207 protein-coding genes, 2 tRNA genes, 6 pseudogenes and 3 other annotated features are annotated in these 222,816 nt (G+C 36.6%); of the genes and pseudogenes, 176 read left to right on the top strand and 39 right to left on the bottom strand.

Annotated features, from left to right (window positions below; translation table 11 throughout):
• Positions 1 to 265: 265 nt before the first annotated feature.
• The 14 genes from J3U71_RS06900 (at position 266) to J3U71_RS06835 (ending at position 11,770) form a co-directional block, all read left to right on the top strand.
• Positions 266 to 2,281 carry a DUF1430 domain-containing protein gene (locus tag J3U71_RS06900; RefSeq protein WP_267393351.1) on the top strand — a complete coding sequence of 672 codons (2,016 nt, stop codon included), beginning with the start codon at positions 266 to 268 and terminating at the stop codon, positions 2,279 to 2,281.
• An 8-nt stretch (positions 2,282 to 2,289) separates the two neighbouring features.
• Complete coding sequence (locus J3U71_RS06895; RefSeq protein WP_267393349.1) at positions 2,290 to 2,946, top strand: putative bacteriocin export ABC transporter; 657 nt, start codon at positions 2,290 to 2,292, stop codon at positions 2,944 to 2,946.
• A gap of 72 nt (positions 2,947 to 3,018) precedes the next feature.
• Positions 3,019 to 3,132, top strand: a sequence feature (ribosomal protein L20 leader region).
• Between the two features lie 37 nt (positions 3,133 to 3,169).
• A complete protein-coding gene (gene infC, locus J3U71_RS06890) occupies positions 3,170 to 3,679 on the top strand; it encodes a translation initiation factor IF-3 (protein WP_103751872.1) in 510 nt (169 codons plus the stop codon).
• Positions 3,680 to 3,706: 27 nt separating this feature from the next.
• Complete coding sequence (gene rpmI, locus J3U71_RS06885) at positions 3,707 to 3,907, top strand: 50S ribosomal protein L35 (RefSeq protein WP_103751871.1); 201 nt, start codon at positions 3,707 to 3,709, stop codon at positions 3,905 to 3,907.
• Positions 3,908 to 3,943: 36 nt separating this feature from the next.
• Positions 3,944 to 4,300, top strand: a complete 357-nt coding sequence (gene rplT / locus J3U71_RS06880; RefSeq protein ID WP_267393347.1) for a 50S ribosomal protein L20 — start codon at positions 3,944 to 3,946, stop codon at positions 4,298 to 4,300.
• Between the two features lie 105 nt (positions 4,301 to 4,405).
• Entirely contained in the window at positions 4,406 to 4,930 is a 525-nt protein-coding gene (locus J3U71_RS06875) for a YqeG family HAD IIIA-type phosphatase (RefSeq protein WP_103751869.1), read from the top strand.
• The gene (yqeH, locus tag J3U71_RS06870) at positions 4,923 to 6,038 is read left to right on the top strand and encodes a ribosome biogenesis GTPase YqeH (protein WP_267393345.1); all 1,116 of its coding nucleotides are present in this window, start codon (positions 4,923 to 4,925) and stop codon (positions 6,036 to 6,038) included. Before J3U71_RS06875 ends, yqeH begins: the two co-directional genes overlap by 8 nt.
• A gap of 8 nt (positions 6,039 to 6,046) precedes the next feature.
• Positions 6,047 to 6,688: a nicotinate-nucleotide adenylyltransferase gene (locus tag J3U71_RS06865; RefSeq protein ID WP_267393343.1), complete on the top strand. Its 642-nt coding sequence runs from the start codon at positions 6,047 to 6,049 to the stop codon at positions 6,686 to 6,688.
• Positions 6,681 to 7,277, top strand: coding sequence for a bis(5'-nucleosyl)-tetraphosphatase (symmetrical) YqeK (yqeK, locus tag J3U71_RS06860; protein ID WP_220268178.1), 597 nt, complete (start codon positions 6,681 to 6,683; stop codon positions 7,275 to 7,277). The genes J3U71_RS06865 and yqeK overlap by 8 nt, the downstream gene beginning before the upstream one ends.
• 12 nt (positions 7,278 to 7,289) lie before the next feature.
• Positions 7,290 to 7,637 carry a ribosome silencing factor gene (gene rsfS, locus J3U71_RS06855; protein WP_220268177.1) on the top strand — a complete coding sequence of 116 codons (348 nt, stop codon included), beginning with the start codon at positions 7,290 to 7,292 and terminating at the stop codon, positions 7,635 to 7,637.
• A gap of 6 nt (positions 7,638 to 7,643) precedes the next feature.
• Positions 7,644 to 8,798 (top strand): nucleotidyltransferase, encoded by a 1,155-nt coding sequence (locus tag J3U71_RS06850; protein WP_267393338.1) that lies wholly within the window; start codon positions 7,644 to 7,646, stop codon positions 8,796 to 8,798.
• Between the two features lies 1 nt (position 8,799).
• Positions 8,800 to 9,363 (top strand): DUF177 domain-containing protein, encoded by a 564-nt coding sequence (locus J3U71_RS06845; RefSeq protein ID WP_267393336.1) that lies wholly within the window; start codon positions 8,800 to 8,802, stop codon positions 9,361 to 9,363.
• 144 nt (positions 9,364 to 9,507) lie between these two features.
• Positions 9,508 to 10,221 carry a response regulator transcription factor gene (locus J3U71_RS06840; RefSeq protein ID WP_267393334.1) on the top strand — a complete coding sequence of 238 codons (714 nt, stop codon included), beginning with the start codon at positions 9,508 to 9,510 and terminating at the stop codon, positions 10,219 to 10,221.
• A complete protein-coding gene (locus J3U71_RS06835; RefSeq protein WP_267393331.1) occupies positions 10,199 to 11,770 on the top strand; it encodes a HAMP domain-containing sensor histidine kinase in 1,572 nt (523 codons plus the stop codon). The genes J3U71_RS06840 and J3U71_RS06835 overlap by 23 nt, the downstream gene beginning before the upstream one ends.
• Positions 11,771 to 11,955: 185 nt before the next feature.
• On the opposite strand, the gene yidC is transcribed toward J3U71_RS06835, so the two are convergent.
• Together yidC and J3U71_RS06825 are read right to left on the bottom strand one after the other, a co-directional pair.
• Positions 11,956 to 12,924, bottom strand: a complete 969-nt coding sequence (gene yidC, locus J3U71_RS06830) for a membrane protein insertase YidC (protein WP_267393329.1) — start codon at positions 12,922 to 12,924, stop codon at positions 11,956 to 11,958.
• Positions 12,925 to 12,960: 36 nt separating this feature from the next.
• On the bottom strand, positions 12,961 to 13,290 hold the full coding sequence (locus J3U71_RS06825; protein ID WP_220219918.1) for an acylphosphatase: 330 nt from the start codon (positions 13,288 to 13,290) through the stop codon (positions 12,961 to 12,963).
• A 104-nt stretch (positions 13,291 to 13,394) separates the two neighbouring features.
• Here J3U71_RS06825 and J3U71_RS06820 point away from each other — a divergent pair, with 104 nt between their 5' ends.
• The 5 genes from J3U71_RS06820 to greA all read left to right on the top strand — a co-directional run bounded on the left by J3U71_RS06820 (position 13,395) and on the right by greA (position 18,907).
• Entirely contained in the window at positions 13,395 to 14,162 is a 768-nt protein-coding gene (locus tag J3U71_RS06820) for a TrmH family RNA methyltransferase (protein ID WP_267393326.1), read from the top strand.
• A 77-nt stretch (positions 14,163 to 14,239) separates the two neighbouring features.
• Positions 14,240 to 14,590: a winged helix-turn-helix transcriptional regulator gene (locus J3U71_RS06815; RefSeq protein WP_103751857.1), complete on the top strand. Its 351-nt coding sequence runs from the start codon at positions 14,240 to 14,242 to the stop codon at positions 14,588 to 14,590.
• 52 nt (positions 14,591 to 14,642) lie between these two features.
• Positions 14,643 to 14,846 (top strand) — a binding site (T-box leader).
• A 40-nt stretch (positions 14,847 to 14,886) separates the two neighbouring features.
• The gene (gene pheS / locus J3U71_RS06810) at positions 14,887 to 15,936 is read left to right on the top strand and encodes a phenylalanine--tRNA ligase subunit alpha (RefSeq protein WP_267393324.1); all 1,050 of its coding nucleotides are present in this window, start codon (positions 14,887 to 14,889) and stop codon (positions 15,934 to 15,936) included.
• Positions 15,936 to 18,353, top strand: a complete 2,418-nt coding sequence (pheT, locus tag J3U71_RS06805) for a phenylalanine--tRNA ligase subunit beta (RefSeq protein ID WP_267393322.1) — start codon at positions 15,936 to 15,938, stop codon at positions 18,351 to 18,353. Before pheS ends, pheT begins: the two co-directional genes overlap by 1 nt.
• A 77-nt stretch (positions 18,354 to 18,430) precedes the next feature.
• Complete coding sequence (gene greA, locus J3U71_RS06800) at positions 18,431 to 18,907, top strand: transcription elongation factor GreA (RefSeq protein WP_103751854.1); 477 nt, start codon at positions 18,431 to 18,433, stop codon at positions 18,905 to 18,907.
• Positions 18,908 to 18,975: 68 nt separating this feature from the next.
• On the opposite strand, the gene J3U71_RS06795 is transcribed toward greA, so the two are convergent.
• The gene (locus J3U71_RS06795; protein ID WP_220234668.1) at positions 18,976 to 19,890 is read right to left on the bottom strand and encodes an N-acetylglucosamine kinase; all 915 of its coding nucleotides are present in this window, start codon (positions 19,888 to 19,890) and stop codon (positions 18,976 to 18,978) included.
• A gap of 326 nt (positions 19,891 to 20,216) precedes the next feature.
• Here J3U71_RS06795 and J3U71_RS06790 point away from each other — a divergent pair, with 326 nt between their 5' ends.
• From J3U71_RS06790 to J3U71_RS06745, 10 genes are all read left to right on the top strand, one after another.
• Positions 20,217 to 22,244, top strand: a complete 2,028-nt coding sequence (locus J3U71_RS06790) for a peptidoglycan D,D-transpeptidase FtsI family protein (protein ID WP_267393371.1) — start codon at positions 20,217 to 20,219, stop codon at positions 22,242 to 22,244.
• Between the two features lie 84 nt (positions 22,245 to 22,328).
• On the top strand, positions 22,329 to 22,478 hold the full coding sequence (gene rpmG / locus J3U71_RS06785) for a 50S ribosomal protein L33 (RefSeq protein ID WP_081945351.1): 150 nt from the start codon (positions 22,329 to 22,331) through the stop codon (positions 22,476 to 22,478).
• Positions 22,479 to 22,532: 54 nt separating this feature from the next.
• A complete protein-coding gene (locus tag J3U71_RS06780) occupies positions 22,533 to 23,105 on the top strand; it encodes a 5-formyltetrahydrofolate cyclo-ligase (RefSeq protein WP_267393319.1) in 573 nt (190 codons plus the stop codon).
• A gap of 11 nt (positions 23,106 to 23,116) precedes the next feature.
• Complete coding sequence (locus tag J3U71_RS06775) at positions 23,117 to 23,800, top strand: rhomboid family intramembrane serine protease (RefSeq protein ID WP_103751851.1); 684 nt, start codon at positions 23,117 to 23,119, stop codon at positions 23,798 to 23,800.
• The gene (locus J3U71_RS06770) at positions 23,797 to 24,015 is read left to right on the top strand and encodes a YqgQ family protein (RefSeq protein WP_220268169.1); all 219 of its coding nucleotides are present in this window, start codon (positions 23,797 to 23,799) and stop codon (positions 24,013 to 24,015) included. Before J3U71_RS06775 ends, J3U71_RS06770 begins: the two co-directional genes overlap by 4 nt.
• Positions 24,016 to 24,064: 49 nt before the next feature.
• Entirely contained in the window at positions 24,065 to 24,469 is a 405-nt protein-coding gene (locus tag J3U71_RS06765) for a rhodanese-like domain-containing protein (RefSeq protein ID WP_267393317.1), read from the top strand.
• Between the two features lie 84 nt (positions 24,470 to 24,553).
• Positions 24,554 to 25,474 carry a tRNA (adenosine(37)-N6)-dimethylallyltransferase MiaA gene (gene miaA / locus J3U71_RS06760; RefSeq protein WP_267393315.1) on the top strand — a complete coding sequence of 307 codons (921 nt, stop codon included), beginning with the start codon at positions 24,554 to 24,556 and terminating at the stop codon, positions 25,472 to 25,474.
• Positions 25,467 to 26,714, top strand: a complete 1,248-nt coding sequence (locus tag J3U71_RS06755) for an aminotransferase class I/II-fold pyridoxal phosphate-dependent enzyme (protein ID WP_103751847.1) — start codon at positions 25,467 to 25,469, stop codon at positions 26,712 to 26,714. Before miaA ends, J3U71_RS06755 begins: the two co-directional genes overlap by 8 nt.
• Before the next feature lie 184 nt (positions 26,715 to 26,898).
• The gene (glnA, locus tag J3U71_RS06750) at positions 26,899 to 28,236 is read left to right on the top strand and encodes a type I glutamate--ammonia ligase (protein WP_267393310.1); all 1,338 of its coding nucleotides are present in this window, start codon (positions 26,899 to 26,901) and stop codon (positions 28,234 to 28,236) included.
• Positions 28,237 to 28,479: 243 nt separating this feature from the next.
• Positions 28,480 to 29,658 (top strand): MFS transporter, encoded by a 1,179-nt coding sequence (locus J3U71_RS06745; RefSeq protein ID WP_267393308.1) that lies wholly within the window; start codon positions 28,480 to 28,482, stop codon positions 29,656 to 29,658.
• Positions 29,659 to 29,718: 60 nt separating this feature from the next.
• On the opposite strand, the gene pyrE is transcribed toward J3U71_RS06745, so the two are convergent.
• The gene (gene pyrE, locus J3U71_RS06740) at positions 29,719 to 30,357 is read right to left on the bottom strand and encodes an orotate phosphoribosyltransferase (RefSeq protein WP_267393306.1); all 639 of its coding nucleotides are present in this window, start codon (positions 30,355 to 30,357) and stop codon (positions 29,719 to 29,721) included.
• Positions 30,358 to 31,065: an orotidine-5'-phosphate decarboxylase gene (gene pyrF, locus J3U71_RS06735; RefSeq protein WP_267393304.1), complete on the bottom strand. Its 708-nt coding sequence runs from the start codon at positions 31,063 to 31,065 to the stop codon at positions 30,358 to 30,360. It abuts the gene before it with no gap.
• Between the two features lie 242 nt (positions 31,066 to 31,307).
• Between pyrF and J3U71_RS06730 the strand changes: the two genes are divergently transcribed.
• The 9 genes from J3U71_RS06730 to carB all read left to right on the top strand — a co-directional run bounded on the left by J3U71_RS06730 (position 31,308) and on the right by carB (position 41,124).
• A complete protein-coding gene (locus J3U71_RS06730) occupies positions 31,308 to 32,231 on the top strand; it encodes a dihydroorotate dehydrogenase (RefSeq protein WP_267393302.1) in 924 nt (307 codons plus the stop codon).
• A gap of 152 nt (positions 32,232 to 32,383) precedes the next feature.
• Positions 32,384 to 32,752: a hypothetical protein gene (locus J3U71_RS06725; protein ID WP_267393300.1), complete on the top strand. Its 369-nt coding sequence runs from the start codon at positions 32,384 to 32,386 to the stop codon at positions 32,750 to 32,752.
• A 91-nt stretch (positions 32,753 to 32,843) separates the two neighbouring features.
• Entirely contained in the window at positions 32,844 to 33,200 is a 357-nt protein-coding gene (locus J3U71_RS06720; RefSeq protein WP_267393298.1) for a hypothetical protein, read from the top strand.
• Positions 33,201 to 33,321: 121 nt separating this feature from the next.
• Positions 33,322 to 33,585 (top strand): hypothetical protein, encoded by a 264-nt coding sequence (locus J3U71_RS06715; protein ID WP_267393296.1) that lies wholly within the window; start codon positions 33,322 to 33,324, stop codon positions 33,583 to 33,585.
• Positions 33,586 to 33,925: 340 nt separating this feature from the next.
• Positions 33,926 to 34,465 (top strand): bifunctional pyr operon transcriptional regulator/uracil phosphoribosyltransferase PyrR, encoded by a 540-nt coding sequence (gene pyrR / locus J3U71_RS06710; protein ID WP_103751839.1) that lies wholly within the window; start codon positions 33,926 to 33,928, stop codon positions 34,463 to 34,465.
• Positions 34,466 to 34,632: 167 nt separating this feature from the next.
• Positions 34,633 to 35,589, top strand: coding sequence for an aspartate carbamoyltransferase catalytic subunit (locus J3U71_RS06705; RefSeq protein WP_220219902.1), 957 nt, complete (start codon positions 34,633 to 34,635; stop codon positions 35,587 to 35,589).
• Entirely contained in the window at positions 35,589 to 36,863 is a 1,275-nt protein-coding gene (locus J3U71_RS06700; protein ID WP_267393294.1) for a dihydroorotase, read from the top strand. The genes J3U71_RS06705 and J3U71_RS06700 overlap by 1 nt, the downstream gene beginning before the upstream one ends.
• Entirely contained in the window at positions 36,864 to 37,949 is a 1,086-nt protein-coding gene (locus J3U71_RS06695; protein WP_267393292.1) for a carbamoyl phosphate synthase small subunit, read from the top strand. It abuts the gene before it with no gap.
• On the top strand, positions 37,942 to 41,124 hold the full coding sequence (gene carB, locus J3U71_RS06690) for a carbamoyl-phosphate synthase large subunit (RefSeq protein WP_267393290.1): 3,183 nt from the start codon (positions 37,942 to 37,944) through the stop codon (positions 41,122 to 41,124). Before J3U71_RS06695 ends, carB begins: the two co-directional genes overlap by 8 nt.
• 100 nt (positions 41,125 to 41,224) lie before the next feature.
• Here the strand turns inward: carB and J3U71_RS06685 are convergent, their stop codons facing one another.
• Positions 41,225 to 43,627, bottom strand: coding sequence for a Xaa-Pro dipeptidyl-peptidase (locus J3U71_RS06685; protein ID WP_267393288.1), 2,403 nt, complete (start codon positions 43,625 to 43,627; stop codon positions 41,225 to 41,227).
• 101 nt (positions 43,628 to 43,728) lie between these two features.
• On the bottom strand, positions 43,729 to 44,085 hold the full coding sequence (locus J3U71_RS06680; protein ID WP_220268154.1) for an arsenate reductase family protein: 357 nt from the start codon (positions 44,083 to 44,085) through the stop codon (positions 43,729 to 43,731).
• A gap of 206 nt (positions 44,086 to 44,291) precedes the next feature.
• Between J3U71_RS06680 and J3U71_RS11605 the strand changes: the two genes are divergently transcribed.
• The 3 genes from J3U71_RS11605 (at position 44,292) to J3U71_RS06665 (ending at position 48,321) form a co-directional block, all read left to right on the top strand.
• On the top strand, positions 44,292 to 45,293 hold the full coding sequence (locus J3U71_RS11605) for a helix-turn-helix transcriptional regulator (RefSeq protein ID WP_309478026.1): 1,002 nt from the start codon (positions 44,292 to 44,294) through the stop codon (positions 45,291 to 45,293).
• Between the two features lie 201 nt (positions 45,294 to 45,494).
• Entirely contained in the window at positions 45,495 to 46,682 is a 1,188-nt protein-coding gene (locus J3U71_RS06670) for an MFS transporter (protein WP_220268153.1), read from the top strand.
• 16 nt (positions 46,683 to 46,698) lie between these two features.
• Complete coding sequence (locus J3U71_RS06665; protein ID WP_220268152.1) at positions 46,699 to 48,321, top strand: amidohydrolase; 1,623 nt, start codon at positions 46,699 to 46,701, stop codon at positions 48,319 to 48,321.
• A gap of 101 nt (positions 48,322 to 48,422) precedes the next feature.
• On the opposite strand, the gene J3U71_RS06660 is transcribed toward J3U71_RS06665, so the two are convergent.
• A complete protein-coding gene (locus J3U71_RS06660; RefSeq protein WP_220268151.1) occupies positions 48,423 to 49,460 on the bottom strand; it encodes a PTS sugar transporter subunit IIC in 1,038 nt (345 codons plus the stop codon).
• Between the two features lie 487 nt (positions 49,461 to 49,947).
• Between J3U71_RS06660 and J3U71_RS06655 the strand changes: the two are divergent.
• The 4 genes and pseudogenes from J3U71_RS06655 to J3U71_RS06640 all read left to right on the top strand — a co-directional run bounded on the left by J3U71_RS06655 (position 49,948) and on the right by J3U71_RS06640 (position 53,078).
• A pseudogene (locus J3U71_RS06655) lies at positions 49,948 to 50,496 on the top strand (serine hydrolase domain-containing protein).
• Between the two features lie 241 nt (positions 50,497 to 50,737).
• Complete coding sequence (locus J3U71_RS06650; protein WP_220268149.1) at positions 50,738 to 50,884, top strand: hypothetical protein; 147 nt, start codon at positions 50,738 to 50,740, stop codon at positions 50,882 to 50,884.
• A 130-nt stretch (positions 50,885 to 51,014) separates the two neighbouring features.
• Complete coding sequence (locus J3U71_RS06645; RefSeq protein ID WP_267393281.1) at positions 51,015 to 51,506, top strand: hypothetical protein; 492 nt, start codon at positions 51,015 to 51,017, stop codon at positions 51,504 to 51,506.
• A 1,422-nt stretch (positions 51,507 to 52,928) separates the two neighbouring features.
• Positions 52,929 to 53,078, top strand: coding sequence for a hypothetical protein (locus J3U71_RS06640; RefSeq protein WP_220268147.1), 150 nt, complete (start codon positions 52,929 to 52,931; stop codon positions 53,076 to 53,078).
• A 278-nt stretch (positions 53,079 to 53,356) separates the two neighbouring features.
• Here the strand turns inward: J3U71_RS06640 and J3U71_RS06630 are convergent, their stop codons facing one another.
• The 5 genes from J3U71_RS06630 to J3U71_RS06610 all read right to left on the bottom strand — a co-directional run bounded on the left by J3U71_RS06630 (position 53,357) and on the right by J3U71_RS06610 (position 57,296).
• Positions 53,357 to 53,848, bottom strand: a complete 492-nt coding sequence (locus J3U71_RS06630; RefSeq protein ID WP_267393279.1) for a site-specific integrase — start codon at positions 53,846 to 53,848, stop codon at positions 53,357 to 53,359.
• Between the two features lie 46 nt (positions 53,849 to 53,894).
• Positions 53,895 to 54,239 carry a phage integrase SAM-like domain-containing protein gene (locus tag J3U71_RS06625; RefSeq protein ID WP_267393277.1) on the bottom strand — a complete coding sequence of 115 codons (345 nt, stop codon included), beginning with the start codon at positions 54,237 to 54,239 and terminating at the stop codon, positions 53,895 to 53,897.
• On the bottom strand, positions 54,236 to 54,451 hold the full coding sequence (locus J3U71_RS06620; protein ID WP_267393275.1) for an Arm DNA-binding domain-containing protein: 216 nt from the start codon (positions 54,449 to 54,451) through the stop codon (positions 54,236 to 54,238). The genes J3U71_RS06625 and J3U71_RS06620 overlap by 4 nt, the downstream gene beginning before the upstream one ends.
• Before the next feature lie 116 nt (positions 54,452 to 54,567).
• A complete protein-coding gene (locus J3U71_RS06615) occupies positions 54,568 to 55,479 on the bottom strand; it encodes a DNA adenine methylase (RefSeq protein WP_267393273.1) in 912 nt (303 codons plus the stop codon).
• A 59-nt stretch (positions 55,480 to 55,538) separates the two neighbouring features.
• The gene (locus tag J3U71_RS06610) at positions 55,539 to 57,296 is read right to left on the bottom strand and encodes an AAA family ATPase (RefSeq protein ID WP_267393271.1); all 1,758 of its coding nucleotides are present in this window, start codon (positions 57,294 to 57,296) and stop codon (positions 55,539 to 55,541) included.
• A 1,252-nt stretch (positions 57,297 to 58,548) separates the two neighbouring features.
• Here J3U71_RS06610 and J3U71_RS06605 point away from each other — a divergent pair.
• The 6 genes from J3U71_RS06605 (at position 58,549) to J3U71_RS06580 (ending at position 61,814) form a co-directional block, all read left to right on the top strand.
• A complete protein-coding gene (locus J3U71_RS06605; RefSeq protein WP_267393269.1) occupies positions 58,549 to 58,680 on the top strand; it encodes a hypothetical protein in 132 nt (43 codons plus the stop codon).
• A 474-nt stretch (positions 58,681 to 59,154) separates the two neighbouring features.
• On the top strand, positions 59,155 to 59,370 hold the full coding sequence (locus J3U71_RS06600; RefSeq protein WP_267393267.1) for a hypothetical protein: 216 nt from the start codon (positions 59,155 to 59,157) through the stop codon (positions 59,368 to 59,370).
• A gap of 14 nt (positions 59,371 to 59,384) precedes the next feature.
• The gene (locus tag J3U71_RS06595; RefSeq protein ID WP_267395719.1) at positions 59,385 to 59,594 is read left to right on the top strand and encodes a hypothetical protein; all 210 of its coding nucleotides are present in this window, start codon (positions 59,385 to 59,387) and stop codon (positions 59,592 to 59,594) included.
• Between the two features lie 230 nt (positions 59,595 to 59,824).
• On the top strand, positions 59,825 to 59,980 hold the full coding sequence (locus tag J3U71_RS06590; RefSeq protein WP_267393264.1) for a hypothetical protein: 156 nt from the start codon (positions 59,825 to 59,827) through the stop codon (positions 59,978 to 59,980).
• A gap of 75 nt (positions 59,981 to 60,055) precedes the next feature.
• Positions 60,056 to 60,346 (top strand): hypothetical protein, encoded by a 291-nt coding sequence (locus J3U71_RS06585; RefSeq protein WP_267393262.1) that lies wholly within the window; start codon positions 60,056 to 60,058, stop codon positions 60,344 to 60,346.
• An 85-nt stretch (positions 60,347 to 60,431) separates the two neighbouring features.
• Positions 60,432 to 61,814, top strand: a complete 1,383-nt coding sequence (locus tag J3U71_RS06580) for an IS3 family transposase (RefSeq protein ID WP_323848340.1) — start codon at positions 60,432 to 60,434, stop codon at positions 61,812 to 61,814.
• 152 nt (positions 61,815 to 61,966) lie between these two features.
• On the opposite strand, the gene J3U71_RS06575 is transcribed toward J3U71_RS06580, so the two are convergent.
• A tRNA-Arg gene (locus J3U71_RS06575) sits at positions 61,967 to 62,040 on the bottom strand.
• A gap of 260 nt (positions 62,041 to 62,300) precedes the next feature.
• Between J3U71_RS06575 and J3U71_RS06570 the strand changes: the two genes are divergently transcribed.
• From J3U71_RS06570 to J3U71_RS06495, 16 genes are all read left to right on the top strand, one after another.
• A complete protein-coding gene (locus J3U71_RS06570; RefSeq protein ID WP_267393260.1) occupies positions 62,301 to 64,079 on the top strand; it encodes a DUF2207 domain-containing protein in 1,779 nt (592 codons plus the stop codon).
• A gap of 196 nt (positions 64,080 to 64,275) precedes the next feature.
• A complete protein-coding gene (locus tag J3U71_RS06565) occupies positions 64,276 to 65,601 on the top strand; it encodes a DUF2325 domain-containing protein (protein ID WP_267393366.1) in 1,326 nt (441 codons plus the stop codon).
• Between the two features lie 158 nt (positions 65,602 to 65,759).
• Positions 65,760 to 66,599 carry a YitT family protein gene (locus J3U71_RS06560; RefSeq protein ID WP_220268145.1) on the top strand — a complete coding sequence of 280 codons (840 nt, stop codon included), beginning with the start codon at positions 65,760 to 65,762 and terminating at the stop codon, positions 66,597 to 66,599.
• Between the two features lie 84 nt (positions 66,600 to 66,683).
• Positions 66,684 to 66,764: a sequence feature (ribosomal protein L21 leader region), on the top strand.
• Positions 66,765 to 66,778: 14 nt separating this feature from the next.
• A complete protein-coding gene (gene rplU / locus J3U71_RS06555) occupies positions 66,779 to 67,093 on the top strand; it encodes a 50S ribosomal protein L21 (protein ID WP_103751822.1) in 315 nt (104 codons plus the stop codon).
• Positions 67,094 to 67,107: 14 nt separating this feature from the next.
• On the top strand, positions 67,108 to 67,401 hold the full coding sequence (gene rpmA, locus J3U71_RS06550; protein ID WP_046307181.1) for a 50S ribosomal protein L27: 294 nt from the start codon (positions 67,108 to 67,110) through the stop codon (positions 67,399 to 67,401).
• A gap of 145 nt (positions 67,402 to 67,546) precedes the next feature.
• On the top strand, positions 67,547 to 68,656 hold the full coding sequence (locus J3U71_RS06545) for a M24 family metallopeptidase (protein ID WP_267393257.1): 1,110 nt from the start codon (positions 67,547 to 67,549) through the stop codon (positions 68,654 to 68,656).
• A gap of 71 nt (positions 68,657 to 68,727) precedes the next feature.
• On the top strand, positions 68,728 to 69,297 hold the full coding sequence (gene efp, locus J3U71_RS06540) for an elongation factor P (protein ID WP_220268143.1): 570 nt from the start codon (positions 68,728 to 68,730) through the stop codon (positions 69,295 to 69,297).
• Between the two features lie 24 nt (positions 69,298 to 69,321).
• Positions 69,322 to 69,777, top strand: coding sequence for an Asp23/Gls24 family envelope stress response protein (locus J3U71_RS06535; RefSeq protein ID WP_103751819.1), 456 nt, complete (start codon positions 69,322 to 69,324; stop codon positions 69,775 to 69,777).
• Positions 69,755 to 70,153, top strand: coding sequence for a transcription antitermination factor NusB (gene nusB, locus J3U71_RS06530; protein ID WP_103751818.1), 399 nt, complete (start codon positions 69,755 to 69,757; stop codon positions 70,151 to 70,153). Before J3U71_RS06535 ends, nusB begins: the two co-directional genes overlap by 23 nt.
• A 48-nt stretch (positions 70,154 to 70,201) precedes the next feature.
• The gene (locus J3U71_RS06525) at positions 70,202 to 71,050 is read left to right on the top strand and encodes a tetrahydrofolate dehydrogenase/cyclohydrolase catalytic domain-containing protein (protein WP_220268142.1); all 849 of its coding nucleotides are present in this window, start codon (positions 70,202 to 70,204) and stop codon (positions 71,048 to 71,050) included.
• Positions 71,040 to 72,407, top strand: a complete 1,368-nt coding sequence (xseA, locus tag J3U71_RS06520; RefSeq protein WP_220219833.1) for an exodeoxyribonuclease VII large subunit — start codon at positions 71,040 to 71,042, stop codon at positions 72,405 to 72,407. The genes J3U71_RS06525 and xseA overlap by 11 nt, the downstream gene beginning before the upstream one ends.
• Positions 72,388 to 72,630, top strand: a complete 243-nt coding sequence (locus J3U71_RS06515) for an exodeoxyribonuclease VII small subunit (protein WP_267393253.1) — start codon at positions 72,388 to 72,390, stop codon at positions 72,628 to 72,630. The genes xseA and J3U71_RS06515 overlap by 20 nt, the downstream gene beginning before the upstream one ends.
• A 5-nt stretch (positions 72,631 to 72,635) precedes the next feature.
• On the top strand, positions 72,636 to 73,502 hold the full coding sequence (locus J3U71_RS06510) for a polyprenyl synthetase family protein (protein ID WP_267393251.1): 867 nt from the start codon (positions 72,636 to 72,638) through the stop codon (positions 73,500 to 73,502).
• Positions 73,503 to 74,315, top strand: coding sequence for a TlyA family RNA methyltransferase (locus J3U71_RS06505; RefSeq protein ID WP_267393249.1), 813 nt, complete (start codon positions 73,503 to 73,505; stop codon positions 74,313 to 74,315).
• Positions 74,316 to 74,324: 9 nt separating this feature from the next.
• A complete protein-coding gene (gene recN / locus J3U71_RS06500) occupies positions 74,325 to 76,010 on the top strand; it encodes a DNA repair protein RecN (RefSeq protein WP_267393247.1) in 1,686 nt (561 codons plus the stop codon).
• Entirely contained in the window at positions 76,007 to 76,870 is an 864-nt protein-coding gene (locus J3U71_RS06495; protein WP_267393245.1) for a GNAT family N-acetyltransferase, read from the top strand. Before recN ends, J3U71_RS06495 begins: the two co-directional genes overlap by 4 nt.
• Positions 76,871 to 76,956: 86 nt before the next feature.
• Here the strand turns inward: J3U71_RS06495 and J3U71_RS06490 are convergent, their stop codons facing one another.
• Positions 76,957 to 77,232, bottom strand: a complete 276-nt coding sequence (locus tag J3U71_RS06490) for a hypothetical protein (protein WP_220268136.1) — start codon at positions 77,230 to 77,232, stop codon at positions 76,957 to 76,959.
• Between the two features lie 209 nt (positions 77,233 to 77,441).
• Between J3U71_RS06490 and gmk the strand changes: the two genes are divergently transcribed.
• From gmk to J3U71_RS06440, 10 genes are all read left to right on the top strand, one after another.
• Positions 77,442 to 78,056, top strand: coding sequence for a guanylate kinase (gmk, locus tag J3U71_RS06485; RefSeq protein ID WP_220268135.1), 615 nt, complete (start codon positions 77,442 to 77,444; stop codon positions 78,054 to 78,056).
• A 1-nt stretch (position 78,057) separates the two neighbouring features.
• Entirely contained in the window at positions 78,058 to 78,276 is a 219-nt protein-coding gene (gene rpoZ, locus J3U71_RS06480; protein WP_103751808.1) for a DNA-directed RNA polymerase subunit omega, read from the top strand.
• A gap of 63 nt (positions 78,277 to 78,339) precedes the next feature.
• Positions 78,340 to 80,739 carry a primosomal protein N' gene (gene priA / locus J3U71_RS06475; RefSeq protein WP_267393240.1) on the top strand — a complete coding sequence of 800 codons (2,400 nt, stop codon included), beginning with the start codon at positions 78,340 to 78,342 and terminating at the stop codon, positions 80,737 to 80,739.
• 15 nt (positions 80,740 to 80,754) lie between these two features.
• Positions 80,755 to 81,696 carry a methionyl-tRNA formyltransferase gene (gene fmt / locus J3U71_RS06470; RefSeq protein WP_267393238.1) on the top strand — a complete coding sequence of 314 codons (942 nt, stop codon included), beginning with the start codon at positions 80,755 to 80,757 and terminating at the stop codon, positions 81,694 to 81,696.
• Positions 81,686 to 83,008 (top strand): 16S rRNA (cytosine(967)-C(5))-methyltransferase RsmB, encoded by a 1,323-nt coding sequence (gene rsmB, locus J3U71_RS06465; RefSeq protein ID WP_267393235.1) that lies wholly within the window; start codon positions 81,686 to 81,688, stop codon positions 83,006 to 83,008. The genes fmt and rsmB overlap by 11 nt, the downstream gene beginning before the upstream one ends.
• 4 nt (positions 83,009 to 83,012) lie before the next feature.
• A complete protein-coding gene (locus J3U71_RS06460) occupies positions 83,013 to 83,759 on the top strand; it encodes a Stp1/IreP family PP2C-type Ser/Thr phosphatase (protein WP_220219827.1) in 747 nt (248 codons plus the stop codon).
• The gene (pknB, locus tag J3U71_RS06455) at positions 83,759 to 85,741 is read left to right on the top strand and encodes a Stk1 family PASTA domain-containing Ser/Thr kinase (RefSeq protein ID WP_267393233.1); all 1,983 of its coding nucleotides are present in this window, start codon (positions 83,759 to 83,761) and stop codon (positions 85,739 to 85,741) included. The genes J3U71_RS06460 and pknB overlap by 1 nt, the downstream gene beginning before the upstream one ends.
• A complete protein-coding gene (gene rsgA / locus J3U71_RS06450) occupies positions 85,738 to 86,631 on the top strand; it encodes a ribosome small subunit-dependent GTPase A (RefSeq protein ID WP_267393231.1) in 894 nt (297 codons plus the stop codon). Before pknB ends, rsgA begins: the two co-directional genes overlap by 4 nt.
• An 8-nt stretch (positions 86,632 to 86,639) precedes the next feature.
• Positions 86,640 to 87,293 (top strand): ribulose-phosphate 3-epimerase, encoded by a 654-nt coding sequence (rpe, locus tag J3U71_RS06445; RefSeq protein WP_267393364.1) that lies wholly within the window; start codon positions 86,640 to 86,642, stop codon positions 87,291 to 87,293.
• Positions 87,290 to 87,979, top strand: coding sequence for a thiamine diphosphokinase (locus tag J3U71_RS06440; RefSeq protein WP_323848339.1), 690 nt, complete (start codon positions 87,290 to 87,292; stop codon positions 87,977 to 87,979). Before rpe ends, J3U71_RS06440 begins: the two co-directional genes overlap by 4 nt.
• A gap of 122 nt (positions 87,980 to 88,101) precedes the next feature.
• Here the strand turns inward: J3U71_RS06440 and rpmB are convergent, their stop codons facing one another.
• A complete protein-coding gene (gene rpmB / locus J3U71_RS06435; RefSeq protein WP_046307139.1) occupies positions 88,102 to 88,287 on the bottom strand; it encodes a 50S ribosomal protein L28 in 186 nt (61 codons plus the stop codon).
• Positions 88,288 to 88,453: 166 nt separating this feature from the next.
• Here rpmB and J3U71_RS06430 point away from each other — a divergent pair, with 166 nt between their 5' ends.
• The 12 genes from J3U71_RS06430 to J3U71_RS06375 all read left to right on the top strand — a co-directional run bounded on the left by J3U71_RS06430 (position 88,454) and on the right by J3U71_RS06375 (position 103,662).
• Positions 88,454 to 88,816: an Asp23/Gls24 family envelope stress response protein gene (locus J3U71_RS06430; RefSeq protein WP_103751800.1), complete on the top strand. Its 363-nt coding sequence runs from the start codon at positions 88,454 to 88,456 to the stop codon at positions 88,814 to 88,816.
• Between the two features lie 21 nt (positions 88,817 to 88,837).
• A complete protein-coding gene (locus J3U71_RS06425; RefSeq protein ID WP_267393228.1) occupies positions 88,838 to 90,496 on the top strand; it encodes a DAK2 domain-containing protein in 1,659 nt (552 codons plus the stop codon).
• 2 nt (positions 90,497 to 90,498) lie between these two features.
• Complete coding sequence (gene recG, locus J3U71_RS06420; RefSeq protein ID WP_267393226.1) at positions 90,499 to 92,535, top strand: ATP-dependent DNA helicase RecG; 2,037 nt, start codon at positions 90,499 to 90,501, stop codon at positions 92,533 to 92,535.
• Between the two features lie 18 nt (positions 92,536 to 92,553).
• On the top strand, positions 92,554 to 93,552 hold the full coding sequence (gene plsX, locus J3U71_RS06415) for a phosphate acyltransferase PlsX (RefSeq protein WP_267393223.1): 999 nt from the start codon (positions 92,554 to 92,556) through the stop codon (positions 93,550 to 93,552).
• A 26-nt stretch (positions 93,553 to 93,578) separates the two neighbouring features.
• Positions 93,579 to 93,821: an acyl carrier protein gene (acpP, locus tag J3U71_RS06410; protein WP_267393220.1), complete on the top strand. Its 243-nt coding sequence runs from the start codon at positions 93,579 to 93,581 to the stop codon at positions 93,819 to 93,821.
• A gap of 119 nt (positions 93,822 to 93,940) precedes the next feature.
• On the top strand, positions 93,941 to 94,954 hold the full coding sequence (locus J3U71_RS06405; RefSeq protein ID WP_267393218.1) for an ABC transporter ATP-binding protein: 1,014 nt from the start codon (positions 93,941 to 93,943) through the stop codon (positions 94,952 to 94,954).
• 2 nt (positions 94,955 to 94,956) lie between these two features.
• On the top strand, positions 94,957 to 95,934 hold the full coding sequence (locus J3U71_RS06400; protein ID WP_267393216.1) for an ATP-binding cassette domain-containing protein: 978 nt from the start codon (positions 94,957 to 94,959) through the stop codon (positions 95,932 to 95,934).
• Positions 95,935 to 95,936: 2 nt separating this feature from the next.
• A complete protein-coding gene (gene opp4B / locus J3U71_RS06395) occupies positions 95,937 to 96,896 on the top strand; it encodes an oligopeptide ABC transporter permease (protein WP_220268123.1) in 960 nt (319 codons plus the stop codon).
• 12 nt (positions 96,897 to 96,908) lie between these two features.
• The gene (locus J3U71_RS06390; protein ID WP_220268122.1) at positions 96,909 to 97,829 is read left to right on the top strand and encodes an ABC transporter permease; all 921 of its coding nucleotides are present in this window, start codon (positions 96,909 to 96,911) and stop codon (positions 97,827 to 97,829) included.
• 200 nt (positions 97,830 to 98,029) lie between these two features.
• Positions 98,030 to 99,802: an oligopeptide ABC transporter substrate-binding protein gene (locus J3U71_RS06385; protein ID WP_267393213.1), complete on the top strand. Its 1,773-nt coding sequence runs from the start codon at positions 98,030 to 98,032 to the stop codon at positions 99,800 to 99,802.
• A 157-nt stretch (positions 99,803 to 99,959) separates the two neighbouring features.
• The gene (locus J3U71_RS06380; protein WP_267393211.1) at positions 99,960 to 101,729 is read left to right on the top strand and encodes an oligopeptide ABC transporter substrate-binding protein; all 1,770 of its coding nucleotides are present in this window, start codon (positions 99,960 to 99,962) and stop codon (positions 101,727 to 101,729) included.
• A gap of 166 nt (positions 101,730 to 101,895) precedes the next feature.
• On the top strand, positions 101,896 to 103,662 hold the full coding sequence (locus tag J3U71_RS06375; RefSeq protein WP_220268119.1) for an oligopeptide ABC transporter substrate-binding protein: 1,767 nt from the start codon (positions 101,896 to 101,898) through the stop codon (positions 103,660 to 103,662).
• 33 nt (positions 103,663 to 103,695) lie between these two features.
• Here J3U71_RS06375 and J3U71_RS06370 read toward each other — a convergent pair.
• Positions 103,696 to 105,336, bottom strand: a pseudogene (locus J3U71_RS06370) (IS1182 family transposase).
• Positions 105,337 to 105,631: 295 nt separating this feature from the next.
• Here J3U71_RS06370 and J3U71_RS06365 point away from each other — a divergent pair.
• The 7 genes and pseudogenes from J3U71_RS06365 to J3U71_RS06335 form a co-directional block, all read left to right on the top strand.
• Positions 105,632 to 107,401, top strand: coding sequence for an oligopeptide ABC transporter substrate-binding protein (locus J3U71_RS06365; RefSeq protein WP_220268118.1), 1,770 nt, complete (start codon positions 105,632 to 105,634; stop codon positions 107,399 to 107,401).
• 212 nt (positions 107,402 to 107,613) lie between these two features.
• Positions 107,614 to 108,911 (top strand): annotated as a pseudogene (locus J3U71_RS06360) (ABC transporter substrate-binding protein).
• Between the two features lie 140 nt (positions 108,912 to 109,051).
• The gene (gene rnc, locus J3U71_RS06355; RefSeq protein ID WP_267393208.1) at positions 109,052 to 109,738 is read left to right on the top strand and encodes a ribonuclease III; all 687 of its coding nucleotides are present in this window, start codon (positions 109,052 to 109,054) and stop codon (positions 109,736 to 109,738) included.
• 12 nt (positions 109,739 to 109,750) lie between these two features.
• Complete coding sequence (gene smc / locus J3U71_RS06350) at positions 109,751 to 113,314, top strand: chromosome segregation protein SMC (RefSeq protein WP_267393205.1); 3,564 nt, start codon at positions 109,751 to 109,753, stop codon at positions 113,312 to 113,314.
• A 2-nt stretch (positions 113,315 to 113,316) separates the two neighbouring features.
• Positions 113,317 to 114,618, top strand: a complete 1,302-nt coding sequence (gene ftsY, locus J3U71_RS06345; RefSeq protein WP_267393203.1) for a signal recognition particle-docking protein FtsY — start codon at positions 113,317 to 113,319, stop codon at positions 114,616 to 114,618.
• A gap of 29 nt (positions 114,619 to 114,647) precedes the next feature.
• On the top strand, positions 114,648 to 116,072 hold the full coding sequence (locus J3U71_RS06340; protein ID WP_267393201.1) for a C69 family dipeptidase: 1,425 nt from the start codon (positions 114,648 to 114,650) through the stop codon (positions 116,070 to 116,072).
• A gap of 51 nt (positions 116,073 to 116,123) precedes the next feature.
• Positions 116,124 to 116,539: pseudogene (locus J3U71_RS06335) on the top strand (family 1 glycosylhydrolase); the annotation flags it as partial.
• A 90-nt stretch (positions 116,540 to 116,629) separates the two neighbouring features.
• Here the strand turns inward: J3U71_RS06335 and J3U71_RS06330 are convergent.
• Positions 116,630 to 118,057, bottom strand: coding sequence for an APC family permease (locus tag J3U71_RS06330; RefSeq protein ID WP_267393199.1), 1,428 nt, complete (start codon positions 118,055 to 118,057; stop codon positions 116,630 to 116,632).
• A 345-nt stretch (positions 118,058 to 118,402) separates the two neighbouring features.
• Here J3U71_RS06330 and ylxM point away from each other — a divergent pair, with 345 nt between their 5' ends.
• From ylxM to J3U71_RS06295, 7 genes are all read left to right on the top strand, one after another.
• Positions 118,403 to 118,744: a YlxM family DNA-binding protein gene (gene ylxM, locus J3U71_RS06325; RefSeq protein WP_220234639.1), complete on the top strand. Its 342-nt coding sequence runs from the start codon at positions 118,403 to 118,405 to the stop codon at positions 118,742 to 118,744.
• Positions 118,745 to 118,747: 3 nt separating this feature from the next.
• On the top strand, positions 118,748 to 120,175 hold the full coding sequence (gene ffh / locus J3U71_RS06320) for a signal recognition particle protein (protein WP_220219807.1): 1,428 nt from the start codon (positions 118,748 to 118,750) through the stop codon (positions 120,173 to 120,175).
• An 85-nt stretch (positions 120,176 to 120,260) separates the two neighbouring features.
• On the top strand, positions 120,261 to 120,533 hold the full coding sequence (rpsP, locus tag J3U71_RS06315) for a 30S ribosomal protein S16 (protein WP_103751780.1): 273 nt from the start codon (positions 120,261 to 120,263) through the stop codon (positions 120,531 to 120,533).
• Positions 120,534 to 120,605: 72 nt separating this feature from the next.
• Complete coding sequence (gene rimM / locus J3U71_RS06310) at positions 120,606 to 121,121, top strand: ribosome maturation factor RimM (RefSeq protein WP_267393197.1); 516 nt, start codon at positions 120,606 to 120,608, stop codon at positions 121,119 to 121,121.
• Positions 121,111 to 121,836, top strand: a complete 726-nt coding sequence (gene trmD / locus J3U71_RS06305; RefSeq protein ID WP_220268110.1) for a tRNA (guanosine(37)-N1)-methyltransferase TrmD — start codon at positions 121,111 to 121,113, stop codon at positions 121,834 to 121,836. The genes rimM and trmD overlap by 11 nt, the downstream gene beginning before the upstream one ends.
• A gap of 114 nt (positions 121,837 to 121,950) precedes the next feature.
• Positions 121,951 to 122,298 carry a 50S ribosomal protein L19 gene (rplS, locus tag J3U71_RS06300; RefSeq protein ID WP_103751777.1) on the top strand — a complete coding sequence of 116 codons (348 nt, stop codon included), beginning with the start codon at positions 121,951 to 121,953 and terminating at the stop codon, positions 122,296 to 122,298.
• Positions 122,299 to 122,396: 98 nt separating this feature from the next.
• Positions 122,397 to 123,164, top strand: a complete 768-nt coding sequence (locus tag J3U71_RS06295; protein ID WP_267393194.1) for a nucleoside phosphorylase — start codon at positions 122,397 to 122,399, stop codon at positions 123,162 to 123,164.
• Between the two features lie 274 nt (positions 123,165 to 123,438).
• Here the strand turns inward: J3U71_RS06295 and J3U71_RS06290 are convergent, their stop codons facing one another.
• A complete protein-coding gene (locus J3U71_RS06290) occupies positions 123,439 to 123,735 on the bottom strand; it encodes a hypothetical protein (protein ID WP_267393192.1) in 297 nt (98 codons plus the stop codon).
• 62 nt (positions 123,736 to 123,797) lie between these two features.
• Between J3U71_RS06290 and J3U71_RS06285 the strand changes: the two genes are divergently transcribed.
• Positions 123,798 to 124,157: a MerR family transcriptional regulator gene (locus J3U71_RS06285; RefSeq protein ID WP_267393190.1), complete on the top strand. Its 360-nt coding sequence runs from the start codon at positions 123,798 to 123,800 to the stop codon at positions 124,155 to 124,157.
• A gap of 48 nt (positions 124,158 to 124,205) precedes the next feature.
• Here the strand turns inward: J3U71_RS06285 and lexA are convergent, their stop codons facing one another.
• Positions 124,206 to 124,829, bottom strand: a complete 624-nt coding sequence (gene lexA, locus J3U71_RS06280; protein ID WP_267393188.1) for a transcriptional repressor LexA — start codon at positions 124,827 to 124,829, stop codon at positions 124,206 to 124,208.
• A 152-nt stretch (positions 124,830 to 124,981) separates the two neighbouring features.
• On the opposite strand from lexA, the gene J3U71_RS06275 reads away from it, so the two are divergent.
• From J3U71_RS06275 to J3U71_RS11645, 7 genes are all read left to right on the top strand, one after another.
• Complete coding sequence (locus J3U71_RS06275) at positions 124,982 to 125,230, top strand: DUF896 domain-containing protein (protein WP_220268105.1); 249 nt, start codon at positions 124,982 to 124,984, stop codon at positions 125,228 to 125,230.
• Between the two features lie 68 nt (positions 125,231 to 125,298).
• Positions 125,299 to 125,514 carry a YneF family protein gene (locus tag J3U71_RS06270; RefSeq protein WP_220268104.1) on the top strand — a complete coding sequence of 72 codons (216 nt, stop codon included), beginning with the start codon at positions 125,299 to 125,301 and terminating at the stop codon, positions 125,512 to 125,514.
• Between the two features lie 73 nt (positions 125,515 to 125,587).
• A complete protein-coding gene (locus tag J3U71_RS06265; RefSeq protein ID WP_267393185.1) occupies positions 125,588 to 127,342 on the top strand; it encodes an ABC transporter ATP-binding protein in 1,755 nt (584 codons plus the stop codon).
• A complete protein-coding gene (locus J3U71_RS06260) occupies positions 127,335 to 129,134 on the top strand; it encodes an ABC transporter ATP-binding protein (RefSeq protein WP_267393183.1) in 1,800 nt (599 codons plus the stop codon). Before J3U71_RS06265 ends, J3U71_RS06260 begins: the two co-directional genes overlap by 8 nt.
• A gap of 133 nt (positions 129,135 to 129,267) precedes the next feature.
• The gene (locus J3U71_RS06255; protein ID WP_267393181.1) at positions 129,268 to 130,668 is read left to right on the top strand and encodes an FAD-binding oxidoreductase; all 1,401 of its coding nucleotides are present in this window, start codon (positions 129,268 to 129,270) and stop codon (positions 130,666 to 130,668) included.
• Positions 130,669 to 131,157: 489 nt separating this feature from the next.
• Entirely contained in the window at positions 131,158 to 131,286 is a 129-nt protein-coding gene (locus J3U71_RS06250; protein WP_267393179.1) for a hypothetical protein, read from the top strand.
• Between the two features lie 959 nt (positions 131,287 to 132,245).
• Positions 132,246 to 132,317 (top strand): IS3 family transposase, encoded by a 72-nt coding sequence (locus J3U71_RS11645; protein WP_374106794.1) that lies wholly within the window; start codon positions 132,246 to 132,248, stop codon positions 132,315 to 132,317.
• Positions 132,318 to 132,951: 634 nt separating this feature from the next.
• Here the strand turns inward: J3U71_RS11645 and J3U71_RS06240 are convergent.
• Complete coding sequence (locus J3U71_RS06240; RefSeq protein ID WP_267393163.1) at positions 132,952 to 134,130, bottom strand: SAM-dependent methyltransferase; 1,179 nt, start codon at positions 134,128 to 134,130, stop codon at positions 132,952 to 132,954.
• 82 nt (positions 134,131 to 134,212) lie between these two features.
• Positions 134,213 to 134,827: a lysophospholipid acyltransferase family protein gene (locus tag J3U71_RS06235; RefSeq protein ID WP_220268099.1), complete on the bottom strand. Its 615-nt coding sequence runs from the start codon at positions 134,825 to 134,827 to the stop codon at positions 134,213 to 134,215.
• Positions 134,828 to 134,885: 58 nt separating this feature from the next.
• On the opposite strand from J3U71_RS06235, the gene J3U71_RS06230 reads away from it, so the two are divergent.
• The 8 genes from J3U71_RS06230 (at position 134,886) to J3U71_RS06195 (ending at position 144,738) form a co-directional block, all read left to right on the top strand.
• Positions 134,886 to 135,917, top strand: coding sequence for a GIY-YIG nuclease family protein (locus J3U71_RS06230; RefSeq protein ID WP_267393159.1), 1,032 nt, complete (start codon positions 134,886 to 134,888; stop codon positions 135,915 to 135,917).
• Between the two features lie 157 nt (positions 135,918 to 136,074).
• Positions 136,075 to 136,860, top strand: coding sequence for a 30S ribosomal protein S2 (gene rpsB / locus J3U71_RS06225; protein WP_220268097.1), 786 nt, complete (start codon positions 136,075 to 136,077; stop codon positions 136,858 to 136,860).
• Positions 136,861 to 136,895: 35 nt separating this feature from the next.
• Positions 136,896 to 137,771 carry a translation elongation factor Ts gene (gene tsf, locus J3U71_RS06220; RefSeq protein WP_267393156.1) on the top strand — a complete coding sequence of 292 codons (876 nt, stop codon included), beginning with the start codon at positions 136,896 to 136,898 and terminating at the stop codon, positions 137,769 to 137,771.
• 158 nt (positions 137,772 to 137,929) lie between these two features.
• Positions 137,930 to 139,951 (top strand): FAD-dependent oxidoreductase, encoded by a 2,022-nt coding sequence (locus J3U71_RS06215; protein ID WP_267393154.1) that lies wholly within the window; start codon positions 137,930 to 137,932, stop codon positions 139,949 to 139,951.
• A 108-nt stretch (positions 139,952 to 140,059) separates the two neighbouring features.
• On the top strand, positions 140,060 to 140,905 hold the full coding sequence (locus J3U71_RS06210; protein ID WP_267393152.1) for a MerR family transcriptional regulator: 846 nt from the start codon (positions 140,060 to 140,062) through the stop codon (positions 140,903 to 140,905).
• A gap of 77 nt (positions 140,906 to 140,982) precedes the next feature.
• Positions 140,983 to 141,699 carry a GntR family transcriptional regulator gene (locus tag J3U71_RS06205; protein ID WP_267393150.1) on the top strand — a complete coding sequence of 239 codons (717 nt, stop codon included), beginning with the start codon at positions 140,983 to 140,985 and terminating at the stop codon, positions 141,697 to 141,699.
• A 115-nt stretch (positions 141,700 to 141,814) separates the two neighbouring features.
• Entirely contained in the window at positions 141,815 to 143,215 is a 1,401-nt protein-coding gene (locus J3U71_RS06200; protein ID WP_267393148.1) for a PTS sugar transporter subunit IIC, read from the top strand.
• 8 nt (positions 143,216 to 143,223) lie between these two features.
• Positions 143,224 to 144,738: a sialate O-acetylesterase gene (locus J3U71_RS06195; protein ID WP_267393145.1), complete on the top strand. Its 1,515-nt coding sequence runs from the start codon at positions 143,224 to 143,226 to the stop codon at positions 144,736 to 144,738.
• A 346-nt stretch (positions 144,739 to 145,084) separates the two neighbouring features.
• On the opposite strand, the pseudogene J3U71_RS11640 reads toward J3U71_RS06195, so the two are convergent.
• Positions 145,085 to 145,159, bottom strand: a pseudogene (locus J3U71_RS11640) (hypothetical protein); the annotation flags it as partial.
• Positions 145,160 to 145,769: 610 nt separating this feature from the next.
• Positions 145,770 to 146,366, bottom strand: coding sequence for a helix-turn-helix transcriptional regulator (locus tag J3U71_RS06190; RefSeq protein ID WP_267393359.1), 597 nt, complete (start codon positions 146,364 to 146,366; stop codon positions 145,770 to 145,772).
• Between the two features lie 59 nt (positions 146,367 to 146,425).
• Here J3U71_RS06190 and J3U71_RS06185 point away from each other — a divergent pair.
• The 3 genes and pseudogenes from J3U71_RS06185 (at position 146,426) to J3U71_RS06175 (ending at position 149,746) form a co-directional block, all read left to right on the top strand.
• Positions 146,426 to 147,832: pseudogene (locus J3U71_RS06185) on the top strand (glycoside hydrolase family 1 protein).
• 72 nt (positions 147,833 to 147,904) lie between these two features.
• Positions 147,905 to 148,213, top strand: coding sequence for a PTS sugar transporter subunit IIA (locus J3U71_RS06180; protein WP_267393143.1), 309 nt, complete (start codon positions 147,905 to 147,907; stop codon positions 148,211 to 148,213).
• Positions 148,214 to 148,816: 603 nt separating this feature from the next.
• On the top strand, positions 148,817 to 149,746 hold the full coding sequence (locus tag J3U71_RS06175; RefSeq protein WP_267393141.1) for a phosphate/phosphite/phosphonate ABC transporter substrate-binding protein: 930 nt from the start codon (positions 148,817 to 148,819) through the stop codon (positions 149,744 to 149,746).
• 753 nt (positions 149,747 to 150,499) lie between these two features.
• Here J3U71_RS06175 and J3U71_RS06170 read toward each other — a convergent pair.
• Both J3U71_RS06170 and J3U71_RS06165 read right to left on the bottom strand, forming a co-directional pair.
• Entirely contained in the window at positions 150,500 to 151,945 is a 1,446-nt protein-coding gene (locus J3U71_RS06170; protein ID WP_220268089.1) for an FAD-dependent oxidoreductase, read from the bottom strand.
• A gap of 14 nt (positions 151,946 to 151,959) precedes the next feature.
• Entirely contained in the window at positions 151,960 to 153,204 is a 1,245-nt protein-coding gene (locus tag J3U71_RS06165; protein ID WP_220268088.1) for an MFS transporter, read from the bottom strand.
• A 104-nt stretch (positions 153,205 to 153,308) separates the two neighbouring features.
• Between J3U71_RS06165 and J3U71_RS06160 the strand changes: the two genes are divergently transcribed.
• The gene (locus tag J3U71_RS06160) at positions 153,309 to 154,205 is read left to right on the top strand and encodes a LysR family transcriptional regulator (RefSeq protein ID WP_267393135.1); all 897 of its coding nucleotides are present in this window, start codon (positions 153,309 to 153,311) and stop codon (positions 154,203 to 154,205) included.
• Positions 154,206 to 154,293: 88 nt separating this feature from the next.
• Here the strand turns inward: J3U71_RS06160 and J3U71_RS06155 are convergent, their stop codons facing one another.
• The 3 genes from J3U71_RS06155 to J3U71_RS06145 form a co-directional block, all read right to left on the bottom strand.
• On the bottom strand, positions 154,294 to 154,530 hold the full coding sequence (locus tag J3U71_RS06155) for an IS3 family transposase (RefSeq protein ID WP_220268086.1): 237 nt from the start codon (positions 154,528 to 154,530) through the stop codon (positions 154,294 to 154,296).
• Positions 154,531 to 155,238: 708 nt separating this feature from the next.
• Positions 155,239 to 156,342: an acyltransferase family protein gene (locus J3U71_RS06150; RefSeq protein ID WP_267393133.1), complete on the bottom strand. Its 1,104-nt coding sequence runs from the start codon at positions 156,340 to 156,342 to the stop codon at positions 155,239 to 155,241.
• A 105-nt stretch (positions 156,343 to 156,447) separates the two neighbouring features.
• The gene (locus J3U71_RS06145) at positions 156,448 to 157,320 is read right to left on the bottom strand and encodes a LysR family transcriptional regulator (RefSeq protein WP_220268084.1); all 873 of its coding nucleotides are present in this window, start codon (positions 157,318 to 157,320) and stop codon (positions 156,448 to 156,450) included.
• 109 nt (positions 157,321 to 157,429) lie between these two features.
• Between J3U71_RS06145 and J3U71_RS06140 the strand changes: the two genes are divergently transcribed.
• From J3U71_RS06140 to J3U71_RS05975, 34 genes are all read left to right on the top strand, one after another.
• Positions 157,430 to 158,347 (top strand): ACP S-malonyltransferase, encoded by a 918-nt coding sequence (locus J3U71_RS06140; protein ID WP_267393130.1) that lies wholly within the window; start codon positions 157,430 to 157,432, stop codon positions 158,345 to 158,347.
• The gene (mdcA, locus tag J3U71_RS06135) at positions 158,340 to 159,980 is read left to right on the top strand and encodes a malonate decarboxylase subunit alpha (protein WP_267393128.1); all 1,641 of its coding nucleotides are present in this window, start codon (positions 158,340 to 158,342) and stop codon (positions 159,978 to 159,980) included. Before J3U71_RS06140 ends, mdcA begins: the two co-directional genes overlap by 8 nt.
• Before the next feature lie 16 nt (positions 159,981 to 159,996).
• Positions 159,997 to 160,290 (top strand): malonate decarboxylase acyl carrier protein, encoded by a 294-nt coding sequence (mdcC, locus tag J3U71_RS06130; RefSeq protein WP_267393126.1) that lies wholly within the window; start codon positions 159,997 to 159,999, stop codon positions 160,288 to 160,290.
• A complete protein-coding gene (gene mdcD, locus J3U71_RS06125; protein WP_267393124.1) occupies positions 160,280 to 161,947 on the top strand; it encodes a biotin-independent malonate decarboxylase subunit beta in 1,668 nt (555 codons plus the stop codon). Before mdcC ends, mdcD begins: the two co-directional genes overlap by 11 nt.
• Positions 161,935 to 162,600, top strand: a complete 666-nt coding sequence (locus tag J3U71_RS06120) for a malonate decarboxylase holo-ACP synthase (protein ID WP_267393122.1) — start codon at positions 161,935 to 161,937, stop codon at positions 162,598 to 162,600. The genes mdcD and J3U71_RS06120 overlap by 13 nt, the downstream gene beginning before the upstream one ends.
• Positions 162,597 to 163,397, top strand: a complete 801-nt coding sequence (locus tag J3U71_RS06115) for an alpha/beta fold hydrolase (protein WP_267393120.1) — start codon at positions 162,597 to 162,599, stop codon at positions 163,395 to 163,397. The genes J3U71_RS06120 and J3U71_RS06115 overlap by 4 nt, the downstream gene beginning before the upstream one ends.
• Positions 163,398 to 163,409: 12 nt before the next feature.
• Positions 163,410 to 164,246 (top strand): AraC family transcriptional regulator, encoded by an 837-nt coding sequence (locus J3U71_RS06110; protein WP_267393118.1) that lies wholly within the window; start codon positions 163,410 to 163,412, stop codon positions 164,244 to 164,246.
• A gap of 90 nt (positions 164,247 to 164,336) precedes the next feature.
• A complete protein-coding gene (locus J3U71_RS06105) occupies positions 164,337 to 165,548 on the top strand; it encodes an MFS transporter (RefSeq protein ID WP_267393116.1) in 1,212 nt (403 codons plus the stop codon).
• Between the two features lie 11 nt (positions 165,549 to 165,559).
• Positions 165,560 to 166,612, top strand: coding sequence for a PHB depolymerase family esterase (locus J3U71_RS06100; protein ID WP_267393114.1), 1,053 nt, complete (start codon positions 165,560 to 165,562; stop codon positions 166,610 to 166,612).
• A 426-nt stretch (positions 166,613 to 167,038) separates the two neighbouring features.
• Positions 167,039 to 167,944 carry an ROK family protein gene (locus J3U71_RS06095; protein ID WP_267393112.1) on the top strand — a complete coding sequence of 302 codons (906 nt, stop codon included), beginning with the start codon at positions 167,039 to 167,041 and terminating at the stop codon, positions 167,942 to 167,944.
• A 272-nt stretch (positions 167,945 to 168,216) separates the two neighbouring features.
• Entirely contained in the window at positions 168,217 to 168,942 is a 726-nt protein-coding gene (gene pyrH, locus J3U71_RS06090; RefSeq protein ID WP_220268071.1) for a UMP kinase, read from the top strand.
• Positions 168,943 to 169,500 (top strand): ribosome recycling factor, encoded by a 558-nt coding sequence (gene frr / locus J3U71_RS06085; RefSeq protein WP_220219776.1) that lies wholly within the window; start codon positions 168,943 to 168,945, stop codon positions 169,498 to 169,500.
• Positions 169,501 to 169,503: 3 nt separating this feature from the next.
• Complete coding sequence (locus J3U71_RS06080) at positions 169,504 to 170,238, top strand: isoprenyl transferase (RefSeq protein ID WP_267393109.1); 735 nt, start codon at positions 169,504 to 169,506, stop codon at positions 170,236 to 170,238.
• Between the two features lie 11 nt (positions 170,239 to 170,249).
• Positions 170,250 to 171,047, top strand: coding sequence for a phosphatidate cytidylyltransferase (locus J3U71_RS06075; RefSeq protein WP_267393107.1), 798 nt, complete (start codon positions 170,250 to 170,252; stop codon positions 171,045 to 171,047).
• 9 nt (positions 171,048 to 171,056) lie between these two features.
• A complete protein-coding gene (gene rseP / locus J3U71_RS06070) occupies positions 171,057 to 172,313 on the top strand; it encodes an RIP metalloprotease RseP (protein WP_267393105.1) in 1,257 nt (418 codons plus the stop codon).
• 35 nt (positions 172,314 to 172,348) lie between these two features.
• Positions 172,349 to 174,049 carry a proline--tRNA ligase gene (locus tag J3U71_RS06065; RefSeq protein WP_267393103.1) on the top strand — a complete coding sequence of 567 codons (1,701 nt, stop codon included), beginning with the start codon at positions 172,349 to 172,351 and terminating at the stop codon, positions 174,047 to 174,049.
• Positions 174,050 to 174,054: 5 nt separating this feature from the next.
• Positions 174,055 to 178,365, top strand: coding sequence for a PolC-type DNA polymerase III (locus J3U71_RS06060; RefSeq protein ID WP_267393101.1), 4,311 nt, complete (start codon positions 174,055 to 174,057; stop codon positions 178,363 to 178,365).
• A gap of 105 nt (positions 178,366 to 178,470) precedes the next feature.
• The gene (gene rimP, locus J3U71_RS06055) at positions 178,471 to 178,944 is read left to right on the top strand and encodes a ribosome maturation factor RimP (protein WP_220232053.1); all 474 of its coding nucleotides are present in this window, start codon (positions 178,471 to 178,473) and stop codon (positions 178,942 to 178,944) included.
• An 18-nt stretch (positions 178,945 to 178,962) separates the two neighbouring features.
• Positions 178,963 to 180,207: a transcription termination factor NusA gene (gene nusA, locus J3U71_RS06050; RefSeq protein ID WP_267393097.1), complete on the top strand. Its 1,245-nt coding sequence runs from the start codon at positions 178,963 to 178,965 to the stop codon at positions 180,205 to 180,207.
• An 18-nt stretch (positions 180,208 to 180,225) separates the two neighbouring features.
• Positions 180,226 to 180,522, top strand: coding sequence for an RNase P modulator RnpM (gene rnpM / locus J3U71_RS06045; protein WP_267393095.1), 297 nt, complete (start codon positions 180,226 to 180,228; stop codon positions 180,520 to 180,522).
• Between the two features lie 2 nt (positions 180,523 to 180,524).
• Complete coding sequence (locus J3U71_RS06040; RefSeq protein ID WP_220268064.1) at positions 180,525 to 180,836, top strand: ribosomal L7Ae/L30e/S12e/Gadd45 family protein; 312 nt, start codon at positions 180,525 to 180,527, stop codon at positions 180,834 to 180,836.
• A 4-nt stretch (positions 180,837 to 180,840) separates the two neighbouring features.
• Entirely contained in the window at positions 180,841 to 183,486 is a 2,646-nt protein-coding gene (infB, locus tag J3U71_RS06035) for a translation initiation factor IF-2 (RefSeq protein WP_267393093.1), read from the top strand.
• 18 nt (positions 183,487 to 183,504) lie between these two features.
• Positions 183,505 to 183,867 (top strand): ribosome-binding factor A, encoded by a 363-nt coding sequence (locus tag J3U71_RS06030; protein WP_103751748.1) that lies wholly within the window; start codon positions 183,505 to 183,507, stop codon positions 183,865 to 183,867.
• A 42-nt stretch (positions 183,868 to 183,909) separates the two neighbouring features.
• A complete protein-coding gene (truB, locus tag J3U71_RS06025; protein WP_267393091.1) occupies positions 183,910 to 184,803 on the top strand; it encodes a tRNA pseudouridine(55) synthase TruB in 894 nt (297 codons plus the stop codon).
• Positions 184,804 to 184,824: 21 nt separating this feature from the next.
• Positions 184,825 to 185,757, top strand: coding sequence for a riboflavin biosynthesis protein RibF (gene ribF, locus J3U71_RS06020; RefSeq protein WP_267393089.1), 933 nt, complete (start codon positions 184,825 to 184,827; stop codon positions 185,755 to 185,757).
• Between the two features lie 138 nt (positions 185,758 to 185,895).
• Entirely contained in the window at positions 185,896 to 186,945 is a 1,050-nt protein-coding gene (hrcA, locus tag J3U71_RS06015; RefSeq protein ID WP_267393357.1) for a heat-inducible transcriptional repressor HrcA, read from the top strand.
• A 12-nt stretch (positions 186,946 to 186,957) separates the two neighbouring features.
• A complete protein-coding gene (gene grpE, locus J3U71_RS06010) occupies positions 186,958 to 187,551 on the top strand; it encodes a nucleotide exchange factor GrpE (RefSeq protein ID WP_267393087.1) in 594 nt (197 codons plus the stop codon).
• Between the two features lie 18 nt (positions 187,552 to 187,569).
• A complete protein-coding gene (gene dnaK / locus J3U71_RS06005; protein ID WP_267393085.1) occupies positions 187,570 to 189,432 on the top strand; it encodes a molecular chaperone DnaK in 1,863 nt (620 codons plus the stop codon).
• A gap of 78 nt (positions 189,433 to 189,510) precedes the next feature.
• Complete coding sequence (gene dnaJ / locus J3U71_RS06000) at positions 189,511 to 190,653, top strand: molecular chaperone DnaJ (RefSeq protein WP_267393083.1); 1,143 nt, start codon at positions 189,511 to 189,513, stop codon at positions 190,651 to 190,653.
• 262 nt (positions 190,654 to 190,915) lie between these two features.
• Complete coding sequence (locus J3U71_RS05995) at positions 190,916 to 192,892, top strand: MucBP domain-containing protein (protein ID WP_267393081.1); 1,977 nt, start codon at positions 190,916 to 190,918, stop codon at positions 192,890 to 192,892.
• Between the two features lie 278 nt (positions 192,893 to 193,170).
• Positions 193,171 to 195,003 (top strand): translation elongation factor 4, encoded by a 1,833-nt coding sequence (lepA, locus tag J3U71_RS05990; RefSeq protein ID WP_267393079.1) that lies wholly within the window; start codon positions 193,171 to 193,173, stop codon positions 195,001 to 195,003.
• Positions 195,004 to 195,071: 68 nt separating this feature from the next.
• Positions 195,072 to 197,348 carry a single-stranded-DNA-specific exonuclease RecJ gene (gene recJ / locus J3U71_RS05985; protein ID WP_267393355.1) on the top strand — a complete coding sequence of 759 codons (2,277 nt, stop codon included), beginning with the start codon at positions 195,072 to 195,074 and terminating at the stop codon, positions 197,346 to 197,348.
• A gap of 101 nt (positions 197,349 to 197,449) precedes the next feature.
• A complete protein-coding gene (locus J3U71_RS05980) occupies positions 197,450 to 197,977 on the top strand; it encodes an adenine phosphoribosyltransferase (protein ID WP_220268055.1) in 528 nt (175 codons plus the stop codon).
• A gap of 378 nt (positions 197,978 to 198,355) precedes the next feature.
• Positions 198,356 to 198,871: a GNAT family N-acetyltransferase gene (locus J3U71_RS05975; RefSeq protein WP_220219758.1), complete on the top strand. Its 516-nt coding sequence runs from the start codon at positions 198,356 to 198,358 to the stop codon at positions 198,869 to 198,871.
• 284 nt (positions 198,872 to 199,155) lie between these two features.
• Here the strand turns inward: J3U71_RS05975 and J3U71_RS05970 are convergent, their stop codons facing one another.
• Both J3U71_RS05970 and J3U71_RS05965 read right to left on the bottom strand, forming a co-directional pair.
• Positions 199,156 to 199,452 (bottom strand): helix-turn-helix domain-containing protein, encoded by a 297-nt coding sequence (locus J3U71_RS05970; RefSeq protein WP_267393076.1) that lies wholly within the window; start codon positions 199,450 to 199,452, stop codon positions 199,156 to 199,158.
• A gap of 305 nt (positions 199,453 to 199,757) precedes the next feature.
• Positions 199,758 to 202,031 (bottom strand): HAD-IC family P-type ATPase, encoded by a 2,274-nt coding sequence (locus tag J3U71_RS05965; protein WP_267393074.1) that lies wholly within the window; start codon positions 202,029 to 202,031, stop codon positions 199,758 to 199,760.
• A 323-nt stretch (positions 202,032 to 202,354) separates the two neighbouring features.
• Between J3U71_RS05965 and J3U71_RS05960 the strand changes: the two genes are divergently transcribed.
• Positions 202,355 to 202,690, top strand: a complete 336-nt coding sequence (locus tag J3U71_RS05960; protein WP_267385499.1) for a YxeA family protein — start codon at positions 202,355 to 202,357, stop codon at positions 202,688 to 202,690.
• A gap of 91 nt (positions 202,691 to 202,781) precedes the next feature.
• Here J3U71_RS05960 and J3U71_RS05955 read toward each other — a convergent pair whose 3' ends face one another.
• Together J3U71_RS05955 and eno are read right to left on the bottom strand one after the other, a co-directional pair.
• Positions 202,782 to 203,324, bottom strand: a complete 543-nt coding sequence (locus J3U71_RS05955; protein WP_267393072.1) for a hypothetical protein — start codon at positions 203,322 to 203,324, stop codon at positions 202,782 to 202,784.
• Positions 203,325 to 203,435: 111 nt separating this feature from the next.
• Positions 203,436 to 204,722: a phosphopyruvate hydratase gene (gene eno / locus J3U71_RS05950; RefSeq protein ID WP_103751734.1), complete on the bottom strand. Its 1,287-nt coding sequence runs from the start codon at positions 204,720 to 204,722 to the stop codon at positions 203,436 to 203,438.
• A gap of 244 nt (positions 204,723 to 204,966) precedes the next feature.
• Between eno and J3U71_RS05945 the strand changes: the two genes are divergently transcribed.
• Positions 204,967 to 205,797: a DegV family protein gene (locus J3U71_RS05945; protein ID WP_267393070.1), complete on the top strand. Its 831-nt coding sequence runs from the start codon at positions 204,967 to 204,969 to the stop codon at positions 205,795 to 205,797.
• A 283-nt stretch (positions 205,798 to 206,080) separates the two neighbouring features.
• Positions 206,081 to 207,631, top strand: coding sequence for an L-lactate permease (locus J3U71_RS05940; protein WP_258562368.1), 1,551 nt, complete (start codon positions 206,081 to 206,083; stop codon positions 207,629 to 207,631).
• Between the two features lie 159 nt (positions 207,632 to 207,790).
• Here the strand turns inward: J3U71_RS05940 and J3U71_RS05935 are convergent, their stop codons facing one another.
• Positions 207,791 to 208,345, bottom strand: coding sequence for a phosphatase PAP2 family protein (locus J3U71_RS05935; RefSeq protein WP_220269689.1), 555 nt, complete (start codon positions 208,343 to 208,345; stop codon positions 207,791 to 207,793).
• A gap of 1,229 nt (positions 208,346 to 209,574) precedes the next feature.
• Between J3U71_RS05935 and J3U71_RS05930 the strand changes: the two genes are divergently transcribed.
• A tRNA-Ser gene (locus J3U71_RS05930) sits at positions 209,575 to 209,663 on the top strand.
• Between the two features lie 104 nt (positions 209,664 to 209,767).
• On the opposite strand, the gene J3U71_RS05925 is transcribed toward J3U71_RS05930, so the two are convergent.
• The 4 genes from J3U71_RS05925 to J3U71_RS05910 all read right to left on the bottom strand — a co-directional run bounded on the left by J3U71_RS05925 (position 209,768) and on the right by J3U71_RS05910 (position 212,779).
• Entirely contained in the window at positions 209,768 to 210,853 is a 1,086-nt protein-coding gene (locus J3U71_RS05925) for a tyrosine-type recombinase/integrase (protein WP_267393068.1), read from the bottom strand.
• A gap of 126 nt (positions 210,854 to 210,979) precedes the next feature.
• Positions 210,980 to 211,531, bottom strand: a complete 552-nt coding sequence (locus J3U71_RS05920) for an SLAP domain-containing protein (protein WP_267393066.1) — start codon at positions 211,529 to 211,531, stop codon at positions 210,980 to 210,982.
• 63 nt (positions 211,532 to 211,594) lie between these two features.
• Complete coding sequence (locus J3U71_RS05915) at positions 211,595 to 212,416, bottom strand: ImmA/IrrE family metallo-endopeptidase (RefSeq protein WP_267393064.1); 822 nt, start codon at positions 212,414 to 212,416, stop codon at positions 211,595 to 211,597.
• A 3-nt stretch (positions 212,417 to 212,419) separates the two neighbouring features.
• On the bottom strand, positions 212,420 to 212,779 hold the full coding sequence (locus tag J3U71_RS05910; RefSeq protein WP_267393062.1) for an XRE family transcriptional regulator: 360 nt from the start codon (positions 212,777 to 212,779) through the stop codon (positions 212,420 to 212,422).
• A 238-nt stretch (positions 212,780 to 213,017) separates the two neighbouring features.
• Here J3U71_RS05910 and J3U71_RS05905 point away from each other — a divergent pair, with 238 nt between their 5' ends.
• Genes J3U71_RS05905 through J3U71_RS05890 form a run of 4 tightly spaced genes read left to right on the top strand, consistent with a single transcriptional unit; the run spans position 213,018 to position 214,465 of the window.
• Entirely contained in the window at positions 213,018 to 213,230 is a 213-nt protein-coding gene (locus tag J3U71_RS05905; protein ID WP_267393060.1) for an XRE family transcriptional regulator, read from the top strand.
• Complete coding sequence (locus tag J3U71_RS05900; protein WP_267393058.1) at positions 213,223 to 214,065, top strand: ORF6N domain-containing protein; 843 nt, start codon at positions 213,223 to 213,225, stop codon at positions 214,063 to 214,065. The genes J3U71_RS05905 and J3U71_RS05900 overlap by 8 nt, the downstream gene beginning before the upstream one ends.
• A gap of 14 nt (positions 214,066 to 214,079) precedes the next feature.
• On the top strand, positions 214,080 to 214,304 hold the full coding sequence (locus J3U71_RS05895; RefSeq protein ID WP_267393056.1) for a hypothetical protein: 225 nt from the start codon (positions 214,080 to 214,082) through the stop codon (positions 214,302 to 214,304).
• 5 nt (positions 214,305 to 214,309) lie between these two features.
• On the top strand, positions 214,310 to 214,465 hold the full coding sequence (locus tag J3U71_RS05890; protein ID WP_267393054.1) for a hypothetical protein: 156 nt from the start codon (positions 214,310 to 214,312) through the stop codon (positions 214,463 to 214,465).
• A 138-nt stretch (positions 214,466 to 214,603) separates the two neighbouring features.
• Here J3U71_RS05890 and J3U71_RS05885 read toward each other — a convergent pair whose 3' ends face one another.
• Positions 214,604 to 215,047: a hypothetical protein gene (locus J3U71_RS05885; RefSeq protein WP_267393052.1), complete on the bottom strand. Its 444-nt coding sequence runs from the start codon at positions 215,045 to 215,047 to the stop codon at positions 214,604 to 214,606.
• Between the two features lie 61 nt (positions 215,048 to 215,108).
• Between J3U71_RS05885 and J3U71_RS05880 the strand changes: the two genes are divergently transcribed.
• The 11 genes from J3U71_RS05880 to J3U71_RS05830 all read left to right on the top strand — a co-directional run bounded on the left by J3U71_RS05880 (position 215,109) and on the right by J3U71_RS05830 (position 222,743).
• On the top strand, positions 215,109 to 215,354 hold the full coding sequence (locus tag J3U71_RS05880) for a hypothetical protein (RefSeq protein ID WP_267393050.1): 246 nt from the start codon (positions 215,109 to 215,111) through the stop codon (positions 215,352 to 215,354).
• Between the two features lie 88 nt (positions 215,355 to 215,442).
• On the top strand, positions 215,443 to 215,781 hold the full coding sequence (locus J3U71_RS05875) for a DUF771 domain-containing protein (RefSeq protein ID WP_267393048.1): 339 nt from the start codon (positions 215,443 to 215,445) through the stop codon (positions 215,779 to 215,781).
• 216 nt (positions 215,782 to 215,997) lie between these two features.
• Positions 215,998 to 216,477, top strand: coding sequence for a siphovirus Gp157 family protein (locus J3U71_RS05870; protein ID WP_267393046.1), 480 nt, complete (start codon positions 215,998 to 216,000; stop codon positions 216,475 to 216,477).
• A 10-nt stretch (positions 216,478 to 216,487) separates the two neighbouring features.
• Positions 216,488 to 217,258, top strand: coding sequence for a helix-turn-helix domain-containing protein (locus J3U71_RS05865; RefSeq protein ID WP_267393044.1), 771 nt, complete (start codon positions 216,488 to 216,490; stop codon positions 217,256 to 217,258).
• Positions 217,258 to 218,643 (top strand): DEAD/DEAH box helicase, encoded by a 1,386-nt coding sequence (locus J3U71_RS05860; protein WP_267393042.1) that lies wholly within the window; start codon positions 217,258 to 217,260, stop codon positions 218,641 to 218,643. Before J3U71_RS05865 ends, J3U71_RS05860 begins: the two co-directional genes overlap by 1 nt.
• Positions 218,640 to 219,374, top strand: coding sequence for an AAA family ATPase (locus J3U71_RS05855; RefSeq protein WP_267393040.1), 735 nt, complete (start codon positions 218,640 to 218,642; stop codon positions 219,372 to 219,374). The genes J3U71_RS05860 and J3U71_RS05855 overlap by 4 nt, the downstream gene beginning before the upstream one ends.
• Positions 219,371 to 219,565 carry a hypothetical protein gene (locus J3U71_RS05850; RefSeq protein WP_267393038.1) on the top strand — a complete coding sequence of 65 codons (195 nt, stop codon included), beginning with the start codon at positions 219,371 to 219,373 and terminating at the stop codon, positions 219,563 to 219,565. Before J3U71_RS05855 ends, J3U71_RS05850 begins: the two co-directional genes overlap by 4 nt.
• Positions 219,566 to 219,578: 13 nt before the next feature.
• Positions 219,579 to 220,148 carry a single-stranded DNA-binding protein gene (locus J3U71_RS05845; RefSeq protein WP_267393036.1) on the top strand — a complete coding sequence of 190 codons (570 nt, stop codon included), beginning with the start codon at positions 219,579 to 219,581 and terminating at the stop codon, positions 220,146 to 220,148.
• 16 nt (positions 220,149 to 220,164) lie between these two features.
• Positions 220,165 to 220,956 (top strand): bifunctional DNA primase/polymerase, encoded by a 792-nt coding sequence (locus J3U71_RS05840; RefSeq protein WP_267393034.1) that lies wholly within the window; start codon positions 220,165 to 220,167, stop codon positions 220,954 to 220,956.
• Positions 220,953 to 222,251, top strand: a complete 1,299-nt coding sequence (locus J3U71_RS05835) for a VapE domain-containing protein (RefSeq protein ID WP_267393032.1) — start codon at positions 220,953 to 220,955, stop codon at positions 222,249 to 222,251. Before J3U71_RS05840 ends, J3U71_RS05835 begins: the two co-directional genes overlap by 4 nt.
• A 243-nt stretch (positions 222,252 to 222,494) precedes the next feature.
• The gene (locus J3U71_RS05830) at positions 222,495 to 222,743 is read left to right on the top strand and encodes a hypothetical protein (RefSeq protein ID WP_267393030.1); all 249 of its coding nucleotides are present in this window, start codon (positions 222,495 to 222,497) and stop codon (positions 222,741 to 222,743) included.
• Positions 222,744 to 222,816: the final 73 nt, after the last annotated feature.

Raw genomic sequence — 222,816 nt, 5'->3', positions numbered from 1 at the left:
TAAAACTAAAAGGACTAAGTCCGCTTGAATATCGGGCATTAGTCCTTAGTTAAAATTTATTAAACTGTCCTAATTTTGGGGTTCACATCAAAAGCGGCTTTTTTGTTTATTTAATTTTTAGCAGCTTTTGGAAGGTAAATGGTCTAATTTAAACTAGTATGATAAAGTTAAACTTATAAAGATGGTCAAGCATATCTTTACGATTTGCATAAGTTAAATTGTTAAATAAGGCCAGTGGGTTTGCAATAGTAATTAGGGGTTGAAAATGCTTCGAAAAATAAAAATCTTGCTTTATACGATAATAACAATCGTTACAGCTATTTTCTTTGCTGGATTCATGCGTGAATACGATAATAATTCCATTCCAAATAATTCTACTATTATAAACATTTATGCTTCAAAGCCGATTAATAAAAGAATTAAAGACACTAAAAAATGGAATAAGAAGCACAATAAAAAAGCTTTTTTTGCTATTTTGAAGAAATTTACTCGTAATGAAAATGTTTCTTTGGTTAAAATGCGAATTAATAATTTTAACGGCCATCGCACGAAAATAGTTTATGATTTTGACGGTAATAGTAATGACTTTTCACTTTATCAAAATGAATCCATTAAAAAGCTAACTGATAAAGAACTTATGCTAGAAGATATGTATGGTTTATACTCGACTAATGCTAAAGGGAAATCATTAAAGCACTTGGTATTATGGCTAAGGAAAAACCAATTTTTGATACAAGTTGAAGATACCTCATTGACTCCAAAAACCTTGTTGATGATATTTTTAGAAAATGTTACGCAATTTGATTTGATCGTTGGAATGGGAATAATTGGAGTACTATTTATTGTCATGGTACTAGAAAAGCTTTACCGTTTTAAAGCATACGCCGTGATGAAAATTAATGGTCTAAGTAATTGGCAAATGTTTAAGCATGATCTGAAAAATGAATCTGCACTGTTGGAAGCTTCCTTTGGCATAATCATCCTGATGACGATTATTTGGAGTCTTAAGACTTTTACAGCAAGTGGGTGGCGGTTCTTTTTGCCATATCTATCAGTTCTTTTATTAATATTATTTGCTAGCTTTTTCCTGCTAAATAGCATTTCTTACGTGGTTTTGGCTTTAATGAATCCGTATTTGGCAATTAAAGGAGAAGAGAGTGCTCAATCATTTCTCCTAATTGGGTATGTATTAAAAATAGCTATTTTAGCCTTAATGATAGTTAACGTGGCAACTTTACTCAATCATCATGAACTCTATGACAGAGATCAAAATATTGTTAAGAAATGGCACAGACAAAAAAATAGTTATTTACTAGGGTTGGGCTGGAATGTTAATGATCATAATGAGAATCAAAAAGTAGCTAAAAAAGCCCATCAGTTGGTTGTACAGGCATCAGACGTGATTGTCGCGCAAAATTCACAACAGTTTCAACCAGGAATACGTACAACTAACCCCCAAGATAGTGGAAATGTGATTATTGCCAATCATAATTTTGTTAAAAATAGTGAAATTAAACCTAAACTGTCCAAGATAGATAAGCATCAAATTATGCTTCTGGTACCAAAGAACCGCTTAGATCAAGCAAGAACGGCAAAAAAACAACTGCGCTCTTTTATTAACACTCAAAACACTCTTCCCAATTACTATTCAAAAGTTCTCCATCCACAGATTCAGGTAATACCAATTGCGAGCGGCCAGAAAATTTTTAATTATACGGTTGTATACGATATTTTATCGTCAATCTCAACAGATCCCTTGATTGCCGTTACAAATGATAAGCAGTTTTCCGATGATTTTTATCTGGCAACTATTAGCCAAGGAACAATTCAGTTTCTTCACCTTAAGGAACTGAAAAAATTAGTTAAGCAGCTAGGATTGAAACCATATGTTGTCAGTATAACTAGTCGACAGACACTATTATGGGATTATAATATTAAAGCTAATAAACAAATACTCATGTTGACCATTACAACTGTTTTGACGCTTCTGCAACTTATTTTTATCATCTTGTTTGTTAGTTCAACATTCTTGCAGAATAATCGTCGTAAAATTGCAGTATACCAAGTATTTGGCAAATCAAATGCCAAACTTGTTGGAACATTTTTAACGGGTAATTTAATACTTGATATATTGATTATTACGGTTACTTTAGCTGGCTTAAATCGCTTAAATCTACTGTCATATGGTCTAGGCTATCTTTTGCTTGAAGCAATTATTATTTGGCTGACATATTACCAAGCGCAACGTGACCTATTAACTTCGCTTAACCATGGAAACTAGGAGTCTAAATGATTAAAGTAGAACATCTTACTAAGAAATTTAACGATAAAATTATTTTTAACGATATAAATTGCAATCTTGAGTCTGGTAAAAGTTATGCCATTGTTGGTAAAAGTGGAGCCGGTAAGACAACGTTGTTAAATCTTTTGAGTGGTTTAGAAAGGCCCACTGCGGGAGAGGTGAAGGTCGCTGATATCAAGGTTAATTCTAAAAGTCGCAAAAAACTGTACCGTGATTATTTCGGCTTTATTTTTCAGAATTTTGGTTTAATTGATACCGAAACGGTTAAACAAAATCTGGACTTAAGTTTTGCTAATCAAAAGCTATCTAAATCTGCAAAAGAGACTAAAATGAAGAATGCTCTTTCTCATGTTGGGTTAAATAAGCTACAGTTGAAGCAAAAAGTTTATACACTTAGTGGCGGAGAACAACAACGAGTAGCCTTGGCTCGAATAATTTTAAAATCACCTAAAGTAATCTTTGCTGATGAGCCAACAGGCTCCCTCGACGCAGAAAACGGCCAAGTAGTTTTAAAAACATTGTTAACCGGATTTGATCCTGCGGCAACAATCATAATTGCTACGCATGATCAAAATGTTTGGCAAAAATGTGATTATGTAATTGAAATAAAGAATTCTGGTATAATAATTAGAGATAAGATTTGATTTAAGTCTAATATCCGATTTGCACTTTTTATATTGACTTAATAAGTAGTAAAGCGTATAATCACTTTAGTTGAGAACAAGAAGAAGCTTTCCCGCTTCTCGCCTAAGTTAAGTTGACCTCTGGGCTAATCGATATTTTCTGTTGATTAAAGGCGGGTAACTTCTTACCCGCCTTTTTCTTGTCCTCAAATTAACATGGAGGTGAAGAATTATACCAAAGAATTTGATATTAAACGACCAAATACGCGCTCGCGAGGTTCGTTTAATTAATGAAGATGGTGAACAAGTTGGTGTTGTAACAAAGGCTGAAGCTTTGCGCCAAGCTAATGTTGCAAGTTTAGATTTAGTTCTAATTTCGCCTAATGCCAAGCCACCAGTTGCCCGCATTATGGATTACGGTAAGTACCGGTTTGAACAACAAAAGAAGGTTAAGGAATCTCGTAAGAAGTCCAAAACCGTCAGTGTAAAGGAAATCCGTTTAAGTCCAACAATTGAAGGCAATGATTTCAACACTAAATTAAAACACGCTCGGAAGTTCCTTACTAAAGAGGAAGCTAAAGTTCGTGTTTCAATCAGGTTCAGGGGTCGAGCAATTACTCATAAGGAATTAGGTCGCGAAGTATTAGAAAAGATGGCCGAAGCTACTTCAGATATTGCTACAGTGATTAGCAAACCGAAGATGGAAGGTCGGTCAATGTTTTTAATGCTTGCTCCCAAGAGTGATAAAAAATAATTAAAGTTAATTTGGAGGAATTAGAAAATGCCTAAAATGAAAACCCACCGCGCTTCTGCTAAGCGTTTCAAAAGAACTGCTTCTGGTCAATTAAAGCGTCATCACGCTTTTACTGGTCACCGTTTCCATGGCAAGACTAAGAAACAACGTCGTCATTTGAGAAAGGCTGCATTAGTTTCACGCAGCGACTTGAAGCGCATCAAACAGATGCTCTCTCAAATGCGTTAATCATTAAATAAAAACGATATTTAGGAGGAATTTTAGATGCCAAGAGTTAAGGGTGGAACAGTTACACGTAAACGTCGTAAGAAGGTTATGAAGCTTGCCAAGGGTTACCGTGGCGCAAAGCACATGCAATTTAAAGCTGCAAGTACACAATTATTTGTTTCTTACAGATATGCATTCCGTGACCGTAGAAGACGCAAGAGCGACTTTAGAAAATTATGGATTGCTAGAATCAATGCGGCAGCAAGACAAAATGATCTTTCATATTCTAAGTTAATGCACGGCTTGAAAGTAGCTGGTGTTGACATTAACCGTAAAATGTTAGCTGATATTGCTTATAACGATTCAAAGACCTTTGCACAATTATCTGAAACTGCTAAAAAGGCTTTAAATTAATTTAAAAATGGCGCATTAGCGCCATTTTTTTATGTCAAAATTTATCACTTCGTACTATTTTTTGATATATTAGATTAGGGAAATGTTAAATGAAGGGGAAGTTGAATGTTATTCAGGCCACGTTATACAATTGACACAATCTATCATTTAGATACTGACGTGCTTAAACAGATGGGAATTAAAGCTGTCTTCTCAGATTTAGATAACACGCTTCTTGCATGGAATGAGTTCGAAACAGCCAAGAAGATGGATGAACTTAATCGCCGCCTGGCTGCTGCTGATATAAAATTGGTGGTCATTTCTAATAATAATGCTGAGCGAATTGGTAAAGTGCTAGATCCTTATCACATTGCTTATGTCGCAAAAGCTAAAAAGCCGTTACCCTTTGCTATAACTAAAAAGCGGGAGAATATGAATCTTTCGCAAAAGCAGGTAATGATGGTTGGCGATCAATTAATTACTGACATTCAAGCTGGAAATTTAGCTGGAGTAAAATCAGTTTTGGTTAAGCCATTAATTCAAACAGATAAATGGAATACCAGAATAAATCGTTTTTTTGAGAAAATTATCTTTTTCTTTTTAGCTATTTCACATCCAGTTACATTCAAGGAGACATTAAAAAATGGATGATAATATTATTTGTATCGGTTGTGGAGCTGATTTACAATCCGATAACCCCGAAGAAGCGGGCTACTTGCCTGCATCGCGTTTAAAAAAGGCAGTGGAAAGTGAAGATGAGGGTAACGACATCTATTGTCAGCGTTGTTTTCGTTTACGGCATTATAATGAAATAATGCCAGTGGATGCTGATAACGATGACTTTTTGGCCTTACTCAATTCACTAGCTTCTAAAAAAGCATTGATTGTCAATGTGGTCGACCTTTTTGATTTTACTAATTCACTTTTATCTTCATTAAAGAGATTTGTGGGTGATAATGAATTCATCTTGGTTGGAAATAAATTTGATTTATTTCCCCTAAATTCAAAACAAAGTAAAATTAAGGATTGGATGCGTCAAGAAGCTAATCGAGTTGGACTATTTCCCAAAAAGATTTTCTTAGTTAGTGCTAAAAACAAAAAGAACCTAACTGAGTTAATTTCATATCTAAATAAGGGTTCACGAGATAAAGATGTCTATTTTGTCGGAATGACAAATGTTGGTAAGTCGACTTTATTAAACGCGATTATTGATGAAATGGGAGACGTAAAGAATCTGATTACAACTTCCCATTTTCCTGGTACTACTTTAGACAAAATTGAAATTCCGTTGGAAAATGGTCATTTTTTGGTTGATACACCGGGAATAATGACGGAAAATCAACTGGCTACGCGGTTAAATGCTAAAGAATTGGCAGTAATATCACCGCAAAAGCCTCTTAAACCGGCTACTTACCAATTAAAACCTGGTAATACGTTGTTTTTAGCGGGTTTGGGCCGAATTGACTTTTTAAAGGGGAACCCTGCTAGCTTTACTGTTTATGCTGCACGTGGTTTATATATTCACCGGACAAAAACAGAAAACGCTACAGAATTTTACCAAAGACATGTAGGAGAATTGCTTAATCCGCCAGAGGATGCCAGCGAATTACCAGAACTTAAGGGGCAGGAATTGCATACTTCTTATAAGAGTGATTTACTTTTTGGTGGAATAGGTTTTGTGACGGTTCCGGCAGATTGTTTAGTTAAAATCTATACTCCTGGTAAAATTGGCTTAGGGATTAGACGTGCGTTAATTTAGAGGAAAATATGATTGCAATTGCAAAAAGTTTTGAGAAAACTCCGACGGTTGAGCTAAAAGAAGAAAAAATTGAGCCTAAAAAAGGTAAACAGATTGGTATCTTAGGCGGTACTTTTAATCCGGTACATACAGCACATTTAATTGTGGGTGAACAAGTTTTGAGTAAACTACATCTTGATGAAATTTGGTTTATTCCAACTAATATTCCCCCATTAAAAGATGCTCCGGTCGTTTCAGCGCAAGATCGGGCAAACATGCTTAAACTAGCTACGCAGGATAATCCGCATTTTCAAGTAAAAATGTTTGAATTAACCCGCGGTGGGGTTTCTTATACCGTTGATACGTTGCGTTATTTGCATGAACTACACCCTGAAAATCAATATTTCTTGATTATGGGAAGTGACCAAGTAAATAACTTCCAGCAATGGAAAGAGCCAACCAAAATTGCGCAATTAGCTACCTTAGTTGGCGTAAAGCGTGCTGGCTACCCACAATCAGGTGAATTACCGATGATTTGGGTTGATGTACCCGGATTGGACGTGAGTTCAACTTCAATTAGGCAAACTATTGCAATGGGGGGTTCAATTAGGTATCTTGTACCTGATTCAGTTAGAAATTATATTCAAAAAAAGGATTTATATCATGAATGAGTTGTTTTTTAAAAAAACATTTTCGCCGTTAAGTAGCGATGAGATTGTTAACCGGGAAAAAAATAATATGGATCAGCGCCGTTTTGATCATTGCATTGGTGTTAGTCAAACTGCACGAAAACTCGCTAACTTAAATGGCTATGACGAAGATAAAGCAGCTTTAGCTGGCTTTATTCATGACTATGCTAAGCAGGTTTCAGCCGCAGATTTTCAAAATGCCATTAAAACGCAAGGATTTGATCTAGATTTACTCAACTGGGGCCCCGCAATTTGGCATGGCATCGTAGGAACATATTTTATTAAACGTGATTTAAAAATTACGGATGAAGAGATATTGACAGCTGTAAGGCGGCATACAACCGCTGATACAGAAATGACCATGCTCGATAAAATTGTCTTCATGGCGGACTATATCGAACCTGGAAGAATTTTTGCTGATGTGGATGAAGCTCGTCAAGTTACTTATGAAAATTTAGACAATGGTGTGGGGTATCAACTGGCTCACACTCTAGAACATTTGGTTAGTCGTCGAAGTAAAATCTATCCACTTACATTAGATTCCTATAATGTGTGGAGTATCAAAAAATAGTAAGGAGAAAAATTGACTAGTAAAGAAATCTTAACTTTTGCGTTAAAAGCAATCAGCGATCGCCATGGTGAGGATACTGCAGCTTATGATATGCAAGGCTACAGCATTTTAGCTGATTATTATGTTGTTACCAGTGCAGGCTCAAATCGCCAATTACATGCGATTGCCAATGCCATTATTGACGAAGCACATAAATCTGACTTTTATGATTATCGTGTTGAAGGATCTAGCGAGTCTAACTGGCTTTTACTTGATCTTGGCGATGTTGTTGTTAATGTCTTTACCGAAGAGGCACGTGACTTTTACAATGTTGAAAAGTTATGGACTAGTGGTAAAAAATTAGAGTTAGAGGAAGATTAGCAAAGCATGAGTGTAGTCGGGATCATTGCTGAATATAATCCCTTTCATAGTGGACATGAGTTTTTAATGAACCAAGCTCGTTATATTGCGGGAGACAAAGATCCAATAGTGGTGATAATGTCTGGAAATTATGTTCAAAGAGGCGAAATGGCGATCATGGATAAATGGTCGCGAGCAAAAGCTGCACTTGAAAGTGGTGCTGACCTAGTCTTTGAACTACCTTTTTCGACGGCGGTGCAGCCTGCTGACCTATTTTCTTTAGGTAGTATTGATCAATTGGCTAAGTTAGGTGTGACTGACTTAGTCTTTGGTGTAGAAGATGCAACGCAAAATTTTGCTTATTTAGGCAGTAAGATTGCTGAAATACCACAAAGTCACATGGACTTTAACGATTATAGTCAGACCTATTCAACGCAATATAATCAAATGGTTGCCCGTGAAGTTGGCCATGAAGTTAACGAGCCCAATGCTATCTTGGCTTTGGCATATGCCGTAGCTAATCATAATTTGGGTACGCCACTGTCTCTGCACCCAATTAACCGAATTGGTGCTGGTCATGATGATGACTTGCAAAGTAATGGTGTAGTTCAAAGCGCGAGCGCAATTCGCAATATCATCTTGCATAGTCAGGTAAATGCTGAATTAGAGCAGTGGATGCCTAAGAAAGAAGTTCAAAACTTATACCAGCAAAAGGCATATCCGAATTGGAATATTTTGTTTCCGTTTCTAAAATATCGGCTTGAGTCTTCGTCGGTTGAGCAGCTACATGATATTTATCAAATGAGTGAAGGGCTTGAATATAAGCTTAAGCAGGAAATTCATTTAGCACGTGACTTTACGGAATTTTTACGACGGATAAAGTCCAAGCGCTATACCTATTCGCGATTGCGCCGTCTTGCACTTTATACGTTGCTAAACGTTACACAGGATGATATTATCGCCAGTTTCAATGATGAAGCATTATTTTTGTTAGGATATAGCAAATTAGGGCGAAATTACTTAAAGCAGATTAGAAAAGCTACAGCTGCTAATATCATTTCTAAGGTTGATCAAAAAAATAGCCGTCAGGGCTCAATGCACTTACAGTTACGGGTTGACCGCTTATTTGAACAAATAGTGCAGGTTGATCAGAACTTTGGTCGACGTCCGTTGGAGGTTTAATATGCTTACTATTAACTTTTCACAGATTAAGAATAATAGGGAACCAATCACTTCACTTAAGCAGGAAGTCCAAGTGCGTCCTGAATTTTTAGAGCGCAGTAAAGATTTGGTTTACGAAGTAAAAAATGTGCTTGTTACTGGCCAATTATTTTATAATTCGCCATATGTAACAGGAGATTTTCAGGTTAAAACGAAGCTCGTCGTTCCTTCGAGCCGCAGTTTAGCACCGGTTGATTTCGAGCAAGATTTTCATTTTACGGAAAATTACACCGAAGATGAAGTATCTAAGGAAAAGCTAGACGAGAGTGAGATTCCAATTGTTAAAGTGGACGATGATAAAATCGATTTACAGACTGCAATTGAGGACAATATTTTGCTTAATATTCCAATTACCATTTTGACTCCGGAGGAAGAAAAAGAAAATGTTTATCCCGAAGGCGATGGTTGGTCTGTTATCTCAGAAGAAGCGTTTGATAAGAGCAAAAAAGATCGCGTAAACCCAGCTTTTGCAAACCTAAAGACATTATTTGATGAAAATAATAACGGTGAAAATAAAGATAAATAATAGTATAAAATAGTGCAAAAATCAGTGATATTCATATCCTGATTTATTAATCTTGTTTTAAGAGCTTTTTTAAAGTATGCTTAACTTATTAAAAGAAATTTAACTTGATTAAGCATTTAATAGTGAATATAGAGGATGAGAAGAATGGCAAGAATTTTAATTGTTGAGGACGAAAAAAACTTAGCTCGTTTTGTTGAGTTGGAGTTAAAACACGAAAAGTATGACACAGTTGTTGAGAGCAACGGACGTAAAGCTTTAGACCTTGCACTTAACGAAGACTTTGATGCAATTTTGCTTGACCTGATGCTGCCTGACTTAAACGGTTTGGAAATTGCTCGTCGTGTACGTCAAGTTAAGAGTACGCCAATTATAATGATGACGGCGCGTGATTCTGTTATTGATCGTGTTTCTGGACTTGATCATGGTGCTGATGATTACATTGTTAAGCCATTTGCGATTGAAGAATTATTAGCACGGCTTCGTGCTGTTTTACGCCGAGTTAAGATCGAAAAAGAAGCTTCCGATGACACAGTCGAAAAGAAGGTCATCAAGTTTAAGGACTTAACAATTGAAACTGCAAACCGGATCGTTCGTCGCGGTGACGGTAAGGCTGTTGACTTGACTAAACGTGAATACAACTTGCTAATGACGTTAATTAAGAACAAGAACAATGTTGTAAGTCGCGACCAATTATTATCCAAGATTTGGGGACCAGGTTCTAATATTGAAACCAATGTTGTTGAAGTTTATGTTAGATACCTTCGGAATAAAATCGACATCCCTGGTCAACAATCATATATCAAGACCGTTCGGGGTACCGGATATATGGTAAGAGATGAAGATGATGAAAAGAAGTAAGAAACAGGAAAAATTAGGGACCAAGCACTCATCTATTATTGTACGTTGGGTCAGTATTGTCGCTTTGACAATTATGGTCTCTTTTATTATCTTTTCGGTCATTATTTATTCGATTGTTGGTCAGCAATCAATGGTGCAGCAAAAAGAAACTTCGCGTGAAATGGTGGTTAAGCTTAATGACAGTTTAAACCAGATTCATGGCGAGTTGCAGATATCTAATGTTGTTCCTGCGCTTACACCATCGGCACGAAAAATCTTGCAAGGCAATCCGCCAATTAATCCTGATGAGCATCCCAATAACGCCTTCAATGATGACTTGTTATCTTCACTAACAAATAAAGATTTAAACGTGGTCGTTTATAACCTTGAAAAAGAAGATGTATTTGATAACGGCGGTGTAATTCCTAAATTTAAACAATTTAAGGGTAATTTTCATTCAGAAACCGTCTATAAGGGCCGGCGAAAAGAATTGCTAACTTACCAGAAGGTTCGTGATGCGCATAAGGGTAAGGTAACTGGTTACATTGTTGTTGCCAATAAAATGTCTTACTATAACGGCTTGATGAAGGACCTTCTCAAATGGATGATTCGCATATCTGCAGTTGCAATTATCTTTTTCACGTTAATCGCATTTATCATTGTGCGTGGGATCGTGAAACCAATTAAGGAAATGTCGCGGGTTGCTCTGGAAGTTAATGCGGATCCAAACAGTACTGCCCGAATTAGCGACTTTCACCGGCACGATGAACTGCAGGAATTAGCGGTTTCGCTTAATCAAATGCTTGATCGTATGCAGCGTTATATTGACCAGCAAAAAGAATTTGTTGGGGATGTTTCGCATGAGTTGCGAACTCCAGTGGCGGTAATTGAAGGGCACTTGAATATGCTTGAACGCTGGGGTAAAGATGATCCGGAAATTCTTGAGGAGTCAATTAAAGCTTCTCTTCAGGAAGCCAAAAGAATGCAGCATTTAATTCAGGAAATGCTAGATTTAACTAGAGCTGAACAGATTAATGTTCAATACCCGAATGCTGTTACCAATGTCGCTGATGTCTTGAAACGTGTTGCTGGCGACATGTCAATGGTTCATAAAGATTTTGTCATCAGACTTGATATGGATGATATGCCGCAAGATACGCAAATTCAAATTTATCAGGGACACTTGGAACAATTACTTGTTATCTTGGTTGATAATGGCATCAAGTATTCAACTGATCGCAAGGAAATCAACATTTCTGCTGGATTAGCGCAAAACGAGGTTCATATTATTGTTCAGGACTTTGGTGAAGGGATTTCTAAAGAAGATCAAAGCAAGATCTTTAACCGGTTCTACCGTGTTGACAAGGCACGGACGCGCGAAAAGGGCGGTAACGGTTTAGGCTTATCGATTGCTCAAAAATTAGTTCATAGTTATCACGGCAAAATTGGCGTTGATTCAGTTGAAGGACAAGGAAGCCAATTTATAATTGCATTCCCATCTCTAACGAAGAAGCAAGCCCAAAAGTTGCGTGAACGTGATCAAGCTGAGAAAGCTAAAAAGGATAAATAGAAACTAGGACAGTTTAATAAATTTAATTGAGGACTAATAGCCGATATTTAATCGGGATTAGTCCTCTTAGTTTTGCTTCAATTTTTTCTTGCTTAGATAATTTACCCATAATAAAAGCCTCGAAGTTGTCCTAACTCCGAGGCTTTTATCGTTTTACCGCAAGCTATCTTGTGCTTGCAAGCTACTTAATGTTTATGATGCTGTTTTCCTTTATTCCGGTTACGCAGATTTTGATGTAATTCTTGCGTCTGTTTATTAGCTTTAGGTGCCGCAGAAGATTGATTGAGCAACTCATCAATTTTTTCTTGAGTAACGACAGCCTTAATTGGCTCATGCTTTAGTTCTTCATCAACTTCTTTTTTAACTTTTGGCATAATGATAAAGGTAACAATTAATTGTTGAATAACTGAAAAGATATTACCGGCTGCCCAATATAATGCAACTGAGCCTGATACAGACAGTGAAATAAATAGTGTCATGAGCGGATTCATCAGCATCATTGATTGCATTTGTTTTTTCTGTTCTTTCGGAATGCCAATTAAAGAAATATATCCTTGTAAAAAGGCAAAAATTGTCGCAATGATTGTTACCGAAATTGATCTTTCACTAAGTGAAATGCCAAAGAAAAATGAATGGGCAAGTGGCTTGGAATACATTACCGCTTGGTAAATCCCAATCATAATTGGAAACTGAATAATCAGTGGCAGACAGCCCATTCCGCCTGTTAACGAAAGATTATTCTGCGAATACAATTCGCGTTGCCAAGTGCCAAGAGTCAATTGCTGGTCTTGAGTTAAGTCCTTGCGCTTCATTGTCTCTTGAATTAGCTTCATTTGCGGCTGAACGCGAGCCATTTTTTCCTGTTGTGTCGTCGACTTCTTCTGCTGGTTAAGCATTAGAGGAAGAAGAACCATTCTAACAACAAAGGTCATTAAGATAATGGCCCAACCAGCTCCGTTAGCACCACCGATAACGTGGGAAAAATAGAGCATGACATTTTGTAATGGTTTTCCAATAAAATTATAGATTGTGCCATAGAAAAAGTCTGTAGGAGGTTTAGTAACTCCTTTGCCATTTTGCGCACAAGCGGTAACAATTAACATGACTGCAAAACAAAGTGCAGCTAATCCAATATATTTGCGAAATTTCTTCATTCAATTCACCATAATGTTTATTTTTAAAGTCAATACTTAATATAATACATGAAAACCATGCATTTTGGCTACATTTGCCAGCTTTTCTTTTTTAATCGTTGAGATTTGTGCATAAGGAGATACATTTTGGGGCAGCTCCTTAATAAATTGGTTGACGTGGTCAAGACTTGTCTGTAAAGTGATTGTTACGGTTTGATCGCTATTATTGCAAACATTACCCGTAAGCCCCATTTTGTTGGCAAGGTTTAGAACACTCCACCTGAAACCAACGCCTTGAACTACACCTGAAGCGGTTAGTTTCCATGTTTCAAATGAATCTTGCGCTGATTGTGACTGTTTTTCGTGTCGATTATTGAAAAATGCCATGATGGTTCCTTTCTAATGAAAATTAAACTCAGTCTAAGTCGATTTTACCATTTTATTTGATAGATATTACATTATAATAAAGTTTGAAAGAAGATGCTTACTAAATGGAACAACTTAGTTCAGTTAATAATAAACTGATTAAAGATTTAGCTAAATTAAAACAAAAGAAATACCGTGAAGATACTGGCTTATATTTAATTGAGGGCTTTCACTTAATTGAAGAAGCGTTTAAAGCTAGTTTAAATTTTGTCGATTTGCTGGGAACCGAGCAAGCGTTAAATCAAGTAGCAGAAGACTATCAGGTTGACCTAGATGGTAAAAATATTTATTTGATTAATTCAGCCATTGCTCATCATTTATCTAGTACCAAAAATTCACAAAACATCTTTATGGTCTTAAAGATAGCTCAACCCAAGCAATACCCTTTTAATTTTGGTAAATGGGTTTTGCTAGATAATGTATCAGATCCTGGCAACGCCGGTACAATAATTAGAACTGCGGATGCAGCTGGTTTTGACGGCGTAGTTTTATCGCCCAATAGTGTTGATATTTATAATCCTAAGACGCAGCGTGCAATGCAGGGAAGCCAGTTCCATATCAATATCATCAATGCTGACTTAGTTGAAGTAATCAATGCACTAAATGACAATGCCATACCGGTTTATAGCAGTATGCTAGATAAAACTGCCAAGCAGTTACAAGAATTTGCCCAAGTAGCGCAGCTTGGTTTGGTTATTGGCAATGAAGCACATGGGGTTAGTGACGAGATTGCGGCAATTTGTGATGAAAAATTATATATCCCGATTAAAGGCCAAGCAGAATCCTTGAATGCCGCCGTAGCGGCTGGTATTATTATTTACCACTTTGCATAATGGATTGTCCTTGTTTTTAGTAAGTGTTTTTTTTATAATAAGTTGATATCATTGCTTTGCTGTGGGAGGAATGGATTATGGCTAAAGACGATAAAACTAAGGGTTGTTCTGACTGTTTAGGGACAGATTATGAGCACTGTCAGCATTTTATAAATGCATTTAAAATCATTGGTAAAAAGTGGAATGGGCTAATTATTAGTTCCCTTTGTGCTGGTGATTATATGCGTTTCAAGGATTTGGCTCAGTGCGTTAAGGCATGCTCTGACCGTGTCTTAGTTGAGCGTCTGAAAGAACTAGAGCAAGCAAAAATTGTCAAGCGTTCAGTTGACAGTAAAACCAAAATCATTTCATACGGTCTAACTAAAAAAGGCGAAGATCTCAAGCCGGTTTTTGATCAAATTCATAATTGGGCAGATAAATGGGTTTAATGAGAATTTGATATTTACTTGCAAGTTTGATTGAAATGAATTATTCTTATAGTTAATTACAGAAAGTAAGATTAGTAGCAGCGATCATTTATTCAGAGAGACTTTTTTATTAAGCTGAAAGAAAAGTTTAAACGGATCTGTGAATTTCATCTTACTAGTAGGATCTAATCAATTCCGGTATTCGCCGTTATCGAAAACTTAAGTGTGGGTTATTAATGCCCAAACTAGGGTGGTACCGCGAAGCTTCGTCCCTTTTAGGGAACGGAGCTTTTTTATTTGAAAGGAAATAGTTATTTATGGATTTATTTGAAAGGCTGAAGGAGCTGCGTGAGCAGGGCTTAAGCGAAATTTCTCAAGCTAAGACTGAAGAAAAGCTGAATGATGTTCGGGTTAAACTTGTCGGACGCAAAAGTAAATTAACTGAAATTTTGCATTCAATGAAAGAGGTTGAACCTGAAAAAAGACGAGAAGTTGGGCAAAACGTCAACAAAGTCCGGGATTTATTTAACCAAAAACTAGATGATGCCAAAAATGAAATCGTTGAAAAGTTGGTTGAAGAGCAGCTCGCGAAGGAACAAATTGATGTTACTTTGCCAGGTCGGATAACTCATTTGGGCGTAAAGCATCCAATTAATATCATTCTTGATGATTTGGAAAATTATTTTATTGGAATGGGCTATCAAGTTGTTCAAGGTCCTGAAATTGAAACTGATCATTACTGTTTTGAAATGATGAACTTGCCTAAGGATCACCCAGCTCGCGATATGCAAGAAACCTTCTATGTTGATAAGGAAGACCTATTACGGTCGCAAACTTCTGGCGATCAGGCACGAGTTTTAGAAAAACATGATTTTACTAAAGGTCCTTTAAAAATGGTAGGCCCAGGTAAGGTTTATCGTCGTGATGATGATGATGCAACGCACTCACATCAATTCATGCAAATGGAAGGGCTCGTTGTTGATGAAAATATTACAATGGGTGATTTGAAGGGAACGCTAGAATTGATGACTAAACATGTTTTTGGTCAGGATCGTGAGACCCGTTTGCGTCCAAGTTACTTCCCATTCACTGAACCATCCGTCGAAATGGATGTTTCCTGTTTCAACTGTGACGGCAAGGGCTGTCCAATTTGTAAATATACTGGCTGGATCGAAGTTTTGGGAGCAGGAATGGTTCACCCTAATGTACTTGAAAATGCTGGTGTTGATTCAAATAAATATGGCGGGTTTGCTTTTGGTGTTGGACTCGACCGGTTTGCGATTCTTAAATATGGCATTGATGACATTCGTGATTTCTATACCAATGATGTCCGTTTCTTAGAACAATTCAGTAGGGAGGAAAGATAATGCTAGTTTCATATCAATGGCTACAAGATTTTCTAAAATTGGATCAGGATCCAAATGAATTAGGTGAAAAAATTACTAGGACAGGTGTCGAAGTCGCCGAAGTAAAGCACCCTGAAGAAGGTTTGAAAAAAATCGTCATCGGTCATATTTTAGACTGTGAGCCAATTGAGGGCACCCACCTTAATTTAACTCACGTTGATGTTGGTGAAGATGAACCTCATCAAATTGTCTGTGGTGCTCCTAATGTTGCTGCAGGCGAAGATGTTGTTGTAGCCCTTCCTGGGGCCCGCATTGCCGACAACGTTAAAATTAAAAAGGGTAAATTACGTGGTTATCAATCTGATGGTATGATCTGTGGTTTACAAGAAATTGGTTTTGCTGATAATCTTGTTCCAGAAAAATATACCGATGGAATTTATGTCTTTCCTCAAGATGCTGATGTTAAGCCTGGTGAAGCTGCTTTTGCACCCTTAGGAATGGATGATTATATTTTTGATTTTGATATCACTCCTAACCGGGCAGATACGCTGTCAATGGAAGGTTCTGCCTACGAGGTAGGTGCCATTGTCGACGAGCCGGTTAAAATTGAAGACGTAACTTTAAGGGCAGATGGTCCTGATTGGACAAGCAATTTTAACACCGAGGTTGATTCTCAGCTTGCTCCGAAGTTTTACCTACGCAAGATTAGCGGAGTAAAAGTTGCTGACAGTCCGCTTTGGCTGCAAAAACGCTTGTGGAATGCCGGAATTCGCCCAGTTAATAATGTCGTTGATGTTACTAACTACGTGATGCTGCTAACTGGCCAACCGATGCATACGTATGATGCCAGAGCATTTGCAACTAACAAGCTGGTAGTTAGAAAAGCTAACAAGGGCGAAAAACTCACGCTCCTTAATGATAAAAATGTTGACCTTGATCCAGAAGATATTGTAATCACGAACGGTAACGAAGTGGTTATGATGGCCGGTGTAATGGGTGGACTTAATTCAGAAATTAAGGACGACACTACAGATGTTATTCTGGAGTCAGCAATTTTTGATCCAACTTTGATCAGAAAAGCAGCATTACGCCACGCTAATCGAACCGAAGCTTCCAGTCGCTATGAAAAGGGCGTTAATTGGGATGCAACTAGAAGAGCGCTTGACATAGCTGCCTTATTATTACGCAATGACGCTAACGGAACAATCAACGAAGGCGTCATTACCGCTACCGAAACTGAGCGTAAGCAAGATGTTATTCATACGACCATTTCATATTTAAATAAGACACTTGGCGCATCAATTTCTGCTGCTGAAATTAAACACTTGTTTGAAAGACTTAATTTTGCCGCACAAATCGATGGCGATAATTTAACTGTTGAAGTACCTTCAAGACGTTGGGATGTGGCTATCGCTGCTGATTTAGTTGAAGAAGTTGGCCGACTTTATGGCTATGATAATATTAAATCAACCCAGCCAGTTTTAGCAGAAACTCATGGGGGCTATTCTGAAAAAGAAGAAGCTATCAGACGAATTAAAAATGTTGTTCAGGGACAGGGATTAATTGAAGCAATTTCTTATTCGCTAACCTCACCTGAAAAGGCTGTATCTTTTATGAGAGAACCCCAAAAAATGGTTCAAGTTCAGATGCCACTGAATTCAAGTCGTTCTACATTAAGGCAAAACTTGCTAACTGGTTTAGTTGATGCTGCCAGTTACAACATTGCGCGGAAGCAGAATCAACTAGCAATTTTTGAGCAAGGCCGTGTTTATGACTTTGAAAACAATACCTACAATGAGCATGAGCATCTTGCAGCATTATATTCTGGTAACGTGTATTTTGAAAATTGGCAACATGATAAAGAAAAAATTGATTTTTATTATGTGAAGGGGCAATTAACTAATTTATTCACTGCTATTGGTATCAATTCTAGTGATGTTGAATATAAAGCAGAGGTAATTGCTAAGATGCATCCGACTCGGACTGCTGGAATTTATATCAAAAAGCAGTACGTGGGGATGATCGGCATGATTAGTCATGACGTTACCCGTTCAAGCAAGGTAATGAGAGGTAGCGAATTATATGGCTATGAATTAGACCTTGATCTGATTGTGCCGTTAATTGTTAATCCTAAGACTGTTTCCAAAGCAGTACCTAAATTCCCGGCAATTGATCGCGACCTTTCAATCTTAGTTGAGCAAGATATTACCAATCAAGAAATTGAAAATGTAATTGAGGCAAATGGTGGCAAGTATTTGCACGACTTGCGCGTAATCGATGTTTATCAAGGGTCACATATTGAAAATAATAAGAAGAGTCTCGCGTACCGACTTCATTTCTTAAATGAGCAAGATACGTTAACTGATGAAGTTGTTAATAAAGTAACGGCTCAAATTACAAGTAGTTTAGAGAATCAACTTGGTGCGGAAATTCGTTAGAGGTTGACTTTAAGCACAGAAATCAATATTATAGACCAGTGCAAAAAGAATTTTAACTTTAAGGAGTAGGAAATTTTATGCCTGAGAAATCATATCCAATGACTGCCGAAGGAAAAGAAAAACTTGAGGCAGAATTAAAAAATTTAAAAGTTGTTAAACGTCCTGAAGTAATTGAGCGAATTAAGGTTGCGCGTTCTTACGGTGATTTATCTGAAAACTCAGAATATGATGCTGCTAAGGATGAGCAAAGTCATCTTGAAGATCGGATTAACGTTGTTGAAGAAATGTTAAAGTATGCTCATGTGGTAGATGCTAATTCAAGTGACCCCGATGAAGTAGCAGTTGGTAAGACTGTTACTTATACTGAGGTTGGTGAAGACGAACCAGAAACATACACCATTGTCGGAAGTGATGAATCTGATCCATTAAGTGGAAAGATTTCTAACGATTCACCAATTGCACAAGCAATTTTAGGCAAGAAAAAAGGTGAAACAGTCACTATTGCCACCCCTGGTGGTAAGTTCGACGTTGTTATCAACAAAGTTGAAGAATAAAACTATTTAATTAAAAAAAACAGATTACTGCAACCAGTAATCTGTTTTTTAGTATTTCTTAGTAAATATTACCGACTTGTAAAGTAGCGGTAATCCTTACTTTTATCGTAAATAACACCGCGAGCATTTTCGCCATTTGAAATAGAGAATTCCGCATTAGGGTAATGCTTTTTAACCTTTTCTTCTAAAAAGTTGCGCAGCATTGCATTATTAGCTAGAACCGATCCGGTCAGAGCAATCCGCATTGGCTTTGGCTCCTCATAGCGATCCATTCCGATAATAATATCGCGGGCAAGCAATTCAGCTTGCTCTTTAATTACAGCAGTAGCATCTTGATCACCATTATCGGCAAGCTTTGCCACGCTAACGGCCATTGAGGCAACTTCTGGGTTGGACATTTGGTAGAATTTAGCGGTCCCATCGACAATATTATCAGTCTTAAATAGGTCATTAAACATTGGGATTAAGGCATTTTCTTCGCGTTTGTCCCAGCTTAAAAGTGCGGCTTTTAAGGCAGTTAAGGCAATTGCATAACCAGAACCTTCATCACCTAAAATTGAGCCATAACCACCAGTGGTAATGATTCGCCCTTTTTGCAGGCCATTAAAGACTGAACCAGTACCAGCAATTACTAGTCCACCATCTTCACCTTCAAGCCCGCTATACAAGGCAAGTAGTGAATCTGTTACAGCTCTAGTAGGCAAATTGTTAACCTTGGCAGAAATTTCTGCAGCTACTTCAGGTGCATGCCCGATTACTGAAAGTCCAGCCATACCACATAAAATCCGTTGGCAATCACCGTCAATTTGGTCAATTAGTTGGTTAATAGCTCCGGTAATATTACTAATTGCATTGTCGTAATCTGTATTAACTTGTCCGGGGCCAGCTTCGCTGCGTTCAATTTCTTGACCGCTCATATCATAGGCAATTGCGGTAGTATGAGTACCACCAGCATCAACACCAATTTGGTATTCAAGTGTCATTTTTGTTTCTTCTTTCCATTTTAATCTTAGTCTTTATACTATTTATTTTATTACAAAAGAAATAAATACAGAAGATATTTTAGCAAAAGGCTTTCAAGTTCTTCTATCCTGACAGAGAATGATGATAATTAAAACAGCGCAATTATGCGGATTAACTAAAATCTGGTAAAATTTTGTCAAAGCAATGTCCAACTAATAGAATTGCACCCTAGTTTTTGGTAAAATAACCACTAGTTTAGTGAGGTTTGAGTTACGTGAAATTTTTTAAGAATAATCGAAAAACTAAATCTAATAGTACAAAAAATCAACCTTCAACGCCAATTAGAATGAAAATCATTTTGGCGATTATTTTTGTACTTTTTGCGACTTTAATTGGGCAGCTGGCTTATCTGCAAATTGGCTATGGGTCGCGGTTTAAAGCCGAAGTACAAAAATCAAATTCCGCCGTCGTTTCCAGCCAAGTACCTCGGGGAGTGATGTATGACAGCAAGGGCCGTATTTTGGTTGGTAATAAAGCCAAAAATGCTATTACTTATACTAAAAGTGTTTCTACAACTGCTGATGATATTTATTCTATTTCAAATAAGCTTAGCCAGTATATTCGCATCAAGAACGAAAAACCGACTGAACAACAAGTGATTGATTATTACTTGGGTGATAAGAAAAATAGTACAAAAGAAACCGCTAAAGTGCCCAAGTCAATCAGGGCAACAGAAGATGATGAACTAATCAATAATCGAATTCATGACCAAGTGCGGGCTGAACACATTAAATTAACCGATCGGGAAAAAACGGCGGCTCTGATTTATAACAAAATCTCGGGTGCCTATACTTTATCGACAATTTATTTAAAAAACAGCGATTTGACTGATAAAGAAATAGCTGAAGTTGGGGAGCACTTATCCGATTTACCCGGTGTTGGAATTGGAACAGATTGGCAGAGATCATATCCTAACGGGTCTTCAATTCAGAGTATTATCGGATCTGTATCAACAGAAAAGGCCGGCTTGCCAAGTGATAATTTACAATATTATTTAACTAACGGTTATTCTCGTAATGATCGCGTGGGTACTTCCTACTTAGAACAAGAATATGAGCCTTTATTAAAGGGAACTAAATCCACTAGCAAAATTTGGACTAAGAGTTCAGGCAACATTGAACAGACTAAGTCAGTTTACTCTGGTCAGGCTGGAGCAAGCTTAGTTTTGACCTTAGATGCCAAATATCAAAAAGAAGTGCAGAACTCTTTACAACAAATATATTCTTCAGCAATTGCTTCTGGTGCGGCTCGCTATTCAAATGGTGCTTATGCGGTTGCAATGAATCCTAAAACAGGTGCATTATTAGCTGTAGCCGGCATTAGTCGTGATCCGAAGAAGAATAAAACAACTAACAATGCTCTCGGTGTAATTAACCAAGCATTTGTTATGGGGTCTGCTGTTAAGGGAGCAATGGTTAGTGGCGGTTTAATCAATAACGTAATTACGCCAACTAATAATGTGTTACCGGATACGCCGGTTTATCTTCCAGGAACACCGATTAAAAAATCAGTTTATCCGGTTGGAACCTTTGGTGCCCTTGATGCTTCGACCGCTTTGGAAGTTTCCAGTAACATTTACATGATGCACTTGGCGATGAACTGGGTACATGCAAAATATATTCCTAAACAAGACATTCATATGCCTTCGACCGCATTTGATACTTTGCGGCATAACTTTAATATGTTTGGGTTGGGTCAAAAAACCGGCGTTGACTTGCCGGGTGAAATATCAGGTATTCAGGGTAAGTCTTTTAATGAACACGGAAATATTCTTTCTGGTTCTGTTCTTGACCTGTCATACGGTAACTATGACGCCTACACGCCAATTCAAATGGTGCAATATGTTTCAACTATTGCCAACGGTGGCTATAGGATGCAGCCATATGTTGTGCAGTCAATTGGTCGAACAGCAAGTAATGGCAAAAAGGTTTACATTGACTATAATAAAAAGCCTAATGTCCAGCTGAAAATTCCTTGGACCCCAAGTGAATTGGATGTTGTGCGGCAAGGCTTTTGGCGGGTAGTTCATGGAACCAATTCTTGGGGAACGGCCCACAAACTAAAGGATGTCAAGCCATCGATTTCAGGTAAATCTGGTACGGCGCAAACCTTTTACTATGATTCTGATCACCCTAACCAGAAAAATCCGCCGGAGTTGGTTAATGCCACATTTGTCGGGTATGCACCTTCTAACAATGCGGAAATTGCTACGGCTGTTGTCTTTCCAGGTTTAGACCCAGAATTAGAAGGGTCTTATACGCTGCAAATGACTAAGGCAATGGTTCAAGATTACTTTAAGCTACATAAAAAATAGAAATTTGGTAATTATCGCTGGTAAAAAGTCCAGAGAAATGCTAAACTTATACAGTCAGAATAAAGAATTTAGGTGGTGAAAGAAATGGCAGATAACATCATTTTGGAATGCACCGAATGTGGAGATAGAAGTTACTTATCTAAGAAAAACAAGCGTAAGCATCCGGAACGTTTAAGTTTGAAGAAGTATTGCCCAGTTGAAAGACATACGACTCTTCATCGTGAAACTAAGTAATAAACTAACTATAGCAAGGGCCTATGCTCCTGCTATTTTTTGTATGGAATAAGCATGAATAAAAAAGAACTACGGCAAAAACAAAAAGAAAGATTGAGCAGTTTTGCGGATAGTACTGAAAAAGATACTGAAGATCAAGCTTTGCTCACGAATTTCATTAATTCACAAATTTTAGATGGCAAGGAAAGTATTGGAGTAACTTCTTCTTTATCATATGAAGTCGATACCTCTAAATTAATTGCCTATTTATGGGATCAGGGTAAGGATGTCTATTTAGCCCGCGCTAATGACAATCCTGAACGTTCACAAGATTTTCTTTCATATAATTACACTACGAAGCTTGGTAAAACAAAATTTGGTGTTGAGGAAGTTGAAGATCCTAAGGCAAAAGTCAATAACCAGCTTGACTTAATCATTGTTCCTGGTTTGGCCTTTGCTCGCGATTCCCATCAACGTGTTGGATTTGGTGGGGGATACTACGACAGATTTTTAGCTAAACATCCGAATGCAGCAACTGTTGCTTTGGCAAACTCACAAATGATTTTTGAAACCGCGACTTGGAATGTTGAACAAACAGATGTCACGATTCAAACTATTATTACGCCTAATTCAATCTTGCAAAAATAAATGAGGTTAAGATGAATCAACGACAATATTTGAAAAACTGTTATATTACTGTTGCCATTTTACTAACACTTTTGGTAGTCTTTTTAATTGAAGTGATGCAAGGTGGTTCAGAGAATGCCTATGTTTTAGTAAAAATGGGCGCAATGAATAATCTTGCTGTTGTGGGACAAAACCAATGGTGGCGTTTATTTACGGCTCAGTTTTTACATATTGGGATCATGCATTTAGCTTCTAATGCGGTGATGATCTATTACATTGGTACTTATATTGAACCATTATTGGGCCACTGGCGTTTTTTACTTCTGTATCTATCCGCTGGTGTTGGGGGCAATTTGCTTAGCTTGGCTCTTGGTAGTGACAGTTCTTTAAGTGCTGGTGCATCGACTGCGTTATTTGGCCTTTTTGGTGCCATGACTGCAGTTGCAGTTAAGAATCGTGCCAATCCAGTTATTTCTTATTTAGGTAAGCAGGCTTTTTGGCTAGCTGTGATTAATATTGTGCTTGATTTGTTTTCGCCTAATATCGATATTCAGGGCCATATTGGCGGTTTAGCAGTCGGCTTTCTAATTGCAATTATCCTCGGTGATCGGACAACCCACCATTATTCTGTTAAGGAAAGAGTGGTGGCTGCCGCCGTATTAATTGTCTATTGTGTGGCTACTGTCAGAATGGGTATGGTTATCAAATTATCATGAAAACTTTATACGATGTTCAACAACTTCTTGAAAAATATGGCATTATGGTCCATGTTGGCAAAAGAATTTGGGATATTGAATTAATGGCGCTGGAGCTTGATAATATTAATCGTGCGCATTTAATTGATCAGCATGAATATTTAATTGCTAAGCTAATTCTTCGCCGGGAACACGAATATGAAGAAAAGCTTGAGAAAAATAAGCATCGCTCCTAATTTAGGAGTATATTATTTTTATAAACTTTGATAGGAGAGAAGAAAATTTATGTCAACTGTTTTAATTATTGTAGACGTGATATTGGTTGTTATCATCCTTGCCTTTGTTCTGGTTTGGCTATGGAATAAAATTCAAACTAAGCGCTTAGGTAACGGTGATTTGACTAATGATGAGTTCAATCAGGGCATGAGAAAGGCTCAGATTGTTGATTTACGGGAAAAAGCTCCCTTCAAAAGAAAGCACATTGATGGGGCACGGAATTTGCCTTATACCATGTTGAAGTACCAATATACAGAATTAAGAGCAGATCTTCCAGTTTACCTTTATTCAGATTCGTTATCAGTAACTCTTCGTGCGGCAAGATTTTTACAAAAAAAGCACTTCTCTTCAATTAAATGGCTTAAAAATGGCTTTGATGAGTGGAATGGACGGACGAAATCATCTAAATATTAATTAAGGAACATGTTTGTCATTTTTTTCAAACGTGTTTTTTTAATTTTTAATATATAATTAAAAAAGTACAAAAGGGAAGCGAAAATGCAAAAAATCATAGTAATCGTAGGACCAACAGCGATTGGCAAAACCAGTTTGGCGATTTCTTTGGCACAAAAGCTTAACGCGGCTATTGTGTCGGGCGATTCGATGCAGGTTTATCGTGAAGTAGCAATTGGGACAGCCAAAGCAACACCTGAAGAGCAAAAAGCAGTCCATCATTACCTAGTCGACACGCGCTCGGTCTTTGAGCCATACTCCGTTGTTGATTTTGTTAAACAAGCCGAAACGGCGGTCAATACAATCGCAACCAAAAAAGAGTTACCGCTGCTCGTAGGTGGAACTGGCTTTTATGTCAATGCACTGTTAAACCAGATGCAATTAGGTGAGAAGAAGGAACAGCAGCAGACAATTGATGAAAAGTGGCAACAATTCTTGGCTTTAAATGGAGCGGAAAAATTATGGCAGGAATTAAACCAGCGAGATCAAGCCGCGGCCGAAAAAATTCCACTTAATAATACTCGGCGTGTACTACGAGCGTTGACTGTTATTGACCGAACCGGACAAAAGTTTTCTGAACAACAGGAAAAAATAATGCCACGGTATGATTATTTAATTATTGGTCTTAATGCAAACAGACAGGAAATTTATCGCAGAATTAATCTTCGGGTAGATCAGATGATGCAAGAGGGACTGTTAAGCGAAGCAAAATTTGTTTATCAAAATCGGGAAAAAGAGCACCAGATTTTGCAAGCGATAGGCTATAAAGAATTTTTTCCGTATTTTACCGGCGAAAGCACATTAGAGGATTGTATCTCAAAAGTTAAAGCTGCATCTCGGCGCTATGCCAAAAGACAGCTAACATACTTTAGAAATCAATTGCCCGTTGTCTGGTTTGACCCGTTAGATGACCCAGAATGTCAGATTAAGATAGAACAGAAAGTGAAGGAATGGTTGAATGAATAATTGGCCGCAAGAATTACAACAAATTGTTAACGAAATTGATCAACAGATTGCACCGCAATTAAGCAAAATTGATGATAATATCCTTTTTAACCAAAATAAGGTCTTACAAGCCTTTAAAGATAAAGCAGTTGCTGAAGCTGACTTAATCGGAAGTACTGGTTATGGTTCGGATGACAGTGGTCGCGATAAGCTTGATCGCATTTACGCGCAAATATTTCATACTGAAGATGCCTTAGTTCGCTCACAATTTGTCTCCGGTACTCATACCTTAGCAACAGCGATGGCTGGCAATTTGCTGCCAGGAGACGAGCTAACTTATATTACTGGTATGCCATATGATACACTGCAACAAGTAATTGGAATTGCGGGCGACGGCCGAGGAAGCTTAAAGTCATATGGCGTTAAGTTTTCCCATGTTCCTTTAAAAGACGGAGACGTTGATTTTGCAGCAGCTCGCAAGTTGTTATCTGAGCACCAACCTAAGATGGTTGTCATTCAGCGCTCTCGTGGCTATGACACACGTCAAAGCTTTACGGTTGAAAAAATCAAGCCGATGATTGCGATGATTCGTGAAGTTAGTCCTAATAGTATTGTCTTTGTTGATAATTGCTATGGTGAATTTTCCGAAAAGCATGAACCGACTGAGTTTGGGGCCGACTTAATGGCTGGGTCATTAATAAAAAATGCTGGCGGTGGATTGGCTAAAGTTGGTGGTTATGTTGTTGGTAAACATGAATTAATTGAAAATACTGCCGCCAGACTCACGGCTGGAGGAATTGGTAGAGAAGAAGGTGCCAGTCTTAACAACAACCTTGACTATTTTGAAGGCTTGTTTATTTCACCAAGTGTTACTGGTAATGCGATTAAAGGGGCAATTTATTCTTCTGCCTTATTGGCCAGAATGGGTGCTCAAGTATCACCAAAATGGGATGATGATCGGACAGACTTAATTCAGGCAGTTATCTTCCATGATAAAGATAAGATGATTAGATTTGCTAAAGCACTGCAAGAAAATTCTCCAATTAACTCGTTCGTTGATCCTGTCCCAAGTAATGATACTGGTTATGAGGATCAGGTAATCATGGCAGATGGTTCATTTGTCGAAGGTGCAAGCATCGAATTCTCAGGCGATGGACCAATTCGGCCGCCATACGCGATTTATATGCAAGGTGGCTTGACATATGCTCATGTCAAGATTGCTATCACTAATGCAGTTAATGAGCTCTTTTTCCAAAATTAATTTTTGCTTTGAAAAGGGCTTTAATTAAAGTAAAACTTTGGTAAAGATTAGCAAAAAGTGGTTAGACCACTTTGACTTTTATTTAATGTTTTGCTAATGTAATAATCAAGTTTTAGGCAGGGAGTTGAGTACTTGTCTAGGCTATACCAATTACAAGTTGTTTATATTTTTTAGGTGGAAAAGCATGACAAAGAAAATTACAGCAGATGATATAAGAAAAAGCGTCGCTAATGACGATGTTCGTTTTATTCGACTAACTTTTACTGACATTAATGGGACACTCAAGGCAGTTGAGGTGCCTAATAGTCAACTGGAAAAGGTTCTCACCAATGATGTTCGGTTTGACGGCTCTTCAATTGATGGTTTTGTTCGCTTAGAAGAAAGCGATATGGTTTTATATCCAGATTTCTCAACTTGGTCAGTATTACCTTGGACAGATAGCCAGGGGGGTAAGATTGGCTGCTTAATTTGTTCTGTTCATATGACAGATGGTAAGCCATTTGCAGGAGATCCGCGGAACAATTTGAAGCGGATTGTTGAACAAATGAAGGATATGGGCTTTTCCGCGTTTGATATTGGTTTTGAAGCTGAATTTCATTTACTTAAGCTTGATGAAAATGGGAACTGGACCACAAAGGTTCCTGATCACGCTTCATACTTTGATCTTACTTCTAATGATGAAAGTGCTAGTTGTAGGCGTGATATCGTTGAAACTTTGGAAAGTATTGGGTTTGAAGTTGAAGCAGCGCACCATGAAGTTGGCGACGGTCAACAGGAAATCGACTTTAAGTTTGATGACGCACTGACCACAGCCGACCGGGTTCAAACCTTTAAAATGGTTGTCCGTGAAATTGCCAAAAAGCATGGACTATTCGCTACATTCATGGCTAAACCATTACAGGGGCAAGCTGGTAACGGAATGCACACGAATATGTCGTTATTCAAAAATGGTAAAAATGCTTTTTACGACAAGAATAATAAATTCCACTTGTCTAATACAGCGCTCTACTTTTTAAATGGTATCTTAAATCATGCACGTGCAATCACTGCTGTAGCTAACCCAACAGTCAACTCATACAAGAGATTGATTCCTGGCTATGAAGCACCTGTATATATTTCTTGGGCTTCAAAGAATCGTTCACCAATGGTTCGCGTACCTTCGGCTGAAGAGGTTAACACCAGATTGGAAATGCGTTCAGCTGACCCGACGGCTAACCCATACTTATTATTGGCCGCATGTCTTGCTGCAGGACTTGATGGTATTAAGAGAGAAGAAATGCCAATGGATCCAATCAACTGCAACTTATTTGATGTTAGCGAAGAGCAGAGAAATAAGATGGGAATTAAGCCATTGCCTTCAACTTTGCACAATGCTCTTAAAGCTTTTAAGGAAGACAAGTTAATTCAAGATGCTCTTGGAAAGCACTTAACTCAAAGTTTTACAAGCTCTAAAGAACTTGAATGGTCGCAATATGCTGAAACTGTTTCTGATTGGGAAAGAAACAGATACATGGGTTACTAATTAAGAAAACCAACAACTTTCTTACTGGTAAATATAAAATAATAAAACACTGGATCTAATTGATTCAGTGTTTTTGTGTTTTATGAGGTAGACCAATTTTCTAAAAGAATTGTAGAACTATACTCATTAAGCCACTTATATTAGCAAAAACGAACCGCCTATTTAGTTAGCATCTGTTACTTATAAGCCATAGAAGTGCTAGAATATTAATATTAACTATTTTTTAGAGATAGTGAGGAGAAAATGGCTAAGGGAAAATCAATTTATACTAAGGATGTTATATTAGTGATGGTAGCATCGTTTTTCTTTATGTTTAGCACGATGTTCGTTAACCCATTAATCAACGGTTATGCCAAAAGTTTAGGTGCAAGCAGTGCATTTGCCGGTATTATTGTTGGTATTATGAGTATTGCAGCAATGTTTTTGCGGCCTATTGCCGGTAATTTAACTGATAAATTTTCAAAATATCAGCTTTCCTTTATTGGTGGAATTTTGATTATGATCGGTGTCATTGGCTATGTTTTTGCACCGGCTAGCGGCTGGCTATTACTGTTTCGCATTATTAATGGAACCGGTTTTGTATTATGCACCGTTTGTATGACTACTTGGTTAGCATTTTTAGTTCCGCGGCAATATGTCGGTCAGGCTATGGGCTTTTATGGTCTGATGAATGCGTTGGCAATGGCAGTTGCACCAGCTTTAGCAATTAATATCTATCAAAAGATTGGTTACCGGGAAGCTATAATTGCATCAGCTTTCTCGTCATTTTTAATGGTGATTATGATTCAATTTGTTGGTAATCGGGCGAACCCGCGAAAGCATGTCAAAAAACAAGATTTATCACACCACCTTAAAATTATTCAGAAAAATGTATTACCAATCGCACTGTTAACCACTTTGTTTGCTTTTCCTTATTTTGCCACCCAAGCTGATTTGGTTACATATGCTGAAGAAAGACATTTGCATGTTGCTGTCAGTTCCTTCTTTTTAATCTATGCGCTTGTACTCCTTTTAATTAGGGTTGTGCTAAAGAACTTATTTGATACTGTGCCTTTTGGGGTCTGGTTCTGGATTAGTTTAGCTTCTACTTTTATTTACATTATGTTGCTATCTGTGATGAAAAATAACTGGATCATGGCGTTGGCAGCGGCGTTTATGGCTATTGGGTACGGTGTCATTTACTCAATCTTACAGTCGACCGCGTTACTATTAGCTCCGATCAGTGAGCAGGGGCTGGCAAGTAGTACATTTTATCTTGGACTGGATGTTGGGATGTCCTTTGGCCCAATTATCATGGGCTTTGTCAATGATATCTTACCTGTAAAGTACTTTTACCCTATTCAATTGATTTTACTGCCACTCATGCTCTTGGTATATTTCCGTTACCGTAAACGGCTCAATAATGCTATTAACAATCATTAATAAAAATCCGATCACCAACTGATATTGGTAATCGGTTTTTATTTTAGTTATTAAATTTTTTTAGTTATTAAATTTTTCACCCCATGCCCACGGGTCTTCGTGCCAGGTTTTTAATGCTTCATATTCCTTAACACTGATATAATTCATTTCTTGCTCTTTTTTTAATAGTTCAGGATAAGTTAATAAGGGACTGAAATTAACACCAGCTTTGGCAAAGTTTTGCTTAGTATCTTTTAAATAATAAGTAAAAATAGAAGCAACACCGATAACATTGCCGCCTTCATTTTTAGTAGCTTTGACAGCATTTAAGACGGAACCACCAGTCGTGATTAAATCATCTATTAAAACAATTTTATCGTTGGCACTAAATCGCCCCTCAATTTGTCTACCCTTACCATGATCTTTGGGTTCAGGACGAACATAAATCATTGGTAGCGCTAATTTAGCTGCAACCCAAGCCGCATGAGGGATTCCAGCGGTTGCTACACCACCAATAATTGTGACATCTGGATAATTCTTTTTAATTAAGTCGGCAAGATCGGTAGCAATCCAGTCCCGTAAATCGGGGTATGAGACTGTTAACCGTAAATCAGTATAGATTGGTGAAAGCATTCCACTGGCATAGGTATATGGTTTGCTTGGGGAAATTGTAATGATTTTCTGTTCAACTAGTTTATTAATGATTTGTTCTTGAAACATTTAATTAAACTCCTTCTTAATTTTTTCATAGACAATAGCTGGTTCCTGAGCCTGCGTAATCGGACGGCCAACTACAATTGCACTTGAGCCGTATTCTTTAGCTTTTTGGGGTGTCGCGACGCGTTTTTGATCACCATTTTGATTTTCTGCTAACCGGATTCCCGGAGTTATGTAGAGAAAGTCTTCTCCAACTTGACTACGCAGATTGCTAACTTCCAGCGGTGAGCAGATAACGCCATCTGCTCCAGAATTTTTTGCGGTTTTTGCAAGGCTAACGACTTGCTCGGTCATGGGTAATGAACAGTTTTGCTCGTCTGCTAAAATTTGGTCTGAAATCGAGGTTAATTCAGTTACTGCTAAAAGCTTGGGCACTTCATTGCCAGCTTTTGTACCTTCAATTAAGCCTTTCTTTGCTGCTGCAATCATTGCACTACCACCAAGAGCGTGAATCGTTGTGCAATCAATCCCTAGCTGGGCCAATTGTTTAGCTGCTCCATATACGGTATTAGGGATATCGTGCAACTTTAAATCTAAAAAAATATGATAACCTTTCTGAACTAGTTCAGAAACGAATTCAGAGCCAGAGTGATAAAAGAGTTCCATTCCCACTTTTAAATAAGTTTCTTTGGGCGCGCCCAACTGTTTTAACAATTGTTGAACATCAGATAAATTGTCATAGTCCAAAGCTACAAATACTGCTTTTTTCATAAAACCTCCACAAGCAAAAAAGCCTATTATGGTACGAGAGTGCATCAAAATAGACTTTTTTCTCATTTAAGTCGTGTTTAACTTGCGGTCTCTCTGTACCGTTTAAAGTTCGTTAATTAAGAGCTTACCACCGGGATAGGCAAAATACAACAAAAATTTTGCTTTTAAAAAATGAGAAAACGTGTAAAATAGACCCCAAAATAATTGTAATGACGGAGAGCATTCATTTTTTGGAGGAAAAGATGACAAAAATTAGCGTTAATTTACCTGGACTAACGATGAAAAATCCACTTATGCCGGCCAGTGGCACTTTTGGGTTCGGTGATGTGCCTGCGGCGAAAAAGTTTGATTTAAACGAATTAGGTGTGTTAGTCATTAAAACCACAACACCTGAAGCACGAATTGGTAACCCACAGCCACAAATAGCGGTTCTCGATGAGGGTGTTCTAAACTCTGTGGGACTTACTAATCCTGGAGTCGATGAAGTAATTACGGCTAAGTTGCCGCCAATTAAAAAGCAATATCCCGAATTGCCATTAATGGCTAGTGTTGGTGGCGAAAGTAAGGCAGGCTATATTGAAGTTGCCCGTAAATTAGCAGATTCGGGCAAAGTAAATGCCTTAGAAATTAATTTTTCCTGTCCAAATGTGGCTGAAGGCGGAATGACCTTTGGCGTTCAACCAGCTTTAATTGAGGAGTTAACAGCAGCGATTAAGGCAGTCGTGGATGTGCCAATTTACATTAAACTGACGCCTAATGTCACGAGCGTGACCGAAATTGCTAAGGCTGCCGAAGCGGGTGGTGCAGATGGCTTATCCATGATTAACACCGTTACTGGAATGAGGATCAATATTGAAACCCGCAAACCGCGTCTTGGTAATAATATTGGCGGCTATTCTGGTGCGGGTGTTAAGCCAATTGCTTTGTATCAAATTAATCAGGTTCGCCAAGTAACGGACTTGCCGATTATTGGCATGGGTGGAATTGAAAGTGCTCAAGATGTAGTTGAGTTTATGCTAGCTGGAGCAAATGCAGTAGCTGTTGGCAGTGCACACTTTAAGGATGCCCTTATCTGTCCGCACATTGCGCAAGATTTGCCTGTAATACTTGAAAAATTAGGTGTTGCTGATATTAATGACTTAGTTGGTCAAGTAGAATTTAATTAGATCAGGAAAACGCAAAATCCGCTAGGGAAGCTTGCGCTTTTTATTTAATAGGCAGCTTTACTTTCTAGCTTTATTATAATATTATTAAATAATAAAAATACTATTTAATTTTTGTTTTTAGTAATTGAAATTAAAGGCGGCGCAAAGTAATCATGTTTGAGTTGAAATTAACTAGTAAAGTCAGAATGTGGCTAATGGCAGCTGTCCAATTTTTAATAGGTTTATTTGGATATTATCATGCAAGTTCTAATTTCCGTTCAACATATCTGATAACATTTTTAATGATTGAGCTTTTAATCTTGGCATGTTCATTTATTCCCAAGATTGTTGCAAAAGTACCCGAAAAAAATGCGCAATTATCCGCTAATCAAAAATTCGAGCGTGGCATGGGGTTAGTGCTGGTCGCAATATCATTATTTTGTTTTATGCTAGATAATGAGACAGTTCTGTTAATAACACTTGATACTGGGTTGCTATTTGCACTTTTTCCTGCTGAGCCTGCCTTTTCTCTTTGGAAATGATTTTTTTACTTGGCATTTTAAAGTGATCGATTTTTACAAACAAATTATTACTAACGGTGAAAAGGATTAAAAAGGTTTAAGGTAAAAAGAGATGTTAACTTCTAAGTTTACGGGCAAGCAGATAATGAGAATTACCGCTTTTTTTGCAGTTTTTGTTGGAATAGTTAATTATTCTGATTTTAACTCAAAACAAGGGCTATTTTACCTGCTTTTTTGGGTTGGGCTTGGAGTAATTTTCTTCGCTCTGTCTTTTAGCCAAAAAGTGGTTAAAAAATTTTATCCTCATGAAGTCGGCGCACGCCTATCTTCTTTGCAGAAATGGGAAAGAGTTATTGGGCTTATTATGATTATCTTTGCCGCGCTTGACCTCTTGTTTCTGAAAAAAAAAATTCCTGACATTGATTGGCCGATCTTAGTTTTAGGCATGGTCTTTTTTGAAATACTTTAGTTAGAAGTCAATTGAAATTAAATAAGCTTGGAAAGTAGCTAGTTAACAGTGTATAAGACATTTTTGCTAAAAGATCATTACAAAAGATAATTGGTTTTAATTAAAGTAAAGGGGAGACACAATGCAAAAAGCAATAAAAGATTATTCTGTAACTCTGACTTTTTTTATATTAGCTGTGTTGACTAGCGTAGGTGGTTCGTTTAAGAGTGATTTTAAACCAGGCTGGCTGGCGCCATTTTTTGTTTTATTTGTTTTCATAACAGCATTTGGCAGTGAATTCTTGGCTAACAAAACGACTAGCACGAAATTTAAAGGGGTTGCCGCGGCGGTCACTCTTATAGTTTCTGCAATGATGCTTTGGGTTATTTATTTTGTCAAAGGATGAAACTGCAAGAATTAAAAGGTCCAAATTTTAAAAAGCCAGTTATGTTTCTTATCTGGGTTTTCTATCTTAGTTTCTGCTCCTTTTTTAAATTAAGATTTTTTCTTGATTTCAATCAAGTTAGTGTCTACTATCCAGGCTAAATAATATATTTTACAAATAAACGATTTTTATATTGACAACTTGCCCAACATCTCGTATATTTAACTAGATTAATGTCTTTTAAATTAGTCCCGTGAGGCTAGCAAGGCAAGCTCAATTAAGTATTGACTTTTTAGGAAGCACCTAGTCTCAAGCAGATTAGGTGCTTTTTTCATGGGCGAAGAAGTAAGAGGAGAAGAAAATGGCAAAAGAAATTTGGGATGCACTCGCAATGAAGCGGGCCTTAACGCGAATTACTTATGAAATTATTGAACATAATAAGGGAACTGAGGATTTAGTTTTAGTCGGCATCAAAACGCGTGGTGTTTATCTGGCACAAAGAATTCATGATCGCATTCAAAAGCTTGAAGGTGTAGATGTCCCAATTGGCCAACTTGATATTACGCTTTACCGTGATGATCGCCATGATGCTTCGCTTAAGCAAGATCCAGTTGTCAATAACGCGGACTTGGGCGTTGATGTTTCTAACAAGCATGTTGTGTTAGTTGACGATGTGCTCTTTACTGGCCGCACTATTCGGGCTGCGATGGACGCCATCATGGATGCTGGCCGGCCAAGTTCAATTGCAGTCGCCGTTTTGGTTGATCGTGGTCACCGTGAATTGCCGATTCGTGCTGACTTTGTCGGCAAAAATATCCCAACGTCATCGCATGAGCAAGTTGCTGTTCACGTTGAAGAAATCGACCAAAAAGATAGCGTCGAATTAAAACCGTTATCATGATTAATACTTTTAATTAATTCAACCATTTAATTGGCTCCAGAGAGGGTCAGAAGGGTTTGAGTTTCTTTCGTCATGCACATTGTTGCACCGAAAAAATCCTTTTGATAAGCCTGGAGCGAGATTAATGCTTCAGGTTTATTTTTTTACAAAAGAAAGAGTTTTAAACAATGAAAACAACTAACTTAGTTACCTTACCTTCATTTGTCAGTGTGGAAAATTTAAGTGTCGAAGAAGTAGAGGCCTTAATTGCCCGTGCACAATACTTCAAAAATGGTGGTGCGAGCCCGCACCTTACTAAACCAGTTTATGTTACTAACATGTTTTTCGAAAATTCTAGTCGAACTCATACCAGTTTTGAAATGGCAGAAAGACGTTTGGGCCTAACCGTAATTCCCTTTGACCCATCTCACAGTTCTACTAAAAAAGGCGAAACATTATATGATACTTCGCTGATCATGCAGGCTCTCGGGATTGATATTGAAGTAATCAGACATTCTGAAAATGAATATTATGAAAAGCTGATTAATCCAGGTCAAGGTCACCATTTGGCTATTGGGGTAATTAATGCTGGTGATGGCAGCGGTCAGCACCCATCACAATGCATGCTGGACATGATGACGATTTATGAACAATTTGGCCATTTTAAAGATTTAAAGGTCGCAATTGTCGGTGACATTACTAATTCTCGGGTTGCTAAAAGTGACATGGAACTTCTTACTAAGCTCGGAGCTAAAGTTTACTTTTCCGGCCCTGAATACTGGTATGACAAAGAATATGATCGTTATGGTCAATTTAAGAAACTTGATGATTTGGTTAGAGAAATGGATGTCATGATGCTTTTGCGTGTTCAACATGAACGCCATGCGGGTGACCCTAATGAGTCGCAATTTGATGCTAAAAAGTATCATGCAGAATATGGCATTAATCAAGAGCGCTATCAGGCCATGAAGGATGACGCCATCATTATGCATCCGGGTCCAATTAATCATGATGTTGAACTTGCAGGGGACTTGGTTGAGGCCCCCAAGTCACGCTTTGTTCGTCAAATGGAAAATGGTGTGTTTATGCGAATGGCGATGATTGAGGCAGTTCTTCGTGGACGCAAATTAGGAGGACTTTCATAATGGCGACGGTAATTAAAAACGGTCAGCTATTTTTAGGGGATCAGATTGAGCAAGGAGATTTATTAATTGAAAATGGTGTAATTAGTGCGATCGGTACTAATTTGCAAGCCGATCATGAAATAAATGCCAGTGCCAAGTTAGTAAGCCCTGGCTTGGTGGATATGCATGTTCATTATCGTGATCCAGGACAAACCGCTAAGGAAAATGTTCAAACCGGGTCGCTAGCGGCTGCTCGAGGTGGTTTTACTACGGTGGGAGCAATGCCTAATGTTGTACCGGTTCCCAACACTGCCGAATTAATGAGTAAAATGGTCAAAAATAATCAGAATAATGGCCAAGTAAATATCTTGCAATACGGCCCAATTACAGTCGATGAGCAAGGAACTAAACTACCCGATTATCATAGTTTGAAACAAGCAGGTTGTTTTGCTCTTAGCAATGATGGTAAAGGTGTTCAAGAAGCCCAGACAATGTATTTGGCAATGCAAAAAGCACAAGAAAATGATCTGGTTATTGCAGAACATGCTCAAGATGATTCTTTGTTTAACTTTGGTGTGATCAATGAAGGAACCAAAGCGGATGAGTTTGAATTACGACCAGTCACTGAATTAGCTGAAACTACCCAAATTGCCCGTGATTTATTACTAGCGCAAAAAACGGGTGTCCACTACCACATTTGTCATGTTTCAACCGCAACTAGTGTTGAACTGGTCAGAATTGCTAAGCAAAAGGGTATTCATGTGACTTGTGAAGTAACACCGCATCATTTGTTATTAGCTGACCAAGATATTATCGCTAACCAAGGACAATATAAGATGAATCCACCACTAAGATCTAAGACTGACCAACAGGCCTTAATTACGGGTTTACTTGATGGCACAATTGACATGATTGCTACTGACCATGCACCACACACAGCAAAAGATAAACAGGGCGGATTTGCAAAAGCGGCTTTTGGCATTACGGGAAGTGAAACTGCCTTTAGCGAACTGTATACACATTTTGTTAAACCCGGGATTTTTACTTTAACGCAATTACTGAGTTGGCTTACTACTAAACCTGCAGCCGCTTTTAACTTACAACGCGCGGGTAAAATAGCGCTTGGTCAGCCAGCTGATCTAGCAATTTTTGACTTAGCGCATGAAGAGCAAATAAAGGAACAGGATTATTTATCAAAGGGTAAAAATACACCTTTTACTGGTGACTCAGTATACGGACAAACTGAACTGACAATGGTGGCAGGTGAAATTGTCTTCCAAAAGAAAGGAAATTAAATGAGGTATTTAATTTTAGAAGATGGCAGTATTTATGAGGGTGAAGGTTTTGGCAGTGCGCGTGAAACCAAAGGTGAAGTTGTTTTTACAACTGGAATGACTGGTTATCAAGAAGCGATTACGGACCAGTCGTATGCAGATCAAATTCTGGTTTTTACTAATCCGCTAATTGGTAATTATGGTATTACCTTAGCAGATTACGAATCATTGGAGCCCGGAATTAAGGGGGTTATCTGTCACCAAGTAGCACGTTATCCCGATAATTGGCGGATGCAAACAACTTTGCCTAAATTTCTGAAAAGCTTGAATATTCCTGGAATTCAAGGAATTGATACGCGCGCTTTAGTTAAAAAGCTACGAATGTACGGCACCATGCGTGGTCAAATTTGCTCTGATAAAGCTGAAGCAAAAGAGATTGCTGAACAGTTGCAGCAATTAAATGTCACTAAAGGAGTGATTGACCGCGTTTCAACTTCAAAATCTTATCCCGTACCAGGATCAAAGCGCAACATTGTGGTGGTCGATTTTGGACTAAAAAATAGTATTTTACGTGAATTAGGAAAACGTGATTGTAACTGCGTTGTTTTGCCTTATACTGTTTCGGCAGAAAAGATTCTAGCATTAAAGCCAGACGGTGTTTTACTATCGAATGGACCGGGCGACCCCTTAGAAATGAGCGCTGCGGCTGAAATGGTTCGCAAGGTGGAAAAACAAATTCCTTTGATGGGCATTTGTATGGGTCACCAAGTCTTTGCTTTAGCCAATGGTGCTAAAACTTATAAAATGAAATTCGGTCACCGTGGTTTTAACCATCCAGTAAGGGAAATCGCAACCGGTAATATTGGCTTTACTTCCCAAAATCATGGCTATGCTGTTGCGCGCGAATCAATTGATCCCGATAACCTGATGATTACGCATGTTGAAGTTAATGACGGCACCGTTGAAGGTTTGCGCCATAAAAAGTATCCAGCCTTTTCAGTACAATTTCACCCAGACAGTACACCTGGACCACACGATGAGGAAGGTATTTTTGACTACTTTATGCAGATGATTGATCAAAGAAAGGAAACTGAAAATCATGCCTAAACGAACTGATATTAAAAAAATTATGGTTATTGGGTCTGGCCCGATTATTATTGGCCAGGCTGCCGAATTTGATTATTCAGGAACGCAAGCTTGCTTAGCATTGCGTGAAGAGGGGTATGAAGTGGTTTTGGTCAATTCGAATCCTGCCACGATCATGACTGATACGACAATTGCCGATAAGGTTTATTTAGAGCCGTTGACAGTTGATTCAGTTTCCCGCATCATTCGTCAAGAATACCCCGATGCAATTCTGCCAACTTTAGGCGGACAAGTGGGGTTAAATATGGCCTTGTCCTTAGCTAAAAGCGGTATTTTGACGGAACTCAATATTGAATTATTAGGAACTAAACTTGAGTCAATTGAGCAAGCAGAAGACAGGGAAAAATTTAAAGAGCTTTGTCAAAAACTGGGTGAGCCAGTACCGCCATCTAAAAGTGTAAAGACGGTTCAGGAAGCCTTAGAGTTTGGTGATGAAATTGGTTACCCAATTATTGTTCGTCCCGCTTTTACAATGGGCGGAACGGGTGGCGGTATTTGTAACGACCGCGAAGAATTAGCCAGTGTTGCCAAAAATGGTTTAGAGCTTTCGCCGGTGACAGAGTGCTTAATCGAGCGTTCAATTGCTGGTTATAAAGAAATTGAGTTTGAGGTAATGCGTGACCATGATGATAATGCCATGATTGTTTGCTGTATGGAAAACTTTGATCCTGTTGGCGTGCATACTGGTGACTCGATTGTTTTTTCACCATCGCAAACCTTATCTGATAAAGAATATCAAATGTTGCGGGACTGCTCCTTACGCTTGATTAGGGCGCTGAAAATTGAAGGGGGATGCAATGTCCAACTCGCTCTTGATCCCAACAGTTTTAATTATGATGTTATCGAAGTTAATCCCCGTGTTTCTCGTTCGTCAGCCCTAGCTTCAAAAGCCACTGGTTATCCGATTGCTAAAATGGCTGCCAAAATTGCTGTTGGCTTAACTCTGGATGAAATTAAAAACCCCGTCACTGGGACTACCTTTGCGGAATTTGAGCCTGCTCTTGACTACGTAGTATGCAAAATACCACGCTTTCCGTTTGATAAATTTACTAAGGCAGACCGTGAATTAGGTACTCAAATGAAGGCAACCGGTGAGGTAATGGCAATTGGGCGCACGGCCGAAGAAGCGTTTCAAAAAGCGGTTCGGTCATTAGAAATTGACCAAAAAGATTTTTATTCGTCCCAGGCCCATCATGCTAGTGATGAAGATCTTGAAAACAAGCTGGTAAAGGTCCAGGATGACCGTCTTTTCTATCTTGCTGAGGCATTTAGAAGAGGCTATACAATGTCGGATGTTCATGAACTTACCAAGATCAATTACTATTTCTTAGATATTGTTAAACATATAGTTGAGCTAGAAAAAGAAATCGCAGCTAAGCCGAGCGATTTTGCTACGTTAGAAAATGCTAAGCGATACGGCTTTAGTGATGCAACGATTGCCAAATTATGGCGGCAAACAGAAGATGATGTCCGCAATTTGCGTAAAAAGCATCACCTTATTCCGGTGTACAAAATGGTTGATACTTGTGCAGCTGAATTTGAGTCAACAACGCCATACTTTTATTCAACTTATGATGGTGAAAATGAAAGTGAAAAAACCGGCAAGAAGTCTGTTTTAGTTGTTGGATCCGGTCCAATCAGGATTGGTCAGGGTGTAGAATTTGATTATGCAACCGTTCATTGTGTTAAAGCTCTTCAAAAAATGGGTTATGAAGCGATTGTAATTAATTCAAATCCTGAGACAGTTTCAACCGATTTTTCAATTTCTGACAAACTTTATTTTGAACCTCTAACACTAGAAGATGTCTTAAATGTTTGTGATCTTGAGCAACCCGAAGGGGTAATTATCCAGTTTGGTGGTCAAACCTCCATCAATCTGGCGGCTGGGCTTGAAGATCACGGTATTAAGATTTTGGGAACAACGGTAGCTGATCTGAATCGAGCAGAGGATCGGGAACTGTTTGATCAAGTGGTTAAAGAGCTAAACCTTAAGCAACCGCAAGGCATCACTACCACCACTCATGATGGCGTTATTAAAGCCGCCAAAGAATTAGGATATCCTGTTTTAGTTAGACCAAGTTATGTGCTTGGTGGTAAAGCAATGGAAATTGTTTATACTGAAAGCGAACTAGAAGATTATTTACAAAATCACGTGGATATAGCAGCTAGTCACCCGATTTTAGTTGACGATTACCTTGATGGTAAAGAATGTGACGTCGACGCTATCTGTGATGGTGAAACGGTTTTAATTCCCGGAATTATGGAACATATTGAACATGCGGGCGTTCACTCCGGTGACTCAATGGCTGTTTATCCAGCGCAAACTTTTACTCCTGAAATCAAACAAAAAATAGCCACGGTCACTAAGAAATTAGCGTTGAAACTAAATTGCCATGGCATTATGAACTTACAGTTAATTGAGCGTGACGGCGAGATTTATATCATTGAAGTGAACCCACGAGCTAGTCGAACTGTTCCTTTCTTAAGTAAAATTACTGGTATTGAAATGGCCCAAGTTGCAACTAAAGTAATTATGGGTGAGAGTTTACGTGAACAAGGATTTGAAGACGGGTTAGCTCCAGAACCAAAAATGATTAGTGTTAAGGCACCAGTCTTTTCGTTTAGTAAGCTGTCCGATGTTGACAGTTATCTTGGACCCGAAATGAAATCAACCGGTGAAGTAATGGGAAGTGACCTAAGTTTCCCTAAAGCTCTGTACAAGGCCTTTTCTGGTGCTAATATGCAAATTCCTGACAGTGGTAATGTGTTATTAACGATTGAGGATAGGGATAAGCAAGAAATTTTGCCAATCGCTAAAAGATTTGCCCAAATTGGCTACCGAATATTTGCAACTAGAGGAACGGCAGCTTTTCTTAAAGAAAATGGTCTATATGTTACTGAAGTAAGCAAAATTCACGAACAGAAAGAAAATAATATTTTAGCAGAATTTCGGACCGGACAAATTGATTTAGTCATTAATACTATGGGGCACGACATTGCCAAAAATTCAGATGGTTTTATCATTAGGCAAGCTGCAATTCAACAAAATATTCCACTTTTAACTAGTTTGGACACCGCTAGGGCCCTCTTAACCGCTCTAGAGAACCGGTCATTTTCAACAACTAGTTTAAACTAGGCTGTTTAGTATAAAACTACTACTTAATTCACCAAACAAAAAGAACTAGATTAAGATCTAGCTCTTTTTTAGTGTAAAATTTATTTCTTAAATTTAATTCCTATTTTTGACTAAAATTGATTTCAGTTCCAGCTAAGTCAATTGTATAAATAGTTTCTTCTAGTGGTCTCTTAGTCATTCCTTGATCAGTTGAATAGATAATCAGACAGAGCTTGCTGCCAACCGGAATCCGGTAATATGTTGGTTGCAGCATAAAAGTCAGATCATAGAATTCTCCTGGTTTAATAGCGGCAGGCCGTTTTAAATCGGCATAATTTTGTAAATTCATGTGAGCTTTCGTAATTAACTTAGCATGTGTCAGCTTATCAGGTTGAAATTCTTGTAATGTATCTTGACCAAACCGAAAGCCTAGTTCTTGTCCGCCAGGCATGATGAATTTAGGGGTAGGAGTCAAGCGTTTACGGTCGCCCAGTTCTACTAATGCGACGGAAAGTTGGCCTTTATTAAAACTTGAAGATACACGAACCTTGACTTGAGGTCGACCGACAATAGTTACGGGATGGATGAACTCGTCAGTGGTAAACCGCAAACTTGGTTTAGCCCATTTTTCATCACCGCAAATAAATTTGTACTGCCAGTCACTTTCCGTAATTTTAGCTTTCTTAAATTCTTTGCCGCCAAGGTCAGTAAAACTTAGGTGCTGTTTGCCGTTGCCATCCTTTTGTAATTCGCTGTCATCAGTCGGATAGTAAATCGTCTTTTGCCCAAGATCGTTACTCCAATCAGCTTCTTCATTCCAGTTATCTGCTTCTAGGTTATCCTGAATCATTACGGTTGGCCATTGCTCGTAGGCATGATTGTCAATTTCAAGTAATTCATGGACAAACCATAAGTTCATCAAATCAGTGAAGTCAATTGAAACTAGGTTGTTCATGTTGTAATGTGGTCCCTGATGCAAAAAGAGGTGCTGTTTAATTGGCAAGTTCTTAACCTTTTGCCAAATCTTATAGACATTTTTAGGTTTAACATTCCAATCATTCAAACCGTGAACGCTAATCCAAGAACACTTAATGCCATCTGTCTGATGCCGGTAATTTCTCTTTTCCCAGAAATCTGAATACTGTCCCGTTGTTCGATCGCTTTTTGTCAGTAAATCTTTTTGCATCGCGTCATACTTGGGCTTAATCTTGAGATAATCACCTGCATCCCAAAGATTTGACTGGCAAGTTTCAGCAAGTAAATCAAGATCTTCTCCCTGACAATCTTCTGGGGCAATGACTAAGCCGTGTTCACGATAATAGTCGTACCAAGACGAAATGGCTGCTTCAGAAACCACGGTCTTTAAACCGGCAACACCAGTGGTTGCAATTGCGATTTGCAAAGTTCCTAAATAAGAACGACCGGTCATGCCGATATTGCCGTTGCACCAAAAAGCGGTTGTTTCGTGTTTGCGTGAGCGATCGGTGTATGCAATTCGGTCACCATTAAGCCACTCAATAATTTCTTTTGCACTTTCTGTTTCCTCTGGTGCTCCCGTGATGCGCAAGCCATCACTTCCACGTGTACCGATTGCGCCGGCAAAAACACTGGCAAACCCGCGGGCTAACATGTACTCATTAAGACCGTAAGATGATTTACCTACGGCGTTTTCAATCGTCTGATTGGCAGGTGAATTTGTACCCGTTGGCTTTTTAGCAGTTACCTGATTAGAAGGTACATATTGGGGATTAGTCCATTCAGTAGCATCGCTTAAATTCTCGTCGACATTGTGGTTGCGCTTTTCATTGGCAATGATACCGCCAAAATACGGACTGGCTGTATACAATGCTGGTACCGGCATTTTCTGGCTCTCAAATGGCCTAAAAATAGTAACTTGGAGAAGGTCTGAGTGCCCATCATTATCAGTATCTAAGTCGCTTTCAACGTAAACAACTTCTCTGATTACTTTACTAGTGGCAAAAACTGGCAGGCTTTTACCATTTAAGAAAACAAACTTATTACTGTCAAATAGCTGACGCCGGTTATAAAAGTAGCCTTTGCCTGCCATGACGTCAATTAGTAATTGACCATTTTTGGCACGAGTATTAAGTAGGCGGTAAAAACCCTGAATCAAATCATCCTTGTTTTCAAACTTAGTTAAAAACGGTAGTGCCTGCTTTTTCATCAATTTCAGGGGATCATCTAAGTCATAATCATAATGAACATGATAGCCCAAAAGCTGCAAAGCAACATTATAAAACTGCGTGGCAGTTTCTTGTTCAGGCTGCTGCGTTAAAAAATCCGCTAAAGTTTGCTCGGAAGAAACAGCAAATTCGGTTAGTTTTGCTTGACGTGCATCTTCAGCATCTGGAGCAACTTCAGCTATGGCGTTTTCAGACATTACTTTTAAAAGATCCTTAAATGATAGAGTTTGATAGTTGCTAGGTAAGAATTTGATATTAATTAGTTCTTTAACCTGAGTATTAAAGTCAGTTTCAACGTAGGCATATTGATTGTATTTCATGCTAAGCTCCTTTTTTAACTACTTATTTTACCTGTTATGATTAAAATAAGAAAGTTGGTCTGAAGTAAAAAACGAGTCGTTAGACTCGTTTGGGCTAAAAACTATAACCAAGTATTTTGGTATAGCTCCTCGTTAAAACCACAAGTTAATTTTTTACCATCCACAACTAATGGTCTTTTGATCAGTTTACCATTTTGGGACATTAGCTCTGCCGCTTCATCAATTGACATTTGGTCAACTTTATCCTTAAGATGAAGTTTGCGGTAGTCTTGACCATGGGTATTAAAGAAATACTTTAAGCCGCGGTCTTGGTGCTCACTCATCCATTTAACCAAATCCTCTTTTTTTGGTGGTTCTTCAACTAAGTCTTGTAGCTCAAAGTCTACATCGTGGTCTTTTAGCCATTTTTGTGCACTTCTGGAAGTTGAACAACGCTTGTAACCATAAAACTTTATCATTAATAGCTCCCTTCATATTTATTCATGCTTTATTATAGCAGTACTTAAAAATTTATACTTTTAGAGGAATTCTAATAACTAAAAATTAAGTAAGTTTAATCATAATGACAAATTATTTGCTAAAAAGTATTATGATGAACTCGTATACTTTTGTATGATTTAAATGTCCTGTTACATTCTATTAAAAAAATATAGAGGTGAGTTACTTGCAAGAAATATTTGTTTATATTTATAATATTGGGTTTATTATTCTGTATCTATGGGTTATTAACGTCGCTGGTTATGCATATAAAGCTACAGGAAATAATTTTTTTTACTATGCAGTTTTGCTATACGTTATTTTAATTATTGATAGTACGACTGCATTTTCCTTTGATATTTTAAAAATGAGTAATTCATGGTTACAGATTAATAATCGAGCCTACTGTTTAATTAGGGTTCTTATTTATTTAATTGGGGGGTGCTGTTATGTCAAGTTAATGTCTAGCATGCTCTTGCAAAAACCACGCTTTTTCTTTTATCTGCCAATTATTGTCGTTACGTTAATAGATATTGTGGCAGTTTTGGCTTTTTACAGTAATACTGGTACGTCTGTTTTGCAAAGAAGTGTGCAAGATCTTGGAATCCTATTTCTTTGCCTAATTTATGCCATTTATTCTAAAAACTTAGACAAAAATTTCTATTATAAACAAGATTATGATAATGCTGTAGAACTAACTGCAATTTTAATGATTCTTTCAGTAATTGAAGGTGTGGTTTTTTTCATTATTCATAAGCTAGACATACCGACTTTTAGTAAACTATTGTCTTACATGAAAATTATTGGCTTTAGTGAAGATTTATTTTCAATTATTATTTCCCTTTTAATTATCTGGTTTGCTAAAAAAGAGGAAGAAATAGCCAATAAGAACCAATTAGAAAACCTTGTTCAACAAAAAATGAACCAGTATCAAGCAATGATTCATGAAAAAGAAAATGCTAACGAGGAGAATCAAGTTATCGATTTCTGTGAATATTATAAAATGACTAAACGGGAGTCTGAAATCTTACGTTTAGTCCTACAGGGAAAGAAAAATCAAGAAATAGCTGATGAACTGTTTATCTCAGTGGGAACAGTTAAATCACACATTTATAGTATTTATAAAAAATTGGCTGTTGATCGACGAAGTCAGTTAATGCATATTTTTATGGAATATCAAGGTAAATAATTCTAAAAAGCACCTTCAAAGCAATACTTTGAAGGTGCTTTTTAACTACTATCACTATAGTTTAGTATCCCAAACTAAGGTTGTAGTTTAGCCAAAATGTTACCAAAGTTGATTGCTCGGTTCATTGTTTGCCATTTAAATAAATTTTCGAAAAGAAAATTCACTTAAAGTGAGTGGATTTAAAAGAAAAGGAGAATAATTATGGCAAAAGAAAAATTACCTAGCTATCGATGGGTAATTCTCACTATCGTTAGTCTATTGTGCCTTATTGCAAATTATATTCAATTTCAGGTTTCAGCGTTGGCAACTGAAATAATGCCCCAACTTCATATTACTACAGCAGAATTTTCAAGCTTGTTAATGGCTCCAATGCTGGTTGCAGTTATCCTCAGTATTCCTGCAGGATCTTTAGGAGATAAATTTGGATCGAAAAAGGTAATTACTGTAGGATGCGTACTATCTGTGGTTGGAGCTTTTGGCCGTTTTATTGCGGCTAATTTCTGGATGATGATGATTATGTTACTTTTGTGTGGAATTTTTATTTCATTGTTAAATGCAAATCTAATCAAAGTTCTTGGGACATGGTTTAAGCAGGATACTGATTCAGCAATGGGAGTGTTTTATGCGGCTTCCTGTCTTGGAATTACCCTTGCCCAGATAACAAGTTCATGGTTTCCATCAGTTAATTCTGCCTATATGTTTTCGTCAGTTTCATTATTGATACTAACAATTTGCTGGATAATGTTCGTTCGGGATACGCCGAAAGGGGAGTCTTTGCCTCCTGCTGAACCAACCGCTAAATATCTCAAAGTGGCAATTAAAAGTAAAAATACGTGGATTGTTTCGATTTGTGCTGGGTTGGGAATTGCCTCAACAACAGCATATGCTGGCTTTTTACCGCAAGCTCTCACACTGGGACAGGGAATTACTAATAAAACTGCTGGCGTAATGTCAGCAGTTGTAACCGTTGGTAGTTTCTTTGGCTCTTTAATTGGTCCTGCATGGTGCAATAAACTTGGCCGCTACAAAATGTTTTTAACCGTAACAACGTTGATTGGAGCTATTGTTATGTACTTTACCTGGTATACACCAGCAGGCTTTTTCTTATGGGCAATGCTGGTAATTAATGGCTTCTTTACAGCTATTAGTGGACCGATTGTTCAAGCAATGCCAATTCAATTTCCGGAAATTGGCGAAAAATATGCAGGTAGTGCCGGAGGCATTGTTGGAACAGTTTCAATGTTAATTTCTTATATCATTCCCATTCTTGTTTCTAAGATTGCAGGTAATGACTATGCTAAAAATTTAGGAATAGAATCCTTGGTTTTTGGACTATCAATTATTTGTATTTTAGCGTTACCAGAAATTGGTCAAAAAGCCAAAAAATAGAAAAGGAGATCAAATCATGGTGCAAAAAGCAGATTATATTTTAAAAGGAACTGCCATTTTCACGGGTAATAATGATTTACCAATTGCAGGTTGTCTCTTAATAAAAGATAACCGCATAATGAAGATTATTCCCGTTGATCGAATGACAGGCTATATTGGCGAAAGCACAACGATTATTAATTGCGGTGACCATTTAGTTATGCCCGGATTTAACGATTCTCATTTACATTTGTCACTAGGAGCAGTTCAAAATGATCCCGATTTCTGTATTCAGATGATGGACTGCAAAAGTGAAGAAGAATGTGTTCAGAAGGTAAATGATTTTGCTAAATCACATCCTAAAAACCCATGGATATATGGTACTGGTTGGTATTCAGAAGTTTGGGATCATCCTCATACGCCGACAAAAGATTCACTTGATAAGTTGCATCTTAATAGACCCGTTTGTCTTAATTCCTTTGATTTACATTCAGTTTGGTGTAATGATATTGCCTTAAAAAAAGTGGGTATCACAAAGGATACCCCAAATCCTCAGGGAGGAATATATGGGCATGATAAAAATGGCGAGTTAAATGGCATTTTATATGAACCACCTGCATCTAAAGCAATGATGGATGCAGTTTTAGATGTTCCAACATTAAAGCAATCATTATTGAAGTGTTTAAAGCATTTCCGTAAATTAGGGATCACTTCCGTTGCAGATGTTTATCCTTCGGGCTTAATTAACCATAATATTCCTGAAATCTTCGCAGAACTTGAGCAAGAAAACGAACTGACGACTAGGATCTCTTCTTTTCCTTCATTGACCGACTTGGAAGGGGCTATTAAATTAAAACAAAAGTATCATACTGATAAGCACCGGGTCGCAGGTTTAAAGCAGGTTTTAGATGGTGTAATTGAAGCGCATACTGCATTATTAAGTACACAATATGACAATGATCCGGGGGTTTATGGCGATACTTCTCTTACTCAAACACAGTTAAACCAATATGTTTTAGATGCACAAGAAGCGGGCTATCCGGTTAAAATTCATACTATTGGTGACAAGGCTAGCTCAATGGCTCTAAATGCGTTTGAGAATGCACAGTCTAAACTGGGAAAGCTTACTCTGCATAATTCTTTAGAACATATTGACACTATTAGGCAAGATGATATTGATCGCCTCCAAAAATTAAATGTGATGTGTGCCGTCCAGCCGCAACATTGTATTGGTGACTACATGAGTGGCGGTTATTTACCCTGTATCGGGCAAAAACGTCTTTCACAAGCTTGGCCTTATCGAGAAATTTTAGATGCAAAGGCCCATCTGGCCTTTGGCTCAGATTTCCCGGCAGTTTATTCAATTAAACCTATTTGGACAATTTATGCAGCCGTATCACGTTGCGAACCAAATGAAGGGAAACCTGAGGGTGGCTATTTCCGAGAGCATGCAGTTACCTTAGCGGAAGCCTTGCGCGCATATACCAAATGGTCAGCATATGCAGAATCATTTGAAAAAGATTTAGGTACATTAGAACCGGGCAAATTGGCCGATGTTGTTGTCCTTGATCGTAATTTATTTAAAATTCCAACTGATGAAATTCGCTTTGCTAAAGTCACTTTAACAATGGCGGATGGTAAAATTGTTTACAAGCGCTAATTGAAAAAAGTCCATTATTGCCAGAAATGTTTAACTGAGTTTCAAACACAAGTTAAACATTTCTGGCTTTAATGGGCCTTTTTAGTTTAATGTCGTTCTTACTAGTTAAAATCTAATTCAAAGTCTTTACTGCTAAAGAAGTTTAGTTTGTTACTTAAAATGTAATTAGCAATCAAACCCAGAATGATTGGTAAGATAAAGAATAAGATCGTCATTAATGCGATATTGCTAAAATTAGTTGGACGGTTCGCCATTGCAGCAACAGGTCCAATTAAACCTGAAAAGCCAAAGCCAGCACTCATCGAATTACCCTGAATGTTAAAAATAGCGCCCAATACTCCCATGATGCCAGCATTAATCATTAACGGAATTAATAACTTGGGTTTGATAAGTAAGTTAGCCATTTGCATTTTAGGTGAACCAAGAAAATGTGCAATAGAAGTACCGAAAGAGTTTGACTTCCAACCAAAAATAGCTAAGGCAAAGGCAGCTGCCGTAATACCGAGGTTTGCGGATCCAGCAGCAATGCCTGAAATATTAATTGCTGTTGCAATTCCGACTGACGAAATTGGTGACACCACAAGCAGTGCAAAGACAACACCCATGAAAAAACCCATTAGAATAGGCTGTAGTTTAGTCAGATTCTCTACGCCAAGTCCAATTAACTTAGTTGCTTGACCAACAGGAATGCGAGTTAAGCAGCCAATACCACCAGCTACAAGCAGAACGATTAGTGGTACAAGTAAAATAGTGTATGCCCTAAGTTTTTTACCTAGGAATAAAATTAGGCTGTATGCAATCATAATTGTAATTGCGGTATTAATGACATCCCCGTTGCCGATAACAACTATTTTCCCATTGATCATGTTGAAATTGCCCGCTGCAGCAGTTGCTGCCAATGCCATTGATGAAGTTTGAATTGGCGATAGTTTTCCAGTCATGCCTACGCAAACAGCACTAATAGCAGGTAGAAGGGCAGAGGCGAAGGAAGTTAAGACTAAAATAAAATTTAGCTCGGGCCAAAGTGGCAATAGCATTTTAACTAATTGACCAACTAATGCTCCCGGAATCAAGGCTACGACAATTCCTGTTGAAAGCCCGTTTAAGGTATCTAATCCAATTTTTTTAAAAGTTTTCATTCTTTCTGTTTCTCCAATAAAAAATCGCACAGATGACGACAACTGTGCGATTTTTAAAAAAAAGCATTATTTTAAAAGCATCTCAACACACAGTTGTCATTCTTGATTGAACTGTGTGCTAAGATAACAACGAATAGGCACTCAGATCAAATAGTCAAAGTACCAAAAATAATATTTAACTTGCGGTTGAGTGAATATCTTCAATGTCGTCATAATAGTAAACCTCTCATAAATATTTAAGCAATATCATACTAGGTTATTTTACAAAAAGCAAGAAATAATTGTAAAAAAGCAAATTTAGTTTAGACGCTTATGTTAGGTTTACTCGTTTAATATTTTGGAAATTAAATTAATAATGTTGGGAATTTCGTGTTATAATCAGAGAAATATTTATGGAAGAGGATTATTTGATAAGAATTGAGAAAAATTAATAAATATGTGACTCAGGTGAAGAGAGAATTTAAGTTGCCAAGTTTGGGGGCGGGGTATTTCATATCAGGGCGAAACCTCTAGTCAAGTATATGGGGATACCAACAAAGACACTCTTTATTCGTTAGCGTCAATTTCTAAATTTTTTACCGCAGCGGTGTGTAGCAAGTTGTTCGATGAAGGTGGAATTAACTTGGATAAACCGCTAAAAGACTGCTGACCCGGTTTTAAAATGGTTGATCCTTACGTTGAAAGTTATCTAACTTTTCGCGATGCTTTGAGCCACCATGGTGGGTTGGCCGTTCATGATTTAATGCGTTTTACCAAGTGTAATAAGTCAGACCTATCATTAGCCGAAAAAGTCAAGGCAATCGTTCATTTAAAACTAAACCATGAGTTGCATTTTAAAATGCAGTATAGCAACTTGGTTTATGCTGTTGACACCTACATTTTGGAACAAGTAATAGGGGAAGACTACGGTTTTTATATTCGTGAAAATTTGCTTGAATCGCTGGACTTAAAGAATACTTACATTAATCACCAAGGATGTGAATACTCGCCAATTGCACAATTAAACATGCAAGTGGCTCTCCCTATGCAGAACTAACTTTTTAAATTATAGATTGGGAATGATGATGGAATACTATCATGGTTTTAAGTGCTTTTTCCATAGCGGCTCTTACATTGGCTATTGGTCATTTTTAGGCTTTGTGCCCGAATTAAATTTGGCCTTTGCGTCCGACCATGACTATGGATTCAACAGATGCTGTTTTTGCTTTAGCCTATCAAATTATTGATTTGTTTGCTGGAATTAAGATTATGACTGAATTAAGGTTTGTTCTGACTTCATGGAAAGCAGAAATCAGAAAAAGGAGAAACGCTTTGAGCAGCTGCTAGTTACTAATGCGTTAATCCCAATTGCCATTTCTGTTCATGAAATTCGTATTCTGACTGAGCCTGAACTTAAAGAGCCAACATTTTTTGCTAAGGTCTAAATATCTTATAAATATGCTTATTAAAATTCGAAAAAATGACCCTATTTTTGGCATTAAATTTAAAATAGTTTAAAATTGTGAATGAACTAAGTCAGTTAAATTATTGGCGCAGTTGAAGTTAAGGAAAGAAGTGATTACTATTTCTCTGTTTATTAGTGTTGTTAGTCTTTTAGGTGATTGGTTGTTGTTTTCATTTCCTTTATATCAAGGATTAATGGAACTGTATGACTATCAGCGATTTTTAAAGGACTTCGACAATTCCAGTAAGGCACTTGCAAAAATTTCTCCATGGTATTGGTTTTTGCCTAACTTAAAGATTCACTACGAAAAAAGTCGTGCAGTCAAGATTCTGAAAACCATTATCAAGAGCGACACTGATTTCCGTTCAGCAATGAGCTTTATCGACAAAGCGACAGCATGGTATTTTGTGGCTATGGGTGGTTGGTTTAAAATGATCCAGTCGATGTATGACTTTTTAGATGAGATTGGTGTTCACCATGATGCTTGGTGGTTAGTGATTGGTGTCGTTTTGAGCACCTTTACCGGTCTTTTCTCCGCTTATTATCGTGTCAGTCCGCACCGTCAAAAAGCTATGTTAAATAAGTTTAATAAGGTTGAATAAGAGAACAGTCAAATGAGTTTTCTGTAAAATAAAGCGTTGATTCTTCAACGCTTTTGTTTTTCTACTTTTTATTTTGAGAAAATAGTGCTTTTTTAAGAAATAAGAGCAGTTCTCAATATAGCAGATTAGGGCTGCTTTAATGTTGACAAACTTATACTGAAAATTTATAGATTGTCCATTGAATCAACTGTGTTTGCGAATATTGAGTTGCTTTAACTTGATTACGCCTGTAAGAAAAGCTTTAATATTAGATTGGATATGATGTAGTTATTTCATAATAGACAGTAATATAACACAATTAACAAACTATGAATAAACTAAGTATGTAAGACTTTAGTTGGTTATTTAGAAAAAAAGATCAAAAACTATCTAATTCTTTAGTATTGGATTTGTCGAGAAGTAGGTAGTTGATAATTTTGTTATGTCGAAGCACTATGTAGAAAAAGTAATTAAACAATACAGAGCTAAGCAACCAGTTCAAAGAACTGCAGTCAAAGTACAAGCAAGATACCGAAAACCTAACCAAAGAACTTCAATAAACCAAATTAGACGGTGCAGTTGATAATGCTTTGGACAAAGCAAAGGTGCGTAGTATAAAGGCTGCAAGGGCTCTATTGAACCTGGACGAAGTCAGCTCAACGACAAAGGTGAACCGAAAGTTGTAGCTGACCAGATTAGTTCATTGCATAAATCTGCCAGTTACCTATTTGATCATGGACATAAAGAGCCATATCGACCGAAAGGTGGCGAAGGGAAAATTAATCCAGCCCTTGTATCTACAATGACAGAAGTTTTTAAGGGAGAGACAAATAAATAAAGGCAAGAACAATTAATTTCGCAGAAGCATATCAAATTCAACAGGGAAATGATGATGGACATTTATATTCAAGTCCATTGTTTCATTTACCATCTAACAGTTTAATTAAATTTAACGGGGCAAGGCACATCAAGTTACCCCCGTCTTTCAATCACAGAAGGAGGAAAAACTGAACCAGACGTAATATTTACTGATATTACATCAAACTATAACAACGATTAGGACACTTCTGAAGAAATTAAACATAAATGACAATGTCCAACCGAATATTGTTTGTGTGGCTGAAGGTGGTGATATTGACGAAATTATTTTGTTTGCTCTAAAATTGGTCCTGTTAACATAAATCTTGTTAAAATATAATAATAACGTGCTACAATTATCCTATTTTTTCATCTCAGGAAAACTTTGGGTTTTTTATTTCATTAGCACGTTATCAATAAACTGATATAAAAAAGGAAAAATAAAAAAGCTAATATTGAGTTACACTACAAAATAAATCTAGGAATATTAGCTTTCGAATTCATCTATAAGAGATGAGCAACAGGAAAAGGTTTTCCATCTTTGTTATATATAAAGACAATGTATAGCCTGAAAGGAAAAAGACAATGAGCTATGTTCGAGAGTATACAAAATCAAAAGGCAATTTAACAATAAAAGCAAAAATTGATTTAAGACCAAAAACAGTAGTTAAGACAACAGCTATTTGTGCGATTATTGCTTTAGTAATTTTAGGAGAAATGAATGACTTTAAGTGATGCGAAAAAGAGAGCTAATAAAAAATGAAACGATAAAAATAAAGAGAGAATGACCTATATTAGACGGCGTTCTGACTCTAAAAATTTCATTCTAAAAATAGCGACTGAAGAAGATTTAAAAAACAGCTCTAGTATTTTAACTAGAGCCGTTTTAATGTTGGTCAACTTTGAAATCAACAAAAACCATTAAAAATGATCCGGGTGATCATTTAATAAGCCGTAAAAATACAATCATATCAGTATTTCTAGACATTTATGTTAGCCAAATGTTAGCCGAACTATGCTAAATGTAATTTTTGTGATTCATTCATTGAATCTAGGGCATTTGCAAGTAGTTTCTGCCGTGTAGCTTTCATTTCATCTATCATGTATGAATACGTGTCCATCGTTATTCCTAAATTAGAATGGCCAAGACGTTTACTAATTTCATACCAATCCACGTGATGAGCAACTAAATATGCCACGTGGCAATGTCGTAGACTGTGAAAATGGAATCCCTTTTTAGAAATGTTAGCTTCTTTTAAACGGTATCTAAGAGCTTTATTTAATGAATTGTCTGTAAGTAATTCCCCGTCTGATTTTGCAAAAACAAATTCCTGATTATTAGTTTTTAGTTCTTCCAAAATATTTAGAAGTGATTTAGAAACGTAAATCACTCTCTTTGAGCTTTCATTTTTAGGCGGTTTGATTTTTTTGGAAATGTAATCATAAGACTTACTTATTTTGATAGTTTGCTGTTTTTCGTCAATATCAGACCATTTAAGCGCCAAAATTACCTGTCTCTATTGCAGTTAAAATTGCATAAGGGCTAGTGTATTATCCGCTTTTGGTAATTGTAAGTAAAGCTTGAATTTCTTTAATAGATAGATACTCTATATGTCGTGTTTTAGTTTCGTCCCAGACTTCATTAATTCGATTAGTAAAATTCTGTGGAATAATACCTTCTTCGTGCGCATCTGAAACGCATGATTTTAAAATACCGTTTAACTTTTTAATAGTTACTTTGGAGTGATTTTCACCATACTTATTAATAAAATTCTGATATGCAGAACGATTAATATCATTGATTCTAGTAGTACCAAAATATTTTTTTACCACATTATTTATATAGGCATATCTGCGCTTAGTACCATCAGTTTTGCCAGGGATGCGATATGTCATTGCCCATTTCCAGAAGTAGTCTGCAAAAACGGGATTTTCATTTGTAATATTATTTTTGTTTTCGCTAAAATTTGTTCATTTTCCCATTTTTTAGCTTGCGACTTTATTCTGAAACCACCTTTGGTTTTATACTTTTTCTTTTTCCCAGATGGGTCAGAAATATACCATGAGATTTGTACTATCCAGCTATTGCCGCGTTTATAGATTGCCATCTTTAAATTCTCCTAGTTTATGCTAAAATAGAGAAAACAAAAAGCTCTAGCTAATTGTCTACAATGATTAAGCCTTTAAGAATTGTTTCCAAGCAAGTTCTTAGGGGCTTTTTGTATTATATTTTTATAAAATTATATTTGTTATCCGAAAATTCTAATTTGATCTTTGGACTTGAAAAGAAAAGTTCTCTTTTTTTACCTCTGTTTTTATTGTTGGCAGTGTAGTTCAGGGAATATAAGTACTTTTGTTGAATGGAGTCATAAAAGTCTATAATAGGTTCAACATTATCATAAGTTAATATCCACTTATAATCTGATAATTCAATTATACTTTTGGACAACTTTTCATGTCCATAATTATCTAGAGATGAAAAATACAAATTTTTACCTTGGCAATAGTAAGGAGGATCAAAAAATGTAAAAGAACTAGCTTTATCCGTTGATCTTCCAATCTCTTTAATTAGATCAATTGCATCCAGATTAGTTAATCTAATTCTAGCCTTATTTAATGAAATAAATTTAATTTTTTTGATTAAAGTATCTGTATTGAGCCTATCATATAATTTAGTGTTGCTTGTCTGATGATAACCACCAATTGGTCCACCATTTATAATCCCACTACGATTAGTTCGATTTAAAAACAGAGTAGCAAATGCGCCATTAAAAGATGTGGGATTATCTTTTTCATGAAGGTAAATATCCTTTTGCTTTTTCCAAAAATTTATTAATAGATCTGTGTCACCTATTCTGTTTTTGTATGAAAATGGTAATTCATTTAATTTTGAAATTAACTGGTTGGGTGAATTTAATATGTGGTACCAAACTGAATAAATAGCTGGATCAAAATCATTGATCCAAATATTATCTACTATATTGTTTTTTATAAGCTTTAATGGTATTCCAGCACCACCAGCAAAAGGTTCAATGTATGTTTGAACCGGTTGATTAATTTGAATTAGGTTAGAAACAAAATCGTAAAGTTGTGTTTTCCCCCCTGGATATCTAAATGGTGATTCTGTTCTAGGCATAATTAATAACCCCCTCAATCAGAAGTATAATGTAAATAGGTGAATCTGGCCAGCCTTATCTATAGATTATTACTTTTGACCATTTTGCTTGCATTATTTACTTTATTTATAAATTCTTTCATAAAATCAACAAGTTCATTTTGTTTTTTTGCCTGATTATAATAGTCAGTTAATATATCTGTTTCTTTTGAAAATTCAAAAAGTATTGGTTGTATTTTTTTCTTTAATTTGTCATCAAGAAATGATCTGTCTATATTCTTTGTTTCTGTTTCACATTGCTTCTGTATTTGGTCTGAGGTATACATGGTATGCATTTTACTATTCTTATCCAAATCTCTCCAAAATTTATAATATTTACCAGAATTATTTGCATATTCTTGTATAATATTAAATAAAAATAATTCTGGTGGAAATACTGTAGGCAAGGAAATAGCATTAAATAAATCTTTTTTTCTAATTGCAAGCTCACCGTTTAAGTACTTTTCATCCGTGTATGCTCTTTTTATATCAAGTTTACCATCACCACAAATTTTACCATCACCATCTAGCAATAAAACTACTTGATTAAAATATGGATCTTTTTTGGGTAATCCTCTTAGTACGTCTTTGCCCAGGTGGATTGCTATAGAATCGAAGTTTGGTAAATTAGGAAATTTAGTATTGTCACTATTATTAATAAGAAAGAGATTCTTATATGCTTCTATAAGCAAATTTAGTGTAGCTACAGTTGCATCATCTTCTGCATATACTTTAACTACAGGTATACTAGACCTTGTTTCATCATATAAATTTGCCTTTAAAGAAGTATAGTCTTTAAAAAATGTTGGAGCAGGAATATTTCTATCCTTAAAATATACAAGTTGATAATCTGAAGGATTTCTAGATTGTAATCGCAAAATCTCATTTAAAACGACTAATGAATGAGAAGTCAAAATAATTTGTAAATTTAATTCTTTACTTAAATTATTTAAAAGACCAATTAAATTAATTATGGCACCTGGATGTAAAGAGGCATCTACTTCATCTATGCATAAAACGCCTCCAGTATAATCTTCATCAGTTATTTTTAAATTGTAGAAATCTATAAGGCAAGAAATAATAGAACTTAAATTGTCTTCTCCCACAGAAATAGTTTCTTTAGTAGTTCCAATTATATTCATGTTTATATGTACTTTTTTGGTAACTACTTTTGTAACTAGTGACATTTGATCTGCCTCAGAATCAATTGAGCCAGGTAAAACAAAGTTGAAAAATTCTGCATATTTTTTATATAATTTATTTTTATAAATGTTTGAATTTCTATATACTTGATGATAGATATTTTTTGTCGATAAAGCATGCTCTCCTAATGGATATAATCTTGAAAGACTTAAATAAATAGTTGGAATAGGGACACGTGATGAATCACCAATATTTAATTTTGTTTTTAATATTTGAGCAGATTTCTTATTTGATAAATTACTACCTTTAGTTGAAACAGTACGTGGTAAAGGACGAATACCTCTTTTCGCTTTTGTATCATCCCTAAAACTTATTCTTTTAGTAAAAGAAGTCTTTCCTTCAGTGAAGGTAACTGAAAGCTTATAGTCTTTAAAATTTTCTGTTGGAGCTATTTTGAAATATTCATTAAATTCTGGCTGAAATTGTGCCCCATTCAATCGCTTAGATTTTGTTCCAGTTGTGGAAGCTATAAGTGATAACAGGCTTGATTTACCAACACCATTGACTCCTGACAAGACAGTGATTCTAGATCCCAATCTAAAACCAAAGTTTTTAAATTTTCTAAAATTTTCAACATAAAATTTATCAATTTTCATCATTATACCTCCAAAATATCTTCCGTTACTTCAATTAACGATAAGCCATGCTCACGTGCCAACTTTTTAATACGGTCAAATGGTGTCATATCAAGCTCCAAAAAAATGACAAAAATATTCGTAAAATTCGCATTTTATTATTTCAAAATTCGCTTTTATGCATAAATATATTTGTCAGTTAAATTACTTACATTTTTAAGTAAGCAAATAAGCACTGAAGCTATATGCGAATAAAGTTCAACTACTTTATTAACTATACCTTTATATTCGTATTTATGCGAATTAAAGTCAATAGATTTACGCAACTTACTTACTTGCGAAAAGGAGGAACGAAATTTATGCCAACAGAGCAGGCATTGGCGTCAGCTAAAAATAAAGAAATTTACTCAAAAGTACTGCAGTGGCAAAGCAATGCTATGGGTGTGATTATTCATTTTTGATGAGTTTTCAGAAGTTGATTTTAAGAATGGTGGTTAGGTAGTTAATCCTTGCAAAAGCGAAGATGGCAAAACAATTTTAATTTTTGAGAAGCCAGCTGCAAAATGGATGGAAAAACAAAGAAAGGGAATAGATTGGAACGTAGAATTGCCTTAATAAAAGACATTTAAGAGGTAAAAAACATGAAAATTTTAGAAAGGTTAATTCACAAACAGATAGACTTGTTAAATACTTGCTTCGATTTCGGAAACTATGGCGTATCCAAAAAAGCGCTAAACGCGAATTAGCAATATTATGGCTAACAGTAATTGTCTTGGGGTGCTCACTCATTTAGTCAGCAATCCAAGCAATTACTGGGAACTTGAAAAAGCAAAAAAAGCCCGACTGCAATCAGACTTTGAAATTATATCATTAAGGAAATTATTCCACACATGGAATGTACAGGTATAGAAGTAAGTGATAATACCGCCACTTATGATAAAAAAGTGACGATTACGAAAGCCCAATAGACTTTGTAGTCTGTTATTAATGGCTTGAAAATGTGTATGAAGCGCCTGGGATATTGTCCTAAAACCAAAGTTTAGTCACTAAAATCTTTTTTGACATGCTAAGGATTGGAACAATCATTATTGTGAAAATTGGTACTTTTTGGCATAAGAAATTTTTAGATGACTATTAGATAAAAGATAGGAAAGCCGTATCCAAATGAATGACTTTTAAAATAGCAAGATAAATTGACACAAGAAAATTCTATGTTTACTACTAGTCTTGCTAATAAAGTAAGACATTACTTAAGTCGAAAAAAGATATAAGCATGCTCAAAGGACTAAAGCAAGGCTTTTCGGACGGTTATTACGGAACAATCGATAGACATACCAATGTGTTGAACAAAGTTATTGATGATGCTGTTCAGGAAGGTAGAAAACAAGCACTAAATTTGAATTAGAGTGATTAAGTATGACCGAAAACCTGAATAGACTTTGTTTATGAATGACAAAAGGTTAACATATGTTTTTGATAATAGTTGGTATGTGTACAATGAGGTTTTTAATTACAATCCAACTGTTACATGCAATTGGAGTTAGTGAGTTTAGGATGGCACTTACAGTCATAGGTAATGTAGAAATATCAATATTATGCTATCGATATATTTGTCAAAGTTAGAAAGATGGTCGTGTGCATGACCTGAGCAATCTTATACAGGTTTTGGGAACTTTCATAAGTGTTGCCGTCACCTTAATTGCTGTAATGTACAAATCACATAAGGAGGATACTAAAGACATCATTTCAAATCTAACAAATGAGCGCAAAAAATGCTTAGAAATTTAAGAAAAATACGAGAAATTAAAAGCGAAACTGACAAATTAAAAGAGTACTAGATAATAACATCTAGTGCTCTTTTTTAGAAAGGAATTTAATAATGAGCGTTAAAGAAATTTTTGACTTGGCGCACGCGATACTAGTTGTATTGGCAATCATTGTTTACTACGTAGTAACAATTTATGACATCAAACACAAAATTAAAACCAAGTGGATTGCTGATATTCCAAACCTAGCAACAGGTTTTGTTCACGAAGCAGAAACCACAGGCGATAGTGGTAAAAAGAAAATGAACTTCTGCTTTAACCGATCATGAAGTCAGGCCAGGGATTGTCAGAAGTAATTTTATCTTGGCTCATTCAGCAGTTACACCAAATGGCGAAGCTTCATATTAACACTGGCCAGACTTTTGTTCATTTAGTTATTAATGATAAGCACATTTATCAAGTAGGCAAACTTGGCTACGTTGTTTGGGGAGCCGGTATACCAGCTAATAATATAGTTCACGTTCAGAATCATTTTTTCTGTCACTATAATTAGCTTGGATAACATTAACTTATTTTCATTGTGTGAATACTTGTTTTACTTTGAATATATTCTTTTTAAAAATGCTCAACTTTTATCCTGGGGCATACTTAGGATGCTTTTTTAATACTGACTGTATGGATGCCGTTCAGCTTTGTGCTCTTTTATTTGATATTTGATTGTTGGCACACTGATTCATTAGGAATATAATGACATTTAAAAGTAAAGAAAGGTAGGAATCAGAGATGAAAATTAAAAAAATATTGATTTTTATTTCAGCTGTGATTAGCTTGGTAGCAGTTGGCAGTACAACTACAACTGCTGTACAAGCAAAAGAAGAAAAAATAAATGTAAAAGTTTTTCCAAAAAAAAATGCGAGGAACTTGGTATCAATACGATAAAGGACAACTAACAAAAACAATTTATACGAAGAAAAAAATCATATCTTATATAATGGAAAAAGAGGAGTACTTTATTTGCATGTACAACCTAAAGGAGGATCGAATTGGGACAAAAGAGATAGTAAAAAAGAAAATTGGGTGTTTCTAAATCCTACATTGACAAAATTCCAAGGTCATAAATGGGTAACTTATTGGAACTGGTACGCAAGTCATGCAGCGCCATACTTCAATGTATCAAGATTAAATGGACATCAAGTTTTGACAAATGAATATGGTGTGTATCCCAATGGAGCAAACCACTTTTATCGCTCAATTAAGCTAGCAAAAAAGCTTAAAAACAAGCGCTATGCTCATTTTGTGTATTAAAAAACAAAAACGAAAAAAATAGAAAAAAGCTCTAGCTTAATTGTGATATGAACCCCGAAGTTAGGACAACTTCGAGGTTTTTATTATGGCTAAATTATCCAAACAAGATAAAATTGAAATCTTCAATCTTTGGCGGAATTATCACCTTGGGCCTAAAGAATTGGGTCGACGTTATGGCATTAATCCTGCTAACATTAAGTATTTGCTTGCTCTTATTCAACGTCATGGTTTAGCTATTTTAGACCAGCCCTATACTGAATATTCACTTGAGTTTAAAAAGCAGGCTATTATACGAGTACTAGTCAAGCATGAACCAGCTTATCAGGTGGCACTTGATCTTGGCCTAAAAAGTAACGGTATGCTAGCTAATTGGCTTCGCAGCTATCGTGAAAACGGGTATAATGTCGTTATCAAACAGAAAGGACGATTGCCCCATGCCCAAATAAGATCCAGAAATCAACCGTCTGAAGCAAGAAAACGAGCACTTACGCCAGCAGAACTTAAAGCTGACCATCGAGAACGAATTTATAAAAAAATTGACCGCCTTAGTCGACCAGCGGACCAAGAACCGCAAGCCACGGAAATAGCCCGGGCAGTTACCCAACTGAGGCGTGAACTCAAGGTCAGCGTAACTTTTATTCTTGCTGTTATTAATGCTAATCCCAATCTCCCGCATCTATCCCGCAGTAATTATTACTACAATTTGCAGAAAAAGGATAAGGATTGTGGCAACCAGCAGGTGATGGCTGAAATCAAAGCCATTTATGAAGAACACCGGCACCGCTATGGCTATCAGCGCATTACCCTGGAACTTAGACGGCGTGGTTTGCTAGTCAATCACAAAAAAGTACAACGCTTGATGAACAAGCTGAAACTCTTTGGCATTGTCAGTAAACGCTGGCGCAAGTATAATAGCTATCGCGGCACTCAGGGTCCAATTAAGATCGACTTGATTAAACGTAATTTTAGCGCAGTTTACCCAGAACATAAGTGGTATTCAGACGTGACCGAGTTCAAATTCAACGGTCAGAAGACCTACCTGTCACCCATTGTTGATGGCTGCACGCAAGAGGTGATTGCCTACTCCATTTCTCGCAGTCCTAACCTTAAACAGATTATGGACATGCTAAAACAGGCTTGGCGCAAGCATCCAGCATTAAATGGTCTAATTTTTCATACAGATCAAGGCTGGCAGTACCAGCATCCTAAATTCCAAGCTTGGCTAAAAGACCATGGAATCGAACAGTCTATGTCGCGTAAGGGCAACTCCTTAGATGACGGATTGATGGAAGGGTTCTTTGGCATACTCAAACGGGAAATGTTCTATGGCTTTGAAGCCCAGTTTAAGAATCTAAAGGAGCTGGAAGAAGCAATCCAAAAATATATCAGTTACTATAACCAGCAAAGAATCAAAGTAAAACTAAAAGGACTAAGTCCGCTTGAATATCGGGCATTAGTCCTTAGTTAAAATTTATTAAACTGTCCTAATTTTGGGGTTCATATCATTGCTAGGGCTTCTTTATGTTAGCCAACTTTAAAAATTAATAAAAATCAATAAAGATTGGAATGCTGATGTAACAGCATTTTAAACTGATAAAAACCGACAAAAATCGTAAATAATGATCCGGGTGAGATTCGAACTCACGACCCACGGTTTAGAAGACCGTTGCTCTATCCAGCTGAGCTACCAGACCAACGCATTATGCGTGTCCCGCACAGGAACATTAACCATTATAGAGAAAAGTTTTGCTAATTGCAACAAGAAATTTCTGCTTTTTCTTGGCAGTAACTTTTTAATTAGAAAACTAATTGCTTAACTACCACTAGTAAACCAAAATGAGCTAGCTTTAAAAACGGCAAAGGTGTATTTTTCTCCAGACGTATAATTGTTATATCTATTTTTCTTGATAATTTGTATAATTAAGACAATATTTCAGTTTTTATGGGAGTTGCTATGAAAAGGAAACTTTTAACAATTTTATCTTTACTGAGTGTCGTTTTCTTTGTTCTTATTTCTACACAAAAGGTTAATGCTGACAACAACATTGACTATAATCTCGAAAGTGATGAAACAACTGCTAAAGTAAATCCGGATGGTTCTTTAAGCTTGACTCAGAAAATTCGGTATAAATTTGAAGATAATGCCCACGGTGTTTATTATCTTCAAACTCTCGAAGGTGATCAAAAAATTAAAAATCCCAGTGTCATTGATAGAGGGGATAGAGACAAAATCAGTTCAAGAGCTACTTATGATCTTTACAAATTTGGTGATGTTTACCGCTTTAAAGTTTATAAAAAAATTCATAAGGGTGAACATTTTTTCGTTACATACCATTATAAAATCACCAATGCAATTACCAATTACCGTGACGTTGCAGAACTAAATTTCATGATTATTGGTAATAACTGGCAAAAAAGTATTGATCAGGTAAAGGCGACCGTCATATTTCCCGGACCAGTTAAAAACTTGAAAGCATGGGCACATGGACCACTTGACGGTCATATCGCGGTAGAACCCAAAAAAGGCAAAATTGTCATGAGAGTTGATAATCTTGGCAAAAAAACCGGAGTTGAAGTTCACACAATTTTTCCTTTAAGTGTTACTCCCAAAAACAAAAAGATTGTGAATAAAAATCACCGCCAATCTGTTTTAAAGCAAGAGGCGGGTTTGGCAAAAGAGGCTAATGAAAAACGGAATAAACAAAATATCTTAGATTTAATTTTCGTTGTGATCGGCTTGCTTTTTGGTATTATTGCAATTATAAGGGGATTCACCGCCAAAAAGCATGGTGTCTGTCCTAAAACAGAAAGTCAGTTAGAGCATAATTACGACATACCTGACGTTGATCCAGTGAGGGCACAAATTTTAGATACCGGTAAAGTTCCCAATGTAGAAGCTTTTACGGCTTACATCATGTTTCAGGTCGTCAAAAAGAAACTTAAGATTGAAGACTATAAAGAAAAAAACAAGACTTATTATAGAATCACTGCAACTGACCCCGCAGTTTTGGCTGAAAATGAAGTCTTGACAACGCTCTTTACAATAGTAGGCGATGGTAAAGCAGTAACCACGCAGCAACTGGAAAAATATAAGGGGAAAGAACTAGATAAGGGCTATTATAAATGGACAAAGGATGAATATTTCGGAGTTTTTGAGGATGATCTGCTTTCTGCGGAATTAAATCATTACCGAGATAATGTGCTGGAAATAATAATTCTCTCACTAGTTATCAGTTTCGGCGCAGCTGTCGTTTCTTTTATGAGAATTCCTAAATACGGTTTATTAATTTTTCTTGCAGAAGCAATTTTGCTGTTGTTAGGCGTTTACGGATTAATTATAAGCAATGTTCTGACTAACAAATATACCAAAAAGGGGGCAGAAGAAACCAATAAAGTTCGTGGTTTTGAAAAAATGCTTAACGATGTTGGTCGCTTTGAAATGCGTGATGTCGGTGACTTGATTTTATGGCAGGAAATCATGCCTTACGCAGTCGCTTTCGGTTTGGCTAAAAAAGTTCTGAAAGAACTCAAGATTGAATTCGGTAATGATGAACTAAAGCGCTCAGACTATAGTTATTACGGACCGTTCTTTATCAGTGGCAGTAATGGCTTTTCGGAGAATTTTTCTTCCAGTTTTGCCGGTAGCGTTTCTTATGGCAGCGGCTCGTCTGGTGGCTTTTCAGGCGGCTCATCAGGCGGCTTCGGCGGAGGCTCAGGCGGTGGGGCTTTTTGAAGATTAAGGCAATTTTTCCTACTGTAATCTTTCAAAAATGTCAAGGGTTGAGGCAATAAGCTAGGATACTAGCTTATTGCTTTTTATTGGGTAAGATTTTTAAAACTAGAAGTTTAGCCGATACAGATCGCTACTTCTTTGTATTGGGCTTTGGTATACTAAAATGAATGTAACTAAATTGAAGAAGCTGAGAAAAATGTTTGACTACCGTAATAACTTAAAACGAATACTGGCCAAAACTACTGGCGAAGAACAAAGTCTGCGCAACGGATTGGCTGCAATCAAGTTGATTTTGGGAATGACTGACGAAGAGCAGGCAAAAGTGCCTACAGAGAAAGATCAAAAGTCAAAGGAAGAAAAACGGCTTAATGTGTTGCTTGCGAGCCTCGCTGAACTGGTAAAAACTCCAGGTGAACCTAAGGCGAAAAATTCGGCATTGTCTGTAATTCATCAGTTGCTGATGGCACCAAAATTTGATTCAAATTTAAAGAAAAATTTACAGAGTTTAGAAGTAGCCATCCGTTCTTCGAAAACTACTAACGATGTCATCAACAAAAAAGTTTTTGAAAAAGCATTAGAGAAAAACGAAAAACCCAAGCGGGACTATCGAAAAGGCAAGCGCTATACGGTAGTACGGCTTCTTTCTGGATGTGATTTAATCAATGACAGCAATCGGTGCGTATTTACCTTGAAAGAGTCACAGATTCATTCTTTAAATCTGAAAACTGGTGACATAGTAGAAGCTGTTGAAAATGAAAGTAATCCGAACTATGAAGCGGATTTATTGCGTGTTGTAGGTTTCCATCAGCTTCCTAGCATGCAGGTTGATCAGATCTCCACTTTTAAATATGCGGTAGTTCAGGGGCGTTCTGGTCATTTGTCAATAAGCAGAAACATTAATGGCGAAAAATTGCGTATTCGGGGGGAAACGATACTATTACCCGTTGATTCTAGCCAATTTTCAGAAAACAAGGTTGAGCTTTCGGATGGGTCGATTGTCGATTTAGCTTGGTATGATGGTGACGTGCGCATTAAGAAAAATCCTTCCGAAGCAATTAAAATCAGGTGGATTTACCAACTTGACCAACCGGAAAATGCAGTTAAAACTAAGAAGAAAAAAGTAAAGTCCGCAGAAAAAACTACTTACTTAACCAAGTTAGATATGGATCTGCATTTTCAACGTGTTGGCATTGCCATTGGTGACAATCAAAATGAAGCCATGTTTGAAGGTATTGTCAGCCGGTACAATGGCATTCCAATTCCTATTGATGCCTTTCAGGGCAAGAAAAAACTGCTTGAAAATCAAATTAAAGATTTAGATATTGTTATCCTAGTAACGGCATTTGCAGCCCATGATAGTACCTGGAACATTAGGGAATTTGCCAGTAAATATCATGTTAAATTTGCTGTTAGTTCAAGCAAAGGATTCCAGTCCTTTGAACGAGCACTATACCGTGCGGAAAAGGGCTTACCTGCTTATGAAGGTAATCAAACGATTGAATACCAAAAGCTTGAACAGTAAAGCATATTTAGCAAACTTTATGGAAACTTAATTAAAAATTATAATAATAAAGATCTGTTTAAATCAAGTGCCAAAAAACGTCGTTTTTAGCATATTTCTTGGCTAAATAGATCTTTTTTTGTATAATTAATTACTATATTTTATGAAAGGAAGATGAGATGGGAAACATAAAACATAAACATACGTGGCAATACTGGCTGTTCTTTTTAGCTGGGTTAGAAATAATTACGATTGCAATCAACTTCTTTTATGCTCCAATTAATGTTGCGGCTGGAGGTTCTACCGGTATTTCAATTTTAGTAGATGCAGTTTGGGGAATTAACCGCTCTTTAACCGTCTTTATTGTAAACTTGCTTATGCTGGTTCTAGCAGTCATTTTCCTTGGTAAAGAAACTTTAAAAAAAGTAGCTTTGGGCAGCATGCTTTTGCCAATACTAATGGCAATTACTCCAAGTTTTAAGTTGACTTCGAATAATATGCTAGCTGTCATTTACGGTGGTGTTTTAATGGGAATTGGCGTTTCAATGTTATACCGCATTAATGCCTCTTCAGGAGGAACGACAATTCCACCATTAATTATTAAGAAATATTTCTATATCGATCCGGCCATGTCATTGATGGCAATTGATATGACCATTATTGTTTTGAATCTTTTTGTTGATGGTACAGAAGCATTCTTGCTGGCAGCTTTTTCACAAGTTATTACTACGATTACAATGCGCTATACTGAAACTGGTTTTGATAAAAAATACCAGGTTCGCATTATGAGTAATAGTAAATTAGATGAAATTCGTAACATGTTGCAGGAAGATTATGATGGTTTAACAGTTTTTAATGTTGTCGGAGGTTATACTGACAAGGATAAACAGCAATTAGTAATAGTCGTTGATACTAATGAATATGGGCAGTTAGTAGCTAAAGCACGCGAAATCGACAATGAAGCATTTATCGTCACTGAAAATATTGCTAAAGTTCATGGTGGTAAGTGGCAAATCTAATCTAAATTAGCGAAATAAGATTGATTTATATTGCTAAATTGCTCTTAGAGTAGTAATATGAAATAGTTGTATGTGTGGAGACCTTCACATCTGCAACCGCACATTTTGAGGTAAGAAGTCTTTTACTAAAAGAAAGCACCTCAATTGGCGAGTCTGAGTATTTTTTTGGAGGGCAGTAAATGTACGCAATTATTAAAACCGGTGGTAAGCAATATAAAGTTGCTGAAGGCGATAGTGTTTTTGTAGAAAAGCTTGACGTTGAAGAAGGTAAGGAAGTTACTTTTGATCAAGTAATTTTAACTTCTGATGGTAGCGACGTTAAAGTTGGTGCTCCACTTGTTAAGGGTGCCAAAGTAGTTGCTAAAGTTGAGAAACAAGGTAAGGAAAAGAAAGTTGTAACTTTCAAGTACAAGCCTAAGAAGCACTCACATTCAAAATATGGTCACCGTCAACCTTATACTAAGGTTACAGTTGAAAAGATTGAATTAAGCTAGAGGTGAAAGAGATAATGAATATTTTAAATCTTAAATTATTTGCCCACCACAAGGGTGGAGGTTCTACTGCTAACGGTCGTGACTCAGCTGGTCGTCGTTTAGGCGCTAAAGCTGCTGATGGTCAAACTATTCATGCTGGAACGATTATTTATCGTCAACGTGGTACTAAGATTCACCCAGGCAAGAACGTTGGTCAAGGTGGAGACGATACATTATTTGCATTAGTAAATGGTGTAGTTAAATTTGAACGTAAGGATAAATACAGAAAGCAAGTTTCTGTTATCCCAGTTGAAGAAGAAGCTAAGTAATTTAGTTCTTAATAAGAAGACGAAAAGCATGTGCTTCTCGTCTTTTTTCTGTTTTTAAATTGATAATATTTAATTTAATTAGCTAGTTATCTATTAGGCTTTCGGGGTAAAATTAGTTCAAGTATTTAGGTAAGGAGTACTAGCAATGACTGAGCAAGACGAATTATTAACTCTGTTAAATAGACGTATTGATGAAGTAACAAAATTAGTAAAAGAGCAAAATGCTGATGCAATCTTGATTTTCAATCAGGCTAATTACCGTTATTTGACGAATTTTACGGGTGAAGAAGCACAATTGATTTTAACCGCTCAAGGCGACCGAATTTTATTATCTGATTCACGCTTTGCTGATCAGATTAAGTTCGAAGCTCCTGGCGAATTAAAAGTCATTATGAAAAAAGCCAATCAGGATGAAGAAATTAGCAACCAGCTAAAAGCTCTAAATTTAAATAAGATCTTAATTGAAGGCGAATTTGTTTCAGCAATTGAATTTGCGCATCTTCAAGAATTGAATCCGCAAATTGAGTTTGCGACTTGCGAAGAACTGGTAGAACGAGTTCGCAATGTTAAAGATGACCTTGAACTTGACGCTTTACGTCATGCAATTGACGTATCGATGGACAGTTTTAACGGTATTTTGCCTTTAATCAAACCTGGTGCAGTTGAACGCAATATTGGAGCTAAGCTTGATTATCTTTTTAAAATCAATGGTGGCGATGGTCCCAGCTTTGATACGATTATTGCGTCTGGTGTCCGCTCTGCTTGGGCCCATGGTGTTGCCAGTGATAAAATGATTGAAGACGGTGACATGGTCGTAATTGATTTTGGTGCGTTTTACCACGGCTATGCGGCTGACATCACTAGAACAGTTGCAGTAGGTAAGGTTGACCATGAAATGTATCGAATTTATGAAATTGTTCATGAAGCTCAACGACGTGGTATAGCAGCTGCGATAGCTGGTAATTATGGCAAAGATGTTGATCAAGCAGCAAGAGATTACATTAATGAGCAAGGATATGGCCAATATTTTGGTCACGGAATCGGTCATGGTATTGGCTTAGAAATACACGAACTGTGTCAGCCTGCGCTACCATTTGGGAAGCAAAAATTAGTTAATAATATGGTTCACACCGTAGAACCAGGAATTTATTTACCTAATAAAGGTGGCGTTCGCATTGAGGATGACATCCTTGTTCATGACCAAACACCAGAAACATTATCAACTTTGCCCAAAGATGAATTAATTTCTTTATAAAGTTAAATATTATTGATAGTAAAATCATTCATGAATTGGTAAGATATTATTATGGAGATGAGGTACTTAATATGACAATGATTTCAGTTAACGAATTTAAGAATGGCCTAACCATTAAGTATAATAATGACTTATGGCGGATTGTTGAATTTCAACATGTTAAACCTGGTAAGGGTAGTGCTTTCGTTCGTTCAAAGCTTAAGAGTTTGAATACCGGTGCTGTTCAGGAATATACATTCCGGTCAACTGCAAAAGTTGAAACTGCAGAAATTGAAACTAAGGGAATGCAATACCTGTACAATGATGGTTCAAGCTATGTTTTCATGGATACGACAACTTATGATCAGTTGGCTATTCCGAATGATCAAATTACTGACGAAGCAAAATATTTAAAAGAAAATATGGATGTCAGTGTCATTATGCATGAAGGCAAAACTTTAGGAATCCAATTGCCAAACACCGTTGAATTGACGGTTGCAAAGACTGAGCCGAACATTAAAGGCGACACCTCTTCTGGTGGTGGTAAGCCTGCTACAATGGAAACTGGCCTTGTTGTAAATGTCCCATTCTTTATTAATGAAGGTGACATTTTAGTTATCAATACAGTCGATGGTAGTTACGTATCTCGTGCAAACAAATAAGTAGTTTTTTTGAGGTAAAACAAAATGGCAGATAGTTCAAAAATTGTCTTAAATGATAAAAATAACGGTGAAGAAATCGAAATTGATCCTAGTGTTCTCGAAGTTATCATGGGCATTGCTGCCGAAAAAGTTGACGGTGTTGCCGAAATGCATGGTAACGTTAGATCTGGGATTAACTGGGTTTTAGGTCGTGAAGATCGTCGCCGTGGGATCGAAATCAGAGTCAATGATGAGGGCGATTTGATTGCTGATGTTTACGTTAGCTTTGAAGCTGGTTGTAACGTACCTAAAATTGCCAAGGAGCTTCAAAAGTCGTTAAAGAGTCAGGTTCTTCAAATGACTGATTTAACCCTTAAAGAAATTAACGTTCATGTTATCGGCTTGGTATTTCCAGAAGAAGAACAGGATGATGGTGGAACTTCTCAACTGTTCTCTGACATTGATGAAAAGGGTAAAAATGAATCAACACAAGAGTCGTAGAGTTGCAATGCAAGCAGTATATTTAGCTAATCAAGAGCCTAAATATACTCCTGCCGAAGTTGAAGCTAAAACTGTTGCGATGCTTGATCTGAAAGAACTTTCTGCTTATTCAAAAACTATTATTGAAGGCGTAATTGAAAAGCGGGATGAATTAAAGGGCCAACTTGCTGCTTACTTAAAGAAAAATTGGCGAATTGACCGAATTAACCAAATTTCACTTGCAATTTTGGAAGTTAGTTTATACGAGATTAAGTACAGTGATGAAATAGAGCCTAAAGCGGCAGTAAATGAAGCTTTAAACTTATGTGATGAATTTGCCGATCCTAAAACAAAGCCATTTATTAACGGTATTTTGGCAAACTTTATCAAAAAATAACTAATAGTCGGCTAGAGGCCGGCTATTTTTTTAAAAAAGGAATTTGTAGTGGGACAATTGCTGGATGGAAAGTTGCTGGCGCAAAAACGTGCTGGTAAACTTAAAGAAAAAGTAAAGGATTTAAAAAAACGCGGGCTAAATCCTCTTTTTTGTGTAATTAATATTGGTGATGATCCCAGTAGTCAGCTTTACTTGAAAACCAAGAAAAAAAGAGCTGCTGAAGTTGGAATTGAGCAACAAGTGTATCAACTTGCACAAAATGAATCCCAGAATAACCTGTTAACTTTAATTGATCGCTTAAATCAAGATGAAAAGGTTTGCGGAATCATGATTCAGTTACCCGTTCCAGATCAAATTAATCTTAATGAAGCATTAGAGCACATCAGTCCAAGTAAAGATGTTGATTGTCTCACACCGAGTAATGTTGGCCGTCTATGGCGGGGAGATCATTTTGTTGAACCGGCAACTGCTCACGGAATTTTGGCTTTACTTGATTACTATCAGATTGATCTGCGTGGACAAAATGTTGTAATTATTGGCCGCAGTAGTATTGTTGGTAAGCCACTTGCTGCATTAATGCTTGAGCGTGATGCCACAGTATCAATTTTACATACGAAAACGAAACATCTTGATGAATACACCAGAAAAGCTGATATTTTAGTTTCTGCCGCTGGTCAAGCAGGTCTGATTACAGCAGATATGGTAAAAGATGATGCCGTCGTAATCGATGTTGGCATCAACCGGCAAAATGGAAAAACAATTGGTGATGTTGATTTTGCAAGGGTTTTGCCAAAAGCAAAATACATTACACCGGTCCCAGGTGGAATCGGACCATTGACCGTTGAATCATTAATGGAACAGGTAGTCGCATTGACAAGGAGGAAAAATGGAAGATAGCAAATATCTTACCGTTACGGATTTAAATTATTACATTACGCAAAAGTTTAAAAATGATCCGTATTTGCATAAGGTTTTTCTTCAAGGTGAACTTTCTAACTTTCGTTACAGACGGAATTCACACCAATATTTTTCTTTAAAAGATGAAAAATCAAAAATCAATGTTGTTATGTTTCGTTCTTATTTTGATAAGGTGAAGTTTAAGCCTGAAGAGGGAATGAAAGTTTATATCACTGGGTATGTCAATGTTTATGGCCCTCAAGGGACATATCAGTTCTATGCTGAAGCAATGGAACCAGCTGGACTAGGGGCTTTGTATGAGCAGTTGCAGCAATTGCAAAAGAAATTAGCCCAGGAAGGTTTGTTTGCTCAAGAGCATAAACGACCACTCCCACGGTTTCCTGATCATATTGCTGTTGTTACTAGTGCCTCTGGTGCAGTTATTCATGATATCTTAGTAACTGCTAACCGCCGCTTTCCGCATGCACAAGTGGATCTGTTTCCTGCACAGGTACAGGGTGACCGAGCAGCAGATTCCTTAGTAAGCGCAATGAAGCAAATCGCTAATTATGGTGATAAATATGATGTCATGATAATTGGTCGGGGTGGTGGTTCCTTAGAGGACCTATGGCCTTTTAACGAAGAAGCCGTCGTTAGGCAAGTTTACGACATGAAAATGCCGGTTATTTCTTCAGTTGGTCACGAAACTGATACAACTCTCTGTGATCTTGTAGCTGATGCACGCGCTGCCACTCCAACTGCAGCTGCAGAATATGCAACACCTAATTTAACCGATGAATTAGCCAATATTCATCAGTTGCAAAGTAGTATGCTTTCTAGTATGCAAAATGTTATTCGTGTTCGGCGCGATGCTTTGAATCGGATCAATCATTCTGTTATTATGCGCGAACCGGCTAGATTGTACGATGAGCAAGCACAAACTTTGGATCTTTTACGTGATCGACTTCAACGTAATATGACACATCTGCTTGAGAGAAATAGGCAAAGCTATCAATTAAGTACCCAAAAATTATTTGCGCAGAATCCGGCTAAAAGAATTGAGCAGATATTACAGCAAGAGAATTTTTACTATCAAAAATTAAATGCTAATATGCGCAACTTGTTACGCGAAAAACGGCATCAGCTTGCTCAACTCGGGCAACAACTTGATGATTACAGCCCACTTAAAACACTTGAGCGTGGCTATGTGTATGTAACTGACACTGCAGCAAAAACTGTGGGTTCAATTGAACAAGTCAATGTAAAAGATGAAGTGAATCTTCATTTTAAAGATGGCCAAGCAAAAGCAATTGTAAAAACAACTAGGAGAAATGACAATGACAACCAAGAAAAATAATTTTGAAGAAGAACTGACGCAATTACAAAAAATTGTCAATAACCTTGAAAATGGTAATCTTCCTTTGGAAGACGCTCTTGATGAATTTCAAGCTGGCGTTAAGTTAAGTCGTGATTTAAATAAGCGCTTGACTGAGGCTGAAGAAACTGTCGCTAAGTTAATTGATAGTGATGGCACAGAGCATAAACTTGACCCTAATAATGCTGCAGCACCGGAAGAATAATAAAAATGAACTTTACAGAATTTAAAAACAAATGGACAAGTGTCATTGATGAGTATTTAGCTACCCATTTAAAAGAAGATATTGATGACAAGCAAATTAGTCAAATTATGTCTTATTCGGTAATGGCTGGTGGAAAGAGATTACGGCCACTGCTTTTTTTGGCAACAATTAATTCCTTAGGTAAAGAAATTGGACCAAAGGAGATACAGATCAGTTGCGGAATCGAATTAATTCATACATACTCATTGATTCATGACGATCTTCCAGCCATGGATAATGACGATTATCGTCGTGGTATGCTTACTAGTCACCGCAAATGGGGTGAAGCTGAAGCTATCTTAGCTGGGGATGCACTGCTACCTTTGGGCATTCAATGGATTGCTGAAGGAAGCAATTCAATTGTATTAGTTAAAATTATTACCGCTGCAATTGGCGCTAATGGCATGGTTGGTGGTCAATATTTGGATATCGATTCAACTAATAACCAAGCTGTTGCTGATAATGAACAACTGATTGATCGGATGGAATGGCTTAAGACCGGATGCTTAATCGAAGCTTGTGTTGAAATGGGCGCTGTCTACGCTGAAGCTGATGAGCAAAGCAAAGCCAAATTACTGGCCTTTGCAAAAGATTTTGGTCGTTCATATCAAATTTATGATGACCTGGTAGATATTACTGAAACAAGTCAAGAAGCAGGTAAAAAGACACATAAAGATCAAGAAAGTGGCAAAAATAACACTTTGACAGTTTTAGGAGTTGAAAAAAGCCGCCAAGAATTATTACGTTTAACCATTCATGCTAAGTCAACATTGGTTGGATTAAATGGCCTAATTTTAGCTGGTTTTCTTGATTTATACCAAAAGGTGCTTTAAATGACAAAAGAGAGAGCAGATATTTTACTGACCAAGCAGGGACTTTTTCATTCACGAAATCAGGCACAGCGCGCAATCATGGCTGGCCTAATTTCAGATCATAATCACCAACGAATTGATAAAAGCGGGACTAGTTTTCCTATCGATGAAAAATTTTACCTTAAAGATTCTGGCAAAAAATACGTATCCCGTGGTGGTTTTAAGCTCGAAAAAGCACTAAAATCTTTCAAGATTGATCTAACTGATAAAATATGTTTGGATATTGGTGCTTCAACTGGTGGCTTTACCGATGTGGCGTTAAAAAATCATGCCAAACTAGTGTATGCACTTGATGTTGGCTATAATCAGCTTGCTTGGCAATTACGGGATGATCAACGTGTGGTTGTAATGGAAAAGCAAAATTTCCGTTATAGTAAACCAGAAGATTTTACTCTTGGGTTGCCTGACTTTGCAATGACTGATGTATCCTTTATCTCGCTGGATTTAATCATGCCCCCAATGTATCAGATTCTAAAAAATGGCTGCGATGCTGTTTGCTTGATTAAGCCGCAATTTGAAGCGGGTCCCGAAAACGTTGGTAAGCATGGCATTGTCCATGATCATGCTGTGCACTGCGCTGTTATTGAACACACAGTAGTAAAAGCACGTGAGATTGGTTTTAATGTTTTAGATGTTGATTATTCCCCCATCAAAGGTGGTAAGGGAAATATCGAATTTCTGATTCATTTGCAAAAAAACGAGGCAAATGGTGGCAAGTGCTTGTGGACGCAAACACCTGAAGACGTTGTTAGACGGGCAATTTCTGAATTGTAGGAGAAGACAATGTTAGTTGAGCTGGATATTAAGAATTTTGCTATTATTAAAGCGTTAAAAGTTCGTTTTCAAGAACACATGACGGTTTTAATTGGTGAAACTGGTGCAGGTAAATCAATTATTATTGACGCTGTTTCATTGCTAATGGGTGGCCGTGGGCAAAAAGAAATGGTTCGAAGCGGTGAAAAAAAGGCTGTAGTAACGGGTCTTTTTGAAATTGGGGAAGACTCTCAAAAAATAACCAATTTATGTAAAAAATACGGTTTACCCGATTCAGATGGTCAACTGGTTATTAGTCGTGAGTTAGCAGTTAAGGGCAGAAATGTTGTTCGAATTAACGGACAGTTGACGACCATTAACGTGTTACGTGAGCTTGGTAACTACCTTGTTGATATTCATGGTCAAAATGATCAACAAATTTTAATGGACCAGGATCGTCAAATTGATTTAGTCGATAATTATGCTTCGGATGAATTTAAAGACCAGCTAAAGCAGTATCAAGATGAGTTTGCAACTTGGCAAAAATTAACGGACCGGTTAAACCACTTAAAAAGTGATGCACAAGAACTAGCCCAAAAGCAGGATATCTTAACCTTTCAAAATGAGGAGTTATCTTCAGCAAATTTGACTGATCCTAACGAAGACGAACAGCTGGAAGAAGAATATAACGAGCTTAACAATTATCAAAAAATTGTTGATACTGCTAATTATTTGATGCAGCTTTATGATGATGAAGAACATGGGATTGAAACCTTAGTTGGCAACGCGCAACAAGCAGCTAATGATTTGACTACGTATGGTAGTAAATTTAAAGACATTGCTAAGACGATTGATGATGGTGTTTATGCATTGAGTGATGCCCGCAGTGAGCTTTCAAATGTCTTGGATGAAATGGACTTTGATGAAGAAAGATTCCAGTACGTAACCAATCGGTTGGACTTGCTTAATTCATTGAAGAAAAAATACGGACCGAGTTTACAAGATGTTTTTGCTTTTTATGAAAAAGTCAAAAAAGAATTAGGTCAATATCAAACGGGCGGTTTAGACGAAGAAAAGCTGCAAAAAAGTGTTACTGTAATAGAGCAAAAATTGACCGAAAGAGCTGATAAATTGCACCAAGCTCGTGAAAAGGTGGCCCGTTCACTTGAAGAAAAGATAAAGCAGGAATTAGCAGACCTGTATATGGCTAAAGCGCGGTTTGCAATTGCTATTTCACCAACCAAGACTTTTACTAAAAAGGGAACGGATGAAGTTGTCTTTTTAATTGCACCTAATCCCGGAGAAGATTTGTTACCGTTAGTTAAAATAGTTTCTGGTGGTGAACAATCACGTTTGATCTTAGCACTTAAAGCTATTTTTAGCCGTGTAGAACCTGTAGGCACAATGATATTTGACGAAATTGATACGGGTGTTTCTGGTCGGGTTTCGGCTGCTATTGGTGAAAAATTGCATTCAATTGGTGAACACAAGCAAGTGATTGCGATTACGCACTCCCCGCAAGTAGCGGCCGCCAGTGACCAAAAATATCTGGTAGCTAAACAAGTTAAGGATGGCGCAACTTATACGCAAATTGGGCCACTGACACAAGAAGAAACTGTAACTGCAATTGCGGAAATGATGGCTGGAAGCGATGTTACCCAAGCGGCGAAGCAAAATGCGAAAGACCTAATGAGGAGTTTTAAAAAGAAAAAATGAAATACTTTGAAAAGGTAACTCTTAATGAAGCCGAAATTTTACTTGCCCAAAAGCTAACCGCCAGTGTACGTGCAGAAGACAGCACATATAATGAAATTTATTTAAGTAACCAATATAATTATTTTTCCGACATGCCAACATTTGTCTATGCGCTTGATAATGGCAAGATGGTTGGATTGACAATGTTATATGCTGATGAAAAGCCCACTGAAGAAGTTGAAGTGCACGTGGAAGTCTGTCCTAGATATCGCCGGCAAGGTATTGCAATGGAAATGATAAAGCGGGCAGAAAAAATCATGAATAAATATGGTTATTTTGACTATTGTTTTGTTTCTGAAAAACCATTTATTGATAAAAATCCGGATTTTTTAAAGAATATGAACTTAAAAATTGATGATCATGATTACCACATGGAAACTACCAATCCAAAGTCAATCGATAAAGAAGATATGCTCAATCAAGTTTTGGCAGTTCGTGAAATGACCAAAAGTGATATCAAAACGGTTGTTGACTTATATTGCCAAGCATTTGACAAAAGCAATGAATCGTCAACGAAATATGTTACTGAAGGCTTTAAAGATAAAGAAAAAATCAATTTTGTGTTAACTGATCATACCAAGGTTGTTGGCTACTGCGCTATTGATCCTGGCTCATTTGATTATTTCTTTGGTCTGTTTGTTGCTAAGGACTTTTGCGGTCACGGTTATGCCACATTTTTTATTAAGAAAATGATGGCAATTAGGCAGAAAAAAGGTTCAAGAAGATTTGTTCTTGATGTGGAACCGGACAATCAAGCTGCAATTCATGCTTATCAAAATGCAGGTTTTCAAATTAAAAGTGAAACTTTCTATTTAAATTAAGAAGATAAAACAACGAAAAGCCCAAGAGCTTATGTAAATTCTTGAGCTTTTTTAGTGTTTAATATTTATAGTTAAATTAACAGACTTTAGTCTAAATCAACTCTGAAAATATTGTCCAGGTCGATTACTTTGAGCAATTTACAGTCAGCCGATCTTAAAACGAACCTGCCGGCCGAAACCTGTTTAGTAATCTGGCCAATTTCGCTACTGCCATCTTGATAGCTGATTAAAGCATAGGCGCGATGCAATAAGGCATATTGTAAAGAAGATAATATTTCACTGTGAAACTGATTATAGATACTCAGTCTGTCGTCGTCATAATCAAATAAGTAATGATAGATTTTCTTAAGTGAGTTTTTCATCAAATTAACCCTCAGTAAGTTTCGAACATCTGTTTGACTATTTATATTATAAGAACATTTGTTTTGAAAAACAAGCTTTTTATTTAAAGTTTTTTGTTTAAGAGTGTAAACTTGTGCTCAAAGTATAATACATCAATAATGATCGAACTTGAAAAACTTGCGCATTTAGTGCAAACTAAACATATTAGCTTTTTATAGGGGAGTATGGCATGGCAGAAAAAGGTTTGTTACTTGTCCTTTCGGGTCCTTCAGGAGTTGGAAAAGGTACCGTTAAAAGTGCAATTGTAAAAAATAAGGTTTTTCCTTTCGAATATTCGGTTTCGATGACTACGAGGAAGCCGCGACCAGGTGAAGTTGATGGTCGAGATTATTATTTTGTTAGTGAAGAGCAATTTCAGGAAGCTATTAACCAAGGGAAGCTTTTAGAATATAATAATTACGTAAATCATTTTTACGGTACACCGCTTGATCCTGTTCAAAAGATGTTGAATGAAGGTAAGGATGTCTTACTGGAAATTGACGTTAATGGTGCTCAAAAGGTGCGAGAAAAAATGCCGGATGGTGTTTTTATCTTCTTGACACCACCTGATTTGCACACTTTACACTTGCGTTTAGAAAATCGTGGAACAGAATCTGAAGATGTCATTATGGGTCGAATTAAGCAGGCACGTAATGAAATCTTAGTTATGCAAGATTATGATTATGCAGTTGTAAATGATACTGTTGCTAACGCCGTTGATCATATCAAGGCAATTGTTGATGCAGAACACGTTAGCGTTAAAAGAGTAATTGATACCTATCGTAAGATGGTCAGGGAGGATTAAAATGAGAGTTACATACCCATCAATTGATAAATTATTGGCACAAGTTGATTCACGCTATTCTTTATCTGTACTTGCTGCCAAGCGAGCACATGAGTTAGAGGCTGGCGAGCCAGAGGCATTAAAAGAATACAAATCACAAAAGCCAGTTGGTAAAGCCCTTGAAGAGATTGAAGCCGGCAAAGTTACCGTCGATTCAAGTCATCGTGAGGTTAATCAGTAATCGGTTAAATTATATGACCTCCATCCCAATGAGATGGAGGTCATTTTTACTAAAGGTGATTTAATGATTGCGCAAATAATTGTAGATATTGCGGCAAAGCAAACAGACCGCATTTTTGAATATCATGTTCCAGATGAACTAGATGAAGTTGAAATTGGTTCTCGCGTTTTTGTTCCGTTCGGTTCACGCAAGTTGCAGGGCTTTGTTGTAGGGTTAAGTGAAAAAAGTCAATATCAAGGTCAGCTGAAAGATTTACTTTTAGTAGTGGATGAAATGCCGCCGTTAACAAATGAACTAGTGGACTTATCTAAGGCACTAGCAAAGCGAGTATTTTCTTATCGCATTTCAATTTTAAAAACCATGCTTCCGCGAGTGATGCGGGCAAATTACCGTAAAGTATTAACACCGGTTTCTGATCAAGCAAAGGCGTTACCCTTTTTTCAAGGTGATCCGATTGATTTAACTAAAGTTACTGATAATCGTGAAATTGCGTATATCCGTAAACTTCTTCGCAATGATGAGGCCAAGGTTGAATACATCGTTGAAAATCGTGCAAAAGTAAAAACGGAAAACGTTTATTCGCTACCGTTAGCGCAAAAAGATTATCTTGCTTTTTATGAAGAACTCAGAAGTAACGCGGTTAAACAAAAACAGCTGCTTACGTTTGTGATTCAGCATTATGATGAGTTTCCGTTGAAACAAACTTTGATAGAAAAACAGGCTGAAATTAACACGGCGACTCTTACTAGTGCTGTGAACAAAGGATGGTTACGTAAAGATCAGGCAGAAATATACCGTGATCCCCTAGCTGGTTTTGCAACACCTACTAAAAACCATCATCAAGTTGTATTAAATGATAAACAAACAGCTGCTTTAGCTCAAATCACCCCTGCCATTGAAAACAAAAAAGCACAAACCTTTTTGTTGGAAGGAATTACTGGCAGTGGGAAAACCGAAGTCTATCTTAATGCGATTAGTAAAACCCTTGCTCTCGGTAAAAATGCCTTGATGCTGGTACCGGAAATTTCATTAACTCCCCAAATGGTTGAACAAGTTAAAGATCGCTTTGGAGATCAAATTGCCGTCTTGCATAGTGGGTTATCAGAAGGTGAATTGTACGATGAGTGGCGCCGAATTCGCCGCGGAGAAGTTCGCGTAGTTGTTGGCGCACGCAGTGCCGTTTTTGCACCATTAACGAATATCGGGTTAATTGTAATTGATGAAGAACATGAATCTTCTTATAAGCAAGAGGATAATCCGCGCTATCATGCCCGTGATGTTGCAATTTGGCGTAGCAAGTATAATTCCTGTCCGTTAGTGTTAGGCAGTGCAACGCCTTCTCTTTCGAGTCGTGCGCGAGCACAAAAGGGTGTTTATCAGTTATTATTATTACCGCAGCGGGCAAATAATAAAAAACTGCCTGAAGTTCATTTAGTAGATCTTAAGCAAGCTGATTTTGCAGGAAATCAGCTAGATTTGTCTGTCCAATTAGTGAAAGCAATTGAGGATAGATTAGCTAGGCATGAGCAAATAATTTTAATGCTTAATCGCCGCGGTTTTGCTAATTTTATGCTCTGCCGCGAATGTGGTTATGTTATGAAATGTCCCAACTGTGACCTCTCGTTAACGATGCATAAAGATACGCACCAAATGCAGTGTCATTATTGTGGCTACTCGACTTCAATTCCGCGTGAGTGCCCTAATTGTAAAAGCAGCAGAATTCGGTTTCTTGGAACAGGTACGCAAAAGGTGCTGGAAGAATTGAATGAACTTCTGCCCGAAGCCAAAGTATTGCGAATGGATGTGGATACTACAAGACGCAAGGGTGCTTATAAAAAAATCTTGGATGCGTTTGGTAATCATGAAGCAGATATATTGCTGGGAACGCAAATGATCGCAAAGGGGCTTGATTTTCCAAATGTTACCTTAGTAGGCGTGGTAAATGCGGACACAGGATTATGGGTCCCAGATTATAACGCTTCTGAGCGCACTTTTGAATTGCTCACACAAGTTGCTGGACGTGCTGGACGTGCTGAAAAAACGGGCGAAGTCATTATTCAAACTTTTAATCCAGATCACTATGCTATTAAACTAGCTAAAAAACAGGATTATGAGCATTTTTATGCGTATGAAATGCGGGTTAGGCATGCTGGTAACTATCCCCCGTATTTTTACACGGTTTTGATTTCAGTCGCATCTAAAAATGAGCAAAATGCTGCGCGCGAAGCCTTTAGGATAAAAAAGCAACTTCAGAGTCATCTGCATTCGGAAACAATCATTTTAGGTCCAACTCCAAGTGCAATTTCTCGTCTAAAAAACCAATATTACTATCAAATACTGGTAAAATATAAAAAAGAGGACAATTTGAACAATTTGTTGCACCAAATTCAAGATTCTGCACAAAAAGTTAAAAAATATGGTTTAAATATCTATATCGATAATGAACCTGAACGCATAATGTAAAGGGGAAATTTATAAATGACATCAGTAATTTTTATGGGGACACCTGAATTTTCAGTTCCAATCTTAAAGGGACTAGTTGCAAATGACTATGAAATTAAGGGCGTTGTTACTCAACCTGATAAAAAGGTTGGTCGCAAGCAAACACTGACCAAGACGCCAGTAAAAGTTGCCGCTGAAAGTTTGGGACTACCAATTTTCCAACCAGTAAAACTTTCCCGCTCACCTGAAGTGGAAGAACTAATTCAAATGCACGCTGATTTAATTGTTACTGCTGCTTACGGTCAATTTTTGCCTACCAAGTTTTTAAATTCGGTTAAAATTGCGGCTGTTAATGTTCACGGTTCGCTTTTACCAAAATACCGTGGTGGAGCACCAATTCAGTACTCATTAATAAACGGTGATACCAAAACCGGAATAACTATCATGGAAATGGTAAAAGAGATGGATGCTGGTGACATTTATGCCCAAGAAGCCATCAAAATTGCGGATAATGACACAACTGGCAGTATTTTTGCTAAGTTGTCGATTGTTGGTCGTGATTTATTACTGCAAACTTTGCCGCAGATAATTGCTGATCCGTCTAAAAAAACACCACAAGATGCAAGTAAAGTGGTTTTTTCACCTAATATTAGTAAAGCCCAGGAAGAAATCAAACTCACTATGACCGCAGCGCAGGCTAATAACCTGATTCGTGGACTTAATCCCGATCCAGGTGCTTACATACTTGTTGATGGTAAACGACTAAAAGTCTGGCAGGCTGCTGTTAGTTCTACCACAACTGATTTACCGGTGGGCTCCTTGGTTGCAAACAATAATTGTTTTGCGATTAGTATGGCTCAGAAAACAGTTTTGGAACTTAAAGAGATTCAGCCAGCGGGCAAGAAGAGAATGGATGTCAAAAGCTTTTTAAACGGACAAGGTGGTAAATTTAAAGTAGGAGATCAAATTGCTAAATAAAAGTGCGCGAGCAGTTGCATTAGAAACTTTAATTCGTATTTTGTGTGATGGTTCGTACTCCAATATCAGTTTAAATAATAATTTGCGATCAACGAATCTATCACAAGCTGATCGTAATTTTGCCACAAGACTAGTTTATGGTACGGTTCAATATAAAATCTTTTTGGATTATCAAATACAGGATTTAATTAAAACTAAACTTAAGGAAGAGTATCTGAAGCCGTTACTTCTAATGTCGGGTTATCAGCTCATTTTTATGGATAAAGTTCCTGATCGTGCCGTTTTAAACGAGGCGAATTTGCTAGCAAAGAAATTTGGCAAAAAAAATTCGACTGGATACAAAATCGTTAACGGTATCTTGCGTTCGTTAATTCGCAGAGGGACTGTTTTACCTGAAAAAAATAATTTAGTCCATTATTTAAGTGTAAAAGAGAGCACGCCTAAATGGTTAGTAGAATATCTGATTAGTCACTGGGGTGAAAAGCGCGCTGGCAGCATTTTAGCCAGCATTAATGAAAACGCAAAGAATACAGTGCGCGTTTCTAGGTTAGCTAATCCTGATGAGGTATTTTCTGAATTAACAGAACTTGATTTTGCACCACAAAGATCACAATTATCTGATGATGTCTTTGTTCTTAGTCGAGGTGGTATCGTAAATTCTACTTTGTTCAAGAAAGGCGAATTGACAGTTCAGGATGAAGCTGCTAGTTTGGCTGTAAGTGCATTTGACTTTATTGGTGATGAGAATGTTCTTGATGCATGTAGTGCACCGGGTGGTAAAACCGTTCAAATAGCTGAAAAAATACCTACTGGTCAAGTAATCGCCTTGGATATCCATGAAAATAAGCTTCGCTTAGTTCGTCAAAACGCGACACGAATGAATGTAATTGATCGCGTAAAAACGATGGCAATGGATGCTCGTAAAGCAGATGAATCTTTTGACCAACAACAATTTGATAAAATTTTAGTTGATGCGCCATGTTCCGGCTTAGGCTTGTTAAGACGAAAACCGGAAATTAGGTATAATAAACATCCAGCTGATTTAAAACAATTACAGCAAATTCAGTTGAATATTCTTGACCATGTGTCTAAGCTATTAAATGAAAGTGGTGAATTGGTTTATTCAACTTGTACGATTGCTACTGAAGAAGATGAAGAAGTAGTCGAGAAATTTTTAGAGCAGCATTCTAAATATCGGTTACAGTCTTTTAAAACAGGTAATCTTGAAGCTCCAAATGGGATGCTTAAAATTTTACCTGATAGTTATAATAGTGACGGCTTTTTCATTGCCAAGTTTGTGATGCGAGGTTAAAGTTTTGATAAAAACAGCATTTGCTTCCAGTATTGGTCGGATACGGAAAAGTAATCAAGATTTTGTTCAAGTTTTTGAAAATAAAAGTAATGTAACAATGGCGATTGTCTGTGATGGCATGGGTGGCCACCAAGGTGGGGATGTTGCCTCAACGATGGCTGTCAGTCATCTCGGACATAGTTTTAGCATGACTGATTTTAACGATTGTGTTAGTGCGCATAAATGGCTGGATGTGCAATTGAGCTCTGAAAATGAAACAATCTTGCGCACCGCTGATCGCTTTCCTGATCTAAATGGAATGGGGACAACAATTGTTTTAGCAATTGTATTCGATCACCAAGCCCTGATTGCTCATTTAGGTGACTCAAGGGCTTATGGCTATTCTGATGGTCAATTTACACAATTAGTAGAAGATCACTCACTAGTTAATGAATTAGTGAAAATGGGTCAGATTACCAAGCAACAAGCAAAAAATCACCCACAAAAAAATATCATTACGCAATCACTAGGTGTTTCCAGTACGGTTGACCCTGAGTTTTGTCAAATCGATTTAAAGGATAATGACCTGATATTATTGTGTACTGATGGTTTGACCAATTCCTTAAGCGATCCGCAAATTCAACAAATTTTGGCTACTAAGGGCTTATCGCTTAAAGACCGTTGTCATAAATTAATTAATGAGGCTAATCGTTTAGGTGGTGGAGACAATATCACAGTTTGCCTAGTGCTAAATGAAGGCGGTGATGACTAGTGATCAATAAAGGATATTTATTAGGTGACCGTTATCGCATCCTTGATACGCTGGGTGAAGGTGGAATGGCTAATGTTTATTTAGCAGAAGACATCATTTTGCAGCGCAAAGTAGCAGTTAAAATCTTAAGGTTGGATTTGCAAAAAGAACCGCAGACATTGGCTCGTTTTCAGCGTGAAGCCCTTGCGACTAGTGAACTAAGTCATCCAAATATTGTCATGGTTCTCGATGTCGGTACTGATCAGGGATTACCTTATATGGTAATGGAATACGTTGATGGCCCGGACTTAAAGGACTATATATTACAAAATTCGCCCCTAGATTTGCATGATGTTATCCGAATTATGGATCAAATTTTAAGTGCGATGGCATTGGCTCATAAGCATAATGTGATTCACCGTGACTTAAAGCCGCAAAATATCCTCATGGATAAAAGGGGAAATATTAAAATAGCGGATTTTGGGATTGCTGTAGCCCTGAATCAAAATTCAATTACCCAAACTAATTCTGCTCTTGGTTCTGTTCATTATATGTCGCCCGAGCAGACTCGTGGCGGCTTAATTACTAAGCAGTCTGATATTTATTCTTTAGGTATTATTCTTTACGAATTAATAACCGGTTCGGTTCCATTCAACGGGGATTCGGCAGTCGCGATTGCACTTAAGCATGCCCAGGAGCCAATTCCTTCTATTAAGGAAAAAGATGCAAATGTGCCTCAGGCACTTGAAAACGTTGTGCTAAAAGCAACAGCCAAAGACCCGCGTGACCGGTATGCTTCTGCTAGGGAAATGCAATCAGACCTTGATACTAGTTTAGATCCAGCCCGCGCAGATGAACCCGTTTTTGAACCGACTCATGGTGTCAATGACGATGAAACTATTATTTTGCCTAATTTCAATGCTAAGTCTAAGCCAAAGTCAACTGAGCAAAAGGTTGAAGATGAGATTGAGCAAAATGAAGAAAAAGAATTACCTAAAAAGACAAACTTCTTTCAAGCATTGCGCAATCACAAATGGTGGTGGCTATTTGTTGGCTTGGCAGCAATTTTAGTAGTCGTCTTAATGTTTTTTGTTGTTACTAATAATAGTCGCAATGATATTAGAATTCCAGATGTGACTAATTTATCGGAAGACCGTGCCCGGCAACAAATTGAAAATGTCGGTCTCAAAGTGGGACAAATTAAGCACCGAAATTCTAACAGTATCAAACGCGGGAAAGTTATTCGAACTTCTCCAAGCGCAGGAAAAAGTTTGAAGAAAGGTCGCTTCGTTGATATTTATGTGTCAGACGGGGCGGGAATGGTCCGTGTACCTGATGTAACCGGAGAGGCATATGAAAGAGCCGTCTATAAGTTAGAAAAAATGGGCTTTGACGTTATTCGCGAAAATCAATTCTCTGATAATGTTCCCGTCAACCACGTAATTTCGCAAAGTATTGCGGCAGATGTTGAAGTAAAACCGGCAAGGACAACAATTACGTTAGTTGTCTCTAAAGGTAGAGATGACAATGATCGGCGCAAGAGTGTAAAATTACTTAACTTTAAAAATTATTCTCTTAAGGCCGTCCAAGAATTCGCTCATAAACATGAATTGATTTTGCAAGTAACACCAACGTATTCTAAACGGGTGAAAAAGGGGAATATCATTTCGATGAGTCCATCTGCTGGCACAGAGGTTCCTAGAGGAAGTACGATTGTTGTGAGTGTTTCGGAAGGGCCTAAGGCTGAAAGAGACTCTACGGTTATTAAGACGTTTACGATTACCTATGAAGACGATGATGACGATGACTCATCAAACAAGCGCGGCAATCACGTTCAGATTTATATTGCGGATGATAATCATTCGATTGATAATATTTATCGTGATTTATACATTAAGCGGGATGTTAATTTCTCAATTCCATTTTTGCTGAAGAACCATTCTGGTGAATTACGAGTTGTTCGCGATGGACAAACCATCCTGAATGAAAAGGTGACTAAATGACAAAGCAGACTGAAGGAATAATTATTGGCTTAATTGCCGGTTTTTATGATGTTCAAACTAAGGATCAAGTTGTGCGGACACGAGCACGCGGACTTTTTCGGAAAACCAAAATGAAGCCTGTTGTGGGTGATCGCGTCAAAATTCAAATAGATGAGGAGGGAATAAGTTACTTAGTCGAAGTTTTACCACGAACGAATCTGGTCGGTCGTCCGGCTCTTGCGAATGTTGATCACGTTTTATTGGTAATGTCGGCAGTTGAGCCTGATTTTTCCTTGCAGCTGCTTGATCGCTATTTAACCTTTTTCTCTTGGCAAAAAGTGGCAGTTAGCATTTATCTTTCAAAAAGTGACCTGATCGATGCAAACAGGTTTACTGAGATTAGTAAAAGTTTAGCTTACTATGTCAAAATCGGTTACCCTGTTTACTACAAATGGGAAGATTTGGCTGCTAAGTTACCCTTAGCCATTACTTCTGCGCAAATCTGGACACTGGCTGGACAATCAGGTGCCGGGAAATCCACCCTAATTAATCACCTGAAAAAAGACCTTAAACAGAAAACAGGAGCAATTTCTACTAGCTTGAATCGGGGCAAGCATACGACTAGAACTGTCCAGTTGTTTAAATTGGGTGAGGGCTTTTTGGCTGATACTCCGGGATTTTCCGCGCTTGATTTTACGCCGATTAAAATTAATGAATTATGCAACTATTTTGTTGAATTTAAAAAGGCAAGTGCTAAATGCAAGTTTAGGGGCTGTCAGCATTTAAAAGAGCCTAAATGTGAAGTGAAAAAATTAGTAGAAGAAAAACAATTTTTGCAAAGTCGTTATGATGATTACCTATTAATGCGGTCAGAAATTGAAAATGGTCGCATTCCTGAGTATTTGAAGTAAGGAGAATAATTTTGATTGCACCTTCGATTTTAAACATTAATAATTTAGATTTGATTAAAGACATCCAAGTTGCTGCAGACGCAGGAATAACTCGCTTTCACATTGATATCATGGATGGCCATTTTGTTCCTAATTTGTCATTTGGACCTCAGGTAGTTAGCGACTTTAAGAAAGCTTTCCCTGATCTGGAAGCAGAAGTCCATCTGATGAGTGATAATCCAGATGATCTTGTTCCAGCATTTATTAAGGCAGGAGCTGATCTTATTCTGCTTCACTATGAAGCAATTAATGAAGAAGATTTAAGCAAATGGATTGCATTTTTGCATGCAAGTAAAGTTAAAGTGGGGCTGGTCTTAAATCCTGATACTCCGGTTTCTGTCTTGGCTAAATATAGTACTTTAATTGATCAAGTTCTAATTATGACCGTATATCCGGGCTTTGGCGGACAAAAGTTTATTTCTGAATCATGTTCTAAGATTGAAGAAGCCAAGAAAATTATTGGCGATAATGTTCCAATCGAAGTAGACGGTGGAATTAATGATGAAACGGCACAGCTAACTAAAAAGGCTGGTGCGGAAATTTTTGTTGCCGGTTCATATCTTTTCTGTCAAGACAGCATACCCCAACAAATTACTAAATTAAGACAGAGTATTGATGAATGATGAAAGCAATAGCGTTATTGGGTGCGCCGAAGGATCAATGGCCAACTGATTTGACGGCACAGTTAAAACAAGCTAGGCAAAATGGCGAGTTTTTGATTGGCGTTGATCGGGGCAGCATCTTGTTGCGGGAATTGGGCTTAAAGCCAGATTTAGCAGTTGGAGATTTTGATTCTTTAAAGCCGCAGGAACTTTCGCAAATAGAGCAAACAGTGTCAGATATCCGCTATTCGGTACCTGAAAAGGATCTGACTGATACTGAATTAATGATTAGATATGCGTTTGAAGATTACGGGGTAGAATTTTTAACCCTCTTTGGATCGACTGGTGGCCGTCTTGATCATTTTTTGAATAACTTACTGATGGTATTAAAACCAGAATTTAGTGCTTATACGGAAAAAATAGCAATTGTCGATCAGCAAAATGAAATTCAATTTTATCGGCCTGGAACTTATACCGTAAAAAAATTACCCGGCTATAAGTATTTTGGTGTTATTAACTTAACGCCTGTTCAAAATTTAAATATCAGTGGGGCAAAGTATCATTTAACTGGTTACAACAGTCCCATACCCGTTTCTTTTGGCTCAAACGAGTTTTTACCGGCAAGTGAGACATTTAATCTGGCTTGTGATCAAGGTGTTTTAGCCGTTATACAGTCAAAAGACCTTGATCGCTACCAAAATATTTAGCAAAAAACCATTTTTCAATTTAATGAGCATTTGTTATCAGCTCAATAAAAAGAAAAATGGTTTTTTATGTTTAATTTATAAAATAAAAAACTGACAGATAAATCTGCCAGTTTCTATCGTTATTACGCACGAGTTACTTTACCAGACTTCAAAGTCTTAGTTGAAACCCATACACGCTTTGGTTTACCATCAACAAGAATACGAACTTTTTGAAGGTTTGGCTTCCAGGTACGACGTGATGAATTCAAAGAATGTGAACGCGTGTTGCCGAAAGTGGTCTTTTTACCAGTTATATAATCTTTTGCCATTTGCTAAACCTCCTTTATTTGTGTTTTCATACTAAACTAAGATAGCATATCCTTAAGATCTTTGCAACCGTAAAAGTATTTTTTATAAATGGAATTTTGCATTAATACTTGATTACTATGATAAAATAGATTCATAATATTGAGAACAATGATACGGAGGATAAACATGGCTGTTAAAATCAAAACAAAAGATGGCTTGATTGACATTTCTAATGGAGTAATTGCAATTGTCGTTGGTAGTGCAGCTACATCCAATTATGGCGTTGTCGGGATGGCATCAAAGAATGCTATTCGAGACGGTTTTGATGGAATTCTAAATCGAGCAAATTATAAACGTGGTGTTGTTGTTAAGTCAGAAGATAATAAAATTACGGTTGATGTTTATATAATTGTTGGTTACGGACTAAAAATTTCAGAAGTTAGCCGTAATGTGCAAACTAGCGTCAAGTTCAATTTGAAGAATCAACTTGGAATTGATACGAAAGCTGTTAATGTCATCGTTCAAAGTGTTAAAGTGCTTGATGAATAACTCAAGCGGAGGGTAAGAATATTGGTTTTAAAGGAAATAGATAGTAAAAAGTTTAGAGATATGGTTCGTGTGGCCACGCATCGACTTGGACGTAACGCAGAGTTTATTAACTCCTTGAACGTTTTCCCAGTTCCGGATGGAGACACTGGTACTAATATGAATTTGACTATTGAAAGCGGAGCTAAAGCTGTTAGTGAAAATACTAGTACAAGTGTTGGCGACTTAACTGAAAGTCTTGCCAAGGGAATGTTAATGGGTGCTCGCGGCAACAGTGGGGTCATTTCTTCACAACTCTTTAGGGGTGTTTATAAAGCTACCCAAGGCATGAAAACTTTAAATGCTCAAGAGCTTGCAAATGCTTTTTCAAATGGTGTTGCAACTGCATACAAGGCTGTTATGAAACCTGTTGAAGGGACTATTCTAACTGTTGCCCGGGTTGCTGCCCAAGAAGGTGCTAATAAGGCCAATGAAACTGACGATGTTGAAGAAGTAATGAAGGCAATTGTAGAGGGTGCAAAAGCTGCCCTTAAAACGACCCCTGATTTATTACCAGTCTTAAAACAAGTTGGGGTGGTTGATTCAGGTGGTCAAGGCTTGCTCTTCATTTATGAAGGTTTCTTAGAAGGTTTATTAGGAGAAAACTTTGCTGATCGTTATCAGCCTGATGAAGGTGAAATGGATGAAATGATTAATGCCATGCACCACCAATCAGTTCAATCCCAACTATCTACTCAAGATATAGCTAATGGTTATTGTACGGAAATCATGGTTGACTTGACTGCTGATGTTCCTAATAAAAAACCTTTTGACCTTGAAGAATTTAGAGCACACTTGTCACAAATAGGCGATTCTTTATTGGCCGTTTCCGATGATGAAGTTGCTAAAGTCCATATTCATACTGAGCATCCAGGTGCTGTCTTTGAATACGGCAAGCAATTTGGCCAACTAGGTAAAATTAAGATTGACAATATGCGGATTCAGCATGAGACAATCGTTAATAACAGTGAAGAAGAGCAAGAAAGTGTTGATTTTGCTGTAATTGCTGTTGCTTCAGGTAACGGCATTCGTAAGCTGTTTGAAAGCGAAGGAGTCAATAGAATTATTTCTGGTGGTCAGACGATGAACCCATCTACCCAAGACATTATTGACGCAATTAAAAAGTCTGGTGCTAAGAAGGCGATTGTTTTACCAAATAATGGCAATATCGTGATGGCCGCTAAGCAGGCTGCTGAAGTAAGTGATATACCTGTTGACATTGTTCCAACTAAAACTATTTCACAAGGTCTGACTGCAATGCTTTCCTTTGATGCTGATGATTCTCTTGACGATAACGTTGAGAGCATGACAGATGCTTTAGAAGATGTTGTTTCTGGTGAAGTGACTAAGGCGAACCGTGATACGACAATTAATGGTGTAGAGATTCATGAAAATGACTATCTCGGCATCATTGACGGTGACATTCAGGTTGCAGAAACGGATTTGATTAATTCAACGATTGATATGGTTGAAAAAATGCTGGATGAAGATTCCGAGATCATAACAATTATGTTTGGTCGGGATTCTAACAAAGAAGAAGCTAACCAAGTTGCAGAGGCACTTAAGAACAAGCATGACGATCTTGAATTTGAAATTCATAATGGTGGTCAACCTGTCTACAATTTCTTGATTTCTGTTGAATAAAAATGAATACAAAGAAGTTGTTTGCTCCTGTCACTGACTTAAAAGGTGTCGGGACAAAAACTGCGGCTGCACTTGGAAGTTTAGGCATTTACAGCATATATGATTTGTTGTTTTATTTTCCTTTTCGCTACGATGAACTGCAGACGATACCTCTTGATCAGATCATGGATGGTCAAAAGGTAATGCTGAAGGGAATAGTAGCAACTGAGGCTTTTGTTAGTCGTTTTGGTTATAAAAAAAGCAGACTTAGTTTTAAAATAAGAATTGACCATGATGTTGTCATGGTCAATTTTTTTAATCAACCTTGGTTAAAGTACAAAATTACAATTGGCAAAGAAGTGGCTGTTTATGGCAAGTATAATGCTTCTAGACAAAGCTTATCTGGCTTTAAATTTGTCGCTAGTAAAGAAAATGATAGTGGAATGGCGCCAATTTATTCGGTTAACCGCAATATCCGGCAAAAAAAGCTTGTTGAGTTAATAAATTTAGCTATTGAAGATTTTTTACCTGAAGTTGAGGATATCGTTCCGGAATCATTGAAAAATAAATACAGATTGCTTTCTGAACAACAGATTATCGTTCAAATGCACCATCCTAAGAATGCACGAGAAGCGCAGCTAGCAAAAAGAAGTGCAATTTTTCGTGAATTCTTTATTTTCCAAACAGAATTGGCCCAATTAACTAGTCAAAATAAGCACAATCGTGGTATTGCCAAAAAATATGATTTAACTGAAATAGCCCGGCTGACTAAAGAATTGCCATTTGAATTATCTGCTGACCAGAAACAGGTAATCAATGAAATATTTGCTGATATTCATTCAACTAGACAGATGAACCGTCTTTTACAGGGGGATGTTGGTTCGGGAAAGACAATTGTTGCTATTTATGTCATCTATGCTGCAATTACTGCAGGTTTTCAAGCGGCCCTGATGGTGCCAACGGAAATTTTAGCCACTCAGCATTTTAAAAAAATTGATGAGCTACTCCGACCATTTGGAGTTAGGTGTGCATTATTAACTGGGACTACCAAAACTTTAGAACGACGGGAAATTTATCGCGAATTAACGGATGGTACAATTAATGTTGTAGTTGGAACTCACGCTTTAATTCAAGCAAAAGTAATCTTTAAAAACTTGGGGGTTGTCATTATTGATGAGCAGCACCGTTTTGGTGTCAGTCAAAGGCAAACTTTAATAAATAAAGGTAATGTACCTGATGTTTTGGCAATGACCGCGACACCGATTCCGCGGACATTAGCCCTAACTGTCTACGGCGATACCACTGTTTCTGAAATACGTCATTTGCCTGCTGGTCGTAAGCAAATAAAGTCTTCTTGGAAAACTAGTGGCAAAATGAAGGAAGTCTATCAATTGATGCGCGAGCAATTGGCGCAGGGCTTCCAGATTTACGCAGTTACACCGTTAATTACCGAATCTGAGGCATTGGATTTAAAGAATGCAGAAGAGCTTTTTGAAAAATTAAGTCACGATTTTCCTGACCAAAAAGTAGTACTTCTTCATGGTCAAATGCCTGGCAACAAAAAAGAGGACATTATGGCTGCCTTTGGGGCAGGTCAAATAGATATCTTAGTGACAACCAGCGTAATTGAAGTAGGGGTTGACGTGGCAAATGCCAATATGATGGTGATCTATAATGCTGATCGCTTTGGTATTAGTCAATTGCACCAACTTCGAGGTCGAATCGGTCGAGGTAGTACACAAAGTTATTGTATTTTTCTGGCTGATCCTAAAACGGAGGCAGGAAAATCACGCATGAAAATCATCGCTTCGACAACGGATGGTTTTAAGCTTGCCGAGGAGGATTTGAAGATGCGTGGTGAAGGAGATTTGTTTGGTAAAGCACAGTCTGGTCTGCCGGAATTCCAGGTCGGCAACGTAGTGAATAATTATGAAACTTTGGTGGTTGCGCAAAAAGAAGCACAGGAATTAATCAAAAAAGATCCAAATTTAACCAATTCTACGCATAAAAATTTACAACAAGTGCTAGAATATAAACAATTACAGCAAGAACGTACTTAGAAAAGATTGTGGTGACAAATGAGAACAATTGCAGTTGATGCAATGGGTGGCGAGAATGCCCCCAAAGCTATTGTCCAAGCCGTTTTGCAAGCAAAGGCTGAATTAACCGACACTAAATTTATTTTATTTGGTGATCAGAAAAAAATCAGAAAACTGGTTGGCTCTGATCAAGATCGGATTGAAATTGTAGCAACATCCGAAATCATTAATGATGAGGATGAACCAGTAAAAGCAATAAGGACTAAAAAAGATTCGTCTTTAGTCGTTGCTGCACAATTTGTGAAGCAAGGCAAAGCAGATGCTTTGTTGTCTTTAGGAAATACGGGTTCAATTCTTGCTTGTGGTATTTTCATTATTGGACGAATTAAAGGTATAGCACGACCAGGGTTTATGCCTACATTGCCGGTTAAAAATTCGGATGATGGCTTTAATATGATTGATGTTGGTGCTAATGCTAAAAGCAAACCTGAATACCTTTTAACCTGGGCTAAAATGGCATCGTATTATGCTGAAAAAGTACGGGGCGTCAAAAATCCGCGCGTTGCCCTTCTTAATAATGGTTCAGAAAGCGATAAGGGAGACGATTTGCATCAATCTGCTTATCAATTGCTACTCGATAGTGACCTTAACTTTGTTGGTAACATTGAAGGCAATGAACTTTTGGAAGGCAAAGCCGATGTAATTGCAACTGATGGCTTTACTGGAAATGCAGTTTTAAAAAATATTGAAGGCACATCTTCCGTTTTAATCCATTTATTAAAAGATAAGTTGCTAAATAGTGGTTTTATGGTTAAAGTTGGTGCTTTATTAATTAAAAAGGCATTGAAGGGATTGGTTTCTAAGTTTGACGTTGATAAATACGGCGGAGCAGTTTTACTTGGAGTTGATGCTCCAGTAGTTAAGACGCATGGCCGTTCAGATCAACGAGCAGTTTACTTTACGATTAAGCAAATTGATAAAATACTAAAAGAAAATATTATCGGAGAATTTAGAAGCGAATTTGCGGATAAAAACTAACTAAATAGTATCAAGGAGAAGAAATGATGACCGAAGAAGAAATTTTTACCAAGATTAGAAATATTTTGGCAGACAATTTTGATGTTGATAAAGATAAAATCACAAAGGAAACCAATTTTACCAATGATTTAGATGCAGATTCAATTGATCTCGTTGAATTTATCTTGCAGCTTGAAGATGAATTTGGTTCAGAAATTTCAGATGAAGATGCTGAGAAAATAAAAACAGTGGGAGATGCAGTTAATTATATTGCAGCCCACCAAAAATAATTCCTAAAATATTGATTAGGCATTTGCATGTAGCCGATTTGATGTATATAATTAGAAATTAAATAAATTTATTAAGTATCTTTAATAAATCTGTTGAAAATTTGAGAGGGGAATGGCCTTTGGAAAAACAAAGTGATCTCTTGCTGGATATCCAGCATTTGCATACTGCTTACCGATTACAAGGAAAATTTTATGATGCTGCCGATGATATTAATATAACTCTGAAGCGTGATGAAATTTTATCAGTTGTAGGTGAATCTGGCTGTGGTAAGAGTACAATAGCTGCAAGTATAATTGGTCTGTATGACCATAAAAATACAAAAGTAACTGGTGACATTTTATATAATGAATTGAATCTCGTAGGTTTAAATGAAACCTTGTTTGATAAGATTCGTGGTAATAAGATCGGAATGATCTTCCAAGATCCTCTTGCAAGTTTAAACCCATTAATGCGGGTTGGTGATCAAGTTGCCGAAACGCTTTATTATCATACGGATATGAATGAAAAAGAGCGTCATGCTCGAGTAATTGAACTTTTTAATCAAGTTGGTATGCCTAAGCCTGAAGAAACATATTCAATGTATCCATTTGAGCTTTCAGGTGGTTTGCGTCAACGGATCGTTATCGCGATGGCAATTGCATGTAAGCCTGAAATTATTATTGCTGATGAACCAACTACTGCTTTGGATGTTACTATTCAGGCCCAAATATTGGACTTGCTAGAGGATATTCAACGGCAGTCACATTCTGGTATTATTTTAATTACGCATGATTTGGGTGTTGTTGCTGAAACTGCTGATCAAGTTGCTGTTATGTATGCTGGTCAAGTAGTGGAAAAAGCCGATGTTAAGACTATCTTTGAACATCCACTTCACCCTTATACTCGCTCACTTTTGAATTCAATGCCTCAGTCTGAAGATGAGGATGAGGATTTACACGTTATTCAGGGAACTGTTCCTTCGCTGCAAAATATGCCGCGTGAAGGTGATCGTTTTGCGACTAGAATCCCATGGATTCCAGCAAGTGCACACGAAAAAGATCCAGTCATGCACGAAGTTGAACCAGGACACTGGGTAAGATGTTCGTGTTGGAAGACGTTCCACTTTCAAGATGCTGAAGCAAGTGGGGAGTAATTATGACTAAAGAAATTATTCAAGTTAAAAATTTAAAGGTGCATTACCCAATTAGATCAGGTTTTTGGAACAGAATAACAGATTATGTTCGTGCCGTTGATGACGTAAGTATTACCATTAACGAAGGTGAAACTTATGGCTTAATTGGTGAATCAGGATCTGGTAAATCAACGACAGGTAAAGCGATAGTTGGTGTAGAACCTGTAACTAGTGGCCAAATTATCTATAAAGACGTTGATATTACGAAATCGCGGAATCGACGTAAGCTAGTTTACAACAAAGATGTTCAAATGATTTTTCAAGACTCAATGTCAAGTTTGAATCCTAGAAAACGAATTGAAGACATCATTGCTGAACCAATTCGTAACTTTGAAAATTTGACTACAGATCAAGAACGTGATCGAGTACAAGAATTATTGGATATTGTTGGTATGCCAAGTGACGCTATTTACAAGTACCCACATGAATTTTCAGGTGGTCAAAGACAGAGAATTGGTGTTGCGCGTGCAGTAGCAACAAGACCAAGATTGATTGTGGCAGACGAGCCAACAAGTGCCTTAGATCTATCAGTTCAGGCACAAGTTTTAAATTTTATGAAGCACATTCAACAGCAATATGATATAGCATATTTATTTATTTCTCATGACTTGGGTGTTGTAAAGCACATGTCAGAAAATTTGGCAATTATGCACCGTGGACGACTAGTTGAAATCGGTACCCGTGAAGATATTTATAATCATCCAATTCACATATATACCAAACGTTTACTTTCTGCGATTCCGGTTGTAGATGTTGAGCACCGTGAAGAACACAAGAGGCATCGTGAAGAAGTTGAACAAGAATTTCAGAATGATCAAAGTAAATGGTATGATAAAGATGGTCGTGTCTTCCCACTTCAACAAGTGTCCGGAAAACACTGGGTTGCATTACCTAAAGATGAACTTCAGCAAGAAGAATTAAATAAAAAGGGGAGAGACTAATAATGTGGAAAACAGTCTTAAGACGTATATTAATTATGATTCCTCAGTTGATTATCTTGAGTATCTTAGTCTTCTTCTTGGCTAAAATGATGCCGGGTGACCCATTTACGGGTCTAATTAATCCGAATACTGATCCAAAACAAATTGAAGCATTGAAGAGAGCAGCAGGTCTGTATGATCCGGCTCCAGTTCAGTATGGACGTTGGGTTAGCAATTTATTTAAAGGCGACCTTGGAACCAGTTATATTCAACACGTACCAGTTACTTCTCTAATTGCTGATCGTGCTGTAAATACTTTTTGGCTTGCATTGTTAACAACGATTCTCACCTACTGCATTTCCATTCCTTTGGGTGTTACTGCAGGACGTCACCAAGATCAATGGCAGGATCAAGCAGTTCAAATTTTTAACTACGTTACTTTTGCCGTGCCACCATTTGTCTTTTACATTTTAGGAATTTGGTTATTTGGTTTTACGCTAGGATGGTTCCCAATTTCTGGATCTGTTTCACCTAACGCTTCCGGTTTTTGGGGTACTTTAGGCAGTCAGATTTATCATATTATCTTGCCTGCTTGTCTTGTTGCATTGATAACAACGACATCAATTGTTCAGTATCTGAGAACAGGAATCGTTGATAATAAAGTCGAAGATTACGTTCGGACTGCTCACAGTAAGGGTGTTCCCGAAAATGTTGTTTTCAACAAACATATTTTACGTAACTCGCTATTACCAATTGCTTCATCCATAGGTACAGTTATTACTGGTCTTTTAAGTGGTTCAATGGTTGTAGAATCAGTGTTCAGTTACCCAGGAATGGGTAAGTTATTCCTAGATTCAATTGGACAACGTGATTACACCACTTTGACGGCATTGATTTTAATCTTTGGTATCCTTACTTTACTCGGAAATCTTTTGTCAGATATTATTATGAGTATCGTTGATCCAAGAATCAGAATTAAGTAAGGAGGAAAAGAAATGTCTGAAAAGAAAGAAAACACTTCAACTCAAGAAGTAAAAAAGAAAAAAGTTTCTTCTCCTGCTTCAAGTTTTAAGGTAGTAGTTAGAGAAATTGTCAAGGATAAAATTGCACTTACTGCATTTATTATCATTGTTTTAATTCTCTTGTTTACTTTTGGAGGATCATTATTCTTAAATTCTGAAAAGGTTACCGAAACAAATATTATTGATGCTTACATGGGATGGGGCATGAACGGTCATCTGTTTGGCACTGATGATGGTGGTCGTGATATCGTTAACCTTCTAATCATGGGTGGACGTAATTCTATCTTGATTGGTTTAGGAGTTACCGCCGTTTGTGAAATTGTAGGTTTGGTAGTTGGATTAGTTTCTGGATATTATGGTGGTTATGTTGATGCAATTATCATGAGGATAGTTGACTTCGTTCAAGTCCTACCTGCTATGCCAATTGAAATTGTTTTAGTAAGTGTTATTCCGCACTATAGTCCTTTGAGTTTAGTATGGATTATCTCGATGTTCGGTTGGACAACCACTGCAAGATACTTTAGAGCATTTGTTTTGTCACAACGTGGCAGAGATTATGTTCTTGCCTCAAAGACTTCGGGTTCATCAGATTTAAAAATTATGTTCCGTGAGGTTTTACCGAATATTACTTCAATGATAATCATTGATGTTGTTTTGACAATTGCAAGTAATATTGGTGTTGAAACAACACTTTCCTTTATTGGCTATGGTTTACCATCAACAGTTCCTTCACTTGGTACCTTGATTGGTTTTGCTAACGATCCAGTTAACGTTGTAAGTCGGCCTTGGCTTTGGCTACCTGCTACAGTTATGTTGTTAGCAATTTCATTAAGTATTAACTATGTTGGACGTGCATTACAGCGGGCCGGTGATGCAAGACAGAGGGAAAACTAACTTAATAGTAAAAATAACTTCGTTGTTAAACGAAGTTATTTTTTGGATTTAATTAGAAAGTTAATTTTAATTTATCTATACATTAATGCTTATAAATTTATAAGTATTGGAACTTAAACTAACTTATGCTAAAATATACTTATTAGCTTATTCCAAGAACACACGGGATTATTCATTAATTAGATAGGAGTTTTAATAATATGAATAAGACAAAAATTCTTCGCGCAGCAAGCATTGCTTCAGCTGTCGCGTTGACTTTGGTAGCCTGTGGCAAAAATAGCAATACTGCTAATAACCAAAATGCTAAAACGGCAAGTAAATTTCCTCAAGCAGTACCTGTTAAAGAGGCTAAGCAGGGTGGTACTTTGAAGTATGCTATTAAGACAGATACACCGTTTACAGGTATTTTTTCTGACGAACTTTCTACAACGGCAATAGATAGCTCAGTAGCTGAGCCAGGAGAAGAATCATTATTTGATACTGATGATAGTTATAAGATTACAAATAAAGGTCCGGCTACAATGAAGCTTGACCGTAAAGCTAAGACTATCACAATTACTGTTAAAAAGGGTGTTAAATGGTCCGATGGTAAGCAAGTAACCGCTAAAGACCTTGAATATCCATATGAAATTCTTGCTAATAAAAAAACAAAGGCACAGAGATATAGTAATCAGCTGGAAGAGATTGAAGGTGTAAAAGAATACCACCAAGGCAAGTCAAAGACAATATCAGGAATCGAAATGCCTGATGGTGATAATGGTCGTACGGTTATTTTACATTTTAAAGAAATGAAGCCGGGAATGTTATACAGTGGTAACGGTTATTTCTTGGAAAGCGCAGCCCCGTATCATTATTTAAAAGATATTCCATTTGAAAAATTACAATCTTCTGACCAAATCAGAAAAAAGCCATTATACTTTGGACCGTATAAGGTGGAAAAAATTGTTCGTGGACAATCTGTAACTTGGGTTCCTAATAAATATTATTGGCGTGGTAAACCAAAACTAGATAAAATTGTTTCGCAAGTAATTTCACAAAATTCTATTTCGCAAGGTATCAAGAGTCGCAAGTTTGATGTCGCTGAAGTTGTTAATGACCAATGGAATGAGGTTAAAGACACAAAAGGCGTAAACTTTGTTGCGCAAATTCCTCTTGCATATCATTACATTGGTTTTAAAGTTGGTAAATGGGATGCTAAGCAAGATAAAAATGTGATGAATCCTAAAGCAAAAATGAATAATAAGGCTTTGCGGCAGGCAATGGGCTATGCAGTTAATGTTGATTCTGTCGACCAGCATTATACCTCCGGTTTAAGCTTTAGAATCCCAACCTTAATTCCCGCTCAATTTGGCGATTATTTTGACAAGGATGCCAAAGGATACAATTATAATTTAAAGAAGGCTAATCAACTTTTGGATAAAGCTGGCTATAAGAAGAAGGGCAAGTGGCGTGTTCAACCTAATGGCAAGCCATTGACTATCAACTTCATGGCTATGACTGGAAGTTCAGCTCAGGAGCCAACGGTTCAAAATTATATCCAACAATGGCAAAAGATTGGTCTAAATGTAAAATTGCTTGGAGGCCGGTTAACTGAGTTTAATTCATTTTATGACAAGATTCAGAATGATGATCCACAAGTAGATGTTTACATGGCAGGTTGGAGTTTAGCTAGCGAACCATCACCAGCTTCATTGTATGGTGAAACTTCGCCAATGAATTATTCTCGCTTTGCGACGTCTAAAAATAATAGGCTTTTAAAAGAGATTGATTCACAAAAATCCTTTAATCATAGTTATCGGGTGGAAAAATTCCATCAATGGCAAGAATACATGAATGAACAAGCTTTTGTTTTACCATTGGACAACTCTTATAAAGTGATTGCAGTTAATAATAAATTAACTGGGTATTCAACCAAGCCATCAGACAATTCAAACGGTCACCAATTATGGTATAAAGTCGGATTTATTAAGTAAATAGGCAAATAAAATTAAGTACAAGATACTTCTAGAACTAGAAAAACTAGTTTTAGAAGTATTTTTTTACCTAAATTAAAAGTAAATTATATTATCATCTTTAAATATGGTAATATTTAATAAATGGTTAATTATAATTAAAAAGGAGTGTAGAATAATGACCAAACTAAAAACTATCGGTTCGGTTGGGATTGTCGGCATGGCCGCTCTAACCTTAATTGCCTGTGGTAAAAATATTCAAAGTAATGGCAATGATGCAAAGACAGCAAGTAAATTTCCTAGTTCTATGCCTAAGAAAGCCGCTAGACAAGGAGGAACAGTTAAAGTAGCCTTAGAAACTGATACACCTTTTACTGGTATTTTTTCTGATCAATTAGCCACTACTTCTTTTGATGCACAGATAGCCTCACCAGGTGCTGAATCTTTGTTTGATACGGATGATTACCATAAAATAAATGATAAGGGACCAGCAACCATTAAGATTAATCAAAAAAATAAGACAATTACGATTACGTTAAAAAAAGGTGTTAAATGGTCAGATGGCAAGCGTGTAACAGCTAAAGACCTAGAGTATCCTTATGAAATTTTAGGCAATAAAAAAACAAAAGCACAGAGGTATTCGACAAAATTGGAGGTTCTTAAGGGATTGAAAGAATATCATGAAGGGAAAGCAAAAACTATCTCAGGGATCGAATTACCAGACGGTGATAATGGCTTACGGATGATTTTACATTTTTCATCATTAAAGCCCGGGATGTCATTTAGCGGTAATGATTACTATGTTGAGTCTGCTGCGCCTTACCATTATTTAAAGGACGTACCATTTGATAAACTTGAGTCTTCAGATAAGATTAGAAAAAAACCACTTTATTTTGGCCCTTATAAATTAGCCAAATTGGTTCGTGGTCAATCAGTAACATGGATCCCAAATAAATATTATTGGCGCGGAAAGCCGAAGTTGGCCAAAATTGTTTATCAAGTAGTTTCACCTAATTCTGCTTCGCAAGCGATTAAATCGCATAAGTTTGATATTGTTCAGGTAGTTAATTCGCAATGGAAAGAGGTAAAAAATACCGAAAAAGTAAAATTCATCGCGCAAATCCCGTTGTATTACAGCTATTTAGGCTTCAAAGTGGGGAAATGGGATGCTAAAAAAGGCAAAAACGTAATGAATCCTAATAGCAAGATGAATAATAGGTCATTACGGCAGGCGATTGGTTATGCAATGAATATTGCTGCTGTTAATAAGCGCTATACTAATGGCTTAAGCTTTCAGATTCCAACTTTAATTCCCAAACAATTTGGTGATTTCTACGATCCTAAGGTCAAAGGTTTTACGTACAATTTAAAGAAAGCAAATGAACTTTTGGATAAGGCTGGCTATAAGAAGAAAGGCAAATGGCGTGTTCAACCTAATGGCAAACCGTTAAAAATTAACCTATTGGCCATGTCAGGAGCTGCAACCCAGGAGCCGATTGTACAAAATTATATTCAGCAATGGCATAAAATTGGTTTAAATGTTGGTTTGCTCAATGGTAGGCTAACTGAAATAAACTCGTTCTACGATAAAGTTCAAAATGATGATCAATCGGTAGATATGTTTATGGCTGCATGGGGACTTTCAAATGAGCCGTCACCTAATGGTCTATATAGTGAAGGTGGTCCGGCAAACTATACTAGATTTGTTACTGCCGAAAATAATAAACTAATTGATGAGATAGACTCAGAAAAAGCATTTAACCACAAATATCGTGTGCAAAAATTTCATGAGTGGCAAGAATACATGTTTAAAGACGCATACGTTATTCCAATGTACAATGCATATAAAATTTATGCTGTTAATGATCGTCTTACTGGATACTCTCTTAAACCAGCTGAATCTAATAATGATCATCCATTATGGTACCAAGTTGGTTATGTTAAATAATAATAGTAGCACTAAGTTGGCAAAGTTAAATACTGTCTTAATATAGAATAAAAAATAAATTAAATAAAAACTAAGATTTTTATTGATATACTAATTTTATGTGTTAAGATTTAATCATTAACTTGTTTCAAATATTACCAGCGTGAAATTAGAAGGAGTTAAAATTATGAAAAGTACGAAATTTTGGGGGTCACTTGGTTTAGTTAGTGCAGCTGCATTGACGTTGGCTGCCTGTGGCAAAGGCGGTAATTCGGCTAATACCGATGATACAAAACAAGCTAGCAAGTTCTCCCCTGTAGTGCCAAAGAAGGCTACCAAGGAAGGCGGAACAGTTAAGCAAGCTATCGAAACGGATACACCATTTACCGGTATTTTTGCCAATGAACTATCCACTACCCAGACCGATGCGGATGTCATGGAACCTGGTCTTGAGAACCTATTTGATGTTGATGACGATTATCGAATCAATGACAAAGGCCCAGCTACCATGAAAATTGATCGTAAAAACAATACAGTTACAATTGTGGTTAAAAAGGGTGTTAAGTGGTCTGATGGCAAGCAAGTTGTTGCTAAAGATTTGGAATTTTCTTATGAAATCATGGCCAATAAAGCAACCAAATCGCAAAGATATACTAGTTCGATTGCCTCAATTAAGGGGATGAAAGAGTATCATGACGGTAAAGCCAAAACTATTTCAGGATTAGAAATGCCAGATGGTGAAAACGGTCGTAAATTAATTATTCACTACGATAAATTAAAGCCAGGTATGTATAATAGTGGTAATGGTTACTTTAGTGAAAATGCCCAACCTTATCACTACTTGAAAAAGGTACCATTCAGTAAGCTGGAATCATCAGATCAAATTCGGAAAAAGCCGATGTTCTTTGGCCCATACAAGGTGGATAAAGTTGTTCGCGGTCAATCAGTTACTTGGTCACCTAACAAATATTACTGGCGTGGTAAACCAAAGTTAACCAAAGTCATTTGCCAAGTAGTTTCTACTAAATCTGCTTCTCAAGCAATTAAAAGTCAAAAATTTGATATTGCAAGTGTAATTAACTCACAATGGAAACAGGTAAAAGATACTAAAGGCGTAAACTTTGTTGCTAAAATTCCTTTGGAATATTCATACCTTGGCTTTAAGGTCGGAAAATGGGATGCAAAGAAGGGTAAAAACGTAATGAACCCGAACGCCAAGATGAATAATAAATCTTTGCGTAAAGCTATTGCATATGCTATGAATATTTCACAGGCAACGAAACGCTATACTGGTGGCCTGACTTTCCAAATACCGACTTTGATTCCGGCTCAATTTGGTGACTTCTTTGATAAGGACGCAAAGGGTTATGATTATAACCTGAAGAAAGCAAATGAATTGCTAGATAAGGCTGGCTATAAGAAGAAAGGCAAATGGCGGGTTCAGCCAAACGGTAAACCGTTAAAAATCAAAATTTTGGTTAGTGAGGGTTCGGATCCAAGTAAAGAACCAATTACGCAAAACTACCTGCAACAATGGCATAAAATTGGCTTAAATGTCAGTTTAATTAATAATCGGCTGATTGAATTTAATTCTTATGTTGATAAAGTTCAAAATGACGATCCCGAAATCGATATGTTTACAGGAGCTTGGTCCTTGTCAAGTGAACCTTCACCAAATGATCTATATGGTGAGGGTGCTCCATTTGATTTTACCAGATTTGTCACACCAGAAAATTCTAAACTACTTGATGCAATTGATTCAGAAAAGGCATTTGATCATAAATACCGTGTTGAACAATTCCACAAATGGCAGGAATATATGAATGAAGAAGCCTACTGCGTTCCAATGACTAATTCATATTCAATAACTGCAGTTAACGGTAAGCTTACCGGTTACTCGGTTAAACCATCAGATAGTAACGATAGGTGGTTTAAAGTTGCATATGCAAAATAAGATTTTAAAAGAGTCTGGGAAGAAACTAGCTCCTTAAGCAAAAAAGAAGCAGCCAAAACACTGAAAAAAGTGTTTTAGCTGCTTTTTGCTTCTTTCTACTCGCCAAAGTTGACTATTAGGACCACTCCTTTGCCAATATTTTTTCAAATTCATGGTCATTAACATTAATCCTAGATCATTTTCAACTTTTGCTTGCCCTCTTAGGTGGACCCGGCGCATGCCAAATACGTGCTTCAAATGGCCAAAGACCGGTTCTACATCAATCTTGCGTTGACCATAAATCCGTTTGCCGGTTTTGCTTTGAAGAGCTGCTTGGGCCTGGGCTTTGAAATACTGCCAGGTGGGATTGTAATTGAGCTGGCGCTGGCGTCCGCTGGGCGTTTTAGCCAGAGCAGTTTTGGCCGCATTTAGCTGAAACTCCTCTGCTTCATAGACTTTAAACTGACGGGTAAAGCCGTAACGATCGCGTCTAGTTGAATAGTGTTTAAAGTTGAAGCGCACGCCCTGATGGTCTAAGTAATAATCCTCGGTTTCATCATAATACCAGTTGTCTAGCTTAGTCGGGTCATGACGATACTTGCGCTTCTGCTCTTTTTCATAAGTAGTGCAAGGAATTAAAAATTGCTTGCAAAAGTGGTCGGTTAGCTCAGCGTAGTTATACTCGCTGCCGTAGCCCGCATCAGCGACAATTTATCAAAGTCGCCTAAAACGACCAGCTATTCAAGAAAAGGTACCAAAGTTCTGGTGTCAGTTGGGTTAGGATACAGGGCATAATCAATAACATACTGATTGCTGGTCGCAACCTGCAGATTGTAGCCCGGCTTTAGCTGCCCGTTAAGCATCGGGTCTTCCTTCATGCGCATAAAGGTGGCGTCGTGGTCAGTCTTAGAGAAACTATTGCGACCCTTAAAAAGTGCTTGGTATTCTTCATACTTCTGGGCACGCGGCTGATAGTCGCGTCGGATTCGGTGAAACAGCTTTTTTAAGCGCCGCCGTTTTTGCTTCTGCTTAGATCCGCCGGGGATTGCTTTCAGCTCATTGGCAATCACTTGGTCAAGTTGCTCGACCTCTGCTTCAACTTCATTGGCCAGCTGGTTTAGCCCCTGACTGCTCTGCACTTCTTCGGCTGCCATGGCCTTAACCACTTCTTCCTCCACTAATTCTTGGTAGAGTGCCAATGCTTCATCCTGCAATTTAGCTTGGAAGCGGTCAATGGCCTTGCGCCAAACAAAGGAATACTTGTTGGCATCAGCTTCAACCTTGGTACCGTCAATAAAAAGGGCATGCTTATAAACCAGGCCCTCTTCTTGAAGTAGGTGGTTAAAGTAAAGGAAGCACTTTTTAATCAGCTGGTTGGCGTGCTTGCTGGCACGAAAGTTATTAATCGTGTGATAGGACATGGTCTGCTGGTCAGCCAAATACATCATGGGCAGATTTTCAGTTAGCATCTGGGCAATCTTGCGCCCGAAAAAGACCTTGCGGCTATAGGCAAAAAGCAAGATTTTAAGCATTCGAGCCGGATGGTAGGCTGGATGGCCAGTAGCAGAAGACTCACCCTCCTAGGGGAATAGAGTCAACAAACTGACTAATGGCATGAACGAGATGATTTTGCGGAATAGTAAAGTCTAAATTAAGTACTAAAGCAGTCTGGCCTGTGGTATAATTTTGGTACATTGTTTTTGGTCTCCGTTCTATTTGAAGTTGGATAATTAAATAATAACAAGACCAAGAAAGAATGTATACAGAAAAAACGTTGAACTAGTAAGTTCAACGTTTTTTTAATGGTCTAAGAAAATAGTTTCTTCCTAGACTCTTTTTGTTTGATTAAAAATATAAAAGACAAAAAGCATGTAAAATTAAGCTTAAATTAATTATTATGTTGCAATTTTCATTTATAATGATATTATTTAATTATTAACTTGTTTCGAACACTATTAAATTTAATAATAAAGAAGGAGAAACTCGTTTTATGAAAAAAGGTAAATTTTTAGGTTCGCTGGGAGTTGTTTCAGCTGCTGCTTTAACATTAGTAGCTTGCGGTAAGAGTAGCAATACTAGTAATGAAGGTGCAAAAACTGCAAGCAAGTTTCCAATCGAAACTAAAACTAAGACTGCGAAACAAGGAGGTACACTTAGGGTTGCAGAAGAAACTGATACTCCTTTCACAGGTATCTTTAATGATGAATTACAGATGAGTCAACCCGACGCTGATGTTTCAAGTCCTGGTCAAGAGTCATTATTTGATACAGATAATCACTACAAGATTAATGATAAAGGTCCTGCTACCTTGAAACTTGATCGTAAAGCTAAAACCGCTACGATTACAATTAAAAAGGGCGTAAAATGGTCTGACGGTAAGCAAGTAACGGCCAAAGATATTGAATATGCATATGAAATTATTGCCAATAAGGCAACTAAATCACAACGTTATGCATCTCAATTTAATATAATTAATGGTATGAAAGAATACCACGAAGGTAAAGCCAAGACTATTTCTGGGATTGAAATGCCTGATGGTGAAAACGGTCGCGTTGCAGTATTACACTGCCAGGAATTGAAGCCAGGCATGTATTACAGTGGTAACGGTTATATTTGGGAAAACGCCGCACCATATCATTATTTAAAAGATATTCCATTTTCTAAACTAGAAGCTTCTGATCAAATCAGAAAGAGACCTTTGTATTTTGGTCCCTATAAAGTGCAGAAAATTAATCGTGGTCAATCTGTAACCTGGGTTCCAAATAAATATTACTGGCGTGGTAAGCCAAAATTAGACAAGATTATTTACCAAGTAATTTCACCAAATTCTGCTTCACAAGCAATTAAGAGTCATAAGTTTGATATTGCTCGTGTAATCAATAATCAATGGAAACAAGTAAAGGGTACTAGCGACGTTACCTTTGTTGCCCAAGTACCATTAGCATATCATTATATGGGCTTTAAAGTTGGTAAATGGGATGCTAAACAGTCTAAGAACGTCATGAATCCTAAAGCTAAAATGAATAACAAATCGTTACGGCAAGCGATGGCTTATGCAATGAACACTGATGCGGTATACAAGCATTATACTGATGGCTTAAGCTTCCAAGTTCCAACTTTGATTCCTGCACAATTTGGCGATTACTTCGATAAGAATGCCAAAGGTTATACTTATAACATAAAGAAGGCCAACCAACTTTTGGATAAAGCTGGCTATAAGAAGAAGGGTAAGTGGCGCACTACTCCTGATGGTAAACCACTGACAATTAACTTTATGGCAATGTCAGGTCAAGCAATTAACCAACCAATTGCTCAAAACTTTATTCAACAATGGAACAAGATTGGGTTAAACGTTAAGCTAGTAGGTGGACGATTAACTGAATTCAATTCTTTCTATGATAAAGTGCAACATGATGATCCTAAGGTTGATGTATTTTTAGCTGGCTGGACACTTTCAACAGAACCATCTCAAGAGCAAATGTATAGTGAAGGGACAATGTCCAATTACTCACGTTTTGTAACTCCAGAAAATACGAAGCTCATTAAGGATATGGACTCACAAAAGGCCTTTGACCATAAATACCGTGTTGATAAGTTCCACGAATGGCAAAAATACATGAATGATGAAGCTTATGTCATTCCAACTTATAATGAATACCAAATCGATGCTGTTAATAGTAAGATTACTGGCTACTCATTGAAACCATCGAAATTAAACAATGGTCATCAATTATGGTACCAAGTTGCTTTTGCTAAGTAAGATTAAAATAATTTTTTGTAATCAATTTTGAAGAGCAGAGAAAAGATCTCTGCTCTTTTTGTTTGCGATTTTAATAAAACCAATAATACAGAATAATTATAATTATATGAATAAAGCCACTATATTTTTCATTTTTGATGATATTATTTAATCAATAACTTGTTTTTAATACTCAATTAAAAAATAGTAATTAATAAGAAGAAACACGTTTTATGAAAAAAGGTAAATTTCTAGGTTCACTGGGATTTGTATCCGCAGTAGCTGTAGCTTTAATAGCTTGTGGTAAAAGCAAATAATAGAAGCAATGAAGGTGCACAAACTGCCAGCAAGTTTCCGATAGAAACAGAAAATAAAACTGCAAAACAGGGCGATACAATTAAAATAACGCTATAGTTTGATACACCATTTACTGGCATTTTTAATAAAGAATTACAAATGAATCAGCCTAGTGCAGATGTATCTAGTCCTGTAAAGAATCCCTTTTTGATACTGACGATCATTATAAAATTAATGATAAAAGAGCAGCTACATTAAAATTAGACCGTAAAGCCAAAACCATTTCTGGAATTGAAATGCCAGATGGCGAAAATGGTCGTGTAGTAATATTACACTGCAAAGAATTGAAGTCCGGTTTGTATAACAGTGGTAATGGCTATATTAGGGAAAACGCAGCATCATATCATTACTTAAAAGATATTCCATTTTCAAAACTTGAAGCTTCTGACCAAGTTAGAAAGAAACCATTATATTTTGGCCCTTATCAAGTTCTAAAAGTGGTTCGTGGACAATCGCTTACTTGGGTTCCTAACAAATATTACTGGCGGAGCAAACCAAAATTATTTATCAAGTCGTTTCACCAAAAACTGCTTCGCAGTCAATCAAGAATCATAAATTTGATATTGCTCGGGTAGTTAATAGTCAGTGGAAGGAAGTTAAGGACACTAAAGACGTAAACTTTGTTGCTCAAATTCCTTTGGCATATTACTACATGGCATTTAAAGTAGATAAATGGGATGCTGAACAATCAAAGAATGTCATGAATCCAAAGGCCAAGATGAACGATAAATCTCTTCGGCAGGCAATGGGGCAAAGCAGGCCTAAACGTTAAATTAGTCGGTGGTTGCTTGAGTGAATTTAATTCCTTCTATGATAAGGTTCAGCATGATGATCCTAAAGTTGATGTCTTTTTAGGTGGATGGACGTTATCAAGTGAACCATCACAAGAACAACTTTATAGCGAAGAACTATGCAAAACTACTCTCGGTTTGTTACTCCTGAAAATACCAAACTGTTGAAAGAAATGGATTCGCAAAAAGCCTTTGATCACAAGTACCGTGTCGAAAAATTCCATGAATGGCAAAAGTATATGAATGATGAGACATATGTTATACCAACTTATAACCTATATCAAATTGATGCACTTAATAGCAAGCTGACTGGTTATTCGTTCAAACCTTCAAAGATAAATAACAGTCATCAATTATGGTATCGCGTTGGTTTTGCTAAGTAGAAAGCAATTTTTCTGAATAAGCAACAATTAAAATATTTAAAAATTAAGAAAACTATTGCATAAAGTCTGTGTAATAGTTTTCTTTTTCATTTTCACTTACAAAAACTGGTATAATTTATAAAGAAAAAGGGGTTGAAAAGATGGTCAGTACGAAATTTATTAATCAATTAAAAACAAAATATAAAATTAGATTTAATAACCCAAATTTATTAGAAGAAGCTTTCACTCACTCTTCATACGCCAACGAACACCCGGGAGATGGCGTGCGTGATTACGAAAAGCTTGAATTCTTAGGCGATGCAGTACTTGAATTGGCTATTTCAGATTATTTATACCGCAACTTTCCTCAGCTAAATGAAGGCGAATTGACTCGCATGAGGTCTAACATTGTTGATACCGAAGGCTTCGCTGAATTCGCTCAAAAATTTGGCTTTCCAGCAGAAATAAATCTAGGTCATGGTGAAGAAAAAGCAGGTGCTCGTTCACGCAAGACACTTTTGGAAGATGTATTTGAGGCTTTCAACGGTGCCCTTTTTCTTGATCAGGGCATGGATGCAGTTGAACACTTTTTGAGTTTGACAGTTTTTCCGTTGATTGATGCGGGTAAATTTGATGCCTCTCGCGATTATAAAACTGATTTGCAAGAATTTTTACAACAAGATGGTCCAGTAAAAATTGAGTACGAAGTGTTAAAAGAAGAACAAATGCCGTCACGATTTACCGTTCAACTGGTAGTTAATGGTAAAGTATTATCACAAGGCAAAGGACATAATAAAAAAGCTGCGGAACAAGAAGCAGCACGTGCAGCTTTGCGTAATCTCAATTAGGGGGGTGAGTACTTGCCGTTAACAGAACTTATTATTGATGGTTTTAAATCTTTTGCAGAAAAAACCAGAATTAAATTTGATACAGGAATTACCGGCATTGTTGGACCAAATGGTAGTGGTAAAAGTAATATTACGGAAGCTATTCGCTGGGTAATGGGTGAATCCAGTGCAAAATCACTCCGGGGTTCGAATATGAAAGATGTGATTTTTGCTGGAAGTGAATTTCGTAAGCCTACTAGCCATGCCGAAGTGTCGATGATCTTTGATAATCATAAACGTGAACTTAATTTTGATGAAGATCAAGTTATCATCTCTAGGCGTATCTTACGTTCAGGCGACAATGAATATCTGATTAATAAACGTAATGTTAGACAAAAAGATATTCGAGCGCTTTTCTTAGATTCAGGGATTTCGCAAGATAGTTTAGCCATCATTTCTCAAGGTCGGGTTGATCAAATCTTGAATTCGCACCCTGAAGACCGCCGGGGATTATTTGAAGAGGCCGCGGGAATTTTACATTTTAAAAAGCAAAAAGAAGAAGCGAGAGTTCAACTTGAGCAAACAACTGATAACTTGGTTCGGATTAATGATTTAGTAAAAGAACTTGAACAGCGAATTGAACCTTTACATGAGCAAAGTTCCCTTGCAAAGGAATACCAATTTCAAAAAGATGGCTTGGATCAAGAGCTGAAAACACTTTTAGCCTTTGAAATTGAGGATTTGGATATTCAAAAAAAGTCCGTTCAAACTAAAGCTGATCAAAATCAAGTTCTTTTGTCAAAGCTTGATCGCGAAGTCAAAGAATCGCAAGCTGCAGTGGCTGCAAAAAGGGATGAATACAAAGAAATTAACGGGCAGCGTGAGCAAATTCAAGAGGAATTGCTGGCTTTGACAAAGAAACTTTCCGAAATAAATACCAGTTTACAAGTAGCTGAACAAAGTAAACAGTATAGTGAAGCTACTAAAAAAGAATATGAATCTGAATTAGTTGATTTAAAAAAACAAGTAGTAACCTTACAAAATGAATGTTCTGAATTAAGCGAAAATAAGCAAAGTTTAGCTGCTGAACAAAAGCTTTTGCAAGATCAACGTGCAGAATTAACTGACCAATTAGATGAAAATCCGACTAAGTTATCACAAAAATTAGATGATTTAAGAAGCGATTATATTCAACTTTTGCAAGATCAGACTTCTAATAATAATGAAATTGTTTATTTGAAATCTGAACTAAAACGGACGGCTGAAAATGACGAATATCAAAATGATGATGTTGCTGCTCAATTGCAAAAAGCAACTTTAGAATTAGATAGATTGCGTGAAACTGGCAAACAACTGAAGGAAAAGCATCAAGCAAAAAAAGACCATGTTAATGCATTAACCAGCCAGCAAGCGGAAAAACAGGAAAAATTAGCTGATTTGCGGCAAGTTGTCAATACCAATAGTCAGCGCTATAGTCAGATAAATGCTCGTTATGAAGCTTTAGAAAACATTCGTAAGCGGCACGAAGGATATTATTATGGGGTTAAAAATGTTCTTAATAATTTACCGAACTATCCTGGCGTGATCGGTGCGATTGGTGAGTTAATCTCCTTTTCAGCTAAATTTGAAGCTGCAATGGCCACTGCACTTGGAGGCGGTGTGCAAGATTTAGTTACTACCACGAAGACAAGTGCCCGTGATGCCATCAATCAACTGAAAAGTAGCCATTCTGGTCGTGCAACGTTCTTACCGCTCGATGGCTTACGAGAAAATTCCATCCCGCCTTCAACAGTTAAAATTATCGAATCTTATGATGGCGTTCAGGGAATTGCTAATCAGTTAGTAGAAAATGCCACAGATTATGATATTACACCTGCTATCAATTATTTATTAGGCAGTACGATTATTGTCGATACAATTGACACTGCCATGAAAATCCGTCAGAGAATTGCTCGCTACCGAATTGTTACGTTAGATGGTGACGTCATTTCGCCTGGAGGCTCAATGACTGGGGGAACGCGAAACCAGAAAAATAATTCGCCACTGCAAACCGTAACTGAACTTAATCAATTACAAAAAAGCCGGGTTCAGTTAAAAAAGCAGTTAGCAGAAGATCAAACTGCTTTTACCGCCTTAGCTGCTGAAAGTGATGCTTTAAACCAAAAAATTACCGAAGCTCAAAAGAAGCAGCAGGATTATAGCCGTGAACTTGGTGAGGCAGTTCTTTCCTATCAAAACCAAGAAAAAGAAGTCAACCGCTTAAAGGCGGCTAATCAGTTATTTGAGGTTCGTAAAAAAGAACGCGATAAACAAGTTGTCGAGCTTAAGGAAAAGATTGCAAAAGCCGAGCAGCAAAAGGCTAGCTTTGTTAAGCAAATTGAGCAACAAAAAGCGGCAATTAAAAATATCCAGGATCGAATCGAAAACTTTACCGCTCTAAATCAAAAGGTTCAGGAAAAATTAGCTGAACTTGATCCACAGATTGCAGTTTATACCAATAAATTAGAAAATCTGAGCAAGCAACAGTCAGATAAAAAACGTGATTTAAATCAGCATGAAAAACAAATTACTGCTTTAACTAAAAAGTTAGCGACGCTCAATGAGAGTGGCAAACTTGACCAGCAAAAAAAGCAGCAAATGGACGAAGAGCAAAAAAATGGAGCGATAAAAAAAGAGCAGTTGCAAACGCAGTTAAGTCAATTAAGTTCCCAATTAGGTAAGGCTGACGCTAAAATTACGCAGCTAGACCAAGTTGCTAGCCGGAACTATGATTTACGTAAAGATGCTGCGGCAGAACAAGAAAGCTTTTCCGTCAAAATTGCACAGTTAACTAGTCAAATCGATCAGCGCTTGGATCAACTAAGTAAAGATTATTCGTTGACATTTGAGGCAGCTTTAGCCCAAGCCGACTGTGAAAATGATGAAGAAACCCGCCAGCGACTGCAAAAAAGTGTCAAATTGCATAAAATGTCAATTGAAGATATTGGTCCGGTAAATATTAAGTCAATTGAAGAATATGAAGACGTTAAGAAGAGATATGATTTTCTAAACAACCAGCAAAATGATTTAATCAAGGGGCGCGATAATTTGCGAGAATCAATGGCAGAACTTGATCAAGAAGTTTCTGCTAGGTTTAACGCCACGTTTAGCGCTGTATCTGAGAGTTTCACGCAATTATTCCCTGTAGTCTTCGGCGGAGGGAATGCGAAACTTGTTTTAACCAATCCAGATGATATGTTAACGACGGGTGTCGAAATTATTGCGCAACCGCCTGGCAAGAAATTGCAGCGACTAAGCCTACTTTCGGGAGGAGAAAGGGCACTGACTGCCATTACATTATTATTTGCTATGCTGAAATACAAACCAGTACCATTTTGCGTATTAGATGAAGTCGAGGCAGCACTTGATGATGCTAATGTAACGCGTTTTGCTAAGTTTTTAGAAGATTACGATATGCATACGCAATTTATTGTAATCACGCACAGGCGGGGCACGATGGAGCGTGCTGACCAATTATATGGCGTTGTGATGCAGGAGTCTGGTGTATCGCAGGTACTTTCCGTTTCATTAAAAGAACTAAAAAATGAGGTAAATTAACATTGGGTTTATTTGATAAAATAAAAAAATCATTGTTTGGCGACAATGAAGAAGAGGAAAAGAATAAAAAATCTGAAGAGGAATCCCAAGACAAAGAGGCTCAAGATGACGATCAGGCAGATAGCGATTCTGAAAAACTGCCTAAATCTGAGCAAGAAGAGGAAAATAGTCATCTAAAAGAAAGTGATGCTGACAGTCAGTCCGAAATTTCAGCAAAAAGTTCAGCTGCAAATAATGCAGAAGAGGAAGATGGACAAAAGCCGGTTGCGGTTGAAACTGAAAACCAGTCTCAGGACAACGATACAGCTTCAAGTGACATAACGGCAAAGTCTGAAGCAGATAAAGCTGAAGAAAAAACTGATCAATCTGATAGCCAAACTGAGCTTTATGAAAAAGGGCTAGAAAAGACCAACCAAGGCTTTGGAGCGCGTTTAAATAAATTTTTTGCTCAATTTAGAACAGTTGATGAAGATTTCTTTGACGATTTGGAAGAACTGTTAATAGAGTCAGATGTTGGTTACGAGACGGCTGAGCAATTAACAACTGCACTAAGAGACGAAGCCAAATTGCAAAAAGCGAAGTCACGTGATGATTTGAAAAAAGTGATCGTTGAAAAATTAGTTGAACTTTACGATCAAAATGGGGATGCAGCTAATGAAAAATTGCGCTCTCACGATGACGGTAAAACAAATATTTATTTATTTGTCGGTGTAAATGGTGCTGGTAAAACAACAACGATTGGCAAATTGGCTAAACGATTCAAAGATGAAGGAAAATCTGTTTTGTTAGCGGCAGCTGATACCTTTAGGGCTGGAGCAGTTGAACAATTAGTTGAATGGGGCAAACGAGTCGATGTCCCGGTAGTTACTGGAAAAGAGCAGGCCGATCCAGCCTCTGTTGTCTTTGATGCAACAACAAAAGCAATTGCGGAACATGCTGATTACTTGTTGGTTGATACAGCCGGCCGTCTTCAAAACAAAAAGAATCTGATGAGTGAACTCGAAAAAATTGAGCGAACAATCAAAAAGCAGGCACCAGATGAACCAACCGAAACTTTATTAGTTTTAGATGGATCAACTGGACAAAATGCATTATTGCAGGCCAAGGACTTTGATAAAACGACTAAATTGACTGGCTTGGTGTTAACCAAGTTAGACGGCTCTTCAAAGGGTGGTGTTGTTTTAGCAATTAGAAATGAAATGAAATTACCGGTAAAATTGGTTGGCTTAGGCGAAAAAGCTAGCGACTTAGCCGATTTTGACGCGGCTGATTATGCAGTTGGTCTTTTCCATGATTTGGTTTAAGATAAAGAAAAAACAAAAGGAGTTTATTAATGAAAGAATATAGCGCATGTACAACTATTTTGGTTGGGAAAAAAGCATCCGTTGACGGTTCAACCATGATTGCTCGAAATGACGATACTTTTCGACCAATTACCCCGCAAAAATTTATTATTCACCCAGAGGCAAAAGGCGAAAAGGGGCGGAAGATAAAATCATGGCTTAATAAGTTTGAAATGGATCTTCCAGAAAATGCACAACGTGTGCCTGCAGTACCTAATGTTGATTACAAGCACCGGGGTTATTACGATGAAAGTGGTATTAACCAAGATAATGTTGCAATGTCTTGTACAGAATCAACCTATGGTAATGAACGTGCTTTGGCCTATGATCCCTTGGTGAAGGATGGTTTAGATGAAGATTGTATGCAGTCGGTTGTTTTACCATACATTCATTCGGCCAAAGACGGTGTCCAATTTTTAGGCAAATTAATTGCCAAATACGGATCACCTGCGGGCAACTCTGTTTTATTCGGTGACAAAGATGAAATTTGGTACATGGAAATTGTAACTGGTCATCATTGGGTTGCACAGCGTATCCCAGATGATGCATACGCTGTTGCGGCTAATCGGGTTTCAATTGAGCAGGTTGACTTCACTGATTCAGATAACTTTATGTGGAGTGACGGTATACGAGAATTTGTTGCTGATCACCACCTAAATGTTGACCATGAAGGTTGGAATTTCCGTCATATTTTTGGTACTTACAGTCAACAAGATCGTTATTACAACACTAATCGTGTATGGTATGGGCAAAAGTATTTTAATCCTGAAATTGAACAAGAACCAACTGATGGTGATTTGCCATTTATTCGCCGGGCTGCTAAGAAAATTACCCGTGAAGATATCGAATTTGTCTTAGGAAGCCATTATCAAAATACTCCGTTTGATCCTTTTGGCAAGGGAACAGAAGAAGAAAAGCACCGTTTCCGTCCAATTGGTTTAAATCGGACTCAAAATGCGCATATTTTACAAATTAGAAATGATGTTGCTGCTGATAAGGCAGCTATCATGTGGCTATGTATTGGTGGACCTACTTTTACGCCATTTGTACCATTCTTTGCAAATATGAATGATACTGATCCTTCATATAACAATACATCAATGGACTATAACATGAATGATGCATGGTGGTATTACAAGTCTCTTGCTGCACTAGTTGAAAGCCATTATCCACAATTTGTTCAGTTGGATACTGATTATTTAAATGAGTTGAATCAATATTTCAGGCGTCGTGTACACGAAATAATTGATGGTGCTGGCGATAAGTCCGGTGCTGCTTTAACTGAATACTTAACAAAGGCGAACCAAGAAACAGTTGCTTATACTCGTAAGCGTTCAGAAAAATTATGGGCACAAATGATGATTGATTCCATTAACATGTCAAAATTAACTTTTAACATGGATGCTAATTTATAATCTTTAGAAGAAACTTGTATGACACAGATTGTGAAATACAAGTTTTTTACTTGGCAAATCGATCCGATTGGGTTACGACTAACATTAATAAATTTGTATGATCGGTATCAAAACCTCTTTTTATTGTCAAAAATGGTCTTGGTGCTACTGATCGTGATCGCTTGACTCCTGACGGTCGTCTTCATGATGATTACCGCATTGCCTATTTAAAAGAACATATCAGAGAAATGTTAATATCTTGGGCAAATGATAGAATTGAGCTAATTGGCTACTTAATTTTGGGGACAACAGATATGGTATCAGCGTCTACAACGCAAATGTCTAAACGATATGGTTTAATCTATGTTGATCTAAAAGATGAAGGTAAAGAAACCAATCGCCGCTTTTTTAAAGATTCTTTTTATTGGTATCAGAAATTGCTGCATTTTGGTCAAAAGATTCCTAAAAGCTTCTTGCTGGAAGAATAGGTGAAAAATGTGTGGTAAGTAAAAACTCCCGCTAATATTTCGACCGTCTACTTGACACGGTACCGATCATTTAGTTAGCGAGAGGCTTTTTTATTTTCTATTATTAATGTTGGAATGTCTGATACCGTAAAAGCAATAAATTAGTATCCCGATGATTGACCAGAAGAGCATATACTTTTTGGCTTGTAGATCTAATCCCCAGAAAACTGCGAAAGAACCTAAAAAGGCTAGGAACGGTAGGATGGGATAAAGAGGCATCTTAAATGCAGGATCCACAATATCATGACCTTCTCTAGGCCGCAGACGATAAATTCCAATTGAAACAAACATGAAGGCAATCAGAGTACCTGCGGAAACCAGTTGTGTTAAAAATGAAAAAGGAATAAAGGCAGAAATGATAATAGCTACGATTGCAACTGTCCAGAGTGAATTGGCAGGACGATGATCACTATTTAATTTTCCTAATTTTTTAGGTAACATCCCATCTCGGCCAAAAGAATACACTAAGCGTGAGCTGGCCATGCATAAACCAATTAATGCCGTAAACATCCCTAAAACGGCGACAGATTGAACGATTACAGCAATTACGCCATGTCCAGTATGACGCAGAGCGTAGCCAACGGGCTCGGCTGAATTAAGGTATTGGTGATATGGTACCATTCCAACCAATACGAGGCTAACTGCAACAAATAAAACGACAGCAATTAATAATGAACCAATAATACCTCGTGGCATTGTTTTTTGCGGATTAACGGCTTCAGCTGAATTTGAAGCAATTGTGTCAAAGCCTAAAAAAGAAATATAAATCATTGATACACCAGCGTAGATACCTTGCCAACCTCCGAAAGGACCGTGGCTGGTTGTCCGGTAATGCGGCACAAAAGGTAGAAAATTAGCTTTTTTAATTGCAGTTAAACCAACCACAACAAACAAAATAATTGCCAAGACTTTAATTATCACTAAAAAGTTTTCTACTTTGGAGGCTTTTGAAACACCGAAGCTAACTAAAATAGCACACAAAAAAATAGCGATTAGGGCAACTAAATCTAAAACTCCGCCGTTAACTCCAAGAGGATTAACTAAAGCATTTGGCAGGCGCCAACCTAGGGGAGAAATTAAAGCACGAAAGTTAGCTGATAATCCAGAAGCAACAAAAGCCATACCGATTAGGTATTCCGCTAATAAAGCCCAACCTGAGAACCAACCCCAAAATTCGCCAAAAATAACATTGATCCAGGAATAAACTGAACCTGCAAATGGCATCGCTGCTGCCATTTCAGCGTAGGCAAAGGCAACAAGTCCAGCGACGATTGATGCAATCACACAGGAAATTGCTACAGCTGGGCCCGTATGTAAAGCTGCCACTTCACCAGGTAAAGTGAAAATCGACGTAGAGACAATGGTCCCAACACCAAGTGCTAAAAAATCCCGTACTTTTAATGTTCGAACTAAATGTCCGTCTTTTTCTTGATAAATACTAGGATTTTCTTTTCGATTCATTTTTTTCCATAAATTCACGTTAAAATCTCCTTATTATTTTTTCCGAAATCTGAGGACTTAAAATGATCCAAGTTCAGCTAATTGTTCAAGCAAAACTGCTAGTTGATAATCAAACTACTTTGGATCGCTTTAAAATTGATTTTAATATTACTTATCTATTATGATAGTTGTTTTTAAAAAAGTTAAGTCCTATCAAATAATTTTGTAATTATTCTACTATATTTCTATGTGAAATAAACATTCGTAATAATACAGGCATTAATATCAAAAAGCAAGTTTCGCAGTAGGAGATTTTCAGACAATATTAGCTTTCTCGATCGTCAATTACCCGTATTTTTGCTATACTGGTTCAAGGTGAAAGTAATGGATGAACTCGTAAAAAATGAAATATTAGGTGATTTATATGCCTATTACGGAAAATTGCTAACCAAAAATCAGCAAGACTATTTCGAAGATTACTATTATAATGATCTATCCTTGGGAGAAATCGCCCTTAATCATCAGGTATCAAGACAGGCAGTTTATGATAACCTTCGGCGCTGCCGCAAGCTTTTGACGAATTATGAAGAAAAATTGCATATGCAAAGAGATTATAATGACATTGAACAAAAACTAACTAAAATTTCTGTAACGATTAAAGAAAATCAACAAGCATGTGCGCTTAGTCAAATAGAACAATTATTAAGTAAAATGAGGGGAGAATGATTCATGGCTTTTGAAAATTTAAGTGAACGAATTCAAAAAGCGTTACGCAACCTAACTGGCAAAGGTAAAATTTCCGAAGAAGATATCAATACTGCTAGCCGAGAAATTAGATTGGCATTGTTAGAGGCCGATGTTAATTTTAAAGTTGTCAAAGACTTCATTAAAAAGATTAAAAAAGAGGCTCTGGGCAAAGAAGTTCAGGAAAGCCTGAATCCTGGTCAGCAAGTAATTAAGATCGTCAACGATGAACTGACAAAGATGATGGGTGAGAGTGCAGCCACTCTTAACAAGTCCAAGCATATTCCGACGATCATTATGATGGTTGGTCTTCAGGGTACTGGTAAGACGACTACGGTGGGTAAATTAGCTAAGCGGTTAATTGACAAGGATAAAGCTCGTCCATTGTTAATTGCCGGTGATATTTATCGTCCCGCCGCAATTGATCAACTTGAACAAATTGGTGAGCAGTTAAATGTTCCTGTTTATAGTGAACACGATGAAAAAAATGTTGCCAAAATAGTTGAAAATGGCTTAAAGCAGGCTGATGACAATAAAAATGATTATGTAATTATCGATACTGCTGGTCGACTAGAAATCGATGAACCATTAATGGAAGAGCTTGAGCAAGTTAAAAAGGTTGCTCAACCAGACAACATTTTGCTTGTCGTCGATGCCATGACAGGTCAAGCCGCTACGGATGTGGCTAAAGGTTTTGATAGTCGACTAGATATTACTGGGGTAATTTTAACTAAACTTGATGGTGATACCCGTGGTGGTGCAGCTTTATCAATTCGAGCTGTCACTGGTAAGCCAATTATTTATACTGGTCAAGGTGAAAAGTTAAGTGATCTGGAACAATTCCACCCTGACCGGATGGCTTCAAGAATTTTAGGCATGGGAGACATGCTGACCTTAATTGAAAAGGCGCAGCAAGATTACGATGCCAAAAAGGCTGAAGAAGTTGCAGAGAAAATGAAGGAGAATACCTTCGATTTTAATGACTTCGTAGACCAGCTTGAACAAGTTGAAAAGATGGGGCCGCTTGATCAGTTAATTAAAATGATTCCAGGCATGGCCAATAACCCACAATTGAAGAACATGAATTTTGATAAGAAACAGATTGTTTACGTCAAAGCAATCATTTCTTCAATGACAGAAGCAGAACGGGAAAATCCCGAATTGCTTAACCCAAGTCGGCGCCGGCGAATTGCTGCAGGTTCTGGACGACCAATCGTTGAAGTTAACCGAATGATTAAGCAATTCAAACAAGCCCGTGATATGATGAGCAAGATTACAAAGGGTAATCTAAAGGGCATGGGCAATCTTCCTGGAATGGATTCACCAATGGGCAAGATTGCAATGCGCCGCATGGGTAAAAAGTTTAAGAAGAACAAGAAGAAGAGAATGAAAGTCAAGCGTTATCATTCTTAAAAAAATATCTGTTAAGGAAAAACACTTTACACCTATTTTGAAAAGTGCTATATTATTATTCGTAAGTTTTTAGGAGGAATTTAATATGTCAGTTAAAATTCGTATGCGCCGCATGGGTGCCAAGAGAAAGCCTTTCTACAGAATAGTCGTAGCAGACTCAAGAATGCCTCGTGATGGTCGTTTTATCGAAGAAGTTGGTTACTACAACCCAGTTTCAGAACCAAAAGAATTGAAGCTTGATGAAGATAAAATCTTTGAATGGTTAAAGAAGGGTGCACAACCTTCAGACACTGTTCGGTCACTTCTTTCTGGTGCCGGCTTAATGAAGAAGCTGCATGAATCAAAATTTAACAAATAATTGATTTGTTTACTTTAAAAGTTTGAAGCAGTTTGCTTCAAACTTTTTTCTTTGTTGAATTTAGGAGAAGAAATGCAATATTACGATGTCGCATGCATACTGAGCACACATGGTCTAAATGGAGAAGTCAAGGTAACAGTAATTACTGATTTTCCTGAAGAACGTTTTTCACCGGGTAGTGAGCTTTCTTTAAAAGACAATCCCAATTTTGTCCTAACCGTTAAAAGCAGTCGACCATTTAAACAATTCTGGCTACTGCAGTTTGAAGAAATCAGTACGATTGATGATGCTGAAAAATTAAAGGGAGAAACAATCGTAATTAGTCAGGAAAACCAACACGAATTACCTGCTGGCGCCTACTATTACCGCGATATTTTGGGTTGCCAAGTCTTGGATAACGAAACCAAACAAGACCTAGGCAAAATTACGGGTATTGAAACCCCCGGTGCAAACGATGTCTGGGAAATAACCGAAGACTCGGGCAATGAATATTTAATTCCATATATTGATGAGGTCGTTAAGCAAGTCGATATTGCCAATAAAAAAGTTTATGTTGAGTTATTGGAGGGCTTACGCGATGAAGATTAATGTTTTAACTCTTTTTCCTGATATGTTTACCCCATTAACAACTTCAATGTTAGGACGTGGACTGGAAGATGGAAAATGGGATCTTAACTTAGTAAATTTTCGAGATTTCACAAGTGATGTCCATCATCATGTTGATGACACGCCATACGGTGGTGGTGCAGGTATGGTTTTACAAATTATGCCAATTAAAAAGGCATTGGATTCTCTAGCAAATAAGGGCAAAGTCATTATAACAGCTCCACAGGGTAAAACTTTTAACCAAAAGATGGCACAAAATTGGTCCCAAGAAGAAAATTTGACCTTTATTTGTGGTCACTATGAAGGTTTTGATCAGCGGATTTATGACTTAGCAGACGAGACCGTTTCGATTGGGGACTATGTTTTAACTGGTGGTGAGTTGCCAACAATGAGCATGATCGATGCTACTGTTCGTTTACTTCCAGGAATTTTAGGGAATGCTGCCTCACCAATCGAAGAAAGTTTTGCACATGGTCTGCTTGAATATCCGCAATATACCAGGCCAGAAGATTTTGAGGGGATGAAAGTTCCTGCAGTATTAACTTCTGGCAATCACCAAAAAATTGCTGAATGGCGAAAGAAAGAATCTTTGCGTGCTACTGCATTATATCGCCCGGATTTATTAGCAGATTACCACTTAAGTGATGAAGAAAAGAAATTGCTTGCAGAAATTAAGCATGAAGATGATGAAGCTTGATTTAATAACTTTATTTTGCTAAGATGATTGAGGTGCAAATTTTTTGCATTAATAGTTATGGGTGTTCCGCTGGCGCATAGAACGTTGATGAATGCCGCAGAAGGAGAAAAAATTATGGATCCATTAATTCAAGAATTGACTAAAGAACAATTACGTGATGATATTCCTGACTTCCGTGCTGGTGACACAGTTCGTGTTCACGTACGTGTTGTTGAAGGTAGTCATGAACGTATTCAGATGTTTGAGGGTGTCGTAATCAAGCGTAAGGGTGCAGGCATTGCTGCTACATACACTGTTCGTAAGATTGCTTCTGGTGTTGGTGTTGAACGTACCTTCCCAGTTAACGATCCTCGTGTAGCTAAAGTTGAAGTATTACGTCACGGTCGTGTTCGTCGTGCTAAGCTTTACTACTTACGTGAACGTCACGGTAAATCTGCAAGAATTGCGGAAAAACGTCGTTAATTCACTGTTAAAAAAGAACCATCTCGCATTTAAGAGATGGTTCTTTTTTTGTGCTTTTTATGATAGCATTTTAATCAATATCTTAATTTGGAGGTAATTTGATGAGCAAACCATTTTTATTAGATTTTGATTCAACTCCGCGTGCGGTTTTACAACCAGATCATGAAAGAAATGAAACGCATTATCACTTTCATGCAAAATTGCTCTTTGCCTTTTTAACGCAAGAAGCAATTGATGACTTCTTAGCTCAGCATCCTCACCGAGTTTTGGGTCACTTCGATTGCTTTGGTAAAATGACCTTAATTTATGAGGTGGAGATGCCCAAAGAAAAAATCACTTTGTGTCAGGCAATGCTTGGCGCTCCTGCTGCGGTTCAAATACTAGACTGGCTCATTAGCTATGGTGTCAAGCAGATTTTGGCAATCGGTTCAGCAGGGACACTTGTTGATCTGCCAGAAAACTATTTTTTGGTTCCGACCAAAGCCATTCGTGATGAAGGAACATCTTTTCACTACATGGAACCAGGCAACTTCGTTGATTTGCGTTCAGCCTTTTTAACTAAAACTGAAAACTTGATGGTGCAAAATGGTTTTAAAGTCAAAGAGGTAACGACTTGGACTACTGATGGTTTTTTCAGGGAAACTGCTAGAAAGGTCAAGCAATTTAAGAAACTTGGTGCTGCATGCGTTGAAATGGAATGTGCCGCTATGGCTGCTTGTGCACAATTTCGGCAAGCTGATTTTGCGCAAATTCTGTTTACTGCCGATTCACTTAATGATATTGAGAATCATCAAGAACGTGGCTGGGGTATAGATGCGCATGGTAAAGGACTGGAACTAGCAACAAGCATACTCGATCAACTGTAGTTTTGACTTTGTGAAAAGTTATACTGTGAAACCAAAGTGAAACATCTGAATAATTCACAAAGTAAAATAAAAATGCTATAATATCGGAATTTAATACTAAAAAATGCCGAAAACTTTGTGAAGTTAAAAAGCATAGCTGATGTGGAAAGTCATCAGATTCTTTTTATGAAAGCGATTATACTTGACTTAACGTTAAAAATGGTAACAAATATATTGAAGCGGAATTAAATAGCAAACAGAAGATCTCTTTTGTAAACTAAATAATGCCATTTTTTTAAAAACACCAGTTTAACCAACTTAAAGCAATGGTTATGGTCAGTCTGATAAACCAGTGAAGCCAATTGATTCTTCCGTTTAGGCAATAGCCATTAATTAACGCAATGAGTAAAAGTGCAAATAAACAAATTGGTGCATATTTATGGTAACCAGTTAAGCAGCTCAATATTAATAAAACGCTTGAGATAACGTTTAAGCCAATTAACCAAACAGGAATTTTGGGGATGCTAGCTACGGCCGCAATTATCATTATTGTTCCGTAAATAATAGTCAATAAATTAGTTGAAATTTTCAATTTTCTTTCCTCCTAACGCTATTTAACTATAGGGGGTTTACCCAACGTCAAGGAGGATATACATGTATTTAAAAGAATTTATCACTAAAATGAATACTACTAAGGATACAGTCAGGTTTTATCTTGAATTAAGCTTATTAACGCCAATACGAAAGGGAAAAAATTATTGGTTTACTGATAATGAAGTAGAATCATTTCTGGAAATAAAAAACTTACAAGAATTGGGCTTTTCACTAAAAGAAATTTGCGCAATCAAAGAATTGCATGACCAGTCATGTGGCACAAAAAAGCAGCATGAGCAAAATCTTCGGCTAATCGAAGAAAAAATAGCGGAAAATGATGCTGCAATCAGAGAACTGCGTCACAGAAAAAAAGCTTTAGTGGCATTGAAAAAAGCACTAAAAAAACTGCTCATTAAGTAAATGAACAGTTATTAATTAAACAATCTAACAGACTAAAAACTTTTTAAGCTAATTAATATTATTGCGGTAAAGACCAACAACTTTACCTAAGATATGAACACTATTAAGAATAATCGGTGCCATGTTATCATTTTCAGGTTGAAGGCGATAATGATCTTTTTCCTTATAAAAACGTTTAACAGTTGCTTCGTTTTCATCTGTCATGGCAACAACAATTTCACCGTTTGTTGCTGAGCTTTGTTTACGAACAATAACATTGTCCCCGTTTAAAATACCAGCATTAATCATACTTTCTCCATGAACATGTAGCATGAACAAGTCACCAGCATCATTTTCTAAATCTGGTGGAAGAGGAAAGTAATCTTCGATATCTTCAACTGCTAAAATTGGCTGACCGGCAGTAACAACACCGACAACAGGAATTTCAGTTGGCTTAACGCCAATAGCTTTCTTACCTTTTTCTGTTATTTCCAATGCTCGTGGCTTGGTGGCATCCTTAAGAATAAGGCCTTTGCGTTCCAACCGTGACAAATGACCGTGAACAGTCGAAGTCGAAGAAAGTTGAACTCCTTGGCAGATTTCTCGCACGGTTGGTGGAAATCCGCGCTTTTCAACTGTGTCATAGATATAACGTAAAATTTGTAATTGTTTTGAACTTTGTTTGTTAGTCATTCTTGGCTCCCATGATAGTCTATTTCCTGATAAGCATATTCTAACAGAAATTAAGACATAATACAAACAAGCGTTCTAAAAATTTAAACTTTTTTTATTAGTAGAAATAGGGTAGACTTTTTTTATTGAGAAGTGCGAAAGAGGTGCAAAAAATGACGGAAGACAATGAAAAAAAGATGATTAATCGAATAAACGAACTATATCATAAGAAAGAAAAAGAGGGATTATCTGATGAAGAAGAAAAGGAACGTAAAAAACTTCATCAAGAATTTATCAAAAACTTTCGCGCCGGTTTTAAGCAAGACGTTGAAAACTTGGTCATAATTGATAAAAATGGCAAGGAAATTACTTCCGAAAAAGCGAAGAAAGCTCAGCGCAAGAAAGGTTTGCGAAAAGACTAATTTACGTCTTTAAATTTGCTTAAATTTTCGGTAAGATATATCTATTGGACAAATTGAGGTGATTTTCTATGAAATTAGGATTAGTAATTGTTTTAATTATTATTGCATTATTAATTGGCCTTGTTGGCGGTTTTTATGGTGCAAGAGCATACATGAAGAAATACTTTAAAGATAATCCACCAATCAGTGAGGATATGATCGTTGCCATGATGTCACAAATGGGGCAAAAGCCTTCCGCTAAGAAGGTTAACCAGGTGATGAACATGATGAAGCATCAAAAATAGTCAATCTTACTGAATTGAAAATAAAGACGGAGGATTATTTCTCCGCCTTTTTATTTGGAAAGAAAGGTGAAAAATGGGTATATTTTTTAAGCTTGGATGGTTTTTTAAAAAGGAGAAAAAACGGTACCTAATTGGTGTGACCTTCTTGGCTTTAACGTCTGTAATTAATTTGGTTCCACCGCGAATATTAGGACTAATGGCTGATCAGCTCGATAAAGGACATATTTCTTGGCAAGAATATGGTTTATTAATTTTGACAATCATTTTCGCGGCACTACTATTATATGGCTTTCGCTACTTGTGGCGCAGGCAAATATTGGGTGGAGCGGCAGAACTAGAACTGCAGTTGCACTCGAAATTATTTTGGCATTTTATGGAAATGGATCGCACTTTTTATCAACGCCACCGAACAGGTGATTTAATGGCGCACGCTACCAATGATGTTTCAGCTATTCAAGAAGTTGCTGGTGAAGGTATTTTGACTTTGGTCGATTCTTTATTAATGAGTGTTTCAACTATGATCGCAATGATTATCTTTGTTGACTGGCGGTTGACAATAGTTGCTTTAATTCCCTTACCATTTTTAGCTTGGGGAGCCTGGAAATTGGGGGATCAGTTATATAATGCCTTTGACGAATCACAGGCTGCTTTTTCTCGCCTCAATAATAAAACACAAGAATCTGTTTCAGGAATTAAGGTCCTAAAAACTTTTGGTCAGGGTAAAGAAGATACGCAAGCATTCAATGATATGATTGATAATACGATCAAAATCAATAAACGTGTTTTTAAGTGGGATTCGTTGTTTGATCCACTAGGTACTTTACTAATCGGTTTAACTTACACAATTACAATTATCTATGGTGGGTTATTGGTTAGTAACCGGGCTCTTACAATTGGCCAATTAGTTTCTTTCATTGCCTATATTGGGAACATGGTTTGGCCAATGTTTGCAATTGGCTATTTATTTAATATTCTAGAACGTGGTAGTGCCAGTTACGACCGTGTTGAAAAGTTACTGGATGAAAAGCCTGCAATTACTGATCAAAATGCTGATCAAAGCATTCATGCCCAAGATATTGATGGCGACTTAAAATATGAAGTAAAATCCTTTGCTTATCCAGATGAACCACAAATTCCGGTTTTGCACAATATTGATTTTACTTTGAAAACAGGTCAGACTCTTGGCTTGGTCGGTAAAGTTGGTGCTGGTAAAACGACCATCATTCAACTTTTGCTACGCGAATTTGATCAATATGATGGCAAAATCACTTTAAACGGTCATGATATTCGGGAAATTCCTCTGAATGTTCTATTAAGACAAATTTCATACGTGCCGCAAAACAATTACCTCTTTTCTACTAGTATTCAAAAAAATATTGCTTTTTCTGATGCAAATTCCGATGAAAGTGCGGTCATTTCTGCTGCGAAAAAGAGTGATTTGCACAATGATATTCTACAAATGCCTGGCGGATATAATACGCTAATTGGCGAAAATGGCGTTTCCTTATCTGGTGGTCAAAAACAAAGAATGTCTATTGCTAGGGCGCTTTTAAAGCAAAGTAAAATTTTGGTTTTGGACGATGCGCTATCAGCGGTCGATGCCAGAACAGAAATGGCTATTTTGAAATCACTTCGGCAGGAGAGAAAAGGGAAAACAACTTTAATTGCCACTCACCGATTAACTTCCGTAATGGGAGCAGATTTGATTTTGGTATTAAAAGACGGACGAATTGTTGAACGAGGCACACATGATCAATTATTAGCAGAAAATGGCTGGTATGCTGATATGTGGCAACGGCAAGAATTAGAAGAAAAGGTAGGTGAATAGCTTGGAAGAACAGAATAATTATGAATCAGTTTGGTCAAAAGAAATACCTGTCAAGGAACAAATTGGCATCTTCAAGCGACTACTTCGTTTTGTGATGCACTTTAAAAATGAAATGATTATTGCTGGTGTGGGTGCATTTCTTGTCAGCGTCATCAATATGCTGTTACCTTACGGTTTGCAGTATTTCTTGGATAATTATTTAGTCAAAGCCAACGTTACGATGCAAGTGATTTTGTTTGCCGGTTTTTTATATGCTTTTGGCTCAGTGATTAAGGGTATTCTACAATTTACCTACGAGTACTTTTTTGCTCTTGGATCCGAAAAGTCGTTGGAAGACCTACGGTCGGCTTTGTACCAAAAACTCCATCAGTTGGGAATGCGTTATTTTGACCAAACGCCAGCAGGCTCAATTGTGTCAAGAGTAACAAACGATACGATGACTTTGAGCAATTTTTTAACGGTCCTATCTAGTGTCGTTATCTCTTTCTTTTCGATTATTTCAGCGCTAGTAGCAATGTTTACAACTAATTTTTTAGCTGGACTAATCGTATTGGCTTTCTTGCCATTTTTATTACTTATTATTTGGCAATATTCTAAAAGAAGTTCCAAACTCTATCGTAGTTACCGTGAGCGGTTAAGCCGGATAAACACTAATTTAAATGAATCAATTGAAGGTGTTTCTCTGATTCAGCAATTCAAGCAAGAAAAACGAATGACTGGCCATTTTGAAAGTGAAAACACGGCACTAATGAAAACCCGTTTTAACATGATCAATCTTAATTCGCTTTTACTTTCGCCGTTAATTAGTTTGCTTTATTCTCTGGCACTTGCTTTAACTTTAATGTACTTTGGCTTTCCACTACGCCAGACTTTTGTGCCTGCAGGTGTTGTGTACGCTTTTTCACAATATATCTCACAGTTTTTTAATCCGATTGCAAACATGATGGACCAGATGACCTTTTTCCAAGACGGAATAGTTGCTGGTAAGAGAATTTTTCGAATTTTAGATAATACTGATTATGAACCTAAGCAGCAAGAACAACCGGGATTAACAATCACACAAGGGAAAATTGAATTTAAGCACGTAAGCTTTTCCTACGATGGAAAAAACGAAATTTTACACGATATTTCCTTTACCGTTAATCCAGGAGAAACTCTTGGAATCGTAGGTCATACAGGTTCCGGTAAAAGTTCAATCATTAATGTTATGATGCGCTTTTATGAATTCTACCGGGGTGAAGTTTTAATTGACGGCGTAGATATCAAGAAGTATCCGAAAAAAGAATTACGGCAAAAATTAGGTCTAGTTTTACAAGAACCGTTTATGTTTTATGGTGATATTAATTCTAATGTTAGGCTGTATAACCAAAACATTACTGATGACGAAATTAAGGCTGCCGCAAAAACTGTCCAGGCTGACAGTTTTATTGAAAAATTGCCTGGCAAATATCACGCTAAAGTTGGCGAGAATGGCAGCGAATTTAGTCAAGGACAACGCCAATTGATTTCTTTTGCACGAACTTTAGTAACTGATCCTAAAATCTTGGTTTTAGATGAAGCTACTGCAAATGTTGATACCGAGACAGAAACCTTGATTCAACAGGGATTGAAGAGCTTACGAAAAGGAAGAACGACTTTAGCGATTGCTCACCGTTTATCAACTATCGTCGATGCTGACCAGATTATTGTTCTAAATGATGGTAAGATTATTGAACGTGGTAACCACGAGGAACTGCTTTCCCAAAAGGGTTATTATTATAACTTATATACTCTTCAAAATAACCAAAATTAACTTTATGCACGAGTTCACAAAGAGCTCGTGTTTTTGTTTTCAATATAGTATTGACAGCGTTTACATAAAAGAGTAGATTATTTATGTCAGATATTAATTAAGTTTATGATTTAGGAATGGGAAGAAAAATATCATGGAGTATCATAAAATAGACCAAACTGATCGGACAAACTTAAGTAAATTTATTTCCGATCCAGAACGTTTTATTAATCAACCTACAAAGCACTGGGATCACGATCAATTTCGAACAGTAACCGCTCTGCCGGACCTGGTTATTCAACCGGTTAATAATGAAGAAGTTATCCAAGTAGTTAAGTATGCGAATGAAAAGCATATTCCTTTGGTACCACGGGGTAATTCAACTGGCTTGATGGGAGCCAATTTATCTGTTGACGGCGGTATATCTCTTGATATGGTTAAAATGAATAAAATCTTGGAATATGATCCAGATGGCTTAACAATGACTGTACAAGCAGGAATAAGATTAAAGGATATCGAAGAATATTTGGCTGATAAGCCATTTACTTATATGCCAGCACCTGCAATGCATTGGGCAACAATTGGTGGTAATGTTTCAACTAATGCTGGTGGGTTAAAGGCAATTAAATACGGCGTAACCAGAGAGCATATTCGTGAGTTAAAAGTGGTTTTAACGAATGGCAAATTATATAAGTTTGGTTCTAAAGCGGTAAAATCATCTTCCGGCTACTCTTTAAAAGATTTAATTATTGGAGCAGAAGGAACGCTTGGTGTGGTAACGGAAGTAACATTGAGACTATATCCTAAACCACATAAGACAATCAATGCCATCATTCCTTTCCCAACTTTAAATGATGCTATAAAATCAGTACCAGCAATCTTAGCTTCAGGAGTTGTACCAACAACTGTTGAATTTATGGGCAGAAAAGTAATTAAGTTATGGGAAAAATATGCTAATGATGAATTTCCAATCAAGAATGGTGATGGTTTTATCATTATGGGCCTAGACTCATTCACTGAAGGAGAATGGCGTGCAGAATTGGATCAAGCACTAGAAACTGTTAAAAAGTTTAAAGCTGAAGAAGCAATTGTTTTAAGTGCAGACTCTGAAGAAGCTAAAAAGATTTGGAAGTGTCGGGAAGAGCTATTGTTGGCAATTCAGAAATCAACGCCAAAAATGGATGAAATTGATGTTTGCGTACCAATTAATCATATTCCTGATGTGCTGGACCGAATTGAAGAGTTAGAAAAAGAGCTAAAGATCAGAATTCCTAGTTTCGGTCATGCTGGCGACGGCAATTTGCATATCTATCTCTGCTCCGATGAAATGACACCAGAAGAATATGCTAAAACAAGTGATAGAGTCATTTCTGAACTTTATAAAACTGCAAAGTCATTAGATGGTAATATGTCTGGTGAACACGGAATTGGCTATGCACGAGCAAATTATTACGAGAAATTTTATGGCCATGACTACACAGAGCTATTGCGCCAGGTCAAAAAATTATTTGATCCAAATGACATTGTTAATCCAGAAAAAATCTTCAAAATGTAAATTTTGGCAAAAAAAGTCTGGGAAGAAACTAGCTTTTCAAGCAATAAAGAAGCAGACAAAAGACCTTTTTTATGTTAAACCTAAAATTAGGACACTTTATTAGCTGCAAACTGAGGACTAACTTTCGATATTCAATCGGAGTTAGTCCTTTTAGTTTGATTATCCTTTTATTTCCATTATTAAAAACATTATAATTTAAATTTAATAAAAAAGATGTATAATACAATTATTAAATCTAATTGCCATAGAGATTTCTTTTAAAATTGTTGATTTTAATATTATTTATTTTTTAATTTTAAAGGAGAACAATTATGAAATTAAATAAAGCTTTAGTTACCAGCCTAACTGCACTAGCACTAGGTCCATTGGCAGCAACTTTAGGAATGGAATTGTTATTACACAAATAGTGCATGTAAATACTATGGAAACTAATTCAACAAGTGATGCAGAGAAAACAACATACTTTACCAATAAAGAGTTTTTTCTACCATGGGAAAATATGGTTATGGTGTTGTGAAAAAAGCATATAAAGATGCCTTAGTGCAGAATATGATGCGTGCTGGTGGCACCTATATAAACAGTGCTCTTACTAAGGTGATTGTTGCTGATGGAGTATGATGGCTCTTAACAGAAGCATGTCTTGGAGCAGCAGTTGTTGAGAATGCTAAAAATGTCATACCATTTGTAACTAGTAGTGCAGGTAGTAAAGCTATGGAAAGAGGAATTTGGGTAAGATGTAGTAATAAGGGTAATTTAGTTAGCTAGGGATACCAATAAAAATTTGTTTAATTATAGTAGGTAGGAAGATGAATAAAATGAAAAAATATCAAGAACAGATTTTAAAACGCAAAACAAACCGAAAGGATTAAAGTTTTTAAATTTTTTGATTGGTTGTTTTGAAGTAATAATAATTGGGGCTATTGCTAAATTGTATTGGCCTTTCTGGACTAATATTAACAAATTCCTCGTGTTTATTATTTTTCTAGTCGGTTTTATTGTCATCTCTCCTACCTTATTAAAGTTAACTAAGTATTTCTATTATAAATTCAGCAAATAACCCCTTATGTTTAATTTAGGCTAAAACCTAATAAATGTAAAAAATATGAAGTCTGGAAAAACCGACTCTTTTAAAAAAGAAGCAGACAAAACACTTTTGTGAAGTGCCCCCAAAATGAGGGGCTATTTTTATGTCTAAATTATCTAAACAAGATAAAATTTGAGTCTATCATCTTTGGCATGACTACCAAATTAGTACTACTGAATTAAGTCAGCGTTATCGGGTTGGCAGGTCTAATATTGATTACTTGTTGGCTTTGATTAACGGTCACGGTCTATCTGTTTTAGACCAACCTTTCACTACTTATACAAATAGTTTTAAGAAGCAGCTCTCAAGCGTAGCTCAAAAACCATGGCATTAGCCAATCAATTTCACACAAGGGTAATTTCCTTGCTAAAATAATGGATTAATGGAAAGCTTCTTTGAAATACTTAAATGAGAAATGTTTTATGGTTTTTAAAAGTAATTTAAAAATCTCAATGAACTAGAAGACGCATTCAGAGTCTACGTAGAATATTACATTCAAAAAAGAAGCAAAATCAAACTAAAAGGACTAACTCCGATTGAATATCGAAACTTAGTCCTTAGTTAGCAGCTAATAATGTGTTTTAATTTTATGGTTCACAGCAAAAAGTATTTTGTCTGCTTTTTACTCCTTTCTGCCCACCAAAGTTGACTATTAAGACTGCTCCTTTGCCAATATTTTTTCTAATTCATGGTCATTAGCATTAATCCTAGATCATTTTCAACTTTTGCCTGCTTGCTGTCGCTAAAGTTATTAATCGTGTTATAGGACATGGTCTGCTGGTCAACCAAATATATCATGGGTAGATTTTCAGTTAGCACTGGACAGTCATCTTGCGACCGGAAAAAGCATTACAGCTATAGATAAAAAGCAAGATTTTAAGCATATGAGCCAGATAACCAGTAGCCGAAGGATCACCTTCAAGACCGGCTAGGGGAGTGGAATTGACAAACTAACTAATTGCATAAACTGATTGATTTTTCGAGATAATAAAGTCTAGATTAAGTACTAAAACGGGTTAACCTGTAATATAATCTAGGTACATTATTTTTGATCTCCGTTCTGTTTGAAGATTGGTAATCAAAGAATAGTAAGACCAAGAGAAAATGTATACAGAAAAAACGTTGAACCAGTGAGTTCAACGTTTTTTTAATGATCTAAAAAAATAGATTTTCCAACCTCTTTTTTATTGCAGTATAACTTATTGACCTAACATATAGTCGCGTGTCACTGGCAAATTTTTACCAGAAGCACCTTTTGTTAACAAATACTGGACAACGTCAATGTTGCCTGATTCAAAGGAGGCAGCACAGGCCTGTAAGTACAAGTCCCACATTCGAGTGAAGCGTTCACCCATTTTCTTTTCAATAACATCTCGTTGCTTATTAAAATTATTGTCCCAAATTTCCAAAGTTCTTTGATAATGGCGTCTTAGCATTTCCATATCATCAATTTGCAAGCCACTTGCAACGATGTGATGAACGTTTTCTTCTAAACCAGGGATATAACCACCTGGGAAAATGTAACGGTCAATCCATGCGTTACTTGCTCCACCTTGCTGACGAGTTATGCCGTGAATTAACGCAACGCCATCCTTTTTAAGGTATTTGGCAATATCGGCGAAATATTGACCCAAGTTTTCTTTGCCAACATGCTCAAACATCCCCACAGATGTAATATAATCCCACTGCTCATTACCAAGTTCCCGGTAATCTTCAAGCTTAACTTCAGCCACATCTTGCAGGTTTTCGTCATAAATCTTCTTTTGGACGAGCTTGTACTGTTCTTCACTTAGAGTGACACCGGTAACTTTTAAGCCATATTCTTTAGCTGCGGTGAGCATTAAAGTTCCCCAACCGCAACCGATATCTAGTAAAGTTTTACCTTTTTCAGGATTCAGTTTGTCAAGAATATGTTTAATTTTGTCAATTTGTGCTTTTTCTAAGTCATCCTCATTGCCCTTTTTAAAATAGGCACATGAGTATGTCATGGTTGGATCTAACCAAAGACGGTAAAAATCGTTTCCGATATCGTAATGACTTTGAACGTCTTTTTCACTTTGTTCTTCAGTGTGTTTTTGGTGAGGCATAAATTTACGAAACTTGCTGGAACGCATAAAACTATCAGCACTTTCATAAGCACCAAAAATCAGCTTCTGCAAACTACCATTTATTTCGATTTTTTTGTCCATATATGCCTCTCCTAAAGCTAGGGAAGCATTGCGCGTTATATCACTAATTGGAATTTTTTCATTAAAAATAATTTCAATATTGGGAGTGCCATTGCCGTATATTTCACTTTTGCCATCCCAATAAGTTACCTTAATTGGAAAGGGAAATGATTTGCTTAGCATCTTCTTATAAAACGACTTTTCTAACAATTTCAGAATTCCTCCATTCAATTACTGTTGTAATTTATTTTAACACTACAAAAAAAGACAGAAACCTTTCGGATTCGATCTTTTATTCTGCATGATAATGAAAAGCTGGATTTTGTTCCTGATCAATTTTTTTCCAAGCATCTTTTAACTGATTATCTAGAAGTTGTTCATTTTCGTGAGTTAACCTTATTTTTGGATCTACCCGAAAGGGTTGCCCAAAACAAACTTCTAATGGCTTTCTCTTTAATAATCCAGTAAAAGTTAATGGTCCCTGATAAACAACTGGAACGATTGGTTTACCAGATAATTTAGCAATGGCAATTGTCCCACTTTTAAGTTCAGCGGAATGACGAGTGCCGGATGGGAAAATAATCAGTGAGTAATTGCCTTTTCTTAATCCCTTTATTGGGGTTTTTAGAGCGGAAGGGCCTGGATTTTTACGATCAACTGGAAATGCATGTGCGTGCTTTAAAATAAACCGCAAAATTGGATTTTTGAATAATTCAATTTTAGTCATAAACATAAATTCCTTAGGGCTAGCAGCTAATGCAAATAAAATCGGTTCCCACCAAGTACGGTGAGGTGCAGCCAAGATATAATTTCCCTCGGGAATACGATCTTGATGATTAACATGTAAATGCCCGTTTAACACCCACACAATGAAGCGGGCGATGGGCCGTATAATGTGATAAAACATATTTTCCTCCAATGATGTAAAATATTATAGCAAAGCTTTGCGAAGGGATAAAATATTTATGGTAAATTTGAGCAAAAATGAACGAATCGACTATATGTATAGCGATGATTTAAAAATTATTCAAGATAAAGATGCCTTTAGTTTTTCACTTGATACCTTATTATTGGCGGCTATGGCCAAAGACGCGATTAAAGATAGCTCTAAAGTTGCAGACTTATGTTCTGGCAATTGTGCTGCTAGCATTTATATGGCTTATTTTAACCGAGCAAAGTATGATGCAGTTGAAATTCAACCAGAAGCTGCTTCACAGGCTATGCGTTCTGTCGAATTAAATCAAATGGAAAATCGGATCCATGTTTTTCAAAAAAATGTTAAGGATGCCGCTCAATTTTTGCGAAAAGATTCTTATGATGTGGTTGTTATCAATCCGCCTTATTTTAAGGTTGCCAAAGATCACAAGGTTAATCCTGATCCTAAAAAGGCAATTGCCCGCCATGAAATAATGATTACTTTGGAAGAAATTATTGCAGTTGCTAGTGGCTTATTAAAAATGAAGGGGAAAATGTACATGGTTCATCGACCTGAACGGTTAAATGAAATTGCCTATTTTTGTTTAAAACATGACCTAAGTATTAAATTCATTCAGCCTTATGTTTCTCATCGCGGCGAAGATACAAACTTGATTATAATTGAAGCTGTCAGGCACACTGCTAGTGATGGCTTAGTTTTAAAAGATGCTATTGAAGTCCACGATCACGACGGCTCATTTTTACCAGCGATTCAAAAAATCATTCGCGAAACACCAGAAGAAAAAGCCAAGCACGATCAACAAGCAAAATATTACTTTTATGTTTTATTGTGCAGCGATGGAAGTTTTTATGGTGGCTTTACTAACAATTTAACTAAAAGGCTTGAGGCCCATAATTCGGGGAAGGGCGCAAAATATACTAAAAATAGGCGACCAGTCAAAATGATCTATCATGAAGAATTTAGTGATAAACGCTTAGCTTTAAAAAGAGAATATTGGTTTAAACACCATACACGCCAATGGAAAGAAAATTTTTTACATGAGCATGCTGTTAATTTTTAGACTTGATTCTTGGCCTTAAATTTAGTATTATTTTATTTGTGTGTTGTGTAAATACACAGTTAGAAAACATCAAGAGCGATCAACGTTTTGGTGCCAAACATTGGTGAAGCGTTGAAATGACCGCTTGAGAGGACTAAAACCATAGGAGGAATTTATTATGTCAGTAGTTTCAATGAAACAATTACTTGAAGCTGGTGTCCACTTCGGTCACCAAACTAGAAGATGGGACCCTAAGATGGCTCCATATATCTTCACTCAAAGAAACGGTATCTACATTATTGATTTGCAAAAAACTATCAAGATGTTGGATGACGCTTATGCTTTTGTTAGAGCCGTTGCTCAAGACGGTGGAGTTATCTTGTTTGTTGGTACAAAGAAACAAGCACAAGATTCAATCGCTGAAGAAGCAACTCGTGCAGGTCAATACTACGTTAACCAACGTTGGTTAGGTGGTACTTTGACTAACTGGAAGACTATCCAGAGTAGAGTTCAAAGATTAAAAGATTTAAAGAAGATGTCAGAAGATGGTACCTTTGATGTATTACCAAAGAAGGAAGCTTCACTTTTGACTAAAGAAATGGACAAACTTGAAAGATTCTTAGGTGGTATCGAAGATATGCCTAGAATTCCTGATGTTATGTTCGTAGTTGACCCTAAGAAGGAAAAGATTGCTGTTCACGAAGCTAACATTTTAGGTATCCCTGTTGTTGCTATGGTTGACACTAATACTGATCCAGATCCAGTTGATGTTGTTATTCCTTCAAACGATGATGCAATCCGTGCCATTCGCTTAATTTCAGGTGCAATGGCTGATGCAGTTATCGAAGGAAAACAAGGCCAAGATGACAGCGATGCAAACGTTGAAGCTGAAATGGCTAAAGACGCTGCAGCTGATGACGCAGAACAAGCAGCTGAAACTGAAGATAGTTCAGAAGAAGATTAATTTAATAATTAGCTTTTATTTGGAAGGATACATCAATGGCAAATATTACTGCTAAACAAGTTAAAGAGTTACGTGATCGTACTGGTGCCGGAATGATGGACTCCAAGAAGGCTTTGGTTGAAGCTAACGGAGACATTGAAAAGGCAATTGATATCTTAAGAGAAAATGGTGTTGCTAAAGCTGCTAAGAAGAGTGGTAGAATTGCTGCTGAGGGTTTAGCAGAATACGCTTTTGAAGGTAACACTGCTGCTCTTGTTGAAATTAACTCAGAAACTGATTTCGTTTCATCAAATGATAAGTTCATTAAGTTGGTTGATGATGTAACTAAGGCTATTCTTGCTGCAAAGCCAGCTAACGTTGAAGAAGCTTTAAAGGCACCAATGGGTGATTCAACTATTGGTGAAGAAATCACTAACTTAACTGCTGTTATTGGTGAAAAAATCACTTTAAGAAGATTTGAATTAATTAATAAGAACGATGATGAAGTTTTTGGTGCTTACAAGCATAACGGCGGTGCAATTGTTGCTGTTGTTACTTTAAAGGGTGATAGCGAAGAAGCAGCAAAGAACATTGCAATGCATGTTGCTGCAATTAACCCAGAATACCTTGATAAGGATTCTGTTCCAAAGGCTGACTTTGATCGCCAAAAGGCTGTTTTCACTAAGGAAACTGAGAATGAAGGCAAACCTGCCAACATTATTCCTAAGATTGTTGAAGGTCGTGTCAACAAGTACTTAAGTGAAATTTGTTTAGTTGACCAACCTTACGTTAAAGATGGCGACATGACAGTAGCTGAATATGCTAAGTCAGAAGGCTGTGAAGTTGTTGCCTACACTCGTTATGAAGTTGGCGAAGGTATTGAAAAGAAGCAAGAAGACTTTGCTGCTGAAGTTCAAGAACAAATGAAATAAATTTGATTTATATATTAATTAAGACTCCTATCAATAATGATGGGAGTCTTTTTGATTAGGGAATTAGTGATTATTTTCACGTTTCTCCTTGACGATGAAGTAACTTCATCAATTAAAATTAATGATGTAAGCGATTTATTAAAAAGGAGATTATTAAAATGAGAAAAAAATTTTTTACAGGTAAAGGCAAGGGTTTTAAAAGCGAAATTGTTGTAAAAGGTAAGGTTGAGGATAAAAAAATTACCAATGTGGAAGTTGTTTCAAGTAATGATACAAAGGAAATTGGTGAAACTGCTTTACCAAAGTTGGTTGAAGAAGCAAATCAAACCAAAAAATTTCACGTTGATGCAGTTTCAGGTGCTTCAAGGACATCTAAGGGTTTTAACGATGCTTTAAAGGACATCGAAAATCAGTCTAAGGGAGTTAAGAAGAGTACTGAGACAAATGTGAATGATGGAACGTATTCTATTACAGTAACTTCTTTTGTTGAAAATCAAGGTCTTCCAGGTTCTGGAAAAGCATTAATAAAAGTCACTTTTAAAGACAATCAAATTAAAGATATAAGTGTACCAAAATACACTGATACACCAGTTATTGGTGGTATGGCTTTCGATATATTAAAAAAAGAAATTATTAAAAGCCAGTCAACTTCGGTTGATGCAATCACGAGTGCTACTATCTCTTCAAATGCTTATCTTTCGGGCGTAGAAAAAGCAATAGATAAGGCTGGTGGCAATCCAACTGCTTTTGCAAACCGTCCTATTGTCAAGCCAACTCCAAAACACGAAGAATTGAGCACTGATATAATCGCAATTGGTGCAGGCTTAGCTGGCTTTAGTGCTGCATTAGAAGCTGCTGAAGATGGTGCTAAGGTGATGCTGCTCGAAGCAGGACAAACTTATAGCAGTTCAACTTCACGTGCTCAGGGCTTCGTAATGGGTGCAAATACTGACGAACAAAAACGTCGTGGAATTAAAGATAATACTGACGATTTTTATGACGATTTGATGGAAGTCTATGGTGATGAGCCAAACATAGAACCGAAACTTTTACGTAAATTAGCAAATGAGTCGGCGAGTTACATTAAGTTTTTGGAAGATCAAGGATTAACTTGGGATAAAGTAGTTAACATTTCGCCAAAAAAGCCTCGATTGACTAAGCGGGCTCATACTATTAAGGGTATGGGTACAACTTTGATGACAGTTTTAGTAAATTCTGCCCAAAAAAAAGGAGTTGACTTACGACTCGGTACTAAGGTTGATGAGCTAATTGTTGATAATGGTGTGGTTAAAGGTGTTAAAGCTACAACTGTAAATGGTGATGAGCTTACAATACGTGCATCTGCCGTGATTGTATGTGTTGGATCTTACACTGCAAATCTTGGCTTGATTAAAAAATTAAACCCGAAGATGACCAATATTGAGGTAAGAGTTGGAAACGGAAATGGTTCAGCATTTAAGTTTTTCAATCAGGTTAATGCAAAAATTATTGAGGTTCCTTATCTGCAATTCATGTATTACTTTTATGGAAAGTCATTTGGTGATAAGTTTCCAGAAGCTATACCAGAATCACCAACTTTGCCTAATTATGATGTTCTTTCGGTTGATGGTGGTGGAAACCGGTTAGCATCAGAAGATGATTTTACCTTTGAATTTACCAAACGCTGCTGGTATAACGGATATGATGAAGGTTATGCAGTTTATGGGCAAAAAACGGCAGAAAAATATCCAATTATGACAGAATTGGGCTTGACCAAGAGAACTGCTCACAATAAAAATTTTGGTTACAAAGAAGAAAGTATTGAAAAATTGGCTCAGGATGTTGGAATTAACCCAAGTAACCTTAAGAAGACAATTGATAGGTATAATATGCTATGCGACAAGGGGGAAGACGAAGATTTTCATAAAAACCCTAATAATATGGTTAAAATAACTGCACCATATTACGTGTTACGGTTGCCACAAATTTGTTCTGACGGCTATACGGGTGCAAAAATTAATGAGCATGCTCAAGTAATTAATCAAGATGACCAGCCTGTTACTGGTTTATATGCAGCCGGTTCTTGTGCTGATGGTCAAGTAATGGGGATTGATTACTATGGTGATGGCATGTCTCTTCTAATTTGTGGTGTATTTGGTCGGTCAGCTGCAAAAGATGCAGTCTCCAAGTTAAAAAAGTAAGAATAATAAATAGTTTTATAGAGACCGTGAAATTTTTAGGCCCACGGTCTTTTTTTCTGCTTTAATTGATATATAAAGAGAATCGCTTGATCAAAGGGGTAATAAAAGTTGAAAAAAAAGACAAATTATCCGTATGAGTATACATCTTCAGAGTTGGGAAAGTTTTTTGGAATTTCGATTAAAGGAATTGAATACTATGAAAAGAAAAAGTTGGTAAAGCCTGAGCGGGTTGGCAAAAACAAACAGCGTCGCTTTAACTTGAAAGAAACCTATCGCATATTTATGGCAAGATATTTACGACAGGCCGGTTTTGATATCAGTGAAACTTTGGAGATTCTTAATTCTTCTAATAAAGAGAAATCCTTAAATTCATATGAGGAGCTTTTACAAAACTTGCAATTTAAAAGAAAGCATCTAGAAGCCGTTATAGAAGTCATGAATCACAATCTGGCACTTTTAGAAATGGCCAAAAAGAAGCAACCAAAATTTGAATTGATTAAGTCGCCAATTTTTAAAAGATTATTTCTACGTGAAATGAATGGTCCACACCAAAGCAATGAAAAACAAACTGAAGAATATTGCCAATGGAATATGCTTTTACCTATTTCAAACGCATCTTTGCGCTACAAAAAAGCAGATATATTAAAGAAAAACTCCTGCATAGAGCCTGAAATGGACATGATTATTACGAAGAATTATTTCAAAGAATTTGGCTTGAAAGTAAGTGAAAGAGTTGAAGAAGTACCTTCAACAATTTGTCTTCATACTGTTTTGATAGGTAATGCTCAAGACATAGAAAGAAAAATTTGGTTTAATTCTGTCAGAAAGGAACTTAAAAAACGTAAATTTCTCTTAAATGGCGATATAATTACGGCTCTTTTGCTGGTTTTAGACAATGAAAAAACAAAGATTCGTTACGATGAGGCTTGGATTCCCGTGATTAAACTAAGATAAAATTTTGAGAATACGACAAAATAATAATAATGGTAAAATTAATTTGATATATCAAATTATTGCTTCGAGATGAAAATATGAAAGAAACACCCAAATATCTTTTAATTGCAAAAAAACTGAGACACGAGATAGAAACTGATGAGTATCAGGCCAATGATCAGCTTCCTAAAGAATTGGATTTGGCTAAATCATATAACGTTAGTCGAATTACTGTGCGAAATGCATTAAAGGAACTCGAAAATGATGGTCTTATTTATCGAATACAAGGAGCTGGGACTTACGTAAAGGAACACCAATTTACAAAGTCATCTACGAATACTGAGCTTTTGGAAATGGTTAATCTTAAAAAATATAAACTGCATCTGCTTGATTTCGAAGTAGGACCAGTAGCATCTAAAATCTATGAGGCTCTAAAAATCAACTCTTATGATGTTGTGTATACCATTAAACGTGCGGCTGTAACTATTAATAAACAATTGGTTGCTTTTCAGAAGATATATATCCCTGCTAAAGTTATTCAAGGTTTAAATATGGAAATGTTAGAGTCCTCGATCTATCCACTAGTAAAAGAAAAGGTTGGTGTTCAGCCTAAAAATGCAATGCGATCTATATCTTTAATCAATGCCAGTTCCGAACTTATAGACGCGTATAAACTGAATAAAAAAATAGTGAGCCAAGAGCCACTACTTAAATGCCTGCAGATTTCTTATTTGGAAGATGGTCGTCCTTTTGAATGGAATCAAACATACTATCGAATTACTAGATTTCCAATAAAAGAATCAATTATCCTCTAAAAATATTAGTATTTGTTATACCAACTATTGACTCCGTCAAAATATGTTATATCATATATTTGTAACGTCAAATAAAGCGCTTTCAATAAAGATATATTATAAAAAGGAGAAAGTTATGATTGGGAATTCTGTGCCGTCGGGCCTGAAAAAATTTGAAAATAATTTTATTAGAATTGCTGGAAAAATATCTGGCAATAGGTTGTTGTTGACCTTACGCGATACGTTTGTTCTTGTAGCAACTACAACAATGATTGCTGGGTTCGGCATTATGATTCAAAATGTTTTTATCGATCCGGTGAATGGACTGATCTTCGGCAAACAAGGTCTTCAACTTGGACGGATACTAACCGGCTCTTGGAGTGCTTGGCAAAAAAATGGATTTGAACTGGGGCTTCAAACAATAGCAAATTTAATTGGGCTAGTTTCGAATGGAACTCTAAATATTTTCGCTTTGCTTTTATCAGTGATTTTCAGTTGGGAAGTTTCATCAAGATTTTATAATAACAGAGTAGAGCACATGACTGATGTTTTGTTTGGTCTTGCTGCATTTTTTATATCAATTCCATGGAATTTTCAATACTCAATTCCTGATACGAAAAAAGCAGTTAATGTTTTAAACTATATTGACACGCAGTATCTAGGTACTCAGGGCGTATTTGCAGCAATCCTAATTAGCGGGTGTGCTGTTTGGATTTATAATAAGCTAATGCAAAAAAATTTCACAATTCAGTTGCCCGATTCTGTTCCGCCTGCAGTGGCGCAAAGCTTTTCATCTCTGATTCCTGGTTCAATTACGTTAGGCATTTTCATAGTTTTAACTGGAATCAGTACTTCCTTAACAGGAAAAACTATGCCTGCTTTGTTCTTAGCCGTTCTTCAGGCTCCAGCATTAGCAATTTCAAAAACAAATGCTTTTGCTTTTGTTTCACAATTTACTTGGAGTCTTCTTCAGTGGTTTGGTATTCATCCAACTTCAATTTGGGGAGCTATTTTTGGAATGACTTGGACCATTAACGACACGCAAAACATGCTTGGTCAAGCTCATCACATTTTTTCAACTTTGTTTATGAACTATACATCAATTGCCGCTGGCACGTTCTCACTATCACCGGTATTAGCTATTCTTATTGCTTCCAAACGTGTTGCTACCAAGAAGATTTCAAAAGTTGCATTATTTCCAGCAATTTTTAATATTTCAGAACCAATAACTTTTGGATTACCGATAGTTTTAAATCCTATTTATTTCATTCCATTTGTTATAGCTCAACCATTAGCATTTTACATCGGGTACTTTTTTACCAAAATTGGATTTATTACTCCAATTGTGAACAATGTTCCATGGACTGTTCCAACCCTGCTTTCAGGGCTACTTTACACAGGGAACATTCGGGGGGTAATCGTTCAAGCTATAAGCTTGATAGTTACGACTCTAATATATATACCGTTCGTGAAGATGGACAATAGAATTAATGCTGATAATATTGAAGCGAAAGAAATGAATAAAACCGATTATTAAGGTGAAACATGAAACTTAATCAAAATATATTAGCTGATGTCTTTCAATCGAATATGATTCTGCCCCTAAACAAAAATTTAGAATTAGGTGGACATGTTAAAGCTAATGAAGAGGTTCAAGTCATATTTAACAAAAAAGTATATAGGACGAAATCAAATAAACTGGGTGATTGGCGATTACGAATGCCGGCGGTAAGCAATAGTAAAGCGAAAGGATCAATTACTGCTTTTTCTGCCCAGAGAAAACAGACCATTACAAATATTAAATTTGGGAGAGTGTATTTACTTAGTGGTCAATCAAACATCGAATTTCGTTTGAGGGATGAGCTAAATTTTTCTGAAATGAAAGATAAATTGCAGGATGGTGAACTAAAAGATTTGTACTATTACAATGTCCCACAAGTTGATTATATTGATCCTAAAACGCATAGATTAAAACCCAAAAATTTGCAACCAGAAAAATGGCATCAAGTTAATGCCAATAATTGTGGAATGATGTCCGCCATAGGTTTTTATATGATGAAAAGTATGCGTGAGAATGGAATAAAAGAACCGATAGCCATTATTGACTGTTTTAAAGGTGGAACCTCGGCCAGTGTATGGATTAAGGTAAAAACTTTGGAAAAAGATTATGAACTTAATCAGCTTTATTTAGTTAAATATTTTAATGAAATTCGAGGTAAAAGTTGGGAAGATTTTGATCTTGCAACTAAAGAATATAATTTGAAAGTAGATAAGCATAATCGAGAATTGAAACTATTTTTAAAAAATAATTCAACTATTTCTCTGAGTGACGCAAAGAATATTGTTGGCCATACTCCATGGCCCCCGCCAGCACGTCCAGATTTATTTACTCGACCAGGGGGCTTATATGAAACAATGATGATCCAGATTAAAAACTGCGTTTTTAATGGTATGATTTGGTATCAAGGGGAAAATGATGTTGATCGTGCTTCCCAGTACCACAAGTTACTACCTTTATTGATTAAAACATGGAGAAAAAAGCTGAAAGATGCTTCCTTACCAGTTAAAATAATTCAACTACCAGGTTATGCTGATTATCCTGAAAATTCTGGTGCAATAATTAGACAAGTTCAGGAGCTAGTATCTGAAAAAATGACCAATGTTGATTTAGTTTCCTTTATTGATGGCGGAGAAGAACACAATATACATCCACTTAACAAAAAAATAATGGGCGAACGTCTAGGAACGATTATGGCTGGTAATACATATTCCGGTACGCCGTATATATATAAATACAATTATGATAAAAATATGCTAACTTTATGGGCGCTTAAGTGTAAAAAGCTCAAAATAACAAAAAAGGTTTTCTTCAATTTGATTATTGATGGAAAACCGCAAACACTTGAGATTATGAATAACAACTTAAGTGAAAACAAAATAAAAATAGAGTTAAAGCGAAAACCTGAGCAAATATCTTATGCCTTTGAAAATTATACAAAGAATATTGGCCTCTATAATGAAATAGGTTTTCCTGTTTCACCCTTTAAGTTTATCTTATAAAGTGGCTGTAAAAATCACTTATATTTTGAGTTATTAAATTTACTTCTTTTTGATAAACAGAAGTAAAGATATAACGTTTCAACATTTGAAAAATAAAGCATTAGTTGGTGATTTAGTTCAAGAAAAAGTCGCTAAAAGAAATTAGATCTTATTTTGATTGATACCAAAAAAGAGCATATTCTTTATTAATTATAATCTTTAAGACATGGTAATAAATTAAGATTATGGCATTAACTGTTGAATACTCCAATAATATTTGAGTAAGCGGGAGCCAAACTTGATTTTTAAAGAATAGTTTAAGCTATTTTTCTAGTGAAGTGCAATTAAAAAGTTAATCAATTTATCATCATGCAAGGCTCAATACACGATTCCGATATTTGATCGGAGTCGTGTATTTTGATTTGTTTGATTTTCGGAGGTGGTTGAACCATTAAACGTATTTGTGCAGTACTGCTTGCATTTCTGCTAGTGTACTGATTTTAAGTTAGTTAAATTTTTCTTGAGTCAATAGTCTGAAAATTATTTTTTCGGAGAATTATTGTTGCGGTTGTCCTTAAGGGGTATGCTTCGTTTAATCTTCATTTGCATTAGCTTAGCCTAATTAATGCCATATTCTCTGCTTAAGCCCATCAAATGTTTTGGCCTGCTAGATATTTACAAGAAATTTCAGTTTCCAAAGCAATTGAATATTTAATCATAGAAAAGGCTTCTAATACTTAGATTAATGTCTAACTATTATAAAGTACGTCATTATGTAAAGGAGCCAAGCAGGTTATTAGAATACAATATATGGTTTCCTTAAATGACAATTTAACGCTGATTTTATTACAGTATTCTATACTTTAAAAAAAGATGCTTTCTTTTTAGTAAAAATAATATTGGGTTTAATCACACTTATTGACTTTGAATAGCGTGATTTTTTATTTTCCAGAAATTTGACTGTTAAGCTTCTATATCATCGTAAATAAAGTTATATAGAATTATTTTAGTTAAAGCTTTAAACCAACTTAACTACTTAAAAGGCTTTTAATTTATTTATTTTCTGAATTGCGTAAATGAAGATAAATCGTGTTTTTTGATATATTCAACTGATTGTAAACCGCAGGAATAGCCTTTTTTATTCCAAATATTCCTTCCTTTTTAAGTCTAAGTATAATTTCTTTATTTTTATTCTTAGTTTTGATTGTTGTATCGACATTTACCGATGCTCGTGCGCGGTTTACAGCAGCAGCAATCACTTCTTCAGTAGAATTGTCAAAGTTTTCAATTACCTGTGTATGTTGAAGAGAATTATGCTGTGGAATGAAGCTTCCCATAATGCGTGTAAAGGGAGTGTTAAGATAAAAATTTATGCATAATAAGCCAATAATGCGGTCTTTATTCCCTCTAATTGCTACTGTCATGCCCTTAATGGGTTCACCCGTAGAATTACGGTTAAAGTAAGTCATATAATTGTCCGGTAATTTACCCGCTTCAATTTTTTCGAGTATGTGGAGCGCTAACTCCGTAATCGGATCACTAATTGTTCGGGCTCTTAAGTTACCATTGCAGATAGCAATAATGGATTTATCGTAATTTTCCAAACTGTGCAGAACTATTTCGTAACCTTCGCCTAAATAATGAGATATTGAAACGGATCAAGGAAGCCTTGCTAAAATATACAAGCTGATTTTAAAAAGATGAAAAAATGCGCAAATTAAAAAAGTTCCCTGAAAATTTTTATTGGGGAGGAGCATTAGCAGCCAATCAAGTAGAAGGTGCTTGGAATGAGGATGGTAAAGGTCCCAGCATTACTGATGTAATGACTGCTGGTTCTCATGAGGAGCCGCGCAGAATTGCCACGGAAATTTTTCCCAATACATATTATCCTTCACATAAAGCAATTGAATTTATCATGATTATCGTGAAGATATCAAGTTGCTCGCTGATGAAGGTATAAAGATGCTACGTATTTCAATACCGTGGACCAGAATTTTTCCAAATGGGAATGACCAAGACCCAAATGAAGCAGGACTAAAATTCTATGATCGGATTTTTGCTGAATTGGAAAAATATAATATTGAACCATTGGTAACAATTTATCATAATGATTTTCCTCTGAATTTGACAAAAATTGGTCAAGACTGGTCTTCTAGAAAAACGATTGAAGATTTTATGCATTTTGCTAAAGTAGTAATGTTTCGTTATAAAACGATGTTAGGTACTGGATTCCATTTAATGAAATTAATGATCTCACTGTTTCACTAGGAAATTGGAATGATGGCGGAATTATTAACCAAGGAACTAAAGACTTTCAACTTCAAGTTGATGAGCCTAACCGTCGTTTTCAAGCTTTGCACAACCAGATAGTGGCTAACGCTAAAACTGTCCTTTTAAGTAAAAAATTCAATCATAAGTTTAAGTTTGGCTCGATGATTTGTCACATTACTGTTTATCCTCTGACTTGCAGTCAAGATGATATTTTGGCAGTACAACATGAAGACATGTTTAGAAACTGTTTTTGCGGTGATGTTCTTCATCGCGGTGAATGCCCCTATTATGCACTTCAATATTTCAGAAAAATAATATTCACATTGACGTTACGCCAGAAGATAAAGAAATACTGGAAAAGGGAATATGTGATTATTATACTTTTAGTTATTACATGACGGTTTGCAAGACGCCCCACCCTGAAAATAAAAAAAGCACATCAGGCAACATTATGGGTGGAGCCAAAACCCTTATCTTGAAGTTAATGACCGGGACTGGCAAATAGACCCTAAGGGTTTGCGGTATACTCTAAACCATGTTTACGATCGATACCGCCTTCCAATTATAATCACCGAAAACGGTCTAGGAGCACACGATGAATTAACCTCAGATAATTTGATTCATGATAATTACAGAATTGATTATACAAAGAAACACTTTCAACAGATGCAGGAAGCTATAACAGACGGAGTTGACTTCATTGGATATACTTCTTGGGGGAATTATTGATCTAGTTAGCTGTTCTACTGGTGAAATGTCAAAAAGATACGGATTTATCTATGTCGATGCTGACGATCAGGGTAAAGGAAGTTTTAAACGTTATAAAAAGGACAGTTTTTACTAGTATAAAAAAGTGATCTCATCTAATGGGCAAGATTTATCAGTTGAACCAGAAAAATAAGATTGGAAGATAATAGTGTTTAATTTGTTTAAGAAAAAAACAAAATGTGTTGAATTTGTTTCACCTGTTGATGGCCAGGTAATTCAAATAACCGACACTAATGACGATATGTTTTCGCAAAAAATGCTAGGAGATGGCTTTGCTGTCAAACCATCATCTGATTACATCTATGATCAGGTGAGCGGCTTAATAACCTCTGTTTTTTCGACTAAACATGCGGTAGGCCTGAAAACTGAGGAAGGGATCGAAGTTTTGCTTCATTTAGGCATTGATACGGTAGAACTTGCTGGAAAACCTTTCAGCATTAGACTAAAAAAGGAATAGAAAATTGTTGCTAGAGAAGCCGCTGAAACGATGAATCAAGAGGATGTAATAAAAACTGGTAAAGATGACACAGTAATTGTAATTTTTACTAATTTTAACAAAGATATGCATATTTTGAAAATCACTAAAAAAATGTCGTTCATAGCGCAGAAATTGGGGAAATAGAAATTACCAAATTGGTAAAAAACTTGTTAATTTGCTCTGAATTTTCGTTTGCAAAATAAGAAGTTATGAAACTAACCAAATAAATTACCAAAAGTGGAATGCTATCGTTTAAAAATTGCAATCCTTTTTTGTCAACAAGTAGTACAAATGTAAAGAACAAATTAATATAAAGCTTTAATAGTAGGTGCTTTTTTGTTATTATTCTCTTAGATGAAAGTAGTAGATGAAGGTAAAAAGAGAACTTGGTATGAAAAATATTGCAAATAAATCTAATGCGAGTTTAATAGCCCCGATTTGTTCTTGTTATAACATCAGAAAGTTAACTCTACTTTTAATTAAAAAATAAATCATCAACTTAACAGTTTTCGCTTTTGCGTTTAATTATTAATTTTTTTAATTACTAGTTTTTCGCCCTGGTGGCTGGAGGTAATCATTATAATGAAGAATTTTAATAAGTTTCTTTTGGGTATCACTGCTGTTGTCAGTACAGTACTTCTTGCGGGATGTTCAAATTCTAATAGGAAACAAAGTGACAGCGGCACGCCCAAGTCTTTGAACGTCCAGTTTGTGCCGAGTGTAGCGGCAGACAAAATGGAAGGTCGTGCTAAACCGATTGAAAAGATGCTGTCAAAGCGTCTGGGCATTCCGGTTCATGTTTCGGTTTCGACCGACAATAATGCGGTAATTGAAGCTATGAAGTCTAAGAAAGTCGATGTTGGTTTTCTGCCAGCCGATGCTTATGTGCAGGCCCACAAACAAAATGCTGCAGATGTTCTTTTGCAGTCTGAACGTTATGGCTTAAATGCGCCAAATGGCACTTGGACTAAAAAGTTAGTTCATACCCTTCGCTCAGAAATTTTAGTAAGAAAGGGGTCACCAATTAAAAGTTGGAAAGACCTCAAGGGTAAATCAATTTCCATACAAGGACCAACATCAACTACTGGTTATATTTTCCCGATTGCTGAATTAAAGAAAAAGGGACTCAATGTTCCGCAAAGCTGCAAGTTGGTAACTGTGACAGGTCATGATCAAGGGGTTCTCAACGTTTTAAATAAAGATACTGATGCGGCCTTTGTCTTTGAAGATGCCCGGAATAATGTTTTAAAAGATAATCCCAAAATCAAATCTCAGGTTGTGCCAATCTACTTTACGCGCCCAGTACCTAACGACACAATTTCTGTTGTGCCGTCGATGTCAAAAGCGTTCCGTGAAAAATTGGCTAAAGCATTCATTGCAATCGGCAAATCAAAAGAAGGTAAAAAAGTAATTGAAAGCGTTTATGATCAAGAGGGATACATTCGCGCTAAAGACAGTGATTATAATATTGTACGCAAATACCAAAAAATTGCTGAAGCGGTTGAAAAATAACTTTAAAAAAGCTAATACTCGAATATAATTATATTAAAATCCTACATAAAAAGAGTAACTAAGATTGCCCCTTTTATAATAGAAAAACGTTGAACCTACAAGTTCAACGTTTTTTGTATCCTATGATAGTATTCTTTCAAAACTCTTTATATAAATTAAACAGGAATGAAAACTTTGGTCTTTGGCAAAACTAATATTTAAGGCCATAGAATTGAGTGGTCAAAATAATATTATTGATCTTTTTGCTTTCAGAAATCTTTATTTATGGTAAGAATATTTTAAATCTATACATTATATTCAAATGTTTTTAAAAATACAGGTAAATAAGAGAACGGCATCAGGCACTACACTACTCCTCAAGAGTGGCCTTTAATATGGGGCTAATTTTTACAAATCACGGCTGTTAGTACAGCATTCCATAAAATTCTAAGACTAGCATATAAATCATATAACCAAATAGTCCGTGTTAAACTTATACAAAATTCCTAAGTTAATAGTTATGGAAAATTTCCTTAGAAAAATTGATGCAATTAATTTCTATGTACTTTAAACAAGGCTTTGACAATCTAATTGAATTAGAAATAGCAATCCGAAAGTTTTCAAGATACTATAACAATTAAAAATTGAAGAGAAAATTGATATCAATTAATATATGATTTAAAAATCGACACAAATTTATTACACATCTTTTATTTGAGAATTAGTATAAATGCTTTATCTTTTTTTACCACTCAGTTTTCATTTGTTACTATTTTAATTAAACTTTTTTTTAATTGAAATTATCGCATTTCTTCCAGAAAAAACACAGTACCCAGCATGACTACCTGGAACCTCTACAGCGTAAGTATCACCATACATTATTCCAGATCCATCACTGCCGATTGCATAAAGACCCTTAATTTTTTTTCCTTCTTGATCTAATACTTGATTATCGATATTAACCTTTAAGCCATCTCCAGTTGTATATGCACCACATCCAACTTCAATAGCATAAAAAGGGCCACTATCAATTGAAATCATGTATTTCTTTGGTTTGCCAAAATCGAAATCTTTCTTTTGCTTTACTAGCTGGTTATAACGATTTACTGTTTTAATAAGATGTGGAGTATTGATAATATTTTGTAGATCTTTAATCGAATTTGCTACGTTAATAAATTCATTTTTATTATTTACGTAATCATCGATTTCTTTTCTTAGGTTAGGAATTGTGGTGGCTTTATAAAAAGGATGCATGTCCTTGATTATTGAAGTATCAGTTAAATAATCAATTAGTTTTTGATCTAAAATAACAAATACTTTGTCTTGGCGATTGATTGCGTTACCTTGACATGACCAATCATCAACCGCATGATTTTCATCAATAAATCGGTCTCCTTGCTCGTTTACCCAAAGGCAAGGCTGTGCAGATACTACTAAACCACCTAAATTTGATTCCCATAGTTTGTATGGGGGAATATTTTCATCTTTTAACTGAGCTCCAAATCTCATTTTCATTCCAGTAAAATACTTTTGTGCGCCTAATGACCATGCAATTTTTAATCCATCTCCTGTACTTTTACCTGAGTTCATTGGTAATATCTTATTTTTTTCAGTAAAAGTTGTCTCCTTAAGTAATTTTTCATTATTAAGATATCCACCAGTTGCTAAAATCAAATTTCTAGTCAAAACCTTTTCCGTAGAATTATCTTTTGAATTAACCACTTTAATTTCAAAATCTTGATTAGAAATTTTATATACACTTTCAGCTTTTACTTGCGTCTTTATTTCTATACCTTTAACTTTAATGTATGGTTCAAGTCCCATATGAATTGCATTGTATCCAAGGCCTTCAAATAAATGCCAGGTATCCAGTCCTGTACCTAAACTGGCCACTTCACTAAACTTTACCCCGTGTTTTTGAAGCCAAGATATATTTTCAGCGGACTCTTTTATGTACTTTTTCCACATATCGTGATTAGCTTGATAATGGGAGTAGTTCATTTCTTCTTTCAAAACTTTATTTTTATCAATACTTATATTCTGTTTTTTTTGCAAGGAAGAATCAGCTGCGAAAACTCCTTCGACATAATTTCCCGATCCACCAGTTGTTTTACCTTTTTCTAACACTAGAGTTTTTAATCCTGAATCAGCAGCTTCAACAGCTGCCGAAAAACCAGCCAATCCTGCACCAACTATTACAACATCGTATTCATTATTCATATTTCTTCCTCAAATTATCTCATTCTATACTTTTTTCCAACAAAAATTAAAACAATCATAATTACTGCTGCTAAAGCGCAAAAAGCAAATACTGCTAGAAAAGTTCCAAAAATTTCATATATTTTACTCAAAATTGGCATAATAAAAGCACCTGCAAAATATGAAATTGACGTAACAAGGGAAAACCCTTGATCAAATTTTTCTTCAAACATATATTTAGCGAATATCTCTTGTCCTGAACCAAATAAGCCATACGCTGAACAAACAAGTGCAGCACCAATTAAAGATAATGGAACTGATTTTAATTGATTTGCAAAAGAGAGAATTATATAAGATAAAATTCCAATTATTAACCAAAAAGGAAGAGCGTGATTTGGACCAAACTTATCACAGGACCAACCAATCAATGGTATGACAATTATCCCTACAAAAGAAACTATAGAAGCCATTAAAGCGCCATTTGTGGCGCCAATTCCCGTCACTATACCATATGTAGGAAACAGCTGCGTAATATTGCCAGAAAATTGAACTAATATTGTGAATAAAATAGTTATTAAAAATGCTCCTGATAAGACAACACTTTTAGTGGATACTTTTGAGTTGTTTGATTTACCAATTTTTTCATTTCTTTCTTTAGTAATTTTCTCTTTAGATTTTGCACCATATGGTAATAAACCTAATTTATCTGGTTTTAGTTTTACTATTAAAGCAGATGGAATTCCTAGTATTAAAGTTAATAGGGCTAAAATTAAAAATGAATTTTTCCAACCAAATTTTTGAATCAAAACAGAAGTGATTGGTGTCATAACAGAAATGTAAATAGCTTCAATAACAGAACTCAAACTAAAAGCAAAGTTTCGGCTTTTTTCAAACCAATTATTTATTACTATTCCTTGAACAACTAAACCACCAAACGCCATACAAATTCCAAGAACTGCTGCCATGACAAAGAATAAAAATAAACTCTTAGAATTTGCAATAATTACTGCGCTTAATGATGTCACTATAACAGTTATTGAAAGTTCCAAACTTAAATTTATTTTTTGAATAATTTTGCCAACAAATGGAATTACAACTGCCATTACTACTACTAACACAGTATAAAAAATGGAAACTACCGATAGTTTTACATTCATAGATTTTGCAATCGGTGTTAAAAATACGCCAATTACTCCAGAATATGTATCTACAACTGCTGCCATAGTAATACCCATTGCAACAGCAACTAACCAAGGATATATCCTTTGTTTTTTACTCATTTATCTTTCCTCCTAATTAGAAACTTCACATGATTTAATGTATCATGTAAGTAAACCCTTTCTATACAGGTATTCGAATAACTTATCATGAAAAGGAATAAATGATGGACATAGAACAACTTAGAATATTTTTAACAGTAGCCAATACTTGTAGTTTTACTGTTTCAGCAAACAAGCTGAATATGTCTCAATCTACAGTGTCAAAAAGAATAAGGGAATTAGAAAATTATTTAGAATGTCGTTTATTTCAAAGAACAACCAGAAGTGTAAGACTTACTCCAGAGGGAAGATATTTTTTCGGGATTGCTAAAAATGTTGTACATTCAATTGATTTAGCTATTTTTAATTTAAAAAAGAAAACCAAGGGATTTACTATAGGCTATTTGAATACTTATGCCGACAAAATTTTTATGCCAATTTTAATAAAAAATATTATTAAATGCTATCCTAACTGGGAAATTAATGTTAAGGAAGTTTTTCTTGATGATACTTTAAATGGGTTGATTCATGGTAATTCAAGCTTAGTTTTTGGAGAAAGAGATTGCTTTAAAGAAAATAAACATATAGAATTTTATCCGCTTCTGAAGAGCAAATATTATTTAGTTACTAATCCAAATAGTATTTTCAAAGATTATAACAAAATTGAAATAAAAGACTTAAGAAATAAGGATTTAATCTTAGGAAATATTCGTCATTACCTCCCGACTGAACAACATTTACATGATAAGATTATTGATGAAATTGGCAGCAAAAATATTGAATATGCTGATGATATGATGATAATGACCTTATTTATTAAATCAGAGAATAAATTTGGAATTTTACCTGAATATGGACTTGATAAAACAGATAAGAGTTTGCAGTATATTCCCTTGAACACAGATGTATCTACTACATTCGGAATAGGATATTTGGATACTTTAAAATATAATATTGATTTAGAAAAATTATTAAAAGTAATTCACAAATCATATGCGTATTATCGTCGAGAATTCTTTTAAATTATAAAAATAAATAAGTAAGCCAATAAAAGGATTCTCAACTAAAGATTGATGTTAAACCCCAAAATTAAGATAGTTTAATAAATTTCTACTGAGAACTAATTTTCCGATATTCAATCGGGATTAGTCCTTTAAGTTTTGCGCTGCTTCTTAGCTTGTTATAATTACTGATATGTTTGTTGATTGCTTTTTTCAGTTCGTTTAGATTCTTAAATTGGATTTCAAAGCCATAGACCATTTCCCGCTTGAGTACGCCAAAGAAGCCTTTAATTCGTCCGTTATCTAAGTAATTACTTTTACGTGACATGGCTTTGAGCGATTCCATGATTTTTATCCAAGCTTAGAATTGAGGTAGCTGATACTGCCAGCCTTAATCTTTATGAATAAATTAGACCATTTAGAACTGGATACTGGTGCCAGGTTTGTTTTAGCGTGTCCATAGTCTATTTAAGATTAGAACTGCTGAAAGTGAAGTGGGCAATTACCTCTTGCGTTCGGCCAGTATTAATGGGTTACTGATGTGTCTTATTATGACCTTTGAGTTTAAATTTAGTCACGTCTGAATACCACCTTTATTCAGGGTAAACCGCGCTAAAGTTACATTTGATCAAGTAGGGCTTAATTGTGACCTAGGTGTTAGTATAGCTTCTATACAAGTACTGACTAAGTTAAACAGTTTCAGCTGGCTCATCAAGCACCGCACTTTTTTGATCGAATAATAAACCGCGAGGTCTAAGTTTCAATGTTATACGCCAATATCCATATTGTTGACTTAATACCCAATGCTATAATTGCGCCAAAGATTAAGTATTGCAATTTTATCTTGCTTAGAAAATTTAGTCATAATGAAAACCTCGAAGTCGTTCTAACTTCGAGGTTTATATCATAGTTCAGACAAGAATCTTTTAGCTTCCATTGAATTTCTATCAAATACAAAAGATAGGAATTTGTTAAATGTATGACAAATAATAGTATTTAGGAACTTAATTTTGGAATTTAAACACTTCTTATCTAATCAAAATTGTTTATCTAGTTAAATTATTTGTTTTAATTTCGTCCACCAAATATGCAGACAGTAAGCTGACGTGAATGACAAAATCCATGTTAATACCCATGTGCCAAAGAAAGTTAAGAATGGGTGGTATGTTGCGTGGAATTGCATATTTAGTCCGCGCCAGACCAGTTGATTCCAAAAGACATTTGATAAATAGGCACGATAGGCATAAGTAGCAAGAAAATGGAAAACTGTTAAAGCTGTTTCTGAATTTTTTCGTACTTGATATAAGCAAAGTGCAGCGATTAATGCAATAACCGCTAAGCAATAAAATGTCATTGATGGCTTATAATACGGTGCATTGGCAAAAAGAACGGGATGACCGAACTGATATAATTCAAAGTTGGTCCAAATGAAACAAGCAACAAAAGCAATTAAAATCAGCCACCAAAATTTTTGTAAAAAGTTATTAACTTGATTCCGCAATTGCCAGCAGAGGACACCAAAGACTCCGTAGATAAAAAACGAAATAAACACGCGATCAAGCAGATACCACGTTTTTTCATGCGCACCGTGAAATACCTCTGTGTCGTAAAACAAGAGCCAAGCTAAATATAAAACTAGGGTGATTAATGCTACAACAATTCCTTTTTTAACGTTATTGCCGACAAAGCGACTGATTGCCCAGAAAAGTGGCATTAAGATGATAAATTGCAACATCATTGTGTTGTACCATAAATGTGGCGCAGCATTACCATTAATAAAATGCCAACAAAAAGAACCAAAATTATGAAATTGATTAATCTGTTGGAGCCAAGGCATTCCTAGTAAATAAATCAAAGTCCACCAAATAGTTGGTACAAACAAGTTCGACCAACTTGAACGCAGATGCTTGCGGTAAGAAAAGTTTCCCGCTAAATCATTTGTTCTAATGGTGGTATATAAAATGCCAAAAATAAAGGCTGGAGCAGTATATTTGACTAAATTATACAGAATACCAAAAATGTCTTGTGTTCTTATAGGCTGACCACTTCCCATGATTAAGGACATGATTGGTTGAGACATCACTGCTGTACAAGCAAATACTTTTAAGTAGTCACCAATGTCAGCAATTTTATAGGTGGGATAAGGATATTTATCCATTTTAATTAAGACCTTTCTTAGAAGATTTGTGAGATCCCTAAGAAGTTCCAGTCTAATATATGCGCTTTTTGGTAAAAACGCAAGCCCATTTTTAGTAATTATATTCTAACTATTTTGTGCACCCGTTAGTACTGCAGCGATTTCGTTACTAAATAATCTTTGGTTATCAGTTAAATTTTGGTAGGGCGTATTTAGATAAATTGTTCGTTGCGGCGAATTGGGGAAAATTCTTGCACTGTCGATTAAATGAAAATTGGTAAAAAAGCTTCCCCAGGTAACTTTGGGAATAAAGCCCATGCCTAGACCTGCTGCAATCATTTCTCGTACCGTAGCTGGTTCATCAGATTGATATTTAAAATTGAGTTTTAATTCATTTTTAGCTAAAAATTGATTAATTGTTTGTTGCAATTCAGTTTCATCACTTTCGCCGACAAAAGTAAAATTCGGTAAATCTTTAACATCTAAATTATGTTTACCTTGCATAAAATTCTTTTGCCAACCAATTACTATTTCTTCTTTTAATAACGGAATTGCGGTAAAATGGTCGATTTTATTGGAAGAGATAATAAAATCAAACTGCTTTAAATCCTTAGCGAAGGTTGTTCGTTGATGAATATTTAGACTGACATTAGGCAGTAATTTTTGCATTTTAAGGGCAACAAGTGGGATGAGCGGTGAGCCAACAGTAAAAAGAACATTAATTTGGCTATTTTCTTGGTCTTTATTAGTTTGGACAGCCTTAATTCCACGGTTTAGTAAATTTAAGCTATCGGAAACATATGAATAAAAAATCTTTCCTTGTTGGTTAAGCTGAATTGTTCTTCCTTGCCGGTCAAACAATTTAACGCCTATTTCTTCTTCTAATTGCCTGATGGTTTTACTAATTGCTGATTCACTTACGTATGCCAGCTTAGCTGCTTCAGTCACTGAACCTATACTTGCAACACTAACAAAATATTTTAATCCGGTTAAATTCATTTTTTACACCAATTGATAACCTTTTAGTTAACTATTATTCCTATTATCTATTATAAATGGTTATCGATTAGGGTTAAACTGTTTTTGTGAGATCCTAAGAGGTGATAACTTGAAATACTTATGGTTATTTCCCGGTCAAGGGGGTCAAAAGGCCGGGATGCTTCAAAAGATTGACCCAACATTAAAAAGTAAGGTTGAAAGTTGGACAGGTGTGAAGCTTGTAGACAGTGAAAAGGGCTATCAAAATTCGCAACAAATTCAGCTTAGTATTTTGCTGTTGCAAGTTCAGCAAATTGATCAGCTCAAAGAAAAAGGCTGGCTACCAGATATCGTAGCGGGACATTCACTTGGAGTTTTTGCCGCCGCCTATGCTGCCGGCGTTATTAATAGAGAGGATGTTTTTAAACTTGTAAGTTTGCGAGCAAGTCTAATGCAATCATCATTTCCAATAGGCTATGGCATGGGTGTCGTTGTAGGCCTATCTCGTCAAGAAGTTGGGAACTTGGTGCAACAAGTGAACACGGAAAAAGATCCGGTCTTTTTATCAAACCAAAATTCTGAATTGCAAAACACTTTGTCTGGCAAAATAACTGCTATTCAAGCTGTACTCAAATTAGCTAAAGAGAGCGGTGCAGCCAAGGCTAAACTTTTACAAGTTCCGAATCCTTCGCATTCACCATTGATGCAAAGCGTGGCGGATAAATTGACCAAACAGATTGGGCAGTTAGAGTTGCATTCTCCTACCTGTATTTATTTAGCAAATAATAATGGGCATCCGGTTAAAAACATAGCTGAAATTAGCTATGATTTGGCCAATAACCTAACTCATCCCGTTTTTTGGGAAACAATGATCAATGTGTCTCTTGAATACAATCCTCAAGTAAGCGTGGAATTTGCTCCAGGAACTGCTTTTACTAAATTATTAAAGGCAAAAACGAATCAACTAGCTAATATAACTTTGGCAAATATGACGATTGATGACGCAGATTTTTTATTACATAAATGGAAAGGAAAAGATAATGACTGAAAGAAATTGGCACACCCATCGGGATGCTAAAAATGCACGCTTAGCAAAAGCGGCGACACTGCTCGAGGGGAAATTTGCTAAAACAGAGGATGTTGTTAAGGTCCTTGAGACACTAATTAAACCTGGAGACAAGGTTGTTTTGGAAGGCGATAATCAAAAGCAAGCTTCATTTTTGTCAGAAGCACTGACAAAAGTAGATGCGGAAAAAGTTCATGACTTACATATGATTATGTCAAGTATTTCTAGGCCAGAGCATTTAGACATTTTTGACTTAGGAATTGCTGCCAAAATGGATTTTTCTTACGCAGGTCCTCAGAGTACTCGCGTTTCGCAAATGATTTCTGATGGCACCATGGAAGTTGGCGACATTCACACATACTTGGAACTTTTTGGCCGTCTATTTATCGATTTAATTCCTAATGTTGTTTTAGTAGCCGCTGATAAAGTAGATCATGAAGGCAATTTATATACGGGCTTTAATACTGAAGAAACACCGACTATTGTCGAAGCAGCAGCTTTTCATGATGGCATTGTAATCGTTCAAGCTAACGAAATCGTTGATCAAGTACCAAGAGTTGATATTCCTGCCGGTTGGGTTGATGTGGTTATTCCCGCTGATCAGCCTTACCAGCTTGAGCCACTATTTACCCGTGACCCACAAGCAATTAGCGAACTGCAAATTTTAATGGGCATGATGGCAATTCGGGGAATATATGAAAAACACAATGTTCAAACTTTAAACCACGGTGTAGGTTTTAACACTTCCGCAATTGAACTTCTCTTACCAACTTATGGTGAGCAACTGGGCTTAAAAGGTAAAATTTGTCGTAACTGGGAACTAAATCCAACCCCAACCTTAATACCAGCAATCGAAAGCGGCTGGGTGGAATCAATTCACTCGTTTGGTGGTGAAGTAGGGATGGAAAAGTACATTATGGCGCGGCCAGATATTTTCTTTGTAGGTAATGACGGAACAATGCGGTCGAATCGTGCCCTAGGCCAAGTTGCCGGACAATATGCTTGTGATATGTTTGTTGGTTCTACTTTACAAATCGATCAATGGGGTAATTCTTCAACAGTCACAAATGGTCGTTTATCTGGTTTCGGTGGTGCGCCTAACATGGGCTCTAATCCAACCGGTCGACGTCATTCAACTCCTGCTTGGCAAAGCTTGAAGCCCGAAGATAACCCATTGGCAAAAGGGCAAAAGCTCGTTGTGCAGATGGTTGAAACCTTTGGTTCTAATAAAAAGCCCGTCTTTGTTGATCACTTAGATGCTGAAAAGGTACGTAAAGAAGCTAAATTAGCTAACGTTCCAATTATGATTTATACCGAGGATACGACCCATATCGTGACTGAAGAAGGAATCGCATATCTGTATAAAACTGATAGTATGGAACAAAGAAAAGCTGCAATTGAAGCAGTAGCAGGTGTGACACCGGTTGGCTTGCGCTCAAAGCCAAAAGAGGTCCAAAAACTGCGCGATCAAGGGATCGTTGCTTTACCAGAAGATATTGGTGTTGCCCGACGGGATGCAAAACGTTCATTACTGGCTGCTCAAACAATGGATGATATAGTGCAATGGTCACATGGCTTATACAATCCACCTGCCAAGTTTAGGTCATGGTCATAATAAGGAGGTTAACAAAATGGAAAAACTTAATTTTAGCTATCAAAACACTCAGCCAGTGACTAAATTTGTTCATGTTGGTGTCGTTGCCTCCGGAGATTTAGAAGTATTAATTTATCCTGATAACAAAACTACATTAGAAATTGTGACTGGTAGTGACGGTTTCAAACAGGTTTGGCAAAATGTCCTTGACCGCTTTTTTGCAAGGTATCCATTACAAGGCAGGTTTGTTATTCATGATTTTGGAGCCACACCGGGTGTCGTTAATTTACGATTAACACAGGCAATGGAGGCATTAAATAATGAAGAATAGTTTTGTAGAATTAAATGGTCGTCAACGGGCAAATGCTTTAATTGATAAAGGCACTGGTCGAGAATTGGTTGGACCAGAATATGATATGATTTCACCACATCTTGAGCCGCAAAAAATTGTTCCGGAAAGTGATGATGGTGTGATTCTTGTCAAAGGTAAACTAAACGGTAAAAGAGTCGTAATTATTTCTATCGAAGGAAAGTTTCAAGGTGGTGGAATTGGTGAAGTATCTGGCGCCAAAATAGTTGCAGCTTTAGAAAAAACCTTAGATGATAACAAGCAAGGTATAAAGGAATACCCAATAATTATTCTTGATACTGGTGGTGTTCGTCTGCAAGAAGCTAATTACGGGTTATTGTCTATTTCTGAAATTCAAAATGCCATTATTGCCTTAAAAAAATATGTTCCCGTAATTGGCCTAGTACCGGGAAGGGTCGGCAGCTTTGGCGGAATGTCAATTACTAGTGCAATTATGTCATACTTAATTACAACTCCAAAAGCTAGAATTGCTTTAAATGGTCCCGAAGTTATCGAACAAGAAGCTGGTGTACGTGAATTTGATTCTAGTGATAAGGACTTAATTTGGAATACGCTTGGAACTCGTCAAAGAGTAGCTACAGGAATTGCAGATGAAGTTGACGAAGATGATATCACGACTATTAAAGAAGCTATTGATAGAGCAATCGAAGAAAAAAAGGATGCTCATCGGACTGAGCAATCTGATTTTTATCTATCTTTACTTGATCAAATTGATTTTGCTAACCCCCTTACTACAAAGCAATATTGTTCTCTTTATGCTAAAAATCAGGCTAATAAGCATGATATAAACCAAGCGGTAGCTGGGGATAAGTCAACTACCAAGTCTCGTGGCCGCTTGTGGTTTGAAAAGTTAACTGGTTTACCGAATGCAAAATCAGATTATCCAACAGTTCTTCATGCGGAAAAAGATGGCAAAGAATTTATTGCGATTGTTCCTAATGAAAAAAATCGCTTTCCTCGTGTACGTCACGGTGAGGTGGGGTTGCAAGAAGGATTTTTAGTCGCAAAAATCGTTAATCAAATTGTTGCTGAAGATCAAAATAAAGATGTTAAACGTCCGCTTATCTTAATCGTTGATGTTCCAAGCCAAGCTTATGGGTATAAGGAGGAATTGATAGGTATTCACATTAGTTTAGCTTCTGCGGCAGCCGCCTATGCAAAGGCTCGGCAGGCCGGTCATCCAGTTATTGCCTTTATTCCAGGGGATGCAGTTTCAGGCGGCTTTTTAGCCCACGGTCTGCAATCCAACAGAATGATTGCCTTAGCTGATGATTCAATTACTATTCAGGCAATGTCAAAAGCTTCGGCTGCTCGAATTACCCAAAGATCAATTCCAGAACTAGAAGAAGCTACGAAGCACGTTCCGGCAATGGCTTATGACATTAAAAATTATGCCAAATTGGGTGCTTTGTATAAATTAGTCCCTGATGTTTCTTCTTGGGACGCAAATGATGCGGCCGTTTCAGAAGTTGAGCAAATTATTAATGAGGCCATTACAAGTACCAAGAAGCACTCGACCGATTTACATTATAGGTATGAAAATCCGGTTGCCATTGCAAGTGGCCGGAAGGCAACTAATGAGATGCGTAAAGCTGTGTTTGACCAATGGAACGATTAACGGCAATATGGCCCAACGATTTACTGCAATTCACTAGTTTGCAAGATCTAGTTTTAACCGAGAATCCTTTACCTGGCTGGGCAAAGGATTCTTTGTCTGAGACAAAAACAGTGGTGGTTAGACGGGGCTTAATCAACGATAATCTGATCCCAGTTGGAATAAGAGGTTACGAAAGAAGGCAAAGGTTTGCTTGCTACTTAAATGTTGCAGCCATTAAAAAGCAATATCATCCCCAGTACTTTATTCAACATAAAAGTTGGGAAAGTTTATCTGAAGATAGACAAAAACTTCCACCTTTTCAGGCATTACAAAAGTTAGTCCCGCTATTAAGCAATTTTCAGTGGGGAATAGGAGGCTCGTTAGGATATGAAATGGCAACCGGTGTAAAAATGGTTAAAAACACGACGGAACATGTCAGTGACTTGGATTTGCTACTTTACCAAACTCCTACGTTAAACAGAAGTCAGGCCCAAGAACTTTTGCAAAAGCTGAATCAGTATCATGTGCACGCTGATGTACAAGTAGTCAAAGGTCAAAATGGTTTTTCATTAGAGGAATATGCTGCTAATCGTAGTAAAAAAACTTTGGTAAAAAACGCTGCGGGGCCACTTCTAGTTGTCGATCCTTGGCAATTTTTACAGGAAAATAAATGAGTATTTTTAAAACAAGCGATAACGTAGAACTTAATTTTCATCTTTATGGCACCGGTAAGCCACTGATTCTAATAACCGGTTTTGGTGGCTATCAAGAAGTTTGGACAAAACAAGTTTCCTACCTTAGAAAAATGGGTTATAGCGTTTTAACTTATGATCACCGTAATATGGGTAAAAGCCAGCGTACAGCCAAAGGACAATCACTTGAAAGAATAACTAAGGATCTAATTGAGCTATTAAGTTTTCTAAAAATAACTCGGTCCACGTTTATTGGCCATTCAATGGGCGGGAGTATTATTTATAACTTGTTAAAAATTAAACCGCAAATTATTGATATAGCAGTTATTATTGATCAAAGCCCATATATGCTAAATACGAAGTCTTGGCACTATGGCTTTATGAATTTTACTTTGGAAAATTACCAAGACTTGACCCTATTAGCTCCGCAGGTGCATGAAACGATTCATGGCATCGATAGTTCTGTTATGACGGAATTATTACCAGCCAAAATTGCTTACTCATTTGATCGAAAAGCCAATTTGGACTTATTGCAAGAGCATGTTCAGCTAGACTGGCGGAAAATAATTAAACGTAGCAGCCAGAAGATGATTATCTTTGCGGCTGAAAAGAGTCCATATTATCCTTTTCAGTTCGCAAACTGGATGGCAGAACAAAATCCTCAAATTACCGCTGCGATTGTGCCAAATTGTGGTCACGATATAATGGCAGAAGTACCGCAACAATTTAATCAATTACTACGCCATTTTTTATTACTTAATCATTATCTACCACAGTAAAGGAAGATAAAGATGTTTCGTCATGAAATTATTGTTACTAAGGGAATCTTACCGTTTAAGATTATTATTCATAATTCTTCAGCACTTCAAATTACTAAACACTGGCACCGTGCCCTAGAAATTGATTTTACTATTCATGGTGAAGGCGATTACCTAACTTCGGGGCACAAAACGCACTTGAGTGACGGCGATTTCATAATTATTAATTCTGGTGAAGTTCATGGTGTCGAAAATATTGGTCCAGGTGATGCTCGTCGATCAATTACCATTCTTGTTCCATTTGAGTTCTTGAATGAATTGCTGCCTGAAATTAATCATTTGTATTTTATTTCTCAAATCACTGATCAGGAAATAATGCTGAAGGTAAAAACTGAGCTAACAAGGATTTATCAGCTTTGGACTAATCAACATGATCATGAAAATAAGATTGAAATATTAGGACATTTTTATCTTTTAATGGCGCTTCTTCTCAAAAATTTTGTTGTACCAAAAAAGAATATTATTTGCTTTAATGATGCCAGAAAGCAGGACAAGGTCAAAGATATCATTAATTTTTTAACCGCCAATTATCGAGATAGCTTAACCTTAGGCGAAGTTGCTGATCACTTTGGTCTTTCAAAGGCATATTTGGATCGCTTATTTAAAACTAAAGTACAAACAAGCTTGATTCATTACTTGCAGCTGATTCGTTTACAACATGCCTATGATTTACTAGTTAATACTGACTTGCCTGTTACCGTTATTGCCGACCAATGCGGTTTTGCCAATGTTCGAAGCCTGCAAAAAATATTTAAAGATGTCTATAGTGCAACACCTTCCACTTATCGGAAAAAGTTAAAAAGTCAATAATTTACCTATTTAATAAAAATAATTGCAATATTTAGTCAATATTCTTCTCTTATAATATCTTAGTAAGCGATTACATGGAAGGAGAGGAAAATGACTCAGAATATTAAGCAAAATAGTCCACTTTTAAAAGTAGGTATTTTATCAATTTCAACCTTGTTAACTGCAGCGACTGCGGTTTCGGGTACTTTACCAATGATGACAAAGCACTTTACCCATGAAAGCGTAGCGAATGTGAGAGCATTAGTGACTATTCCTTCAATTGGGATGGTAATCTTTGTCCTTTTGTCAACGTTATTTATTAAATACTTGGGTAAAAGAAAAACCGTTTTGCTTGGCTTATTTTGCGGTTTAATTGGGGGCGTTGCGCCATTTTTTAGCACCAACTTTCACCTGATTCAAATTGCACGTTTTGTATTAGGAGCAGGTAACGGTTTATATTCAACTTCAACGGCCAGTTTAATTGGAGATATTTGGAGTGGAAATGAGCAACGGACTTTACTTGGTTATCAGTCAGCAATTCAAACATTTGGTCAAAGCTTGGCGGTTTTTGTTGCTGGTTTACTACTTGAAATTAATTGGCAAGCAGCTTATTTAGTTTACCTGCTGTTTATCCCAATCATTTTGTTATTTGCTTTAGGCTATAGCAAAGAGACTGAAGCACAAATTAAATCTCGGCAAAAAGAAGAACTAGTTAAAGCTAAATCCGAAAAGAAAACTACTAATGTGCCGATCTTAGCATTAGTAGCAATACTAATGTCATTTGTATATTTCAATGCAATTATGCCACAACAAACCGATACTCCGCTTGTAATTCAGCAACTAAATTTAGCACACCAAGAGTTTTTCTCAACTGCTTTAGCGTTAGCAGGACTTGCTGGCGCAGTTTTTACAGCTTTTTATGGCAAAATTTACCGGTTACTGGGACATTACACACCAGTATTTACGATGTTGTTAGGGGTTATTGGCTATGGGGGCGTGCTTCATTCGCCTAATATGCTGGTATTCACGATATCTATGATAGTAATTTCTGCCACGAATATTATTTTTCCGTATATTTATGGTGCGGTAATGGAAGATGTGCCAGCAACTTCCAAGGATTTCTTCTTATCTTTGGCAAAAGTATTTAACAATGGTGGAGCTTTTATTTCACCATACACGATGGCACTTACAGCATCCATTTTACATTTGTCGGGACCAATGAACATTATCAGAATTGCAATGTGGTATTTAGTATTTGTCGGAATTGTTTTTGTGATTTTGGCAATTATTAGAAACAATAGGTTAAGAAAAACAACAAAATAGGAGTTATGAGCATGAAATTAAATGTAGTGTATCAAGAAGAAGTTACTGACAATGGTTATTTCGTAACCAGCGCCAAGATTACGCCAAGTCAAATGACCAAAGATTTACAAAACCGAATTTCTTTTACAATAGAAGGTAAAGAATTACAAATAACTAAGATTGAGAAAGAGCAAAATCAGTTAATCTATTATTTTAAATTGACCAAGGAATTGTTAGCCTTAAGTTTTGATCCCGCTAAGTTTATTAATCAGTTAGCTTTGCCACAAATAATGCTTCACGTTAACGGGATGCAACCCGAAATTGAAGTAGCCTTTCAACCAGATCCATTTTTAGCAGATTTTGAGCAAAAAATTATTCAAACGGATACAATTCAATTAAGCTATTCAATTTATGCTTCTGGCACCAATCGGAAAAAGCGACCGTTAGTATTGTTTTTACATGGTTCTGGCGAGCGTGGTTTTAACAATGGCATGCCGCTACTGGCCAATGATGTGCCAAAAACCTTGCATGATTATGCTAAAACTAAAGAAGATGCTGTTATTTTAGTTCCGCAAGCTACTTGGGCACCAACTCTAAATGGGTGGTTTAGAAAAGATTTTCGCAAAGCACTGTTCATTTTACTTAAACAAATAGAATCTGAGTGCAACATTGACACGAAGCGCATTTATTTAACTGGCTTATCAAATGGTGCTTCGACAACTTGGTATATGGGCGTACATCATGCAGATCTTTTTGCCGCTCTAGTGCCTTGTTCCGGTTATGTATATGATGATGGCAAAAAAGGTTATGGTGATCAAGGAAAAGGACGGTATATGCTTGCAAGCCCTGAAGAAGGTAAGACTTTGGCACAATTACCAATTTGGGCCTTTCATGCCGAAGATGATCCAACTGTTGGGGTACTCGGAACTAAGAAAGCTGAAGAAGCCATTCACCAAGCAGGGGGCAAGCAGCTGAAGGTCACTATTTATCCTAAGAACACTGTTAAGCCTAATCCGCATGCAAGTTGGGCGAGAGCTTTTAATGCCCCAGAGTTATTACCGTGGCTTTTTAAGCAACACAAATAAAAAGGGGGTCATATAATGATCGTGTTCCCGGACTAGCATCAAGTCATGCTCAAACGTTTGGCCGTTTAGCCAGAATAAACGCTGCAAAAAATTAAGCGCTAATTATAATTGATAGTGTTTCGCAAGATTAATTAGGATGACTGCTGGTACTAAACATTATCAAATTGTTTAAAAACTTTTCTTAAAACTGATTTCAAACTTATTGAAGTCAGTTTTTTGGTTAGTCAGATATTCTCAAAGACAAAAAATATTTTTTTAAAATCTTGCAAAGAAACAAATAAAATCTAATTTTATCAAAAAAGAAATTTTTTAAGTTATAATTTTAAATGGAAATTTTATCAGACATTGTTTCAAGATGAATCCATGTTAAATTTAAGTTTTGATAGTTATTTGGTTTTTGACTAAATTTTTTCTTGAAGGGTTAGTATGAAAAATTATTTAAGTATTGATATTGGCGGTACTGAAATCAAGTACGCACAAATTGATGTATCTGGTCATATAATTGAAAAAGGTAAAGTAAGCACGCCAGATGGCAAAGACAAGTTTCTGGCACAAATTGATCAAATCGTTCAAAAATATTCCGGTTCAATTAAAGGCTTAGCTTTTTGTGCACCAGGTAAAATTGACAAAACGAAAATTAGGTTTGGTGGTGCTATTCCTTTTTTGGATGGAATAGATTTTGGTCAAATTTATGAAGCAGAAGATTTTCCCGTTGCCGTAATTAATGATGGTAGAGCAAGCATTTTAGCAGAAAATTGGTTAGGAAACTTAAAAGATGAAAAAAACTGTGCTGCGATTACTTTGGGTACCGGAGTAGGCAACGGTATTATAGTTGACGGTCACCTTCTTCAAGGTACGCATAATCAAGCTGGAGAAATGAGCTTTATGATTGCTAATATTTCTAATACTAAGGATATGCAGGGTAGTATCGGCAAGTTATGCTCGGCCGTTCGCTTTGTTGGCCAGGTAAATGAACAATTAAATTATGATGATGTAAGCGATGGTGTACAAGCTTTTGAGGCAATTAAAAACCATGTTCCTGAGGCAGTTGCTATTTTTGAACAGTATTGTTTGCAAATTGCTACTTTAATTCTTAACATGCAAACTGTGGTTGACGTTAATAAAATTGCCATTGGTGGTGGAATTAGTGCCCAATCATGCTTGATTGATGGAATTAAGCAAGCTTATGATCAACTAGTTAATGATGATAATTCGATTATCGGTCAAACTTTAACTAAACCGGAAATTGTTGCTGCTAAGTTTAGAAATGATTCTAATTTGTACGGCTCGCTATATAATTTACTGTTACAAACAGATCACGAAACTGTTTAAATTACAAAATTCAGAAAAGCTCCTTCTACTCAAAAGAAGGGAGCTTTTTTTATCAAAAGCAATAATTGCAAAAAAAGTAAATTTTAGTAAGTTGGTTTTAACTGAAAAAATAAAGAGCCATTAAGTTTAAAATTCTTTCTGGTAATGTGATTTTAACGTTGAAATATATTGTAACTACTTTTTTTAAAATAAAATTATTCTCTTTTGTTTTGTTGCCCCACATTTGCGTATTTAATATGTTAGAATAATTTAAGTTAATAGAGGAGGTTGTCATGACTCAAGTTAAATATCAACGTGTCGTTTTGAAAATTTCTGGAGAAGCATTGGCCGGTAACAACGGAACAGGGATAGATCCGACAGTTATTAGTCATTTAGCTGAAGAAATCAAATCAGTGCACGATTTAGGAGTTCAAATTGGAATCGTCTGCGGTGGCGGTAATATGTGGCGTGGTGAGACTGGTGAAAAACTTGGTATGGAACGCTCACAAGCAGATTATATGGGCATGCTAGCAACTATCATGAATGGTTTAGCTCTTCAGGATGGTCTGGAACATGTCGGTGTCGCAACTAGATTGCAAACCTCAATCGAAATGAGACAAATTGCTGAACCATATATAAGAAGAAAAGCAATTCGTCATTTAGAAAAAGGACGCGTTGTTATCATGGGCGGAGGTACTGGTAATCCTTACTTCTCTACTGATACTACTGCAGCTTTACGCGCAGCGGAAATTAATGCCGATGTTATTTTGATGGCTAAAAATGGTGTTGACGGGGTTTACTCCGCTGATCCAAAATTAGACCCAACGGCAAAGAAGTTTAGCGAACTGACTCAACTAGACGTTATTTCAAAAGATTTAAAAGTTATGGATCGGACCGCTAGCTCGCTTTCAATGGATACCAATATTCCGCTAATTGTATTTAACGTAAATACTGAAGGTAACATTAAGAAAGTTGTCATGGGCGAGCATATTGGAACAGTAATTGAAGGAGGCAAATAAATGAATAACGAAACAATTAAAAAAGCAAAACAAAACATGGACAAATCAATCACTGTTTTTGAGAAAAACTTGGGTACTATCCGTGCTGGTGTTGCTAATGCCGCATTGCTAGATGGAGTTAAAGTTGATTATTATGGTGCACCAACACCTTTAACCCAGATGTCTAGTGTCACTATTCCTGAACCACGTGTTTTATTAATTACGCCATATGATCAAAACAGTGTGGATGATATTGAACATGCTTTACTAGCATCCAATTTAGGATTAACTCCAGCAAACGATGGTAAAGTTATCAGATTGGTAATTCCTCAATTGACTGGTGAAAGAAGACAAGAGATTGCTAAAGAAGTCAATAAAATGGCTGAAGAGGGTAAAATTGCGATTAGAAATGTCCGCCGTGATGCTATGAATACCCTTAAAAAGCAACAAAAAGACGATGAAATTACCGAAGATGAACAACGCAATTTAGAAAAAGAAGTTCAAAAGGTAACTGATCAAGCAACCAAGAAAATTGATGAACTGGCTGAGCAAAAACGTAAAGAAATTACTCAAGGCTAACATATGGCAGTAAAAAAGAATCAATTAAATCATCTTGCCATTATCATGGATGGTAATGGCCGCTGGGCTACTAAGCAGAGTAAGCCTCGTGTAGCAGGTCATTATGAAGGTATGAACAATGTTGAACGGATTACTTTAGCAGCAGATGAATTGGGAATTAAAGTTTTATCACTTTATGCTTTTTCGACAGAAAACTGGGCTCGTCCCAAAGAAGAAGTCGCATACTTAATGAATCTGCCAGTCCGCTTTTTTGACAAGTTTATGCCCACCTTGATGGAGCATAACGTTAAGGTCAATATCATGGGCTTTTTGGACAAATTACCACGTAAAACTTATGATGTTGTTCAGCGTGCAATGGCTGAAACGGCAGATAATACTGGACTAATTTTGAACTTTGCTTTTAATTACGGATCAAGAAGTGAAATTACTTCAGCTGTCAAAGAGATTGGAACGCTAATTGAAACAGGAGCGATTAATAGTGATCAAATTGATGAAGAAATGATTTCTCAACGTTTGATGACTGCTAGTTTTGGAGAATTTAGTGATCCAGACTTATTAATACGAACTTCTGGTGAACAGCGTATTTCCAACTTTATGTTATGGCAACTGGCTTATTCTGAACTTGCATTTAGTCAGAAGAATTGGCCTGATTTTACTAAAGAAGATTTAGAAAAAATTGTCATTGATTTTCAGAACCGTCATCGCCGTTTTGGCAAACTAGATGAATCGGATAGTTAGGTAATTTTGATATGAAACAACGGATAATCACAGCAGTTATTGCTTTAATTTTATTTATTCCAATCGTTATTGCGGGCGGATTGTGGATGGACTGGCTGATCGTGGCCTTTGCTGCAGTCGGCATCAGTGAAATCTTTTTAATGAAAAAACAGATACTGGTTTCTGTTAACTTTTTGTTGGCACTGCTTGCAACAATTACTTGGGCGGTTCCAGATAGCTTTATTAAGTCAATGCCATTCCATTGGACTAAATATGGAATTTATTTTGCCTTAATCATGATGATGCTAACTTGGACAGTTTTGTCAAAAAACAAGACAACTTTTGACGATGTTTCAGTTTATACGTTAGGTTCACTATATATTGGTACCGGTTTTCACTATATGGCAAGTATTAGAAATAGCAGCAATGGGTTAGCACTTTTATGCTATGTCTTTGTTGTAGTATGGCTAACAGATACTGGTGCCTATATGATAGGAAGGCAAATTGGTAAACATAAGTTGTGGCCTGTAATTAGTCCTAATAAAACCTGGGAGGGTTCAATTGGCGGAACTATTTGTGCTGTAATATGTGCCGCAATTTACGTTTACTTTGTTAATGTTAATTATCCATTCTGGCAAATGGTTATCTTTGCCTTTGTATTATCCATTGTAGGTCAAATGGGCGACCTAGTTGAATCTGCTTATAAGCGGTATTATGGCGTTAAAGATTCAGGTAAAATTCTGCCTGGACATGGTGGTATTTTAGACCGGTTTGATAGTATGCTATTTGTTTTACCCGTCTTTGCTGCTTTATTAGGAATCGTGCATTAGGAGAATTCCATGAAGGGAATACTAATCTTTTTAGTTGTATTTGGTCTTTTGGTTTTTGTCCATGAATTCGGGCACTTTATCGTCGCAAAAAAATGCGGTATTTTAGTGCGCGAATTTTCTATTGGTATGGGACCAAAATTGTTCCAAGTTCGTCGTAATCCTACAACTTATACTATTCGTTGGTTACCACTTGGTGGTTATGTTCGTTTAGCCAGTAAAGACGATGAAGCTGAGCTTAAACCTGGAATGACTGTAATTTTGCAGACTAATGAGCAAAATGAAGTCGTTCGGATTGATGCTTCTGGATCAGACATTCCGATTGAGGGCCTGCCGCTTCAAATAACAGAAGTCGATTTAGTGGATCAACTCGTTATTAAAGGCTATGAAAATGGTGAAGAGGATAAATTAGTTTCTTATCAGGTTAATCACGATGCAACTGTTATTGATCAATCCAATACGGAATTAATCATTGCTCCTCGTGACACCCAATTTCAAGAAGCTAATGTTTGGCAAAAGCTTGCAACTAATGTTGCGGGTCCCCTTATGAATATTGTCTTGGGATTCGTTGTCTTTCTAATTTGGACCTTTACTATTCCCGGTCCGGCAACAACTACGATTGGAGCTGTTGAAGCTAATTCACCAGCTGAACAAGCAGCAGTTGAACCTGGATCAAAATTTGTTTCAATTAATGGTCATAAAACAACTACTTTTAATGAAATTTCTAATCAAATTAATGCCAGTAAAGGCAAAGCTTTAAGTATTGTTTTAACAAGTCATGGTAAAACTAAGACGGTCTCTGTTAAACCCAAAACGGTGAAAATACAAGGCCAAAAAGTTTATCAAATTGGTATCAAAGCCAAAAGTGATGACCGTGTCCTTGCAAAAGCTAAGCGTGGTTGGGATACGGCAGTATCAACAACCGGAATGATTTTTAATGCACTTGGTGGCTTGATTAGGCACTTTAGCTTAAATAAGCTGTCTGGACCTGTAGGTATTTATTCACAAACTTCACAGGTATCACAATTGGGCTTTACCTACTTATTAGCATTCTTGGCAATGATTTCAATAAATCTAGGAATTGTGAACTTAGTGCCAATTCCTGGCCTTGATGGGGGAAAGCTTTTGCTTAATCTCATTGAGATTTTCCGTGGCAAACCGATATCGGAAGATCATGAAGCAATAGTTGAATTAATTGGTTTTGGCCTTTTATTACTATTAATAATCGCAGTTACCGGTAATGATATTTACCGCTACTTTATAAAATAAAATCTAGAAATTTATTTCTTGGGAGAGAATTGTTAATGCGTCAATCTAAATTATTTATGCCTACGTCAAAAGAAGCACCAGCAGATGCTGTTGCTGAAAGTCATAAGCTGATGCTTCGTGGCGGATATGTCCGTCAAGTAACGGCTGGTGTTTATGCTTATTTACCATTAGGCTATCGTGTCTTAAAAAAGGCCGAAAGAATAATGGAAGAAGAAATGGCTAAAATTAATGTGCCAGAAATGGCAATGCCTGAACTTTTACCTGCAACTTTGTGGGAAGATTCTGGTAGATGGCAAAAATATGGTCCAGAAATGTTCAGGTTAAAAGACCGTCACGGTCGTCAGAGCCTGCTAGGACCAACTCATGAAGAAACATTTACAGAAATTGTTGCCAAAAATCTTAAGAGCTACAAGCAAATGCCAATTGCTCTTTACCAAATTCAAACTAAATTTCGGGATGAAAATCGCCCAAGATTTGGTTTATTACGGACCAGAGAATTTATTATGCTTGATGCATATAGCTTTGCAGCAACTAGAGAACAACTTGATCAACAATTTGATGATGAAAAAAAGGCGTTTGAAGCAATTTTTCGGCGCTGCGGTGTGAAAGTAACTCCAGTAATTGCAGACTCAGGAACAATGGGTGGCAAAAACTCAACTGAATTTCAAGCACCTGCTGCAATTGGTGAAGATACTATTGCAACCAATGAAACAGGAACATATTCTGCTAATTTGGAAATGGCAGTCAGCGAAGATACTTTTAAACCAGAGCCCGAAGATGAAGCTGAATTAACAGAAGTTGCTACACCTGGACAAGAAACAATTGCTGATTTAGCCGAGTTTTTAGCTGTTCCTAAGACTAAAATTGTTAAGAGCGTTTTATACATTGTAAATGAACAAGAAAAAGTATTGGTTCTTATTCGCGGTGATAAACAAATTAATGAAGTCAAGTTAACTCATGCTCTTGATGCTGATTCTGTCCGTGTTGCTTCTGACGATGAATTAAAGGAAATCACGGGAGTTGGCAAGGGAAGTGTAGGCCCAGTTGCTTCTGATTGGGCAGATAAAGTGATTGCCGATAAGACAGTTGAAGGTCTGATTAACGTCATTGTTGGTGCAGGCAAAGAGGGCTATCAGTATAAGAATGCTAACCTTGACCGTGACTTTAAAGTAAATGAATTCGATGACCTTCGGGTTGCGAACGAGGGTGAACCTGATCCAGTTGATCACTTACCATTAAAATTTACGACTTCAATTGAAGTAGGACACATCTTTAAGTTGGGAACGTACTACACCGAAAAAATGGGTGCAGATTTCTTAGATCAAAATGGTAAGACACAACCCGTAATCATGGGTTCCTATGGCATTGGTGTAACCAGAGTTTTGTCTGCTGTTATTGAACAACATCTTACTAAATTTGGCATTGCTTGGCCAAAGGAAATTGCTCCATTTGATTTGCACATTGTTCAAATGAAAATGAAGGATGAAGAACAAACCGAGTTAGCTGAAAAACTTGAGAAAATGTTTAGTTCTAATTATGATGTATTATATGATGATCGTAACGAACGGGCTGGTGTTAAATTTGCTGATGCAGATTTAGTTGGAGCCCCAATTAGAATTACTATCGGTAAAAAGGCTAGTGAAGGTATTGTGGAAGTTAAGCGACCAACAGATGATAAGGCTAGCGAAATTTCGGTTGCTGAACTTGCCAATTTTGTAAATAAAGAGTTAGGATAATTTTCGTGATTAATAAAAACGAACTTTTCTTACGACTTTTACAACAGATTAATTTTCCAAATCAATTTTCAGATAATGATTTGTTGCAAAAAGGCGAAATTGAGAACGTGGATGTTTACGCTAAAGAACATAGGTGGGATATTCACGTTCTTTTTACTACACCCCTTAAATTTGAAACATATGACGCATTAAATAAGGCGATAAATGCTACTTTTTCATCTTTTGTTAAAACCCGTCTATTTGTGCGTACGAAAGATGGATTAGACGACTACCTTACGGACTATTGGCATTTTGTCGTGCAAAATTCGCAAGTTTTACAACCGGTTGCACGAGAATTTATTTCTAACCATAAACCCAAAAAAGAGGACAGTCGTTGGATTATTCCAGTCGATAATTTAGTTGTTGATGGTCTGATTGAGCAAAAGATGCTGGACCAGCTTGCTGAAGAAATGCGCGACTATGGCTTTTTTAATCTTAAATTTGTGACTGAAATAGACGAAGCAAATTCACAGAGTAACTTGGCCAGCTTACAGCAGTTACAAGAGCAACATGAGCAAATTATGCAGGAGGCATACAATGCCGCTCCGCCTAAAGAAAAACCGAAGCAGCAAAATAATTATCCGACTAGGAAAACACGCTATGGCAGCCGGCAACTTGACGAGAGTTTACCAATCACTCAAATAAAAGAGGTAATTGACGGAACGCGTAATGTTGTAATTGAAGGTAACATTTTCAATATTGAAAGTCGCGAATTAAAGACGGGTACCGTGATTTTTACCGGTGAAATTACTGACTATTCAGATTCAATTTCTTTCAAGAAATTTATTTCTGACAAAGAACAAATGAATAGCATCTCAGAGTTAAAACCTGGCACCTGGGCAAAAATGCAGGGATCAGCTTCAGAAGATCAATGGAGTCATGATGTGGTTTTCAATGTTGCCAGCTTTGAAGCAGTAGAACATGTCGGCCGGCAAGAAAAATACGATGGTGAAGAAAAGCGGGTAGAATTGCATCTTCATACTAATATGAGTCAGCTTGATGCAACTAATACTGCTTCGGATTTTGTTGCCGCAGCTAAAAAATTTGGTCAAAAGGCAATTGCAATTACTGATCACGCAGATGTCCAAGCCTTCCCTGAAGCATATAATGCTGGTAAGAAAAATGGTGTCAAAATTGTTTATGGTCTGGAAGCCAACATGATTGATGATCATGCTTTGTTAGTGCTAAATCCAGCTCCTATGACTTACGAAAACCGGGAATTTGTGATTTTTGACGTTGAAACAACTGGTTTGTCTTCTGTTTATGACACTATTATTGAAATTGGTGCTGTCAAAATGAAGGACGGTGAAGTCCTGGAGCGCTTTGATAAATTTATTAATCCGCATCATCCATTAAGTGAACAAACTATTAATTTAACTTCGATTACTGATGAAATGGTCATGGCTGCCGATGATGAAGCTGTTGTTATTAAGCAGTTTCAAGATTTTTATGGCGATCGTCCGTTATGTGGTCATAATGTTCAGTTTGATGTCGGTTTTGTTAATGCCGCTTTACGACGTGCGGACTTAGCAGAAATTACGCAACCAGTTGTTGATACACTTGAAGTTTCAAGGCTGCTTCACCCAGAACAAACGCGTCATACGTTAGATTCTCTTGCAAAGAAATATAATGTTGTTCTTGAACATCACCACCGTGCTAATCAAGATGCTGAAGCAACGGGTTACTTAATGTTTAAGCTTTTAGAAGCTTTTACTAAAAAGTATGGTGAGGATGATCTTGGTAAAATGAATGATTATGCTGCCCACGGACAAGTCTTTCAGAGGGCAAGACCGCAGCATATGACCGTTTTAGCTAAAACCCAAGCAGGTTTAAAAAATATGTATCGTTTGGTATCAATAGCCAGTACCAAATACTTTTATCGCATTCCACGTACGCCTAAATCAGATTTAGTTAAAAATCATGAGGGGCTACTATATGGTTCCGGTTGTTCTGAAGGCGAAGTCTTTGTTGCAATGATGCAGAAAGGGTATGACGAAGCACGGAAAAAAGCCAAATTTTATGATTACCTTGAAGTGCAGCCACCAGCAAATTATTCGCAGTTAATTGAGGATCATTTAATTGCCGACCAAGCAGAATTGGAAGAAATCCTAACCAATATCTATAAGTTGGGGCATGAACTGGATAAACCAGTTGTTGCAACTGGCGATGCTCATTATTTGGAAGAACATGATGCTATTTACCGGACAATTTTAATTTCTGCTCAGCGTAGTAATCCTGAACGAAACAAGAAACAAGCCGATTTGCATTTTTATACAACGCAAGAAATGCTTGATGCGTTTAGCTTTTTAGGTGAAGAAGCAGCAAAAGAGATTGTAATTACTAATCCAAACAAGATTGCTGAATCCGTTGAAGAAATTGCGCCGATTAAGGATGGACTGTATCCACCTCATATTGAAAATTCCGACGAGGAAATGAAACGGCTAACCTACGATAAAGCGTATGAACTCTATGGCAAGCCACTTCCAAAGATTGTTCAAGATCGTTTGGATATGGAATTAAATTCGATTATATCTAACGGCTATGCCGTTATTTACTTGATTTCTCAACGACTAGTAGCTAAGTCAAATAAAGATGGCTATTTAGTTGGTTCGCGGGGATCGGTTGGATCTAGTCTAGTTGCAACAATGTCTGGTATTACTGAAGTTAATCCTTTGGCGCCGCATTATCGTTGTCCAGAGTGCCAGTATTCAGAGTTTTTTGAAAATGGTGAATATGGGTCTGGTTATGACTTGCCCGACAAAAAATGTCCTAAATGTGGTGCCGAGCTCGTTAAAGATGGTCAAGATATTCCATTTGCAACTTTCCTAGGATTTCACGGTGATAAGGTCCCAGATATCGATTTGAATTTTTCCGGTGACTATCAGCCTGTTGCCCATAATTTTATTCGAGTTATGTTTGGCCCTGGCAATTCATATCGTGCTGGTACTATTGCCACTGTGGCTGATAAAACGGCCTATGGCTATGCTAAGCATTACGATGAAGAAAAAGAACTTAATTTAAGAAAAGCCGAACTAGATCGGTTGGCTGCTGGCGTCAGTGGAGTAAAAAGAACGACGGGCCAGCACCCAGCGGGAATCGTCGTTGTTCCTGACGACATGGACATTTACGATTTCACGCCTGTTCAATATCCAGCCGATGATGTTGACGCTGCTTGGAAAACCACGCACTTTGACTTCCATTCAATTCATGATAATATCTTAAAATTTGATATTTTAGGACACGATGACCCGACGATGATCAGAATGCTGCAAGACTTGTCTGGAGTTGATCCACTGACTATTCCACCAGATGATCCAGGTGTCATGTCACTCTTCTCAAGTCCAAAAATATTAGGAGTGACTCCTGAACAAATTCAGTCAAAAACTGGAACGCTAGGGGTGCCAGAATTTGGAACTAGATTTGTTCGTGGAATGCTAGAAGAAACCAAGCCAACCACATTTTCTGAATTGTTACAGATTTCTGGACTTTCTCATGGTACTGATGTTTGGCTAGGCAATGCCGAAGAACTTATCAATGATGGAACTTGCAAGTTGAAAGATGTAATTGGGTGTCGGGATAACATCATGATGGACTTGATTCACTGGGGGGTAAAACCAGAGGTTGCATTTTCCACGATGGAATCTGTTCGTCATGGTCGTGGTATTAGTGATGATGACATGGCAGTTTTGAAGAAAAATGATAAAATCCCCGACTGGTATATTGAGTCTTGTTTGAAGATTAAATATATGTTCCCGAAGGCCCACGCGACTGCTTATATTCTAATGGCTTTGCGGATTGCTTGGTTTAAAGTATATTACCCTGAAATTTACTACACTGCTTACTTTTCTGTACGGGCTGACCTCTTCGACTTAGTAGCAATGAGTCATGGTAAAAATACTGTCAAGAAAGCAATGGCGGATATTCAAGAAAAGGGTAATGATGCCTCAGCAAAGGATAAAAGCTTATTAACTGTTTTAGAAATTGCAAATGAGTGTCTTGAGCGGGGAATTAAGATTAAAATGGTTGATATCAATAATTCAGAAGCAACTAATTTTAAGATTATTGATAAGCACACTATTTTGGCTCCGTTTAACGCTGTTCCTGGTCTAGGAAATAATGCCGCAAAACAAATCGTGGCTGCTCGGACCGAGCAAGAATTTCTCTCCAAAGAAGACCTATCTAAGAGAGGAAAAGTTTCGCAAACAATTATGGATTATTTAGAAGAAAATGAAGTTTTGGAAGGGATGCCTGACCAAAATCAACTTTCACTTTTTTAAATTTTGCAGTATTAATATAATTATGGTATACTTCTTAAAGAAGTTCGAATAAATGATTCGGAGTGAGCAAGTTTTGCTCACTCTTTTTATTACGGAGGAAAGTACTTGGCGAAAGTTAAAGATTCTGTACTTGCAGAGATCAAACCAATCATTGAACAACGCAATGATGAATTTGTAGATATTGAATACGTAAAAGAAAAAGGTCAAAATTATTTAAGAATATATGTTGACCGTGAAAATGGAATTGATATGGACGAAATAGCTGGACTTAGTGAATTAATTTCCGCCAAGTTAGATGAAATCGAGCCTGATCCATTCCCTGATCCTTACGTTTTAGAATTATCTTCTCCTGGTATCGAACGTCCTTTAAAATCTGAGAAGGATTGGCAAAAAGCATTGAATAATTACGTTCACGTTGGCCTTTACCAAAAAGTTCTCGGTGAAAAAGAATACGAAGGTACGTTAAAGTCATTTAATACTGATGAAATCGAATTAGAAGTAAAGATAAAAACAAGGCGGAAACAATTAACTATTCCCCGTAAGTTAATTGCAAATATACGTTTTGCAATTGAATTTTAGAAAGGCTGATTAAAACTTATGTCTAAAGAAATGCTAGAGGCGTTTGCTACTTTAGAAAAAACAAAGGGTATCAAACAAGATGTGATTGTTGAAGCTATTGAGGCAGCGCTTGTTGCGGCATATAAAAAGAATTATAATCAGGCAACCAATGTTGTTGTTGAATTTGATGAACGCCGAGGCGATTTCAAATTAATGACTGAGAAAGTTGTTGTTGAAGAAGTTCACGACGACAGACTTGAAATCAGTTTGAAAGATGCTTTAGCCATTAATAAAGCATACGAATTGGGCGATAAAATCAGATTTGAAGTTGCACCTAAAAACTTTGGCCGAATTGCTGCACAAACAGCTAAACAAGTTATTATGCAACATTTGCGGGAAGCTGAAAGAAACCATATCATTAACGAATATTCACAATATGAAGATGAATTGATTACGGGTACCGTTGAACGTCGCGACAACCGCTTTGTTTATGTTAAAATTGGTAATGTTGAAGCTGTTATGCCAAGAAATGACCAGATGCCTAATGAAACTTATAACCCTCAAGACCAAATTCGGGTACTTGTCACTCATGTTGGTTCTGATACCAAGGGCGCACAAATTACTGTTTCACGGACAGCCCCTGATATGGTTAAGCGTCTTTTTGAACAAGAAGTTCCTGAGATTTACGATGGGACAGTAGAAATTGTTTCGATTGCGCGTGAAGCGGGAGACAGAACTAAAATTGCTGTTAAGTCTAACGATCCAAACATTGATCCTGTTGGTACTTGTGTCGGTCAACGCGGTGCCCGTGTTCAAAACGTAGTTAATGAACTCGGTGGTGAGAATATTGACGTCGTTAAGTATGAAGAAGATCCGTCTGATTTTATTGCTAATGCATTGAACCCTGCAGAAGTTATTGCGGTTCAATTTGGCGATGAAGAAGATGAAAAAAGTGCATTGGTAATTGTTCCGGATTACCAGTTATCGCTTGCTATTGGTAAAAAGGGTCAGAATGTTCGTTTAGCTGCTCGGCTAACAGGCTACAAGATTGACATCAGGCCAGAATCAGAAGTTGAGTTTGTCGATGAAAGCTCAAACGAAGCCAATCAGGAAAATGAAGATGCCGCTTTAAACGATGTAGTAGATGAAGCCGCTGAAGATATTGCTGATTCCGTTTCAGCCGTTGATGATGAAGATGCCGCTACTTCTACTCAAGAGGATGAAGAAACAGAGCAAGATGCTGAACCAACTTCTACTGAAAGTGAAGATACTGTCGACGAATAAGGCAGGGGGTGAACTCTTTTGAAAAAAAGAAAAATTCCGATGCGGAAAGATTTATTAACCAATACCATGCAACCGAAAAAAGAGTTAGTTCGGATTGTAATTGATAAGAAAAAAAACATTTCTGTTGATCCTACAGGGAAAAAGCCAGGACGTGGTGCATATGTATCGCTTGATCCTGACAAAATTGAGCAAGCAAAAGAAAAAGGAGTTCTTGAGCGAAGCTTAGGCGTTAAAATTGCCGCTTCATTTTATGAAGAATTATATTCCTATGTTGATCATCAAAAAGCAAGAAAAGAATTGTTTGGTGATGATTAAAGTTGCAAAATAGACAAAAGGCATTGAATTTGCTAGGACTTGCTGAGCGAGCTGGTAAGCTTGTTTCCGGTTTGGAAATCGTATCAGTTGGCTTAAAGGCAAAAAAAGTTAAAATAGTAATTTTGGCTAATGATAGTCACGCGGATACAAGCGAAAAGCTTACTCGAATTGCTAAGCAAAATGATGCTACTGTCATTTCTGAATTCAGCAGTAGCGAGATATCGCATGCAATAGGTAAAAACCGTAAGGTATTGGGGATTACTGATACAGGTTTTTGCAAAGCGTTAATACAAAAGATAAATGAAGGAGTGTGATTTGATGGCTAAGAAGAGAATCTATGAAATTGCAAAAGATTTAGGCATCGATAATAAAGATGTGGTCAATAAGGCGAAAGACCTTGGCTTTGATGTAAAAAATCATATGTCATCACTAGAGGATTCACAAGTGAATCAGTTAAAGGGTAGTTTCCGTAACCCCGCTCCCGCCAAAAAGCAAGAAAAAGCTGCTAAAAAGAGTAGCAAGATTAAGATTTCTGTTGCTTCCATCCGTAAAAATGAGAAAAAACATGAAGACGGTAAAAGTAATAAGAACAATCGGCACAATAATAACCACCGTTCAAACAACCGCAATCGCAAAGGGCAAGATTATTCACAGCAACGTTCTAACCGAGAACAATCCACAAGAACACAGAAACCCGCTGCACAAGATCTTTTGAAGCAATTAAAACAAAAACAGAGAGTTGAAGAGAGTACGCTGAATCGTCAAACTGAAAGGGCTCGTGAGTCTTATAAGAATAATACGAGTAAACCACAAGAAACTGAGGAAGAAACCAGTGCCAAGAAGCAAGATGTTGTTAAAGTAAAGAAGGTTGAAACTTCTGCTTCTAAAGTGACCGGTCCTAAAATTATTAAGCCTTCGCCAGCTAGAATGAAACAAAACCAAACTGCTACTTCAGAGCGGCCCAAGGCTATCGACAATAATTCTGTTCCAGAACCTGCCAAAGAAGAAAAGCGTCGTGGCAATGGCCATAATTCACGTAATAATGGTAAACCAGGTCGCAAAGGAAAGAATCAAGCATTCGGCAATAACAACAATACTTATTCTAAGCACCAAGAGAAGCGTAAGCGCAAGAATAAGAAACGTCAATATGAACAAATGCCGAAAAAGCAGCCAACCCAAAGAAAAGAGCGTCCATTACCAGAAACTTTAGTTTATGAAGTTGGGATGAATGCACAGGATTTGGGTAAAATTCTTCACCGTGAACCAGCAGAAATTGTTAAAAAGTTATTCATGCTTGGGGTGATGACTAATCAAAATCAATCTTTGGACAAGGATGCAATTGAACTAGTTGCAGCTGAATACGGAATTAATTCTGAAGAAAAAGTTCATGAAGACATGTCTGATATCGATAACTTATATAATAAGAGAATGGAAGCCTCTAAGGAATCTAAGCATCAGATTAAGCGCCCACCTGTAGTCACAATCATGGGTCACGTCGACCACGGAAAGACGACTTTACTTGATCGTTTACGTCATACTCATGTTACCGATCATGAAGCTGGCGGTATTACGCAAAAGATTGGTGCATATCAGGTTAGAATTGATAATCATTTGATTACCTTCTTGGATACCCCTGGACACGCGGCCTTTTCAAATATGCGTGAACGTGGTGCAGAGATTACTGATATTGTTGTTTTGGTCGTAGCTGCTGATGACGGTGTAATGCCACAAACAATTGAAGCTATTGATCATGCTAAAAGCGCTAAAGTTCCAATCATTGTTGCAATCAATAAAATGGATGCTCCAGGCGCCAACCCACAACATGTTACTGAGCAATTGATGAAGTATAATCTTATTCCAGAAGATTACGGTGGCGATACCATCTTTGTTAATATTTCTGCCAAAACTGGTGAAAATGTTGATGAATTATTGCAAATGATTTTACTTCAAGCTGATGTGATGGAATTAAAGGCTGATCCAAAACAAAAAGCTATCGGTACGGTTATTGAAGCTCGGTTGTCTCGTGGACGTGGTCCAGTTGCCGACTTGTTAGTTCAACAAGGTACGCTTCATACTGGTGATCCAATTGTTGTTGGTAACCGGTTTGGTCGTGTTCGGGTAATGACCAATGATCGTGGTCGGCAGGTTGAAAAGGCAACACCTTCAATGCCAGTTGAAATTACTGGTTTGAATGATGTTCCTGAATCAGCTGATAAGGTCGTTGTCTTTGATGACGAAAAGACTGCTCGAAGTGTTGGTGAGCAAAGAGCTCAACAAGCATTACAACAATCACGTGAAAATGTTACTCATGTTACTCTTGATAATTTGTTTGACACAATGAAGAAAGAGAATATGAAGGAAGTCGATGTTGTCTTAAAGGCAGATGTTCAAGGTTCGACAGAAGCTTTGCAACAATCTCTAGAAAAGATTGAGGTAGAGGGCGTTCGCGTTAACATTATTCACGCAGGCGTAGGTGCCGTTAATGAATCTGATGTCACATTGGCTGGTGCTTCCAATGCCTTCATCATCGGCTTTAATGTTCGACCAACGGCAACTGCTAAGTCGCAAGCTGAGGCTGATGGTGTCGATATTCGCTTATATAGTATTATTTACAAGGCGATTGATGATGTTAAGGCAGCTATGCAAGGAATGCTTGAGCCAACATACGAGGACAAGGTTGTCGGCAACTTAACAGTTCGTGAAACTTGGAAAGTTTCTAAAGTTGGAACTATTGCCGGTGCTTTTGTTGACTCGGGTTACATCACACGCGATTCTGATGTCAACTTAATTCGTGACGGTGTGGTCATTTATAACGGTAAAGTTGCTTCACTTAAGCGATTTAAGGATGATGCTAAAATTGTTAAGCAAGGTTTTGATTGTGGTTTGACAATTGAAGGTTATAATGACATTAAAATTGGTGATGAATTAGAAGCAGTTGAACAGCAAGAAGTTAAGCCTAACTAGTTTGACGGGGAGGAAAACATGAAACACAGAGTAGGTCGTGTTGAAGGAGAGATCCTCCGTGAATTAACCAAAATTCTGCGGAAAAATATTCGTGATCCACGCGTAAGCGATGTTACAATTACTGCAGTTGAATGTACTAATGATTTGTCGTATGCAACTGTTTACTACAGCATTCTTTCTGAAAATCCAAAAAAGGAAGAAGAAGCTGCTGCAGGACTTGAAAAAGCAAAGGGCATGATGCGTCATTTGCTTGGTCAAATTTTAACAGTTTATAAAGTGCCTGAATTAATTTTCAAGCGAGACAATTCAGTAAAATATGGTAGTAAAATTGATCGACTAATTGCTGAAGTTAAAAAGCAAGATGAAGATCGAAATAATTAACCAAAAAGCGCTGTTGGGCGCTTTTTTAGTGGGTAAGGTAAAATGATAAATGGAATTTTAGTGGTTGATAAAGACAAAGGCATGACCAGTGCTGACGTCGTCTACCATTTACGCAAAGCCCTTCATATTAGGAAAATCGGTCATGCTGGTACTTTGGATCCCGATGTAACTGGTGTTTTGCCAATAGCAATTGGTCAGGCCACCAAGTTAATTGAATTAATGCATACGCAAAATAAGAAATATGTGGGAACAGCTATTTTAGGCTATGCTACTGATAGCTATGATATAAGTGGTAAGGTTCTCAAAAGTCAGAAGTTGACTGATCCGATTGCAAAAGAAGAAATTGAACAGCAAATGCAGAAATTTGTTGGCCAAATTGAACAGGTACCACCAATTTATTCAGCTGTCCGGGTTAATGGTAAGCATCTATATGAATACGCTCGTGAGGGTATCGAAGTAGACCGGCCAAAAAGGCAAGTGCAAATTTTTGCCTATGATACTATGTCTGAACCGGTATTTGATTCAAAAACCGGTTTTCAAGAATTTGATTTTCAAATTGAATGTAGTAAAGGTACTTATGTAAGATCCCTTGTTAATGACTTAGGCACCCGGCTCGGGGTTCCAGCCGTGATGAAAACATTACGCCGGACTGCAAGTTCTGGTTTTATCATTGATCAAGCGGTTAAACTTGATCAAATTATTGCTCATCCTGATGAAGTGACCAACTTTATTCAACCAATTGATGCCTTTTTTAAGGATTATGAAACTTGTGATTTAACTAATGGTCAATGGCTAAAAGTAAAAAATGGCAATTCAATTCCTTTGAAAACGAATGCAAAAAGGGTTGCATTAAGGTACAATAATAGCGTTAAAGCAATCTATCAAAAGGATGATGCTGTTTATCGCCCTGATTTGATGCTGTTACAAAACGAATAGGTGAAATGAAGGTTATTTATCGTGCACATTATCCATTTAACTTACCCCATCGGCGAAAAGCTATTTCCAACTAATATTATCTTAGCGCTTGGTTTTTTTGATGGTGTCCATCTCGGACACCAACAGTTAATTAAAATTGCCAAAAAAAAGGCAGACAACAAGCACTTGCCCTTGGTTGTAATGACCTTTGACCGTCATCCTAAAGAGGTTTACCAAAATTCACAAGTTACCTATATAGATAATTTAGGTGAAAAAGCCTATAAAATGCAAAAACTTGGTGTTGACTATTTATTGGTCATGCATTTTAATGAGCAATTTTGCCAGTTAACAGCACAAGAATTTGTTGATAACATTGTCGTCAAACTGGGTGCTGACACGGTAGTGGCTGGCTTTGATTATACTTATGGTCCCAAAGATATTGCTAATATGAAAAATTTTCCTAAATTTGCTAGAGGCAGATTTGAAATAATTGATGTTCCGAAACAATCTTATGATGGGCAAAAGATTGGCTCGACGGAAATTAAAAAGGCAATTACTGCTGGTCAGATGGACTTAGCACAAAAACTTTTGGGTGCGCCATATGTTATGTCTGGGACAGTAGGTCATGGTCTGCGTAATGGACATAAATTGGGCTTTCCTACAGCTAATCTAGTATGGGATACTAACAAAGTGGTGCCAAAGGTTGGCGTGTATGCAACCCGAACTAAAATTAAGGGTCAATGGTATGACTCAATGACCAGTGTTGGCTATAATGTAACTATTAATGATAATAAGAAGATTTTTATTGAATCTAATTTATTTGGGTTTAATGAAGAAGCTTATGACGAGGACATGGTTATAAAATGGTACAAGTATACACGTGGTGAGATTAAGTTTGCTAACTTGAACGAGTTAAAAATGCAGATGAAACAAGATGAAGCTCAAATAAAGGCTTATTTTGCGCAGAGAAACTAATAAATTCTTCCGGTTAATTAGAAAACTGCATTTTGTCAGAAAAAGTTTAGCACTCGACTTGACATTCTGCTAAAAACTAGTATCATAATAATTGTTAGCACCTGATAAGTATGAGTGCTAAAAGTGAGGGCGATTTTTATGTTGACCGAACGTCAAGAATTAATTTTAAAGACAATTATTAATGATTTTACGCAAACGCATGAACCGGTTGGATCTAAGACGGTCATGAATCAGTTGCCAATTAAAGTTTCGAGTGCAACTATTCGTAATGAAATGGCTGCTTTGGAAGAGAAGGGATTACTTGAGAAAACACACCTTTCCAGTGGACGCGTACCGTCTACTGAAGGTTATCGGTATTACTTAGATAATTTGCTTGAACCTCTTCAAATCCCTTCGTCTGTTTACCAGAAAATTGTTAGTCAATTAGATCAGCCTTTTCACCAAGTCAACGAGATTGTGCAGGAAGCTGCCAAAATTCTTTCTGACTTGACTAATTATACTGCTTTTGCGGAGGGACCAGAAAATAGTGATTTAACTATTACTGGCTTTCGAATCGTACCGTTATTCAATCGCCAAATTATGGCAATCTTGGTAACCAGTGATGGTAACGTCCATAGCCAAGTTTACAGCTTACCTTATAATGTACATGGTGATGAAGTAGAAAAAGCTGTGCGGATGATTAACGATAAACTCGTAGGAAAAGATTTAAGCGAGATAACTCCTACCTTGCTTAATCAGACTTTAGGTAAAAAGCTAACGAGCAATCATGTAAGCGAACTAATTGATTTAGTTGAAGATGTTATTAACGATGCTGCTAGTGAGCAGATGTATGTTGATGGTCAAATCAACTTATTGAATAATAGTTCGTATGATGATGTTTCTAACTTGCGTTCACTATATGAATTGATTGATCACAATGATTTGATTTCTAATTTTGTTGATGACAAGATTAATTCAGAACGTGGTAAATATCCGGTACGTGTAAGTTTGGGTTCTGAATTGTCAAATGATTTGTTAAGAGATTATAGTCTGCTTACGGCAGAGTATAGCGTTGGCTCCCATGGCAAGGGCATAATTGCTTTACTTGGTCCAAATAATATGCCATATTCACAAGTTATTGGCCTTTTGGAATATTTTAGAAATGAATTGGCTAAGAAACTGCTTGAATATTATGGCAGGTTTAAATAAAGGAGGTTAGCCGTGAGTAAGGAAAAATATGTTAGCGAAAAAGATTTGGCTAAAAAACAAAGTCAAACAAAAAAGGCTAAAAAAGATGAGAAAAACAAAGTAAATACTAAGGCTGACGAGCACAAAGATCAAAATTCTGCAGAAAAAAAGCTTGCGGAAAATTTAGCCAAAGCTCAAGAAGAAAAGAAAGACTTGGAGGATAAATTCCTTCGTAGTCAAGCGGAAATGCAAAATATGCAAAATCGCTACAATAATGAGCGTGCACAATTAATCAAGTATGAATCACAATCTTTAGCAAAGGATGTTCTACCAGCAATGGATAACCTTGAACGTGCCTTGAATACTAAAGTAGATGATGAAGCTTCTAAACAACTTAAAAAGGGTGTCCAAATGACCTTGGATGCTTTGATTAAGGCGATGAAGGATCATGGTATCAGTGAAATTGAAGCTGAGGGAGCTAAATTTGATCCTAATTTACATCAAGCAGTACAAACCATAGAAGCTGAAAATGATGAACAAAAAGATCACGTTGTTCAAGTTTTACAAAAAGGATATTCATATAAAGATCGTACACTAAGACCAGCAATGGTTGTTGTTGCACAATAATTGAAAGGAAGATTATTAATGTCAAAAGTTATCGGTATTGACCTCGGAACCACTAACTCAGCAGTAGCAGTTTTAGAGGGTAAAGAACCAAAGATTATTACTAACCCAGAAGGTAACCGTACCACTCCCTCCGTTGTCGCATTTAAAGATGGTGAAATTCAAGTAGGTGAAGTTGCTAAGAGACAAGCAATCACTAACCCTAACACAATCTCATCAATTAAGCGTCATATGGGTGAGACCGATTACAAGGTAAAAATTGGCGATAAGTCTTATACTCCACAAGAAATTTCTGCCATGATTTTACAATATATCAAGAAATTTTCTGAAGATTATTTAGGTGAAAAAGTTACGGAAGCAGTTATCACCGTACCCGCATACTTCAACGATGCACAACGTCAAGCTACTAAGGATGCCGGTAAGATTGCCGGTTTAGAAGTTAAACGGATCATCAATGAGCCTACTGCATCATCACTTGCTTACGGTCTTGATAAAGATGCCGAAGACGAGAAAGTGTTAGTTTACGACCTTGGTGGTGGTACGTTTGATGTTTCTGTATTGCAATTAGGTGATGGCGTCTTCCAAGTTCTTTCGACTAACGGTGATACTCACCTTGGTGGGGATGACTTTGATAATAAGATTATTGACTGGCTTATCAAGAACTTTAAAGATGAAAATGGCGTTGACCTTTCTAAAGACAAGATGGCTTTACAACGGTTAAAGGATGCTGCTGAAAAAGCTAAGAAAGATTTATCAGGTGTATCATCAACTCATATTTCTCTTCCGTTCATTTCTGCTGGTGAGTCTGGTCCTCTTCACCTTGAAGCTGACTTAACTCGTGCTAAGTTTGATGAATTGACTGCTGATTTAGTTGATCGTACCAAGGTTCCATTTGATAATGCTTTGAAGGATGCCGATTTAACTGTTGGCGATATTGATAAAGTTATTTTAAACGGTGGTTCAACTCGTATACCTGCTGTTCAAGAAGCAGTTAAAAAATGGGCTGGTAAGGAACCTGACCATTCAATCAACCCAGATGAAGCTGTAGCTTTAGGTGCCGCTATTCAAGGTGGGGTTATCTCCGGTGATGTTAAAGATGTCGTATTACTTGATGTTACACCACTTTCATTAGGGATTGAAACAATGGGTGGCGTCTTCACTAAATTAATTGAAAAGAACACCACAATTCCAACTTCAAAGAGCCAAATTTTCTCAACTGCAGCTGATAATCAACCAGCGGTAGATGTTCATGTTTTACAAGGTGAACGTCCAATGGCAGCTGATGACAAGACTTTGGGTCGCTTTGAGTTAACTGACATTCCTGCTGCTCCTCGTGGTGTACCACAAATCCAAGTTACATTTGATATCGATAAGAATGGTATCGTTAATGTATCTGCTAAGGATATGGGTACTGGAAAAGAACAAAAGATTACTATTAAGAGTTCTTCCGGCTTATCTGATGAAGAAATTCAAAAGATGCAAAAAGAAGCTGAAGAACATGCTGAAGAGGATAAAAAGAAGAAGGAAGAAGTCGATCTTCGCAATGAGGTTGACCAATTAATCTTCTCAACTGGAAAGACCTTAGATGAAGTCAAAGACAAGGTATCAGATGACGATACTAAGAAGGTTAAAGATGCTCTTGAGGCTTTGAAGAAGGCACAAAAAGATAATAACTTGGATGAAATGAAGGCCAAGAAGGATGAATTATCAAAAGTTGCTCAAGATTTAGCCGTAAAATTATACCAAGCTAACGGTGGAGCTCAAGGTGCTCAAGGTCAAGCTGGTCCGCAGGCAGGCCCACAAAACCCAGGTTCACAAGATGGCGGCTCTGATAATGGCTCTGCTGGCGAAGGTGAATTTCATAAGGTAGACCCAGATAAATAAAGGGTTTATAATTGAATAAATTAGAAAAGAACTGCCGCATAAGTAGTTCTTTTCTTTTGTAAAGTAAGGAGCTTTTAGATGGCACAAGAAGATTACTATGATGTGCTAGGCGTTGATCGGAATGCCAGTGATAAAGAAATTAACTCTGCTTACCGTAAACTAGCTAAAAAGTATCATCCAGATATCAATCATGAACCTGGTGCAGAGGAAAAATATAAAAAAATTAACGAAGCATATGAAGTTTTACATGACCAACAAAAGCGGGCACAATATGACCAATTTGGTTCTGCTGGCGTAAATGGTCAGGGCGGCTTTGGCGGTGGAGCCGGTCAAGGATATGGCGACTTTGGTGGCTTTGGCGATTTCGGCGATATTTTTAATGATTTCTTTGGTGGTGCTGGGGCTTCGTCACGTCATGTTGATCCGAAGGCACCAACTCGCGGAGAAGATCTTGATTATACGTTAACAATTGACTTTATGGATGCGATTAATGGCAAGAAAACACAAGTTTCTTATACTCGCAGTGAAACTTGTCCAACTTGCAAGGGTAACGGTGCTGAAAAGGGTACTCAACCTGTTACCTGTGACAAATGTGGTGGTACGGGAATAATGACCGTTAGCCAAAAGTCAATGATTGGTGTAATTCGGCGGCAAACTACCTGTGATAAATGTCATGGTCGGGGTGTCATCATTGAGCATCCATGTAAGACTTGTCATGGTAATGGCGTTGTAGACGGTAAAAATACCATTGAGGTTAATATTCCGGCTGGAATTGATAATGGCCAACAACTCCGTTATGAAGGTCAAGGTGAAGCAGGTAAAAATGGTGGACCTTATGGTGATTTGTACATAAGCTACCGGATTAAGCCATCTAAAGAATTTGAGCGTAGTGGGAACACAATTTATACTACCGTACCGATCTCATTTGCTCAGGCTACTCTTGGTGATGAAATTACGGTTAAGACAGTTCATGGTGATAAGAAGTTAAAGATACCAGCAGGTACACAACCCAATAAAAAATTCACTATCCGTGGTGAAGGTGTTCCTTACCTTCGCGGTAATGGCAACGGTGATCAGATTACTACTATTCAAGTCCAGATTCCAAAAACGATCAACGAAAAGCAAAAGCAAGCTTTAGTGGACTTTGTTAAAGCTGGTGGCGGCTCAATCACTCCCCAAGAAAAAGGCTTTTTTGAAAGACTAAAAGAGAAATTGCAGTAAAGTTCTCTAAAAATAATAAAATTATCTTGCGTTTATTTTTAATATAATTATTAAAAATTGACAATCATAAAAGAGCATCAAACTTTTGTATTTTGTATAGTTTAATGCTCTTTTAATTTCCCTTAATATATTTAGAGTTACGTAATTTATATTAATAAAATACTTTTTTAATAGAGAAAAAAGATATATAATTCAATTATATTAAGTATTAATAAATGGTGGCAGTTTGATATAAGAATATTAAAACGGAGTGATATATAGAATGAAAATTAGTAAAAATGGTCAAATGGAGAAAACAAGAGCAATCAGAAGTAGTATGATTGTTGGTGCATCCGCTGCTGTCCTATTAGGACTATATCTTAATAAGAATGTGGTTGAGGCAGACAGTTTGACTGGTGACCAAAACATAATGCAATCTTCAATTAAGGCAGATACTAAAAAGGGAATTTCTGTTAGTCAAAGTGCCAACCAAAATAGTCAGGATGATGTAAACTCTACAAAAAAAGAATCAGCTGTTAGTAAAGAAAGCACTACAAGTGAGCTAGACAGCAATTTGCAATCAAATACAACTGAGTCGACTTCGAACGAGGCAACTAATCAGGCAACAGTCAAAGCAAGTGATTTAACTAGAGCAAAAATTCGCGAGGTTAGTTGGATTGGCTTGAAAGCGACTTTTGATGATGAAAATAAAGAATTAACTATTTTGGGAGGCACAAATGATCAGCCGGTAATATTAGATAATCCAGCAGGGGAATTTCGCTCTTGGGACCCCTTTTATTGGTATGATAATTTAACTAAAAATAGTATAGAAAAAATCACAATAAATGGCAAAATCAGAGTTATAGGTGATGCAACATATCTTTTTGGTGATTATGATAATTTAAAAATGATTTCTGGCTTAGAACAACTTGACACAAGTCAAGTAACTAACATGTCATACTTGTTCAATAATGACAGTAGCTTGACTAGCCTAGACGTGAGTCACTTTGACACGAGTCAAGTAAAAAGTATGGTCTTCATGTTCTGCGATTGTAAGGGTATAACTAGCCTAGACGTGAGTCACTTTAATACCAAAAATGTAAGCCAAATGGACGGAGTATTTGTTGATTGCAGTGGCTTAACCAGTCTAGACTTGAGAAGCTTTGATACTAGCCAAGTAACTAGTATGTATGATATGTTTGACAGCTGTAGCAGCTTAACCAGCCTAGATTTAAGTAGCTTTGACATGAATAAAAATGATAATGATTATAGGATGTTAACCCGTCTTTCTAGCCTAAAAAAAATAGTGCTGGGACCAAAATTTAAATTTAGACGAGACCGTTGGGGAGATACCGATGATATCGAGCATAAATTTTGCCAGTGGATTAATGTAGGTGACGGAACAACTGAAAATGCAAGGGGAAAATCTAGGACTTTATTGGATATACTACTAAATTATAATGGCATAACTGATCATGGTACTTATATTCACGTTGGAACCGTTAGGGTTTACTATTGTGATGAAAATTACCGAAAAATTGCTGATCATCAGGATTTCATGGGTGAACTTGGAACAAGCTATATCAAGGTAGGGCAAAAAGACCTGCCGGGTTATACCCTCAAAGAAATAAAGGGCGATAGTACTGGCACGTATACCGATGAACCGAAAGAAGTAGTCTATATTTACACGAAGAACCCAGTAAAGCCTGCGGAGCCAACAACTTCAACCATCACTGTGCACTATCAAGACGAGCAGGGCAATAAAATTGCACCGGATGAAATTTTAAGTGGCAAAGTGGGAGAAAGCTATCAAAGCAAGCAAAAAGACCTGCCGGGTTATACTTTCAAGGAAATAAAGGGGAAACCAGTTGGCTACTTTACCACCAGCGAGCAGATGATAACTTATATTTATATTAAAAATGAAGTAGGTAGTGAAGGTCAAGCAAGCATTACTTTAGGTGTAACTAGACGAAGGGATCAAACTAAGGAAAAGTCAAAAAAGGTTGATGGTCAAGCATTGATATCTAACCGGCTTAAGACAGGTAAGATTAAAAATTTAGTTGTAGTACGTAATAAAAAGATTAAGATCAAACAATTAGCAACTAAGGCCAGCTCAAGCAGTAAACAAAAACAGGATGTGAATTTGCTTCCTCAAACAGGAGCAGATCAAAAGCATATCGCCATTTGGACAATTTTAGGCAATCTAATGCTATCGATCAGTTACGTATTAGGTGGCTTATTAAAGCGGCGAAAAAAGTAAAGGACAAAGACTGTTTTAAAAAAAATAAGTAATTAGAAAGAGCATCAAATAATTGCATAGTTTGATGCTCTTTCTTTAAATGATTATTTTAATAAACGGCAAGAAGTGGCTACTTTAAAAATTAAAGTAAGAAAAAGAAATGAGTTAGTTTTTTCCATATTGTGAAATTAACAAAAATGATTTAATACAATACAGACTGTATCCTTTGATCAATTCATTTATCATGGTCGCTGAATTTGCTATAATAATAAAGATAGAGTAAAGGGTGCAAATAACATATGGATATTAAAAAACTACAAGATTATCAAAAACATATTCGTAACTTTTCAATTGTAGCGCATATTGACCATGGTAAATCCACAATTGCCGATCGAATTTTAGAATTGACGGATACTGTTTCAGAACGCCAATTAAAAAACCAAATGCTTGATGACATGCCACTTGAGCGTCAACGGGGAATTACCATTAAAATGAATTCTGTTGAAATAAAGTATCATGCTCAGGATGGAGAAGATTACATTTTTCATTTAATCGATACACCAGGACACGTGGACTTTTCGTATGAAGTTTCTCGTTCGCTTGCAGCTTGCGAAGGAGCCTTGTTGGTTGTTGATGCGTCCCAAGGTGTTCAGGCTCAAACTTTGGCTAACACCTATTTGGCCATTGACGATGACCTTGAAATTCTACCAGTCATTAATAAAATTGATTTACCTTCAGCCAATCCTGACCAAGCAAAAGAAGAAATCACTGAGATGCTTGGAATTGATGCAAGCAACGCGGCCGAAGTATCTGGAAAAACTGGCCAAGGTATTGCCAATTTACTTGAACAAATAGTGCAGGATATTCCGGCACCAGATGGTTCTCTGACTAATCCGCTTAAAGCACTTATTTTCGATTCAAAATATGATGATTATCGTGGTGTAGTATTATCTGTGCGGATTAAAGAGGGAACGGTCAAACCTGGTGATCACATCAAAATTATGAACACAGGTAAAGAATACGAGGTTACTGAAGTCGGTGTTTCGAGTCCTCACTCCGTGAAGAAGGATATTTTAATTGCGGGAGATGTCGGTTATTTAACTGCTAATATTAAATCTGTCCGTGAGACTCGAGTAGGTGATACAATCACCTCTGCAGAAAAGCCAACGGCTGAACCATTACCTGGTTATCGCCAGATTCCGCCAATGGTATATTCCGGAATGTACCCAGTTGATAATTCTAAATATGATGATTTAAAAGAAGCATTACAAAAGCTGCAGTTAAATGATGCCGCGCTGGAATTTGAACCTGAAACTTCTACGGCATTGGGATTCGGTTTCCGTTGTGGTTTCTTAGGTCTTTTACATATGGACGTTGTCCAGGAGCGACTAGAGCAAGAATTTAACCTTGATTTAATTATGACTGCTCCTTCGGTTGATTACCATGCAATTATGAATGATGGCTCGACTAAGGTAATCGATAATCCATCTGATCTTCCTTCAGCCGGTGAATATAAAGAAGTTCAAGAGCCTTATGTTAAAGCCGAGGTCATGGTTCCAAATGACTTTGTCGGTCCGGTAATGGAACTGTGTCAGCGTAAGCGTGGCGACTTTGTAACCATGGATTATTTAGATAAATACCGCGTTAACGTGATTTATAATATGCCGCTTGCAGAAATTATTTATGACTTTTTTGATGATTTGAAGTCGTCAACTAAAGGATATGCTTCACTTGATTATGAAATAACTGGGTACCGCGCTACTGATTTAGTTAAAATTGATATTTTGCTGAATAAACAAGTGATTGATGCATTGAGCTTTATTGCACATCGCGATGAAGCACAAAATCGTGCTAGACAAATGACTTCTTTATTGAAGAAGTTAATTCCGCGGCAAAACTTTGAAGTTGATATTCAAGGAGCGATTGGTGCAAAAATCATTTCTCGAGCTACAGTCAAGCCATACCGGAAGGATGTTACCTGGAAAATCCATACTGGTGATCCAGACCGCCGGGCTAAATTACTTGAAAAGCAAAAACGTGGTAAAAAACGGATGAAAGCAGTTGGTCGTGTTGAAGTACCACAAGATGCTTTCATGGCAGTTCTCCGTATGAACGATGATGATTTGAAATAACTTTTGTCAGGCGGTTAATTAAACTGCCTGATTTTCTTCTGATTGGAAAAAGGCTAATTATTTAAATGATAGATTGGAAACAGCGCTCTGGAAAAGAGTTAGCTCCCGAATTAATTGAAAAATATCAACTTAGTGAGATTGAGGCAAAATTACTTGCTCAGCGTAATCTTAATACTGATGAGCAGTTGGACTTTTGGTTTAATGCGACTGAAGAGGATTTAGCAGATCCAACTTTAATGCATGACATGACTAAGGCTGTCGAAAGAATTAATCTGGCGATTGATAATGGTGAAAAAATAACTATTTATGGTGACTACGATGCAGATGGAATAACTGCAACTAGTATTATGATGGAAACTTTGACGATTCTAGGGGCAGATGTTCATTTTTATATTCCTGACCGTTTTCGGGATGGTTATGGCCCAAATATGGCAGCCTACCAGAAGATTGTTGCTGATGGAACCAAACTGATTATTACGGTTGACAATGGTATAACTGGTGTAAATGAAGTGGCTTATGCCAAAGAACACGGGGTTGATACAATTATTACCGATCACCATAAAATTCAGGAAGAAGTGCCGGATAGCTATGCCATCGTTCACTGTAATTATCCTGGACAGTCTTATCCTTTTGATGATTATTGCGGTGCAGGTGTTGCATACACTATTTGCCGTGAGTTAATGCAGGATCCAATGACTGAACTGCTAGAATTGGCGATGATTGGAACAATTGTTGATATGGTTAAGGTTTCCGGTGAAGGCCATATCATTGTTAAGCAGGGATTAAAGGTAATTAATCAGACCGAAAGACCCGGTTTGCGCTGTTTAATCAAAAATGCTGGACTTAGTTTTGGCCAAATTAATGAAACCGATATTGGCTTTAATATTGCACCACGTTTAAATGCCGTTGGACGGCTTGACAATGCCGAGTTAGCAGTTGATTTACTTTTGAGTGAAAGTGAAGAAGAAGCCCAGGAAATTGCCGATCGAGTTGAGAAACTAAATGATCAACGAAAGGAATTAACTGAACAAGTATTTAAGAGCTGTTTAGAGCAAATTAAAAGTAACAGTTGGCAAACAAAAAAAACACTAGTTATTTATGATCCCAACTTTCATGAGGGTGTTCTTGGGTTAGTTGCCAATAAAATTGTGGAGCATGTTCGCAAGCCAACAATTGTCTTAACGAAAAATGATGCTGGCATTGTTAAAGGCTCGGGTAGATCGATTGCGGGTTTTAATCTCTTTGAAGCACTTGACCCCATGAAAAAAGAACTGTTTCTAAAATTTGGTGGACATGATTTTGCTTGCGGCCTTTCAATGGAAGAAAGTAAAGTCGATGATTTACGACAGTCTTTTGAAAAAAGCTATCAAACACCTGTTAGCTCAATGACTGAATATTATGATTTTGAGTTACCTTTTAGCGGGTTGAGTACAAAGACGATGGCTGAAATCAAAAAGGTTGGACCATTCGGGACAGATAATGAAGAACCAATATTTAGTATTAGTCACCCAGAAATATGCAGTTGTTTCTTCATGGGCAAAGATAAGAATCATATTAAACTAACAGTTGTAAAAAACAACACTAAGCTTGAAGTTGTTGGCTTTAATAAGAAGTACCTTACACGAACCCTCTTGCCATATATTGACCAGCTCTTCATTCAATTAGGAGAAAATTGCTACCGCAAACAAGTTAAGCTGCAAGGAGTAATGAAAGGAATAGTTTTCGCAGCACCGCAATTAAGTGTGGCTCAAGATGTAGTCGACCTCCGACAAGAAAAGTATGTTATGGGATTTGCGGATAAATATTTATTGTTTGATGAAAAAAATAAAGCAGTAGCTGCCAATCGGTATGATCTAGATCCTTCTAAGATTACTTTGGTCAATGAATATGATGATGAGGGTGAAATAGCTGTATTCTTAGATGCGCCCCATAATCAAAATGAATTTGATTTGGCGCTGAATAATCATTTTGGCCAGCTATATTTGCGTTTCTTACTAGATCAATTGCCAGTAGAAAATATTCCGGTTAAAAGTGCATTCGAACAAGTATTGAAGTATGTGTATCAACACCCGGGCTTGGCTGCAGATGACTACCGGCAGGTAGCTCCATATCTAGGCTTGGATTATAATAGTATTTTATTTATTCTACGCGTTTTCTTTGAACTAAAGTTTATTAAAATGGACCAAGATAAAATATTCGGTATCAAGAATCCACTTAAGCAGCCACTTACGGCTTCAAAATATTTTAGTGCAACTCGTTCACAAATTAATTTTGTACAACGGCTTAGAAAAATGGCGAGTTCTAAACTCTTAATGTACGTGAATGAGCAATTAAAACAACATTAACTTTTAAGGCTTTTAATGCTTTTAATTAGAAAGTCTGCTAGAATAGAAAGGTCAAAAGAAGCTTTAGAAAAGCGAATGAAGTTTTGGAGGTTTTTCTTCTTATGGCAAACATTTTTGAAAAACACATTGCAAGTGTTAAGGACTTTCCTAATGAAGGGATAATATTTAGGGATATAACTCCTATCTTGCAAGATGGAAAGGTATTTCAAGAAGCCACACATGAATTGGCAAATTATGCTAAGAAAAGAAGGGCGGACGTAATTGTTGGCCCTGAAGCTCGCGGTTTTATTGTTGGTTGTCCGGTGGCAACTGAATTAGGAATTGGTTTTGTTCCCGCTAGAAAGCCTCATAAGCTTCCTCGAGAAGTTGAACGCGCATCTTATGATTTAGAATATGGTTCAAATAGTCTCGAAATGCATAAGGATGCAATTAAGCCGGGTCAACGTGTAGTTATCTGTGATGACCTACTTGCAACTGCAGGAACCCTTCGTGCATGCAAGCGGTTGATTGAAAATCTAGGTGGTGAACTTGTGGGGGCTGCCTTTTACGTTGAATTACCGGATTTAAAGGGAAGAGAGAAACTGCCTGATCTAGATGTTTTCTCACTTGTCCAATATCACGGTGCTTAACACCATTATAAAAGCTGATGCTTTAGCATAGGTTTTTATTTTAAACTATTTAATTTTTATTTGTTAATTTGAGCATAGAGCCAGTTAATTCCTAGATTCAGTAATTAACTGGCTTTTTAGTTTTGATTGAGATATCAAATTCTTTTGATAATAATATATGGTATTAAGCTACAGGCTTTTAATATAAAAATCAAACATATTTTTAATTTTTGCATCATTGACATGTTGATATAGCAGGCTTGGTGGCATAAATAAACTGTATAAATTAAAAACTTTTTAGCTTTGCAAAATTTCTCCTAAATAGGAGTCAAAATTTTTTACAACTGCAACTTCAATATATATAATGGTGCGGTATTTCAAAAAAGGAGAATAAGAATTTTGCAATTAAGAAAAGCAACGATGGCCGATTTCGACCAAATCATAACTATTTTGAAAGACGGTGCTAATCAGTTAGCAGAACATGGTGTAGATCAATGGCAGGGCGATTATCCTTCGCATGATCAGATTAAGGAAGATATCAAGAATGGTTGGGCATATCTAGCTGTCTCGGATGATCATGAGACAGTCGGTGCAATTGCTATTGTGGATGGGCCTGACCATGTATATGATAATTTAAATGGTAAGTGGCTTTGCGACACAGATAATTATGTTGTTATTCACCGTGTTGCAATTAAATCTGAGCACGCTGGCAAGGGTTATGCGACCCAATTATTGAATTCCGTGATTAACAAGATCAGGCAAAGCGATAAAGTTGATTCAATTCGAATCGATACGCACGAAGATAATAAGGCTATGCAACATTTGATTAATAAAATGGGTTTTACTCAAGTTGGCAAGCTGCATGGTGCATACCGTCCAGACGAAACTTCTTATGTTTATGAGCTGAAGAAATAACTGTTTTTAAAAGGAAAAGATCTCTATTTTGATCTTTTATTGTTTACAGCATTTATTTAGTGTTATAAAAATTATTTTTTACTCAAACCTTGAGGCTAACTAACCTGAAAGGGGGTGGTGCTATAGTCACCCAGTAAAGACTTTTTGTTTTAAAAATTGACATTCTTGTCAATAGCTCACTATTTTTTATTTATACTTTTTCACAAAAACACCTTAAAAGATATATAACATTGATATTCTTTAAGTAAAACCTGACCCAGAAAATAATTCTGGATCAGGCTTTTTTATTTGAATTCGGCTCTTACATCATTTGGTAATTTGTGAGCTTTCTTTTTAAATTTATTATAATAGCATGTTTTATTACTGATTCCTACTTGTTCGGTTATTTCGGAAATAGGCATTTTAGTTGATATTAGCATATTATAAGCATCAAGCAATTTCCGGTCTTTTAATGCTTCGGAAAAAGACAGGCCGGTATATTTTTTAAATTGGCTCCCTAAATATGCACGGTTATAACTGGATTCTTCAGCCAGCTTATTTAAATTGCAATCTTTCGGATTTTTAGTAATTTCATTAAGCATGTATAAAACTAAGTTGGGTGTTTGCTTTTGAACGGTGTCATCAAAATACAGATTGGTATTTCTGGATAAAAATTAAGGAAAGAACATAAGTAACTGTCAATTAACATTTTAAAGAACTTTTGTGGATGAAAGTATTCCTTAATAATTACCTCATCTATTACTTTTATAGTTCTTTTATATAAAAACTTTGATATCTTAAATACTTGCTCAAATCTATTTCTAAAAGAAGTAATCAATTGATACTTAATTAAACCAAAAAACTGGATCCTTCATTTAGGAATCCAGCTTTAGCAGTATTGTAAAAGTTATCTATTTTTCATAATCGGTTGGTAGAACAAATCAATTACGATTGCGGCAAGTAGTGCCACGATAAAGACTAACAGTAAATTCATCCAACTAATCTTAGTCATTGCAATTCCGAATATTGCCAAGATGATCGTTAAGATAATATCTCCTAATTGAGTTAGTCCAACCGCTTTAGAAGGATAGTCTTGCCAGAAATAACGTTTTGTTCTGGTAATCATAATAATAAACATTGCGCTTAAAACAAGGTAGACATAGACCATCGTTGAAATTGTTCCGTGGCTCCAACCATGAGTATTAAGGTAAGCAATAGCGATAATACCAACTATCGTCCAGCCAGAAGCTAGCGAAAAGGCTATTTTAGCTAATTTGGCCATGTTCCAATTTTCAGGCTGATAAGTAATATGTGTTCTGTCGGTTCCAATCATCATCGTCACCATATTATTCATGATGGTGTAAATGACCATTGCGTTTAGTGCCATTGGGATATAGTCAAAGAAAAGGTAGCCAAAGGTTAATAGCATTGTTAATTGAGCGGTTCTGGCTAATTTAGTTAATGACCAGGTAGTCATTCGTTGATAAACCCGGTGACCAGCATCTAAAATTTTGACAATTGAAGTGAGACCATCGTTAAGTAAAACCATCTTACCAGAACGTTTAGCAACATCGGCTGCGTTTGATACAGCGATACCAACTTCTGCTTGACGCAGAGCAGGGGAGTCATTGACACCATCACCAGTCATACCGACAATATAACCTTTTTGCTGGAAAAATTTCACCATTTTTAACTTATCCTCTGGTAAAACATCCGCAATACCAGCTAATTTGCTAGTATCAGTTTGATCATTAAAGTCGTGAATCGAAATGACTTCTCCTTTAAGGTCGACCTCGCGAGCTACAGCTTCGGCTGTTTTTTGGTTATCACCAGTTAACATGATTGGTAAAACGCCGCGCTTTTTCAATTCTGCCAATGCTTGTTTGGAATCAGACCGTACTTGGTCTTGAAGAATAAAAACGCCAGCTAATTTGTCATCAATTAAAAGGGCTACCGAACGACCGGCGCCAAAGTCAATTTCCTTAATCTTGTCATTGGCAGCTTTGTCGATTAGGGACAGCTGCTTAAAAGAACCAAGTTTAACGTTATGGTCATCAATTTGGGCCATTGAATAACCTGTGCCAGATGTAAAGGGAGTAAAATTGTCGCTTGTCCTAATAGTTAAACCTAATTTAGAGACATAATCATCGATTGCATTGTCAATAATTTTTTTATTTCTTTGATCTGTAGCTGCAGAAGCAAGCTCTAAAACGGTTTTATCGTCTAGATTACTAAAATTGGTCCAGTTAGAGACAGCCGTTTTGTTTTCGGTAATTGTTCCCGTTTTATCAAGTAACAATAAGTTCAAATTGGCTGCGTCTTGAATTCCCGTTAAATCAGAAGTTAATACGCCTTCTTTACTCAGCCGAGTTGCTTCAAACGAGTTTGAGAGGGCAAAAGTGGATGGCATTGCCACAGGAATTGATGCAATAAACATCATAGCCAAGAATGGCAACATGTTAATTAAGTTATTCAGATCGCCACCCTTGAAGAAGGAGGCAATGACAATAACTAGTGTTAAGATACCATCTAATATACAAAGATAATAAATAATTTTAGTAAGTAATTGTTGTAAGTGACCGGGGGCAGCAGAATTATTGATCAGGTTAATTGTTTTACCAGAACGGGAATTGGCACCGGTGGCAGTTACGATAGCTAAACCGTTGCCCTCAATCACTGTTGTACCAGCAAAGCCAGTGTCATCTTGCCCTTTACTAACAGTTTTAGCTTCACCAGTAATTGAACTCTCGTCAAATGAAACTTGGCCACTAATAATTTTAACGTCAGCTGCTAAAACATCACCAGCCTGAATGCTGATTAAATCACCAGTTACTAAATACTTTGAATCAATATTTTGCCATTTACCATCACGCTCAACTGAAACTTTTGGTGTCAGTTTATGTGAAATATTGTTTAAAACGCGGCGGGATTGCTTTTTCTTAGAAGCACCATTCCACGCTGCAAACAAAAGCATTAACAAAACAAATAATGATTGAATCCATTTACCTAGAATACATTCTAGAATTAAGGCAGCTTCCAAAATCCAGGCTGACAAGTTCCATAGCTTAGATAAAAATTCTTTGAAAAAGTTAAATTGTGGTTCAGGAACTTCATTTAACCCATTTTGTTTGAGGAGCTTATCTGCTTGGGCTTGAGTCAAGCCACTATTTTTTTCAGACATAATTTTCCTTCCTTACCTTTATTAATTCATAGTCTAAATTAGCATAATTACACAGTTATTTCTAGCTAATAAGCTGAGGTAACGTTTCCAATTATTCTAAATAAATTTCGACTTTTTAAAGTTATTTTAAGATAAGGCGATTTGTATTTTAAAAGTAACCGTATACTATTAATCTATATCTAAAGTTATCTTTGTACTGGCTTTTAAAACTGATAAAAAGTTTTTTCCTATTTATTAGTTTTTAAACGGTTAAGTGAATAAATACCATTGAGAAGGCAATAGTTTAGACCAATTTTAATAGTTAACGAATGAGGAGAATAAATATGACAAGTAAAAAATTGAAGATTATCATTGTCACAGCAATTGTTCTTTTGCTGTGTGTGCCGTTTGTTTTTCATAATTCAATTTCCGATAGGTTCAATCCATTGATTGCGGAAACAATCAGCTATGCGGAGGTTCCGCAAAATACGCAAAAATATTATTCTGTCCAATCTTTCAATCCAACAAATGGGAAATTACTACCTTATAAAATTAAGTACGTGGGCGGATATTCACCTAACGAAAAATACATTGCTATTGATCATAAGGGCCAATATGTGCGCTCAATTGAGTATATTAGTAAAAAAGAATTTTTGGCAGCCAAGAAAAAAGCTGAATAACAATAAAAAAAGTCCTGCTGTTAAACTAACGCCATAAAAAGCTATCTGCTATGGAATTTAGCTTAATAAGCCGGACTCTTTTTTTGCCAGGTTAAAATAGTCTAATGTCGGTTGGTTCTTTTTTGATATTAGCAATATTAGCAAAATGGTGTTCCCACTGATTAGTTTTGTGTTTAATTGCATCTTGCTTTAATAGGAAATTGAGCAGGATTAATTTATCAGAAGCATCCAAAAAGAGGTAACTTTGCGGAATCGCAATTGACGGTAATATTTGTCTTATTTTTGACAATGCAACTTTCTCCATTGAAGTAGTTGCAAGAATAGGGAGGATACAACCCGTATTTTTGGGAAGGAAGTAATCATAAATCTCATTAAAATCATCATGTTGGATATTCTGACCAATCTTAGCTAAGACTTGCGCATTGTCACGAATCGCCGGGGCGCAAGTCAAAAATAACTGAATGCCTCCCTGAGGACCAGTTGTGTAAACAAAGGCCTGAAATTTTTCCTTAAAAAATCTTTTGCGGTACTCAATAATTTTAGTTCCTTGTAAGATCTGGTTGACGTATTCTGGATGAATTGACATTAGTAGTGTTGGTAACTGGGGATCATAAAAATTACTTATTTTTTTCATAGATATTAACCGTTAAAAATTTTATTTTTATAAATTATAACACTTGCAAAAACAAAATTGGGTATACAAAAAGCCTGCAATACTGCAGGCTTTTTATTGAATTAAAACTAATTAATCCTTGTCAACGCTGTCTGGGAATGTAGCTAAACGTTCACCTTCACCGAGTTCTTCTTCGATTTCAAGTAAACGGTTGTACTTTTCAACACGTTCTGAACGAGCTGGGGCACCAGTCTTAAGTTGACCACCGTTAACAGCAACAGCAAAGTCAGCGATGAATGTGTCACCAGTTTCACCTGAACGATGAGAAATCATGGTGTTGTAACCATTCTTACGTGAAAGACGGATAGTTTCCAAAGTTTCAGTAACAGTACCGATTTGGTTCAATTTGATTAATGATGCGTTACCTGCACCTTCCTTGATAGCTTTAGTTAAAAGCTTAGGATTAGTACAAATGAAGTCATCTAACACAATTTGAATTCTGTCTTTATGGCTTTGAGTGAATTTGATCATACCATCAACATCGTTTTCATCGTATGGGTCTTCAATTGAAATCAATTCTGGGAACTCATCAAGCAACTTGTCGTAGTATTCTGCTAATTGTTCATCGTCAAATACCTTACCTTCGAAGTGGTACTTGCCGTCTTCTTTGTTGTAGAAGTATGAAGCAGCACAGTCACAAGCAATGGCAATGTCTTCACCAGGCTTATAACCAGCTTTAACGATAGCATCGTGTAAAGCTTGTAAAGCTTCTTCAGAATTCTTCATGTTAGGAGCGAAACCACCTTCGTCACCGAGGCCAGTTTCGTAACCCATGTCTTCAAGAACTTTCTTCAAAGTGTGGTAAGTGTTAACAATCTTTTCAAAACCATCACGGAATGAAGTCTTCTTAACTGGGGTAATCATGAATTCTTGTACATCAATACCGTTGTCTGCGTGCTCACCACCGTTAATAACGTTGTGGAAAGTTTGTGGCATTTCAAGGTCAGTACCGCCAAGGTATCTGTACAAAGGTTGGTGACTGTCTTTAGCAGCTGCATCAGCAGTAGCCATTGACACACCTAAAATAGCATTAGCACCAAGTTCAGCCTTGTTTGGTGTACCATCTAATTCGATCATAACACGGTCGATATTAGCTTGGTCGTGTGGGTCTAATCCCTTTAAAGCTTCAGCAATCTTAGTATTAACATTGTTAACTGCTTTAGAAACACCTTTACCACCAACACGGTCGCCGCCATCACGTAATTCAACTGCTTCGTTTTCACCAGTTGAAGCACCTGATGGAACTTCAGCCTTACCTACGACACCGTTTGAAAGAGTAACAAAAGCTTCTACAGTTGGGTTACCACGTGAATCATAGATTTCCAGTGCATGAACATTTTCAATGACTGATTTTAACATCTAAAAACCTCCTAAATAATAAATGCTGTACTAACGTCTAGTACATACATTAAGAGGAGCAAGGGCTCCATCTCTACAGAACAAATTTTAGCCTAACTTTGTGATTATGTAAACATTTGTAAACGATTTCTAGTGTTAAAAAAATTTAAAAAGATTTTGTCGCTTTTTTAAGTAATTTGCTTTATCATTTAGCTATACATTTTTAAGTTTGAATGGTTTATTTTCTATATAAGGATGCTTTTTTATGGAAGAAGTAAAATTAATAATTGATTCTGGCTCTAATGATCGTGCTAGTGAAAAGTTAACAGTTGTTCCTTTAACAGTCACAATTGTAGGTAAAGATTTCCTTGATAATGAAGATCTTGATATGGATGACTTTTTAAGTAGCATGGAAACAAACACAGAAGAAGGAAGAACCTCTTGTCCAAGCATTGATGAATGGCTTAAAGCTCTTGAAGGTAGTAAACGAGCTATTATGTTAACAATTACTAGTGGCTTAAGTGGTAGTTTCTCATCAGCTTACCAGGCAAAACAAATTTATGAAAAAGATAATCCGGGTAGCAAGGTAATCGTGGTTGATTCCCGAACAGCTGGCCCAGAAATTTCAATTATAAGGGAAGAAATTGAGCGTCTAGTTAATAGTAAAACAAGATTTGTAGACATCGAACAAAAAATTTCGCAATATAAAACGCACACTCATCTGTTGGTTATTTTGCAATCATTACATAATCTAGCGTTAAATGGTCGGGTCAATATTGCAGTGGCCAAGGTTGCCAAAATGTTAAATATTGACGTGGTTGGAACAGCCAGTAATGAAGGCAAGCTTGAGCCCATCTCAAAAGTGCGGGGAATGAAACGAGCATTTAAAGAAGTTCTAAAATTAATGGGAGAGCGCAAATACCGTGGTGGACGAGTAATTATTGATCAGTGTCGAAATGAGAAGGACGCAGAAACTTTAAAGCAAAAGATCCTTTCTCTTTATCCGCAAGCTGATATTATTATTCGATCGATGCGCGGATTATGTTCCTTTTACGCTGAAGAGGGCAGTTTGATGATTGGCTTTGATGACTTATAAATTACGAATTATTTATTATGAGATTAACTTTTTTGCAGAGTTAATCTCTTTTTTAGTAGTATTTTTGGCTTAAATATGCGACTTATAGAAAGCGTTTACAATAATTGGCATAATCCTGTTTAAATCTATTTTTTAGCATGCTAAAATACCTTTATGGGTAATAATTTATATTTTACTTTATTGTATGTGTTTTAGGGAACAAATAATACTTTTTCGTGTAATTTTTAATTTTTAAGGAATTATCTTATTCCATTTTTTGAATAAATAAACGGAGGAAATTAGAATGGATATAGTTAAAACAGTTATTGCCCTTATTCCCATAGTCTGGTTAGTCATTTCTTTGGGTGTTTTTCATGTACGTGGAGACGTTGCCTGTGCGGTTGGACTTATTGTTACAATTGTGCTTAGTATTTTTGGCTTTAACTTTTCGTTTATAAATAGTATTACTGCTGGTATGGATGGAATTATGATGGCAATTTGGCCAATTATTTATGTAATCATATCGGCTCTTTTTATTTACAATATTAGTAAGAAATCGGGCGGACTTGATACAATCATGTCAATGCTTACTTCGATCACAAAAGATATGAGAATTTTAGTACTGATTCTTGCTTGGGGCTTAGGTGGATTTCTAGAAGCAGTTGCGGGCTTTGGCACTTCAGTTGCTATCCCGGCAAGTATTCTTATCATTTTAGGAATGAACCCAATTAAAGCTGCAGTTGTGTGTCTTATTGCCAATACAGCACCAACTGCTTTTGGTGCTGTAGGTTTACCGATTACAACTTTGGCAAAGGTTACAGGGCTTGAAACTACGCAATTATCTTATTTTGTAGCTATTCAATTGTTCTTTTTGATTGTGATTATTCCGTTCGTTTTGGTGATGCTTACTTCAGGGAAGGGCCTGAAATCTTTTAAAGGAAATGGCGTACTTTTTTCAACGTTTATGGCCGGCTTTACATTTGCAGTTCCACAAATATTCATTACTAAATATATGGGGCCAGAGTTACCTTCAATCGTAGGCGCGATTATTTGTATTCTGTCTTTGGTTTTCATCACTAGACTATATGCTAATAAAAGACAAGAAACACCAGTGCAGCCTAATATTGAGGCTGGTACAAAAACGACTGGAGATAAAATTAAAGCATGGATACCATTTATTTTGGTATTCGTCTTAATTATTTTTACCTCTTCACTGTTTCCATCAATCAAGGGTGCTTTAGCTAGTGTCAAAACGAGTTTTCACTTCTACAATGGCATTGGTGCCAAACCAGTCGACATTGACTGGCTATCATCTCCTGGTACCTTGATTCTGCTATCAAGTTTCATTGGTGGTGCTATTCAAGGGTTATCATTAAAAGAGATGGTTTTAGTGCTATTTGACACCATCAAACAACTGACTAAAACTATTGTAACGGTTTGTGCTATTGTAGGCTTGTCAAAAGTAATGGGTTATAGTGGCATGATTACTATCATCGCAATCAGCTTGGTTAAATTAACTGGTCCTTTTTACCCAGTAATTTCGCCAATCATTGGTGTTCTAGGAATTTTTATTACCGGTAGTGATACTTCTGCTAACGTATTGTTCGGAGCCTTGCAAGTACAAGCAGCTCAAGCATTAAGTGTTAATACTTATTGGCTAGCGGCGGCTAACATGGCTGGTGCAACAGCCGGTAAAATGATTTCTCCCCAAAGTATTGCTATTGCAACAGGTGCCACTAAGCTTGAAGGGAAAGAAGGCGTACTTCTAAAAAAGGCTCTTCCATATTGTGCAGTGTATACACTAGCACTGTGTGTAATTGTTTTTGTACTTGGTAAGATACTCTACATGTTATAAAGAAGATTAATGAAATATTGACTTTATCTTATTTTGCAAAACAGTTATCTGTTATTGCAGGTAAAGACTTTTTTAAGGACTAATTTAATTTTTTAAATTAGTCTTTTTTTGCATATAAAAATAATGCTTACTTTGTTTTAGTTTAATTAGTTGATTTTATTACAGTAGCAAAAGAAAAAATTGCTGCGACAAGGTAAAGCATAAGACTGCTAATGAAGTTGCACCAATTACATCTGAAGGGTAGTGGGCTTTAAGACTAATGCGTGAAATGACTACCATAATCCAGATCGCAAACAGAGTGATTAAAAGTTTACTACCAAATTGATTTGCAAATATTTTCCATAAAATCAGGACCATTATGGTTGTTCCTAAAACATGACCACTAGGAAAGCTATAACCGTCTTCGAGATTAGAATGTTTAATAGGACGTTTTCGATGCATCCATTTCTTAAGCAGTAGCCCTGTTAAGTCAGTAAAGCCTAGTGTGAATAGCACCCAAAAAGCAGTTAGATTTTTTTCTTCATTAATTAAAAAGCTGGCAAGAAAAATATCCCAAACTACTAAAAGTTTAGGGTCATTGATAAAAGCAATTACTTGCCAGCTAAAACCATTATGTCGCCTAACTAATTTGTGGTGGAGCCAATGGTCAAACAGGTTAAAGCGGCGTGAGTTCCTAATGTTAAATATAAGTAGCACCAGTATTAGAGCAGACATAATTGCAATCCAGATGTTTAAATACAAGACAAACCCCTACCTATCAAACTTTATTCGACTGTATTTTACCAGTTGCCAAGGTTTCAATATACTTTAAAGGACACTCTTGAGTAAAACTTAAGGAAATTGCTAATAAAAGGTAATTTATTAAATTAGTTAGTTAAATAAAACTATTAATTTTGCAAGTAACTTTAGCAAGGCAAGTATCTGATTAATCTAAAATTTTATATAAAACCTAGATCAGATTATTTTTAAACTAAGCCTTTAAATCTAGCTTAAAGTAAATACTATTCCTGAATAAAATGCAAAAATAAAAGTAATATTATAGTAATTATAAAAAATATTTTACTTATAATTGTAGATTGAAAATTCCGACCCTAGATTAATTTGAAATATAAAACGGTTTTTAAGTCGGTAGTTATTTAATTCTCTTGTTTTGAAATTGTTTAGTGACTGTACGTTATTGTCATATCACTATCATTGCCGAAAACAAATCTATCCTTTTAATTAAATTGTAGCAATCTGGTCAAGATTTTATTACCTAAAAGCACTCTTTAAAAATTGCTGTTAATAAATTTAATAGCTATATAAAATGGGATAGTCTATGAGGCTCTGAGAATGACAGTAACTCTGTAAGTAAATAGCTTGGAAAATTACCGATATTCAAGGACTTGTAATTTTACAAATTATTTATTTGATCATTGGTATTACTGGATTAGAGGTAAATAGACATACCCCGCAAGCTAATTTTTATTAACAAATTAAATTATGAACCAATTTCAATGTATTTGTGCAGAGTCTTTTTGGAATTAAATTGATATAAAATTTATTTACGATTCAATGGCTTATCGTGGAAGCGCGACCAATTAGTCAGAAGACAGAAGACGCCTAAAAAGCTGTGTAATGGGTTACTTATTTCTTATTTGGTAGTTCATTCTGCGATGAATTTTTCCTTTTATTTGTAGATTTTCAGTGCTTATTATTCCTCTGCGTTTAATTAGTAAATAATTTGGCAGCGTATTTGATTAGATATAATAATTTTTGGGCATATTCTGTTTATGAATTATATAAAAGTCTAATGGTGCAAATCATTGGTAAGTAATTTTGGTAAAATTAAGGAAATCATATCTAAAATGGACAACGATTAAACGATTATAAGAACAAATTTAGTAAAATTGTAAAATTAATTTTGCAGTTTTACCAATATCATGTATAATTATGATTGTTGTGGAGAGTTGGCAGAGTGGTAATGCACCGGACTCGAAATCCGGCGAACCAAGTTTTCCTTGGCGCGCAGGTTCAAATCCTGTACTCTCCTTAAAATATAGGCTTAAGTCCTTGATATAACAGCATTTATATCCATGCGGTTCGCCAAATGTTCGCCAAAGTATAAAAAACCTATCTAAATAAAAGATAGGTTTTTTATATTTCATCAAGAATTTCTTCAATGATGTCATCCTGTTGTGCTTTATATTCGTCTAGCATATAGGCATAAGTTTTAGCCGTTATAGTCATATTTGAGTGCCCTAAACGTTTTGAAATTGCATATAGGTCGACACCTTTAAATAGTAGCAGAGCAACGTGGGTATGCCTTAAACTGTGAAAATGGAAACCATTGCGTTCGATTTTACTTTCTTTTAAATGAGTACGTAAAACTTTATTTATGCCAGCTTGTGACGGGATCTGGCCATTAATATTAGCAAAAACTGAGTTTTGATTGTTTTTCTTAAGTTGGGAAAGTAGTTCAAGTAAACTATTATTCACTCTAATAGTTCTTATAGAAGACTGAGTTTTTGGTTCTTTGATAATTTTATTTAGGTAATCATAGGTTTTGGTAATTGAAATTGTTTTCTTCTTGAAATTGATGTCTGACCATTCAAGAGCCATAATTTCACCAATACGCATCCCAGTATAAAGGGCAGTTATAATCATATAACGGCTAGTAAAACGAGGACTGATTCCTTCTTCTAAATTTTTAAGTAGCGTTATAACCTCTTTATTAGTTAAATAATCAACGCTTCTAGTTTTACTTTTATCCCAAATCAAATTAATTCTTTTAGTAAAGTCGACTGTAATAATTTTATCTGCAATTGCGTCAGCTACGCATGCTCTAATGGTGCTGTGATTTTTCTGTACGGTTATTTTAGCATGGTTACTGCCATAATCATTTATAAAATTCTGATATTGAGAGCGATTGATCTTACTTATTTTTTTATTTCCAAAATATTTATTTAGATATTTATAAATTTGATAATATCTGTCTACTGATGTAGTTGTTTTACCAGGGATGCGGTAGGTTTTTGCCCATTTTAAAAAATATTCAGCAAAAATAGGGTCATAATTCGTGATTTGATTCTGATCTTTTCTAACTTCAAATTCATTGGCCCACTTTTTAGCTTGCATTTTTGTGGTAAAGCCACTTTTTGTTTTATATTTACGGGTATTATCCGTATCATACCATGACACTTGTGCTTGCCAACTATTACCACGTTTTTTTATATAAGCCACTATTTTACTCCTAATTTGTGCTAAAATTAAGTAGACGAAAGGCGTGAGCCCGAAGTCACTTTCATTAAGTCCTTAAGAATAAGTTTTCCGGACGAGTTCTTAAGGGCTTTTTTGTTTTATTTAAAATTAATTTTTATTTCCTTCAATCCAATTTTTTGCTGAGTCGTTAGATTGTGTATATTTCTGTATTTCTTTTTCAAAAGTTGCTTGATCTATTTCAATATCACCATTTTTATTCAACATCCCAAGCTGACTTGCTATTTCCTTATCTGCTTCGAGTCTATCTTCACCTTGTAGTGATAAAGCTTTCTTTACTTGATCGCTTAAACTTGGCAGAGTATCAACTAGGTGTTTGGACTGCCAAGGCTCTTTTGCAGGTCTCTCAGGTGGAATAGTACGGTCATCTATCAACTTAGAATCCTTAGCAATTATATATTTCTTCTTTGTTAAGCGATAAAATTTTTTTCCTTTTATTTTTTTTGTACCAAGAATTTTGTATAAATCGCCCTTAGCAAAAGGACGTGCTTTTTTGATTTTTTTGCCCTTAGCATTATATGCTGGCATATTAGCATTTAATAAAACTACTGTACCTACAGCATGAGCACTAACCACGTTAGCACTGGTGGCTAATAATGTTAGTGTAGCAACTCCTGCTGCCATTAACTTTTTAAATTTCATAACAGTTTACCTTTCAAAAATCTGCCATAGGTTTATTGTCACTGGTATTGTGGACGAACGATTCTAAAACAATAAATCGTTTTTCTCTAAATATTCGTTATTAAGAAATTTTCTTAGTCGCTTGATTTCTTCTTTGTTCTCATTTCTAAAAGCAAATACCGCCCGTCTTGCGGAATAAAAAGAAAAATTATAATTATTATAAAAATAATTAAACAGTCTATTATGCATAGCTGAATAGCTCATGCCATATTTATAACTTAATTCTGCAAAATCTTTTTTTAGAATTTCTTTTTCTAAAGAACAAGTAGGAGCGTAAAGTAATGAAGAAATAGTATTAGTCTCGGCTTCAATTAATTGTAAATCTTCCGGATATGGAGTTCCTTCCAAATTTGTTTGATTGATCAAAGCTATTTGTTTTTTGTAATTAAGTCTACTTGCTGCTAGATAAGAATGAACTAATTCATGAATAATTGTAAAAATAGTTCTTGCCCAAGTTTTAGTTTCTGCATTTAAAAACATAATTGACCCATCTTGAGGAAAAATAGTAAAACCACTTACAATTTGGCAAAAGTTCCCCGATAGAACATCAATAGTTTCAGCATATAAAGGTATTTTTTGCGTACGGAATTTATAATTATAGGTAATTTTTAGGCTATTTGGATTTATTTTATTAACTTGAAATGTCAAATCGCAAAAATTTTTGCTGACGAACAAACAGAGATCAGTTGGTCCTGCTACACTTATTAGATAATTAATTACATATTTATAATTTATATCATCTATTGCTATGTCATATTTATTTGATATTCCTTCTAAAATTTCATTGGCTACTTCATTACAATAATTGTACTCATCATGACTAATAGCTTTGTATTCAATTGCCATAAATTATTGCCTTCTTTTGCGGATTAATTCTCTTGCGGTATTCATTAAAATTCCCATAGAACTTGTAAAATCTTTTATTTCATCTTCCGGCATACCTTCCGTAGCTTTTCTAAATAATGTCAAAACTTCTTGATCATCTGCATCTAATTTTACGGAATCATCAGAAACATCATTTAAAATGTCACTTAATGGGACCTTGAAAAAGTCAGCTACCTTTTGTGCACTTTTTGTGGAAGGTGTTTTTGAATCCCATTTCTGAATTAATCCGTTACTTAAATTAATTTTTCTTTCTAACTCTGCAACAGATTGAATATCAGGCCTTTTATTCTTCCAAAGTCTTATAACGTTGTCTTTAACACTCATGATTTTCTCCACAAATTATTTTGTATAAAATTTTCTATGCTAAACCACTTGCATTTTAGAAAACGTTCGATTATACTAATGGTAGTTCATCAAAAAGCGTCAAAAAATAATTTTGATGAACCACATGTTAACTGTTTTAAATGTAAGAAACCAATAATTTGGCTTATTTAGCATACTTATATGATAGAACATTTTCTAATGCTTTGTCAATATAATTATTTAGAAAAGAGGTGATAGCATGTCGCTATATACAGCAGTCAAAACTGTGGCAAATCAGAATGATAAGTCGATTTACCAAATAGAAAAAGACTTACATCTATCAAATGGCTTGATTAGTAAATGGAATAAAAGTGTTCCAAGAGCAGACTCATTGCAAGAAGTTGCAGATTATCTTGGAGTAACTACACAGTATTTATTTAGCTTAGCTAGAAAGGATAAAGTCAATGAATGATTTAAAAGTTATTGGGAAAGAACATATCGGAAAAATTGAGTTTACTGGAATTGAAGGCGGGTTTGGCAAAAACAAAAAGGCAATGCTCGTTAAAGACATTGCACGGATACACGGTAGAGAAAATCGAGAAATTAATGAGCTGATAAATAGAAATATAAATAGATTTAGGAATGATATTGATTTGATTGATGTTCTAAATCGTTCTGAACGATTTAGAAATCTAGCTCTAGAAAATGGTTGGATTGGTAGCAACAGAACACAACACGTTTATTTACTATCAGAACGTGGCTATGCAAAGTTATTAAAAATCTTAGACGATGACAAGGCATGGGACATATACGATGAGTTGGTAAATAACTACTTTAATATGAGAAAAACAATTAAAAATGATGTATCAATGTTTGATGAACTAAGCCCGGACTTGCAAATGTTCAAAAAGATTTTTGATAATGCCGCAAGAAATGAACTCGAACTAAAACGAGTAGATCAAAAGTTAGACAACATTACTGAAATCGTAAGTTTAAATACGACCGAGTGGCGTAAAACAGCACAGGGCTTAATTCACAAAATGGCTAAAACAGAAGGTGGTTTTGGAGCTTACCAACAAATTCAAGGTGACATTTATAAAGAGGTAGATGCACGAGCAGGTTCAAACTTAAAAACTAGACTGACTAATTTAAGGCAAAGAATGGCACTTAATGGTTCATGCAAGTCAGCAATTGATCGTTTGAATAGGCTAGACGTAATTGATGCTGACAAGAGACTTAAGCAAATATATATGGCGGTGGTTAAGGACTTTGCGATTAAGTACAAAGTTTGGGAAAAAGAATATTAAGGAGAAATTCAAACATGAAATATACAAAAAAAGAATTTGATAAGCACGATAAAAAAATGATGAATAATGTTGCTGAACTTGAGCAATTAGTTGAGTGGGCACAGCAAGACAATACTGCATTTACTGAAATAGATGGCGTTAAGTATGGTTCAGCTCATCTATGGCGTGAAGTCGCAGAAAAGGCATTGGATTTAGCAAATCAACAAGAATGGTTTGACCGCTATGAAGATATGGAGTGACAGAAATGAATATCAGAGATGCAGCTATTCAAGCTCATAAAGAAAGTAAAAAAGCACCACAAAAAAATGCAGTGCTAACTGTTGAAGATGGATTTGTAACTATTAATGGAATTAAAACGTGTATTAAACCTAACGGTTGCATTATAGCAAAAGGAAATTAGCAATCATGATTAGAATTTCAATAATGATTGTAATACTTTGGGGGATTGAGGTAGGACTAATCGTTCACTCTAGTAATAAAAATGAACCAATGCCAGCTTACTGGATATATAGCACGACTTTGATTAATACATTGATAACTATTTACCTAATTGCTTCAGAAATTCTTGTGTTGCATGGGAAATAGCTTGATCAACTGATGCAATTTTTTGGTCTTCCCAGCCAATTAGGTTGCCATCATTAATTTGCTTCAATACAGTGATAACAATTTTTGATTGGTCTTCATTGAGGATTGGTAAAAGATTACTACATGCAGTAACAGCTTTTTCTCGATTTTCAAAATTCTTAGTGGCAGCAAAGACATTAATGGAACTTAAAAAATTATTGATTAAAGCTTGGTGTTTATCTTTTATCAGCTGATCACGTTTGATTTTCTCGTTTTCACGAGCAAATTCTTGTTTAGTTAGTTCCAATTTCTGTGTATTCCTATTATTGTTTCTGACACTTAGATAATTAAAAATAACAGTTATTACGCCTACAAAGATACTTAAGTATTGACCAATCAAGGTCCAATTTAAATCCATAAAATCACCTCCTTTAGTGGGATGACTTAATTATAGGATAAAAATAAGAAAGGAAAACACAATGGATAAAGATTGGTTAATCAATCAGATTAATGAAGAAGCAGAACGGTGCTTTGAAAAAGATTTCGAAAGTCTAACAACTGATGATAGTGGGGCTAATCAATTATTTTCTAAAGTTAAAAAGACAGAAGAGTGGTCAGCTTTCAAATCAAAAATGATTGAGCTGTACAAAAAGAAAATTGAACAGAACCTTTTCCATAAATTAGAGGGACTGGAAAAATTGGTTAAGGAATCTGGAGATATTTAACTGCAAAAATATCCCTTAAGAATGCATGCAAAATTGCGGATGCACTTAACATCAGTCTTGAGCAACTGAGAAAGGAGGTGAATAAACAATGACTGACACTATTGAATTACCAATTCCCATTACCGCTTTAACTAAAGCAGTAGATGAAATTATGAAAGAGCGTGGTTATGCTCCAGCCGAAAGTATTGAGGGCAGAACAATTAAGATGAAAGAATTTGCTGAAAAATATTGCGGTGGCAAAGCAATGCCATGGATTCGGTTGTTCATTTTTGACGAGTTTCCTGAAATTGACTTTAAAAATGGTGGATGGGTTGTAAATCCTCGCAAAAGTGAAGGAGGAAAGACAACTTTAATTTTCGAAAAACCTGCTAGTGAATGGATGGAAACACATCGAGGTGAAATAGATTGGAACGCAAAATTACCTTAATAGAAAGGATATTAATCAAATGGCAGCATTTTTTAAACGAATACACAGACGTGCATCTGACCACCAGAAGGTCATTAACAATCTCATTTCTAGCAGTGATTGCTGGGCTAGTCGGAGCGATCTATGTTCTCTCACAACCGGAATTTCTGCCCGGAACATAAAAAAAGCCCGTCGGCAAACGGACTTAATAAAACATATCTAAGGAGATTATAACACATGAAGTTATTTGAAATAAATGATGCGATTAAACAAATTGCAGATAAGGATGATTTAGATCCTGAAATGTTAAAGGACACACTAGACTCTTTGGCATTAACTAGGGATGCAAAACTTGATGGTTTAGCCGGATTGATTGAACGTGATTCAGCGGATATTGATTTTTTAACTAATAAAATCAAGCAATTGACTGAGCAGAAAAGGCATTTTGAAAATCAAAAAAACAATCTGCTTAATTACATGACTGAAGTAATAGATGATGCAGGACTTAAGCAGGTCAAGACTGAACATTACATCTTAAAGCCACGTAACTATCGGCAGAAAACAATCATTTCTGATGAAAGTAAATTGCCTGATAGCTACCACGTTAAAAAAGAAGTCTTATCAATCGACAAGCGAAAACTTTACAGCGACTTGAAAGACGGTGTAAATGTTCCGGGTGCACATCTAGAACCTAATCGTAAGACTGTAATTAATTGAGGTGGTCAGTATGAATAGACTTAAGGAGCTTAGGCAAAAGAATAACTTAACTTTAAAAGAATTGAGCGAACAGCTAAGCAAAAGAAATATAAAAATTTCAGCAGATGCATTAGCTAAATACGAAAGGGGAGATAGAGAACCAAAAATAGATAAATGGAATCATTTAGCTGAATTTTATGGTGTTTCTCCAGATTATTTAATGGGACTTAACAATAATAGTTTTGGAAATAGAATTAAAGAACTGCGAATTAAAAATGGTTTTAGCCAAAGTGATTTAGCAAAGGCTACCGGACTCACTCGTCAAGCTATTAGTAATTATGAAAATAATGAAAGAACCCCAAACGACAAAACATGGCAAAAGTTAGCTGACTGCTTCAATGTTTCTATACCATTTGCACGTGGCGAAATCAATGTAGAACTAATAGCAAAAATTGCCAAGATGGTTTTTCTTATAGAAACAACGCCTTTTGTTACTGATTGTGGATTTACTAACAATGCATACGAAAGTAGCAAAATGGTCTGCAGTCTAATGATGCTATTGCTTAAACAGCTTAATTTAAATTGTAGCGAAGAATTCAAAAATATAATTTTGAATTCACAAAAAATATTTAATGACCCAAGATTTGAAAATATTTGTTGTTCTGCTAAGGCTACAGGGCCTGTAAGCTATCAAAAAGCTAAGCAGTGTATTGAACATGTTAGTTATGTTTCTGATAGAAACAACTTTGAAAACACGATTAAAGATGCCAAAAAGTTAATTGGTTTTTATGACAAATTATGATGTACGAATTACGACCATATCAAAACGATTTAATCAGTCGGATTACTAAATCAATGCAGTCTGGTCACCATCACATTATCGTGCAGTCACCACCACGAACTGGTAAGACAGTGGTAATGGCAGAAATTGCCAGACGAACAACGGCTAAGAATAACCGAGTGATGTTTATCATTCACCGCAAAGAAGTATTGGACCAAGCTAAAGCCACATTCAAAAAGCAAAATGTTAATCCAAAATTAGCAACAATGGGACTAGTACAGACTTTATGCAGACGGGTAAATAAATTACCTGAACCGCAATTAATCCTAATTGATGAAGGACACCACGCTTTAGCAGCTAGTTATCAAAAAATATTAAATAAGTTTGAAAATGCTTATGTTTTATTTTTTACCGCTACACCTAGACGAACAGGTCAAAGGCAATTAGATGAAGTTGCTGATGACATTATCATTGGTCAATCAATTCACGAATTAACGGATAAAGGATTTCTGGCACCGTTCAGATATTTTCAACCACCTAATGATTTTGATGCCAAATTGCTTAAACGGAATTCTACAGGAGATTACTCTAACAAATCAATGGATGAAGCTATGTCGTCCAAAATATACGGTCACATCGTCAAGCAATACAAACGCATCGCTAATGGCATGCAAGCTGTGGTCTACACCTATTCAATTGATTCAGCTAAACGAGTAGCTAAAGAATTTAACGAAGCAGGAATTACTGCAAAAGAAGTTGATGGTAATACGCCAACAGTCGAAAGGGATGCAGTAGTTTCCGATTTCAGAAATCAAAAATTAAAGATACTCGTAAACGTAAATCTTTTCACTGAAGGTGTCGACTTACCAAACGTTGACTGCGTAATCATGGCAAGACCAACCACATCATTAGCACTGTTTTTACAATTTTCGATGAGATGCTTAAATCCACGCCCTGGCAAGACTGCAATCATCATTGACCACGCTAACAACGTTCAAAAGTTCGGCTATCCAGACGATGATCGCGATTGGAAACAAGCCGTTATCAGTGGCACTAAGTCGGTGCCGAAAACTAGTGACGAGCCAACAATGGCAATCAACACATGTGATTACTGCTTTGCTGTAGTCAAAACCAGCGAAGTGAAAGATGGTAAGTGCCCGTTATGTGGCAATGAAATTAAGATTCATCAAGAAAAAGAAGTTACAGATGTTGATTTAGTTGAAGCTAAGAATCGTAAGAAATTAATATCAAAAATAATACATAGTGACTTATTGAAAAAAGTCGCAAACAAGAAAGTTAGTGAACTCAATTCACCAGCTGAATTCAGTGCTTATGCAGAGCTGCACGGCTACAAACGTGGATGGGTTTATTATCAATTGAAAATGAAAGGAATAATTAAAAAATGATTGTTTTACCAAAACCGCAAAAACTAGAACCAAAGGCACAACCACACAATTTCTTCATCTGGGGCGCGCCAATGAGTGGTAAGAGCTACTTTGCTAGCTTTTTCCCGAATCCAATTATCCTGAACACTGACGGAAACAGTGATCAAGGGACTGCACCAGCTTTCCAGATTAGGAATTTAAGAGACAAGAATGGCAAGCCTACACAATTAGTTACAGATCAATTAGATGAAATCATTTTAGCTTTACAAACTGAAAACCAGCAACGAAAGCCAGAAGAACAATTCAAGACAATTGTAGTAGACGTTATTGATGACATCATCGTAATGCTGGAGCAAGCAATCTGTTGGGAAAATGGCGTGAAGTCATTGGGAGATATTGCTTACGGCAAAGGCTATGCACTATTTAACACAGCACTTCAACAGTTAGTCATGGATCTTAAAGCACTACCGATGAACATCATCTACATCAGTCGTGAAATCTCAATCACAGATGACAACACTGGTGTAACTACTTACAGCCCATCACTTAAGACTAAATATTTCAATGTTGTTAATGGTAATTGTGATGTTGAAATTAGAACTAAAAAGGTTGGCGATGGTGTCAACGCATCATATTACCGTGAAGTAAAGAGCCTACGAACACAATACAATCTGAAGAATATTAAGGATCATAGAATTTTGAAATTGCTAGAAACATGTAGCGGAATTTTTAAAGAGGAGCCAAAAAAATGAGCGTAACAGTCAAAAGAGGCAAGTGGCTCGTTGGAATTTATAAAAACGCAAGCGGAGTTTTCGAGCCAATATTTACAGACAATAAAAAAGCTGCACTTAAATTTAATAATTTGAGTACAGCAATTGAAAACATTAAAAAATTAACTGATTCAGTTTTGATGAATTCGCATTTTACAAAAATGGAAAATTAATGGAGGTTAAATAATGAGTTTAAGAGATGCAGTAAATGAATTAAAGAAGAACGGTTTCGATCCCAAGGAAGGAAAGGAATTCAACGCCTTTGCCAAAATACCCGATGGCACTTATACCATGTCATTAGATGGCGCTACCCATAGCGTTAAAGGTGATCGTGATTACTTAGTACTCGGTTTTTCAGTAGTAACCGGTGAGCAAGAGGGTAAGCGCGAAACAATTTTTCCATCACTCGCACAGACCAAATCTGACGGGAAGCCAATGCCAGATTCGGTCATTGCACGAAATATTTCAATGCTACAGATTATCGGCGAAATGGTAAACAATCCAATTCCTGATAGTTGCTTTGACTTTGATAGTGAGTCAGATGCTTATGAAGCTTTAGCTAAAGCATTCCAGCCTGCGCTTGGAAAAGTACTAGAAATGACTATTACTTCAGCACCTAATAAGAGAAATCCACAATATCCATTTAGGAATTATGAATTTGCCAAACATGAACAACCAAAAGTAGCCGATGCGAAAGACCCATTTAATGGAACCGGCAACACGGTAGATATTAATGATGATGACTTACCATTTTAAATTTAAGGTATAAAAAATGGTTTTAGAAAATCTAGTCAATTACGCAATTAGCTATGCTTCACATGGATTTTCTGTAATACCTATTGGCGCGACCAAACGGCCATTAATTAAATTTGCCAATCGACCACCACTTACTAAAGATGAAATTAAACGGATATGGCAACGCTATCCACTCGCTAACATTGCGCTTAAAACAGATAAGTTTTTTGTAATTGACGTTGACCGTCACGGTGATGTTAACGGCATGGATGCCATCAAACAGTTAAATCATAACGAGTGGTTCAAAGGTACATTAACTGAAAAAACTGCACATGATGGCTTTCACTTCTTTTTTCAAAAGCCAAAAAATGAAACCATTGCGCAAAACATCGGTTTCTTACCAGGGGTTGACCTGAAAGCCCACGAAAACAATTACGTGGTGGTGGCACCTAGCCAGATTAATGGCAAACACTACAAATGGCTTAATCATGACATTATCCGCCCAGCACCAGAAGGGTTGCTGGAACTGATCAAAGAGAAAGCCAAACCAGAAAAGCGCTCAATATTGAGTTATAAAATCACTAGCAAGACACAAACAACACACCTATTTGAAACTGTTGCAAATGGTCTTGGCGATGATGGTCAACGAAATAAGGCTTTAGCTAGTTTTGTTGGCGGATTGTTGTACCGGGGTGTTGATCCTGATGTAGCAGCTAAGCTTGCGGTAATTGCAAACACAAATACGACAGATAGCTTGCCGTTAAATGAAGTAGAACGGACAGTTAATTCAATGATCGAAAAAGAAATAGCAAGAAGGGGGATTGAATGAGTGACGTTATTGACATTAACGAAAAAAATGCTGAAAAATTACGTGACACTACTATTGATCTAGACCGTCAAAACAACGGTTCAGTTAAAACAACGAGTGTCAAAAATGTTGTTTTGATTCTACTCAAAGACCCCAATCTAAAAAATCTCTTTCGCTTAAATGAATTTACGACTGAAGTAGATGTGGTAGAAACAACAGAAATCAAGCTTCCAGAGATTGGTAAAACAATAATTCCAAAAGGGCAATACACTGATCAGGTCACTAATTCAATCGAATTATACATTGAATCACAATCTAAATATGGTAATGCGAATTTTAAAAATGCCATCATTGAACAAGCAGTCGACAATGTGGCGTACATGCATTCATACAATCCATTAATTGATTATATGAATGACGCTTATAAGAAATGGGACAAAAAACGAAGATTAGATAATTTTTTCGTGGATTATCTCGGCGCTGATAAAAACGAAACCACCACATTAATTACGCGAGTGTTTTTCATGGGAGCGGTGGCCAAAGTCTATAACGCAGATACTAAATTCGATTACGTACTTGACCTAGTAGGTGGTCAAGGTGTCGGTAAGACTTCGATTCTGAAAAATATTGCACCGCTAGGATTGTACACGGACCAATTCAACACCTTCACGAAAAAAGACGATTTCGAAGTTATGAAAAATGCCTTGATTGTGAATGATGATGAAATGACTGCCAGTAATGATGCTAGCTTTGAAGAAATCAAGAAATTCATCACGATGCAGGATTTTGAATACCGAAAACCGTATGGACATAAACCGGTTCATTTCAAAAAGAAATTCGTTATCACGCGAACGACTAATGAAGTGCGTCACCTAAAAGACCGTTCAGGCGATCGCCGATTTCTATCAATTTACGCACATCCTGAAAAGCAAACTAAAAACCCTGTGAGCGAATTAACGACCGAGGTGGTGCAGCAGTTGTGGGGCGAAGCAGTGTGGCTCTATAAAAATGCTAAAGATCCATTCAGATTTACTCCTAAGCAAGAAGCATTGCTAAAAGCAAACCGCGAAGAATTCAGATATACATCTGGTTTGGAGGACAACTTAATGGATGTACTTGAGAATAAATTTAAAGATCAAGATTTCATATCTAACAGAGATTTATCTTTTGCGCTATTTAAGGACTATGATGCGTTATCTAAAAATAGTAAGCAAACACGTGACATCAGATACTACATGGAGCATTTGGGCTTTAACATTAGCGCTATTAAGAAAATAGATAATAAAACGGTTAGAGGTTTTGAAAGGTTACAGTAGGTTACAGTAAAGTTACGGTTACCGTAACCTTGAAATTCCTTGGGAGAGTAACGATTATGTATAAAAGTTACAGTATAACAGTAAATATTAATAAAACTTTTTATTTATATTATTATGCCTTTTAAAGTTTTTTTCGATTTTACTGTAACTTAAAAAAATATCATATTAAATTCCTTGGGAGAGTAAGAAAAATGTTGGTTACGGTTACCGTAACCTAAGCGTAACTTCAAGAGGTAAAAAACAATGAAAATTAAAAATGATAAAGAAATTGTTATTGGAAGAGCATTTGGAAGATTTGGTACAGAACATGAGGTTCCCTTTTTTGTAAAAGATATTAAGCAACTATGTTTTAACCCTTTTGCAGATACAGAATATAAATACTCAGTATTGGTTAACACAATTTTATCAGATGAAGATGTAAATCTTTTGATAAGCAAAGAAAAATACGAATATTTAATGGAAAAATTAGGAGCAAATGACGATGATAATTAAAGATGGAAAAGAAGAAACAGTCATGTGTACTAACTGCTATAAAGAGCTAGGCGGAAACGATCCAATTTTTATT

Origin of the sequence: Lactobacillus sp. B4015, from assembly GCF_026536055.1 — a bacterium.
GTDB lineage: Bacteria > Bacillota > Bacilli > Lactobacillales > Lactobacillaceae > Lactobacillus > Lactobacillus panisapium.
This window is presented reverse-complemented; position numbering and strand designations above follow the sequence as displayed.

What these genes read in the sequence shown, in the direction of transcription:
- J3U71_RS06900 (WP_267393351.1), top strand. Translation starts at nt 266, where the DNA reads ATGCTTCGAAAAATAAAAATCTTGCTTTATACGATAATAACAATCGTT.
- J3U71_RS06895 (WP_267393349.1), top strand. Translation starts at nt 2,290, where the DNA reads ATGATTAAAGTAGAACATCTTACTAAGAAATTTAACGATAAAATTATT.
- rpmI (WP_103751871.1), top strand. Translation starts at nt 3,707, where the DNA reads ATGCCTAAAATGAAAACCCACCGCGCTTCTGCTAAGCGTTTCAAAAGA.
- rplT (WP_267393347.1), top strand. Translation starts at nt 3,944, where the DNA reads ATGCCAAGAGTTAAGGGTGGAACAGTTACACGTAAACGTCGTAAGAAG.
- J3U71_RS06875 (WP_103751869.1), top strand. Translation starts at nt 4,406, where the DNA reads ATGTTATTCAGGCCACGTTATACAATTGACACAATCTATCATTTAGAT.
- yqeH (WP_267393345.1), top strand. Translation starts at nt 4,923, where the DNA reads ATGGATGATAATATTATTTGTATCGGTTGTGGAGCTGATTTACAATCC.
- J3U71_RS06865 (WP_267393343.1), top strand. Translation starts at nt 6,047, where the DNA reads ATGATTGCAATTGCAAAAAGTTTTGAGAAAACTCCGACGGTTGAGCTA.
- yqeK (WP_220268178.1), top strand. Translation starts at nt 6,681, where the DNA reads ATGAATGAGTTGTTTTTTAAAAAAACATTTTCGCCGTTAAGTAGCGAT.
- J3U71_RS06850 (WP_267393338.1), top strand. Translation starts at nt 7,644, where the DNA reads ATGAGTGTAGTCGGGATCATTGCTGAATATAATCCCTTTCATAGTGGA.
- J3U71_RS06845 (WP_267393336.1), top strand. Translation starts at nt 8,800, where the DNA reads ATGCTTACTATTAACTTTTCACAGATTAAGAATAATAGGGAACCAATC.
- J3U71_RS06840 (WP_267393334.1), top strand. Translation starts at nt 9,508, where the DNA reads ATGGCAAGAATTTTAATTGTTGAGGACGAAAAAAACTTAGCTCGTTTT.
- J3U71_RS06835 (WP_267393331.1), top strand. Translation starts at nt 10,199, where the DNA reads ATGAAGATGATGAAAAGAAGTAAGAAACAGGAAAAATTAGGGACCAAG.
- yidC (WP_267393329.1), bottom strand. Translation starts at nt 12,924, where the DNA reads ATGAAGAAATTTCGCAAATATATTGGATTAGCTGCACTTTGTTTTGCA.
- J3U71_RS06825 (WP_220219918.1), bottom strand. Translation starts at nt 13,290, where the DNA reads ATGGCATTTTTCAATAATCGACACGAAAAACAGTCACAATCAGCGCAA.
- J3U71_RS06820 (WP_267393326.1), top strand. Translation starts at nt 13,395, where the DNA reads ATGGAACAACTTAGTTCAGTTAATAATAAACTGATTAAAGATTTAGCT.
- J3U71_RS06815 (WP_103751857.1), top strand. Translation starts at nt 14,240, where the DNA reads ATGGCTAAAGACGATAAAACTAAGGGTTGTTCTGACTGTTTAGGGACA.
- pheS (WP_267393324.1), top strand. Translation starts at nt 14,887, where the DNA reads ATGGATTTATTTGAAAGGCTGAAGGAGCTGCGTGAGCAGGGCTTAAGC.
- pheT (WP_267393322.1), top strand. Translation starts at nt 15,936, where the DNA reads ATGCTAGTTTCATATCAATGGCTACAAGATTTTCTAAAATTGGATCAG.
- greA (WP_103751854.1), top strand. Translation starts at nt 18,431, where the DNA reads ATGCCTGAGAAATCATATCCAATGACTGCCGAAGGAAAAGAAAAACTT.
- J3U71_RS06795 (WP_220234668.1), bottom strand. Translation starts at nt 19,890, where the DNA reads ATGACACTTGAATACCAAATTGGTGTTGATGCTGGTGGTACTCATACT.
- J3U71_RS06790 (WP_267393371.1), top strand. Translation starts at nt 20,217, where the DNA reads ATGAAAATCATTTTGGCGATTATTTTTGTACTTTTTGCGACTTTAATT.
- rpmG (WP_081945351.1), top strand. Translation starts at nt 22,329, where the DNA reads ATGGCAGATAACATCATTTTGGAATGCACCGAATGTGGAGATAGAAGT.
- J3U71_RS06780 (WP_267393319.1), top strand. Translation starts at nt 22,533, where the DNA reads ATGAATAAAAAAGAACTACGGCAAAAACAAAAAGAAAGATTGAGCAGT.
- J3U71_RS06775 (WP_103751851.1), top strand. Translation starts at nt 23,117, where the DNA reads ATGAATCAACGACAATATTTGAAAAACTGTTATATTACTGTTGCCATT.
- J3U71_RS06770 (WP_220268169.1), top strand. Translation starts at nt 23,797, where the DNA reads ATGAAAACTTTATACGATGTTCAACAACTTCTTGAAAAATATGGCATT.
- J3U71_RS06765 (WP_267393317.1), top strand. Translation starts at nt 24,065, where the DNA reads ATGTCAACTGTTTTAATTATTGTAGACGTGATATTGGTTGTTATCATC.
- miaA (WP_267393315.1), top strand. Translation starts at nt 24,554, where the DNA reads ATGCAAAAAATCATAGTAATCGTAGGACCAACAGCGATTGGCAAAACC.
- J3U71_RS06755 (WP_103751847.1), top strand. Translation starts at nt 25,467, where the DNA reads ATGAATAATTGGCCGCAAGAATTACAACAAATTGTTAACGAAATTGAT.
- glnA (WP_267393310.1), top strand. Translation starts at nt 26,899, where the DNA reads ATGACAAAGAAAATTACAGCAGATGATATAAGAAAAAGCGTCGCTAAT.
- J3U71_RS06745 (WP_267393308.1), top strand. Translation starts at nt 28,480, where the DNA reads ATGGCTAAGGGAAAATCAATTTATACTAAGGATGTTATATTAGTGATG.
- pyrE (WP_267393306.1), bottom strand. Translation starts at nt 30,357, where the DNA reads ATGTTTCAAGAACAAATCATTAATAAACTAGTTGAACAGAAAATCATT.
- pyrF (WP_267393304.1), bottom strand. Translation starts at nt 31,065, where the DNA reads ATGAAAAAAGCAGTATTTGTAGCTTTGGACTATGACAATTTATCTGAT.
- J3U71_RS06730 (WP_267393302.1), top strand. Translation starts at nt 31,308, where the DNA reads ATGACAAAAATTAGCGTTAATTTACCTGGACTAACGATGAAAAATCCA.
- J3U71_RS06725 (WP_267393300.1), top strand. Translation starts at nt 32,384, where the DNA reads ATGTTTGAGTTGAAATTAACTAGTAAAGTCAGAATGTGGCTAATGGCA.
- J3U71_RS06720 (WP_267393298.1), top strand. Translation starts at nt 32,844, where the DNA reads ATGTTAACTTCTAAGTTTACGGGCAAGCAGATAATGAGAATTACCGCT.
- J3U71_RS06715 (WP_267393296.1), top strand. Translation starts at nt 33,322, where the DNA reads ATGCAAAAAGCAATAAAAGATTATTCTGTAACTCTGACTTTTTTTATA.
- pyrR (WP_103751839.1), top strand. Translation starts at nt 33,926, where the DNA reads ATGGCAAAAGAAATTTGGGATGCACTCGCAATGAAGCGGGCCTTAACG.
- J3U71_RS06705 (WP_220219902.1), top strand. Translation starts at nt 34,633, where the DNA reads ATGAAAACAACTAACTTAGTTACCTTACCTTCATTTGTCAGTGTGGAA.
- J3U71_RS06700 (WP_267393294.1), top strand. Translation starts at nt 35,589, where the DNA reads ATGGCGACGGTAATTAAAAACGGTCAGCTATTTTTAGGGGATCAGATT.
- J3U71_RS06695 (WP_267393292.1), top strand. Translation starts at nt 36,864, where the DNA reads ATGAGGTATTTAATTTTAGAAGATGGCAGTATTTATGAGGGTGAAGGT.
- carB (WP_267393290.1), top strand. Translation starts at nt 37,942, where the DNA reads ATGCCTAAACGAACTGATATTAAAAAAATTATGGTTATTGGGTCTGGC.
- J3U71_RS06685 (WP_267393288.1), bottom strand. Translation starts at nt 43,627, where the DNA reads ATGAAATACAATCAATATGCCTACGTTGAAACTGACTTTAATACTCAG.
- J3U71_RS06680 (WP_220268154.1), bottom strand. Translation starts at nt 44,085, where the DNA reads ATGATAAAGTTTTATGGTTACAAGCGTTGTTCAACTTCCAGAAGTGCA.
- J3U71_RS06670 (WP_220268153.1), top strand. Translation starts at nt 45,495, where the DNA reads ATGGCAAAAGAAAAATTACCTAGCTATCGATGGGTAATTCTCACTATC.
- J3U71_RS06665 (WP_220268152.1), top strand. Translation starts at nt 46,699, where the DNA reads ATGGTGCAAAAAGCAGATTATATTTTAAAAGGAACTGCCATTTTCACG.
- J3U71_RS06660 (WP_220268151.1), bottom strand. Translation starts at nt 49,460, where the DNA reads ATGAAAACTTTTAAAAAAATTGGATTAGATACCTTAAACGGGCTTTCA.
- J3U71_RS06650 (WP_220268149.1), top strand. Translation starts at nt 50,738, where the DNA reads ATGGAAAGCAGAAATCAGAAAAAGGAGAAACGCTTTGAGCAGCTGCTA.
- J3U71_RS06640 (WP_220268147.1), top strand. Translation starts at nt 52,929, where the DNA reads ATGAGCTATGTTCGAGAGTATACAAAATCAAAAGGCAATTTAACAATA.
- J3U71_RS06625 (WP_267393277.1), bottom strand. Translation starts at nt 54,239, where the DNA reads ATGACATATCGCATCCCTGGCAAAACTGATGGTACTAAGCGCAGATAT.
- J3U71_RS06620 (WP_267393275.1), bottom strand. Translation starts at nt 54,451, where the DNA reads ATGGCAATCTATAAACGCGGCAATAGCTGGATAGTACAAATCTCATGG.
- J3U71_RS06615 (WP_267393273.1), bottom strand. Translation starts at nt 55,479, where the DNA reads ATGCCTAGAACAGAATCACCATTTAGATATCCAGGGGGGAAAACACAA.
- J3U71_RS06610 (WP_267393271.1), bottom strand. Translation starts at nt 57,296, where the DNA reads ATGAAAATTGATAAATTTTATGTTGAAAATTTTAGAAAATTTAAAAAC.
- J3U71_RS06605 (WP_267393269.1), top strand. Translation starts at nt 58,549, where the DNA reads ATGCTCAAAGGACTAAAGCAAGGCTTTTCGGACGGTTATTACGGAACA.
- J3U71_RS06600 (WP_267393267.1), top strand. Translation starts at nt 59,155, where the DNA reads ATGAGCGTTAAAGAAATTTTTGACTTGGCGCACGCGATACTAGTTGTA.
- J3U71_RS06590 (WP_267393264.1), top strand. Translation starts at nt 59,825, where the DNA reads ATGAAAATTAAAAAAATATTGATTTTTATTTCAGCTGTGATTAGCTTG.
- J3U71_RS06580 (WP_323848340.1), top strand. Translation starts at nt 60,432, where the DNA reads ATGGCTAAATTATCCAAACAAGATAAAATTGAAATCTTCAATCTTTGG.
- J3U71_RS06570 (WP_267393260.1), top strand. Translation starts at nt 62,301, where the DNA reads ATGAAAAGGAAACTTTTAACAATTTTATCTTTACTGAGTGTCGTTTTC.
- J3U71_RS06565 (WP_267393366.1), top strand. Translation starts at nt 64,276, where the DNA reads ATGTTTGACTACCGTAATAACTTAAAACGAATACTGGCCAAAACTACT.
- J3U71_RS06560 (WP_220268145.1), top strand. Translation starts at nt 65,760, where the DNA reads ATGGGAAACATAAAACATAAACATACGTGGCAATACTGGCTGTTCTTT.
- rplU (WP_103751822.1), top strand. Translation starts at nt 66,779, where the DNA reads ATGTACGCAATTATTAAAACCGGTGGTAAGCAATATAAAGTTGCTGAA.
- rpmA (WP_046307181.1), top strand. Translation starts at nt 67,108, where the DNA reads ATGAATATTTTAAATCTTAAATTATTTGCCCACCACAAGGGTGGAGGT.
- J3U71_RS06545 (WP_267393257.1), top strand. Translation starts at nt 67,547, where the DNA reads ATGACTGAGCAAGACGAATTATTAACTCTGTTAAATAGACGTATTGAT.
- efp (WP_220268143.1), top strand. Translation starts at nt 68,728, where the DNA reads ATGACAATGATTTCAGTTAACGAATTTAAGAATGGCCTAACCATTAAG.
- J3U71_RS06535 (WP_103751819.1), top strand. Translation starts at nt 69,322, where the DNA reads ATGGCAGATAGTTCAAAAATTGTCTTAAATGATAAAAATAACGGTGAA.
- nusB (WP_103751818.1), top strand. Translation starts at nt 69,755, where the DNA reads ATGAATCAACACAAGAGTCGTAGAGTTGCAATGCAAGCAGTATATTTA.
- xseA (WP_220219833.1), top strand. Translation starts at nt 71,040, where the DNA reads ATGGAAGATAGCAAATATCTTACCGTTACGGATTTAAATTATTACATT.
- J3U71_RS06515 (WP_267393253.1), top strand. Translation starts at nt 72,388, where the DNA reads ATGACAACCAAGAAAAATAATTTTGAAGAAGAACTGACGCAATTACAA.
- J3U71_RS06510 (WP_267393251.1), top strand. Translation starts at nt 72,636, where the DNA reads ATGAACTTTACAGAATTTAAAAACAAATGGACAAGTGTCATTGATGAG.
- J3U71_RS06505 (WP_267393249.1), top strand. Translation starts at nt 73,503, where the DNA reads ATGACAAAAGAGAGAGCAGATATTTTACTGACCAAGCAGGGACTTTTT.
- recN (WP_267393247.1), top strand. Translation starts at nt 74,325, where the DNA reads ATGTTAGTTGAGCTGGATATTAAGAATTTTGCTATTATTAAAGCGTTA.
- J3U71_RS06495 (WP_267393245.1), top strand. Translation starts at nt 76,007, where the DNA reads ATGAAATACTTTGAAAAGGTAACTCTTAATGAAGCCGAAATTTTACTT.
- J3U71_RS06490 (WP_220268136.1), bottom strand. Translation starts at nt 77,232, where the DNA reads ATGAAAAACTCACTTAAGAAAATCTATCATTACTTATTTGATTATGAC.
- gmk (WP_220268135.1), top strand. Translation starts at nt 77,442, where the DNA reads ATGGCAGAAAAAGGTTTGTTACTTGTCCTTTCGGGTCCTTCAGGAGTT.
- rpoZ (WP_103751808.1), top strand. Translation starts at nt 78,058, where the DNA reads ATGAGAGTTACATACCCATCAATTGATAAATTATTGGCACAAGTTGAT.
- priA (WP_267393240.1), top strand. Translation starts at nt 78,340, where the DNA reads ATGATTGCGCAAATAATTGTAGATATTGCGGCAAAGCAAACAGACCGC.
- fmt (WP_267393238.1), top strand. Translation starts at nt 80,755, where the DNA reads ATGACATCAGTAATTTTTATGGGGACACCTGAATTTTCAGTTCCAATC.
- rsgA (WP_267393231.1), top strand. Translation starts at nt 85,738, where the DNA reads ATGACAAAGCAGACTGAAGGAATAATTATTGGCTTAATTGCCGGTTTT.
- J3U71_RS06440 (WP_323848339.1), top strand. Translation starts at nt 87,290, where the DNA reads ATGATGAAAGCAATAGCGTTATTGGGTGCGCCGAAGGATCAATGGCCA.
- rpmB (WP_046307139.1), bottom strand. Translation starts at nt 88,287, where the DNA reads ATGGCAAAAGATTATATAACTGGTAAAAAGACCACTTTCGGCAACACG.
- J3U71_RS06430 (WP_103751800.1), top strand. Translation starts at nt 88,454, where the DNA reads ATGGCTGTTAAAATCAAAACAAAAGATGGCTTGATTGACATTTCTAAT.
- recG (WP_267393226.1), top strand. Translation starts at nt 90,499, where the DNA reads ATGAATACAAAGAAGTTGTTTGCTCCTGTCACTGACTTAAAAGGTGTC.
- plsX (WP_267393223.1), top strand. Translation starts at nt 92,554, where the DNA reads ATGAGAACAATTGCAGTTGATGCAATGGGTGGCGAGAATGCCCCCAAA.
- acpP (WP_267393220.1), top strand. Translation starts at nt 93,579, where the DNA reads ATGACCGAAGAAGAAATTTTTACCAAGATTAGAAATATTTTGGCAGAC.
- J3U71_RS06400 (WP_267393216.1), top strand. Translation starts at nt 94,957, where the DNA reads ATGACTAAAGAAATTATTCAAGTTAAAAATTTAAAGGTGCATTACCCA.
- opp4B (WP_220268123.1), top strand. Translation starts at nt 95,937, where the DNA reads ATGTGGAAAACAGTCTTAAGACGTATATTAATTATGATTCCTCAGTTG.
- J3U71_RS06390 (WP_220268122.1), top strand. Translation starts at nt 96,909, where the DNA reads ATGTCTGAAAAGAAAGAAAACACTTCAACTCAAGAAGTAAAAAAGAAA.
- J3U71_RS06385 (WP_267393213.1), top strand. Translation starts at nt 98,030, where the DNA reads ATGAATAAGACAAAAATTCTTCGCGCAGCAAGCATTGCTTCAGCTGTC.
- J3U71_RS06380 (WP_267393211.1), top strand. Translation starts at nt 99,960, where the DNA reads ATGACCAAACTAAAAACTATCGGTTCGGTTGGGATTGTCGGCATGGCC.
- J3U71_RS06375 (WP_220268119.1), top strand. Translation starts at nt 101,896, where the DNA reads ATGAAAAGTACGAAATTTTGGGGGTCACTTGGTTTAGTTAGTGCAGCT.
- J3U71_RS06365 (WP_220268118.1), top strand. Translation starts at nt 105,632, where the DNA reads ATGAAAAAAGGTAAATTTTTAGGTTCGCTGGGAGTTGTTTCAGCTGCT.
- rnc (WP_267393208.1), top strand. Translation starts at nt 109,052, where the DNA reads ATGGTCAGTACGAAATTTATTAATCAATTAAAAACAAAATATAAAATT.
- J3U71_RS06340 (WP_267393201.1), top strand. Translation starts at nt 114,648, where the DNA reads ATGAAAGAATATAGCGCATGTACAACTATTTTGGTTGGGAAAAAAGCA.
- ylxM (WP_220234639.1), top strand. Translation starts at nt 118,403, where the DNA reads ATGGATGAACTCGTAAAAAATGAAATATTAGGTGATTTATATGCCTAT.
- ffh (WP_220219807.1), top strand. Translation starts at nt 118,748, where the DNA reads ATGGCTTTTGAAAATTTAAGTGAACGAATTCAAAAAGCGTTACGCAAC.
- rpsP (WP_103751780.1), top strand. Translation starts at nt 120,261, where the DNA reads ATGTCAGTTAAAATTCGTATGCGCCGCATGGGTGCCAAGAGAAAGCCT.
- rimM (WP_267393197.1), top strand. Translation starts at nt 120,606, where the DNA reads ATGCAATATTACGATGTCGCATGCATACTGAGCACACATGGTCTAAAT.
- trmD (WP_220268110.1), top strand. Translation starts at nt 121,111, where the DNA reads ATGAAGATTAATGTTTTAACTCTTTTTCCTGATATGTTTACCCCATTA.
- rplS (WP_103751777.1), top strand. Translation starts at nt 121,951, where the DNA reads ATGGATCCATTAATTCAAGAATTGACTAAAGAACAATTACGTGATGAT.
- J3U71_RS06285 (WP_267393190.1), top strand. Translation starts at nt 123,798, where the DNA reads ATGTATTTAAAAGAATTTATCACTAAAATGAATACTACTAAGGATACA.
- lexA (WP_267393188.1), bottom strand. Translation starts at nt 124,829, where the DNA reads ATGACTAACAAACAAAGTTCAAAACAATTACAAATTTTACGTTATATC.
- J3U71_RS06275 (WP_220268105.1), top strand. Translation starts at nt 124,982, where the DNA reads ATGACGGAAGACAATGAAAAAAAGATGATTAATCGAATAAACGAACTA.
- J3U71_RS06270 (WP_220268104.1), top strand. Translation starts at nt 125,299, where the DNA reads ATGAAATTAGGATTAGTAATTGTTTTAATTATTATTGCATTATTAATT.
- J3U71_RS06265 (WP_267393185.1), top strand. Translation starts at nt 125,588, where the DNA reads ATGGGTATATTTTTTAAGCTTGGATGGTTTTTTAAAAAGGAGAAAAAA.
- J3U71_RS06255 (WP_267393181.1), top strand. Translation starts at nt 129,268, where the DNA reads ATGGAGTATCATAAAATAGACCAAACTGATCGGACAAACTTAAGTAAA.
- J3U71_RS06250 (WP_267393179.1), top strand. Translation starts at nt 131,158, where the DNA reads ATGGGAAAATATGGTTATGGTGTTGTGAAAAAAGCATATAAAGATGCC.
- J3U71_RS06235 (WP_220268099.1), bottom strand. Translation starts at nt 134,827, where the DNA reads ATGTTTTATCACATTATACGGCCCATCGCCCGCTTCATTGTGTGGGTG.
- J3U71_RS06230 (WP_267393159.1), top strand. Translation starts at nt 134,886, where the DNA reads ATGGTAAATTTGAGCAAAAATGAACGAATCGACTATATGTATAGCGAT.
- rpsB (WP_220268097.1), top strand. Translation starts at nt 136,075, where the DNA reads ATGTCAGTAGTTTCAATGAAACAATTACTTGAAGCTGGTGTCCACTTC.
- tsf (WP_267393156.1), top strand. Translation starts at nt 136,896, where the DNA reads ATGGCAAATATTACTGCTAAACAAGTTAAAGAGTTACGTGATCGTACT.
- J3U71_RS06215 (WP_267393154.1), top strand. Translation starts at nt 137,930, where the DNA reads ATGAGAAAAAAATTTTTTACAGGTAAAGGCAAGGGTTTTAAAAGCGAA.
- J3U71_RS06205 (WP_267393150.1), top strand. Translation starts at nt 140,983, where the DNA reads ATGAAAGAAACACCCAAATATCTTTTAATTGCAAAAAAACTGAGACAC.
- J3U71_RS06200 (WP_267393148.1), top strand. Translation starts at nt 141,815, where the DNA reads ATGATTGGGAATTCTGTGCCGTCGGGCCTGAAAAAATTTGAAAATAAT.
- J3U71_RS06195 (WP_267393145.1), top strand. Translation starts at nt 143,224, where the DNA reads ATGAAACTTAATCAAAATATATTAGCTGATGTCTTTCAATCGAATATG.
- J3U71_RS06175 (WP_267393141.1), top strand. Translation starts at nt 148,817, where the DNA reads ATGAAGAATTTTAATAAGTTTCTTTTGGGTATCACTGCTGTTGTCAGT.
- J3U71_RS06170 (WP_220268089.1), bottom strand. Translation starts at nt 151,945, where the DNA reads ATGAATAATGAATACGATGTTGTAATAGTTGGTGCAGGATTGGCTGGT.
- J3U71_RS06165 (WP_220268088.1), bottom strand. Translation starts at nt 153,204, where the DNA reads ATGAGTAAAAAACAAAGGATATATCCTTGGTTAGTTGCTGTTGCAATG.
- J3U71_RS06160 (WP_267393135.1), top strand. Translation starts at nt 153,309, where the DNA reads ATGGACATAGAACAACTTAGAATATTTTTAACAGTAGCCAATACTTGT.
- J3U71_RS06155 (WP_220268086.1), bottom strand. Translation starts at nt 154,530, where the DNA reads ATGGAATCGCTCAAAGCCATGTCACGTAAAAGTAATTACTTAGATAAC.
- J3U71_RS06150 (WP_267393133.1), bottom strand. Translation starts at nt 156,342, where the DNA reads ATGGATAAATATCCTTATCCCACCTATAAAATTGCTGACATTGGTGAC.
- J3U71_RS06145 (WP_220268084.1), bottom strand. Translation starts at nt 157,320, where the DNA reads ATGAATTTAACCGGATTAAAATATTTTGTTAGTGTTGCAAGTATAGGT.
- mdcA (WP_267393128.1), top strand. Translation starts at nt 158,340, where the DNA reads ATGACTGAAAGAAATTGGCACACCCATCGGGATGCTAAAAATGCACGC.
- mdcC (WP_267393126.1), top strand. Translation starts at nt 159,997, where the DNA reads ATGGAAAAACTTAATTTTAGCTATCAAAACACTCAGCCAGTGACTAAA.
- mdcD (WP_267393124.1), top strand. Translation starts at nt 160,280, where the DNA reads ATGAAGAATAGTTTTGTAGAATTAAATGGTCGTCAACGGGCAAATGCT.
- J3U71_RS06120 (WP_267393122.1), top strand. Translation starts at nt 161,935, where the DNA reads ATGGAACGATTAACGGCAATATGGCCCAACGATTTACTGCAATTCACT.
- J3U71_RS06115 (WP_267393120.1), top strand. Translation starts at nt 162,597, where the DNA reads ATGAGTATTTTTAAAACAAGCGATAACGTAGAACTTAATTTTCATCTT.
- J3U71_RS06110 (WP_267393118.1), top strand. Translation starts at nt 163,410, where the DNA reads ATGTTTCGTCATGAAATTATTGTTACTAAGGGAATCTTACCGTTTAAG.
- J3U71_RS06105 (WP_267393116.1), top strand. Translation starts at nt 164,337, where the DNA reads ATGACTCAGAATATTAAGCAAAATAGTCCACTTTTAAAAGTAGGTATT.
- J3U71_RS06100 (WP_267393114.1), top strand. Translation starts at nt 165,560, where the DNA reads ATGAAATTAAATGTAGTGTATCAAGAAGAAGTTACTGACAATGGTTAT.
- J3U71_RS06095 (WP_267393112.1), top strand. Translation starts at nt 167,039, where the DNA reads ATGAAAAATTATTTAAGTATTGATATTGGCGGTACTGAAATCAAGTAC.
- pyrH (WP_220268071.1), top strand. Translation starts at nt 168,217, where the DNA reads ATGACTCAAGTTAAATATCAACGTGTCGTTTTGAAAATTTCTGGAGAA.
- frr (WP_220219776.1), top strand. Translation starts at nt 168,943, where the DNA reads ATGAATAACGAAACAATTAAAAAAGCAAAACAAAACATGGACAAATCA.
- J3U71_RS06080 (WP_267393109.1), top strand. Translation starts at nt 169,504, where the DNA reads ATGGCAGTAAAAAAGAATCAATTAAATCATCTTGCCATTATCATGGAT.
- J3U71_RS06075 (WP_267393107.1), top strand. Translation starts at nt 170,250, where the DNA reads ATGAAACAACGGATAATCACAGCAGTTATTGCTTTAATTTTATTTATT.
- rseP (WP_267393105.1), top strand. Translation starts at nt 171,057, where the DNA reads ATGAAGGGAATACTAATCTTTTTAGTTGTATTTGGTCTTTTGGTTTTT.
- J3U71_RS06065 (WP_267393103.1), top strand. Translation starts at nt 172,349, where the DNA reads ATGCGTCAATCTAAATTATTTATGCCTACGTCAAAAGAAGCACCAGCA.
- nusA (WP_267393097.1), top strand. Translation starts at nt 178,963, where the DNA reads ATGTCTAAAGAAATGCTAGAGGCGTTTGCTACTTTAGAAAAAACAAAG.
- infB (WP_267393093.1), top strand. Translation starts at nt 180,841, where the DNA reads ATGGCTAAGAAGAGAATCTATGAAATTGCAAAAGATTTAGGCATCGAT.
- J3U71_RS06030 (WP_103751748.1), top strand. Translation starts at nt 183,505, where the DNA reads ATGAAACACAGAGTAGGTCGTGTTGAAGGAGAGATCCTCCGTGAATTA.
- truB (WP_267393091.1), top strand. Translation starts at nt 183,910, where the DNA reads ATGATAAATGGAATTTTAGTGGTTGATAAAGACAAAGGCATGACCAGT.
- hrcA (WP_267393357.1), top strand. Translation starts at nt 185,896, where the DNA reads ATGTTGACCGAACGTCAAGAATTAATTTTAAAGACAATTATTAATGAT.
- dnaK (WP_267393085.1), top strand. Translation starts at nt 187,570, where the DNA reads ATGTCAAAAGTTATCGGTATTGACCTCGGAACCACTAACTCAGCAGTA.
- dnaJ (WP_267393083.1), top strand. Translation starts at nt 189,511, where the DNA reads ATGGCACAAGAAGATTACTATGATGTGCTAGGCGTTGATCGGAATGCC.
- J3U71_RS05995 (WP_267393081.1), top strand. Translation starts at nt 190,916, where the DNA reads ATGAAAATTAGTAAAAATGGTCAAATGGAGAAAACAAGAGCAATCAGA.
- lepA (WP_267393079.1), top strand. Translation starts at nt 193,171, where the DNA reads ATGGATATTAAAAAACTACAAGATTATCAAAAACATATTCGTAACTTT.
- J3U71_RS05980 (WP_220268055.1), top strand. Translation starts at nt 197,450, where the DNA reads ATGGCAAACATTTTTGAAAAACACATTGCAAGTGTTAAGGACTTTCCT.
- J3U71_RS05970 (WP_267393076.1), bottom strand. Translation starts at nt 199,452, where the DNA reads ATGCTTAATGAAATTACTAAAAATCCGAAAGATTGCAATTTAAATAAG.
- J3U71_RS05965 (WP_267393074.1), bottom strand. Translation starts at nt 202,031, where the DNA reads ATGTCTGAAAAAAATAGTGGCTTGACTCAAGCCCAAGCAGATAAGCTC.
- J3U71_RS05960 (WP_267385499.1), top strand. Translation starts at nt 202,355, where the DNA reads ATGACAAGTAAAAAATTGAAGATTATCATTGTCACAGCAATTGTTCTT.
- J3U71_RS05955 (WP_267393072.1), bottom strand. Translation starts at nt 203,324, where the DNA reads ATGAAAAAAATAAGTAATTTTTATGATCCCCAGTTACCAACACTACTA.
- eno (WP_103751734.1), bottom strand. Translation starts at nt 204,722, where the DNA reads ATGTTAAAATCAGTCATTGAAAATGTTCATGCACTGGAAATCTATGAT.
- J3U71_RS05945 (WP_267393070.1), top strand. Translation starts at nt 204,967, where the DNA reads ATGGAAGAAGTAAAATTAATAATTGATTCTGGCTCTAATGATCGTGCT.
- J3U71_RS05940 (WP_258562368.1), top strand. Translation starts at nt 206,081, where the DNA reads ATGGATATAGTTAAAACAGTTATTGCCCTTATTCCCATAGTCTGGTTA.
- J3U71_RS05935 (WP_220269689.1), bottom strand. Translation starts at nt 208,345, where the DNA reads ATGTCTGCTCTAATACTGGTGCTACTTATATTTAACATTAGGAACTCA.
- J3U71_RS05920 (WP_267393066.1), bottom strand. Translation starts at nt 211,531, where the DNA reads ATGAAATTTAAAAAGTTAATGGCAGCAGGAGTTGCTACACTAACATTA.
- J3U71_RS05915 (WP_267393064.1), bottom strand. Translation starts at nt 212,416, where the DNA reads ATGGCAATTGAATACAAAGCTATTAGTCATGATGAGTACAATTATTGT.
- J3U71_RS05910 (WP_267393062.1), bottom strand. Translation starts at nt 212,779, where the DNA reads ATGAGTGTTAAAGACAACGTTATAAGACTTTGGAAGAATAAAAGGCCT.
- J3U71_RS05905 (WP_267393060.1), top strand. Translation starts at nt 213,018, where the DNA reads ATGTCGCTATATACAGCAGTCAAAACTGTGGCAAATCAGAATGATAAG.
- J3U71_RS05900 (WP_267393058.1), top strand. Translation starts at nt 213,223, where the DNA reads ATGAATGATTTAAAAGTTATTGGGAAAGAACATATCGGAAAAATTGAG.
- J3U71_RS05895 (WP_267393056.1), top strand. Translation starts at nt 214,080, where the DNA reads ATGAAATATACAAAAAAAGAATTTGATAAGCACGATAAAAAAATGATG.
- J3U71_RS05890 (WP_267393054.1), top strand. Translation starts at nt 214,310, where the DNA reads ATGAATATCAGAGATGCAGCTATTCAAGCTCATAAAGAAAGTAAAAAA.
- J3U71_RS05885 (WP_267393052.1), bottom strand. Translation starts at nt 215,047, where the DNA reads ATGGATTTAAATTGGACCTTGATTGGTCAATACTTAAGTATCTTTGTA.
- J3U71_RS05880 (WP_267393050.1), top strand. Translation starts at nt 215,109, where the DNA reads ATGGATAAAGATTGGTTAATCAATCAGATTAATGAAGAAGCAGAACGG.
- J3U71_RS05875 (WP_267393048.1), top strand. Translation starts at nt 215,443, where the DNA reads ATGACTGACACTATTGAATTACCAATTCCCATTACCGCTTTAACTAAA.
- J3U71_RS05870 (WP_267393046.1), top strand. Translation starts at nt 215,998, where the DNA reads ATGAAGTTATTTGAAATAAATGATGCGATTAAACAAATTGCAGATAAG.
- J3U71_RS05865 (WP_267393044.1), top strand. Translation starts at nt 216,488, where the DNA reads ATGAATAGACTTAAGGAGCTTAGGCAAAAGAATAACTTAACTTTAAAA.
- J3U71_RS05860 (WP_267393042.1), top strand. Translation starts at nt 217,258, where the DNA reads ATGTACGAATTACGACCATATCAAAACGATTTAATCAGTCGGATTACT.
- J3U71_RS05855 (WP_267393040.1), top strand. Translation starts at nt 218,640, where the DNA reads ATGATTGTTTTACCAAAACCGCAAAAACTAGAACCAAAGGCACAACCA.
- J3U71_RS05850 (WP_267393038.1), top strand. Translation starts at nt 219,371, where the DNA reads ATGAGCGTAACAGTCAAAAGAGGCAAGTGGCTCGTTGGAATTTATAAA.
- J3U71_RS05845 (WP_267393036.1), top strand. Translation starts at nt 219,579, where the DNA reads ATGAGTTTAAGAGATGCAGTAAATGAATTAAAGAAGAACGGTTTCGAT.
- J3U71_RS05840 (WP_267393034.1), top strand. Translation starts at nt 220,165, where the DNA reads ATGGTTTTAGAAAATCTAGTCAATTACGCAATTAGCTATGCTTCACAT.
- J3U71_RS05835 (WP_267393032.1), top strand. Translation starts at nt 220,953, where the DNA reads ATGAGTGACGTTATTGACATTAACGAAAAAAATGCTGAAAAATTACGT.
- J3U71_RS05830 (WP_267393030.1), top strand. Translation starts at nt 222,495, where the DNA reads ATGAAAATTAAAAATGATAAAGAAATTGTTATTGGAAGAGCATTTGGA.